Here is a 208,702-nt window from a genome sequence, read left to right as displayed (position 1 = left end):
AAACGGACGCGTTCACCATCTGCCCAGCCGATCGGCCGGAGCTTCCAGGGCGTTTCGTTTACTTCGTCGTGCCTTTATTCTTTCAGGCCCGCTTTTCCGTGTCAAACCGATCCGTTCGGATCCATTTGATTTGATCGAGCGAGTCTTACGGGAATTCAGGCCACCCTGTTCCCAGGGCAACCCCTCAAACTTACCAGCCTCTGAGCGGCTCTGCGAACCGATCTTCAAAACCATTGGTCTGAGGGAATCGTCGGCAGACACGGAACAAGCCACACCTAAGTCACCGGAGTGAAGGGGTGGTTTGCGCCGGACATCGCCGACGTCAGAACATTAGCAGCCCCCGCAGGCCGCTCGGGACCGAACGGCAAAGCCCGTACCCGAAATCCGGGCCGGAGGCCATGGAAAACATAGACTCGGCGGGGTGAGCAGCCAGACACCGCCTACGGCGAAGAAGGTTCCCAGCGAGCGCGTGCACCACGGGGACACCGTGGTCGACGACTACGCGTGGCTGACGGTCAAGGACGACCCCGAGACGGTCGCCTACCTTGAGGCGGAGAACGCCTACACGCAGCAGGCGACCGCCCATCTCAAAACCCTGCAGGAGACGATCTTCCAGGAGATCAAGGGACGCACCCTGGAGACGGACCTCTCGGTCCCCGTCCGGAAGAACGGCTGGTGGTACTACTCCCGCACCGAGGAGGGCAAGCAGTACGGCATCCAGTGCCGGGTGGCGGCCGACGGGGAGACCCCTCCGGAGCTGAAGGCCGGCGAGCCGCTCCCCGGCGAGCAGATCCTGCTCGACGGCAACGAACTGGCCGGGGAGAGCGACTTCTTCTCCATCGGCACCAGTTCGGTCAGCCCCGACGGGGCCCTGCTGGCCTACTCCGTCAACTTCACCGGCGACGAGCGCTTCACCCTGAAGGTGAAGGACCCCGGCACCGGAGAGCTCCTCGGCGACGAGATCCCGGGCATCTTCTACGGCGGAGCCTGGTCGGCCGACGGCACCACGTTCTTCTACACGACCGTCGACGACGCCTGGCGGCCCAACCGGATCCACCGGCACACGATCGGCACCCCGGCCACGGACGACGTGCTCGTCCACGAGGAGACCGACGAGCGGTTCTGGATCGGCGTCGGCCTGAGCCGGAGCGAGCGCTACCTCGTGCTCTCGGCGGGCAGCAAGATCACCAGCGAGGTCCGCATCCTGGAGGCCGACGACCCGGCGGGCGAGTTCCGCGTCGTCCGGCCCAGGGAGGCCGGAGTCGAGTACGGCATCGACCACGCCGGAGATCACTTCCTGATCCTGCACAACCGGAACGCGGAGAACTTCGAGCTCGCCACCGCGCCGCTCGACGCCCCCGGCGACTGGACCCCGCTGATCGAGCATCGCGCGGACACCCGGCTGCTCGACGTCGACGCCTTCCAGAGCCACACGGTCGTGCACTTCCGCCGGGACGGCCTCACCGGCATCCGCGTCCTGCCGGAGGGGTCCGGGGACGCGGGCGGCGCCGAGCCGTACGAGATCTCGTTTCCGGAGCCGATCTACGACGTCGCGCCGGCCGGTAATCCGGAGTTCGTCACCGAGCGGCTCCGCCTCGGCTACACCAGCATGGTCACCCCGCCCTCGGTCTACGACTACGACCTGCGGACCCGGGAGCTGATCCTGCTGAAGCGGAAGGCCGTGCTGGGCGGTTACGACCCGGACGACTACCAGCAGTTCCGCGAGTGGGCCACCGCCTCGGACGGTACTCGCGTCCCCATCTCGATCGTGGTCAGGAAGGGCACGGAACGGCCGGCGCCGACCCTGCTGTACGGCTACGGCAGCTACGAGATCTCGATCGACCCGTCGTTCTCGGTGGCCAGGCTCAGCCTGCTGGACCGGGGCTTCGTCTTCGCCATCGCGCACATCAGGGGAGGCGGCGAGATGGGCCGCCGCTGGTACGAGGACGGCAAGTTCCAGAAGAAGAAGAACACCTTCACCGACTTCGTCGCCGCGGCCGAGCACCTGAGGGCGGCGAACTGGTCGAGTTCGATCATCGCCAGGGGTGGCTCGGCCGGCGGGCTGCTCATGGGGGCGGTCGCCAACCTCGCACCGGAGACCTTCACCGGCGTGGTCGCCGAGGTGCCGTTCGTGGACGCGCTGAACACGATCCTCGACCCGTCGCTGCCGCTGACCGTCATCGAGTGGGACGAGTGGGGCGATCCACTGCACAACGCAGACGTGTACGCGTACATGAAGTCGTACTCGCCCTACGAGAACGTGGACGACCGGACCTACCCGCCGATCCTGGCGATCACCAGCCTCAACGACACCCGGGTCTTCTACCACGAGCCCGCCAAGTGGATCGCCAAGCTCCGCGACACCGCGCGCGGCGGACCGTTCCTGCTCAAGACGGAGATGGGCGCCGGGCACGGCGGTCGCAGCGGGAGATACGACTCCTGGCGTGAGGAGGCGCTCGTCCTCTCCTGGATTCTCGACACGGTCACGGTGAACCGATGACCTACATCGCGGCGGACGACAGGTACGACGGGCGTCAGCCCTACAACAGGGTCGGCAGGAGCGGCCTCAAGCTGCCCGCGGTCTCGCTGGGGCTCTGGCACAACTTCGGCGACGACAAGCCCTTCGAGATCCAGCGGGCCATCCTCAGGCGGGCCTTCGATCTGGGGGTCACCCACTTCGACCTGGCCAACAACTACGGCCCGCCGTACGGCTCGGCGGAGGCCAACTTCGGCCGGCACCTCCGGGAGGACTTCGCGAGATACCGCGACGAGCTGGTCATCTCCACCAAGGCCGGATACGACATGTGGCCCGGCCCCTACGGCGAGTGGGGGTCGCGCAAGTATCTGCTGTCCAGCCTGGACCGGTCGCTGGAGCGGATGGGGCTGGACCACGTCGACATCTTCTACAGTCACCGGTTCGACCCGGAGACTCCGCTGGAGGAGACGATGGGGGCGCTGGACCACGCGGTCCGGTCGGGCAAGGCGCTGTACGCCGGCATCTCCTCCTACTCTCCGGAGCACACCGCCGAGGCCGCGCGGATCCTGCGGGAGCTGGGCACGCCGCTGCTGATCCACCAGCCGTCGTACTCGATGCTCAACCGGTGGATCGAGGGTGGGCTGCTCGACGTCCTGGAAGAGGAGGGCGTGGGCTGCGTCGCGTTCTCGCCGCTGGCGCAGGGCATGCTGACCGACCGCTACCTCGGTGGCGTCCCTGAGGGGTCGCGGGCCTCGCTGGGGCACTTCCTCACCCCGGAGATGCTGACCGCGGAGACGATGCGGCATGTCCGCACGCTCAACGAGATCGCCCGGAGCCGCGGCCAGTCTCTCGCGCAGATGGCGCTGGCGTGGGCGCTGCGCGACAGCCGGGTCACCTCGGTGCTGATCGGCGCGAGCAGCGTCCGGCAGTTGGAGAACAGCCTCGGCGCGGTGCGCAACCTGTCGTTCGGGGCCGAGGAGCTGGAGGCGATCGACAGGGACGCGGTCGAGGCGGGTCTCAACCTCTGGACCGAGGCCGACGAGGCATGATCCTCAGGGGTCCCGCCCCCCCGGCGAGAGATCCCGAGGACGCCGGGCGGGACCCTCCAGGAGAGACCGGACGGGACGGACGCCGGGCGGGACCTCAGGGGCGTCAGAGGGCCTCGTGTCGCTGCAGGTAGGTGAACGAGGCCCAGCCGGGGAGCACCGGCAGCCAGAAGGTGAGCAGCCGGAACAGCAGCACGGCCGAGGTCGCGACCTCTCCGGGCAGGCCGGAGAGGGTCAGGCCGACGGAGAGGGACGCCTCGACGGCGCCGAGGCCACCGGGGGTGGGCGCCGCCGAGCCGATGGCGTTGCCGGCGAGGAAGACGATGGCGACGGTGGCGAAGTTGAGTGATCCGCCGAAGGCGCGGACGGAGGCGTCCAGGCAGACCACGAAGAAAATGGTCAGCAGCAGGGTGCCGGTGAAGCCCTCAATGATCTTCCGGGGCGACTGGAGCACGTCCAGCAGCCGGGGGATGACACCGGAGAACAGCGAGCGGAGCCGCCCGGTGAGCACCCGGCGCAGGCGGGGAACGCTCAGGATGAACAGCACCACCATGGCCACGGCCAGCAGGGCGAACACCAGGGTGCGCGACGGGGTGAAGGATGTGGCCGCGCTGGAGCCGGTGATGTAGGCGAACAGCAGGAGCAGCGAGATGTGCGAGGCCAGGCCGATGAGCTGGGAGGCGCCCACGCTGGCCACGGCCTGACCGGGCGGGATGCCGCGCTTCTGCAGGTAGCGGCTGTTGATGGCGACGCCGCTCACCGCGGCGGGGGCGACCAGCTTCACGAACGACCCGGCGAACTGGACGAGCACCGTACGGCCCAGCGGGAGCCTCTCCGGCACGAAGCCCCTGAGCATCAGCGCGGCGGCGACGTAGCTCAGTGCCGCGGCGACCAGCGCCACCCCGGTCCAGCCCCACTTGGCAGAGGTGATCATGTTCAGGTTGATCTGCGTGAGGTAGTAGACCAGGAAGTAGGCGGCGAAGGCGCTGGCGATGATGGTGATGAGGGTCCGGGGGCGGAAGCGCTCCAGCCGGACCTCCTCGGTCTCGACCTTGGGTTCGAGTTCGACGATCCGCTCGCGGATCGCGGTCAGCAGCTCCTTGTCCTTGCTGAGGGCGGCCCTCGTCTCGCGGGTGAGCGCGATCCGCTGGAGCAGCGGGAGTGCGCCGGCCAGCGTGTTCGGTCCGGCGACGGCGGCTGCCGCGGCGACGGAACGGTCGGCGCCGACGCGCAGGCTGAGGTAGGTGAGCAGCTGGGCGATGTCGAGTCGGAGCAGGAGGTCGCCGGCGGCGATCTCGCCGCTGCGGGCGTCCATGAGGACGACCCGGCCCTCACGGTCGACGTGGATGCTGTCACCGGTCAGCCGCCGGTGAGCGAGCCGCTGGACCTGCAGGAGCAGAACCTGTTCCCAGATCTGGGCGAGCAGGTTGTCGTCGATCTCGTCGTCGGGGATCTCGTCGAGCGGGCGGGTGTCGATGTGCTCGTAGGCGAGCAGCGCCGCCTCGGTGCCGATCTCACTGGTGCCGACGAGCCGGGGTGTGCTGGCCCCGGCGGCCTGCGCGGCGTACGCCATCAGGGCCTCGCGCTCCAGCTCGGCGCGGAGGGAGCGGATGGCCCGGCGGCGGGTCTCGGTGTTGAGCCGGATCCGCCGCCAGAGCCGGTAGAGCAGCCCGGCGACCTGGCGGTCGCGGTCGAGCACGGTGACGTCGAGGCGGCTGCCGTCCCTGAGCCCTACGGCGTACCTCCGGCTGCTCTGGTGGTCGTCGTCCAGCCTGTGCGCCTTGACCGAGGCGAAGCCCAGCTTGGTGAGGGTGGCGATGACCGCGCTGCCGGGCGGCCGGGTGTTGGGGCTGCCCAGGCCGTACAGCGTGGCGTAGCCGACGGCCAGGCCGACCAGGATCGAGACGACGATGCCGAGGATGGTGGCCGCGGTGGCGGCGAAGAGGGCGGCCGCGTTGAGGGCGACCGCGCTCCACAGGGCCGCGCGCCAGGTGGGGCGGCGGGATATCCGTGCCGCGGTGACGTAGGCGATGACCGAGGTGAGCAGGGTGTTGAGCGGTTCGACTCCGCTCCTGCCCCCGGTCAGCAGGACCTGCAGGTCCTCCGGGCCGGCCTTGAGGATCCACTCGCCGAGGGTGAAGGAGAGCACCATGCCGGCGATCGCCGCGAAGAGGCCCTCGGCGACCCTCAGGCCGTCGCGGTGGAGCACCCGCTCGATGGCGTAGGCGGCGGGGACTCCGAGCATGGCCGCGCCGCTCAGCACGCCGACCAGACCGCTGAGCAGGAACGGCGCCCGGTTCGTCCCGTCGATGACGTCGCCTTCGAGACCGTTGAGCGTCTTCTTCGCCACCAGGGCGAGCAGCACCACGGCCACGAGCCCGATCAGGGTGGCCAGGAAGCGCAGCAGGTCGGACGGGCGGCGGATGCGCTGCGGGAGCAGCGGCTCGATGACGAGCACGACGGAACCACCGCCCGCCGACGGCTCCACACCATCGACGGACGACGCTCTGTCACGTTCCCTGATTTCCGTCACCGCCTGCGATTCTGCACGTTCCGCATTACAAGTGCGTCACTGATCTTCTCGTTCAGTGCCCACAATCGACGTCATACCTATCTCTCCGACCTCTGACGGCCTTGATCACATAGCTCCCATCCTGGCCGCCGAGATCGAAAAAGAGGGCATCCGATGATGCCGGACGGCGCCGTGACCGGCGAATACGTCGGCGGTGCGCGGCGCCGTACGCGGATCGTGGAGAATGCCGCCTCCGGCGCGGCGGACCAAGTGATCATGTGTTGACGCGCGGAGACCGGAACGCCGGGCGCGGCGAACGTGGAGCGGGAGACCGGCGGTCCGGCGTCCGGACACGGCGGAGAAAGGGATCCGGTGCCGTGGCGGCGCCGACACGTCGGCGGCCGGTCTCCCGACGGTACCGGCACCGTCGCCGGAGAGGATGTCGAACGTCCGATTCGCCGGGGGTGTCAGCGCAGACAAGATCAATCTGGCGAACATCGCGTACCTATCCGAGGTTGAGAATTGACCAGCTGACCTGCGGTGATGATAGCCGCAGTGAGCGTTGACCTGGAAAGATGATCATCATGTGCCGCAGCTCAATCGCCACAGCCCCGGTTTCACCGCACCCGACCCCAGCCACCTCCGGCGACCACTCGTGCCCGGGAGACGGCGGGGAACGCCTCGGACGGCCGTGGGCCGTCCAGGCGCGCGGCGGCACATGACTGCGAGCCTTCACGGCAGCGACACCACGACCGTCAAGTGGCTGCGGGGAACACCCCGAACACTGGTTTGACTCCACTCGATAACAAAAGTGAGATCGGTCTTTAAAGATCGCGATTGGACATACTACGTTCCGCTTATCGCGATCACGGGGTATTTCCTGCTCCACTCTCGTTAGAGGAGTTTCGCATGCGCGCACGCGCGTACAAGGGTTTACTGGCCGCTGTCACCGCGGCCTCGGCCATGACCCTCCCCATCGTCTCGGCCGGCTCCGCCAGCGCCGAACCCGAGCCCGACGCCAGGACGTTCAGCCAGTCCGTCAAGACACCGTCCGTCAAGCGGCATCTGGAGAAGCTCCAGCGGATCGCCGACGCCAGCGGTGGCACCCGCGCCTCGGGAACCCCGGGGCACGAGGCCTCGGTCGCCTACGTGGCGGGCAGGCTGCGGGCGGCGGGCTACAGCGTGACCCTGCAGGAGTTCGAGTTCCCGTTCTTCCGCAACGTCACCGACGCCGCGCTCGACCGGGTCGAACCCGCCGCCAAGAAGTACGTGCTCGACACCGATTTCAAGACCATGACCTACTCCGGCTCGGGCAACGTCACGGCCCCCGTGCAGGGGGTGGACCTCGTCCTGCCTCCGAGCCCGACGCCGAGCTCCACCTCGGGCTGTGAGGCGAGCGACTTCGCGGGCTTCACGCCGGGCAACATCGCGCTGGTGCAGCGCGGCACCTGCAACTTCCAGGTGAAGGCCGAGCTCGCCGAGGCGGCAGGCGCCGCCGGCGTGATCATCTTCAACGAGGGCCAGGCGGGGGCGGGCTCCAACGACCGCAGGGTCCTGCTGAGCGGCACGATCGGCGCGCCCACCACCCACATCCCCGTCGTCGGCGCCACCTTCGCCGTCGGCGACGAGCTGGCCGCCACCGGGTCGAAGGTCACGCTCGTCGCCGACACCGAGAGCGACCTGCACCGCAAGACGCGCAACGTCCTGGCCGAGAGCCGCTGGGGCGACCCCGGCAAGGTCGTCATGCTCGGCGGCCACCTGGACAGCGTCATCGACGGGCCCGGCATCAACGACAACGGCTCCGGCAGCGCCGGCGTGCTGGAGACGGCCCTGAAGGCCGGCGCCCTGCCGACCAGGAACAGGCTCCGCTTCGCCTTCTGGGGCGCCGAGGAGCTGGGCCTGCTCGGCTCCAAGCACTACGTGGCCAACCTCTCCGCCGAGGAGAAGGCCAAGATCAAGTTGTATCTGAACTTCGACATGATCGCCTCGCCGAACTTCATCTACGGGATCTACGACGGCGACGACTCCGACAGGACGGGCGCTCCGGCGGGTCCCCCCGGATCGGACAAGATCGAGAAGCTCTTCGAGTCGTACTTCAGGGCGATCGGCCAGCCCCACATCGGCACCGACTTCACCGGCCGCTCCGACTACGGCCCCTTCATCGCGTCGGGCATCCCCGCGGGTGGCCTGTTCACCGGCGCCGAGGGCATCAAGACCGCCGCGCAGGCCGCCACGTTCGGCGGCGAGGCCGGGGCGCCGTACGACAGGTGCTACCACCAGGCCTGCGACACCGTCAGGAACATCAGCGACCGCGCGCTGGCGGTGAACACCGGCGCGATCGCGACGGCGGCGTTCGTCTACGCCTACAGCGACGACCTGCCCGGCGGCGGGACCCCCGGCTCCAGCCGGCCGGGAACCGGCGGCGGCGGTCTCGGGAACGACCACGACCACGCCGGGGTCGAGAGGTGACACCGGCGTCCCCGACGCGTTGAGGTCGAGGGGGTGCGGCCGGACAGGCCTCACCCCCTCTCACATGCCCCTCCCCCGCCCTCCTCGCGCGAGCCCCGCGCCCGGCCGGAGAACGCCACGCCCGGATAAAGTCGGGGCATGGCACTGGGCGAACTGCAGATTCTGGGGGCCTGTCCGCTGGACTGCCCGGACACGTGCTCGTGGGTGGTGACCGTCCGGGACGGCGAGGCGGTCAAGATGCGCGGCAACCCCGACCACCCGTACACCCGCGGCGCGCTCTGTGTGAAGGTCAACCGCTACCTGGAGCACACCCGGGCCGCGGACCGCATCCTGCGCCCGATGCGGCGGACCGGCCCCAAGGGGTCCGGCAGGTTCGAGCCCATCAGCTGGGACGAGGCCCTGGAGGAGATCTCCGTACGGCTGCGCGGCATCGTCGAGGAGCACGGCGGCCAGGCGATCTGGCCGTACCTGGGCACCGGCACGCTGGGCTACGTCCAGGGCTCCGAGGGGATCGCGGGCCGACGGTTCTGGAACGTCCTGGGCGCCTCCAAGCATTTTCTGAACATCTGCTCCACCGCGGGAAACGTCGGGCTGCGGCACATCAACGGCACGCCCGGCGGGATGGATCCGGAGACGTTCGCCCTGTCGCGGCTGATCCTGCTCTGGGGCACCAACACGCTGACCAGCGGCCACCACCTGTGGAAGTTCATCCAGGACGCCCGCGCCGCCGGGGCGTACGTGGTGGCGATCGACCCGATCCGCACCCGAACCGCCGAGCAGGCCGACGAGCACCTGCCGATCCGGCCCGGCACCGACGCGGCCCTGGCCCTCGGCCTGATGAACGTGGTCCTGTCCGAGGGCATGGAGGACCGCGACTACCTCGACCGGCACACGAGCGGCTGGGCGGACTTCCGCGCGGAGATCCTGCGCTGCCCCCCGGAGCTGGCGGCGGAGATCACCGGCCTGCCCGAGCGGGACATCCGGGCCCTGGGTGTACGGCTGGCCCGCACCCGCCCGACCGGCATCCGGGCCACGATGGGCATCCAGCGGCACGCGGGCGGCGGTGCCGCGCTGCGCGCGATCGCCGCCATCCCCGGCGTGACGGGCGACTGGCGCCACCCGGGCGGCGGGGTCGCCTACTCCACCAGCGGTCACATCCACCTGAACATCGACACCCGCGACGACCTGCTCGCCGAGCCGGTCCGGCAGCTCACGATGACCCGGCTGGCCGAAGGGCTGGACGAGTCGGTGAAGTGCCTGTGGGTGTACGCGGCCAACCCGATGGGCTCCACCGCCGACCAGAACCGCATCCGCGAGAGGCTGCTGCGCGAGGATCTGTTCACCGTGGTGATGGAGCAGTTCCCGACCGACACGGTGGACTACGCCGACATCGTGCTGCCGGCGACCATGCAGATCGAGCACGTCGACCTGCACGCGGGCTACGGGCACATGTATCTGATGTGGAACGAGCCCGCGGTCGAGCCGCCGGGCGAGTGCCTGTCCACCACGGAGACGTTCCGCCGCCTGGCCCGGCACATGGGGCTGACCGAGCCGTCGCTGTACGACTCCGACCTGGAGCTGGCCGAGCAGCTGCTCACCTCGGGACATCCGTCGCTGGAGGGCGTCACGGTGGACCGGCTCCGTAAGGAGGGCTGGGTGCGGCTCAACGTGCCGCAACCGTTCGTGCCCTTCGCCGACGGCTTCCCGACGCCCTCGGGCCGGTTGGAGTTCGGGACCGGGCCCGCCTACGTCCCGCCGCGCACGGCCTCCGCAGGGAGCGGGCCGTACCCGCTGGCGCTGATCACCCCCGCCGCCCACACGTTCCTCAACACCACCTTCGGTAACAACCCCGAGCTGCTGCGGCGTTCCAAGGGGCCGCGAATCCTGATCAACCCCGAGGACGCCGCGCGGCGGGGGCTGAGCGACGGGGGGCGGGCCCGGGTGTTCAACGACCACGGCGAGTTCGAGGCCGTGGCGGAGATCAGCGACCGGGTACGGCCCGGCGTCGTGGCCTCCACCAAGGGGCACTGGCGCAAGCTGAGCGCCGGGGGCGCGACGGTGAACGCCGTGGTGGAGGAGCGTGACGCCGACATGGGCCGGGGCGCGGTCTACCACGACAACCTGGTCGAGGTCGCTCCCGCCTCCGGCTCGGACGGCCTCGGCGGACCTCGCGCGTTCCGCGACGAAAGCAAGGGTCGAAATCAGGGTTCCTCCCCGATGTGAGGAGGGGGGTCGGAAGGGCAGTCTGATGTCATGAACGACGAACTGACTCGACGTGACGAGATGTCCCTGGCCGGTGCCGCCCTGCGCGGGGCGCCCTGGAAGGCCGCCGCGGTGACCGGGGGGGCGACCGCCGCCGCCAGCTTCGGCCTGGGGGTGATCCTGCCGGGCAGGGGGGACCTGACCTGGGCGCTGACGCTCGGCATCGGGTTGTTCGCGCTGATCGCGGCCGTCGGCTCGGTCGGCAGGCCCAACACCGGGGACCGGGTGACGCGGCAGGCCCGGCTCTGGGCGCTCCGCCACCCCTGGCGTTTCTCCCTCTACCCGGCGCTCGGCGCCGCCGCGCTCATGTATCCGGTGCAGCTCGTCATCGACGACCAGGGCGTGTTCGGCGCGGCGCTGGACGCGCTCCAGGGCGGGGTGACGGTGTATCTGATCACCGCGCTCCTGGCGCTGACGCTGAAAGGCCGGGGGCGCCCCTCGCTGCCCTACCGCCCCTAGAGCGGGCCCCCGCCCGCACCACGGGACCGTCTCCGCGCCGCCCCGGTCCGGGCCCCGGCCGTACGGCGGGGATCGCGCGCCCCGCCCGCTCACCGGTGGGACGTCACCCCGGCGTCCTCTCGTAGTCGGCCCGGCAGACGCAGAACTCGTTGCCCTCCGGGTCGAGCATGGTCACCCAGCCGCTTCCCTCGGGGGTGCGCCGGTCGTCGTGGATCGTGGCGCCGACCCCGAGCAGCCGCTCGACCTCCTGGTCACGGGTGGTGCCGTCGGCGCCGGTGACGTCCAGATGGACGCGGTTCTTGACCGACTTGCCCTCGGGGACCCTGATGAACAGCAGGTCCGGTGTGCCCTGGAGCAGGACCTCGTCGTCGTCCTGTCCGGTCTCGGGGTGGATCTCGCCGCCGGTGGCCCGGCTCCAGAAGGTCGCCAGCTCGTACGGCCGGGCGCAGTCGAAGGTCACGCACTGAACGTCAATCATGGGTCCACCCAACCGCGACACCACCTAAAGCGTCAAGCAGGTTATTTCCCGTCGCCCGCCGACGGCGCCGGGTCGATCCGCACCCCCGGCGAGACCGCCGGTCGGCCCGGCCCCACCCTGCCTGGAAGCTCCCGGTTTCAGTCCCATCGGGGATCCCGCAGGTCAGTGACCGCCCCCGGCGAGGTTGAGGCCGACGACGCCGACGAGGATGAGAGCGATCGAGGCGATTTTGAGGAATGACACGTCGTCGCCCAGGACGAGCATGCCCAGGGACGCGGTCCCGACGGCGCCGATGCCGGTCCAGACGGCGTAGGCCGTACCGACCTCCAGGCTCTTCAGCCCCATCGCGAGCAGGCCGAAGCTGAGCACGGCGAAGACGGCGAACCCGATGCTCGGCAGGAGAACGGAGAACCCGTCGCTCATCTTGAGCGAATAGGCCATCGCGACCTCGAACAGTCCGGCGACGACGATGATCATCCAGGCCATGACGGCTCCCCCTGACAGGAGCGTCGTCTTTTCCGACCGGGTACGGCGCGTCTCGTCCGGGAGCGGCTCTTTTGAGGGCTCTAGGGAGAAAACATAGCAAAAATCACTTTGATTCCCACCGGAGGGTGAACCGCCGGTCACGCGGACGACCCGCCGGGCGATCCATCGGGAGATCACCGCGACGAACGTCCCATCGGAGCGGTTTTTAGGGGTTACTGGCGGGTAGCATCAGAGGTAAGGTTACTGGCGAGTATGAAAAGTTCCGGTTCCCCCGGTTTCAAGGAGCAGAGTCCATGGGCCACTACAGGAGCAACCTCCGCGACCTGGAGTTCAACCTCTTCGAGGTCTTCGACCGCCGCGACATCCTGGGCACCGGCCCGTTCACCGACTTCGACGAGGACGTGGTCCGCAGCGTCCTGGAGGAGGTCAACCGGCTGGCCACCGGGGTACTGGCCGACTCCTTCGCCGAGGGCGACCGCACCCCGCCGACCTTCGACCCCGCCACCCACACCGTGACCCTGCCGGAGGGGTTCAAGAAGTCGTTCGCCGCCTACCGGGACGCGGGCTGGACCAACCTGGGCCTACCGGCCGAACTGGGCGGCCCCGGCCTGCCGCCGAGCGTGAACTGGGCGCTGGCCGAGCTGGTGCTGGGCGCCAACCCGGCGATCTGGATGTACGCCAGCGGTCCCGCGTTCGCCTACGTACTGCACCTGATCGGCACCCCCGAGCAGAGGCGGTTCGCCGAGCTGGCGATCGGGGGGCAGTGGGGGGCGACCATGGTGCTGACCGAGCCGGACGCGGGCTCGGATGTGGGTGCCGGCCGCACCCGGGCGGTGGAGCAGCCGGACGGCACCTGGCACATCGAGGGGGTCAAGCGGTTCATCACCAGCGCCGAGCACGACCTGGCCGACAACATCTTCCACCTGGTGCTGGCCCGCCCCGAAGGCGCCAGGCCCGGCACCAAGGGCCTGTCGATGTTCCTGGTGCCCAAGTATCACGTGGACCTGGAGTCCGGGGCGCTGGGAGAGCGCAACGGGGTGTGCGTCACCGGCCTGGAGCACAAGATGGGGCTGAAGGTGTCCACCACGTGTGAGCTGACCTTCGGCGGGCCGGACGGACCGGCGGTGGGCACCCTGGTGGGCGGGGTGCACGAGGGCATCAAGCAGATGTTCATGATCATCGAGCACGCGCGGATGATGGTGGGCACCAAGGCCATCGCGACCCTGTCGACCGGATATCTCAACGCGCTGGCGTACGCCAAGGAGCGGATGCAGGGCGCGGATCTGACCCGGATGGCCGACAAGACCGCGCCGAGGGTGGCCATCACGGCCCATCCGGACGTGCGCCGGGAGCTGATGCTGCAGAAGGCGTACGCCGAGGGGATGCGGGCGCTGGTGCTGTTCACCGCGACCTGGCAGGACGCGGTGCAGATCGCCCGGTCCGCCGGGCGGCGCGACGAGCGGGCCGAGGCGATGAACGATCTGCTGCTGCCCCTGGTCAAGGGGGTGGGCTCGGAGCGGTCCTACGAGATGCTGGCGCGCTCGCTGCAGACGCTGGGCGGGTCGGGATATCTGCAGGACTACCCGATCGAGCAGTATCTGCGAGACGCGAAGATCGACTCGCTGTACGAGGGGACGACCGCGATCCAGGGGCTGGACCTGTTCTTCCGCAAGGTGCTGCGGGACGGGGGGACGGCGCTGGGCGTGCTGCACGAGCAGGTGGCGGGCTTCGCGGCCTCGACGGCGGGCAACGGGCGGCTGAAGCAGGAGCGGGCGCTGCTGGCCGAGGCCGCCGACGAGGTCAAGGCGATGGCCGACGCGATGGGCGGCTGGGCGCTCACCTCGCTGCAGACCCCGCGGGAGGTGTATCGGGTGGGGCTGAACACCACCCGGTTCCTGCTGGCGCTGGGCGACGTGGTGATCGGCTGGCTGCTGCTGCGCCAGGCCGAGGTCGCGTTGGAGGCCCTCGACACCCTGACCCCCGCCACCGACGGCGCCGCCGGCTCCGGGACGGGGACCGGCAGGGATCGGGCGTTCTACACCGGCAAGGTGGGGGCGGCGTCCTTCTTCGCGCAGACCGTACTGCCCCGGATCGCGGCCGAGCGCCGGGTGCTGGAGGCCACCGACCAGAGTCTGATGGACCTGCCCGAAGACGCCTTCTGACCTCGCCCCGTCCGGACCGGCGGTCCTGCCGGTCCGGGCGCCCTCTCACACGGTGGTGACGACCTCGCCGCCCGGCCGGGCGCCTCGTCCGGGCCCGGGACGTTCCTCCCGGGGAGCCATACGATCGCCGCTCAGGCCGCGACGGGGACCTGCCCACCCCGCGGTGAGGCTTTCACACCTCTCAGGAGCAGCCAGAAAAGCAGGGCCACCTCCGCGACCGCGGCCGGCGCGATGGCGAACGGGCTCAGAGTCGCCCCCAGCTCCGGGGCCGGGAACCGCGTGAACGTGTCCACGAGATAGCCGCCGCCTCCGGCGGCGAGAAGGACCCCGAGCGCGCGGGGGAACATGCGCGAGGTGTGGACGAGGTATCCCAGCGGCAGCAGCCACAGGCCGAAGAAGATCTGCGCGATGAGGTAGCCGTGGTGCTGGAGGTCGAACATGAGCAGCACCAGCGCGTCGGCCCCCCGCGCGCCGAAGGCTCCCGCGAAGGAGGGGTCGGTGGCGACGAGGAGCGCCGCGAACTGATGAACCAGGTTGAGGCAGGTGATGGCCACGGCGATCGCCACGAAGATCACCATCACACGGCCCGCGTTCCTGTTCACGTGTTCGAGGAGCAGGAACAGGGTCATGGCCACCAGCAGGAAGAACACCGCTTGCACGAGGTCGGCCACGAAGCCCGCGCGGACCAGGCCGGCGTGCGCCACGACGTTTCGCGCGGTGGCGGTGGCGTCGCCGGGCACGTAGACCTTCTCGCGCGAGTAGAACTGCGCGAAGCCCCCGAGGACGGCGACGACCAGATAGAGGAGTCCGGCGATCCTGGCGAGGCGCCGGGGTGCCCGAGGCGGCTGGGGTGCCTGGGGTGAGCTCATGGTTTCTCCCTGATTTCGGGTATGGCGAATGGAGGCCGCGAGGTGGTCTCCCCCGCACGCCGTGCGATGTCGTCGGCGGCTACTCCTCGGCGCCGGGGTACTGGAAGACGTCGTCCAGCGGCACCCTGAACACCCGGGCGATCGTGAAGGCCATCTCCGGCGACGGTGAGTAGCGGCCCTGCTCGATGGCGATGACGGTCTGGCGGGTCACGCCGATGCGGTCCGCCAGGTCCGCCTGGGTCATCTCCCCGTGCGCGAAACGGAGGGATCGGATCGAGTTGGTGACCTTGGTGGGCCTTCCCATCGTCAGAGGCCCCCGCGGCACGTGACGATCTTCACGATAGATCCACGCGCGCGCTTCTCTCCGATGGACACGGCCGCTCCCATGTAAAGCAAACTTAACACCACTGAACGTAAAGCAGGGCAGACATGATGTCAAGCATCCTTAACATTCCCCCGGTCGCGGCCCGGCTCCGGCTCTCGATCGGGGAGGTGTCGGCGCCCGCCGTACCGGCGCCGTGGCGCCCGCGGCGAACCGACGTCATCACGGCCTGACCGCCGGTCCGTCCCCGTACGGCCACGGCCGTACGGGGACAGCCCTCATCCCCGCCTCCCCCTCGCCCTCGTCTTCGGCGGGTGAGGGGGGGACGGGATATCGGTGTTGACGTTTGGGTCAAGTTATTCTCATAATGAGATTGTCTTACTATGAGAAGGACGTGGGATGGACGAGTCCGAGTTCCTGGCCGGGTACGACCCGCGCGATTTCCCGCCGGTCGCCGTGACGGTCGACGTGGTCGCGCTGACCATCCGGGAGGGCGCGTTACGCGTGCTGCTAGTGGAACGGGGCCGGCAGCCCCAGGCGGGGCGGTGGGCGCTGCCCGGAGGGTTCATCCAGCCGGGTGAGGACCTGCCCGAGGCGGCGGCGCGGGAGCTGGCCGAGGAGACGGGGCTGACCCCCCGGGTGCACATCGAGCAGCTCGCCAGCTACGGGGCGCCCGAACGGGACCCCCGGATGCGGATCGTGTCGGTCTCCTACCTGGCCTTCGCCCCCGGCCTGCCCGACCCCCGGGCGGGTTCGGACGCGGCGGACGCGGCCTGGCACCGGGCCGACCGGGTCCCCGAGCTCGCGTTCGACCACGGGCGGATCCTCGGGGACGGGCTGGAGCGGGCGCGGAGCAAACTGGAGTACACCCCGCTGGCCACCACCTTCGTGGGCGAGACGTTCACGATCTCCGAGCTGCGCGGTGTCTACGAGACGGTGTGGGGCGTGCCGCTGCACGCGGGCAACTTCCACCGCAAGGTTCTGTCGGTGCCCGGCTTCGTGGAGGGCACCGGGGAGACCACCGAGAGCGGCGGGCCTCGCGGGGGCCCCCGCGCGAAGCTCTACCGGGCCGGAGACGCCCGTCTCCTCCACCCCGCGCTGCTCCGCCCGGCCAGGGAGGAGGAGGTGCGGTGATCACCACGGCCGAGGCGATCGCGCTGGTGTCCGCCGCCCGCACCCCGGAGGACCTGTTCGGCGGGGACTCGCCGAGGCGGGCGTACCGGCGGCTGGCCCGGCTGCTCCACCCCGACCTCGTGCCGGGGGCGGAGGCCGCCGAATGCTTCGCCAAGCTGGTCCGCCTCTGGGCGGCGCACGGCGGAGACGCCGAGGCGGTGATCACCACCGGCCGGGGGACCCTCCGGGTCGGAAAGGTGTTCCGGCGGGGCGCCACCGCCGTGCTGTACGAGAGCGGCGCCGACGCGCTGCTCAAGGTGGCGCGGAGCCACGCCGACAACGACCTCATGCGGCGCGAGGCGGACGCGCTCAGCGGGATCGAGCGGGACGGCGATCCGCTGCTGCTGCCGTACGTGCCCCGGCTGGCCGAGTCGTTCCGGTACCGCTCGGGCGGGGTCGAGCGGCAGGCCAACGTGATCAGCCGGGTGCCGGACGGGTTCGTGAGCCTGACGGAGATCGCCGAGCGCCGGACGGTGCTCGACCCGAGGGACGCGGCGTGGATCTGGCGACGGCTGCTGGTCGCGCTCGGGGCGGCCCACCGGGCGGGGGTCGTGCACGGCGCGGTCTTCGGCCACCACGTGCTGGTGCACCCGATCGACCACGGTCTGGTGCTCGTCGACTGGAGCCAGTCCGTCCCGCTCGGCAGCCCGCTGACCGTCCTCGTGGCCCGGCACCGGGACGACTACCCTCCCGAGGTCCCGGCCCGCCGACCGGCGACCGAGGCCACCGACATCCACCTCGCCACCCGGTGCGTCGCCGCCCTGATGGGCGAGCGGGTGCCCACGGCGATCCGCCGCTTTCTCCGGGGCAGTCTGATCGGCCCGCCCCGGGACGCCTGGCGGCTGCTCGGCGAGCTCGACGACCTGCTCGACGACCTCTACGGGCCCAGGAGGTATCGCCCCCTCCACCTCTGAACCCCTCCCACCCCTGCACCCCTGACCCCCTGCACCTCTGCACCCCTGCACCTCTGCACCTCTGCACCTCTGCACCTCTGCACCTCTGAAACCGGGAGATCCCCCATGGGAAGCGGAATCTGGTCCACCGACGTCTACGCCGCCGCCGCGAGCTACCGCGCGGCCAGCGGCGCCAGCGCCTTCGCCTACAGCGACAGCGGCGCGCGCACCGTGCACCGCGACCTCGATCCGCACGGCGTGACGGCCCGGGAGAGCCGTGACTCCGGCGAGCACCCCGACACCCTGGCCGTGGCCGTCCTGTTCGACGTGACCGGCTCGATGCGCGGGGTGCCCCGCACGCTCCAGAGCAAGTTGCCCGACCTGCTCGGCCTGCTGCTGCGCAAGGGCTACGCCACCGACCCGCAGATCCTCTTCGGCTCGATCGGCGACGCCACCTGCGACCGCGCCCCACTGCAGATCGGCCAGTTCGAGTCGGACAACCGGATGGACGACGACCTCGGCAAGATCCTGCTGGAGGGCGGTGGCGGCGGCCAGATGACCGAGTCGTACGAGCTGGCCATGTACTTCATGGCCAGGCACACCTCGCTCGACTGCTTCGAGAAGCGGGGACGCCGCGGCTACCTGTTCATCATCGGCGACGAACTGCCCTACCCGAAGGTCAAGCGCCGCGAGGTCCGCCAGGTGATCGGCGACGACCTCCGGCGGGACATCCCGACCGGCGAGATCGTCACCGAGCTGACCAGGATGTACGACGTCTACTACATCCTGCCCGCCGGGGCGGGCCACGCGGGGGACGGTCAGGTGCTGGCCGCCTGGCGCGAACTGCTCGGCCAGAACGTGCTCGAACTGGACGACCTGGACGCGGTCTGCGAGACCATCGCGCTCACCGTCGGCCTCGGTGAGGACGCCATCGACCTGGACGAGGGGCTCAGCGACCTCGACGAGCTCGGTTCGGCCGCCGGAGAGGCCGTGGGCAAGGCGCTGGCCAGGCTGGAGCGGCGCGCGCTCGTGGTGACCGAGGGCATGGACACGGGTGGCGACAGCGGCGTGATCCGGCTGTGAACGGGCGGACGGACCACAGGACGGGGAGAAGGGCTGAGAGAAGGCGGACCACCACCGAAACCGGAAGAAGGACAGAGGACGGAGGACGGAGGCGAGGAGAAGGGCGGGGAGGGGGACCGAAGGGGAGGAGAGGGCGCGGAAGGAGGGCCGAGGACGGATTGGGGCGGGGTGGGTGGGGGCGCGTGAGTGAGCATGTGATCGTGACCGACCTCGGGTACGGCGACGCGGGGAAGGGCACCGTCGTGGACTGGCTCTGCGCCCAACGGCGGGTGGGGGCGGTCGTCCGGTTCAACGGGGGCGGGCAGGCGGCGCACAACGTCGTCCTGCCCGACGGGCGGCACCACACGTTCGCCCAGTTCGGGTCGGGGACGTTCCGGGGCGTCCCCACCCACCTGTCCCGGTTCGTGGTCGTGGACCCGCTCGCGCTGGCCGCGGAGGCCGCGCACCTGGGCGAGGTGGGTGTTCCGCACCCGTTCGGGCTGCTCACCGTGGACCGGGAGGCGCTGCTCGCCACGCCGTACCACGTGGCGGCGGGACGGGCGCGGGAGCTGGCGCGGGGCGCCGACCGGCACGGGTCGTGCGGGATGGGCGTCGGCGAGACCATGGCCTACGCCCTGGAGCACCCCGGCCTCGCGCCGGTCGTCGGCGACTGCGAGACCCCCGCCCGGCTGGCCCGCAAACTGCGCGCGCTCCGCGAGACGCTGAAGGTGTCGGGGCCGCCCGTGGCCGACTGTGTCGCGGCCTACCGGGCGTTCGCCGAGCGGGTGACCCTGGTGGACTCCTCGTTCACGACCGCCCTGCTGCACGGGCGGCCGGTGGTCTTCGAGGGGGCGCAGGGCGTGCTGCTCGACGAGTGGCACGGCTTCCACCCCTACACGACCTGGAGCACGACGACCTTCGCCAACGCGCTGGCCCTGCTCGACGGGGTGCCCGCCGTACGGCTGGGCGTGCTGCGCACCTACACCACCCGGCACGGGCCGGGGCCGCTGGTCACCGAGGATCCGACGCTGGAGACGGCCGAGGCCCACAACGGGACGGGGCCCTGGCAGGGGCCCTTCAGGGTCGGCCACTTCGACGCGGTGGCCCACCGCTACGCGCTGGCGGTGGCCGGTGGGGCCGACGCGCTCGCGCTCACCCACCTGGACGTTCCGGTGTCGCGGATGTGCGTCTCCTACGACGTGGGCGAGCTTCCCGTGGGGACGGCGGGCGACCTCGACGGGCAGGCGGGGCTGACCGGACGGCTGCTGAGGGCCCGCCCCCGCTATCTGGACGGCGTCGACGACTGGCCCGCCGCGGTGGCCGACGCCCTCGACGTCCCGGTCCACCTGGGCTCGTGGGGGCCCACCTCGGACGACAAGACCCGTCTGGGTAGTGTGATCGCCCCGGAACGGGTATGACCCATCACGTAGGTTCTGTTTACCTGATCATTACTTCCGTCCGGAGGACCTGATGGGTGTCGGGGTCAGCATCTTCTTTCTCACGCTCGGCGCCATCCTCAGATTCGCCATCGAGCCCGACGTTCTGGGCAAGGATGTGCACATCGACGTCATCGGCCTGATCTTCATGATCGTCGGCGCGATCGGGATCGTGCTGAGCATCGTGCTGGGGGCCAGGAGCGGGCATACGTCGGACGACCGTCTGATGCACCGCGAGAACCATCCCTCGGAGGACTAGGAACGGCCCGCCACCCGGCCGGCGCGGGTCAGCAGGCGAACTGCACGGCCGCCCGGGACGCCAGGATGGGCTTGATGTGCTCGGCGATCACGGCCTGGTGCGCCGGGTGGTCGCGGTAGGCCAGGTAGTCCTCGACGGTGTCGAAGTCGGCGACGACCGCGAACTCGTGGTTGCCCGGGTTCACGGCCGCGTCGGCGCCGATGGTGTAGGCGCGGATCTCCGGGATGACCCCCGGCAGCCTGCCGAGTTCGGTGGCGACCGTGGCCCTCTGCTCGTCGGTGGCCTCTTCCGCCCAGGTGAACAGCACGACATGCCGGAACATGATCTTCCTTTCCTCGGGTGCTCCGCCAGGGTACGGCCATGCCGTCAAGGAATCGACAGCGGGTACCGAATGGCATTCAGGATGGCAAGAACCCATCGTCCAGAAATGCCCCGATATGGATAATTTATTTCATATTTATACACGTCTGTGCGGCTTTGCCAAAGTATAAGTGCTTTGCGGTGTCATGACAGCTGCGTCTTCTGCGATGTTTGAGGTGTTCGGAGCTCAGGAGGGCGAATCCGTCCTCTCGTGAAACCGGAGGATCGCATGAAAACGAAGACTGCCGCCTCGTTCATCGCGAGCACCATGGGCGCCGGGCTCATCGCCGGAGCCCTGATGGCCGCCCCCGCCGAGGCCACGGTCACATCCGTGGCGAACACCACGACCCCCACCGTCCAGACCGCCGGGGCCACGAGCTTCGTCACCGGCTGCGGATGGCGGCGCCGCTGCTGTCGCTGCGGCTGCCGCCGCTCCTGCGGCTGCGGAAACGGCTGCGGATGTCGTCGCTCCTGCGGCTGTGGAAACGGCTGCGGATGGCGGAGTTGGAGGTGGAGCAGCTGGAGCAACTGGGGCGGCGACTGGGGCGGCAACTGGTGGTGGTAAACCGACGGCGGAATAGACCGTCCGCCTGAGAACCGCGCACAACCGAGGCGGAATTGCGTTTCTTCTCCGCCGGCCCGGAAAAGGCCCGGACCGGCCGGAAACCGGAACCGCTCTCCAACGCCCCCCACCGGAGATGACGTCGAACGGACCGGTCCGCCCCTGATGGGCCCGCTCCCCGTGACGGGGGGCGGGCTCATCAGGTGTCCGCGCCGGCTCCGGCCGGGATCAGCTCCAGGCGAGCATCCGGAGGGGGTCCTCCAGCATGGCTCCCAGATCGCGGAGGAAGAGCGAGCCGAGCTCACCGTCCACGATCCGGTGGTCGAAGGAGAGCGCGAGCGTGCACACCTTACGCGGCACGATCTGCCCGTCCACCACCCACGGCATGTCCCTGATCTGGCCGAAGGCCAGGATGGCCGACTCGCCCGGATTGAGGATGGGGGTGCCGGCGTCCACCCCGAACACCCCCACATTGGTGATCGTGATCGTGCCCCCGGCCATGTCGGCGGGCTGGGTACGGCCCGCCCTGGCGGTCTCGGCCAGGGCCCCCAGGGCACCGGCGAGCTCCGGCAGGGACAGCGCCTGAGCGTCCTTGACGTTGGGAACGAGCAGACCCCTCGGAGTGGCCGCGGCGATGCCCAGGTTCACCCGGTGCTTGACCACGATCTCCTGGCGGGCCTCGTCCCACGACGAGTTGATCATCGGGTGGCGTCGGACGGCGACGAGCATCGCCTTCGCGACCAGGAGCAGCGGCGTGACCCTGACCTCGGCGAAGTCGGGAAGCTCCCTGAGCCGCCCGACCGCCTCCACGGCCCGGGTCACGTCCACCTGGAGGAACTCGGTGACGTGCGGCGCGGTGAAGGCCGAGGCCGTCACCGCCTGCGCGGTCGCCTTCCGCACCCCCTTGACGGGGATCCGTTCCTCCGCGACCGCCGCGGGAACGGCCGAAGGCCCCGCCCGACCGGTCTGGCCGACCGCCGAGTGGACGTCCTCCCGGGTGATCGTCCCCTGCGGGCCGGTCCCGGTGAGCGTGGCCAGGTCGACCCCGAGCTCCCTGGCCAGCTTCCGCACCGGAGGCTTGGCCGGCACGATCACCCGGCCGGCCGGCACGGCCGTACCGGCGGGGGCCGGGGGCATGGCGGGGACGGCCCCGGCCTCGGTCTCACCGGCGACGGGGAGCGTGGCGAAGGACGCCGCCGCGCCCGCGCCACCACCCGCGGCTCTGTCCGCGTCCCCGTTCACGGCCCGGCCGGGGGTGCCCGCCATGGGTTTGCGGGGGCGGCGTTTGGCGGCGCCCGGCTTGACGCCGTACCCCACCAGGACGGGCCGGCGCTCCTGCTCGGGAGGGTGCGGCACCATGTCCTCGGTCAGGCCCCGCCGGTCCGCGGAGACCTCGGTGAGCCCCTCCTCCGCCTGCGCGCCCGAGGGAGCGCCGGGGGCGGGCGCCGTGCCGTCGTCCACCGAGATGATCGGCCTGCCGACCTCCACGGTCTCGCCCTCGGCGGCCATCAGTGCGGTCACCACCCCCTCGAAGGGGCAGGGCAGCTCGACGACGGCCTTGGCCGTCTCGATCTCCACGATGATCTGGTTGATCTTGACCGGGTCGCCGGGCCTCACGTGCCACCGGACGATCTCGGCCTCGGTCAGGCCCTCTCCCACGTCGGGGAGCCTGAACTCCTTCATCGTCGCCTCCCCTTTTTCAGAACGCGAACACGCGGTCGACGGCGTCGAGGACCCGGTCCAGGTCGGGCAGGTAGTGGTCCTCCAGCCTGGAGGGCGGGTAGGGGGTGGACGGCCCGCCGACGCGCAGCACCGGCGCCTCCAGGCCGTAGAAGCACCGCTCGGTGACCCGGGCGGCGATCTCCGCGCCGAAGCCGCTGTAGACCGGGGCCTCGTGCACCACGACGCATCGGCCGGTCCTGCCGACCGACTCCACGACGCGCTCCACGTCCAGCGGGTTGAGCGAGCGCAGATCCACCACCTCCAGGGATCGGCCGTCGTCCTCGGCCGCCGTCGCGGCCTCCAGGCAGGTCTTCACCATCGGCCCGTAGGCGATCAGCGTGACGTCGGTGCCCCGCCGTACCACCCTGGCCTCGTCGAGGGGCGTCCAGTCCTCGGAGAAGGCGGAGGTGTCGACGTCGGCCTTGTCCCAGTAACGCCGCTTGGGCTCGAAGAAGATGACCGGGTCGTCACAGCGGATCGCCTGCTGGAGCATGGTGTAGCCGTCGGCGGGGTTGGAGCAGGCCACGACGCGCAGACCGGCGGTGTGGGTGAAGTACGCCTCCGGCGACTCGCTGTGGTGCTCCACCGCGCCGATGCCGCCGCCGAACGGGATCCGCACCACGACGGGCAGCCGCAACTTGCCCAGCGAGCGCAGCGGCATCTTGGCGAGCTGGGTGATGATCTGGTCGGCGGCCGGGAAGACGAACCCGTCGAACTGGATCTCGCAGACGGGACGGTATCCCCGGAGCGCGAGGCCGATGGCCGTGCCGACGATGCCCGACTCGGCCAGCGGGGTGTCGATGACCCGCTGTTCGCCGAAGTCCTTCTGCAGCCCGTCGGTGACCCGGAACACGCCGCCGAGCTTGCCCACGTCCTCGCCCATGACGAGAACCTTGGGGTCGTCCTCCATCGCCCTGCGCATGCTCTCGTTGAGCGCCTTGGCCAGCGTGAGAGTCGTCATCCCTCGAACCCCTCCAGATAGGCCGCGAACTGCGCGCGCTCGGAGTCGATCAGCCGGTGCGGTTCGGCGTAGACGTGGTCGAAGATGGCGAGCGGCTCGGGATCGGGCAGCGCCAGGCAGCGTCTGCGCGCGTCACGGCCCAGTTCGTCGGCCTCGGCGTCGATCGTGTCGAAGAACTCCTGGTCGGCCAGCTGGTTTTTGAACATGTAGGCGCGGACCCGCTCGATCGGGTCCTTGAGCTTCCACGCCTCCAGCTCGTCGGCCACCCGGTAGCGGGTCGGGTCGTCGGAGGTGGTGTGCGCGCCCATCCGGTAGGTGAACGCCTCGATCAGCATCGGCCCCTGCCCGGCCCTGGCGTCGGCCAGCGCCTTGCGGGTGACCGCGAGACAGGCGAAGACGTCGTTGCCGTCGACCCGGACGCCGGGGAAGCCGAAGCCGCTCGCCCGGCGGTACAGCGGGATACGGGTCTGCTTCTCCAGCGGCTCGGAGATGGCCCACTGGTTGTTCTGGCAGAAGAACACCACGGGCGCGTTGAAGACCGACGCCCAGATGAACGACTCGTTCACGTCGCCCTGGGAGGTGGCGCCGTCGCCGAAGTAGACGATCGAGGCGGCCTCGGCGCCGTCGCGCTGGATGCCCATGGCGTAGCCGACGGCGTGCAGGGTCTGGCTGCCGATGACGATGGTGTAGAGGTGGAAGTTGTGCTCGGCGGGATCCCAGCCGCCGTGGTTGACCCCGCGGAACAGCCCGAGCAGGTTGACCGGGTCCACCCCCCGGCACCAGGCCACGCCGTGTTCGCGGTAGGTCGGGAAGGCCATGTCCGCGTCGGTCAGCGCCCGTCCCGAGCCGATCTGCGCGGCCTCCTGACCGAGCAGGGAGGCCCACAGGCCCAGCTCGCCCTGGCGTTGCAGCGCCACGGCCTCCAGATCGACCCGGCGCACCAGGACCAGGTCCCGGTAGAGTCCGCGGATCTCCTCCGGTGTCAGGTCGATGTCGTAGTCGGGGTGCTCGACCCGCTCACCCTCGGGGGTCAGCAACTGGACGAGCTCCGGTGGTGCTTCCGCACCATGAGGGGCCTCGGCTGTCACGTGCCACTCCTGTGTGCTCGGGGCCGGCGTGATGGGTTCACCATCGCTGTCCGGCCGGTTAGCAGCGCATCCGATCCGACTGGTGGTGGTCCGTCTGCGTTTGTGGACATCGTGACAGAGGGCACATACCTGTGCGCAAGCCCCGCCCCGGCATCCATCTCGATCTCCCTCACCCGCCGGATTCCCTGTCACCTTCCCGCCGGACCGGCTTTCACCCTCGCACGAGGAGAGCCGGGACCATGCGACGAACTGCCGACGGAGCCCGTTACGCTTGAGGCGCCGAACCGTCCCCGCTGCAACCAGGAGGAACACCGTGGCGCGCGTCATTGTCGACGTCATGCTGAAGCCCGAGATTCTCGACGCGCAGGGCCAGGCGATCGCCCGCGCGCTGCCGCGGCTCGGCTTCTCCGGTGTCTCAGCGGTACGGCAGGGCAAGAGGTTCGAGGTGGAGCTTGAGGGGCCCGCCGACGAGGCCGCCCTCGCGGACGTCCGCAAGATGGCCGAGACCCTGCTGGCCAACACCGTGATCGAGGACTACCGGGTCACCGTGGAGTCCTAGATCATCACGTATCGCGTAGGGCGTGCCCGTACGTCCGGGTAGATCACCTTCCGAGCGTGTCGCAATCCCACAGCTTGACCAACACTAAATAACATTAAGGTTATTTTGCGGTTAGCCCGGATTCCGCGGGGAAACCTTGACAAGGTGACGTCTGGCCCCGGGAGGGATCCGGTGGATATCGAGTTCTCGCTGGCTCTGCCCAGAGAGGCCATCGGCATTCCGATGGTCCGCAGGGCGCTGGGCGACTCCCTGCGCTCGCTCGGCGTCACCGAGAGCTGCGTCTCCGACATCCTGCTCGCGGTCACCGAGGCGTGCGCCAACGCGGTGCGCCACGGTGGCCCGGACAACCGCTACGAGGTCGAGGTGTCCATCGGCGACGGCCGCTGCGACGTCCACATCATCGACAGAGGTCAGGGGCTCGTCCGGGTCCCCGAGCAGTATCCCCCGGCGGACATCGAGAACGGCCGGGGCATCCTGATCATGCAGGCGGTGGTGGACGAGATCTCCTTCGGCATCACACCCGGCCGGGGAACCACCGTGCACCTGCGCAAACATCTCGACTGGGACGAGGACGCCGTCTTCCTCCGCCAGGGCCGCGTGCTCGCCGCCGTGTGACCTGCTCTCCCGGAGCGGATAGCCTGGGCGCACCGCCGCAGACCGAGGTCCGACGTGTGAGATGTCGGCGCGGCGCTCGTTTGTGGAGGGGAACGCTACCATGAGTGCTGCCCGCGTGGGCGTCGTCACTTTTCCCGGGACTCTTGACGATCAGGACGCGGCCCGCGCCGTGCGCCACGCGGGCGGCGAAGCCGTCCCGCTGTGGCACGCGGACCCCGATCTCAAGGGGGTGGACGCGATCTTCCTGCCGGGTGGTTTCTCCTACGGAGACTATCTCCGGTGCGGGGCGATCTCCAGGTTCGCGCCCCTGATGGAGGAACTGATCCCGGCGGCCAGGGCCGGACTTCCCGTCCTGGGCACCTGCAACGGCTTCCAGATCCTCTGCGAGGCCCACCTGCTGCCCGGCGCGCTGATGCGCAACGCCGGACTGCACTACATCTGCCGCGACCAGCGCGTCCGGGTGGAGAACACCGCCACGCCCTGGACCTCCGACTTCGCCGAGGGGCAGGAGATCGTGCTGCCGGTCAAGCACGGCGAGGGCCGCTACGTCGCCGACGAGCCGACCCTGAAGGCGCTGGAGGCGGGGGGGCAGGTGGTCTTCCGCTACGTCGGAGGCAACCCCAACGGCTCGCTGAACGACATCGCGGGCATCTGCAACGAGGCCGGGAACATCGTCGGCCTCATGCCGCACCCCGAGCACGCGGTCGAGGACCTCACCGGCGCCCCAAGCACGGACGGCCGCGGATTCTTCTCCTCGATCCTGAAGAAGCTGGTGAACCTGTGAGCGAGCACGACCCCCAGGCCCCCGCCGACGACGTGCGGGCTCAGCCGGCCCTGGACACCGTCAGGCGGGCCCAGGACACGCCCGGCGAGCGGCAGCCCTACGCCGAGCTGGGCATGAAGCTCGACGAGTACGAGCGGGTCCGCGCGATCCTCGGCCGCCGGCCCACCAGCTCCGAGCTGGCCATCTACAGCGTCATGTGGAGCGAGCACTGCTCCTACAAGTCCTCCAAGGTGCACCTGCGCCAGTTCGGCACCAAGGCCCCCAAGTCCGAGGCCCTGCTGGTCGGCATGGGCGAGAACGCCGGCGTGGTGGACATCGGCGACGGCTGGGCGGCCACCTTCAAGATCGAATCGCATAACCACCCGTCCTACGTCGAACCGCACCAGGGCGCGGCGACCGGCGTCGGCGGGATCGTCCGCGACATCATGTCGATGGGCGCGCGGCCCATCGCGGTGATGGACGCGCTGCGCTTCGGCGCCGCCGACGCCCACGACACCCGGCGGGTGCTGCCCGGCGTGGTCGAGGGCATCAGCCACTACGGCAACTGCCTGGGGCTGCCCAACATCGGCGGCGAGGTCGTCTTCGACCCCTGCTACATCGGCAACCCGCTGGTCAACGCCCTGTGCGTGGGCCTGCTCCGCAAGGACCAGATCAAGCTGGCCACCGCCCCGGGACCGGGCAACAAGGTCGTGCTGTTCGGCGCGCTGACCGGCCCGGACGGCATCGGCGGCGCGTCCGTCCTGGCCTCGGCCACCTTCGAGGACGAGTCGCACGCCAAGCGTCCCAGCGTCCAGGTGGGCGACCCGTTCATGGAGAAGCTGCTGATCGAGTGCTGCCTTGAGCTCTACCAGGCGGACGTGGTCGTGGGCATCCAGGACCTCGGCGCGGCCGGCGTGTCCTGCGCGACCACCGAGCTGGCGGCCAAGGGCACCGGCGGCATGGACGTCAGGCTGGACCTCGTCCCGCTGCGCGACCCGTCGCTGCGGCCCGAGGAGATCCTGATGAGCGAGTCGCAGGAGCGCATGATGGCGGTCGTCACCCCCGACGACATCGCTGCCTTCATGGCGATCTGCGCCAAGTGGGACATCCCGGCGACCGTGATCGGCGAGGTCACCGACGGGGGCCGCCTGGTGATGACCTGGTACGGCGAGACCATCGTCGACATTCCGCCGGGCACCGCGGCCGACGAGGGCCCGGTCTACGAGCGGCCTTTCCACGAGCCGGCCGGTCAGTCCGCGCTCAACGCCGACGACCCGGTACGGCTGGCACGCCCCGACGACCTGCGGGCGACGCTGCTGGAGCTGCTCGGCTCGCCCAACCTCGCGTCCAAGGAGTGGGTCACCTCCCAGTACGACCGCTACGTCCGGGGCAACACCGTGCTGGCCCAGCCGGCCGACGCCGGGGTGCTGCGAATCAGCGAGATCATGCCGGGGGCCGAGGAGACGACCCGGGGCATCGCGCTGTCGACGGACGGCAACGGCCGCTACGCCAGGCTCGACCCGTACGCGGGGGCGCAGCTCGCGCTGGCCGAGGCGTACCGGAACGTGGCCGTGACCGGCGCGACGCCGCTGGCGGTGACCAACTGCCTCAACTTCGGCTCCCCCGAGGACCCCGAGGTCATGTGGCAGTTCGCCGAGGCCACCCGCGGCCTGGCCGACGCCTGCAAGGCGCTTGGCGTCCCGGTGACCGGCGGGAACGTCTCCTTCTACAACCAGACGGGGTCCACCCCGATCCACCCCACCCCGGTCGTGGGCGTGCTGGGCGTGATCGACGACGTGGCCCTGCGGGTCGGCAGCGGCTTCACCGGCCCGGACGAGCGGATCGTCCTGCTGGGTGAGACCGAGGAGGAGTTCGGCGGCTCCGAGTGGGCCCACGTGGCCCACGGTCACCTGGGCGGCCTGCCGCCCAAGGCGAACCTGGAGGCCGAACGCGCCCTGGCGACCGTGCTCACCGAGGCCGCCTCCCGCGGTCTGCTGACCGGCTCCCACGACCTGTCCGACGGCGGCCTGGCCATCGCCCTGGCCGAGGCGTGCCTCGCCAGGGGGGTCGGCGCCACGGTCTCCCCGGCGGGGGACGACCCGTTCGTCGAGCTGTTCAGCGAGTCGCCGGCGCGCGCGCTGGTGACCGTGACACCGGAGTCCTTCCAGCTCCTCGCCGAGCTCTGCGTCGCCCACGAGGTGCCCTGCCACGGCCTGGGCGTCACCGGCGGCGACTCCCTGATCGTGGAGAACGTCCTGGACATCCCGATCACCGAGCTCCGGGAGACCCACACGGCCACCCTGCCGGGAATCTTCGGCTGACCCCGCGCACGCCCCGAGGGGGGTACGGCTCAGCTGAGCCGTACCCCCCTCGGCGTCCAAGCCCCGGAAGGACCCGAGCCTGGAAGGGCCGATCCCGGGAAGGCCCGAGGGCGGGAGGGGCGCCACCGCCGGTCGTCACCGGGAGTGGCCGTCGGCCGTCCCCACCGTCCTTGAGTTGCCCTGCGAAACATCGCGTTTCAGCCTGATAACGCAGCGTATGGACCGCATGACCGCATCGACCACATGCGGGATAATCGCCGCTGTTCGGGGAGAACTCCGGCCGTCGCCGGTCGGCGGGCGGAGGCGGACGCGACAGGGAGCCGGAACGGTTCCCGAGGACACGGAGGTCACCGTGCCGGTGAACGACCCGAGAACCGCGTCGACCGAGAGGCTCCGGGGACCACGGGAACGCGGGGAACGCGGTCGTGGAGGTCGTGGAGAGAGCGGGGAGGACGGGGAGGACTGGGGCGGCAACGGCGGGAACGGCGGCGCCGGGGACGGCGAGGGGCCGGTGCCGTACCTGCCGCCGTCGGGTCAGCCGGTCCGCCTGGTGGTCTGGGCGATCCACCTGGCGCTGCCGATGGCGGGGCTCTGGCTGCTGCTGACCAGGCCGAGGCTGAACGCCGTCCTGCAGGACAACGTCGGCCACTTCTGGCTGATCATCGCCGTGGCCGGGGTCAACGTGGTCCTCGGCACCATGATCGGCCAGGCCTCGGCCAGGCGGGCCGACGCGCGGCTGCTGCTGGTCTCCCTGGTCTTCCTGAGCAGCGCCGGATTCTTCCTGATCCATGGGCTGACCACGCCGAAGGTCATCCTCCAAGGACCGAACTACGGGTTCGAGCTGTCCCAGCCGGTCGGCCTGCTCATCGCCTCGATGTTCGCCTTCGCCTCGGCCCTGCCGCTGAACGAGCGGGTGGCCCAGGCCGTGCTGAAGGCACAGGTCTGGCTGCGCGGCGGCCTCGTCCTGCTGCTGGCCGGCTGGGGAGTCGCGTCGCTGCTCCCCGATCTCACCCCGCTGGGGGGCCGGCCACCCGCGCACGGAGCCGGCCTCGGCGGGCTGGAGGCGCTCGGGGTCGCGCTGTACGCGGCGGCGACCGCGATGATGTTCCAGCTGCACCGGCGGCGTCCCTCGGCCATGCTGGTCAGCCTCCTCACCGCCTACGCGCTGCTGGCCGAGGCCACGATCGCCGGGATGTCGCACTTCAACTGGCACCTGTCGTGGTGGCTCTGGCACCTACTGCTGGCCGTGGCCTTCCTGTTCGTCGCCTACAGCGCCTACCTGCAGTTCCGGCAGGAGGGCTCCAGCGCCGGCCTGTTCGACTCGGTGGCGCTGGCGGCGACCGTCCAGCGGCTCAGGGGCGAGTACGAGGCCGCCCTGGAGGAACTCGTCGGCCACCTCAGGCGCAGGGCGGACACCCCTTCAGGCGGCGGGAGCCGGGTCCCCGTCGCGACCAGGCTGGCGGGCAAGTTCGGGCTCACCGAGGGGCAGGCCGCGGTGCTCGACCGGGCCGGTGAGGCGCTGGCCGACGAGCGGGAGGTGTCGGAGCGGCTCGCCGCGCTGGTGGACATGGGCAACCGGGCCAGGGTGGGGATGCCTGAGGACGAGCTGCTGACCCGGGGGCTGGAGCGGGTACGGCGGGCCTACGGGGACGTGCGCGTCGGACTGGTCTCCGGCGGGCGGGTCACCCTGGACTCCGGCGTGTACGGCCCGCAGGACTTCCCCGGCGACGGACCCGTACGGCTGGGCGGAACCGTCGTCCACCCGCTGACCGTGCGGGGACGGCTCGCCGGGGCGCTGACGGTGCCGGTGGGCAGGACCCGGCAGGACGAGGCGCTCGCCGCCACGCTGGCGAGCCAGCTGTCCATCTCCCTGGAGAACACCCGGCTGTATCAGGAGCTGTCCACCCTGTTCCGGCAGTACATGTCCCCGGACGTGGCGAAGTCCCTGCTGGCCGATCCGCGGACCGCGGCGCTCGGGGGCGAACTGGTCGAGCTGACCGCGCTCTTCGCCGACCTGAAGGGTTTCACGAGCTACTCCGAGCGGGTGGCGCCCGGCGAGATCGTCGAGATGCTGAACCGGTACCACTCGGCGGCCGTGCCCATCGTGCTGGGCAACGGCGGCACGATCGTGCAGTTCGTGGGTGACGCGCTGCTGGCGCTGTTCAACGCCCCCGCCAGGCAGGCGGACCACGCCGTCGCCGCCGCCAGGACCGCCCTGGCCATGCAGGAGGCGGCCGAGGAGATCGCCGCCGGGACACCCGGCTATCCCCGGTTCAGGATCGGGGTCAACACCGGTGTCGCGCTGGTCGGCAACATCGGCAGCCCCGAGCTGCGCGGGTTCAACGCGATGGGTGACTGCGTGAACGTGGCCGCCCGGCTGGAGGGGATCGCCGAGCCGGGAACCGTGGTGATCGGCCAGAGCACCCTCGACCTGATCGGTCCCGGCGCCAGGGTCCGCCCGCTGGGCGAACTCGCCCTCAAGGGCAAGGAGCGGCCCGTCCACGCCTATGTGCTGTCCGCTCTGCGGTAGAACCCGCCGTGGAGTCGCGGAATCTGCACTGTGGAGCAAGAGTCCGCCGGAGAGCCGGAGAAACCATCGTGAAAACTCAGAAACCCATGTGAAACTGGAGAGTCCACCGTAAAACCACGGAAACCGCCGTGGAAGCGGGCTCTCCGGCGAGGACCGTACCGGCATAATCGACACCGGCCAGACCGCACGAGGGAGCAGGAGACAGTCGTGACCCCCACCCCCGAGCCGGGCGAGTTCGTCACCCTGCTCACGGCCGACGAGGCCGCCGCGCTGCACGCGGCCGGCACCCCCCGGCGGTGGGAGCGGGGAGCGACGGTGTGCACCGAGGGCGACGTCGCCGAATGGGTGCTCCTGCTGACGTCGGGGCGGGTCAAGGTCTCCTCGCACACCGCCGGTGGGACCGAGGTGGTCCTGGCGATCCGCGGCCCCGGCGCGCTGCTCGGCGAGTTCGCCGTCATCGACGGTCTGCTGAGGTCGGCCACGGTGACCACGCTGGAGCCGGTGGAGGGCATCACGATCCACGACTTCCCGGCCTATCTGCGTGAGAACGGCCGGGTGGCGGTGCTCCTGATGCGGATGCTGATCGGCAAGATGCGCGACGCCGACCGCAAGCGGATCGAGTACGGCGCGTTCGACACCACGGGCCGGGTGGCGACCCGGCTGATCGAGCTGGCCGAGCGGTACGGCGAGCCGGTCGGCGGCGCGGTCCGGGTGACGCTGCCGCTCTCCCAGGACGAGCTGGCCGGCTGGACGGGGGCCTCCCGCGAGGCGGTCAGCAAGTCCCTGCGCTCGCTGCGGGACCGCGGCCTGATCGAGACGGGCCGTCGCCGGGTGACCATCCACGACATGGAGGGCCTGCGCAGGCGAGCCCGCTGACCCCGCCCTTCGGCCGATCTCGTTCCAGATCGGTATGCCGGGTAGGTCAGACTGGGGCATATGGTCGCAATCCTCCAAGACCTTTCCGATTCCCCCGAATATCGCTCAAAGCTCCGCTACGCATGGCGCGTCTGCTCGGTCACCAGCCTCGGCATCGTGCTGATCGGCATCTCGGGAAGCACGCTGAACGTGGCACTTCCCGAGGTGGTAAGGCACTTCCACGCCGACGCGTTCGCCGCCGGATGGATCCTGCTGGCGTACCTGCTCGTCAGCACCGCGACCCTGGTCCTCTTCGGCCGCGTGGCCGACCTGCTCGGGCGCAGGGAGGTCTACCTCGCGGGATTCGCCCTCTTCACCGCCGCGTCACTGCTGGCCGGACTCTCGCCCACCGTCTGGTTCCTGATCGCGATGCGGGCGGTGCAGGCGGTCGGGGCCGCGATGATCCTGGCCAACGGGACCGTGATCATCACCGACGCCTTCCCACCCGACCGGCTCAGCCAGGGCATGGGCGTCTACATCGGAGCCTTCTCGGTCGCCCAGCTGGCGGGGCCGACGCTGGGCGGCCTCGTCGCCCAGGCCGCGGGCTGGCAGTGGATCTTCTGGGTGAACGTGCCCGCCGGGCTGATCGCCCTCGTATGGGGGGCGATCATCCTCGGCAGGCTTCCCCCCAAACCACGCGAACCGATGGACGTGCTCGGCAACCTGCTGGTGTTCGCCGTGCTGTCGGCCACCCTCGTCGCGCTCTCCGAGGCGGGATCCCGGGGTCTGTCCAGCCCCGTGGTGATCATCGGAGCCGGGGTCGCGGCGATCCTGACCCCGATCCTGATCATGGTGGAGCGAAGGGCGTCCCACCCGGTGCTCGACGTGCGGCTGTTCGGCCGGCGCCTGCTGGCCTTCGCCAACCTCGCCTCGTTCTGCAACGCCCTGGCCCGCGCGGCGCTGATCCTGCTCGCCGCCCTCTACTTCCAGACGGTCCAGGGCGTCGACGCCCTCACCGCCTCCCTGGGCGTGCTGCCCATCCCGGTCGGCATGGCCGTGGCCTCGCCGGTCGCCGGCGCCCTCGGCCGCAGGATCTCCCCCCGCGCCCTGTCGGTCGGGGGGTCGCTGCTGAGCGCGGCGGGGCTGGGCGTCCTGCTCCTGACCGCCGATCCGGCCACGCCGTACTGGGTCGTGGGGGTGGGACTGCTGCTGTGCGGCTGCGGCAGCGGCAGCTTCCTGACCGGGAACACCACCCAGGTCATGGCCGCCCTGCCCGCCGGGAGCCTCAGCGTGGTGAACGGCTTCCGACTCATGATCATGAATGTCGGGATGGTGCTCAGCGTCGCCCTCTCCCTGAGCGTCCTCACCGGCTCGGTCAGCGCCGAACTGCGCGGCCAGGTCTACTCCGGCACGCTGTCGAGCGCGTCACCGGTGGCCGTGGAGCAGCTCATGGACGGCTTCAGGAGAACGTACGCCGCGCTGTTCGCCGTCGCCCTCGTGGGCGCGCTGGCCTCCGCCCTGGCCCGGCCGAGGCGGGCACGGGCCGGCGGCGGGCATGATGGAGGGCGTGCCACCTCACAGACCTGACGCCGCCAAGGTGCGCGCCGCACTGGACGCCCAGCTGACCACCCTGGACGAGCCGCCCTACGACGGGCCCGGAGGAACCGCCGAACTGCTGGGGGCGTGCGTCACGGTGGTGCTGCGGGCCTACGAACGGCGGGTCCGGCCGGAGCGGGAGATCACCCGCTTCGCCGTACGGCACCTGCTCGACCTGCTGGCGACCGCGGCCCCCGGGCGGACCGTCGAGGTGCGGGTCCCGCCGTACGCGGCGGTGCAGTGCGTGGCGGGCCCCCGGCATACCCGGGGAACCCCGCCGAACGTGGTGGAGACCGACGCGCCGACCTGGCTGGCGCTGGCCACCGGACGGCTGGCGTGGGCCGAGGCGATGTCCGAGGGCAGGATCTCGGCGAGCGGCGGCCGGGCCGACCTGTCGGAGTACCTACCGGTCCGGTAGGAGCCGGACCGTGCCCGCCGGTCCGGCGGACCGGCGGGAGCCACGGGGAGCGCTGGAACCGTCCAAAACCTACGGCGTGTTCTGGAGTTGGACGCCGAATCGCTCCTCTATACAGCGCTGCTGGAGTTCCGGCGGCAGGTTGGCGCAGTCGCCCACCTTGCTGTAGAGCCAGCTCAGCAACGCCACGGCGATGATCAAGGTCAGCACGCTCAGCGCGATGCCCACCCAGGCGCGGCCGCGGTTGGAGTTCCTGACCACGGCGACGATGCCGAGCACCAGGCCGACGATGGCCGTCAGCACGCCCAGGCCGCACACCACCAGCAGGAAGACGCTGACGATGCCGAGCACCAGGGCCGCGGTGCCGAGCCCTCCGCCCACCTTCGGCGCGCCCCACCCCGCCCCCGGCGGCGCCGGGTACGGCGGGGCCCCCGGGTAGCCCGGACCCCCCGGATATCCGGGACCGCCCGGTGAGAGCGGTGCCTGATAGGGCGGCCCCTGGGGAGGCTGGTACGGCTGCCCCTGCGGGGGCGGCCCCTGCCCCTCCGAAGGACTCGGCCACCCCTCGGGAGGTCCCTGCTGAGCCGGGCGGCCCGGACCCCCGTAGGGACTCGCGCCGGGGATGCCCCCGGCGGGCGAGGCGGCTCCGGCGTCCCCCGCGGGCCGCGCGGGTTCACCGGGCCCACCGGGCCCGGCATGGCCGCCGGGCTCACCGGGCTCACCGGGCCGGTGTGAGGCGGCCGGGAAGCCCTGGGGCGGCGTCGGCGGATCGTAGCGCGAGTGCCTGGCGGCGCTCGACGGCGTCTCCGGACCGTCTGGACGGTCGGCGGGCGACGCCTCCGGGGCGCTCTCCCACCCCGGATAGGCGGGCGGGGGCGCACCCGGCACCGGGCCGTACCCCCTCGTGGTCTCGGAGTCCGCCTGGACCGGCGGGGGCACCTCCGGGGCCGTCGGCACGTCCGGATGCCGGGGCAGTGACGGCTCACCGGGCGTGGAGATCGGCGGCCACTCCGGGTTCTCCTCGGGGGCGGGCTCCTCCGGCTCTGGAGGCCCGGGAGCCGGTTCCGCGCCCGTCCCCTCCTCTTCAGGCCGCCTGTCCCGCCGATGGCGCGGATCAGGCTGATTCGGGTCCTCAGGTGTTGTCACGTCCGCTCTCCCGACGTATAGACATGCCGGATACCTCACACTCCCCCGGCTCTTTCCCATGAAACAGGCTGACACGGTAAAACGGCGATGATTGTTCGGTAACGGTGACAGGCGGGACGGACACCGCCCCGAGGTGCGAGCAGCGAAGAGCCCGACCTAGACTGAAGCATGTGCTGAAGGGCGACGGCCATCTGAGCCATGACCTTGACCCCCACGACCGAGCTCCGAAGGACGCATGTGGCGTCTTCGGAGTCTGGGCGCCTGGGGAGGAAGTCTCCAAACTCACCTACTACGGGCTGTACGCGCTACAGCACCGCGGCCAGGAGTCCGCGGGCATCGCGGTCAGCGAGGGCAGCAGGATCCTCGTCTACAAGGACATGGGCCTCGTGGCCCAGGTCTTCGACGAGTCGGTGCTGGGCACCCTCCGCGGCCACCTGGCGATCGGTCACTGCCGCTATTCGACCACCGGGTCGAGCGTCTGGGAGAACGCCCAGCCGACGCTGAGCTCGACCGAGGTCGGCGGGCTCGCGCTCGCCCACAACGGGAACCTGATCAACACCGCCGAGCTCTCCAGGCGGCTGGCCCCGGGATCGACCAGGGCGACCACCGACACCGAGGTGCTGACGTCGCTGCTGGCCCAGGACCGCAGCCGGCCCATCGACGACGCGGCCGCCGCGCTCCTTCCCCAGGTCAAGGGCGCCTACTCGCTCGTCTTCATGGACGAGAAGACGCTCTACGCGGCCCGTGACCCGCAGGGCATCCGCCCGCTGGTCCTGGGCCGTCTGGAGCGTGGCTGGGCGGTGGCCTCGGAGACCGCCGCACTGGACATCGTGGGTGCCACGTTCGTTCGGGAGATCGAACCCGGCGAGCTGATCACCATCGACCAGCGCGGCGTGCGCTCCCGCAGGTTCGCCCTGGCCGAGCCGAAGGGCTGCCTGTTCGAGTACGTCTACCTGGCCCGTCCCGACACCACCATCGCCGGACGTGGCGTACAGACCACCCGGGTCGAGGTCGGCCGGGTGCTGGCCCGTGAGCACCCGGTCGAGGCCGATCTGGTCATCCCGACGCCCGAGTCGGGCACCCCCGCCGCCGTCGGCTACGCCGAGGAGAGCGGGATCCCGTACGGCCAGGGCCTGGTCAAGAACTCCTATGTCGGCCGGACCTTCATCCAGCCGTCCCAGACGATCCGCCAGCTCGGCATCCGGCTCAAGCTCAACCCGCTGAAGGAGGTCGTCGCCGGCAAACGCCTGGTCGTCGTGGACGACTCCATCGTGCGCGGCAACACCCAGCGGGCGATCGTCAAGATGCTCCGGGAGGCGGGGGCGCGGGAGGTCCACGTCCGGATCTCCTCTCCGCCGGTCTCCTGGCCGTGCTTCTACGGCATCGACTTCGCCACCCGGGCGGAGTTGATCGCCGGTTCGCTCAGCGTGGAGGAGATCCGGGCCTCCCTCGGCGCCGACTCTCTGGGATACATCTCGCTGGAGGGCCTGACGGAGGCCACCACGCTCCCCGCCGAACGGCTCTGCCGGGCCTGCTTCGACGGGGTGTACCCCATCCCCGTCGACCAGGACAACGTGGGCAAGTACGTCCTGGAGGCGAAGCTTTGAGCCGGCCGGGCACGACGGCCGTCCGGCCGGTGAAGGAGACCTCATGACGAGCTACGCCGCCGCCGGTGTGGACATCGACGCGGGTGAGCGCGCCGTCGAGCTGATGAAGGCGAAGGTCGCGCGCGCGCGCCGGCCCGAGGTGGTGGACGACGCCAGCGGCTTCGCCGGCCTGTTCGACGCCTCGGCCCTGCTGAGCTATCGGCGGCCGTTGCTGACCACCTCGACCGACGGCGTCGGCACCAAGGTCATGCTGGCGCAGGCCCTCGGCAGGCACGACACGATCGGCATCGACCTGGTCGGCATGGTCGTGGACGACCTGGTGGTCTGCGGCGCCGAGCCGCTCTTCATGACCGACTACATCGCCTGCGGGAAGGTCGTCCCCGAGCGGATCGCCGAGATCGTGGGCGGCGTCGCCGAGGGTTGCCGGCTGGCCGGCTGCGCCCTCGTCGGGGGCGAGACGGCCGAGCACCCCGGGGCGATGGACGCCGGCGAGTACGACCTCGCGGGCGCCGCCACGGGCGTGGTGGAGGCCGACGAGATGCTCGGCCGTGACCGGGTCCGCGAGGGTGACGTGGTGCTGGGGATGGCCTCCTCGGGCGTGCACTCCAACGGCTACTCACTGGTCCGGCACATCATCAAGCTGGCCGGGCTCTCGCTGGAGGCCGAGCTCGACGAGCTGGGCCGCACCCTGGGCGAGGAACTGCTGGAGCCGACCAGGATCTACTCCCTGGACTGCCTGGAGCTGGCCCGCGCGACGGAGGTCCACGCCTACGCGCACATCACCGGTGGCGGGCTGGAGGGCAACCTGTCCCGCTCGCTGCCGCCGACGCTGGACGCGCTGCTGGACCGCGCCTCCTGGACCCCACCGGCCGTCTTCGAGGTGCTCGCCGGGCATGGGAAGGTGGCGCAGGCCGACATGGACCGCACCTTCAACCTGGGCGTGGGCATGGCGGCCGTCGTCGCGGCCGAGGCCGTCGATCCGGCGCTGGCCCTGCTCAAGGCCCGCGGCCTGCCGGCCTGGGTGCTCGGCGAGGTCGTCGAGGGCACCGGCCGGGCCCGCTACCGCCGGCCCGTCTAGCCCATCGGTCTCCCGCCTTCCCCGCACCGGCCGGGAAGGCGGTCCCGGCCGGACGCGGAACCGGGCCGGACGCGGACACGCCGAAAAGCACTCCGAGTCATCGGAGCGCTGTCAGGAACCGCGGCGCGGAGAAAACACCCGGTGGCTCTCCCGCCACCGGGTGTTCCGCTCGCATTCGATATGAAGTCGCCTAACGGCGGCCGGACGTCCCGTCGTCGCGGTCGCCTCCGGAGCCGAAGTCATCGGCGTAATCGGCGTACCGATCAGCCAGTTCATCGTAGGAGTCGTTGGCGTCGTCATTGTGGTTGGAGTCGTCTCTGACTCCGAGCTCGTCGCGAAGACGCTCAAGATCAGTGCCACCGCTGTTGTACTTCAGCTGGCGAGCAACCTTGACCTGCTTGGCCTTTGCTCGGCCGCGCCCCATTGGCTCGACCCCCTCGTGTGGGGTCGTGCCCGACCCCTCGTCGCTAACGCACCACGCACTGACGCCACCTGACTTGAGGCGTCAGCTCTCGTTCGACTACAACCGTACCTGTTTTACGCCCGGCTCGGTACGCCGTATGGGCGTGAGGGGCTAGTGGCCCAGCCAGATGCCCCTAATTCGCCCGACTTCCGACATTCTGCGCTCGGCAAGCCTATCGGCTGCGACGGCCGGCGGAACGCCATCCTCCGCCGCAGCGGCAAAGATCTTGAGAGTCGTGTCGTAGATCTGGGTGGCCTTTGCCTTCGCCCGATCCATGTCGAACCCCTGGATCTCGTCGGCGACCTGGATGACGCCGCCGGAGTTGACCACGTAGTCGGGCGCGTAGAGCACGCCCCGGTCGGCGAGCTCCTTCTCCACCCCCGGGTGCGCCAGCTGGTTGTTGGCCCCGCCACAGACGATCCTGGCGCGCAGCCGGGCGACCGTGTCGTCGTCCAGCGCCCCGCCGAGCGCGCACGGCGCGTAGACGTCGAGATCGGCCCCGGTGAGCTCCAGCTGGCCGGCGACGACCGCCACCTCCGGGTGGCGCCGCAGAACCCGCTCGACGGCCCGCTCGCTGACGTCGCAGACCACCACCTCGGCCCCGTCCGCGACGAGGTGGTCCACCAGACGGTGACCCACCTTGCCCACGCCCTCGACGCCGACCCGCCTGCCCCGCAGCGTGGGCGCGCCGTAGACGTGCTCGGCGGCGGCCCGCATGCCCTGGAACACGCCGTAGGCGGTCAGGATCGAGGAGTCGCCCGCCCCGCCGTGGGCCGGCGTGCGACCGGTCACGTAGGAGCTCTCGCGGGCCACGACGTCCATGTCCTCGCTGTAGGTGCCGACGTCGCACGCGGTGTAGTAGCGGCCCCCCAGGGACTGCACGAACCGGCCGTAGACCCGCAGCAGCGCCTCGCTCTTGTCCGTCGCCGGATCGCCGATGATGACGGCCTTGCCGCCGCCGAGGTCGAGTCCGGCCAGGGCGTTCTTGTAGGCCATCGCCCGCGAGAGGTTGAGCACGTCGGCCAGCGCGGCCTGCTCGCTCGGGTAGGGATAGAACCTGGTGCCGCCGAGGCTCGGGCCGAGGGCGGTGTTGTAGATCGCGATGATCGCGTGAAGGCCGCTGTGCTCGTCGGAGCAGAAGACGACCTGCTCGTGCCTGGCCTGGCCGCTTACTGGGCTCTTGTCCTTGTGGGACAGCCCGAAGACGTCGGTCACGGTGGTGACTCCCGGTCGTTCCGGTCCGCCGCCCCGTGGCGGCGGAGATCACCCTCAGCGTAACCACAACTTCCAGGAGAACCATGAGAGAAACCCCCGGTTCTCACCAGACGAGACATGACATGCGCCACCACATCCCACTCGGGGCCGATACCGGACAACAGCCGGTGCTTCGTGACACGATGCGGTCGTGTTGCCCTATGCCGCGTATCTCCGCGTCTACGAACCGCTGACCGCGTTCACCCCGCCGGAACGCTCCTCCTGGGCCGCCTACGCGGAGGCGACCGACCGCCCCCGCCGCGCCCGTGCGCTCCACGCGGAGCACGGTGAGGCCGTACGCCGTCTGCTGGGGGTGTCGCCCACCCCCGCCCCCGCCCAGGAGAGCCCCAACGCCTATCTCAGGCGCGTTGAGGACGTTCTCTATGTCTGCCCATGGCAGAGCAGGCTCAGGTCCTGGCTGGCCTTCTCACGCCTCCGCGGCGCGACTCCCGCGAGGCTGATGGAACGGTTCGTGCCGGCCTCCGTCGCCGAGCAGACGGCCAACGACTTCGACCGGTTCAAACGACGCGCGGGCTCGGCGGCCCTGCGCACCCACATCCGGACCTCGACATGGCACGTTCCGACGGCGTGGTTCGTGCCCTTCGACGGCAACGAACGCTGGCTGGTCCTCGACCGCGAACCGGGGCCGGGGCCGGGGGGCGCGACGACCACCCGCAACCTGATCTACATCACGTCCATGGCCCACGCCAGGCGGCGCGGCGCCCGCGCCCTGCAGATCATCCGCAGGCAGGTGGGCGAGGCCGCGATGACCGCGGAGGTCGAGGAGGTGGCCCGCTGGCTGGAGGAGTTCCACCCGCACTCGCTGGTGGAGCTCGACTACGGCGGCATCGTCCATCTCATGGAGGACGAGCAGCTCCAGGCCGACCAGTCCGTGGCGGAGATCGCGGCGGCGCTGACAGGTCTGGAGAGCGGCGAGGAAGAGTTGGCCTTCGCCATGTACCAGCGGGTGATTCTCCGCTGGAGATCAATACAACTTCTCGAATCAGCAAACTGAGTCGCAAATCATCCCTCTGACCTGCATAAGTAGGTTGGTCGATGACCGGCGACACGTCTACGAACTGAGTAGTTTGCCGTTTTCACTGCGATACCACGAAACGTGTCGCTAGAATCACCGAGCGTGACAACAACAGGTGCACAAGAGAGATGAGCCACTCAAAGGCTCGCCAATCGCTCTACGTGGCTGTATGGTCACATCGGGTGATGCCGCATATGGTCCGAACAGCCGCACGCAAGGGGCCATAGGGGGACATCCGTGACAAGCGTCAAGTCGCAGGATCGCTGTCGCCGGTCCACATGGAGGAGAGGCCGCACAAATGTCAGCTCGTACACCCGAGGCAGAGCCGCTGCTCACCCCGGCGGAGGTCGCAACCATGTTCCGGGTCGATCCCAAGACCGTTACACGGTGGGCGAAAGCGGGCAAGTTGACGTCCATCCGCACTCTGGGGGGACACCGCCGCTACCGGGAGACCGAGGTTCGCGCGTTGCTCGCGGGGATTCCGCAGCAGCGCTCCGAGTAAGACGGGGCCGTCACGGACTTTAGGGGGGACCAAGTGCGCGCTCACCCCGTGAGCGCGTAAGGCCACACGGGTTCTGTGGGGAGCGGCGCCGCCCGCCCGGCGCCGCCCCACATCGTTCTCTTACGGCCCGCGCCGGTCTTCCCGACGAGGTACGACTCCCCCCGGACGGCTTACGGCGCGTGCTCGCGGAGCAGGCCCCTCAGCAACCGGTCGACCTGTGGATCGTGGCCCGCGCCCACCCTGAGCAGCGCCACCATGTGCTCAACCAGCATGCGCTCAAGCGCCGGCCGCTCGACGTCCCGGTGCTCCAGCCAGTCGAGGCCGGCCGTCTCCACGGAGGCGATCCACGAACGCAGCGTGACGCGCAGCACCGGCCCCGGCTCGTCGACCCGCATCTGCCGCGTGATGAGGTGGAACAGGCGGTTCCGTACACCGTCGACGATCTCGCCGATCTCCCCGCTGTGGTTGGCCGGTCCTCCACTCAGCAGGGCCGCGAAACCGGCCGCGTGCTGCTCGACGAAGTCGAAGTAGCGTGTCAGCCCCTCGGCGAGCTCCTCCAGCGGGCGATCGTCCCGCCTCGGCCGGAGCCTCGCCTCCAGGTCGGCCGCCGCGCTCCTCAGCGCGGCCACGTACAGCTCCTGCTTGCCGCCGAAGTAGTGGTAGACCAGGGCCCGCGACGCCCCGGCCGCCGAGGCCACGTCGTCGATGGACACGTTCCCCGCGTCCCGCCTGCCGAACAGTTCCAGAGCCGCCGCCATGAGCTCCTCGCGGCGCCGGTCCACGGTCAGTCTGCGCCGCGCGGGGCGCGCGCTCCCCGCCGGGGGGTTCCCTCGCCCAGTCGTTCCGGATGTCAAACCCACACCGCGCACACTACTCGGAGCCGCCGCCCCTCACCGGCCGGGTCAAGATCGGAGTTCCCTTCGAGGAAAGCCGTACCCCATTCGGAACTCGATCGTTTTGAGTGACAGGTGCCCATCCACCATCCCGGGGGAGAGCCATGTCAGGACCACCGGTCAACACCACCACCACCGTCACCCGAGCCCGTGAGCTCGCCGACCCCGTCCTTCCGGACAACGTCGGGCCACGCCCGCGGCCCACGATCCGCAACGTGGCCGAGCGTGCCGGTGTCTCCAAATCACTGGTATCGCTCGTGCTGCGCGGATCGCCGCACGTCAGCGAACATCGCAGGCAAGCCGTACTCCAGGCGGCCAGAGAACTCGGCTACCGGCCCAACGCGGTCGCGCGCAGCCTGGTCGAAGGCCGCACCCACCTGGTCGGGGCGCTCGTCGCCGACCTGCACAACCCCTTCTACGCCGAATGCCTGGACGGCCTGCAGGAGAGCCTGCACGGCGACGGGCTCCGGCTGCTCATCGGCAACAGTCAGTGGGACCCCGCGTTCGAGGACGAGGCAGTCGAGGCGTTCCTGGAACTGCGGGTGGACGGTCTCGTGCTGCTCGGCATCGCGCCGAGCAGTGAGACGCTCATCGAGGCCACCGGCTACACGCCGACGGTCGTGGTGGGCGAACGCGACCTCGAACTGGGCGGCGTGGACATCGTCGTGGACGACGACCAACTCGGCGCCCGCCTGGCCGTGGACCACCTGGTGGGACTCGGCCACCGCCGGATCGCCCACATCGAGGGCGCCGGTTCCTCCTCGGGCCGGTTCCGGTGCGAGGGCTACCTGGTCGCGATGCGCAGGCACGCGCTGGCGCCGTACATCATGGTCGAGCAGGGCGAATGCACCGAGGAGGGAGGCGCAGAGGCCGCCCGGAGCCTGCTGACCCGTGACCCCCGGCCTACCGCTATCTTCGCCGCGAACGACGCGGTGGCGATAGGCGTCCTCTCCACGGCGGCCGAACTGGGCCTGCGGGTGCCGGACGATCTCTCGGTGATCGGTTACGACAACACCCATCTCGCGGGAACCCAGAGGATCTCGCTGACCACCGTGGACCAGCCCCGCCGGGCCATGGGTCGTTCGGCGGCGGCGCTGCTCAGCGACCGGATAGGCGACCCCGGCAAGTCCTCGCGGCTGCGCCAGGTCACACCCCAGCTGGTCGTACGGCGCAGCACGGGCCCCGCGCGGCCGTAGACGCCTGCCTGGAGCGTTACACCACGCCCAGGCAGGCTTTAAGACCTCGTCAAAAACGGGTCAACCTCCGACGTGGTGATCACGCGCCGGTGTTGACTCCGGTGGTGACGAGGGGGGTAACAATGCGTGATCCAGAACTGGTGTCATGCGCCCAGCGCGCGGCCGCCGAGCTTGAGCGGGCGTGGGCGCACTGGCGTGCCGCCCGTGGACGGAACGGAGACGCCGGCGCCGAGTCCGTGGCCAGCTATGTGGCCCATTCCATCGACCATCCGTGGGGACGCCCGCGTGTGGTCCTGGGACTGGATGCCGAGGACGCCAGGGAACTCGCCTCTCTCCTGCAGAAACAGGAAATAGGAGAGCACGTCTGGTGATAACGGCTGAGTCACGACGTCGAGCCACATAGGTTGGGTGGTTGACGATTCCTTCGAGAGGGATGAGCGTGACCAGCAAAACACTCGCGGCGGCCCTTGTTCTGTGCGGCCTGAGCGCCACCGCCTGCGGTGGCGCCGCCGCCGGGGCGGGCCCCGCGCGGACCGGCGGGGCCGCCTCTCCGGCGGCCCCGCCGGTCCGTACGGCGTCCCCGGTGTCCTCGGGGTCCCCGGCGACCCCCGCGGCCGGAGGCAGCGCCACGACCTTGCCGCTCAGCGGCAAGGTCGTGGTCGTGGACCCGGGCCACAACGGGCAGAACTACCGCCACCCGTCGAAGATCAACAAGCGGGTCAACGTCCTGACCCAGTGGAAGTCCTGCGACACCACCGGCACGGTCACCCCGAGCGGCTACAGCGAGGCGGCCTTCGCCTGGGACGTCTCCCAGCGCCTGGTCAAGATCCTCAAGAGCCGGGGCGCGACGGTGAAGCTCACCCGGCCCGACAACGCCGGGGTGGGTCCGTGCATCACCGAGCGGGCGGCGATCGGCAACAGGGCGAAGGCGGACGCGGCGATCTCGATCCACGCCGACGGGTCGGCCACCGCCGACCACGGTTTCCACATCATCATGCCGAAGAAGATCAACGGACCGGTGGATCCGGTGGTGGGCGCGTCCGGGAAACTCGGCCTCGCCGTCCGGAACGCCTACCGGGCCGGCACCGGGGAGCCGTACTCCACCTACATCGGCAGCAAGGCCATGAACTTCCGCAGCGACCTCGGCGGTCTGAACCTCTCCGCGGTTCCCAAGATCTTCATCGAGTGCGGCAACATGAAGAACCCGGGCGACGCGGCCAGGTTCCAGGACGCGGCGTTCCGTCAGAAAGCCGCGGCCGCTCTGGCCGAGGGGCTGCAGAACTACCTCAAATAGGTCACGGCCCCGGAGCGGCCGATGACGACGACAGGCGGCCGGGGCGCCGGACGGGGATCAGTCGATCACCGTGTAGCCGGCCTCCTTGATGGCGGCGCGGATGGCCGCGTCGTCGGAGAGGTCGGCCGAGACCGTCACCCGGCCGCTCTCCAGGTCGACCTCGACCCCGGTGACACCGGGGACCTCGCCGACCTCTTCGGTGACCGAGCTCACACAGTGGCCGCAGGTCATTCCGGTGACGGTGTACGTGCTCACGCTCATCGCGCCTCCAAGGTCGAAAGTTACCCGCCCAGGGTATTGCTTCGGCCCGCGGTACGGCCGACGATTTCCCGTAGATCGGTGACGCCGTGCCGGCGCATCCGGCGGGCGAGGTCGCGGTGGACGCGGTGGGCCCACAGGGGACCTTCGTAGATCATGGCGGTGTACCCCTGGACCAGGGTGGCCCCGGCGAGCAGCCGCTCCCAGACGTCGTCCACGTCCTCGACACCGCCGGCCGAGACGAGCGTCAGGCGGTCGCCCACCCGGGCGCGCAGCCTGCGCAGCACCTCCAGCGAGCGGGCCTTCAGCGGGCGCCCCGACAGACCACCGGTCTCGGTGCTGGTCACGGCCGCGCGGCTGATCGTGGTGTTGGTGGCGATGATGCCGTCGAGGCCGAGTTCGACGGCGAGGTCGGCGACCGCGTCCACGTCCTCGTCCGCCAGGTCAGGAGCGATCTTGACCAGCAGCGGGGTGCGCCGGGGCGTCCCGTCGGCGACCTCCTTGACCGCCGTCAGCAACGGGCGCAGGAGGTCCACCGCCTGCAGGTCGCGCAGCCCCGGGGTGTTCGGCGAGCTCACGTTGACCACCAGGTAGTCGGCCAGGGCGGCCAGTTCCCTGGCGCTGGTCACGTAGTCGTGAACGGCCTCGGCCTCGGGGACGACCTTGGTCTTGCCGATGTTGACGCCGACGACCGCCGGGACCCCGCGGGGCCTGCGCAGCGTCCGGGCCGCGGCGCCGGCGCCCGCGTTGTTGAAGCCCATCCGGTTGATGATCGCCCGATCCCCCGCCAGCCGGAACAGCCGGGGCCTGGCGTTACCCGGCTGGGCGTGCGCGGTGATCGTGCCCACCTCGACGTGGCCGAAGCCGAGCGCGGACATGGCCTCCACGCAGCCGGCGTCCTTGTCGAAGCCCGCCGCCAGCCCGAACGGACCGGGAAAGTGGACGCCGAACGCCCGCACGCGCAGGACGGGGTCGCGGGGGGCGAGCCGGCGGTGGACGAGCCGCTTGACCACGGGCGTCACCGAGAGAAGGCGGAGCGCGCCGACCGTCAGACGGTGCACGTCCTCCGGGTCGAAGCGGCTGAGGACCTGCGTGAACACGAATCGATACATCACCGATCAGGGTAGTCCCCCGGTGCGGTACGGCTCGCGCCGACCGTACCCCTTAAAGGAGGGAGGCCGGGGGACGGGGGCGTGCGGGTCGCTCGCGGCGACGTCCGCGCCGTGAGCCGGACCAGGCGACTCCCGGCGCCGTCCGGCGGGCCGACGTCGCGTCTCGCCGTCAATAGATCGTTAAGCGTTCGGCAAACCGGGGTAGGCATGGTGGGAATATGAACAATTCGTCACGTTCGGCCATCATCCGGCGGCGCCGCGCCCTGGTACATGTCGTGCTCCGCGACATGGCTGAGACCGGCGACACCTCGATACCACCCTGGTGGGACTCCGACATCCAACGGGAGTTCGACGGCCTGAGCGGGTTCCTGGCCGAGTTGAGCCGCCAGTGGTGGACGGCCTACGCCGCGCACCTGGACGCGCTGATCGAGCTCGGCCTGGACGACCCGGCGCAGGCGTGGACCGACATCGCCGAGCGGATGCCGCAGTTACGAGCCGTGCTCGACGTCTACATCGACGAGTCGGCCCTCGCCGAGGCCGAGCGGCGCCACTGCGACGTGCTGCGCTGGACCACCCGGCGCGAGCCCCGCCGCGCCGCCTGAGACCCGGCGCCTCGCCGAGCTTCTGCCCGTTCCGGCATGCATATCCCCCCGTCATCGGGTATCGATGGACGATGGTCAGGTCCATCAATCACCGGAGCCCCCACAGGTCGGACGGCCGCCTGGGTGTGCGGCTCACGCTCTCCGCGGTGGCCGTCGTGCTGTTCTCCGTGCCGTTCGTCCTGCTGCTGGTGCTGGTGATGTCGTCCTTCGCACCGCTGAACGACCTCGACGAGAGCGTGGCCAGGCACCTTCACGCGGACGCCCTCGCCCATCCCGGCTACGCGCGCCTGCTCGGCATCGGCACCGAGGTGTTCGGGCCGACCACGTGGCGCGTCCTGGTGGTGCTGGCGGCGGCCTGGGCCTGGTATCGAGGGGCGAGACGCCTGGCGGTCTGGGCGGTCGTCACGATCACCGTCAGCGGTCTGCTGAACCTCGCTGTCAAGGAGGTCGTCAACCGGGCACGGCCGGTTCTGCCCGACCCGGTGTCGTGGGCTCCGGGCTCCTCCTTCCCCTCCGGGCACGCGATGGCGGTGGCGACGGGGACGGGCATTCTGGTGCTCATGCTGCTGCCCTCCCTCAGGAGGACGGCCGCCAGGATCGCGGCCTGGGCCGTCGCGGCGGTCCTCATCGTCTTCGTCGCCTACACGCGGGTGGCGCTGGGCGTTCACTGGCTCAGCGACGTGATCGCCGGGGTCGCCCTGGGCGTCGTCGTGGTCGCGGGGATCACCGCGGGGTTCGAGACGTGGCGCAGGGAGGAGGGGCGCAGGCCGGCCGAGCCGTACCTGGAGGGTGTCGAGCCCGAGGCGTTCCGGGGGAAAAAATCAGGGTAGTTCGCGCGCCATGTCGAAAATGTCGGTTGATTTCACCGCAGTGGTACGCCGCATCCTCCTACCGCTGGCCGCCCTGGCCGTCGTGACGATCGGCATCGGGCTCCTGATCACCAAAGTCCTGCAGACGACGACCCTGGTGGCCGACGACCAGGGGTTCAACGAGCGGCTGAGCCACGGCCGCACGGCCCTCCTGAACTCCATAACCGACAGAATGACCGGTCTGTCGGACATGCCGACGATCATCATCGCCACCGCGGTGCTCGTCGTCTTTTTTCGGCTGATCTTCAAACGCTGGAACGAGTCGGCCTTCCTCCTGCTGGCCGTGTTCTCCCAGTCGGCCGTCTTCCTGCTGGCGACCGTCTTCGCCCAGCGCAGGCGGCCGGCGGTCCAGCACCTCGACCCCGCTCCCCCCACCTCCAGCTTTCCCTCCGGGCACACCAGCGCCGCGGTCGGCTTCTACTGCGCCGTCGCCCTGGTGCTGACCCTCCACACTCACCGCTACAAGATCCTCAACGTGCTGTGGTGGCTGGTCGGCCTGGCGATCCCGCTGGGGATCGCCTACTCCCGGATGTATCGCGGCATGCACCATCTGAGCGATGTGAGCTGGGGGCTGCTGCTCGGCGCCGTCTGCGTCGCGGTGGCCGCCAACGCGCTGCTGCTGCGACCCGTGCTGACCGAGCGGGCGCGGGAGGGGGAGGGAGAACGGGAGGAGCGGACCGTGACGACATGACGGCGCGTCCTCTCGGCGCCGTACCCGGGATGGCGAATCCCGACAAAGACCGTCAGTTCATGCCATCAATCAAGTGATATACCACCTTTTCCTGCTTTTTCCGGTTCACTCGCCGGGGAAATGCAGGAAGATGAGCGGCAAAGGATCTCTCTCAGCAAAGATCACTATCCGTACCGACCAGCCCGTTCATAAAGTGCCCGCCCCGCGGAACCGCAATAGACGCCAGAGTCCTGCGCCATATGAGATGGTTCACGGGAACAGTCCACAGATGTCACTGATTGCAGATCTGCGGCTACCGTATGTTACGAAGTACGATAGAAGCGCCGATTGGGAGACTAGGTGCTCCCGGTCGGTGCACCAGCAGCAGCCGGCCGGACCCAGCAACGTTCGACGGCTACCCTCAGGAAGGAAGCCGGTCCATGGATCGCCAGCCCGTTGTCTGCCATACCTGCACAGGCGTGCTTCTCACCACCGACTCCCGCGACTACACGCCGCAGCGGGGACGGCTGATCGTCGCGAACGGATACTGCGCCTGCCCGTCCGCGCCCGCGTCGGCCGTCCAGGGCGTCCTCCCGCACCGGCAGCCGCAGAATCGGCAGCAGCACACCGGCGAGACGGCGATGGTGGGCGCCTGAGCATCTGAGCACGTCCGGCGCCGGGCGCCGGACGGGCATCGAGAGCGCCTCGCACGCCGGGTAAACCGCCACGCCGTACGGCCTGGCGGGCAACCCGGCAGCGTCACACGGACCGCCGGGCGTCGGTTCGGAGCCCCCTCGGCCTGTCGGCCCCATATCCCGCCACATGTCCGGAATACATGTCCGGGCCCGCTGTCCGGGCCGCGCGTGCGGGCGGCACGTGACGTCGCCCCGGCCCGCCCTCCGTCCGCTCGACGTCCGGGCCGCGCGTGCGGGCTCAGGGGCCGGAGTCAGCCGGAGAGACTCCAGGACGCGATCACGGCCAGACCGCTCGTTCCAATCAGCCCAACAAGCACGACAATGGCGACAATCCGCTGCTTCATTCTCCGGAGCCTAGCCATGCCCTGCCGATGCGCCCGCCCAACCGGCGTCCCCTCCCCGCACGGGAGGGCGACGGACCCGGCGATGTCCGGGCCCGATCCGCCCGACGCGGAGCGCCGGAGGTAGACATGATCTAGGCTCATCAGCGAAAACCAGCGAGGGCCGTGGGCGGGAACAGGCCGTCCCGCCGGGGACGGGGGGCACGTGGTCACGGAAGACGTCGAGCAGCCGACCAGGAGCCGCAAGAAGAAGGGCTCGTTCTGGCGGGAACTCCCCGGCATGATCCTGGTCGCCCTCCTGCTGGCACTGCTGATCAAGAGCTTCGTGGTCCAGGCGTTCTACATCCCGTCGGAGTCGATGGAGAACACGCTCCTGACGAACGACCGGGTGCTGGTCAACAAGCTCGTCTACCGCGTCCGCGACATCGAGCGCGGGGACGTGGTGGTCTTCTCCGGGGTGGACTCCTGGAAGAGCGAGGTCGATCTTGAGGAGCCGTCCAACCCGATCGCGGCGTCCTTCCGCTGGGTCGGCACCCTCTTCGGCGTCGTGCCGGGTGAGAAGGACTACATCAAGCGGGTCATCGGCGTGCCCGGCGACACGGTGAAGTGCTGCGACGCCAAGAAGCGCGTCACGGTCAACGGCGTCCCGCTCGCCGAGGAGAGCTATCTCCATCCGGGGGACAAGCCGTCCGACAGGCCGTTCGAGATCAAGGTGCCGCCGGGACGACTCTGGGTGATGGGCGACCACCGGTCGGTGTCGTACGACTCCCGGTTGCACCAGGGCGACCCGGGCGGCGGCGCGATCCCCCGGGAACAGGTGCTCGGCCGCGCCTTCGTGATCGTGTGGCCTTTCTCCCGTGCCACCACGCTCCCCATTCCCGACACCTTCTCGCAGCCCGCCCTGCGGGCCGCGGGGGCCGTCGGCTCCGCGGCCCCGCTCCTGCTCGGGTTCGCGGGCGCGGTGCCCCTGATGCGCTGGCGCCGTCGCCACCTGTCGAGGCGCCGCAGCCGGTCGTAACGTCCCTGGCCGGCCGGACCCGGAGGTCCTCCGGCGCGTGGCGCTCATCACATCCGCGGGAATGGGCAAGGATGAGGTGAGGGCGCGACGGGGAGGGGACCGCGATGCGAGCGCACGACAGCAGACGGCCGGTGGTCGCCGGATACGACGGTTCGAAGGCGAGCGAGCGGGCTCTCCGGTGGGGCGTCGACGAGGCCCGCCTACGCTTCGTCCCCCTGATCGTCTGCCACGCCTGGCAGTGGCCCTACCCCATGCCCGCGATCTCCGCCGAGAGCATGGAGGCCGTACGGCACATGGGCCGGCATGTGCTCGACACCGGGGTGAGCCTGGCACGCGCGCTGGCCCCCCGGCTGGAGGTGCGCTCCCGGCTGGAGACGGGGTCGGCGTCGGTCGTCCTGATGGGCGAGTCGAGCGCCGCCGAGCTGGTCGTGGTCGGGCAGCGTGGCGCGGGCGGGTTCGAGGAGTTGCAGATCGGCTCGACCGCCTTCCAGCTGGCCTCGCACACCCACTCCCCCGTGGTCGTCGTCAAACAGCACTTCCGCCCGCGCACCGGCCTCGTGGTGGTCGGTGTGGACGGCGCGAACCCGGAACGGCCGGAGCTCAGGCTGGCGTTCGAGGAGGCACAGCTGCGGCAGGCGTCGTTGCGGGCGATCTGCATGTGCCCGGAGGACACGGCGGACAGCCGGGAGATATCAGCCCGCTTCTACCGGACCATCGCGGTGTGGGAGGAGAAACACCCCCAGGTGACCGTGGAGACCGCGGTCCAGCTGGGATCCCATATGGCCACGCTCCAGCAGGCGGCCGACGGCGCGGACGTGACGGTGATCGGTGACCGCACGCCGGAGGATCCGGTGGAGCTGCCGCTCGGGCTGGTCTGCCAGGCGCTGCTGCGCGGGGCCCCCGGCACGGTCGTCGTGGTCCCGTCCCGCGCACCGGGCCCGTCCTCGCGGTGAGCCCCTCAGGCGCCGCGTGACCGGTCGCGGCGGCTCCGGCCGCCGGCGGGTGCGCCGGGCACGCCGTCAGAGCGGTTCCGCCGTGGGCATCCGCCATGTTCTCGTGCCGTGCCGGCCGCGTTCGACCCTGATGATGTGGATGACCGCGTTGATAAGGGCGAGGTGGGTGAACGCCTGGGGGAAGTTGCCCATGTGACGCCCGCTGAGAGGGTCGATCTCCTCGGCGTAGAGGCCGAGCGGGCTGGCGAAGGAGAGCACCTTCTCGCAGAGTCTGCGGGCCCTGGTGTGCTCCCCGATCTCGGTCAGCGCCGAGACGAGCCAGAACGAGCAGATCGTGAAGGTCCCCTCGTCCCCCGTCAGGCCGTCGTCGGTCTCCTTCGGCAGGTAACGCAGGACCAGGTCGTCCACGGTCAGCTCGTCGGCGATGGCCAGGACGGTGTTACGGACCCTGGGGTCGCCGGGCGGCAGGAAACGGACCAGCGGGATGAGCAGGAGCGAGGCGTCGAGGGCGTCGGTGTCGTAGTGCTGTTTGAAGATCCCCCGCTCGCTGACGCCGTTGGCGCACACGTCGGCGTGGATCTCGTCGGCGACCTCCTGCCAGCGCGCGGCCAGGTCCATGTCCTGGCGGAGCCTGGCGAGCCGCGCCCCCCGATCCGTCGCCACCCAGCACATGACCTTCGACGAGGTGAAGTGCTTGGGTTCGCCGCGCACCTCCCAGATGCCCCGGTCGGGCTCCCGCCAGTACTTGATGGCGCACTCGACCTGGCGCTTCAGGACGGGCCAGATCCGCTCGTCCAGGCGGTCGCGGGAACGGGTGTGGATGTAGAAGGAGTCGAGGACCGCTCCCCAGACGTCGTTCTGGCGGTGGTTGTAGGCGGCGTTGCCGACCCGGACCGGCCTGGCCCCCTCGTATCCGTCGAGATGTTCCAGGACGCGCTCGTCCAGCTCACGCTCACCGTCCACGCCGTACATGACCTGGAGGTCCTCGTCCCGCTCCGCGACGTCGGCGATGAACCAGAAGAAGTCGTCGGCCTCCCAGTCGAAGCCGAGGGTGTACAGGCCCCAGAGGGCGAAGGTGGAGTCGCGGATCCAGCTGTAGCGGTAGTCCCAGTTCCGGTCCCCTCCCGGCACCTCGGGCAGGGAGGTGGTCGCCGCCGCGATCAGCGCGCCACTCGGCGCGAAGATCAGGCCCTTGAGGGTGAGGGCGCTGCGCTCAAGGAAGCTCCGCCAGGGATGGTCGGGGAAGTCGCCCCTGGCGAGCCAGTGCTGCCAGTGGTGGGCGGTCCACACAAGCCGGTCGTACGCGTCCTCGAAGGAGTAGGGCGGTTCGTGATCGGTCCAGGAGAGCGCGCAGAACCGGGTGTCCCCCTCCCTCAGCAGGGTGCGTGCCGTCGCCCGCGACCCTTCGAACCCCAGCCGCATGTCGGTGGTGAGCCTGAGCTCCAGCCCCTCCCCGTCGGCCCGGGCGATGCCCTGGTGGTAGCCCCGGTCGCTGTAGGACCACTGGGCCGGTCTGCGGCCGTAGCCGAACGCGGGCTCGCAGTCCAGCGTGATCTGCACCTCCCCGCTGACGCAGCGCACCGTACGGAGCAGCACATGGCTGGCGTCGTAGTCGGTCGGCGCCCTGCGGTGGGTGTGGGAGAGCTCCTCGTGGTGGTGCCACGGCCCCATGATCAGCAGGTCGCGCACGACGATCCAGCCGGTCGGGGTGCCCCAACTCGTCTCCAGCACCATGGTGCCCGGCAGGTAGCGGCGCGCGGCGGGCACCCTGATGTCGGCGGGGCCGAGCCGGAACCCTCCCGCGTCCCGGTCCAGGATGGCGGCGAACACGCTGGGCGAGTCCATCCGGGGCAGGCAGAGCCACTCGACGTTTCCGCTCGGCGCCACCAGCGCGGTGACCTCGCAGTCGGACAGGAAGGCGTAGTCCGCGATGGGCGGGAAGGGAGAGCAGTCGCAGAACACGCCTGCCGAAGGATCCACCGTCATCCGATGACCTGCCTTCCCCGGGAACCTCGTTCAGGCGGCCGTGCCGAACATCGGAACCGCTCCGGCGCGCCTCGGGCACCCGCCGCGCGCACGGACGGCGCCACGCGCCCTCGGAGGCGTGGACGCCGGTGTGCGGCAGGCTCGCGGGAGCGCGGGCCTCCTCACCCCGTCGACCTGCCGTGACCTGCGGCGACGACCGTCACACCACCACTCTAAGCACGGAGCGCCGACGAGGAAAGGCATGCCCCCTCCGGTGCCCCGGCGCCGGAGGCGGAGGCCGGGGCGGGGCCTCTCCGGCCGTGGTCCGGACCCGCTCACCGGCCAGGTGGGAGGCCCGGTCAGGAGGCGGGTTCGACCATCCCCTGGAAGTCGGAGGGAAGCTGCGCCATGACATGGTCGAAGGCCTCGGCGGAGACCGTCTCGCGCAGCGTCGTCAGGACGGCCCGGACCCCCTCGACGGCCTCCTTGGTGGTCAGCCCGGTGCGCCTGCCGACCCGCATCACGAAATCGTGGAGCCCGAACTGCCGGCTCCGATCCCGGGCGGGAAGGGACTTTCTCAGGAACTCCGGCAGGTGCGTGGCGAGATGACGGACCTCTCCCGCGCTCAGCCGGTCCCCCAGCGTCTCCAGCGTCGCCCGGAGGAGGTCGGCGGCCGCCTCCCGTGACAGGTTGGCGCGCTCCGCCACCGTCTGAACGAACTCCTTGTACTCCACATCGATCCCCCCTTGACCGGCTAGCGTTCCCGGCCGGTGCGAAAAAGAACGTCCACCGGGAAATCCCCGCCTCACGTCTGGTGGACCTGGAACGTTTACCAGGTGTGAGACAGGAACCCTTCGAAGTGATCGTGGCCCGGCACGGGCCGATGGTGCTGCGCGTGTGCCGTGCCGTACTGGGCCACACGGCCACCGCCGAGGACGCCTGGTCGGAGACGTTCCTGTCGGCCATGCGGGCCTACCCCGGCCTGCGGCCGGGCGGCAACGTCGAGGCGTGGCTGGTCACGATCGCCCACCGCAAGGCCGTCGACCAGGTGCGGGCCGCCTCCCGGCGGGCGATCCCCGTCGGGGAGGTGCCGGAGTCGCCCAGCGTCGACGGACTGCCCGGCACCGCGGAGCGCGACCTGCTGGACGAGATCAAGACCCTGCCGCTCAAGCAGCGCCAGTGCGTCGCCTACCACTACCTGGCGGGCCTGCCGTACGCGGAGGTGGCCGAGGTGGTGGGCGGCAGCGCCGAGGCCGCCCGCAGAGCGGCCGCCGACGGCGTCGCCGCCCTACGCGAGATCTACCGAAAGGACACCTCCGATGACAACCACGGACCGGACCCACGCTGACCACGACCTGTTCGCCGCGCCGCCGCCGATCGACGAGCGGACCCGGACCCGGCTGCACGCCCGCCTGGCCGCCGAGGCCGACCGGGCCGGCATCCTGGACGTCGCCTACCGCACCCTGGACACCCCGGTCGGCTCGCTGCTGCTGGCCGCGACCGGCGAGGGCCTGGTCCGCGTGGCCTACGCCCGCGAGGACCACCAGAAGGTCCTGGAGCAGCTCGCCGCCGGGGTCAGCCCGAGGGTGCTGCGCGCCCCGGCTCGCCTGGACGCCGCCGCCCGGGAGATCGAGGAGTACTTCACCGGGCGGCGCCACCTGTTCGACCTGCCGCTGGACCTCCGGCTCGCGCGGGGCTTCCGCCGTACCGTCCTGTCGCGTCTGACCGGGATCGGCTACGGCACCACCGCCAGCTACGCGACCGTCGCCGAGGCCGCGGGCAGCCCCAGGGCGGTGCGCGCCGTCGGCACGGCCTGCGCGACCAACCCCCTGCCCATCGTGGTGCCCTGTCACCGGGTGGTGCGCAGCGACGGCACCATCGGTCAGTACGTCGGCGGCGTCGAGGCGAAGCGGACCCTGCTGAGCCTGGAGACCACGCCGTGAGCCTCTTTTCCGGAAAGGCGCCAGATGTTCGGTCGCCGGCGACGGTCCCGTGAGAAACGGCGCCCCCGCACATGAGTCAGGGGGAGGCGATATCGCCTCCCCCTGACTCCACGCTTTGCTATCTGTCTTTTATGTGGTACCGCTGGCCACTCCATAGAGGTGCGATACATATGTCATAAACATGGTTCCCATACAAACCATGAAAAGGGCATAGAAAAATCTGTTCACCTGTAGTCCAAAGTTTCAATCAATACCCCCCGGGCGATTTCCCCCCGGGCGCTCCTAGCGATACTTACGAATGTGATTATAGGGTCAGATCGGACTCACGTGGCATATTTGATATTTTTTCCGAACCTGTTCGATTATGTTATATTTAGGGGGTTTTAGGGGCAAGATAAATAGGACACTTGATCCTCTTATGGGCGTTTTGGGGTTGATGCAGCCTTCATCAGCCGGCTACGATTGAACGACGTCTCCCCGCCCATCGAGTCGCGCTCGGACCGCCTCGGCCTCAATAACCCCAAGGTCCTCATACAGGTCGAGTGCGCGCCGCCAGTGCTCCTCCGCCCGCGCCGCCTCACCGGTGTGAGCAAGCGTGAGACCCATCTCGTCCAGCGTGCGGGCCTCCTGGTAGACATCACCGATGACACGTGTCAGGTCGAGCGCCTTTTCGTAGTAGGAGAGGGCGACCTCGTAGCGATTCGCGCGATGATGAATGGCGCCGATATCGCGGAGGGCCTCGCTCTCCTCGTAACGTTCGGATATCTCAATCGAGATGCTCAGAGCCTTCTGGTGGTGGATGAGCGCCTCTCCATCCCTGCCCATACGCGCGTAGCAACTGCCGATGTTGTTCAGAGCGTCCGCCTCACACCGCCGGTCGCCGATATCGCGATATGCCCGCAACGCTTTTCGGTAATGTTCGAGCGCATCGGTGTACCGGCCCAGATGCTGATACGTGTTGGCGACGTTGTTGAGCCACATGCCCTCATGCTGAGGGCCCATATGGGGATGGAAGGCCGCAGCCTCCTCATAACACTTTAACGCCTCGGCGTAGTGGCCAAGCTGGACCTCGACATTACCGATGTTGTTCAATGTGATCTGCTGACCGCGCCGGTCACCGCACTGTTGATGCATGGTGAACGCCTCTCGCAGGCAGCGCGCGGACTCGGTGTAGTCTCCCCGGTGCCAGTGAACGATCGCGATGTGGTTAAGGCTGCGGGCCTGACCATAGCGATCCGTGATCGTCCTTCGCAACTGCAGCGCCTGTTCGAAATAGCCCAGGGCGACGTCGTACTCGGAGCGGTGCCAATGCACCAGGCCGCTGTGGTCGAGCAGGTCGGCGACGGCCCATTCGTCGTTGACGGCACGCTGGATCGGGAGCGCCTCGGCTACCAGCTCAAGCGCCTCGTCGTGCTGGCCGGTCCGCCAGCGCACCACACTGAGGTCGGCCAGCGCACGCGCCATCCCCGGCTGGTCGCCCATCTCCCGCCACGCCGTCACGGCGCGCGCGTGGAGATCGGCTCCCTCCGCCCAGTGACCCCATACGTCGAGGTAACCACCGAGCACATGCGCGAACAGCGCCGCGTGCTCCGTCCACCCGTGGTTGGCGGCATGACGCACGACCAGGAGCAGATTGTCCAGTTCGGCGTCGAGCCAGGCGAGGGCCTGATCCGCGGTGTCGATCCCGGGGTGAAGACGCGGTGGGCGGAATCCCTCGACGGGGCCACGCGTCCGGTGCGGGTAGAGCAGCCGGTCCGCGGTGTCCGCCGCGGAAAGGTAGTGGTCGAGGATCCGCCTGAGCGTCTCGGTCCGCTGGGCCTCCGGCTCCTGGTCGGAGAGCAGCCGGGCGTACTCATCGATGAGATCGTGGAACCGGTACCGGCCTCGCCGGGGTTCGGCGATCAGATGGTGATCGAGAAGGTCGTCGAGGAGTTTCTCCGCGTCGGCCCGGCCGCACTCCAGCAGCGCCGACGCGCACTCCGGGGTGAGGTCGGCGCCGGGATGCAGGCCAAGCCGCCGGAACGCCCGCCGCTGGCCCTCGTCAAGGCCGTGGAAGGAGAGCTCGAACGCCATGGTGATCTCACGGTTCTCCGCACGGATCTCGGCCAGTCGCCGGTCGGCTCTGCCGAGCAGCCTCGCCAGGTCGGCCACGCTCCACGCGGGCCGGTGCCGGAGCCGGTTGCCGACCAGCTGGATCGCGAGGGGAAGGTATCCGCAGAGCCGTACGACCGAGGCGACGTCATCCGCCTGGAGCGCGCGCTGCGGGCCTATGACGCGCCCGAGGAGTGTGGCCCCGTCCTCCGGGGACAGTACGTCCAGGGAGAGCGACTGGACGTCGTCCAGACCGGCCAGCCGCCGCCTGCTGGTGACCACGACGAGGCAGCCGGGCACCCCGGGAAGAAGGTGCCTGATCTGGTCGTGCCCCGTGGCGTCGTCGAGAACGATGAGCACCCTGCGCCGGGCCAGTTCGGTCCGCCAGACCGTCGCGCGCTCGTCCAGGCTGCTCGGAATGGGAGGGGCCGAGACACCGAGAACGCGGAGAAGCCGGTCCAGGGCGGTCGCCGGATCCATCGGCCCGTGCTGGGCGTCGTGGCCGTGAAGGTTGAGGTAGAGCAGCCCGTCCGGATAGTCGTCGGCGAGCCGGTGAGCCAGATGTACGGCCAGCGCCGTCTTCCCGACCCCCGCCATGCCGTCGATCGCGAGCACGGTGACCCCGTCCTCTCGCGCCCGCTCGCCGGTCAGCCGGCTGAGTTCGGGGATCCTGCCGGTGAAGGTGTAGATGTCGCGGGGGAGGTTGTTGGGAGGCGCGTCTCGCTGAACGCCGGGCCGGGGCTGCGGCAACAGTGTCGGATCGCCCTGGAGGATGCGCTGGTGCAACGCCCGCAGCCCGGGCCCCGGTCCGGTGCCGAGGTCGGCGACGAGCCGCCGGCTCACCTGACGGTAGGTGTCGAGGGCCTCCGTCCGCCGGCCACTGCGATAGAGCGCCAGCATGAGCAGCTCGACCAGCTTCTCGTCGAATTGAAATCGGTTGATCAGCTCGTACAGTTCCGATACGAGGTCGGCGGGCCGGCCGAGAAGAAGTTCGAGTTCGATGCGGTCGACGGTGCTGCCCAGCAGTTCGCCTTCGAGTTTCTGACGGGTTCGGACGGCCCAGGAGCCGTAGAGACCGGCCAGCGGTTCTCCCCGCCACAGCTGATTCGCCTCACGATACAGCCGAAAAGCATGATTGGTATCGCCGCTTTCCGTTACCGCGCGCGCCTGTGAACGGAGCATGCGGAACCGGTGGTAGTCGATGTTTTCGGGATCTGTTTCGAGAAAGTACGCCCCGGAACCGTGCCGTAGCCGCACGCCTTCGTCGATACCGTGGAGGCGCCCCCTCAGCCGGGCGATGTGACTGTACAGGCGGTCTCGGGCCCTGGCCGGCGGGGTGTTGTCCCACACCTTGTGGATGAGCGAATCCACGGATACCGGCTTGCCCGGTGTCATCAGCAGGATGGCCAAAACGTGGCGTTCTCTGGCCCAGCCCAGGTCGTGGCGTTGCTCTCGGGACCAAAACTCGACTGGACCGAGAATGCGGAATTCCATTCGAGCCCCTTTATCGAGGGAGCTACCTTCCCGCCTGGCATTTTTTCACTGAAAGAGAGCCAGATCCAGTAGTAAGCGATCAGTTTATCTCGATGCCCCATTTGTCGGGAACCTTGCTTAGTCGACGACAAGACCGCCGCAAGGGTTTCCGCAAGGTCCGGCAAGAACGCTCAAGGCAGGGCGACGGATCTCGCCCACACAGCCGAAGGCTCGACCAAGGGGGAATGACAAACAAATGTCTGGTCACGAATGGAGCAGGGTCCCGATCGGGCTCGACGCCGGCCGATGGGTGACGCGCAGAGACTGCAAGATGGTCCTGGTCGTCGTCCACACCGTCACATCGGGGCAGCGCCTGCTGGACACGGTCCGTCTCGTGGAGTCCGACCTGAGGGTCCAGGTCGTGTTCACCATGGCTCCGGACGTGTTCAGCAACGGGGTCGCGCAGTTCATCGACGGCCTGGGGGCGGTGTCCGTGCCCTGGATACAGGCCACTCAGCAGCGGTTCGACCTCGCCATCACGGCGAGCCTGGGGGCGGTTCACGAGATCCACGCGCCACTGATCGTCATGCCGCACGGCTCCGGCTTCAACAAGCTCGTGGCCGTACGGGACGGCGCCCGGGCCGTGGGCGACCGCGTGGCGTACGGGCTCGACGCTCAACGGCTGCTGCACGACGGCACCGTACTCCCGGCGGCGATCGTCCTCTCCCACACGTCCGAGCTGGGCCGGCTCGGACGGACGTGCCCGGAGGCGCTACCGAGGGCCACCGTCATCGGCGACTCGTCGTACGACAGGCTGGTCGCCGGCCTGCCGCACCGCGATTCGTACCGCCGGGCACTGGGGGTCGGCCCGGACCGGAAACTGGTCGTGGTCAGCTCGACGTGGGGTCCGCAGTCGCTCTTCGGCCGGCGGTCCGAGCTGCTGCCCCGGCTGCTCACCGAGCTGCCCCAGCGGGAGTTCCGCGTCGTGGCGCTCCTGCATCCCAACGTCTGGTTCGGGCACGGCATCTGGCAGGTGCGAACCTGGCTCGCCGACTGCCTGCGGCGCGGGCTGAGTCTGGTGCCGCCCGAGGCCGACTGGCGTGCGGTCCTCGCCGCGGCCGACTGGGTCATCGGGGATCACGGGTCGGCGACCCTGTACGGAACGGCCACGGGGGTCCCGATCATGCTGGCCAGCTTCCCGCGCTCCGACGTCGATCCGGCCTCCACGCTCGCCGCGCTCGCCGCCATCACGCCCCGGGTCTCCAGGCGCGGTTCACTCCGTGACCAGCTGGCCAGGGTCGCCGTCGAGATACAGCCCGGCCACTACCGGACCGTCACGGAACGCATCACGTCGGCGCCGGGTCGTTTTGGCCGCAACATGCGCCACCTCATCTACCGGCTGCTGAACCTGCGGCAGCCCGCGACCATCCCGGCGACCGCACCGGCCGCGGTGCCCTTCCTCACCGAATAGATCGGAGGGCCTACATGCTCGACAGACGTGCCGCGATTCACGTGTTCCGGCTCAACCACGCGCTCAGGTTGATCCGGCACCCACCCGGGCCCGGAGCCGCCGTACCGAGGCGGAGCCCGCCGGCAATTCTGGTGATCCCTCGCGAGGGGCCGCTACGGGAACCCCACCTCATGCTCTTCCCCCGGACACGGCACCATCGCGGCATGCCGCCCGGCGTCCAGGTCTTCGCCGGCACGCACATCGTCGCCGGTCTGGACGACCTGGTGGACCGGGAGTGGCGCGAGGTCGCCGACGTGCTCGTGAGATCGAGAAGATCCCGGATCGCCCCGGTCGGCGGCGTGTCACGCGTCCTGGACCGGTATCCCGGCTGCGAGGTCGCGGTCGGCAGGCGATGGCACGGCTGTCTGGCCGGGCTGCGCGACGGACGGCTCGCCGCGATCACCGAGGCGGGAGGGCTCCCGGGCCGCGCCGATCCGTGGCCGGCGGTCTACGGATCGTTCCTGTACGGCTGGCGGGCCGCCCGGCTGCCGTTCGAGGGCCTGACCACCGCCTCGGTGATCGTGGGGCGGTACACCGGTTCGTCCGCCGACCGCCTCGGGTCACTCGACGTGGCCGGCAGGGCGCAGATCAGGTTGGCCCGTCGTCCGTCGTGGAGTGCCGAAGGGATGTCCGCATGACCCGGAAGATCGTCGTCGCCGGTGCCGTCAGTCTCTACATGTCGGTCGGGATACAGGAGTTCCCGGTGCGATACACCTCCACGTCGTCGCCACGCTGGCTCGCCTGCGGCGTCTCCGGGGCCGCGGGGCACATCGCGCGGATCCTGAAGGCGCTCGGCGACGACGTACGCCTGTGCACCGTGGTCGGGCGTGACCTCGTGGGTGCCGGAATAGCGGCCGAGTTCGACCGTGAGGGCCTGCTCGGACCCGGGTTCGTCGAGGGCTCCGAATCGTCGTCGGGCGTGACGCTCGTCACGCCCGACGGCCGCCGGATGGGATTTCCGCACCTGGCGCCGGTGAACCAGGTCACCTATCCGTGGGACCTGTTCGACGCGGAGGCCGCCGAGGCCGATCTTCTGATCTTGACGAACGCGAAGTTCGTCCGGGACCTGGTGAGGCCAGCCTCTCGGCTCGGTGTCCCCATCGCCGTGGACGTCCACCTCATAGCCGACCTCGCCGACCCCTACAACCGTCCGTGGCTGGAGGCCGGGCAGATCATCTTCTGTAGTCACGAGCGCCTCCCGGACCCGCCTGAGCTGTGGGTGGCGAAGGTGTTCGACCGCTACCCGCGCTGCCGGCTGGTGGGGATCGGACGCGGCGGGCAGGGGGCGATCCTCGGCACCAGGGACGGGCTGCTCATCAGGGTGGACGCGGTGACCCCTCGGGAGGTCGTCAACACCTCCGGGGCGGGCGACGCGCTGTTCGCCACCTTCCTCCATGTCTGGCGTAGGACAAACGATCCGATACGGGCCCTGCAGACGGCGGTGGTGCACGCGGGCTGGAAAATCGGACACCACACCCCGGTGACGGCGTCGCTGACCTCCGGGGAACTGACCGCCCTGAAGACCTCCTACCCGCCTCCCACCGTGATCGGGCGCTGGGACGCCCGATCGTCAGACGCCGTTCAGACGTGACAGGCGATCCTCCAGCCGCACGCTCCGCGCCCCCCGTCGCGCGAGGATCCGCTGCGCCTCCTGGTAAAGATCACGCGCCTCGCCGTACCGGCGGTTCCGCAGGGCGAGGTCTCCCAGCGCCTGGAGAGCCTGGGCCTCGCCGGTCTCCGAACCGATCTGCCGCATCTCCCCCAGTCCCTCCGTCAGAAGATCGGCCGCCGCGGATCCCCCGCCCCGTGCCCGGCCGAGCAGGATGAGCACACGCGCCTGGTTGTACCGATCGGGCTCCGGCGCGAGGAGCCGTCGCGCCTCCCCCAGATACGCGACGGCCTCCTCCTCCCGCCCCTTCTCGATCAGCGCGTTGCCGAGATCGCACAGGGTGAGGGCGACTTTGCGCGGCTCGTCCACCGCGCGATAACCGTCGAGTGCCTCCTCGAAGAGGACGACGGCCTCGTCGACGCGGCCCCGGTCCATCTCCACCAGCCCCAGCCGGCGCCGGCTTCCCGCCATCCGCTGCCGATTCCCCTCACGGCGCCAGATGTCCAGGGCCCGGCGGAAGTCGTCGGCGGCCTCGTCCAGCCGGCCGAGAACACGTAGCGCCAGACCCGTCCGGTTCAGCATCTTGGCCTCGGCCAGGGGGTCCGAGCAGGCCCGCGCCGCCGCCAGCCCCAACCTGTCGACCTCCAGCCGTTCGGCGTGATGGCCGCGGTAGAGAAAGAGCGGCCAGAGCGCGTCGACCAGCTGCCACACGGTAGGGAACAGACCCCGTTCGTAGGCGGTACGCCCTGCCGCCCTGAGGTTGTCGAACTCGCCCTCAAGCCAGTCGAGCGCCTGCGCCGAGCCGGTGAAGGCGATCGGCTCGGCGGGTGGGTGGACCACCGCCTGACAGGGAACACGGCGGTACGGCATCGCCGTCCGGCTCGCGGCCGAGGCGGTGTACAGGAACCAGTCCAGTGCTCTCCGTACGGTCTGGTCGCGGGTCGTCTCGGTTTCCTCCTGCTCCGCCAGCTCGCGGGCGTGCAACCGCGTCAGATCGTGGAAGCGGTAGCTTCCCCCCGGTACGTCGTCGAGCAGGTTGGCGTCCGTCAGGACTCCCAGCAGCCGCCGGACCTGAGCACGCGGAAGCGTCACCGTGGCGGCGGCCGCCCAACTGTCGAAAGTGGCGCCGGGAAAGAGGCCGAGCAGCCGGTAGACCCGTGCCGCCTCGGACGGTGAGAGCCCGCGGTAGGAGAGCATGAGGGCGGCCCGGATCGTCATGTCGTCCTCCATCGACAGCGCGGTGAGGCGCTGTCGCTCATGAGTGAGGTCCTCCACCATCTCCGACAGCGGCCAGTGCGGTCTGGTGGCCAGCCGGGCGGCGGCCACGCACAGGGCGAGCGGTAACCGAGCGCACAACCTCACCAGTTCACCGGCGGCGCCCGGCTCCTCTCGCACCCGCTCGTCACCCACGGCCCGTTTCAGCAACTCCAGTGACGCGTCCGTGCTGAGCTGGTCAAGCTGGACTCCCCTGGCACCGCGCACCAGCAGGCCCGCCAGACGCCACCGGCTCGTGACGACCGCCACACTGTTCGCCGAGGCCGGCAGGAGCGGGCTCACCTGAGCCGCGGAGAGGGCGTCGTCCAGCACGACGACCAGACGCCGTTCGCTGACCAGCGACTGGTAGAGCGCCGAACGTTCCGCCAGACCGCCGGGTATACGCTCGGGCGCGACTCCGAACGCGCGGATGAACCGTCCCAGGACCTCCGCCGGCTGCACGGGGGCGTCCACGGCGTGTCCGCGCAGATCGGCGAAGAGCTGACCGTCCGGGAACCCGTCACGCTCCCGATGCGACCAGTGCAACGCCACCGCCGTCTTGCCGATCCCCGCCGGGCCGCTGATCACCGCCACCTTGGGCACGCCGACCCCGCCGTGGCCGGAACGTATGTCGTCCAGCAGGGCGAGCGCCTCGGCGCGATCGACCAGGACGCTGCCGGCCGGCAGCTGGGTCGGCTTCGGCAGTGGGGTGGACGTCCGATGCAGATGAATCCCACCGTGGACGTCGCGAGCCTGAAGAGCCGACCCCAGCACCGTTCCGCTCAGCTCGTTGACATGACCTTCGGGTCTCTGATTTCCATCGCCGAGGTCAGCATTCATCGCCCTGCTCTCTTTGTGAGCGAGAAGTTACACTCACAAGATCATTGTCAACCGAATCGACGACCCCCGAGCCTGGTCAACCGGACAGCCGCCATCATGCTTTCCCGCCTCCAAAGCCCGTCGAGGCGAAAAATTCCCCCTCAGTCATTCCCTCGGTCAGGGCACGATGAAACAGGCGTACACCGATACAATTAAATACTTGTTCGCACCACTTAAGCGACATGTCCATTGAGTAATACTGGTGAGGTAAAAGCGAATAGGCGTGCTCAGCGGCACCTGTGTGACGGCGGCCGAGGAGACGGGCCGGTCACGGGCCGAGGCAGGGCCGGCGTCACCCCGGGGACCCGGCCAAGAATCTTGGTCATGCTGAGAGGGTGGTGGACGGCGGCCGGGGCGAGCCCGTGTGCGGAGACACCGCCCTCGGTGCCGCCGTCATCGGACCTCTCCGGCGTCGCGGCCGACCACGTCACATGATCGCCTGGAGATACCATCGAACGGTCTCGCCGTCGCCACCCCGGCCGGCCTGATCACCGACCGGGGTGGTCTCCCGGGTGGCTTTACCTTTCAGGGCCGCGTCCGCCGTTCGGCCTCACCCCTGAATGAGCGGCAGGCGGCGCACTCCTGCCAGGGACGGCGCGGGGATGAACTGCACGGGATCGTCCGGATCGGTACGCAGGACGTCGAACCGGTCGAGCAGGATGTTCAGCGCGACCCGTCCCTCCAGCCGGGCCAGGGGAGCGCCCAGGCAGAAGTGGATGCCGCGGCCGAAGCCGAGGTGCGGGTTGGAGTCGCGGCCGGGGTCGAAGACGTCGGGGTCGGGGAACTGGCGCGGATCCCGGTTGGCCGCCGCGAGCCAGACCATGACCATCTGGTCGGCCGGGATCGTCACACCGCCGAGCCGGGCCTCGCGGGTGGTGGCGCGGCCCAGGAGGGCGAACGGGGTCAGGAACCGGATGGACTCCTCGATGACGGCCGAGATCGAGGAGCGGTCGGCACGAACCCTGTCCTGCTGCTCGGGGAAGGCGTCCAGGCACAGCACCGTGTTGCCGAGCAGCATCGTCGTGGTGATGTGCCCCGCGAGCAGGAGGACGATCGCGAAGTTGACCACCTGCTCGTCGGGCAGACGTTCGCCGTCCACCTCGGCCTCCACCAGCCTGGTGAGCAGGTCGGCGCGCGGCTGTCGCCGGCGTTCGGCGGCGTGGGCGGCCAGATAGGCGGACATCTCCTTCCACGGTCCCATCGTGGCCTCGATGTCCGCGCTGCGCTCCTCGGCGGACCGGTTGAGCGAGATCTCGGCGTCACGCTGGAACAGCGCGTCGGCCCACCGCTTGAACAGGGCGCGATCGCCGCTGGGCACCCCGAGCAGCTCGGCGATGACGATGACCGGCAGCGGATAGGCCAGGTCGTTCACGAGCTCGAACCGTTCGCGCTCACGCGCCGCGTCGAGCAGCTCGTGGGTGAGCGCGGCGATCCTCGGTTCGAGGTCCGCCACGACCTTGCGGGTGAAGGCGCTGCTGACCAGCTTGCGCAGCTTGCCGTGCTCCGGCGGGTCGATCTGGGTGATGAAGCCCTCCAGCGAGAAGTCATCCCCGCTGGGCATCAACTCCCTGGGGACCACGCGCATGGTGTCGGAGGAGTACGTCACGGGGTCGCCGAGGACCTCGTGCAGTTCCGGGTAACCGTAGACGTTCCACAGCCCGGTGCGGGCGTCGAACTCGACCGCCGGGCCCGATCGGGGCCCGTGCAGCCAGAAGTGCTGTTGGGGGATGTCGTACCGTTCGACGATGCCGGACATCGCCTCTCCTTGGTTGAGGATCCCTCTGCCGATGTACGTCAGGACGACTTCTCGCGGTACTCCTTCCAGCGCTCGAACATCTCGTCCGAGTCCTGCAGGATGAAGGCGAAGAACTCCCGGGTGTCCTCCAGTCGGCCGCGCTGGCCGGGCCGGTCGTCACCGAGGATCGACAGCCCGAAGTCGAGCGTGTCGAGGCTCTGCTTGACGGCGGCCAGCTGGACCCGCATGACCTGGGCCCATCCGCCGCCGACCATCCGGTAGTGGTGCTCCCGGGTGGAGGTGGGGACGCGTTCCACCATTCCGCTCAGCTCCAGCTGCCTGGCGACCGTGCTGACCGAGGTCTTGCTCACGCCGAGTTCCGCCGCCAGGTCCGTGAGGGACCGGTCGGGCGGGTCGCAGATCATGAGCCACGCGTACAGGCGGCCCATAGTGCGCGTCCCGCCCAGACGCTCCATGATCAGCCCCATGCGATCGACGAACTCGATCTCCGAAAGGTTCACTTGCGCCAACTCCGCAACGAACGTCAAGTACGTACTTTATGAAGCGTACGTCTTGCCCTCGGCGCGCGTGACCCATCGGCACGAAATCTGTGGAGAGCCGGGTGCTTGGAGACGAGCACGCCCGGTTCGGCGGGCGGCCGGGGAAACAGGCCAGCCGCAAGGCTGACACCGCGCCCCGGCCCGACCCAACAGATCATCCGTGCAACTCCCGCAGCTGTTCGATCTACGAGAGGGTAAATGACGGTAAATATCTTATGCGCCGTTTTTCCGGTTCCAGTCGATGACATACCGTGCGTAGATTGCATTACCGATTCCGGCGGTGAACAGGAACAGCCAGAAGTGAACCCAGAACTTCTGGCGCTTGCGCCGAACGTGGTATCCCACCGCAAAAGCGGAGGCCGATGCTGACGCCGACACAACGTTGTTGATCACGATCGGCGGGGCTTGAGGCTGAGGGGCCTGCGGCTGGTACACAGGAGCTTGGGGCGGGTACGTGGGGCCCTGGGGCTGCCACTGACCGTGGCCCCCCTGCTAGGGCTGATGGGGATACGACATTGACTTGCGGCTCCTTTGCCGACAACCGTGACAGCACGCCAGGCTATTTGCCCTTTGCTCTTAAAAGCAAGACAAGAACACATAACAGGAAATCGAACTAGCCACCCAATGACTCGACCGCAAGAGCGACCATCGCCAGAGATTCCAGAAAAAGGCGAAAATATCTTCATGGGTGCTCTAGTGGACAATGACCGAAAGGTCGCGATTGCTATTCAGTGGCACGATCTCGACAGCAACACACCGTACGAAGGAACACTTCACCGAGACACTGGCCGCTCCAAGGGACATAGAGTCCTCCAAAGATGGTTTTATCTGCGCTTGTGTCGGCTGCGCCGCTTGCCGTTAGCGTGTGGACAGCGCGGCCGCGATCGGCCGAAAAGCCGCAGCGCGACCGACGGTCGCCCGACGCACGGCGGGCCGCGGAGCGGACCGCCTTTCTCATCGCGGTCGACCTGCCCACGCCCGAGCCCGAATTCGGTCCTTCGGGATCAATCCGACCGACTACAAGCACCGCGCCAGGCCGCTGTTCGTCAACCGGCTGCCGCTCAGTCCGCATCAGGTGGGCTGGATGCCTTCGGCGGGTGGCCGATCGAGAGGTAGAGTCGGCTGAGGGCGGTCGAGCCATTGCCCATCAAGGCGTGCTCTCGAAGCCACCAAGGGGCGCCTCAATCCGCCCGACATCACGTGCAATGTGGTCACCCGGAGCACCCTTCAGGAGGTCGCAATCCGGGTCGGCAATTTCAATCCGAGTGTTGCAGCCCGACCGGTAACCTAAGAAAGATCACGTGAGTAGTCGAAGCTTGTGTCCCAAGCTGCCCGACGGCCCATGATGAGGTCCGCAGTGATGCGAGTCGGCAGGCACAACGTCTGACCATGAGTCCGGAACAAAGCGTCGCGGGAGCTGAAGTACCCCAGATCGGCCAGAACGTGGCCGGATAGATCACATGGCGAGCGGGTGGCACCGTCCCAGTCCACAGCGGTGCGGGCCACCGCGTCGAAGAGCGTCTCGCCACCGGTGTTCGTGAACCCGCCTCCTCTCTGCAATGTGCTCAGATCGCCGTACAACTCGGAGACGGTCACCCACTGGTCGTCGAGCAGGAACTCTGGCCAGGCGAGCACCACCTGATGCGGGATCAGTATCCGCAGCCGGGGAAAACGCGGATGCCAGAAGCGCCCGTCCACCAGCAACCCTCTGACCCTGCCGGCGATCCCGCAGGCTCGCCCCACCGCTTCCAAAACCGCCAGCCGCTGACTACACGATCCGCGCTCCAAAAGAAGCGTCCTGGAGACCGGCTGCCTGTCATTCATGGCATATACCGGACGTACTCGTGCGGCGATGAGCCGGTGAGCCGTGATCAGAAGATCCCGATCCGCCCCGGCGCTCTCGCCCTGGACTTCGACCGCCAACTCCATTACCCGAGGATGTTTCCAGTCGATGATGGGTGTGGCCGCCAGTTCGCTCTCACCCGTTTCCCTGTGGACGACAGCAGCGCGACGGCACCATGACGGTGAGAGAACCGACTTCATTCTATGATCGTATCTGTGGCTCAGGTCGGATCCCGGCGTGGATCAGGAGGACCATTCACCTCGGCAGGGAAGGGCCGCTTCCTGAGTGTGCGAGGTCGTTGCTATCAGCGCTGCTGTCGCCGAAGATCCAAGAAAAGGCCCGAATGACGATCGTTCGGGGCGTCTTTCCTGCTCAGTTGCTGTGGTCAGGGGCGGGGTCGAACCGCCGACCTTCCGCTTTTCAGTCCATGTTGTCGCTGGCGCTGACGCCCCCCGGGCGTGAAAATCGGGAGTGGTTATCCGCCGATGTCGTGTTCCGCCTGGCGCCGATCCGAGACCGTTATTCAGTCTGACGCGGGAGCCGCTTGAGGGGCCCCAACTGTCGCTTCGAGCACGTGAGCCCGGCTCTCACTGTCCCCGTCGGCTCCCCGGGCAACCGCTCGTTCCCCATCCACCCCGGCAGCCGGAAGAGGCAACGCCATGGAGGACACCACCGCGAACCGCTCGAATTCATCGACCGCGGCCGCCATCGACATCGCCAAGACCAGCCTGGTGGTGTGCGTGCGCGTCCCGCACGAGGAGCGGCCCGGCCGACGCCGCCAGAAAGTCCGCGAGTACTCCACTTTGATGTCCTCGCTGCTGGACCTGGCCGACTGGCTGCGCTGCCAGGAGGTCACCCTGGTGGCGATGGAGGCCGTCTCGGAATACTGGAAGCCCGTCTACTACCTGCTGGAAGCCGAGGGCTTCACCTGCTGGCTGCTGAACGCCAAGCACGTCAAGAACGTCCCCTGCCGCCCCAAGACCGACTGTGAGAATCAAGGGGTACCGCCTCGGGCCGCAGTTTGACCCGAGGACCGATGTCAACGGCCAAGTGCGTGTCGCCGCCGGTGGCCAGGTAAAAGTCCCCAGGCCTTCGTAGTTGACTACTTCTTGGCGAGGCGCCCGCTGCTTCGAGTGCGGGCTTGTCGCATGCGGAAGGACTCACCGTCGGTGACCACGACGATGCTGTGGCGCAGGCACGGGTCTCTTCCTTCCCAGCCGACACAAGGCCGACTCAGACAAGGTGTCCGTCCTGCGGGGGGAACCTCAGACCGGCCGAACACCCCTCCCAGGCATCAGCACAGATTGCTCCCGCTGGGGCCAGAACTGACCTGCAAGAAGTAGTCATCGCGGTCCTTCTCTTCCGGCCTGTCGGAGTACCCCACCGACAGATAGACATTCCGGCTGTTGATGACCTTAGTGAAGCAGACCTGCGTTGCACTCTCCTCCTGCTTCGGCATCGGCGCCGACTTCCAGCCGTCCTTGATCGCAACCTCGCGGTAGAAGGACGGCACGTCGGCACGCGATACTGAAAGCTGGTAGGACTGCTCGGCATACGCGAGCCGGTCATCGTCATTGCACCCCCCGAGACGTTTCCCGTCCGGCTTCGCCTCGACCGGACGGGCATCGAGAATGCTAAGCACTACGAGAGCCGAAGCAAGCCGCTTGTCATCGTCGGTACAGCGGGGAAACGGCGAGCGGGGCATCAACAACAAGCCCAGGCGATCCACCGCGAAACTGCCGACCCCCAGGACGCCTACGACGGCGGCAGCACCAGCAAGGCCACCGACCACCAGCACCACGACGATCAGACGCTTCATGATCTAAAGCCTAGTATCGGCCCCGATAGGCCCGATAGATTCGTTCGCCTCCTACCAGACGTCTGACCCCCTCATCCGATATGCGACCCCTTCATTACGAGTGAACGGCAGGTGCCAGGTCGGAGGAACCTCAGCCCTGGTCAGGCGGTGGATGCGGTGCGATGGGATGTGATCGCGTAAGACGGTGTTGCTGTACGAGGCTGCTGTACGGCACTCCTCGCCGGGCTGCGGCATGGCCGCTCGATCACCGCTCGCTGTGCAGAATCTCCATGACCTGAAGCACGTCGGTGGTGACATGATCCGCGCTGTGATCGTGACCGTCCCAAGCGCCTCGGTCGATCCAGATCGTACGTAGCCCGGCCGCCTGTCCCCCACTGATGTCGGCAACGAGATTGTCACCGACCATCCATCAGCCCGATGTCGGGCTGATGGATGGGGCCTTCCTGAACTCCTTGGTCAAAATAAGCGATGAGAGGGATAGTATCCGCCTTAGATGTGTTAGCAGCGAGATGGTCGGATCCGCCGCCGCCCGCCTTCAGCACCCACCGGTGGCACGGCCAGGCTTCATGTCGGCCATTTCGGTCTGCTGATCATCATGGTTTGCGCGTCTGGCGGACGACGACTTGATAAAGTAGCCGTGAGCTCCCGTCATCAGCCCTTGCTATTCGTCAGGCAACAGGTACCGCCAGGAGAGCACGAAGAGTGCACCCGAACTGGTCTTGAAGAGTGACCGGCCGTACTCCTGCCCAGCAGGCACCGCCTTGATGGTCGTACTCACCGCCGCCCCTTCGATGTCTTTCTGCCAAATCGGGTCCACCGTGCCCGAAGGCTCCGGGACCCCTGGGGGCCACGGCGCCGGCTTGCCCTCCGCCGAGGCGGCCCCTTCGGCGACCATGCGGACGCGGGTGGCGACGTAGCCGGTGCCCGCGGCGGCGACCCGGGTCGCCAAGCCGTTCATCAGCTTCTTCGCCTCCGAGAGCTCCTTCGGGTAGAAGTTCGCGACCTGGTCCAGAGCCGGGGCCCGGACCTCCAGCATCTTTCCGTCCTTCCCCCGTACCCCGAGGACGGTGGTCGGCACGTCCGTCACCATCGGCGCGCCCGGTTTGGGCTCCGCTGTCGGCGGTTGCCCGGTCAGGTACGTCTCCATCGACGCGACCGTCTCGGCCGTCTCGGCATCGGTGAGCTTCAGCTGCTTGCTCGCGTCAACGATCACCAGGCCGTCGCTGTACAGCACCACCCTCGGCGGACGCAGCACGTTCATGGTCGCGGTCACGAACCCGCCTTCGGCACCCCACAATGCAACCGGCTTCGCCGGCCCATCGTCAGCCAGGGTCGCCGACGTATCCGATTCCGCACCTCCGCAGGCCGCAGTCAGGGACAACAGTGCCACGAGCAGGGTCATTCGTAATCTCATGCCCCACAAACGTACGTTTCCTTCAGATGGTTCAGCCGGTGTCGTTCGCGGTCAGGCAGATCCGCCGGCAAGGGCAATCGCCGACTCGGCGAGATCGTCGCGGCCGCCTCCCGCTCCAGCACCTTCCTGGTCGAGCGTTACCGACGAGCAGCAAAACATCACGGCCGAAAACGCGCCATCGTCGCCGTCGACATCCTCTTCTCGCGAAATACCAATGACTGCGAGTCGAACTTTGCTGGGCAGTCATTGAGTCGAAGACTCATGCGCTCGAAGAGCGGGAATTGGGGGATCGCCTCACTCTCGGCCACCCATGGGAAGCAAGGGCAGGACAACCCGACGAGTTCTCCAACAACAACGTAGTACACGTATCGTATGCATGTCAGGGGTCTACGGCCTCACTTCTAGAGATTGGTTATCACGCCAGCCGATCCGATATCCTCGCCGCGCTAAGCAAGGATGCGGATTTTACATACGTCCACTGGAACGCCGAAGGGGTCAATCAACTCGAACGCATCATGAACGGTCAAATTATCTGGAGTGTCGATATTTTCGAATCCAATGAATGGCCTCCGCAAGTTTTTCACCAGTCTCCGCTATTTGACCTGTTCCGCATGACCGACAACGCGTGCGCCGCACCCATGGCTCTTGTGGACTTGGTCACAGGGGCTAGACTGGAGACTAATTTTATAGAAGGCGTGAGCAGAGGATTCATCTTTTCATACTTTCCATTTCAGTCCAAGTCTAAATAGGTGTTCATGTTTTTGGGGATGGCGCGAAGACCTCGCTCCAGAAGAACGACTGCGGGAGCTGCGCCAGCAGTGCACGATCTCCTTCGCCAAGGTCGCCGAGTACCAGCGGCGCGGGGTGGTGCACTTCCACACCGTGATCCGCCTCGACGGCCCCGGCGCCCCTGCCTCTCCGCCCTTGGCCTGGGCCACTGCCGACCTGCCGGCCGACGCCGTACGGCACGCCGCCCACGCCGTCACCGCCGACGAACCCGCCCGGATCCTGCGGTGGGGGCGGCAGCTCGACGTCCGACAGCTCACCTTCGATCACTCGGTGCTCAGCGAGTTTCGAATGGCCAAGGGAGATCGGGCTGACCAGCTGCCGGCGATGATGGTCGATCGGCCGACGGCAGCCGGGTTGGTCAATCGGCGAGGACGGGTGCGCGCCGATTCCACCCACGTATTGGCTGCGGTGCGCCGGTTGAACCGGGTGGAGCCGGTGGGCGAAACGCTGCGGGCCGCCCTGGAGGAGCCGGCTGCCGTCAACGAGGACTGGCCGGCCAACCTGATCACGCCGGAGTGGACACAGCGGTATGCCCGTCCGATCCGCTATGACCGGCTGCCCCAGGGAAAGGAGGAACTGGCCGCGTACACGCTGCGAGTCGGCCAGGACGGCATAACGATTTTAAATGCGGTGTACACCACCGAGGCTCCGCCGCGATTACGCCGCCTGCCGAAGGTCCGGATTCTGCGGCAGGTATGGGAGCGGCACCTGGGTTCCGGCTGTCAAGCCCCGCGTACGGCACGGAGCAGCGCCATTCAGCGAGTGGCGTTGCTGTCACCGAAGATCAAAAAAGCCCCGAACGTTGATCGTTCGGGGCATCTTCCCTGCTCAGTTGCTGTGGTCAGGGGCGGGGTCGAACCGCCGACCTTCCGCTTTTCAGGCGGAGCGATCGCCCTCGTCGGGTGCGGGATGCCGTGGTCAGAGGGTGGTGGACGGTAGTCGAGGTGAGCCCGCGTGCGGGGACGTTGCTGTCATCGCTGCTGTCACCTCCGGCCCTGGTCACGTCCGGCAGTCGCTCCCTGAGTCGGGCCGCTCTCAGGTGCATGTCACCGGCTCACCGCTTTCCAGTGCCAAGGGCGGGGACCGCTCTGGCCGCGGATCGCGGCCAGCCGTACGGCCGCCTCGCCCCGGACCCCGGCGTCCTCCATACCGGCCTGCGCCGCCATGGTGACCAGGCGGAGTTCCCGGATGTCGCGCAGCACCCGATAGCCCTCCCAGGCCATGACGTCGTGGCCGTAGGTCGCGGCGAACGCGGCGTAGTCATCCGCGGAGATCCCACCAAGGGTGGCGTACTTAACCGCCATGGACACCAGATCCCATTCCGGCGGCCCGAACGCGCTGCGCTCGAAGTCGGCCAGGACCGCCCGGCCGCCCTCGGTCACCAGCACGTTGCCGATCCAGGCGTCCCCGTGCACCACACAGGCGGGCAGGCCCGGCGGCGGCGCGGCGTATTCGCGTTCGAGACCGGCCAGGCGCTCGCGCAGCCACCGCCGTTCTGCGGCGGTGTACATGCGGGCGTGGTCGATCCGTTCGCCGAGCCGTACGAACGGATTGAGTGGGGGAAGGGCGAACTGCTCCGGAAGGGGCAGACCGTGCAGCGTTCTGAGCAGGGCGGCGGCGTCGGCGGCGGTGCCCGGCCGGTGCGACGGAAGCTCCCGCCAGCTCCCGCCAGAACGTCACCGCCCTGCCCTCGGCCTCGACCGGCTGATCCACCTCGGCAAGCGCCCGCACGGCGGGCACCCCAGCGCCTTCCGGCCAGCGGGCCACCTGAATCTCTTTGGCGGCGGTCTGAAGCCCGCCGGCCCGGCTGACCCGCGCGACGACTCCGTGCGGCAGCCGGTAGATGGCGTTCTCACTGAAGCGGACCGGCTCGGCTCCGCTCACGCCGATCCCGGTCTGCCGGCAGGCGACGTGCAGCGCCTTCAGGCTCGCGTCCTGTGGGGGGTTGACCTGGGTCATGCGCCGGAGACCACTTCGACGACGCGATGCCGTAGTTCGGCCACCTCGGTGATGTGTTCGTACGGCGCGGCGTGCCTGTGGAGTTCGCGGAGTTCGTCGGCCGCCCTGCGAGAGCGCACCGTGGACGCGTCGCTCAGTGCCCGGGTGCCGATCGCGGCGGCCTCTTCCGGGGCGCCCGTCGCCATGGTCAGCGACGCGAGTTTGATGGCGCTGAACGCCCGGGAGCGGATGTAGGCGTCACCGTGGCCGGCCACGGCGGCCGAAAGCCGGCCGGACGCCTCGCTGATGAACCGGCCGTGGACGGCGAGGTCAAACAGCGCGTGCCCGGTGTCTCCGGCGTGCTGGGCGGCGTCGTAGTAACGCATCCACGGCCGCTCTTCCTCGATGCGCAGTCGGCTGAACTCCTCATCCGCGGCGCCGACCGTGTGAAGCGTCTCCTGGGTGCGTCCCAGTTTGGCCAGTGCCCGAGCGCGGGCGGCCAGCAGCATGGCCCGTTCGGCGGGGGTGAGCCGGTCGGCACGGACCAAGGCGAGCTCCACCAGGGTCGGACCGGTGTCCGGATCGCCGCACCAAATCGCCTGCCTGGCCATGGTCGACAGCACCTTCGCCCGAAGATGCCAGTCCCCGACCTCTTCGGCGCATGCCAATGCCAGCCGGAACATCCGTTTGGCGTCCTCGTGGGCGTAGGCGTCGAACGCCATCGACGCCGCCACATGCCCGAGAAGTCCGACCGCCGAGTAGAGGTCGGGGTGCAGTCGCTGCGGGCACCGAACCGCCAGAAGTTCGACCGAGTAGCGGAGCTGGCTGTTGACGGTCTCACGGACCAGCCCGCTGCCGTAAGCATGGCCCCAGGTGGAGAAGGTCCCCGCGATGTCGCGTACGCCCTGGATGTCGGCGGTGGTGATGACAGAGGGAATGCGGGGCGTCTCGGTCGCGGTCGCCAGCTCGGCGAACGGCTGACCGGCCACCACCGCGACAGTCCCGAAGGCCGCACGAAGAAACTCTTTGCGGTCCACGTCCGTCACCGTAGCGGTGGGCGGCGAGTGGTGCGGACGCCGGAAACCGAGAGCACCATCGGTCCGTACCCCCAGTACGGCACGCAGCCCCCTGCGGTAGTCGCTGTTGGGCCAGTGGAGAACACCACGCTCCATCTTGCCGATGTAGTTCGCGCTGAGGCACGCCGTACGCTTCAAATGCTCATAAATCCACGCATTAACCATATCGGCGAGTTCCTGCCGAGACAGGACTTGCCCAGCGATGTTCGGAGATTCCTTGCGCTCTCGCGCCTGGCGCAACTGAACGTTCGGCTCGGCCATGACCGCCCCCCTCTCCGGGATATGCCTCAAGCATGGCCATAAAAAGCATGGGAGGCAAATCTTCAATCTGCCCTCCATCTGCCCTTTGACAGGCCCGACCTCTGGTCTTCCAGCTCGACATCTCTTTCCACAGAGTGGTCTCAGTAGCCGGCGCGATGAATCGAAGCCCTTATTCCTCCCCTGTTCTGTGGTGCGGATAAGGCGATTTCGTGGGCACCAGAAAACGGAACCCGCAAGTGCTGCCACGCCGTACGGATCTCTCGATCGCGCACTGGAGGTGTGCCTCGTGAACGACTCTCGGGCCGTTCCCCTTTCCATCGATGAAAAGACCGCAGAAACCCAGGACAAAGCGTTGGCCGTCCTGCAACAACTCCTTAAAGAGCGGGGCGTGCGCTCCCGATGTCATCAGGTGATCAGCCTGGGGCTGTTCGCCAACCGCCAGGACGCCACCTCGTGGCCCGACGAACCCCCTGTTCGATCGTGGCTGAGCCGCTGCCCTCCTGAGCTGGTCGTGATCGACCCCGCGGGCCGGGGCGATGTCACCGTGACCATGGGAGCACGTGCCGAGTGCTACATGGTCTGCCCGCACAACGCTCCTGCCCCTCAGGCTGTCAGCCGAAAGCAGCCAGAGAAGGCCGTGGAACTGATCCTGGCGACCGGCCCGAAAACAGCGGCGTAGGGGGCAGATCTATGACGCTCCCGCCGTACGACTCCTGGGCGGTTCAAGCCGCTGAGCGACTACGCGACGCCTTGGCGCGCCGGCAGATTACCGCCGACGTCCACGACGGCTATGGGCTGGCGCTCGTGTCGGTCTGGACCGGGTTGATCGTGTGATGCAACGGTGACCGGTACTGGTGGTGCGCGGGCTGGGACGCCCAGGAACGGCGGGCGATGTACGCCTCGAACCGGTGCGGCGATCCCGAACAGGCCGCGGCGCGGGTGGCCCGCCGGTATGCCCGGCTGCGCGCCCTGCATCCCCCGACGCCGAAGTTCAGCGCGGCCCCGGCCCCCTGCGCAGGAGGGGTCGGGGCCTTCTTGACACCAGGTTCTCCGGGAAGCAATGCACGCGGTAGCGGTGGGGCCTGCCTGAAGGGCCGAAGGCCACCCGCCCGACGTCCGCGAAGGGCTGTTCAGCCGGCGCCACCACGACGGAAAGCCGATCTTGGCCAGGTCCACGGCATAGGCAAACGATCTTATGGGGAGAAGGAGAAATTGAGGAACGCCATGATCAAAGGGAGCGTGGCCGTCGTGGTGCTGCTGACTTCGGCGGGATGCGCCACGTCCCCGGGAACGTCTCTCACCAGGCGGGAAGCGATGACGGTGGTGAACAGCTATCTTCAGCAGACGTTCCAGGCTCTGCCCGTGAAGATCGCCAAAACCTACCCCCTGGAGGACGTCTCCTCCTGCGTCCACTTCGGTCGCAGACTCACCACCACCGGGCAGATCACACCGGGAGTGGAGCACGTGACGGAGACGATGGGGCTGAAGGAGGGACGTCGGTACCTGTCGGCCGTGGCGACGTACTGGGGCGCCCGGCAGGCCACCGTCCGGTGGCAGGAAGACCACAGCGTGGAGATCCGCCCGTTCGGCGACCACTACCGGCTCCACCTCAACTACACTCCGCCCCCGGACGGGGGACAGGTGAGCGTGATGGGCGGCCTCGACGACTGCATCCGGCCAGAGGGAACTCCCCCCGCCCAGTGACCGGAAGACATACAGGTTGAAGCGGCAGCCGGAACCAACAGGCTGTCGCGGTCATGACGAGGCCGGTGCTGCCGCGCCGGACGTCAGAGCCGCCTGTACGATGCGGATCGCCTCGCCCGCGTCGATGCCGACGCTGGCGATCACGGCCGCGTAGTCGGCGGCGGCCCGGCGAGCCCGCTCCCGGCCCTCCTCACCGGCGGCCGACACGAACGAGCCCGCCCGCCCGCGCGTCTCGATCAGCCCGGCCTCCTCCAGCTCCCGGTAGGCCCGGCCGACCGTGTTGACGGCCAGGCCGAGGTCTGCCGCGAGGTGGCGGATGGTCGGCAGCCGGGCGCCCACGGCCAGCGTGCGGTCCTGGATCTGCCGGGCGAGCTGGGCCCGCAGCTGCTCGAACGGCGGCACCGGCGAGGCCGCGTCGATGACGATCATCGGACGCTCATGGCCCGCCGGGCCACCGTCGCGCTCGGCGGCGTCCTGGCCTGGAGCGCGATGCTCGCGACCAGGCCCAGGATCAGGTAAGCGACCGAAGCGGCGCTCAACCAGCCGGGCGCGGTGCCGAACAGCAGCACCATGGGCAGCGACCACTGCACACTCGGTGTGGTGAGGGCGCGGGCGTCCTCGACGCGCATGATGACGTCGGCGGTCAGCGACTCCTCGTCCTCCGCCACGACCGGGTGCCTGAGCAGGTGGCGCAGCTGCATGGCGATGATGGCTGTCACGCCGAGCAGGCCGATCAGCAGGACGACGGCCCGCTGCCGCACGGTGGGGTCGGGAACGGCCAGGGCGCTCCCGGCCAGCACCATCGCACCGGCGAACGTGGCGACCGCGAAGACGGCGTACGGCCGGCCGAGCACGGCCCGCCAGCCGGGCTGGATCGAATGGGCGGCCCTGCGCGACAGCGTCGCGCCCGCCCGCTGGTCGACGCGTCGCACCCACCGGTCGAGCAGCGACTGTGCCAGCAGCAGCCCGGCCACCATCGCGGTCAGGGCCAGCAGCGGCAGCGGGTGATGCGGCGGGAGGCCGCCGAAGGCGGAAGTGGCGGCGAGCGCGCTCGCGAGGATCAGCATGGCCAGGATGACCTGAGCGGCGAGGCCGGCGCGTCTGCGGGCCGCCAGCCGGCTGGCCAGCAGCGGGGTCGGGCGGGCGCCGGCCAGGTCGTGCAGGGCCAGCCACTCGCCCGCCAGTCGCAGATCGGCCGCACGCGCCGACGGGCCGGCGTCCGGTAACGGCTCACGGGTCATGGCGCCCCCTTTGTCGCAAGCTTTGTAGCAATAGGTTGCGTCATATCTTGCGACAAAGTCAACGCCCCGTGAGCTTTCGTCGTCCCGGGTCCCCTCCACCCGCGGCGGCCCCAAGCACCCCACCTACCGGGCCATCGAGGAACTCGGCCGGGTGATCCGCACCGTTCAGGCCCGGCCGCCAGCGCTGCCCGCAGGGCGGGGATCACGGCGCGCCCACCAGCACCGAGGCCTGAGGCATGGACTAGCTGTGTGGCGCATAGTACTGTGTGCCACATGGTGACAGAAGGTGCGTACGACAAGCTCGAACTGGAGCTGCGGCGTGGCGTCGTCGTCCTCGCCGCGCTGTCGCAGCTGCGCACCGCGCACTACGGCTACGAACTGCGCCAATCGCTGGCGGAAAGCGGCATGCCGATCGAGGAGGGCACGCTCTACCCCCTGCTCAGGCGGCTGGAGTCCCAAGGCGTGCTGACCAGCGAATGGCGCACCGATGGCGGCCCGCCACGCCGCTACTACGTGCTCAGCGCCGACGGCCTGGAGCTGTATCGACGGCTCACGGCCTCATGGCGCGGACTCAACCACACCGTGGATCTTCTCCTGAAAGGCGGAGAGTGCCCATGACCCCCGACGACCTCATCCAGAGTTATGTGGACGACGTGGCCAGGCTGCTGCCGCGGGCGCAGCGGCGCGACGTCGGCTATGAGCTGCGCAGCCTGCTGACCGAACAGCTCGCCGCCGAAGCCGAGCAGGCGGGCCACCCCGCCGACGAGGCGATGGCCACCGCCCTGGTGCTCGGCTACGGCCGTCCCGCCGAGACCGCCGCGAGATACCGTCAGCCGCTGATCCTCATCGATCCCGCCGACTCGCGCCGATTCGTCAGGCTCGCCGTAATCGGTGTCGCCGTCATCTGGGTGCTCGGCCTGCTCGACACACTCATGCGGCACCCGATCGCGTCGGCAGGCGACCTGCTCGGCGCGCTCGGTCAGTGGTGGACCGGCGACGGCGTGGGCGCGCTGTGGTGGCCTGGCGTGCTCGTGACCGGTTTCGCCATTGCCGCGTGGTGGCGCCGTACCCGGCCAGGCGCCGTCGCGTGGCGGCCTCGCCGCTTCGGGCGCGATCGGGTCAGCCGCCTCGCCTGTCTGGCCGCCGTCGTCGCAGGAGGAGTGGGGTTGTTCCTGCTGTTCAACGGAGACGTGCTGCTCGGGGGCCAGGCCGCGCCCGAAGCCTACCGGGCGCTGGCGATGGACGAGGGGTTCCTGCGTGAGCGTGCGCCCTGGCTGGTGGCGGTGCTGGCCGGGCACTTCGTGCTGTACGCGGTGCTGATCGTCCGTGGGAGGTGGCAGCCGTTGACCAGGCGCATCGAGATCGGGCTGACACTCGCCGCGTGCGCGGTCTTCGGCTGGGTCACCTCGGCGGGTGCGATGTTCGCCGCCGAGCCCGCCGACCAGATCGTGAAGGTCGTGCTGGTCACTTCCATCGTCGTGGGCCTGCTCGACGCGGCACGCAAGCTCTACCGTGAGCTGCGCACCGAGCCCTATCGGCCGATCATCTGATCTCCTCCGACGTGGTGCACTTGGAGCAGGCGCGGCCCTGGTTCGGCCGACCGTAGTGGGAGATGGAGCCCGCCTACGCCGACATGTATTGGCCTGCGAGTAGAAGCAGTACGGTGAGCCGGGCTTAGCTTGTTCTTTATCGTCCGGATTGTTGTGCTGAGCGGCGGGTCGATCGTTTCGCGGACAGCAGGACGGCCTTGAGTGTCATGTGCGGTGTCGAGTCGCTAGTGATCGCCACAAGGCCGTGAGGGTGAGTCTGCTGAACGGTCTTGTCCCGCGTGCGTACAGCTCCTGGGCAGGGGCGGCCTGGTGGGCGGTGAGCTTGGGCCGGCGTCCGCCGACCCGGCCGCGGGCGCGAGCAGAGGCCAGGCCGTCCATCGTGTTGGCCACGATCAGCTCACACTGCAGCTCGGTCAGGACCGACAGCCGCGCCAGTCGTGGCGCGTTGTTGTCAGCCTTACCGTCGACCACAACCAAAAACGCCCCGGCCATGATCGGCTCGGAGCGTCTGCGCTGTTCAGATGAGGTGGTCAGGGGCGGGGTCGAACCGCCGACCTTCCGCTTTTCAGGCGGACGCTCGTACCGACTGAGCTACCTGACCTCGGCGGTGAATCGAACACCTACCGGAGCGGTCCTGACGGGACTTGAACCCGCGACCTCCACCTTGACAGGGTGGCGAGCACTCCAAACTGCTCTACAGGACCTTGCTTGGCCGGGAGCTAAGCTCCCTGCTTTCTTGCCTCGCTTAGCTTACCAGTTCTTCGGCGGTCTTCGACCTGCCGTTTCCCTGACGAGCCAGGCTCGGCCGGTGCCCCCAACGGGATTCGAACCCGTGTCGCCGCCTTGAAAGGGCGGTGTCCTAGGCCACTAGACGATGGGGGCTCAGGACTCTCATCCTGTTCCATTGCCGTCTTCCGCTGGAGACCTCTGAAGCATAGGGGACTTTTGATCCCGATGCCAAAGCGGCGTTCCGGCTCAAGGCGTCGTGGTGCCGGTGGTCGATCCCGCTGGAGACGGGGCGACCGTGGGCCCTGGGGAAATTGTACGGCCAGGGTCGGTCTCAACGTGACGTTCGATCTGAACGGACTGCTCCCCGAGACCTCCCAGCGTGATGTCGTCCCAGGCCCGCAGGCGATGTGTCTCCCGATCGAAGTACAGAACCGAGGCCGCGACGGGGGTCGGTTCATCGTGTTCCAGGGCGCGTAGACCGGCTCCGCCGGTGGAGCCCTGCACGAGGAGGCGGGTCCCCGAGGCGAGCAGTTCGGTGGATCGTTCGTGGGAGTGTCCGGCGAGGATCATGGGGGCCGCGCCGGAGAAGCCCTTCGCGATCGTCGGGTCGTGCACCGCCACCAGGTCGACCGGGGGTGACGTCTCGCCGAGCCGGGCGGCGTGGGAGCGCCCCAGGGCGGCCAGGGACTCCAGGTCGGAGTCGACGGCCACGGACTTGTCGGGGGTGAACCGGGGGTCGCCCAGGCCGTAGAGGCGCAGCCCCGCCACGGTCTTGACCGATCCGTCGAGGACGATCGCACCCTTCTGCCTGGCCACGGCCCGCTGGGTGGCCATGGAGTCGTGGTTGCCCCTGACGAAGACGTACGGCAGGCCGAAGTCGCCGATCTCCTTGACGAACTTCTCCTCGGGCCCGGTTCCGTGGTCGGTCAGGTCACCGGTGTCCACGATCACATCGATCTTGAACTGGGTGGTGACCGAGTGGATGAGGTTCCAGGCGATGGGGTTGAGGTGGATGTCGGAGACGTGGAGCACCCGGATCGAGGTGGGGTCGGAGTCGTAGAGCGGCAGGGCCGAGACCGTGTCGTAGAGCTGGGAGACGTTGTTGACCAGCTTGGCGAGCTGGAGCCGGTAGGACTCGAACTTCGTCACGATCGACTCGGCGTCGCCGACCAGGGACGGCGCTCCGGCGAGCAGGCCGGTGTACTTCGGCTCCACCACGGAGTCCGGCCGGAAGGTCAGGGCGATGGCCGCCCCCGTGCCGGCGATCGCGACGGCCGCGCTCAGCAGGCCCGCCAGAGCCGCTCCGGGCCGGCGAAAGACGATCAGCGTGCCGATCAGGGCGCCCGCCAGGCCGCAGAGGACGGCTCGCAGTACCAGAGTCTTGACGCCTTCGCGCAGTTCTCTCTCCAGGAGGGCGGGAAGCTGGGCGGAGAGCCGGGAGTCCTCCAGGAGTGCCCCGGCGCGGGCGGGGTTGATGTTCTCCAGGGTGACGCGCAGGGCGATCGGGGCGTTGTGGGTGTCAAAAAGGAGCATGCCGAACGGATGGGCGTCCAGGACGGTCTCCCCCGCCCAGGACGGCTGGAGGGACATGCCGATCTCGACCGGTCCGACGTTGGCGTGCACGGCCCCGCCGAGCGTGACGCCCAGCCAAGCGCCCGCGACGGCGACGGCGACGATGGCCGCACCGCGCACAGTCCGCCCCTTCGCGAAGCGGCGGAGTCCGTGGGTCCAGTTCGTAAGATGCATGCGCATGCCTCTTACCCGGAAACAAGGGGCACAATGGCAGATGTGATCGAGGTCTCGCGAGAGAAGTTCGAGGAGCTCGTGGCCGAGGCGCTGGACACGATCCCTCCCGAGCTGACGAAAGTCATGAACAACGTGGTCGTGGTGGTCGTGGACGATCCGCCCGAGCCGGATCTGCTGGGCCTGTACACGGGGATTCCTCTCACCGAGCGCGGCGACTGGTACGCGGGGGTGTTACCCGACCGGATCGAGATCTACCGTAACCCGATCCGGTCGATATGCGAGACCGAGGACGATGTGGTGGCGGAGGTACGGATCACGGTGGTCCACGAGATCGCCCACCATTTCGGCATCGACGACGACAGGCTGCACGAGCTCGGCTGGTAGCCAAAGCCGCATTTACACATCACCCTGCGCCATGCCTGAAATTTCCCAATTTGCGGCTACAGCCTGCATGGGGTTGGTCGCTTTCAGTTGCGCGTCGGCGATTCAACGGGCACCGTAGGTTACATAGTGACCACCCACAGTCAATGTGCCTGTAGCCCAGCGGAGTCCTATGGCGGCCACCAGGCCCGGTCGGCTACCCGGGCGGCACCGCCGCCCTGCCGAGCGGCAAGCGACGTACGGCGAGATCTTCGCCATTGGCGAGTTTCGCGCGCTCTGGTTGGCGCAGGGGCTTTCGCTCCTCGGCGACCAGCTTTCCCGAGTGGCCCTGTCCGTGCTGGTGTTCCAGCGTACGGACTCGCCCCTGGCCACGGCATCGGTCTACGCCCTGACCTACCTGCCACCGATCATCGGCGGGCCGTTGCTCGCGGCCCTTGCCGACCGCCACGCCCGCCGACGCATCATGATTATCTGCGACCTGCTCCGGGCGGTCATGGTCGCGCTCATGGCGATCCCGGGCATCCCGTTCCCCGTCCTGTGCACACTGGTCTTCTGCGTGGTGCTGCTCAGCGCCCCGTTCTCGGCCGCCAGGGCCGCACTCCTGCCCGAGCTGCTCGAAGGCGACCGTTATGTCGCGGGCTCGGCGCTGCAGAACATGACCAACCAGGGCGCCCAGATGCTGGGCTTCGCCCTCGGCGGCGCCCTGATCATGGGGATGGGGCCGTACCGGGCGCTGGCCCTGGACGCGGCCACGTTCATGGCCTCCGCGCTCATCCTCGTCGCCGGGGTACGGCGACGCTCCGCCCCCAGCCGCGGCGACGCGGGCCGTCCCTCCATGTGGACCATGACCCTGGCCGGCGCCAGGCTCGTCTTCGGCGACCCCCGCCTGCGAACGCTGGTGCTCTTCGCCTGGCTGTGCGGCTTCTACGTGCTCCCCGAGGGGATCGCGACCCCCTACGCGGCCGCGCTGACGGACGACCCGCGGCGGGTCTCGTTCGTCGCCGGCCTGCTGATGGGCGCGATGCCGACCGGGACGGTCATCGGCGCGTTCCTGTTCAGCCGGTACGTCAGCCCGTCGAGACGACTGCTCACCATGGGCTGGATGGCGATGCTGACCTGCGCACCGTTGGTCCTGTGCGTGCTGCGGCCACCGCTCGCCGTGGTGCTGGCCCTATGGTTCGTCTCGGGCGTCGGTGGCGCCTACCAGCTCGCGGCCAACGCGGCTTTCGTGCAGTGCGTGCCCGCCGAACGGCGGGCCCTGGCCTTCGGGCTCGTGCACTCGGGCCTGCTGGCCTCCCAGGGAGTCGGCATCCTCGTCGGCGGTGCCGCCGCCGACAGGCTGGGCCCCGAGACCGTGGTGGCCCTGGCCGGCGCGGCGGGACTTCTTGTCGCGGCCGCGCTGGCCGTACTCTGGACCCGTTCCCGCCAGGAGATCATCGAGAGGGTTCGCGCCGAGGCGGGCGCCTGAGTCACGCCTGGTGGCCGGGGTCGTCGTGGTTCCGCGGAGCCGCGGGGGCGGGGTGTCGCGGAGCCGGGTCCTGGTGGGTCGGGTACCGCGGAGCCGGCTGCTGCGGCCCCCGCTGGCTGGTGGCCCTGGTCCAGCTCTGCTCGGCCTTGGCCCAGCCCTGCTCCGCCTTGGCCTTGGTGTCCAGCCAGACCGGATTGTCCTTGTTTCTATCGACCAGGTCCTGGAGGATCGACCTGTTCTTGCCCTCATCGGGCAGGAGCAGCCAGCCGATCACGTAGATTCCCACCCCCAGGCCGCCGAAGAGGCTGGCGACGGCGAGAACCGCACGGATGATGTTGGGGTCGATTCCGATGTAGCGTCCGAGACCGGAGGCCACACCGGCGATGATGCGGCCGTCCCTGGTCCTGCGGAGCTGCCTGACGGGCGAGAAGTCGTTTTCGCTCATGCCTTCAGACTGCCCGCTAAAGAGGCACGGTCACATCGGGATTCCCCCTGGCCCGACCCTGACATGCCATCCATGAGCGTCGGCAATACCCTGACAGGGGCCGACGAGAGAGGAACACCCCATGGACGACCTCCTGCACATCGACGACGCGCTCTCCGAAGAACAGCGCCTTATCCGCGACACCGTGAAGGAGTTCGTGGCGGACAAGGTGCTTCCCCACGTGGGCGACTGGTTCGAGGACGCGGTCTTCCCCGCCCGCGAACTGAGCCCGCTGCTCGGCTCGCTCGGCGTGCTGGGCATGCACCTGGAGGGGTACGGCTGCGCGGGCCTGGACGCCGTCTCGTACGGCGTGGCCTGCCGGGAACTGGAGGCCGGTGACTCGGGGCTGCGATCGTTCGTCTCGGTGCAGGGCTCGCTCGCCATGTTCCCGATCTGGAAGTACGGCTCCGCGGAGCAGAAGGAGGAGTGGCTCCCCCGGATGGCCGCGGGGGAGGCGATCGGCTGCTTCGGCCTGACCGAGCCAGACCACGGCTCCGACCCCGCCAACATGCGCACCCACGCCAAGCAGGACACCTCAGGAGACTGGATTCTCAACGGCTCCAAGATGTGGATCACCAACGGATCCATCTCCGACGTCGCCGTGGTGTGGGCCCAGACCGAGGACGGCATCCGCGGCTTCGTCGTCCCCACCGACACCCCGGGCTTCTCCGCCCCGGAGATCCACAAGAAGATGTCCCTGCGGGCCTCGGCCACCTCGTCCCTGTACTTCGACGACGTCCGCCTTCCGGCGTCGGCCGTACTGCCTGAGGTCCGCGGTCTGAAGGGCCCGCTGTCGTGCCTGTCGGAGGCCCGCTTCGGCATCCTGTGGGGCGTTGTGGGCGCGGCCCGCGCCTGCCTGGAGTCCGCCGTCGACTACTCCAGAACCCGCGTCCAGTTCGGCAAGCCCATCGGCGGCTTCCAGCTCACCCAGGAGAAGCTCGCCTGGATGTACGTCGGCCTGGCTCAGTCTCAGCTCACCGCCCTCCACCTGGGCCGTCTGAAGGACGCCGGCACCCTCACCCCGCGCCAGGTCAGCTTCGGCAAGCTCGCCAACGTCCGCGCCGCCCTGGACATCGCCCGCCAGGCGCGCTCCATCCTCGGCGGCAACGGCATCACGCTGGAGTATCCGGTGATCCGGCACATGAACAACCTGGAGAGTGTGCTGACCTACGAGGGCACTCAGGAGATCCACACCCTCGTCCTCGGCGAGGCCCTGACCGGCATCCCCGCCTATCGCTAAGCACCGCCCACCGCAGGACCAGCGGGACGTCTCGCCTACCGGGGCGTCCCGCCCACCCCCCAAACCCCGGCCGATGAGCCCTCCCGACATGGGAACCCCCGCCCACCGTCGAAACCTCAACCGCGCACCCGGGCGTCCCGCCCACGGAGCTGCCCCGCCCCCACCGAAACGCCGGCTGAGCCGCCCCGACCATCCCGGAAACGTCGACCGATCGGCGCGGGACGCCTCCGCCCGCCGTCCGTCTACCGCTGAAGCGGCGGCCGCTGAGGCCGGCCGCTGGGACGCCAGCCGGGGGCTCGGGCCGCTCTGCTCAGCTCCTCCCGCCAGGAGACGCCCCCGCGCATGTAGAAGCGGAGCAGCTCGGCGGCGGCCCGGGCGTCGACCAGCGCGGCATGGGCGCCGGAGAGCGGTATGCCCGCCCGTTCGCAGCACGCGGCGAGCGTCACCTTTCCCCCGGCTCCCCCGGGGATGAAGCCGGAGGCGAGCCGCTGGGTGCACAGGGTCTCGGTCAGCCAGTGGCTCTCCGGAAGGGCCTTGAGGAAGCGCAGGTCGAAAGAGGCGTTGTGAGCGACCAGGACGCGTCCGGCGATCCGCCGCCAGATCTCGTCGATGACCTCTTCGATCACGGGCGCATCGGCGACCATCGCGTCGGTGATGCCGTGGACGTGCACGGCCCCGGTCCGGCGGCGCGGATTGACCAGCGAGTGCCACTCGTCGACGGTCGCGCCCCCGGGGTCCATGGAGACCAGGGCGATCTCACAGATCTGGTCTCCCCTGGCCGGGGAGAAACCTGTGGTCTCCACGTCGACCACTACATACCCCTCCCGGGAGGACACAGAGACACCACCGGTCGACTCAAGCCCCGCGCTCGTCATGGGTGCCACTGTACGATCCGCCTCCCCCTTTCACGTACGATTCGGCCAACACCGAGCCGCGTACGGGCCTGGCGACGGACGTTAGTGGACACTATCCTCGGTACGCTGTCTCCAGCGGGGCGTTAGCTCAATGGTTAGAGCTGCGGACTTTTAATCCGTAGGTTCTGGGTTCGAGTCCCAGGCGCCCTACCTAAACGATCCGGGCAGACTTCCCATTTCAAGATCGGAAAGTCTGCCCGGGGTTGCACCAAGGGTTGCAATGGTCGCTGTCAGCCGTCCCACGGTGCCCGGCCCATCCGAGCCGCCGCCTCACTCGCCAGGGTCTCGGTGATGCGGGTGTACCGCTTGGTCGTGGCGAGTTGGGAGTGGCCGAGGACCGCCTGAATCACCCGAATGTCCACGCCCTCTTCCAGCAGAAGCGTGGCGGCGGTGTGGCGCGCGTCGTGAACACGGGCGTCCCTGTCGACCCCGGCCGACTTCAGGATCTCCTTCCAGTCGTCCCAGTCGTCCCAGTCGTCCCCGGCGTCGATGGGGCTCCCATCCGGCCCGCACCACACCAGATCCCAGTCCTGCCGCCTCTCCCCGCCTCGTCGCGTTCGGCCTGCTGCGCCGCATGGTGGAGCTTCAACAGGGCCACCAGCGGAGGCGACAGGGCGATGGACCGTTTCCTTGCCCTTCGGCTTGGTGAACGTCCAGCCCCCGGCACGGTCCGGGCAGGCCACCGCGTGCTTGGCACAGTCGGGAGCGCAGAACGTCAGGCACCTGCCCCCGTGCCTGCCGCAGTTCTTACGGCACGCGACGAGGCACAGGTGCCGCCGGTCGGAGGCGCGCTTGGCCTTGGGACAGTCCTTCGGACATGGATGGCTGTGAAGCCGGGCGCCGACCATTCGCCTCCGCAGCAGGGCCGCACCGCCGCCTACCGGCTGATAAGCCATCCTTGATGGTCAGCGCCGCTGTTGCCACCATGGCCACTCGGGCGAGGCGTGCGGGTCCGGCCGCATCCGGGTGTGCTCCAACGCGATCACCGCCGCCATGGGCCGACGCCCAAGACCCGGAACCTGATGGATCGAAGCTCTGTGGGGTCCGCACACCGATCCCCGGGCGCGAACCTCCGAAGGGCGCCTACGCGGCATGGCCCTTTCTGATCAACATCATGAGCCGATGATCGCACGCCGGGAAGAGGAGCTCCAGACCCGGCTCGATGGACTACTGCCCTGACGATCGTCTGAGGGGGGCTGATCTTCGTGCGTGGCCAGGGGCGATAGAGACTTCCCAAGCTGACAGCGCGAGTTCGGTTCCCGGAGAATAGGCGAATGACCCACGACACAGACGACCCCACCGGACTCGTTGGTGAGGAGTTGAACACGGTCGCGTTCGTGATGGACTACGTCGAGTTTCACTTCAATGGGCCGAAGCTCACAGCGCTGACGAATCCCCGCGTGCAGATAGGCTCACAGACCTGGATCTTTCCCCATCCAGGATCACGAGACTCCCTGTGCACCCTCATCGGGCGAACGGTCCAAGCTCTCAGCGTCAAGACCGACGAGCACATCCTGCTCGATTTCGGCGAAACCACCCTCACCATCCCACTGGATGAGAACAGCCTTCACGGCCCGGAGGCCGCACACTTCTTCCCCGTCAACAAGGACGGGAGTCCTCGCCTAGAGGGAATGATGATCTGGTAATCGTCGACGGCTACCTCGCCCCTGCCCACAGAGCGCCGGGGTTGCGCTTCGGGTTGCAATACGGGGGTTTCCAGAGCCGTTCAAGATGGACCGCTCATACCCTCTGACCTGCATTGGACTGTCCGGAACGGCCCGAGGGCGATCTTTTAATCCGTAGGTTCCGGGCCCGACTCCCAGGCGTCCTACCAGCCAACCAGCTACTGCCGGTAAATTGGGCGCATTTCACACCATTCTTATGATGGATGGCCAACTGGAACGGCAACGTAAATAACCGGAACAAATTAGGCTATTTAATGTTTTGTCGTATTTATTCTGTTGGTTCTATTGGTCACGTTCGCGCCCTCCGGCCGCCAATCACGCCGCAAGCGCGCGGGTCATGGCCTGACATAATGATGTGCAGCAGGACTCCTGATTTCAGCCCTCATCGCGAGCGGCAGCCAAAGAAAGGTGATAAAAAATGCATAAAGCGGCCATCGATCGAGTAAAGCTCATCTTCGCCCTGCTCGACGCCGACGGCACCGGCTCTCTCGAAGCCGAGGACTTCGAACTCATGGCGACCCGTGTCGTCGCAGCGTCCCCCGATTCCGGCGACGCCGCCAAAGCCGCCATGCTGACCGCTTTCCGGCGCTATTGGACGACTCTGGCCGCCGAACTGGACGCCAACCGCGACGGCCGCATCAGCTTCGAGGAGTACGCCGCGTGCGTACTCTCCCCGGAGCGTTTCGACGGGGCGATCACCGACTTCGCCGAGGCGCTGGCCGCGCTGGGCGACCCGAACGGCGACGGGCTCATCGAACGGCGCGTCTTCGTGGCGCTCATGACGGCCATCGGCTTCGAGCGCGTGAACATCGACGCGCTCTTCGACGCGTTCGAGCCGTCGGACAACGATCAGATCACGGTCTCGGTCTGGGCCGCCGGCATCAAGGATTACTACAGCCCGGAGAAGGCGGGAATTCCGGGCGACCACCTGGTCGGAGGGCCGATCTGATCGGGATCACGGCAGTCCGGCACATCTGGCCTTCGACCAAGGAGTATGAGTGGAACCAGTCATCGGACTCGCCGTCGGCCGGGGAACGGGCCCCGAACTCGCGGCCGTCTTCGAGCGGGTGCTGGCCGGGATCGCCGACGCGTATTCGGTCGGAATCGGCGTCACGCGGTCGGAAAGGATTTACCACTCGTATTCGTCGCTAAAAGCCGACGCCGAGATCGAGCGGGTCCGCGAACTCACACGACAGGACGCCGACCACTACGCGGAGTTCTGCCGTACGCGGGCCGCCCTCGGCGTCCCGGCCATCTTCCGCACGGCGATCAACGCCCAGTCGCTCTACCTGGTCCGGCAGCGTCTGCAGGCGGTGAAGGTCGACGTCATCACCACCCCGGACGCGTCACTGCTGCTGGTTCGGGACGAGGCCCAGGGCTTCTACACCGGAGAGAACACCCACGCCCCGGGCGCGCTCATCCGCACCATGGCGTTCAGCCGGGAGATCACCGAGAAGGTCATCGCCTTCGCGGTGCGGCGTGCGCGGCGGGAGTGGCCGGACGGCGGAGTCGACCAGATCCTCATGGCTTACAAGTTCCACCTGCTCGACGGGGCCCTGGATGAGTGGGTGGCCGAGAGCGCCGCGCGGCACGGCGTCGAGATCCGCCTGTTCCAGCCGGACACGGTGAACCGCAACCTGATCGTGCGCGGCCTGCGGCCCCGAACGATGATCGTCGCGGGCAACGAATGGGCCGACATCATGCACGTGGTCCTGCTGGACCGCTTCGGCTCCGAAAGCCAGGAGAACCGCTGCACCGAGAACGTCTACCTGCACCCCGACGCGGCCGGACTGGTCGAGTACCAGACCGTACACGGCTCCGCCGACGACCTGGCGGGAACGGACACGGTCAACCCGGTGGCGACTGTACGCGCCGCGGCGGTGATCGCCGAGCGGCACGCGGGCTGCGCCGGGGCGGTGCGGATGGTGGAGCGCGGCCTCGGATCGCTCGGCCGCCGGGGCATCGGCACCCCGGACCTCGGCGGACGACATTCGACCACCGCCGTGGTGGGCGCGCTGCTCGACGTGCTGGAGCCCGATGAGCAGCCGGCCCTGATGGCGGAGTCGTGACCTCCGTGGAGAACACCGCGCTGGTCGTCGTGGACCTGCAGAACGACTTCTGCGCCGGGCCGACCGCCCTCGCCCGGTACTCCGGCGCCCCCGCGACACTGGACACCGTCACGACGAACACCGCACTGGCCGTCGACCGGGCGCGGGCCCGCGGCACGGAGGTGGTCTTCGTCCGGTTCATCGGCGACGCCGAGCACCAGGGGCCGAGCTGGCGGCGCCGGGACCGCGCACAGGGCAAGCGACCCAAGTGCCTGGAAGGCTCGTGGGGCGCGGAGTTCCACAAGGTGTCACCCATGCCGGGGGAGCGCGTCTTCACCAAGCGGGCGTGCTTCGACGCCTTTCTCAGCGCCGGATTCGAGCAGCACCTCGTCCGCCGCGGCGTCGAGCGGCTCGTGTTCGCGGGCCTGTACACCGACGTCTGCGTGGACTCCACCGCCCGGACCGCGTTCCAGAAGGGCTTCCACGTCACGGTGCTGACCGACTGCACCACCGGCCTGCACCTGCCGGACGCGGACATCCTGCGCTTTATGACCATCCTCTACGGCGCCCACATCACCACCCACGATCATCCGGACTCGTGGACGCCCCTCGCCGGAGAGGAGGACGCGTGCCAGGTGCCCAGCACACCGGTGTCGAAGGCGGCGTCGGCCTGACCGCCCTCATGGTCGCCGCCGCACGGGCGATCGAGACCCACCGGCCCGACGCCCTGGCCGGCGACGCCTACGCCGAGCACTTCGTGCGCGCCGCCGGGGCATCCGCGGCGTGGCCGGTCCGCCCTGCGGAGGTGCCGGACGGGGACGCGAACCCCTTGTGGGGCAGGCTGGGGCGCTACTTCGGCCTGCGCACCCGAGTCTTCGACGACTTCCTCATCCGCTCGGCCCACGCGGGCGCCCGGCAGGTCGTTCTGCTCGGCGCGGGCCTTGACACGCGGGCCTTCCGGCTCGGCTGGCCGCCGGGCCAGGTAATCCACGAGATCGACCGCGAAGGCGTCCTGGCGTTCAAACGCCATGTGCTCGACGGCCTCGCCGCCATCCCGGCGGCCACGCGCCGCCCGATCGCGGTCGATCTGCGCGGCGACTGGGCCCAATCGCTGGTGAGCACGGGCTTCGACCCGACCGTGCCGACCGCGTGGCTGGCCGAGGGCCTGCTGCTCTATCTCCCGCCGGCCGCCGAGCGACGTCTCATCGACACCGTGGACCGCCTGAGCGCCGACGGAAGCAGCCTGGCCTTCGAGGTCAAGCTCGGAACGGAGTCTCCGGAGGTCCGCGCCAACCCCGTCTACACCGCGACCAGACAGCAGATCGGCGTCGATCTGCTCACCCTGTTCGACGGGGAGCCGCGTCCCGACTCCGTCGGCCACTTGAGGGGGCGGGGCTGGTCCGCCGCGATCCACACACCCTTCGACTTCACCCGCCGCCACGGTCGCGGCCCACGCCCCGAGCCGAACGACGCCCTGGCAGGCAACCGCTGGGTGTTCGCGAACAAAACCTGCACGTACCTCTAACGGTGCGACCCTCCGAAGCGATGGAGGCGCTACGAGCGCCCCCCTGTGGGGTGCGGAAATTCAGCCGCAGCGGTTGACCTGGGGGTTCGTGTCTCAAGCATGCCGAGACATCCCGCTGACGGTGTTGTGGTCTCTGCTCTGCCTCATCCTTGGGGACGTCTTTCAGCTCCCGGTTCTGCTGAGTCGCGATACACAGGCCACGCCGATTGAGATCGTGGTGCTTCGTCATCGGGTCGCGGCGCCGTGCCGGACACCGTTTCCGGCCGTCGGCGCCGGCGGGCGACATCGCGGTCGTCGCCCAGGCCGCCTCGGGCGAGGAGGCGGTGGCCCGGGCCGCCGCGCTACGGCCCGACGTCGTGCCGATGGATCTGCGGATGGCCGGGATGGGCGGCGTGTCCGCCACCGAGCGCATCGTGGCCGCGACACCGGACAGCCGGGTCGTCGTGGTCACCACGGACGAGAGCGACGTGGACATCCTGCGCGCGGTGGAGGCAGGCGCGACGGGGTACCTGCTCAAGGGCGTCTCGCGCACCGAGCTGGTGGACGCGGTCCGGGCGGCGGCACGCGGTGAGACCGTGCTGTCGCCTTCGGTGGCGCGGCGGCTGTTCCGGGTCAGGGTCCCGGAGAGGCGGGCGCTGTCCAGCCGCGAGCTGGAGGTCCTGCGCCTGGTCGGGCGTGGCCTGACCAACGCCGGGATCGGCAAGCGGTTGTTCATCAGCGAAGCCACGGTCAAGACGCACCTGTTGCGCACCTTCAAGAAGCTCGACGTCTCCGACCGCACCGCCGCCGTGATCGCGGCGATGACGCGTGGCCTGCTGTCCTGAAGACGTGTTCGGAGTGAACCTTCTTGCCGGTAGCGCACAGGGTTCGGACCGGACACGGATCGAGACCAGCGTCGTCTTATGACCATCCTCGTGTTTCAGCTTCGCGAGGCGCGATGAAAAACGCTCAAGGAGCGGGGACGACATGCTGGAATATCAAGGTTTCGACATCCATGGCAGCCTGCTTGATCGCCATAGAATCATCACCTTCATAAAGGTTGCTTGCCGAATCGATCCAAGAAAACAAGCCAACCAGGATATTCACCGCGGATTTAGGAAGGTGATCCTCCGCCTCCCAGGCGTCTCCCAGCCCGATAATCGCTTCCCGCAGTCGAGAGAAGGCAACCTCATCAATCCCTCGCGCGAGGCGCAGGCCGGCAATAAAACTGTCTGCCGCAATTTGCAGCTCTCGCTCAGCTCGTTCCTGATTTTCATCAGCCATAGTCATGGAATCAAGTCGAGGGCATCCGCCGGGATGCCTCCATTGATCAAAACCTCTTCGGATCTCATCGCGTATCCACGTCCTTTGGCGTCGAGTAGATGGTAGGCGCGGTCCTGATAGGTTGACAGGTCGATGATCTCCGCCCTGACCCGCCCCAGGTTAATTGATACTATCCGGTTTCCCGTCCGGGCCGCCCACGCACGGGCGATGTCGAGATTCTTCGTGGTCGAGATGTACTGACTTTCAAATCCAGGTCGCGACCCATACCTTACGTGTTCATCAACGCTTACGTTCGCCGAAGGCTTTTTTGGCATAAGACCCACCGACGGGTCCTCATCTGGACGAATTACCCTATAAACCGGCCCTTTACAATTATGCACCAAGACGGAAGCGACGCCTGCGGCCACATAGTAGGTGTGGAGGTCATCGACCGTCAGATTGTGGACTCGCTGGGATGCGGCCCACTTCCTCGTCGCGCTTACCTGGACATGGGTGCCCGCCGAGGTCCGCAGCCACATGCCGCGCTGGAGCCGGCCGGCATCGACCCACTCCTTTCGGTCCGGAACCCAGAAGGGGTGGGCCTCCGTCGCGGTGATGGTGCCGATGACGTCACCGCGGGCGCCATCGACGTCCACCGTGATCTCGACAAGGTGTTTATCACCCTCACCCGTGATGAGTGCCGTGACGGGCTTGGCCTCGACGTGGCCGGTCTCCGGGACGCCTGCCAGTACACGGTCGCCGACCTTGATGTCCTTGATGGGCTTTCGAGTTCCATCCGCCATCAGCACGAGTGTGCCGGCCGTGAAACTGTTGCCCAGGCAGCCGCCGAACTTTCCAAGCCTTCCCAGGAAGCCGAAGAGCCCTCCCAGGGCGCACCCCTCCAGCGCGGCCCCTCCCACTCCGCCCATGCCCCAGTCGACCTTGCGTCCGGACAGGCGCTGACCGAGATAGCTGATGGCGCCGTCAGTGAGGCCGCCTACAACACATCCGACCAAAACCGGGTTGTTCCCGCTGGGGTCGGTGTAGTCGGTGGGAGCGTTACCGGCGTAGGTATAAAGGTTGGCGCCACCGGTCAGGCCGATCGGGTCCTCACTGATGAAACGCTGCAGAGTGGGACTGTAATAGCGGGCCCGGTAGTACATCAGGCCGGTTCCGTCATCCTCTCGACCGGTATAGGTGAGGGAGTTACCTGCGGGATCCCCGGATACGGTCGGGTTGCCGTAGGGATCGTAAGCGTAACTCGCCGTCATTTGGCCTGTTTGGTCACCGAGGGCGAGGGTGGACCCCTGCAGATCGGTCAAGAAGGTCTGGGTGCCCGTTGCCGTGGTCCGGGTGAGCCATTGGTCGGTGTCTGCCGACAGCAGAGTCGCCGTCGTCAAGGACCCGTCGGTTTCGGCGACGGGGTTCGGCCCGTCAGAGACAAACCCCCTTGTCACGCCGTTGACGGTTCGTTTCTCCCGATCGCCGAGAGCGCCGTAGCCGAAGGTCGCGGTGAGTCCGGGGCGTTCAAGTTTGACAAGTTGGTTTCGGGCGTCCCAGGTGTAGGAGACGCCGCCGTCGGCGATCAGGTTGCCTTCGGCGTCGTATGTGTAGGCCTGGCCGTTTCGGTTGGTGAGGCGGTTGGCATTGTCGTAGACCATGCCGGTGACGGTGTCAGGAAGAGCGATCTTGGCGAGACTTCCGGTGACGGCGGTCGTGTGACCGCCGGAATCGTAGTCGTACTGCAGAGCGCCCTTGTCGACCCCGCCGTGTTTGTAGACGAGTCCGGTGACCCGGCCTCCGCCATCGTGGGAATAGTGTCGGCTCCAGTCACCAGGAAGGCCGACCTTGGTGGTGCGGCCTGCGGCGTCGCGGGTGACCGCCACGACCTGGCCGCCCTGCGCGATGCCCGTGACGGCACCGATGTCGTCACGGGTGTAGGTGACGGCGCTCTGGCCGGCGAGCGTCATTGTCCTGCGCCGTCCGGCGAGGTCGTAGGTGTAGTCGACGATCCCCGCGGGCTGAGTGATGCGGGTGATGCGGTCCAGGTCATCATGGCTGAAGCTGACGGGACCGGCGGCGGCCGTGTCGCTGATCTGCGCCAGCCGGGCGAGGTTGTCGTAGGCGAAGGTGACGGCGGACTCAGCCGTCTGCCCCGTGACACCATAGGAGACCTTGGTCTGGCGGCCGAGGATGTCGAACTCGGCGACGGTGGTCTTGCCGGTGCGGCTTGTCGTCGTGATCGAACGCCCGGCGACGTCGTAACCAGTGGTCGACGCCCGGCCGAGGGCGTCCACCGCCCTGATCACGCGGTCGGAGTCGTCGTAGTCCCAGCCGACCGTGTTTCCTCGCGGATCAGTAAGGCCTCGCAGATTCCCGCTGTTGTCGTAAGCGAAGGCGAAGGTGTGTCCGAGGGGATTGGTGGCCTGGGTGACCTGGTTGAGCGCATCGTAGGTCAGTTTGGAGGACGCCCCTTGAGAGTTGACGACGGTGACCGTACGGCCGACGGCGTCGCTGAAGTACCGGGTGACGTTGCCAAGCGGGTCGGTTATCTTCGACGGCTGACCGAACGCGTAGTCGATCCTGGTGACCTTGCCTGTCGGATCGGTGAGAGAGATGACCTGACCGTCGGTGTTGTACCCGTAGTGAGTGATCCGGTTCATTCGGTCGGCGACGGAGGCGATGTCGCCGTCAGCGTTGTAGACGAAACGGCTGACCTTGCCGAACTGGTCGGTTACCTTGATCGGCTGGTTGTGGGGGCCGCCGTAGGTGACGACCGGCCCGTCAACGGCTCGGACGGTCCCGGCGAGCGCGGTCAGGTGGGTCAGCCGCCCCTTGGTGTCGTAGTGATACGCCGTGCGGCGGCCGCCCGGATCGACGAGCGCCTCGATCCTGCCGTTCGCACCGCGTTCGTAAGTGGTCGTACGTGCCAAAGGTGTGCCGTAGGCAACCGTTTCGGTCAGCCCTATGCCGTTCGCGTCAAAGATGACTTGATGTACGGCGCCGCTCGGGGTGGTGACTCGCGTCTCCGTGACCCGACCCGCGGTGACGGTGTAGGCGAACTGATAGACCTGGCCGCCGGTCAGTGTCTGCTTGGTAACCCGTCCGGCGGCGTCATACTCGTTGGTCATATAGGTGACACCGCGAGCATCGATGGCGGTGAACAGCCTTCCCGCTGAATCATAGGTGTAGCGAGAGACCTTGCCCGCCGAATCAGTGACCGTCTCCAAGCGGTTAGCCGCATTATAGGTATATCTAACAGTTCGCCCGATATTGTCTTGCGCCTGGGTGACACGGTGCTGGGCGTCGTAGCTGAGCTTGATCCATTTACCGTTGGGAGAGGTGATCTGAGTAAGGTCGTCGGTGGGGCCACCCGCCCTGGTCAGCCTGATCTCGTTGCCATGACGGTCGCGGATGGCCTCAAGGCGCGAATACTGCGGGAAGACGTATTCCAGCCCATTGCGCAGGGTCAGCCTCCAGTCACCGTCCGTCCCCCACGTGCCATGGAACCAAACCTTGGAGCCGGTGAACTCCCCTGCCGTCTGACGGGTCTCGAATACGGCGTCGGTGAACCCGACTCCAGGCGATGTACGGATGTAGTGCACCTTCCCCCCACCGGGGATGTAAAGATCCACTTCTTCGTACTGTTTCTCCGAATGCAGGATCATGCCGTATTTAGACGTCTGCCCGATACCGAATTCACGCGGCTTGTCATCGCCCTGCCACAGGTTGCGTGTCAGATCGATGGGCATCACATCGTCGACCGCCAGATCGGTGTGCGAGTCGGACAGTTTCCCCGTTGACAGCTCCACCGGGTCACCCGAGAGCCAGTCGGTGAAGTCCTTGAACCACTTCTCCAGCCACGGCGGGATGAAATCGGTGTTGAACATCGCGCCGTGGAAGGCCCACACCTTGGTATCCCTGTCTGGAACCACCTGACGCGCGTCCAGGCTGACCTGGCCGTGGCCGTAGACATGCCACCCTCTCTTCTCCGGGTCGTAGTTCCAGAAGTTCACCCTGGTACCGGAAGGCAGCTTGGTGTAGTTCGGGTAAATGATCTGCGCGCCCTCCGGGAAGATGTAGGTTCCTCCTGGCTGGACTGTGAAGTAGGTCGGCACTACGCCGTTCTTCGGCAGCGGGAACGGCGGCCGATCGATCGGGATCGGGGTGATCCCCAGTTCGGTGACCACCTTGCCGTTCCTGTCGCGGATGACCGAACCGGCGGGGATGCGCACCTCAAGGCCGGGGATCTTCGGCGTGCGCAGCACGGTCTCGGTGGTGGATGGGGAAGCGAACCGCACCATGTGCTGTGTGTCGAGTTGCTGCATCCACACCGTGTACGGCAGCACGGAGGTCTGCCCGGCCGTCACCTCCACCTTGATCTCGAAAAGGCCGTACCTGACGCCCCTGTGGCCTGCCGGGCCGCCATCGACGATCAGTGTGTGCGTGCCCGCGGGCACCCCGATGAGCAGGAAACGGCCCTGAGCGTCCGTCCGTCCCCGCACTTCACCGAGCTGTACGGCGGCGCGCGGCAGTGCTCGGCCGTCCACCGTGCGCACGTGCCCGGAGAGCGTGGTCTGGCCGGGCATGGCGGTCAGCGCCCGCGGCGGTTCTGCCCAGCCTCGCCGAATGTTCCAGTCGAACCCGGTGAGGTTGGCGCCGTCCGGTTTCCAGGACGGGCCCTTCGCCTGAACCTCGCCCGCCAGGGTCTCTCCCGGCGGGGCTATGGACTGTGTGAAAGCAGAAGGAGAAGGAGAAGGAGAGGGAGGGGGAGAGGGAGAGGTGGCCCGGCCGGTAGCGGCATTGCCGTCGGCGCCGCGCCTGGCTGCGGGCATGGCGCCGAGCGCGGGCCTGGTGGCCAGCGCGACGGTGGCCGTCCCGGTCGCCGCGTTGCCGATGTCCACCACCACCTTGTACGACCCGGCAACCGGCAGGGCCGGCACCGTGACCGGCCCGTCAGCGGTCAGTGTGGTGAAGGCGCTCAGCTCAGCCCCGTCCGGCTTGATCACCGTGACGAACAGCGCGTTGCCCCCGAAGGACGCCACACCGGACACGTTCAGCCGCAGCAGCTGCCCGACGGTACCGGTGAAGGTGTAGAGCGCGTCCTGACCCGGCCGTCCCAGCGTCGCGGACAGCCCGGCCCCGTCCACGGCGAGATCACCCGGCAGGACCGACAGCGAACCGGTCACGGTAACGCCGCCGGTTGCCCCGAAGGCGGGGTCGAGGACGATCTGGTAGGTGCCGGACGCTGGAATCGACACCACGTCCAGGTCCCCGTTCGACAGCGCGGCGATGCTCCGATCGTTGACGACCACTGTTCCATCGGGTGCGATGAGGTCCACGAACGTCTGCTTGGAGATCGTGTTGGAGGTGAACCCGAAGTTCACCGCTTGCCCAGCTGTCCCGGCGAAGGTAAGGATCGCGTTCTGGCCGAGACGGCTGATCGTTACGGTCCTCGCGACGCCGGTGGGGGTGAGTTCCCCGGCAGCCACCGGAGTGGAAAGGGTCGCGGTCACGTTACCGATCCCCGCGTCTACGATGTCGAGCCTTACCCGGTATGTGCCGGCAGCCGGCAGCCTGAGATCGATGTTTCCCTTGTCACTTGCGACCAGGAGACGATGATTCAGCAGTAGCGAGCCGTCCGGCTTGATCACGTCGATGTAGGCGTTCTTGGTCAGCGTGGTGCTCAGGCCAATGTTGACCTGCGCATCCGCGTCGCCGGTGAAAACGAGGACGGCGTCCTGGCCGGGGCGGGTGATCGACGCGGTCAGGCTCGGACCGGTCACTGTCAGCGGCCCGGCCGTGGCGGGAGGCGAGAGCGTCAACCGTATCCCACCGGTTCCGGCCGCAGACGGGTCGAGCCGGACGGTGTAGGTGCCGGTGGCGGGCAGCCGTGTGATGTCGATGTCGGAAACCGTGTAGATCTTCAACAGCGTCCAGTCGACCAGGGTGTTCCCACTCGGGTCGGTGACAACGAACTTGGTGTCCTGGGTGAGTGTGCTGGCCGTGAGGCCGATGTGAGCCATCTCGCCTTCGACGCCGGTGAAGGTGACAAGCGCGTTCTGGCCGGGGCGGGTGAGGGATACCTGGGTCGCGGCCCCCCCTGAGATCAGAACTCCGGTCTGCGGCGTGGACAGGGTGACGGTGACGTTCCCTGTCGCGGCCTGGTTGGGATCGAGGCGAAGTTGGTAAGTGCCAGACATTGTGAGCGGGGGCAGGTCGATGTCACCGACACCGCCGGTGGTGAGTTGCCAATGGTCGACCAGGACCGTCAGGTCGGGCGCGACGATGTCGAGGTAGGCATAGCTGGTCAGCGTGTTGGCGGTGAAGCCGAGACTGATGCTGTCGCCTTCGGCACCGGTGAAGGTCAGCAGGGCGTCTTGGCCCGAGACGGCCATCGCGGCGACCGTCGGCGTCCCGTTTACGGCGAGTTCCCCAGTGACGGGAGCACTTAGGGTGACTCGCACCTGACCGGTGTTGGCGGCGCCGTCAGGGTCGAGCAGGAGCTGGTAGGTGGCTCCAGCGTCCAGGCGGGTTAGTTCGAGGTCCATGGCGGGGACGCCGGAGAGCTCACCCACTGCCCGGCCTCGCGGGCCCACCACCCGTGCCTTGATCGAGGTACTGAACGTCGAAGCCGTCAGCCCGATGCCCGCTCTGCCGCCCGCGGGTCCGCGGAACACCACCAGCGCGGCTTTACCCGCCGTACCGACACTGATCGTCTGTGCCGCGCCGCCCACCGTCATCGGCGTAACACTCTCGATGAGTGCGGGATCGACACCGGGGTAGGGCACCGAGAACTCGCCGGGCACCTGCGTGCTGCCCGCGGAAGTGCTGATGGTGACATCACCGGTCGTCGCACCGACGGGAACGACGAACTGCAGGGAGGTCGCGGTGACCGCCGTCACCTCGGCCAGGACCCCGTTGACGTCGACCACGTTGTTGGCCACAGCGGGATCGAAGCCCGAGCCGGTCAGCGTCACAGCGGTCGAGGGCGGACCGGAAGTCGGCGAGGCGGCGGTGACCACCGGTGGCGCGGCGGCGACTGTGAACGTCTCACCGGTGACCGTGGTGCCGCCCACCTGCACGCTCACCGCGCCCGACGACACCGTGGCAGGTATCTCGACCTTTAGGGAGGTCGCAGTCGCCGCTGTCACGGTCCCCGCCGTGCCATTGAACGTCACCTGGTTCGCCGAAGCGACGGTGGAGAACCCGGTCCCGTGAACGGTGATGGTCGCCCCGGGCCGAGCGGAGGCGGGAACCACGCTCAGCACCGACAGGCTACTGGAGGGGAACCTGTCGACGCCGAGCAGGTTGCCGGCGAGGTCGTAGCGGTAGCGAGCCGTGTCACCCGATGGATGGGTGACCCCGCCCAGCCTCCCGGCGGCGTCATAGGCGTAGATCGCCGGACCCGGTGGAGGCGGCAAAGCGGCGGAGACCGGCCCTTGGACGGCCGAGGTGTTCGCCCCGACTGCCTGTCCGGCACCGGGAGCCTGTTTCGGTGAGGCCACCATGGCGGCGGCTCCCGTGAGCGGCCCGGTGGCTGCCGTGCTTCTCCTGAGGCTGGAGTCCCTGTACGGCGTCACCGCTCCTGCCGGGAAAGCCGACATGACCATGACCGCTGTCAAGACAGCGGCGGCGACTCGAAAACATACCCCGACGCGCATCGTCCCAGCTCCACACCTATGTGGCCGATGGCACTACAGGTAGTCTCGCGTGGCCGACTCGACCAGAAGCTTGTCTGCGTGTAAAGATCATTGGTATTCACTTGAGATGGTCGCATGGCGATCTATGGTCAACAAGAGGACATACCAGAGAATTAGAGTATCAATGTGATAAAGCAAGCAAATAGTGTCGCATATGGATTTATCAAATGAATTATGGACCGAACAAAAAGAGCGCACTCAGGAACCACGGTGCGGTACTGTCGCGTCGCAATGCCCTTACCCTGTCTGGAGTGGCGGCCACGTTGGCCTTAAGCTTGGCGGCCGACGCCGCCAAGCACATGGAGCACGGCACGGTCGAGGGCGGCCTCCCCGGCGTCACCACGATCCCTCAGCCCAGCGCGGTCTTCGCAGCCTTCGATGTCACGATCTCCTCCCTCGGCGCGCTCGGCGGTGTCCTTCAGACACTTGGCCGCCGCATCCTCGGCCAACCCTCGGGCATCGAGGTTTCCATCGGGCTCGGCCGCTCACTCCTTGACCGATTACCCATAGAGTGCCCCAGGCACTTGACGACGATGCCATCCTTTCCTGGCGATCTGCTTGACCCCGCTCTCTCCCATGGTGATCTTCTCCTCCAGGTCTGCGCTTCCACCACGAATGAGGCTGAGGCGATATTGCGGGCGCTGACGCGGCAGCTCGGCCTGCTCATCCCTCGCTGGTCTATAGCCGGTTTCCGGCCCGGCGGACACGTCGAATCCGGCCGCGCGCTGACCCGCAACCTGTTCGGCTTCATAGAGGGACACGGCAATCCCGCCATAGGCCCAGCCACCAACGACGCCGTCCTGACCCGGCACAACGGCACGGAGCCCGGCTGGGCAGCCGGAGGCACCTATCAGATCGTCCGCCTCATTCGCCTGGCCCAGCAGCTCTGGGACGCCGACTCCGTAACCACCCAGGAGCGCGTCATCGGCCGCCGCCACGACGGCACCTGGCTCGACGGTACCCCCGCCGAGGAACAGCCCCGTTTCGCAGCCGACCCCACTGGCGCCACCACCCCGCTGGACGCGCACGCACGGCGCGCCAACCCGCGCACCCCAGGCGTCGAACCCCCCAAGCTCATCCGCCGCAGCTACTCTTATCTCCGAGGCCGCGACCGCTACGGCCGCCTCGACGAGGGACTCATCTTCGTCTGCTACCAGGCCGACCCGGTGCGCGAATTCGAGACCGTACAGCGCCGCCTCCACGGCGAGGCCCTTGCCAGATACGCGCTCACCGTCGGTGGCGGCTACTTCTTCGTCCCGCCCCACCACCCAGCCCGCCCTTGGTGGAGCAGACCCCCCTTTTCCGGTTGAGATACTGCGCGTCACCGGCCTGGGCCAGGCCGGCGGCGAAGAGGCGAGCACACCTGCGTGCCGACCGGGCGTGCCTGCCGGCGGTGAGAGGGATGACTCGTCCTAGCTCGCGAAGCCGTCCAGGGCGGCGAGGACCTCATCACGCATGGTGTCGCTGCCGGTGTGCCCCGAGTCGTCCACCACGACGAGCCGTGCGCCGGGCCACGCCTGGGCCAGCTGCCAGGCGTTCTCCAACGGCGCGCCCAGGTCGAGGCGGCCATGGATGAGCACGCCGGGGATGCCGGCCAGCCTGTGCGCGCCGCGCAGCAGGACGCCCTCCTCAAGCCAGGCGGCGTTGGAGAAGTAGTGGCTGCAGATGCGGACGAAGGCCAGCAGGGCGGCGGGAGGCCGGTCGCTGTAGACGTTCGGCCGGCCGTTGACCTCCAGGGAGATCACCGCGTCCTCCCACGCCATCCAGTCGTGAGCGGCCTGGGCCCGCACGGCGGGGTCGGGGTCGGATACGAGCCGCGCGTAGGCGGCCGGCAGGTCACCGTCACGCTCGGCCTCGGGAACGCCCTCACGGAAGCGCTGCCACTGCTCAGGAAAGAAGCGGCCGACACCGCGGTAGAGCCAGTCGATCTCGGAGCGGCGGGTCATGGTGGCGCCGCAGACGACCATCTCCGACACCCGCGCCGGGTGGGCTTCGGCGTAGGCGAGCATCAGCGTGGAGCCCCACGACCCGCCGTAGAGCAGCCACCGGTCGACACCGAGATGCTCACGCAGCCGTTCCATGTCGGCGACCAGGTGGTGGGTGGTGTTGGTGGTCAGATCGGTGGCCGGATCGGCGGCGTGGGGCAGGCTCCGGCCGCAGTTGCGCTGGTCGAACATGATGACGCGGTAGCGCTCGGGGTCGAAGCTGCGGTGCTTGTTCGGCGTGCAGCCCGAGCCGGGGCCGCCGTGGACGACGAGCGCGGGCTTACCCTCGGGGTTGCCGCAGACCTCCCAGTAGACGAGGTGGCCGTCGCCGGTGTCGAGATGTCCGTGATTGTAAGGCTCAATCGGTGGATACATCGCTCAAAAATATATGGCTTTCCGGTGAGGCATCCCGGAGTCTTGCAGCCCGCCATGCCCCCATTGCCGGGGAGCCGCTGACCTCGGGGCGGCTGTTCACCCTTCCTCATGCGGCGAACAGCGCGTACCCGATGGAATGCACTCTGTTATGACTTCCAAAAGCCGTCCGGGGGCCGGCTCTACACGCTCCTGTGCGCGACGAAGTCGATCTCCACCAGGATGTCCATGAGGTCGGAGCCGACGGTCGTGCGGACGGGGTAGGGCTGGCCGAAGTACGACTTGTACACCTCGTTGAAGGCGGCGAAGTCGCGCTTGAGGTGCTGCAGGTGGACGGTGGACTTGACCACGTCGTCGTAGGTGAGGCCGTGGGCGGCCAGGACGGCGCCGAGGTTGCGCATGACCTGGTGGGTCTGCGCGGCCACGTCGTCGCCGACGACCTCGCCGGACTCCGGGTGGAGCGGGCCCGCGCCGGAGGTGTAGACCAGGTCGCCCACGACGAGGCCCTGAGAGTAGGCGCCCACGGGGGCGGCGCCGTCGGTGGTCCTGAGTTCCTTTTTCATGAAATTTCCTTAGAAACCTAGAAATGAGTGTTGATTATGCCCACAACCCGGTAGTCCGGGTCGACCAGGGGCAGCGTCCGCCACTTGTCGAACGCCGTACAGGGGTGTGAGATGCCGAACGCGACCAGCTCCCCCACTCGCAGGTCGCCGCGGACGACGGTGTGCTGGTCCTGCATCCTCAGCACGCTCACACCCGGCCCGCGGGGGATCGGCAGGCCCTCGTCGTAGGGGGCGTCGCGCTTGCCCATGCCGACGATCGCCAGTCCTGGCTCGGGCGTGGACAGCACCTGCGCCCACACCTCCAGCGCGGGGCGCAGCTCGCCGTCCACGCGGTTGAACGGGGTGCGCTCGCGGTAGTAGCCGTCGTCGTGGGTGACGTACGCGCCGCTGCGCAGCACGACGGTGGCCTGGGTCGCGGCCAGCTCACGGCCGATCACGTCGAACCACTGGCTGCCGCCGACGGTGAGGACGGGGTTCCCGACGCGCAGACGCCCGACGGCGTCCTGGAGCCGGATCAGGTATTCGCGCACCTCGGCGGCGCCCGCCAGCGAGCCCTCGTACCCGGCCACCCCGGCGAGCTCGACGCCCAGCGTACGCCGCACGTACCCGGCCAGCTCGACCAGCCGCTCCACGGTGCGGCAGCCGGCGCGCCCGCCCTCGTGGCCGAGCTCGACCAGGACGGTGAAGGGCCGCGCGCCCGCGTGCGCGGCCAGGATGTCGACCCCGGCCTCGGAGTCGGCGAAGCTGAGGAACTCGAACGCGGGGTCGCGCTCCAGCTCACCGGCCGCCCATCGCAGCCCGGCCCGATCCACGACCTGGTTGGCCACCATGACGCGCCGGGCGCCGAAGCCGCGAGCGGCCCGCGCCTGGCGGGTGGTCGCCACGGTCAGGCCCCAGGCCCCGGCGGCGAGCTGCCTTGCGGCGATCTCTCCGGACAGGTGGGTCTTGGCGTGCGGCGCGAGCTCCATGCCGTGGTCACGGGCGAAGGCCGCCATCGTGGCGATGTTGTGCTCCAGCGCCTCCTGGTGCACGACCATCAGGGGGAAGCCGAGCTCCCCGTCGAAGACCGACCGTCCATGGATTTCCTGCATGACATCCCCATTTATCCGAGTTCGCCTCTCAGCTCAGCGGGAGCCGACGTCAGAGTTCGAAGCACCGGGCCGATCCGTGACGGCCCGACCTGTGACGGCCGGCCTCAGAGTTCGACGCGTCGGCCCGACGCGTGGTCGAACCAGGTGACCGCGTCCAGCTCGAACCCCACACGGCAGGGGTCGTTCACGCTCAGGGGGACCTCACCGGTGAGACGCGCGTAGAAGAGCCCGCTCGTCGACGCCGCCCCGACGACGTTGACGCTCCCGGTCCCCTCCAGCGCGAAACCGACGATGGTCTCGGCTCCGAGGTGTTCGACGACGGCGACGCGGGCCTCGATCAGGTTCTCCCCGGTCGCGTCCGCCGGATGGATCGCGATCTTCTCGGCGCGGACGCCGAGCCGGATCATGGCGCTTCCTCGCGAAATCACCCGCTCGGCGACGTCCCGCGACCCGGGAAGGAGGTGATCGCCCACTCGCAGGCCGTCGGCACCCGCCTCCGCGAGGAAGACGTTCATCGGCGGCGAGCCGATGAACGTGGCGACGAAGGTGTTCGCCGGCCGATCGTAGATCTCCTTCGGCGTGCCGTACTGCTGAACGACGCCGTCGTTGAGCACGATGATGCGCGTTCCCATCGTCATCGCCTCGACCTGATCGTGCGTGACGTAGACGAAGGTCTTCCGCACGCGCGCGTGCAGCGCGGAGATGGCGGCGCGCATCTGGGAGCGGAGCTTCGCGTCCAGATTGCTGAGCGGCTCATCGAGCAGGTAGACGGCCGGGTCCCTGATGAGGGAGCGTGCCAGGGCGACCCGCTGGCGCTGCCCTCCCGAAAGCGCCTTGGGCCTGCGGTCGAGATAGTCGGTGAGTTCGAGCATGGCGGCGACGGCGTCGACCTTCTCCGCGACGTCGGCCCTCTTCAGGATGGCCCGCCGCGCCAGGCCACCGACGATCGGAATGTGATGCCACCACCGGAAATTGTCCATCACGAGGGGAAACGCGATGTTCGACCGCACCTTCATGTGCGGGTAGAGAGCGTAGGACTGGAAGACGAAGGCGATGTTCCGCCGCTTCGGCGACAGGTCGTTGACGACCGTGTCGTCGAACCGCAGTTCACCCGCGGTGATCTCGGTCAGGCCCGCGATCATCCTGAGCATCGTGGATTTACCGCATCCCGACGGACCGAGCAGCACGAGGAAGTCCTTGTCGGGGACCTCCGCGTTGAATTCCTTGATGACGGTGTTCGCGCCGAAGCTCTTCGAGACCCCGTTGAAGGTGATGGTAGGCATCTGTCTTATCCCTTGACTGAACCAGCGGTAAGTCCGGACACGATTCTGCGCTGCATGATGAGAAAGAAGACGACAGCCGGCAGCGTGAAAAGGAAGGCCCCGCTGAAGACCGAGTCGAGCGGGATAAGAAACTCTCCGATGAACGATGCGAGGCCGGTCGAGGCCGTCCATTTATGCTCGTCCGTGATGAAGGTCGTCGCGAAGAGATACTCGTTCCAGCCGTCGAAGAAGGCGATCACGGCCGCCGCGGCCATCGAGGGCGCGATCAGGGGCACGACCATGATCTGCAGGATGCTCAGGGCCCCGCAGCCGTCGACCCGCGCGGACTCCTCCATCTCGTACGGGATGCTGTCCATCGCCGCCTTGAGGATGAACGTCGCGACCGGCATCGCGAAGGCCGTGTTCGCGAGCACCAGCCCGTAGAGCTGGTTGAGCATCCCCAGTGACGCGAAAAGCGAGTAGAGCGGAACGACGAGAAGCGCCTCGGGGAGCATCTGGGTGGCGAAGAAGCCAAATCCCATGATCCCTTTCCCGACGAACTTGTACCGCGAGAGGGCGTAGGCGGCGAGCGTGGCCAGAAGCAGGCTGGCCACGGTCGTGCCGAGCGCGACGACCACGGAGTTGCCCATCCACCGCAGGAAGGAGTTGTCGGTCACGAGAACCGAGAACAGGTGGGCGGAACGGCTCAGGTCGGGGAAGATCTTCTGGCCGCCGCCGTACAGCGTGTTCGAGGGGGTGATCGCCGTGTTCAGAATCCAGTAGAGCGGGAATCCGGCGAGGATGACGAGGAGCGCCGCGAGAAGCGTCCGCACCCCGACGCCAAGGTTTCTGCGACCGATCATACTGCGACTCGATTCTTTCGTTCGGTACGCGTTTCGAGAACGAAATAGACGAGGGTGACGGCGAGTGAGAGCAGAAGCCCCAGAACACCGATCGCCGCCCCGAAACCCAATTGACTGTTGCCGAACGCCTGCTGGTAGACGTTGATGACGATCGTGTTCGTCACGTCGGCGGGCCCGCCGCCGGTGAGCAACCAGATGATCTCGAACCGGCGGAACGACCAGATGGTCATGAGCAACCCCACGATCCGCAGGGTCGGCATCAGGTGCGGAAGCACAACCGACTTGAACGTGCTGTACATGTCGGCACCGTCGACCCTGGCCGCCTCGTACAGCTCGTCGGGGACGGCCTGGAGGGCCGCGAGGACCACGAGCATCACGAAGGGGGAGACCTTCCAAACGGTCGCGATCAGGATGGAGAGCATGCCGTAACGCGGATCGGTGAGCCAGCCCTGCGCCCCTATCCCGAGTGCTGAGAACGCCGCGTTGGCCACGCCGTTGTCGTTGTTGAAGATCCACCGGAAGACCAGGACCACCGCGACCGTCGGCACCGCCCACGGCATGACGATGACGGCCCGCGCGAGAAGCCGCCCGGGGAAGGCCCGGTTGAGCACGACGGCCGACACCGTGCCGATCAGCAGCGAGCCGGCCACCGTGCAGAACGCGTAGACGATCGTGGTGACGACGGACCGGAGGAAGACCTCGCTGCCGACCAGGGCCGCGTAGTTGTCGAGCCCGACAGACGAGCCCCCATTCGGGTTGATCAGTTGCGTGTCGGTGACACTCAACTGGAAACCCTTGAGAATGGGGACGCCCGCGAAGACCGCGAGATAGACGACCGCCGCGCCGATGAACACATACGGCGCGAGGGGGGTTCGCGGTTTCCGCGAGGTCGGTACTGTCTGAGGAACAGACATCGTGCATCCAATCGTCAGATCATCGGGCGACACCACGCTCGGCGGCGAGGGGAACTACTGAGCCGGGGACGTCCTCCGCCGCCACCGTACGGCTCTCCCGCTCACGGCGACACGCCTCGGCGTCATCACCCGCTCGCCAGCCACGCGTCCCGGATCACGTCCATTTTGCGATCACTCAGATATCCGTAGCGTTGAATCCAGGTGCCGTCCGCGCCACTCGCCGCCGTGGCGTCCAGGACGCGTGCCAGCTCGTCGGCGGGCCGATAGCTGTGCAGGTACGCCTCAAGTCGCGACGACGGCGCGACCTGCTGTCTCGCCTCCACGAGTTTGGCGGTCAGGGCCGACATCGTGATCGGGTGCGGCTGGTCCGGACCGGGCATCGTGTAGTCCTCCAGGCCCTTCCGCCCCTCCTCCGCCGACGTGGGCACCTGGTAGAGCGCCTTCGTGGCGTCCAGCGCGAGTCGAGGCGAGAGCCGAGGGCTCCGCTCGACCAGCCACTCCCCCATCCACCTGGTCATCATGGGCCAGTGGAAGGTGAAGAGCTTGCACCGTACGGCGCCGAGCACCGACGAGAGCGCACCGAAGTCCGCCCCCGTCACCGCGTTCCACGGCGGCGCGAAGCCGTTGGCGCCCATCTCAAGAGGCGAGCCGAGCCCGGTGGCCAGGTCCCGGACCGAGGCGTAGAAGGCCACGACGCTCTGCGCCTTGAAGCGCAGGAGTTCGTTCGCGGCGGCCCGCGCCCGCTCCGGCACGCCCGCGAGCGTCGCGAGGCCGTCCATCAACGAGACCGGCTCCCCCTCGATCACCCGGAGGAGGTCCCGGTCCGTCAGATCGCGCAACCCCTCGAAGATCTCTGTGACACCGGCTCGGAGCTCATCCCATTCGAATCCGTTCCGGGCCGCCACGCGGGCGCAGTGCCGGCAGAAACAGGTGAAGATGTCCTCGGGCAGATAGCAGGTGTACTCCGCCCAGTCGATGAACAGCCCGTTCGCGGCCGGGTAGTGCTCAAGGGTGTCCGTCAGCCGCGCCCTGACGAGGGCCTGCACCCGGGGGTTGTTGACGCACCCCTGGCCCGCGATGAAGCGCGTGGGCGTCGAGCCGTCGACCCGGACCACCAGGTCCTCCTCCAGCCCCTGGGTCTGGCCGGAGGTAAAGGACTGCCCACCGGGCAGGCCGGGGAGGACCGTCGGGCTGACGACGACGAAGGAGCTCATGCCGCGCAGCCGCGCGGCGTTCACCACCGCCTCCGCGTAGTCGACGCGCAGTTCCTCCGGGGCGGCGACGGGCGGGGCGAACGGCACGTCCCGCCAGACGTCCGGGTCGGCGACGTAGGGCGAGAATCCCCTGAGGTACTGCACCTTCCGCCCCCAGAGCGGCCGGTCCAGAACCCGGGCCTCCCCGTCGATGTCCAGGGGGGGTTCCCGCACGCCGTCCTCGGCCGTGCCCGGCACGAACACGCCGGGGGAGACGGCGACCGCGTTGGCGCCCACACCCTGGAGCCTGTCCAGGATGTGGTCGACCCCCTCGTTCGCCGCCTCCGCGGGGGTGATGACGACGCCTCGCGTCTGGGCGGGTCCGGTGATCGTCATCGTTGTACTGCCTCGGCGGCCTTCTGCGCCTGGTCAAGCGCGGTCGCGGGATCCTGGTTGTTCACCAGGACGCTTTCGATCGCCTTCATCACCACGGTGCTGATCTGCGGGGTGCTCAGCTCGAACCCGGGAATGAAGGGCGAGCCCAGTGCCGACTTCGCCTGCTCGCGATAGACCTTGATCCAGGGGTACTCGGCGGCGACGTCGTCGGGGGGAGCGGCCGCCGTGGCGTTGAGCGTCGGGAAGACCCCCTCGGCCGAGGCCTTCTGCCCCTCCTGGGAGCCCAGCCACTTGATGAAGCCCATCGCCTCGGCCTGGTGCTTGGAGTTCTTGTTGACGCCGACGAAGTTCGTGATCTGCGACGAGTTGTCGGTGGGGAAGGGCAGGGTCGCCACACCGATGTCCTCGGAGGTGAGCTCCTTGTTTCCGGCCAGGATCGTGAAGAGCACCGAGGCGTTGTCGAACATCATGCCGATCTCACCGTTGGCGAAACGGGAGCGGAAGGTGGACGCGTCGTCGCCGATCGGCATCGCCCCGGAGGCGTAGAGCTTCTTGAGCGCGGTCACCGCCTCGACGTTCTTCGGATCGTTGATCGTCAGCTTGCCGTCCTTCGACCATCCGCCGCCGAATCCGTACGGCCAGCTCGCGAAGTCGGCCCACCAGGGGTTCAGTTCGGCCGTCGAGGTGCGGACGGCGAAGCCGGGCTTGCCGGTCTTCTTGGTGATCGCACTCGCCGCGGTCAGCAGGCCGGCCATGTCGGTCGGGGGCTTCACATCGGCCTGGGCGAGCAGCTTCTTGTTCCAGAAGAAGCCGAAGTTCACCACCTCCCAGGTGTAGACCAGGCGCTTGCCCTTGAGGGTCTCCTTCTCGATGTGCGGGTCGTCCGCGACGCCTTCGAGTGGGACGAGCAGGTTCGCGGCCTCCAGCTGGTGCAGCAGGGCGGGCGGGACGATCAGCACATCCGGCCCTCCGCCCGCCCCCATCTGCGTCTGGACGGTCTTCTCGTACTCGGCGCGCGTCGCCGAGACCTTCTTGAAGCTGACCTTCGGGTTGACCTTCTCGTATTCGAGCATGCTCTTCCAGAGCCGGTCACCTCTGCCGGGCTCCAGCCACTGCCAGTTGGCGAAGCTCAGCTCCACCTTCCCGTTGCCGCCGTCCGTCTCGACGTCGGCACCGCAACCGGCGAGGGCGACAGCCGCGGCGAGAAGCAGCGTGACACCTTTGAAGGATTTTCTGTGCATGGGAATCCCTTGGTTCATTGTGACGGTGAAAGGGGGTGGGACGATTCAGAACCCCGTGACGGCATGATCGTCGGGCGCTCCGGAAGCCCCTGCGCGCCGGTCTCGACGAGAAAGACCGATCCGGCCAGTTCTTCTCGCGCGCCCTCGGCCGGTGCCGGCCGTGCCGACGTGACGGCGAGGGTGCGCAGGTCCGGGCCGACGAACATGCAGCTCGTCGGGCGGGAGACGGGCAGGGTCAACTCGCGGTCCACGCGCCCGTCGGGGGCGTAGCGGACGATTTTTCCACCGTTCCATTTCGCTCCCCAGACGCAGCCGTCGCCGTCCACGGTGAGCCCGTCCGGCACATAGCCGGCGGGGTCCTCCGCGAAGAGCCGCCCGCCTCGGAGTTCGGCCGAGTCCGCGTCGAAGTCGTAGGCCATGATCCGCCGGGAGATCGAATCCGTGTGGTACATCACCGTCTCGTCCGGGCTCCAGCCGAGCCCGTTCGAGGTCGTGATCCCGCGGATGACCGCGCCGAGACCATGGCTGTCGTATCGGTAGAGCGAGGCGTGCCCTTCGGTCTCGCCCTGGTGCATCGTGCCAAACCAGACCCGGCCCCGGCGGTCGGTCTTGCCGTCGTTGATCCGGTAGTCTCCGCGCTCGGCCTCGACAGGGGTGTCCGGTGTCGTCTCACCGCTCTCGGGATCGAGCCAGCAGAGGCCGTCCCTCAGGCCGATGAGCAGATCGCCCGCCTCGTTCGGCACGACGAAGCCGACCTCGTCAGGGGTCGCCCAGCTTTCGGCACGGTCCCCGTCGAGATTTGTTCTGTGAACCCTCCTGCCGAGAATGTCCACCCGGAAAAGGCACTGCTGGGCCACCGACCACCACGGGCCCTCCCCGAGCACGTCCCGTTCGGGCAGCGGGAGAACGTCGAACCTCGCCTCACCGACGAGACGCGTCCGATCCGGCATGGCTGCCCCTCTCTGCTCTATCGCGACGCTCAGGACTATAGTATTAGTAATACTTATGATGAATAACGATTTGATGTCATCGCATCCACCCGGCCTTGATCGCGCAGGTCACGGGCGGTCGCGGCCCGGACCGCCCCGCTCGCGCGCACCCGGGGCTCCGGACGACGCGGCGGGATCTCTCCGCTGGGCCCGGCCCGGCGGGGAGACGTTCCGGCTCGGAGACAGGCGGGCGCGTTCGCCTGCGCCCGAGCGGACCACGGTCGCGGAAGACGGCTCCCCGCGAGCCCGGCGAGCGGTGAAGAGCGGGCGAATCTCACGGAGGCCACACTTGCTATCCTCTCCGTGCAGATCGGCTCGTCAGAGCGATTCTTTTCCCTCAGGTCCGCGATGCATGATGAAGATGTTCACTCTCCCGGTAAATTCTCACGTGCCGTAAGCGCGTGGGAAAAACACCACGAGAGTTGTTGACGGCGGCGTTACGGAAGGGGCGGCATGGTCAGGAAAACCCTGCAGGACGACATTTTGGATGTGATCGGCCAGCAAATAGTCTCGGGCATCCTCCACCCAGGTCAGATCCTTCGTACGGAGGATTTCGAGATTGAACACGACGCCTCGCGAACCGTCCTCCGCGAAACCCTCAAGGTGCTTGAGTCGATGCGCCTCATCGGCCTGCGCAGGCGTATCGGGATCACGGTCCTCGACCGGACGGAATGGAGCGTTTTCGACCCGAGGGTCATCCGATGGCGCCTTGCCGGCGCCGACCGGGACGCACAGTTGCGGTCGCTCACCGAATTGCGGATCGCGGTCGAGCCCGTCGCCGCCCACAACGCCGCGCTATTCGCCACCCCCGAACAGCGCGAAGAACTGCTCTCCCTTGCCGCGCTGCTTGAGGAGTCCGGCAGACCACGAGACGCCGAAGCGTATCTTCAGCACGACATCGCCTTTCACTCGGTGCTGCTCCGCGCCTCGGGAAACGAGATGTTCGCCGCGCTGTCCAGCACGATAGCCGCGGTGCTCACCGGCCGAATGGTGCACCACCTGGTGCCGGACGACCCGACCCCCGAATCACTGCGACTACACCTTCTCGTCGCGAGATCGATCGCCGAGGCGAATGCGGATGAGGCGGAATCGGGAATGCGCAGCATTCTGTCCGAGGTCACCCAGCAGATGCTGACCTCTCCCCGCGGAGCCGCTCCGGTCTCCGGCCACCACTGCCCCGCGCACCACGCGCGCTGACCCCGTGCTCAGGATCGCCGCCGTCCACGCACCGGGCAGGGACGTCACCACCGCGGCAGACGATCACGGACCGGGCGGACGACTTCCGCACGGTATGGACCGAAGGACGGAGAACGACCGGTGACTGATGTGGTGACCGCGGGCGAGGCCCTGGGCTGCCTCCGCGCGGACGGACGGGTCCTGCTCGGCGGAACCGCCAGGTTGAGCGTCGCCGGAGCCGAGGCGAACGTGGCCATCGGGCTGGCCAGGCTCGGGCACGACGTCCGCTACGCCGGCGCCGTCGGCGACGACCAGTTCGGCGCGCTGATCCGCAGGACCTTCCGGGCCGAGGGGGTCGGTACCGGGTTCCTCCGTACGGACACCTCCGCCCCGACCGGGATCATCCTGTTCGAGGAGCGGCTCAGCGGGGTGATGCGGGTGGACTACCACCGTGTGGCCTCGGCCGGAAGCCACCTCGGTTCCGGGGATGTCCTGGCCGCCCTGGACGGCTCCCCCACGCCGCCGGCCGTGTTCCACGTCACGGGGGTGACGATGGCGCTCGGGCCCGGCCCCCGCGCCGCCGTGCTCGCCGGGGTGCGTCACGCCCGCGAGCTGGGCGTGCGGGTCTGCCTGGACGTCAACCACCGCACCCGGCTCTGGACCGCGGCGGAGGCCCGCCGGGCGTTCCTGGAGCTGACCTCGGACCTCGACATCGTCATCGCCTCCGACGACGAGCTCACGCTCGTCGCACCGGGCGACGACGAGGCCGGTCGCGTGTCGTCACTGCTGGACCTGGGCGTGCGCGAGGTCGTCGTCAAACACGGCGACAAGGGCGCCACCGCGTACACCCCTGACGGCAGCGTCCACCGTGACGCGGTCCCCGTGACCGCCGTGGACACCATCGGCGCCGGTGACGCGTTCGTCGCGGGATACCTGTCGGGGCTCCTGGACGGGCTGGACGTCGACCGGCGCCTGCGGCGCGGGGTGACCCTGGGGGCGTTCGCCGTCGCGACGCGCGGCGACTGGGAGGGGCTGCCCTACCGGTCGGAACTGGGACTGGCCGACGTGCCGTCCGGCGAGGCGGTCCGGTAGGAGGGTAAGGCGTCAGCCGGCGCGGTCCGCCGGGAGACCTCACATGACGCGGCCCACTGGGTGACCGTCTCGGCCAGGGCGGACTGGACGGTGATCCGGCCGTCCGACGCCGAAGATCCCCTCGGCTGGGCCCGCGATCAGCCGTGCTCCCACCCCTCGTCCTCGTGGTGCCGGCGGCCTTCGGTGCCGACGGTGGCCACGGGCCGCCCGCCACGGCAGCTGATGATCATTTCGATCTTACGATCACTTGACTCGAAGTGGACGGAGACGCCGGCTGCCGGACCGCGTCTGGCGTCGTCGGCCCTGTAGCCCTGCATGGGCGTCCAGGACACCAGGTAGGCGAGGCCCCGCTCACAGCGGGCGATCACGTTGCCTCCCGGTGAGTTCAGGCTCCTGGTCACCTCGGCGGCCGGTCGGACGCCGAGGGCGGGCCTCGGGGTCGGCCGGACGCGGGCAGTTCTCGGCGCGTGGGGGGTGGCCACGGGACGGGGAGTGCGCGAAGCACGGGGGATGGCTGAAAAGGGTTCGGCGAGCGCCGCCTGCACCTGGGCCATGCTCATCGGCGTGACGGTCTGGTCCGTGATGCCGACACCGAGCGCGGAAAGGGCGGCGAGCCCGGCTCCGACGGCCCCGATCGCGGTCGCCGTCCACGTCACAATGGCGATCGCCGCGCGGCTGGACACCACGCCAGGGTGCCATACCCATCCATAGCTTCTCGCCAAGAACCCATAAGTCACGCATAAGACCACCATTTCGGTCGACTGGGTCTAGCTTGTTGTGGCATGGTTCAACTGCTGCTGGTGGAAGACGACGCATCGGTGCGGACCACGCTGACGCGGGCGCTGTCAGAGCACGGCCATGCCGTGTCCTCCGCGCCGACCGCGGCGGAAGGTCTCCGGCAGGTGGTCGAGGGACGCCCGGATCTGGTGGTGCTGGATCTGGGACTGCCCGACCTGGACGGTTCCCAGATGCTGCGCATGCTCCGAGCCGTGACCTCGATACCGGTCATCGTCACCACCGCCCGCGACAGTGAGCGGGAGATGGTCCGTGTGCTGGACGCGGGCGCGGACGACTATGTGGTCAAGCCGTTCAGCGCGAGCCAGTTGAACGCGCGGATCCGCGCGGTCCTGCGCCGGGGGCACGGGGAGAACTCCGAGGAGGAGCCGGTACGGGTCGGCGGTCTGCGCATGAGCCTCAAGGCTCGCGAGGCGTGCCTGGACGGCAGGACACTGGAACTGTCTCCCAGGGAGTTCGACCTGCTGTACTACTTGATCGTCCGCGTCGGACAGGTGGTCTCGAAGCGGGAGCTCCTCGCCGAGGTGTGGCACACGCCTTTCGGCGGTACCGACAAAACGATCGACGTCCACATCGCCTGGCTACGCCGCAAGCTCGGGGAGACCGCCACGGCCCCTCGGTATCTCCGCTCGATACGCGGATCAGGAGTCAAGATCGTCGATCCGTCCCGATGAGGCGGTACATCACGCTCCTGGTGGGTGCCACCGCGTCGCTGGTGCTGGTGGCCTTCCTGGCCCCGTTGGCCTTCCTGGTCAGGGATGTCGCGGCCACCCGTGCGCTTGGCGCCGCCACGGTACGGGCCCACTCCCTGGCTCCGACGGTCGCGACCGGCGACAGGAAGACCGTGGAGATCACGCTCCAGCACGCGCAGACGGGCGCCTATCCGCTCACGGTGCTGTGGCCGGACGGCACGGCGAGCGGGACGCCCGCTCCGCGAGACGCGGCGGTCCGGCTCGCCGAACGCGGCCGGAGCATAACCGTCGTCGTCGCGGGCGGACAGGAGATCCTGGTCGCCGTACTGGGCGGGACGCATGGTCCCGCAGTCGTCCGGAGCTTCGTCTCCGACGCGCAACTCGGCTCCGGGGTAGGGCGGGCATGGACGATCCTCGCGCTGCTGGGCGTGGGGCTGCTGGCGGTCAGCCTGCTCCTGGCCGACTGGCTCGCGCGCTCCCTGGTCCGGCGGATCACCACGCTCGCGCACCTGTCACACCGGCTGTCTCGCGGAGACCTGGAAGCGCGGGTCCGCCCTGGAGGGCCGCTGGAGATCCGCGATGTCTGCGTCGGCCTCAACCACCTGGCCGCGCGGATATCGGATCTGCTCACCCGTGAACGTGAGTCGGCCGCCGACCTGTCCCACCGCCTGCGCACTCCGCTGACGGTGCTCCGCCTGGAGGCGGAGTCCCTGCGCGACCCGAAGGAGGCCAGGCGGATCGGCCATCAGGCCGACATCCTGGAGTGGACCGTGACCGAGCTCATCAACGACATGCGGCGCCCGGCCAGGCCAGGCCCTCCGCGCTGCGACGCCGTCGCGGTCGTGTCGGGAAGGGTGGCCTTCTGGTCCGTGCTCGCCGAGGAGCAGTATCGCTCAATCCACCTCAGCGTCCCCGAGCAGCCGGTTGTGGTCGAGGTCGGGGCCATGGAGCTGTCGGCGTGCCTGGACGCCCTGCTGACCAACGTCTTCGACCACACGCCCGAGGGGGTCACCCTGGCCGTGACCCTGGAACAGCCGGACGGCACCGCGCGCCTGATCATCAGTGACAGCGGCCCCGGGTTCGGTGGCCGGAACCCCCTGCCACGCGGAGTCAGTACCGCCGGTTCCACAGGCCTCGGTCTCGATATCGTCCGCCGCACCGCCGAAGCCTCCGGGGGCTCGGTCCACCTGGGAGCCTCACCGGAGGGCGGGGCCGAGGTCATCGTCCGTCTCGGCACTCCGACCGGCCTGCCTTAGCCGAGTTTTAGCATCACCGCAGCGCCCCCTTATCCCGGGGAGCGGCATCCTGGCCGGGTACCGGTGACGGCGGCGAATCGCCCACCGCCGGTCTGTCAAGTCGACCTTTCGGAGGTGACTTAGCCGTGATGCGACATTCGACGGTGGCATCCGCCCCGGATGAGGCCCTCGCCCCCCAGCTCTCCCACGGCCTGAGGCGTTGATACCGCGATCGTCCACCGGTCGCCGCTCGATGCTGCCACTGGCCAACCTGGTCGGCCGCCTGGGTGGCCTCACGGCCGTTCTGGTCGGCCTCGCGCTGTGCGCCATCATTCAGCAGCAGGTCAGCGGGGACTCCCCCGTCCCCGGGACACGGCGGCAGGGCGTGGGCACCCGGCCCCCTCAGGCCGCGAAGGTCTCCCGGCCGGTCACCGCCACATCGCTGATACGTCAGGTGCGGGCGACGGTCAACGAGCAGCGGGCCACGCTCGTCCGCAGGGCCTTCGGCATTCAGGATGTCCCGCGGCCCAACGTGCGTCTGGTCCGGATCGATCGAGCCGGAGGCTGGGCGTTCGGAACATACGCCGTCCCGCCCCCCGCGGGCATGGACGCCATGCCGCATTCGTCGCTGTTCGTCGCCCGGCGCTCCAGGGAGACCTGGCGGATCACGCTGGCCGGCACCGGGGAGTTCACCCGGCTCGTACGGCGGGCGCCCGTGACGGTGATCCCCGAGGACCAGCGGCCGTTCCTTGAGCGATACGACAGGGCCACGGCCGAGAGCGGGAACACCTCCGCCGGGCTGGCGCTTCCCTGGCGTGCGGGCCAGTCATGGACGGTGCGCTCCACGGCGGACGTGTCCGGCCTGCGTTTCGCGGGAGGCGACGGCCGGGTCCTCGCGTCCGGTGCGGGCAGGCTCTACCGGCTCTGTGCCCGGTCGCCGGGCCGGGGCATGCTCCTCCTGATCCACCCCGACGGGATGGTCTCCGAGTACTACCAGGTGGCCGACGTCCCCGACCTCGAAGACGGCGCCCTCGTCGAGCGGGGGGAGTACCTGGGGCGGATCAGCACCGACCGCCCCTGCGGAGGCCCCGCGGCCCGGGGCCGGGCAGCGGTGATCTTCACTCTGCTCAGCGGGGAGCACGCCTTGTCGCTGGAGGGCACTCGGATCGGCGGCTGGACCCTGCACACCGCCGAGGGCCGCTTCTACGCCGACCGCTCCGGCCTTCGCGTCGACTCCGGCGATCCACTGCTCAACTTCGGGCCGGACTCCGCCGTTCCCGCGCCGACCTCACATCCCTCCGGCCGCCTCGCCTGACCCGTAACCCTCCTGATCGTGCCGGACTCCCACGGAGGACGCCCATGGAGCAACATCGCCAACTCGCCAGGCAGGTCGCGCACGGGACACCCCGGCGCTGGAGGGTACTGCGGGCCGTACTCCTGTGTGCGGCCCTGGTCGCGGTCCTCGCCGACGGGACCACCGCGGGCGGCGCCTCCACCGTGATCCGCCTGCGGGCCTTCCTGGAGTTCTACGCCGGAGTCTTCACACTGGTATGCCTGTCGGCGGCGGTGGTGGCGGGATTGGCGGCCTCCGGCCGGTTCACCCCCGTACGGCTACGCATCCTCACCCAGTCGGCGCACCGGGCCGCCGCGGTCGTGTCGCTGAGCTTCCTGAGCGTGCACGCCCTGCTGAAGGTGCTGGAACGGCACGCGTCGGTTCTCGACGTCGCCATACCCTTCGGCGGCCGGCAGGAGCACGCCCTCTGGCTCGGCCTCGGTACGATCGCGAGCGATTTGATGATCTTCGCCTTCGCCGCCGGGGTGGCCCGCGGCAGGTTCATCGGCGGGGCGCGTCCCTGGACCTGGCGGGTTCTGCACGTCACCGCCTACCTTTGCTGGCCGGTCGCGATCCTCCACGGCCTGAATGCCGGCCGGGCACCCAAGGACTGGGTGACGCTCAGTTACGTGATCTGTCTCGGGCTGGTCGTCGTCATGGCGCTCGTCAGGCTCGTGTTCTCGGCGCGGCGGCGCAGAGTGGTCCGCCGGCCGGGGGGACGGGGTACCGGCCGTGTCACCCGTCACGTTCCGGACACGGAGCCGCACGCCATCCCGGACGAGCAGTTCTGGGCCGAATTAAAGCAGGAGGCACGGCTATGGACGGGGAGCGACAGATGAGCGATCCTGTCGAGGTCGAGGTCGTCGGTATCGGCCCGGCACGGCTCTTTCACGGCCTCGCCGATCTACCGCGACTCGACCTGACCGCCCACCGCCGGTACCACCGGCCGCCGCCCCGGCTCTCCCTGTCAGAGCTGGTGGCGCTGGCCGAAGAGGTCGACCTCCGAGGTCGCGGAGGTGCCGCCTTCCCCTTCGCCCGCAAGCTCAAGGCGGTGGCCGACGCGGCCGTCAGCCGGGACACCCGGCCGGTGGTGGTGATCAACGCGACCGAGGGCGAGCCGGCCAGCGCCAAGGACAAGGCGCTCCTCGCCCGGACGCCGAACCTGGTTCTCAGCGGGGCCGTGCTCACCGCCCGAGCGCTCGACGCCAGGGAGATCGTCGTGGGCGTGACCGACGGCGGAGCCGCCGAACACTCGCTTCTGAGCGCGATCCAGGAGGCGAACGTGGTCCCCGCCGCGAGAGTCGTCCACCTGCCCGAGCGGTTCATCACCGGGGAGAGCGGCGCCCTGGTCCGGGGGATCAACGGGGATGCGCCCATCCCGCCCGGCCGGAAGGTGAGGGCCGCCGAAAGTGGCGTCGGCGGTCTGCCGACCCTGCTGTCCAACGCGGAGACCTTCGCCCAGCTGGCCGTTCTCGCCGAACTCGGAGCCGAGGACTTCCGCGCCGTTGGAACCCCCTCCGAACCCGGCACGATTCTGCTCACCGTGACCGGGCCCGGCCGGCGGCGCACGGTGGTGGAGACCCCGGCGGGCGTTCCGCTCTCCGAGGTGCTACGGCGCTGCGGGACGGACGTGGGCCAAGGCGTGATGGTCGGCGGCTACCACGGCGCGTGGCTCACCCCGGAGCAGGCCGCCACGGTCGCCGTGTCACGCCAGTCCATGATCGAGGCCGGCGCCGCGCTGGGGGCGGGAATCATCATGCCCCTGGAGGAGGGGACGTGCCCGCTGGGAGAGGTCGCCCGAGTCGCCGACTATCTCGCGGCCGAGTCGGCGGGGCAGTGCGGGCCCTGCCACATGGGACTCCCCGCCATCGCCCGGTCCTTCTCCTCCCTGGCCTCGGGCGGCGGCGCCGAGGCCCTGGCGGCGATCACGCAGGGGAGCGGGATCGTCCGGGGCAGAGGGGCCTGCCACCATCCGGACGGCACAACCAGATTTCTCCTCTCGGCACTTGACGTCTTCAGCGACGACGTCGCCGCGCACGTCGCGAAGGGCGGCTGTGGCCGACCCGTGCGCGGGCTCCTGCCGGTGCCCGGGGAGGAGTGCCGGGAGTCCGGGTTGCGGCTGACCGTGGACTGGTCTCGCTGTGTCGGCCACGGCCTCTGCGGCCATCTCGTTCCCGATGTCGTGCAGCTGGACGTGTTCGGCTACCCGGTGCTCACCGGAACCGAGTTGCCCACGCGGCTGCTGAGAGACGCGCTACGAGCCACCGAGATGTGCCCCGCCCTCGCCCTCGGGCTCAGCAGGGCACCTTCGGCCACCGGACCCGGACAGCGCGCGCTCCGCTGAACCCCTACGGCCTCGATCATGAGATCGACCACCGGAGGTCCGAGGGAATTGGGCGTTTCCTCCTGAACACGGGGGCGGGCTGTGCACTCAGACCACCACTTGCCCCTCACCGTGCTTCTACGCTGCGGCCATGGCACCTACCTCTCCGCTGCCTCGGCTCGTCGACGGCCTGCTCGTCCACGGCTCCGGATCGCCGTACGACGCCGAAGATCCCGCGACCGGCGCGCTCGGCGAGCACCCGGGCGAGCCGGCGAGCCCGGAGAGCGCCGACGCGGGCGATCCGAAGGACCTGTCGCTCCACGCGATGGGGAACCCCACGGTGGTCAAGCGCGTCACGGCCAACCTGGACTGAGAGGAAGCAGCACGTGAACGACCCCAAGGTCCCGATCGGCCCGGTGGACAGTTCGAGGATCCCCCGCTACGCGGGGTTCGCCACCTTCGCCCGGCTGCCCCGTCGTGACGAGGTGGCCTCGGCCGACATCGCCGTGCTCGGCGTGCCGTTCGACACCGGAGTGTCCTACCGGCCGGGCGCGCGGTTCGGCCCCGCCGCGATCCGCGAGGGCAGCAGGCTGCTGCGCCCGTACCATCCCGGACTCGACGTGTCACCGTTCGCCGTGCAGCAGGTGGCCGACTACGGCGACGTGGCGGTCAACCCGTTCGACATCGGGGAGGCCCTGGCCACGGTCGAGTCCGCCGCCGACGCGGTGCTCGCCGAAGGCGCCCGGTTGATGACCATCGGCGGTGACCACACACTCGCGTTGCCGCTGCTGCGCAGCGTGGTCAAGGCGCACGGCCCGGTGGCGCTGCTGCACTTCGACGCCCACCTGGACACCTGGGACACCTACTTCGGCGCCCCGCACACCCACGGCACGCCGTTCCGCCGCGCCGCGGAGGAGGGACTTCTGGATCGTTCCCGCCTCACCCACGTGGGGATTCGCGGCCCGCTCTACGCCAAGCAGGATCTCCAGGACGACGCCGCCTTCGGCTTCGGCATCGTCTCCTCGACCGACGTCGCCGAGTACGGGGTGGCCGCCGTGATCGAGGGCATCCGGGAGCGGGTGGGCGACGCGCCCCTGTACGTCTCCATCGACATCGACGTGCTCGACCCGGCACACGCGCCGGGCACGGGCACCCCCGAGGCCGGCGGGCTGACCAGCCGCGAGCTGCTCATGATCCTGCGGGGGCTGGCCGGGGCGAAGATCGTCTCCGCCGACCTCGTCGAGGTCGCGCCCGCCTACGACCACGCCGAGCTCACCACCGTCGCGGCCTCACACGTCGCCTACGAACTCATCTCCCTCATGGCTCTCAGCAAGCCGTGAGCACTCACCAGCACGGAGAAGACCCCTTGACTTCCTCCCCTCCCTGAAGGGCGGGGATTCCCACGGTCGCCCGTGAGGGTTCCTGTTTCACCGCCGGTCGCCCGCCCGAAAGGATCTTCCGTTGGGGTCTTACACCAGCTCCGCAGGCGTTTTACCTCTCCGCCAGCCCAGCGGCGAGGAAACAACCGGCCACGCGTCCGGTGACTTGGTTATCGCCACCGCCGGACAGGCTACCGGACCGCGCGGCACCGTGCCGCGTTTCCTCCCGGCCCTGAAGGGCCGGGTTTCCACGCTCAAGGAGTTTCGATGAACCACACCGACAGCGGCGGCACGGCCCAGGAGAGCCGGGTCGCCCCGGCGTTCGCCTGGTCACCCAGGGGCTGGCCGTCCGAGCGGGCCCACGCCGAGCCCGGCGCCACCGAGGTCTGGAGCTACACCGACCGGTTCTCCTACCTGCCCGGCGAGACCGTCGACTTCCACCTCAGCTCCACCGCGGCCGAGTTCTCCTTGGAGATCATCCGTGACGGCGCGGAACCGGAGACGGTGTTCCGGCGCGACGGCCTGACCAGCGAGGCGTACCCCACGCCCGACGACGCCTACGCGAACGGGTGCGACTGGCCCGTGGGCCTGTCACTGGAGATCCCCCAGGACTGGCGTTCGGGCTTCTACCTGGTCGTGGTCTCCGCCCGCACCCCCGAGGGGGAGCTGTGGGAACGCGAGCACTTCTTCGTCGTCAAGGCCCCGAGGGGGCGCCGAAAGGACATGGCGCTCGTCCTGACGACGAGCACCATGCTCGCCTACAACGACTGGGGCGGCGCCAACCACTACCGCGGCCTGGGCGACGACCCGCGCAACGACGCCGGTTCGCCGGTGTCGTCCACCCGGCGCCCGATCGCCCGCGGCATGCTGCGCAAGCCCGCCGGGGTGCCGCGCGAGTGCCACACCCACACCCCGGGCATCGGGTGGGTTCCGCGCTACCCCGCGTACGAGTGGGCCCGGCTGTCCGGTTACAGCCGCCACCACTCCGACGCCGGTTGGGCGACGTACGAACGGCCCTTCGTGCTCTGGGCCGAGCGGGCCGGGTACGAGTTCGACTACCTGGTCCAGCACGACCTCCACCAGGACCCGGCGGCGCTCGACGAGTACCGCTGCGTCGTGGTCGTCGGCCACGACGAGTACTGGTCCTGGCGCATGCGCGACGCGATCGACGCCTTCGTCGACGCCGGGGGCGGCCTGGCCCGCTTCGGCGGCAACTACCAGTGGCAGGTACGGCTCAGCGACGACGGGCTCACCCAGTACTGCTACCGGCTGCCGTCGCTGGACCCCGAGACGGCGGCGGCCCCCCATCTGGCCACCACCGTGTGGGAGGCCAAGTCGGTCGGCCGCCCCGGCGCCACCACCATCGGCCTCAACGGCATGGGCGGCATCTACAACCGGTACGGCGCCGCGACACCGCGCTCGTCCGGCGGCTTCACCGTGTACCGGCCGGAGCACTGGTCGTTCGAGGGCACCGACCTGTACTACGGCGATCTTCTCGGCGGCGCCCCGACCTGCCTCGCGGCGTTCGAGGTGGACTCCGTCGAGTACACCTTCCGCCGCGGCCTGCCGTATCCGACCTTCGAGGACGGCGCCCCGCCCACCCTGGAGATCCTGGCGCTCTGCCCGGCGGTCCGCGGGGAGGAGGACCGTTTCGGTGGCCGCACGCCCCTCGGCGGCCCCGAGGAGGAGGTCTACGCGTACAACGCCGACCTCGGGGACGATCTACCCGACTACGTGCACGAGGGCCAGATGCGCGGCGCCGGCATGATCGCGGCCTTCACCCGGGGCGCCGGAGAGGTCTTCAACGGCGGCACCACGGAGTGGTCGAACGCCCTCGCACAGGGTGACGTGTTCGTCGACCGCATCACCCGTAACGTCCTCGACCGATTCACGGAGCGGGCATGAGCATCCACGACGTCCAGATCCTGTCCGAGCGGCACGGCGAGGCCGTCGTCCCGCCGCTGTCCGACTACCACGTGCTCTCCGAGAAGTGGGAGGAGACCGAGTTCCGCTCCTTCGGCGGCGCGGCCACCTCCTACACCGGCGGGTTCTGGACCGGCGAACCCGGCGCCGTACGGTTCGAGAGCTGGCCCTACAACGAGATCTGCGTCATACTCGCCGGCCGCGTGGCCCTCGTCGACGAGCACGGCGACCGCCTGGAATTCGGGCCGGGCGAGGCGTTCCACGTACCCCAGGGCTTCCGCGGCGACTGGGTGACCGTGGAACCGACCATCAAAGTGTTTGTGGCAGTCTCGAAGTAGCCCCTGACCAGGCCGGGGGCCGGCCGGAAAGATCGGCTGTGAGGGACTTCGGACGGTCGTGCCATGCCAGTAACGCTCAAAACCTTCGTCGACAGGTTCGGCCTGCGCGTCCTCGCCGGAGAGAACCTGACGGACCGGCGGGTGCGCTGGGTGCACGTCAGCGAGCTGTCGGATCCGTCGCCGTACCTCCGCGGCGGCGAGTTGCTCCTCCTCGCCGGCACCAACCTCGTCGACACCCCCGACCGCTGGACGGCCTACGCGCGGACCCTGTCCGGCGCCGGGGTCAGCGGGGTGGGTTTCGGCGTGGCGCCCGTCCACGACACCGTTCCCCCCGCGCTCGTGGACGCCTGCCGCGCCCATGATCTCCCGCTCCTGGAGGTCCCGCCCACCCTGCCCTTCGAATCGGTCGGAGAGCTGCTCTACGCCGAGATGCTCGCCGGCGAGATGGCGACGATGAGACGTCTCACGGAGGCGCAGCGTGATCTCACCGGTGCGGCGACCGGTCCGAGCGCGCTGCGCACGACGCTGCGACGCCTCGCCTCGCACGTCGGCGGCTGGGCCCTCATGGTCGACCGGAACCGCGACCGCTCGTGGTCCGGCGGCAGCCCCCGGCTCGACGAGGCGGCTCGCACCGCCCTGAACCGCGTCTGCGCGGGGACGGGTCCGGCCAGCGCGAGCGTGACCGCCTCCGACCAGCATGTCCTGGTGCACTGGATCCCCGGGCCGCTGCCGTCCGGCTACGCGCTGGCCGTCGGCACCCAGGCCCCTCTGGACATGACCGGCCGGGCCGTGGTCGCCGTCGCGGCCTCCGTCCTGCCGCTGCTGCTGACCGCCCCCGCCGACTCCTGGGCGGCCGGCGAGATCGCCGCCCTCGTGGTCGACGCGACCCTGTCGCCGGGCCAGGACCTCGGCGAGGCCGCCGCCAGGCTGCTCAAGACGGCCGAGGACCGGTGGCGGGTCGTCCACTGCCTTCCCGCGCCCACCGGGCAGCGGGATCACCCGGCCGACGGACGGGCCGCCGCGTCCCTCCTGCACACCCCGTTCGTCTCCGTCACCCCGGGGACCGTCCTGGCGATCTGCCCGGCCGAGGTCGATCTCGGCACGATACTGCCGGAGGTGCGGCGCACCGGCTGGCTCTCCGGCGCCAGCCGGGTGTACCCGTGGGCCGGGCTGCGGACGGCCGCGCGGGAGGCCGCGGGCGCGGCACGCCTCGCGGTGCGGCGCGGCGCGCCGGTCCGGGCGGACGACGCGCCCGCCGGGATCTTCGCCGTGGTCGACCCCGAGACCTCCCACGCCTGGGCCGAGAGCGTGCTGCGCTCGCTGCGCGCCGGGCGTACCGGCGACGACGCCGACCTCCTGACGACCCTGCGCGCCTGGCTCGCCCAGCACGGCAACTGGGACCGCACCGCGAACGATCTCGGCATCCACCGAAACTCCGTGCGCAACCGCATCTCCCAGATCTCCCGGCTGCTGGGCCGGGACCTGGGAGACGCCCACACGCGCATGGAGCTGTGGTTCGCCCTGCACTGGGTCGAGGACCCGCCGACACCGTGAAACCGTCCCGGAGCAGGTTCTTTCATCCAGCGCCGGCATCGACGGTGTGCGAAGGATCCACTCGTCTCACCGGGATACCTGCCTTAGCGTCCTGTCAACCGGCGAATGAACGCGAGGCAGTGGCTCGTGACGCCCGCGCCGAAGACGTACGTCCTGATCGCACCGACCGGTGCTCGTTGAAAGTGACAGCCACATGAGCACAACCACCCCACCCGCACCTCGGGTGGACGCAGGGCCGCTCGCCCGGGATGCCATGGGTGTCCGCGACCTCGTCCTCACCGTCCTGGCCGCGCTCGCGCCGCTCACTCTCATCGTCGCCGTGGCCCCCCTGCACTTCATGAAGGGCGGCAGCGCGGTCCCCGGCGCGTACCTGGTCGCCGGCGCCGTCATGGCCCTGTTCGCCGTCGGCTTCATGGCCATGAGCCGCTACGTCCGCAACGCCGGCGCCTTCTACGCCACCGTCACACGCGGCATCGGCCGCCCCGCGGGCGCCGGCGCCGCGCTCCTGGCCCTGGTGGCCTACAACGCCCTGCAGATCAGCACGTACGGGGCCATCGGCCTGTACGCCCGCGACACGGTCAACCACTACTTCGGCCTCGACCTGCCCTGGTGGTCCTATGCCCTGGTCGCCCTGGTCCTGGTCGCCTGGCTCGGCTTCCGTGGCATCCACGCCAGTGCCCGGGTGCTCGGCGTCGTCCTCGTCCTGGAAGTGCTCGTCCTGGTGATCCTCGCCGGCTACGTCCTGGCCAAGGGCGGCCCCCAGGGGTTCACCCTCACCTCCTTCGACCCGGGAAATGTCCTGCGCCCGGAGAACGGCGCGATGTTCGCCCTCGTCTTCGGCGCCTTCATGGGCTTCGAGTCCACAGCGATCTTCAGCGAGGAGGCCAGGGGCGGAGCCTCCACCGTGCGGCGCGCGACCTACGTCGCCGTCGCCTTCATCGCCCTGTTCTACGCCTTCATCACCTGGATCGTGGTGACCGCCTACGGCCCGTCACAGATCGGCGACGCGGCGAACGCCGACCCGGTCAACCTCGTCTCCTCCCTCTTCGGCTCGTACACGCCCGGCCCGTTCACCGACATCATGCAGATCCTGCTGCTGGGCAGCGCCTTCGCGGCGCTGCTGGCCCTGCACAACGCCACCAACCGCTACTTCTACGCGATGGGGCGATCCGAGCTGCTCCCCGGCGTGCTCGGCCGTACCCACCCGGTGCGCAAGTCGCCGTGGGTCGCGGGCCTCCTCCAGTCCGCCATCGCCCTGGTCGTCGTCGTCGGCTGCGCCGTCACCGGCGTGGACCCGTACCTCGGGCTGCTCGGCGGCGGCAGCGCCCTCGGCTTCGTCGGCATCATCGGCCTGTGGGCGCTCTGCTGCGCCGCGGTCATCCGCTACCTGCGCGCCAACGCCTCACAGGTCGGACTCTGGAGCAGCACCGTCGCACCGGGGCTCGGCCTGATCGGCCTGCTCACGGTGCTGGTACTGGTGCTGACGAACTTCTCCCTGCTGAGCGGCATGGACACGACCATGAACGCCGTGCTGCTCGGGCTCGCCGCGGCGGGACTGCTCGGTGGCCCGCTGCTCGCGCTGCGGCTGCGCCGCCGCCGGCCGCGGGCATACGACCGCCTGACCGAGATCGGGGAGGAGGACCGGGACGGCGCCCCCGTCCCGGCCGCCTCTCCCGGTCCCTGACCCTGGGAACACCATGCGACCGCACCAGCACGACGCCCCGGCGGGTTACCTGCCGGTGAACCTGTCCGGCGTGAGCAACGCCGGGCGGGCCGTCCTGGACGACCCCGGCTCCGTCCAGCTCGGCGAACGCACGCTCCACGGCATCCCGTTCCACTTCGGCGACGCCGGCCACCCGGACAGGCCCGCCTTCGTCAACGCGGCTCCCGGCTCCTCCCCGGTGCGGGTCCGGATCGACCGGCGAGCCCACTGGCTGATCTTCGCCCACGCGCTCCTCGACTCGGACCTGTTCGACGGCGGGCCCATCGGCCAGACCTGCGCCGAGTACGTCATCCACTACGCGGACGGCACGAGCGCGCGCGCCGCGGTACGCCAGCGCTTCGAGATCGGGCCGACCCCCCGGGACTGGCCCGATCGCGCGATCCCGCTCGACTGGGGCCAGACGCCCTTCCTGGCACTGCCCGACAGCCGGCACGAGCTGATGCACCGGACCCACGGCCGCTACGACGCGGCCGGCGCGCGGTACGTCGACATCGACGATCCGCAGGCCCGCTCGCCGTACGTCCTGCCGTACCGGTTCTACCTGTGGCCCTGGCGCAACCCCCACCCCGGCCGCGTGATCGCGAGCCTGGAAATCCGGCCCCTGGCCACCGGGGTGCTGGTCGGCGCGCTCACCACCAGCGACCTGGACGAGGACCCGTTCGGCCGCACGGTCGCCCAGAACGTCCTGCTCAGGGTCGAGGGCACGCCGGTCGACGAGAGCCTCGCGGTGGACGTCGACCGCGGCCTGGCCACGTACGCGTACCGGGTCGTCGACGACTCCGGCGACACGGCGCACGACACCGTCGGCTGGGGCGGCGACGCCCGGGCTCGCGACGACATGGCCTACGTCCGCGTCACGGCCGTGCCCTCGGCGACACTGACCGTGCGCGGTGGCGAGCGGGTTCTCGGCAGCTGCGTGTGGGGCGACCTGCTCACGGCGGGCCGGCTCGACGTGGGCGCGGGCGTGACGCTGGAGCTCACCGAGACCGGCCGCGCCTGGGTGCGGACGACCGTCGTGGACGACGAGACCGGCGAGCCCATACCGTGCCGCGTGCACTTCCACACCCTCGACGGCATACCCGTCGCCCCGTACGGCCACCACGCGCACATCAACTCCGACGGCAACACCTGGAACCTCGACATAGGCGGCGACGTCCGGCTCGGCGCCAAGACCTACGCCTACGTCGACGGTTCCTGCGAGGGCTGGTTGCCGCTCGGCGAGGTCGTCGCCGAGGTCGCCCGCGGCTTCGAGTACCGCCCCGTGCGCGAGGTCGTCACGGTCGAACCCGGGCAGCGCGAGCTCGTCCTCCGCCTCCGCCGTATCGCGGACATGCCCGCGCGCGGCTACTTCAGCGGGGACACGCACGTGCACTTCGTCTCCACCCTCGGGGCGGAGATGGAGGCGCGCGGTGAGGACGTGCACGTCGTCAACCTGCTGCTCAGCCAGTGGGGTCACCTCTACACCAACATCGAGGACTTCACCGGGCGGCCGCACACCTCCGCGGACGGCGGCACGGTCGTGTTCGCCGGGCAGGAGAACCGCACGAACATGCTCGGGCACATCAACCTGCTGGGGTTGCGCCGCCCGATCATGCCGTGGAGCACGGGCGGCGCGGAGGAGTCCGACCTCGGCGGCGGCCTGGAGACGACGCTGTCCCGATGGGCCGACGAGTGCCACGCCCAGGGCGGCACGGTGGTTCTCGCCCACTTCCCGGTGCCCAACGGGGAGGCCGCCGCCCTGCTGGCGACCGGCCGCCTGGACGCGGTGGAGATGATCGCCTACGACCCGTACAACATCCAGGAGTACTACCGTTACCTCAACTGCGGCTACCGCATCCCCCTGGTCGGCGGCACCGACAAGATGAGCAGCGAGGTGCCCATCGGCCTCATCCGCACCTACGTGCGCACCGCCGGGCGGGACCTCGACTACTGGGCGTGGTGTGACGGGATCCGTGACGGCGACACGTTCGTCACCAGCGGGCCGCTGGTGACCTTCACCGTGAACGGCGGCCCGGCCGGGACCCAGCTCGCCGTCTCCCCCGGCGACCGGGTCCTCGTCGAGGCGGACGTGGAGTCCATCTTCGACGTGGACCGGCTGGAGGTCGTGGCCAACGGCGCCGTCGTCGCCACGCACCGGGCCGCCGCGCCGGCGCGGCACCTGCGCCTGACCGCCGAGGTGGAGATCACGGAGGACACCTGGCTGGCGGCCCGTACGTACGGGCCCGGTGACCAGGTCAGCCGCCACCACGACGTGTGGCACCGCCCCATCATGGCGCACACGTCACCGGTGTACGTCACCGTGGGGGAGGGCTACGACCGGTTCGACGCCGAGACCGCGCGGTACATGCTCACCCTCGTCGACGGGGCCACCGAGCACATCGTCGAACGGAGCCGCCGATTCTGGCCCGGCCAGGTCCACCACCGGCACGGGCAGGAGGACCATCTGGCGTTCCTGCTGGCACCGCTTGAGGAGGCGCGGACCGCGATCACGGACCGCCTGCGGCGGCACACCCGCTCCCCGCGGCGGCCGTGACACCGTGCCGCGTCTCGCCCCGGCCGGGTCTAGTCTCACGGTTGTGACGACCAGGAACTCGCACTGCTCCTTCTGCGGTAAGCCCTTCGCCCCCGGCCAGGCGTGGCCTCGGACCTGCTCCGGCTGTGGGAACACCGGCTACCTCAACCCGCTGCCGGTCGCGGTGATGGTGCTGCCGGTGGACGACGGCCTGCTGGTGGTCCGCCGTGACGTGGAACCGCACCGCGGCGGGCTCGCGCTGCCCGGCGGCTTCATCGACGTGGGCGAGTCCTGGCAGCGGGCGGCCGTCCGGGAACTTCACGAGGAGACGGGTGTCGTCGTCGACGCCGACGACGTGCGGCTCCTCGACGTGCTCAGCGCCCCCGACGGCACCGTGCTGATCTTCGCCCTGGGGCCGCGGATCGGCTCGGCCACCCTCCCGCCGGTCGTGTCCACCGCCGAGACGACGGAGTGGCTGCTGATCGACGGGCCTCGGGAGCTGGCCTTCCCGCTGCACACCCGGATCGTGGCGGAGTACTTCAGCCACGCGGGTGCCGGTCACCCGGTGCGACCCGGGCAGGCGCGCTGATCGCGACAATCCGCGGTCGTGTCGGCACGGCCGGCAACGCCCGGTCGGCCCGGCCGCGAAGTACGATCGATCAATGACCGAAATGACCGAAACCACGCCCGGCTGGCTTACTCCCGAAGAGATGGAGTCGGCCCGTGCCCGGATGCCGATCCTCTACGTCGACGCCGTGCCGGTCCGGGTCGACGACACCGGAGTGGTCACCCACGTCGGCCTGCTGCTGCGCATCGGATCGGACGGAGCGGTCAGCCGCGCCCTCGTCTCCGGCCGCGTGCTTCACCGGGAGCGCGTCCGGGACGCGCTCATGCGCCATCTGGAGAAGGATCTCGGCCCGGTGGCCCTGCCCCGTGTCCCGGCCTCCCCCCAGCCGTTCACCATCGCCGAGTACTTTCCGGCGGAGGGCGTCACGCCGTACCACGACCCCCGGCAGCACGCGGTGTCCCTCGCCTACGTCGTCCCGGTCGCGGGTGACTGCCGTCCCCGGCAGGACGCCCTCGACCTTGTCTGGTTCACCCCCCGGGAGGCCGCGTCACCGATGGTGCAGCAGGAGATGTCCGGCGGGCAGGGCATTCTGCTGAAGCAGGCCCTCGCACACGTCGGCTGCCTCTCCTGACCTCCACGGCGGCGCGGTCCCGACGAACGCCGCGTGCCCGCGCTCACCGGCTCGCCGAGCTCGTCCGCTCCGGCCTTGAGACATCCGGCGAACGTCTCGCCCGGCGCGACCGGCTCCGAGCGCACGCCGTCGCCCCTGTCCAAAACCGCGTGGAACAGGGGGCGTCGCCACCACCGGCCCCGGCGGCACAGGCCGGTCCGGCATCCACATCATGATCGACTAAAGCGGGCGGAAGCGCTCGGACATCGATCACTCCGGCTCCGCGACCTCGGAGGAGACTCCGGCTGAGCGTCGTCACGCGGAGTTTCGGGCGTAACACAAGGCAGACAAGTTCGGCTCACCCCTTGCAAACTCCATTACCTATGGCAATCATAAAGTCACTTTAGGTAACGACAAGGGAGTGTGACCCCCTGAAAGAGAGCCAGTCGATGTCGACAGCACTCGGTTCTGCCATGCCCGCGGAGCTGGTTGACGCGGGAGCGCCCAGGCCGAGTCACGACCTCAGAGTGCCGGCGGACCTGGTCGCGACGGCCGAGCACGGACTGACCGCCGGCGGCCTGCCCCGCAAGCGAGTGCTGATCATCGGGGGCGGCATGGCCGGCCTGGTCGCCGCCTACGAGCTGATGCGCCAGGGCCACGAGCCCGTCGTCCTGGAGGCCCAGCAGCGGGTCGGCGGACGCGTGCTCACCCTCCGCGGTTTCGCGCCCGGCCTGTACGCCGAGGCGGGCGCGATGCGGATCCCGCGCGTGCACGACCTCACGCTGGCCTACTGCGAACGGTTCGGGCTGACCCTGCGCCCGTTCGTCATGGGCAACCCCAACACCCTGGCGTACATCCAGGGCGTCAGGACCACGATCAAGGAGCTGAACGGCAACCCTGAGATCATCGACTTCGGGCTGGCCGAGCACGAGCGCGGCCGCACCTACGAGGATCTGTGGCGCAGCGCCACACAGGAGATCCACGACCTGTACGCGCAGGAGGGCGAGAACGCGCTCGACCGCATCTGCACCGAGTACGACCGCTACTCCATCCGCAGCTTCCTGCGCGAGCGCGGCTTCTCCGAGGGGGCCATCGAGCTGTACGGCGTCATGAGCTTCCGGGAGGCCAACCTCAACGCGGCGGTCATCGAGCAGTTCCGCGAGATCATCGGGCGGGCGTTCGAGGACATGCAGGAGATCGAGGGCGGCACCGACCGGTTGCCGACCGCCTTCTACCACGAGCTCAGGAAGCACGTCCGGTTCGGCCACGAGGTCACCGCCATCGAGCAGGACGACCACTCGGTCACCCTGCACGTCAGAACGGGCTCGGGCAAGACGACGCTCACCGGCGACTACGCCATCTGCACGGTTCCGTTCTCGGTGCTGCGCGACATCGAGACCAGGCCCGCCTTCTCGCGCCGCAAGCAGCGCGCCATCCGCGAACTGAACTACAACGCCTCCACCAAGATCCTATTCCAGGTGCGGCGGCCGTTCTGGGAGCGGACCGACGGCATCGTCGGCGGCACCACGGTCACCGACCTGCCGATCCGGCGCATCTGCTACCCCTCGCACTCCGCTCGCGACGAGGAGCGCTCAATCCTGCTGGCCAGCTACACCTGGGGGCAGGACGCCCTGCGATGGGGCGCGATGTCGTCGCAGAAACGGGTCGAGCAGGCGCTTGAGGACGTCGCCAAGATCCACCCTGAGATTCACGATCACTTCGAGTTCGGCGTCACGCACGCCTGGTACGACGACCCCTACGCGGCCGGCGCCTTCGCCCTGTTCGAGCCGCACCAGCAGACCAGCCTGCATGACGCGATCATCACACCGGAGGGCCGCGTGCACTTCGCCGGCGAACACTGCTCGCTGTGGCACGCGTGGATCGAGGGCGCGCTGGAGTCCGGGCTCAGCGCGGCCCGAGCCGTACACGAGGCGGGCTGACCGGCGGCGGACCGACCGGCGGCGCGTGTCAGGAGCGGGCGTGTGAGGGGCACGCCCGCTCGGCATAGGCGAGCACCTCAGGAACGGGCACGTCAGGAGCACGCCCGCTCGGCATAGGTGGACACGTCAGGAGCGGGCGTGTCAGGAGCGGGCGTGTCAGGAGCGGGCGTGTCAGGAGCGCGCCCGCTCGGCGTAGCGGCGCAGCCGGGCCGCGGCCTCGGCCAGATCGGCGACGGCCGCGGCACAGGCGGCGAGGTGGGCGTTCACCGCCTCGCGCAGCCACGGTGGCGCGACGCCGCCGGCCTCCAGCCCGGCCTCGATCGCACGCAGACGTTCGGCACACTCCACGAGCGCGCGGGCATCGGACTGCAGGACCGCGGCGTGGCCGACGATCCCTTCGGGTACGGCGGGCATCCGGTCCTCCGGTCAGCGGGCCAGGCGGCCAGGCAGGTCAGGTAGGTAGACAGGTCAGGTGGATCAGGTGGGTCAGGTGGGTCAGGTGGACCAGCGGATCAGACAGCCGGACGGTCGCGGTCAGGCGGATCGGATAGTCGAGCGGGTAGGCGGTTGGGGGGCGGACGGAGGGGTGGTCACGTGGTCAGGACCGGGACGCATGCGCCCCGGAGTGTCTGGCGGGCGGTGGCCGACAGGCAGAGCAGCGGGCGGGCGCCGTCGAGACCCAGCTCGCGGAGCTGACGGGCCAGCGGATGAGCCGTCCGCCCGATGGTCAACCGCACCCGTGGCGCCGGATGCACCCGTCCCAGGCCGCGGGTCCGCACGCATGAGCGCAGCGTGCTGTCCGCGTGGCGCGCGTAGCCGACCAGGTCGCGGTCGCTCGCGGGCAACCCGGGGCCGAGAGGCCCGCACAAGGTGAGCAGCCGGTCGTCGAGGTCGCCGACCACGATGCGCGTGGCTTTGGCGGTGAGCTCGAACTCCAGGGGCGCCAGGTACGGCTCTCCGCCCCACAACTGCGGCGCCACGGCGGAGACGGCGTCGGTGTCGACCACGGAGCCGGTCAGGAAGCTGCCCGAGCGCCGCCGCTCGGCACCCCGCAGCAGGTCGGGCCAGACACGCGGCGACCCGGGCCGCCACGGATCGGGCACGACGATCCCGAGGTGGAACTCCCGGTAGTCGCCCAGACTGGTCCGCCGGTTCCAGGAGGTGTGCACGGCGACGAGAGCGCGACCCGCGACCCGCACGGCGGGGCCGAGGCCGGTCCCTTCGAGCAGGGCGTCCGTCGCGGCCGGGTCCACGGCGAAGTACGCCGTGAGGGCGCTGCCGTCCTGGCACCTGATCGGCAGCTCGACCGTCCCCCGCGGGGTGTCCACCGGGTAGGTGGACACGGTGAGAAAAGGGAAACCCTCGGGGTAGGGGACGCGGTCGAACAGCTGGTAGGCCTGCGCACGCACCACCGGGCCCCGGTAGGGCGCGAGCCGCCCGTCGATCTGGTCACGGGCCTCGGGCAGGTCGTCGGCGATGTTGGCGATGTAGTGCTCGATGCTGTGGCAGAGCGGGAACAGGTGGGTGGAGTCGAAGTAGTCCACCACGTACCAGTCGGGATGCAGGTCGAAGCAGCCGCCCGCGCCCTGCCCGTCGAGGGTGGGGATGATGTCGTGCTGGTTGGTGATGACCGCGACCCAGGTGCGCGGGTCGGCGGGTCTCTTGAAGTCGACGGGCGAACCGACGGCGACGGCGTGGGTGACGGTGTAACGGTCGCAGAACCCCGCGTCCTGCGCCAGGTTCATGATGGCGGCGCCGCCTGCGCTGTGCCCGATGAGGGCGAGTTCCGCCCCCTGGGGCAGGCCATAGTCGCCGACGGCCTTGGCCAGGGCGCGGCTGTAGGGGCTGCTGTCCAGGACGGCGCTGCTGAAGGCGCCGAGCAGGTCCTGGGGTGAGTCGTTGTCGGGCCGCCCCGCCCGCATGCCGGGCACCTGGACGACGTGGCGCACCACCCCGTCGGGGCCCTTGACGCTCTGGATGATCATCCGCCCCGTGGTGCCGACCGCGCTGATGTTGTGCAGGAAGCCGAGCAGCGACCCCTCCGTGCTCAGTCGCGCGGACTCGGCGGCGGTCAGGTCGGTGCGGCGCGCGGCCCCCTCCCCCGTGTCGAGGACCGCGACGGCCCTGTTGCTCACGCCGGTGATCGGGTCGGCGGTGGCGTAACCTCCTCCGGTCGCGATCAACCAGGCGGCGTCGTCGTTGAGCGGGTTCTCGTCCAGCAGGGCCCGCAGGGCGAGAACCTCGCCGAAGACCGGAGCGAGTCCGCTGAGCGTGCGCACCGCACCGCGGTCCTTGAGCAGGGCGCGCAGCGCGCGGATGGCCGCCAGGTCGCGGTCGGCGGCGGTCGCCTCGATGAGCCGGCCCAGCATGGGGTCGCCGGTCAGTTCGGGGTGGTCGAGGGCGACGGCGGCGATGCGCAGCCGGAGCGAGGTGGTCAGGACCCGCACGGCCAGGCTCTCCGCGCCCAGCATGGTGCCGAGCTTGGCCATCAGGGTGCCCAGCCGGCCGCCGGCGAGCGCGTATCCGAACCCCTGACCGTTCGTGACCGCGCGCAACAGCGCGCGCTGGGCCAGGCAGCCCGCTGCCGGGGCACGCGGCAGGGCGCCGAGCGTGGCGACGTCGGTGAGTGCGGCCGTGGTGTGGACGGCCGCCTCATGGATCGTGACCCCGATGTCGACCAGCTCGCGGGCTGCGGCGCGTAGCAGCCCGGCGACGGGGTCGGTCTCCCCGCTCACGACTCCGCCCGCCGGCTCATGCTGACGAAGCGGGGGTGCGGGTCCTCCGGGATGTTGCGGTGCAGTACGTCCGAGAGCGTCCGGGTGGCCGCGATGATCCGCAGCCCGTGCGGGGAGAAGGTCTCGGCGTTGAACACCCGCGGGGCCAGCAGCGGGTTGGTCAGCGCCTGGGAGAAGGCGTCGATGGCGATGATCTTCGTTAGCAGCGGCGGCAGCATGGCGTCGGGGGCTCCCGGCTCCTCGGCGAACAGGCCGACGTACAGGTCGAGGTCGTCGACACCGCGGTAGAGCTCGCGCAGCGCGCCACTGACCCTCTCGTCGCCGGAGACCTGCTCGAAGCCGCGCACCCGGGGGAAACTGCAGTGCTCGCGGTAGCTGTTGTAGGGGGCCAGGTCAAGGGTGCGCGAGTCGGTGATGCTGGCCACGTCCACCTCCCGCAGGAGGGGGTCGGTGTTGAACAGGCCGATGCGGCCGGCGCGCTGGCGGGAGGCGTCCTCGAAGAGCCGGCCGAGGCCGGGCTCGGGGATCAGCGCGCCGCCGATCAGGGTCTGCGCCATCGGCAGGTCGCGGTCGCCCACCGACAGGTGGGAGGGGATCAGGCTGTGCCAGCGGTAGACCAGGTTGAACTCCACCGAGGCCCAGTTCTCGCGGTGCCAGGGGGCGCGGGCCAGCATCGCCGACAGTCGCGGGTCCAGGGTGAAGCGGAAGTGATAGGGCGTGATGTGGTTGATGTACTCCTCGACCACCAGCTTGATGAGCAGCACGATGAGGATGTTCCGCGCCGTCTGGAACAGGCGCTCGTCGTCCCAGCGTGGATGGTGCCCGGCCAGCAGGCGGGCCACCCTGTTGTGCTCGCGCAGGAACAGCACGGTGAGCATGGTGAAGCCGATCTGGGTGTTGCCCCGGTCACTGCCGGTCGCGAACAGGGTGTCGCGCTGCGCGTCGGTGAGCTCGGCGAAGCGGATCACGCTCAGCGGGGCGAACTCCGGTTTGATCTTGCCGTTCTCGCAGAGGTGGGGCGGGAACTCTCCGCCGTTGATGAGCCGGCTCTTGAGCCGCCCGCCGTCGAACGTGCGCAGGGCGGCGGTTGCCGCCCGGTGGAGGCCGTAGAGCTGGTTCAGGTCGATGTGGTGGTTGGAGCTGTTCTTACGGGGGTCACGCGGGATGTTGGTGTCGCCGCGGAGGAAGCCGTCGGTGAACCACTGGGCGAAGTAGGCGAACAGCACGGTGGAGCGGGGGCAGGGGATCATGGTGTCGCCGCGGGTGAACAGGTCGGCGGCACGCTCGGGGGTGGGCCGGCCCTCGGCCCCGGCGACCGGCGGCACATGCCGGCCGCTGTAGGTGCGGTCGGTCAGCGAGGCCCACGAGGTGTAGTCGGCCATGGTGCTCAGCGGTTCGGGCCGTGAGGGCATCTCGCGGACCGCCTGGTCGATCAGCGAGGCGTTGAGGCGGCGCTGCAACGGCTGGATGGCCTGCACCAGGTCCCAGAACGGCCGTCCGCTGGTCAGGGCCAGAAACCTGAGCCGGTTGGCGGCCCCGTCCGTGGCGATGCTCCGCGCCTTCGGTCCGCCCACCGTCGTCACGCCTCCCGCTCTTCGGTGCCGAGACCGAGGACGAACCGGTCGGGGAAGATCCCGTTCGAGCGGACGAGCTCCCCTTCCGGCTGCGGAAGCAGGCGCACGCCGGGGCGGAGCAGCAGGCGGCGTACGGTTTCGCAGACGACGACCCTGGCGGGATGCACGCCGAGACAGGCGTGGTGACCGTGACCGAAGAACAGCCGGTGGTGGCCGGGCCGGTCCGGGCGGAACTCGTCCGGCTCCGCCACCACGTCCGCGTCGAACATGGCCGAGGCCGGCGCGGCGAGCACGACCGTGCCCGCGGGGATCACCGTGCGGCGCGGGGTGCCGGCGGCCAGGACGTGGTCGCGCTCACAGAGCCGGGGAAGCAGCTTGAAGAACGGGTTGAACCGCAGCGCCTCCCAGACGTGACGGTCGAAGCGCGCGGGATCGGGGTCGGCCGCGGCCAGGGCGGCCTGTGCCAGCGCCCGCGGGCGGAGCAGGAGCTGCTCGACCGCCTCGGCCATGGCTCCGGGACCGCTCTCCACGAACCCGAGGGGCAGCCCGGCCATGTTGATCACGATGCGCTCGTCGTCGACGGCCATCCCGGCGGGCAGGGTGGTGCCGACGAGCCGGGCGAAGACGTCGTCGGGCGCGTCCTGGCCGGCCCGTAGCGCGGCTCTGCGTTCGGCGAGCCGGTCGCGCAGGTGGGCGATCATCTCCGCCCCGGCGCGGACCGACGCGGCCTGGATCTCCGGGTCACCCGAGAAGTTGGCGAATCCGTCGACGACCATGGCCCGGGTCCACCGGGAAAGGGTCTGCGGGTCGGGCCCGGGGAAGCCGAAGTATTTCGCGCACACGCCCAGGGCGACATGGCGGAACAGCCCGTGGACCGCCTCGACACGGCCGTGCGGCCAGGCGGCGTCGAGTGCCTCGTCGGCGATGCGGCCGGCCAGCTCGCGCACGTCGGCCGCGTCGCCGGGGGCGAGCATGACCTGCATCAGCCCCTTGTCCCGCCAGTTCATCGGGGTGGCGTCCCTGGCGAGCATGAACGGGCCGCCCAGCGCGGCGTCCAGGCGTGGGCCGAAGGCCCGGACCGTGAAGACCTCCTCGTGGGAGAGCACCTCGACGACGTCGGCGAATCGGGTCACGACCGTGAAGGCGGGTGTGACGAAGATCGGCTGTCGCTCGCGGAGTTCGGCGAACAGGGCACGCCAGTCGGTGCGCATCCACTCGCGGACGAGACCCGACGCGGACATCGGGTCGCGGGCCAGGGCCTCGCCGTACCTCTCCAGATGGCCGCGCGTGGTCACCTGATCGACAGCACCCATGCCGTGGGCCTTTCCACCTGAAATCGGAACGAATATAGATCGTCACATTGTGTAGCCACAATCTAGGTGCGCGATACGTCATCCCTCGATGGCTACCGTATGGATTGTTTTACTTCCTCTAAGTGATGACTCCGTCACTCGGAAGCCATAGCCGTGCCCTGGGGACGCGGCCGTTGAATGAGGAGCCGAATCGTCTTCGCCGAGTACACGACCGATCACAGGGAGGTAGCGTGACCTCGCCACCCGTTCCGCAGCCGGACTCGGGCACAGCGGAGACGGTGGCGGTCACCACCGGCCGCCGCACCGTGTACCTGGTCATCCTCGTGGTGCTCCCGGTGCTGTTGCCGGCGCTCGCCGTGCCCGCCGTCTGGGGGTGGGGCATCGGTCCGCGCGACGTGGTCATCGCGGTGGTGATGTACCTGGTCAGCATCTTCGGGATCGCCATCGGCTACCACCGGCTCTTCACCCACCGGGCCTTCAGGTGCCACAGGCCGCTGCGCATCGCGCTCATGCTGGCCGGCGGCATGGCGGTCGAGGGCCCGGTCTCGCTCTGGGCGGCCGAGCACCGCCGCCACCACAAGTACGCCGACCGCGCCGGCGACCCGCACTCTCCGTGGCGTTACGGCGACGGCGGCCTGGCGCTGCTGCGCGGCATGGCCCACGCCCACATCGGCTGGTTCTACACCGCGCGTCACCGCTCCAGCCGCCGGCACTGGGTGCCGGACCTGCTGGCCGATCCGGACGTACGGCGGTTCGACGCCGCCTACCCGGCCGTCGCGGCGCTGTCGTTCGCGCTGCCCACCGCGGTGGGCGGGCTGTGGTCGATGTCGTGGGCGGGCGCGTGGACCGCCCTCTTCTGGGGTGGCCTGGTCCGCTACGCCGTGGTGCACCATGTCACGTGGTCGGTGAACTCCATCGCGCACACCTTCGGTGAGCGCCCGTTCCGGACCAGGGACCGCTCGTCGAACGTGCGGTGGGTGGCGATGCTGACGCTCGGCGAGGGCTGGCACAACTGGCACCACGTGGAGCCGACGTGCGCCCGGCACGGGGTGCTCAAAGGCCAGCTCGACCCGAGCGCCCGGCTGATCCGCTGGTTCGAGCGGGCACACTGGGCGTACGGCGTGCACTGGCCGGCCCCCGACCGCCTGGCCGCCCGCCGCGTCGGCCGGGGCGACCCACCCGCCTGACGACCGCCGGGACGCCGGGCCCACGGTGCCGTGCTCAGGGTGCCGGGCCCACGGTGCCGGGCCCCGAGACACCAAGCCCAGGGGGCCGGGACGCCGGGAGCCATGGAGCGCCGGTCCCGCATTCCGCGCGTGACCCCGATCGACCTCGGACGACCGCCCGCAGTGCTGGACCTTGCATGGCGTCCGACCCGCGACGGTGCCGCACGCGCGGAAAACGGGGTTAGTAGAGCTTGGACAGGATCATGTGGAAGGCGTGCTGGACGTGGGTGATGGTGATCTCCTGCGCCCGGAGCTCGTCGCGCTCCCGCAACGCGGTGACGAGTTCCGCGTGCTGCTGGTCGGACGTCGCCAGATCGGCGGCGTCGTAGAGGGCCGCCACCCGGTTGTTGAAGTAGAAGAGCCTGTTGCGTTCGATCAGGTCGGTGAGGCGGGAATTGCCGGCCGCCTCGACGATCCGGCCGTGAAAGGTCGAGTTGTATCTCACCCGCTCCTCCGCGGAGTGGGTCGCGATCAAGGGCGCGTGCCGGTGGATGTCGGCGATCTCGGTGAGCTCGGCCTCGGTGGCGCGCTGGCAGGCGAGGCGGGCGGCGTAGCCCTCCTGCGCCGCCCGCACCTCGTATATCTCGCGCACCTCGTCGACGGTGTGCTCGTAGACCACCCACCGGCGGCGGCGCGACACGATCAGCCCGTCCGCCGCGAGTCGCAGCAGCGACTCGCGGACGGGGGTACGGCTGACGTCCAGCCACTCGGCCAGCTCTGTCTCGACGAGCGATTCGTTCGGCCGCAGGCGGCCGTACAGGATTTCCTCCCGAAGCCGGGTGTAGACCTCGTCGGAGGTGCGCGTAAGAATGCCTGGTCTCCCCGTGTCCGAACTCACCCGGACCATCTCCATCGTTCGTCGCCTGCCCGCGATGTGGGCAGATGAGATTATCGCGTCAGTACACCGGCCGCTGCGCATCGCCGTCCAGAGCCGCCTGCCAGGGGGCGACCGGCGGTGTCTCCGTCATCAGGTCAGAGACCGGTACGTCCAGGTAGAGCGGTGTCCGGTCGGTTTTTGCGCGGTGCAGAGCGTCCGCCAATTCGTCGAGTGAGGTGACCCGGGCCGCCGGGAGCCCGCTGGCCTGAGCGACGAGAACGGCGTCGGTCGGGCCGGGATCCACACCGAAGTATCGCTCACCCTCATACAGATGTTGCAGCATCTTGATCCAGCCGAGGCTGTAGTTGGTGAGCTGAATGAAGATGATCGGCAGGCCGAACCGGGCGACGGTCTCCAGTTCGCCGCAGGACATCGCGAAGCTTCCGTCCGCGGTGATGGACAGGATCGGCTCGCCCGGCCGGGCGAACGCCGCCCCGACCGCCGCGGGGATGGCGTACCCCATCGGGCCGTGCCCGCGCGGGACGATCACCGACCGGCCGGGCCCGTCGACGTCCCAGTACGAGGCCACGTTGGGGGTGGGGGTGCCCGGGTCGGCGATGACCAGGCAGTCGCCCATGACCTCCTTGGCGACCTGCACCACCTGGCGGGGCGACAGCCGGGGGACGCTGAGGGCACGGGTGGCCGCGTCCGGCGGGGCCGGTCGCCAGGCGGCGCGCTCGGCGGCGACCCACGCTCGTCGCTCCTCGCGGCCTTGGGCGTCGACCTCGGGCAGCGCGGCGGTGAGCTGCTCCAGGACGGTGCGCGCGTCTCCGGTCAGCCGGATGGCGTCGGGGAAGTTGCGGCCGGTGCGCTCGGCGCAGACGTCGATGGCGATGACCGTCGGGCCGGTCCGAGCCGGCCCGGTCCAGCTGTTGGTGTCGGTGGCGTTGGCCCGGGTGCCCACCAGCAGGACCGTGTCCGCCTCGCGGAGATACGCGTTGGCGTACTCGCGGGCGCCGTTGGCGCCGACGACGCCGAGCAGCCAGGGGTGCGCGTCCGACAGCGCCCCCTTGCCGTGGATGCTGGTCCCGACCGGGATGCCGCCGGCCTCGGCCAGCTCGGCCAGCGCCTGCCATGCCTGGGAGACGTGCACGCCCGAGCCGACGAGGACGGCCGGTCGGCGGGCCCGCGCCAGCGCCCGCGCCGCGGCCGCCACCGACTCCTGCTCGGCCGCCGGCCGGTCGGCAGGCAGGTCGTCGGCGGTCTCGGCCGGGAACGCCTCCGGCGCCACCCGCACCGGCTCGTCGAGCACGTTCTCAGGGAAGATCAGCGCGACCGGCGCCGGCCTGCCGGACACCGCCTGCCGCAGCGCCTCGGCCACCGCGCCCGGGATGTCGGCCGGGTCCTCCACGGTCTGGCACCACTTGGTGACCGCGGAGAACAGCTTGGTCTGGTCGATCTCGGTCAGCGCCCCGGTGCCGCGGCTGGAGACGTGGATGTCGGAGGTGATCAGCAGGACCGGCACCGAGGCGGCGAACGACTCGCCCAGGCCGCCGACGACATAGGTGGTGCCGCCGCCGCTGGAGACCTCGACCACGCCGACCCGGTTGGTCACCCGCGCATACGCGTCGGCCATCGCGGCGGCGTGCCGCTCGTCGCGGCCGAGGACGTGGCGTACGGCCCCGGTGCGGTGGTACAGGGCGTCGTACAGGCCGACCCCCGTGTCCCCGGGCACCCCGAAGATCGTGTCGACTCCGGCCCGGTTCAGGCATTCGACCAGCAGCTCGGCCGCGGTGCCGCTGAAGGGTGAGGTGCGGGGGTCCGGCGCGTCGGTGTGCGGGTCAACCATCGGCGGGGTAGTGGTCACGGCCCGTCCTTCGTCGTGGGAGAAATTCTCGACAGCTCTTGTATACCAGCTTGTATCCTCGTACGCTACCTCGCATACCGAGCTCGGAGTAGAGCGAGGTACGAGGGAGGGCACTGTGCCGGAGTTCGCCATTCAGAGTGCTGATCTGTCCCGCAGGGGCCTGCTGCGACTCGCCGGCCTGGTCGGAGCGGGCGCCGTCGGCCTGGTCACGACCGGCTGCGGCGCGTCGGGTTCCGAGGCGGGATCGAAGGACGCCACCAAGCTGACCATGTTCGTGTGGGCGGCGGGCCAGGACCGGGTGCCCAGGGACGTGATCGCCGAGCTGTTGAAGACCCACAAGGACCTGACGGTCGAGTTCATCGTGGGCACCAACGCGGAGACCTATCCGAAGCTGGTCGCCTCCGCGCAGATCGACCGCAGCCGTCCCCTGCTGAACCTGGGCTTCTTCAACCCCGACGCGTTCGCGAAGGGCGCCAAGGCCGATCTGTGGGAGCGGGTCGACGAGACCACGGTGCCCAACGTCGGAAAGGTGCTCCCGGCCTACCGGACCGCGAACGGGCTGGGCGCCTACATGGTGATGGACGCGATGGGAATCCTCTACAACACCAAGGCGCTGCCCGAGCCGCCCACGTCCTGGCACGACCTGCTCGACCCGAGATACCGGGGCAAGGTCGCCGTCTGGGACGCGCCGTCGTTCGCGCTCAACGGCCTGGCGCTGCTGGCGAAGCTGTCCGGCGGGTCCGAGGCCGACATGGGGCCGGGGCTGCGGCTGTTCGCGGAGGCCGCGCGGAAGAAGCACTTCCGCGCGCTGTACAAGTCCCTGGACGAGCAGCGCAAGATGCTCGCCTCCGGCGACATCGTGCTGACCCTCGGCTTCCAGGGTACGGCGCGGCCGTGGATCGACGCCGGTGACCCGATCGGCTTCGCCGCCCCCAAGGAGGGCGTCCTGGCCTTCCCCGAAGGCTTCCAGATCGTCAAGGGCAGCAGCCCGGCGCAGCTGACCGCGGCCCGCGCGGCGATGAACGCGATGTTCGACCCCTCCGCGGTGACCCGATACGCCGCCGGGACCGGCACGATCCCGCTCGTCCAGGGGGCCACCCTGGACCCGAAGTACGAATCGATCCCGACGTATCAGCTGTCGACCGTCGAGTCGGCGATCCAGCTCGACTGGGGCACCCTGGCCAACGCCACCGCCACATACACCGATGCCTGGAACCGCGAGGTCAAGGCCCACCTGTAAGGCATCAGCGGACCGGAGAGAGAATCCATGACCGTCGAGGAACGGCTGAACGTGACCGTCGAGGAACGACCGACCGTCTCGTGCCAGCGACTGTGCAAGCGGTTCGCCGACGTCATCGTCGTCGACCACGTCGACCTCGACATCCGCAGTGGAGAGTTCTTCTCGCTGCTGGGCCCGAGCGGCTGCGGGAAGACCACCACGCTGCGGATGCTCGCCGGGCTGGAGCAACCCAGCTCCGGCACCATCCGGCTGGGGGGCCAGGACATCACCCACGTGCCGGCGCACCGGAGGGCCACCAACCTGGTCTTCCAGCAGGGTGCGCTGTTCCCGCACCTGACGGTCGCGGAGAACGTCGAGTTCGGGCTGCGCGCCGAACGGCTGAGCCAGGCGGAGACCAGGAAGCGGGCGAACGCGATGCTCGACCTGGTCGGTCTCGCGCACCTGCGAGACCGCCGCCCCGCCCAGCTGTCGGGCGGCCAGGCACAGCGGATCGCGATCGCCCGCGCCCTGGTGAAACGCCCTCCGGTGCTGCTGCTCGACGAGCCGCTCTCCGCGCTGGACCTCAAGCTGCAGGTGCACATGCGACGGGAGTTGAAGAACCTGCAGCGCGAGCTGGGCACCACCTTCGTGTGCGTGACGCACAACCAGACCGAGGCCCTGGAGATGTCCGACCGCCTCGCGGTCATGAACGGCGGCCGCATCGAACAGGTCGGGACCGGCCCGGAGATATACCTGCGACCGGCCACCAGGTTCGTCGCCTCGTTCATCGGTGAGGCGAACTTCATCGACGGGCGGGTCCGGCCGGGCACCGGCGACCAGGTGGTCCTCGACGCCGGGGGCTTCACGGTCGAGACCGGCCGGGGCGACGTCCCGGTCGGGCCCGGCGACCAGGCGGCGGTCATGGTGCGGCCGGAGTCCATCGAGCTCCACACCGGCGAGCCGGCGGGACCGGCGGCGCCGAACCAGGCCCTCGGCACCGTCACCGACCTGCTCTACCTCGGCAACACCACGCGGTATCTGGTCGAGCTGGCCGGCGGGGTCGGCGTGACCGTGGACACCCGCCCGACGCTCCACCCGATCCAGGCCGGTACCCCGGTGACCGCGAGCTGGTCGGCGGACGCCGCGGTGCTGCTCCCCACCGAGCAGGAGTCCTCCGATGGCCACTGACCTCGACGCGCCCGGGGCCACCCCGCCCCGGGCCACCGCGCCCGGGCGGCGTGCCCGGCGGGGCCGGATCGGGACGCCGTACGCCCTGATCACACCCGCCGTGGCGTATCTGCTGCTGGTGTTCGTCACGGCGATGCTGCTCGTGGTGTCCTACAGCCTGCGGCACGAGTCCACGGCGGCACTGGTGGCCCCGGTGGACATGTCGACCTGGGCCGGATACCTGACGGACGGCTACTACTGGGGGGTTCTGGGCACCACCCTGCGCATCGCGCTGGAAGTCGTCGTCCTCACCCTGCTCGTCGCGTACCCCACCGCGTGGCTGCTGTCGCGCATGCGGCGCGGGGTGCGGTTCGCGGCGGCGGTGCTGGTGCTGTTCTCGCCGGTGCTCGTCTCCGTGGTCGTGCGCTCCTACGGATGGATCCTGCTGCTGGCCGACAATGGGCCGATCGCCGCGGTGTCGCCGGTGGACCTGCTCTACCACGAGGCGGGCGTGGTCATCGCGCTCGTCCACGTCGAGCTGCCGTTCGCGGTGTTCCCGCTCATGACGGTCATGGCCGGCCTGCCCAACCGCGTCCTTGAGGCCGCCGCCGACCTGGGCGCCGGCCCCGTCCGACGCTTCCTGCGCGTCGTGCTGCCGCTGACCCTGCCCGGTGTGGTGGCCGCCGCGCAGATCGTGTTCGCGCTCTCCATCAGCGCCTTCGCGACCCCCGCCCTGCTCGGCGGTGGCCGGGTGCAGGTGCTCTCCGAACTCATCTACGCCAACATCGCCGAGCTCAACTGGCCGCTCGCGGCCGTTCAGGCCCTGGTGCTGCTGGCCGTCTCGCTGACCGTGCTGGCCACCTTCAACGTCCTCAACCGGCGGGTCGAGGCCGGCCGGCGGGAGGGGACACGATGACATTGGGAAAGGACGCGATGAGACCGGGGAGGAACACGGTGAGAGCGGGGCGGTGGCTGGCCGGGGCGTGGTTGACCGCGGTGCTCGGGTTCGTGCTGGCACCTCTTGTGGTCGTGCTCGTCGGCTCGTTCAGCACCGCCGGTGGCCGGATCTTCCCGCCCGACGGCCTGACCCTCCGATGGTACGGCGAGGTCTTCCGGCATGAGCCGTTCCGTACCGGCCTGGTCAACTCCCTGCTCGTCGCCGGGGTGGCGACGGCACTCGCGCTGTCCGTCGGCACCGCCGCCGCGTACGCCATCGACCGGTACCGGTTCCCGGGGCGTACCGCGCTCCGTGCCCTGTTCATCGCCCCGCTGTCGGTGCCCCGGATCGTCATCGGCTTCGCGCTGTTCGTGCTCATCGTGACGCTCACCCCGCGGTTCTACGGATCCATCGCCGGTGTGGCGCTCGCCCACGGGCTCATCCTGCTGCCGTTCGTGGTCTCCATCGTCGGCGCGGCGCTCTCCGGCCTCGACCCCGCCCTGGAGGAGGCGGGCCGGGACCTCGGGTTCGGCCCGCTGGCGACCTTCCGCAGGGTGACCCTGCCGCAGTTGCGCATCGGGCTCACCACGGCCGGTGTGTTCGCCTTCGTCACCTCGTTCGACGAGGTCGACACCTCGATCTTCCTGATCCGCCCCGGACAATCCACCCTACCCATCGAAATGTTCCTGTACCTGGAGCAGTCGCAGGACCCGACCCTGGCCGCGCTGTCGGCGATCCTCATCGGATTCTCCGTGGTCGCGGTCGCGCTACTGGTCGCGGTCGCCGGCTTCGGCGGCCTGCTGCGTGCGCTCGGTACCGGCACCCGACGTTGAAAGGACTCACCATGCACCGCGAGGTATCGGCATGACCGGACATCGACTGGGCATCGACATCGGCGGAACCTTCACCGACCTGGTGCTGATGGACGAGGCCACCGGTGAACTCACCGCTCTGAAGACCCCGTCGATCCCGGCGGATCCCGCCGAGGGCATCATGGCCGGCATCCGTACCCTCGTGACGCGTCACGGCGTGGACCCGCGGCACATCACGTACTTCGCGCACGGCCAGACCTTCGCGCTGAACACGGTCCTGCAGCGCGGCGGCGCCCGTACCGGGCTGCTGGTCACCGGCGGGTTCCGCGATCTGCTGGCGATCGGGCGGCTGCGGCTGGCCGACCCCATCGACTTCTGCGCCGTCCGGCCGGACAGCCTCGTGGCGCCCGCCGACGTCCGCGAGATCGGGGAGCGGGTGCGCGCGGACGGAGTGATCGTGCGCCCGCTGGACCTCGACGAGGTGACCTCGGCGGTGGCGGACCTGGTGGCCGGCGGCGTCCAGGCCCTCGCGATCTGCTTCCTGCACTCGTACGCCCACCCGGGACACGAGCAGGCCGCCGTCCACTGGATCCGCAGCCGGTTTCCCGACCTGTACGTGTCGGCGTCCCACGAGGTCTGGCCCGAGCAGCGGGAGTACGAGCGGGCCACGGTCACGGTCCTCAACTCGTATGTGGGCGCGCGGATGGCCGGCTACTTCGAGCGGCTCAGCGCGAAGACCGCAGCCGTCGGCATCCCGGCGACACTGCGGATCACCAAGTCCAACGGCGGCATCATGACGGCGGCCTCGGCGTCCGGCGCCCCGGTCGAGACCCTGCTGTCGGGCCCGGCCTCCGGGGTCACCGGCGCCGTCGCCGCCGCCCGCCAGTCGGGGGTCGAACGGTTCATCACCCTCGACATGGGCGGCACCAGCGTCGATGTGGCGATCGTCGACGGCGCGGTGCCGTACTCCTCCGACAGCCGGCTGGAGGAGTTCCCCGTCATCATCCCGTCGGTGGAGATCTCCTCGATCGGCGCCGGCGGCGGATCGGTGGCCTGGATCGACCCCTCCGGCGTGCTGAAGATCGGGCCGCGCAGCGCCGGCTCCGACCCGGGACCGGCGTGCTACGGGCGGGGCGGCACCGAACCCACGGTCACCGACGCCTACCTGGCGGTCGGCCTGCTGGACGCGGACAGCTTCGCCGGGGGTGGGCTACACCTGGACCGGGAGGCCGCACTGGCCGCGCTCACCCGGCTCGGCGCCTCACTCGGACTGGACGCCCTCCGCGTGGCCGGCGCGATCATCGACGTGACCACGGTCAAGATGTACGCGCAGCTCATGCCCCTGCTGGCCCGGCGAGGCGCCGACCCGACCGACTTCGCGATCGTCGCGTACGGCGGTGCCGGGCCCACCCACGCGGCGCTGCTGGCCCAGGAGACCGGCATCGGCCGGGTGATGATCCCGTGGTCGCCGGGTACCCTGTGCGGCCTCGGTTCGCTCATCACCAACCTGCGCCAGGACTTCGTCCGCACCCTGGGCGTCGCCCAGGACGCGATCAGCGACGACGAGCTGGCCAAGCTGTACGACGCGATGGCCGCCCAGGCGACCGCCTGGCTGGCCGAGCAGGGCGAGCAACTCGACGCCACCGTCCTGGAACCGAGCGCGGACGTGCAGTTCGTGGGGCAGTCCTTCACCATCGCCGTACCGCTGGCCCCGGACACCCCGCCGACCGTGGCCGCGCTGCGGGAACGGTTCGTCACCGCGTACGCCGACGCCTACGGGATCCGGGACGACGAGACCCCCGTCGAGATCCGCAACCTCCGGCTCTCCATCGTCGGGCAGATCCCGAAGCCCGAGTTCGTCCCCCGTGCCCGCCGGGGAACCCCGGAGCCACCCGGCCGGCGCCAGATCATCGAACGCGGCCAACCGGCCACCGCCGACGTGTACCAGCGTGACAGCCTGCGCCCCGGCGACCGGCTCGCCGGGCCGGCGATCGTCGAGGCCCCGGACACCACGATCTATCTGCCGGCCGGGGTCACGGCCGTGGTCGATCCCACCCACAGCATCATCGCGACCGTCGGAGGTATCGATGTCCGGTAAGACGCTGCGCAGCGACCCGGTGACCCTTGAGATCCTGCGCAACCGCTTCCAGGCGGTCGTCGAGGAGATGGCGGAGAACATCACCCGCACCAGCTTCAGCGTCTTCGTCAAGCAGACGGCCGACTTCGGCACCTGCCTGGTGACGCCCGAGGGGGAGGTGTTCGCCGCGCCGACCGAGATCTCCGGCAACCTCATGATCGGGATTCCGGCGGGGCCCGCGATCGCCGCGCTCGGGCCGTACCGGCCGGGCGACGTCGGCCTGAGCAACGACCCGGACGGCACCCGCGGCCTGGTGACCCACCTGCCCGACCTCTGGATGTGGCGACCGCTCTACGTCGGCGACGAACTGGTCGCCTTCGCGTTCGGCTTCGTGCACTCCTCCGACGTGGGCGGCTCGGTGCCGGGCAGCATCTCCTGGACCAACGCCGACGTCTACGCCGAGGGGCTGCGGGTGCCGCCGGCCAAGCTGTACGACGCGGGTGTGCTCAACCAGCCGCTGCTGGACACGATCCTGGCCAACTGCCGCATCCCCGAGCAGAACTGGGGTGACCTTAAGGCCCTGCTGTCCGCTTTTCACACGGCGCAGCGCCGGCTCGACGAGGTCGCCGACCGGTACGGCCTGCCGGCGGTCCGCGCGGCGACCGAGGACCTGCTCGACCAGGCGGAGCGGCGGGCCGGGGACATCGTGGAACGGCTGCCGGACGGCGAGTACCGCTTCGTGGACTATGTCGAGGGCACCTCCGACGACGTGCCGCCGACCCGGATCAGCTGCACCATGCGCATCCAGGACCGCCAGGTGACGCTGGACTTCGCCGGCACCAGCCCGCGCACGGACGAGGCGATCAACCTGCCCACCTGGGGGCAGGCGGGGCATTACATGGTCGTCCTCGCCCTGGTCAACTATTTCTGCACGATCGACCGCGGTATACCGTACAACTCGGGCCTCGTCCGGCCGATCGAGCTGGATCTGCCCGAGGGCAGCGTGGTCAACCCCGGCCCCACCGCGGCGTGCGGGGTCCGGGCCACCGTCTTCTTCCGGATCATGGACTGCGTGCTGGGCTGCCTCGCCCAGGCGCTGCCCGGCCAGATCCCGGCCGCGAGCTCCGGTGCCGTGGCGATCGTTCTCGTGTCGTCGGCCGATCCGGCCACCGGCCAGACCCGGGTGTCCGTGGCCCAGCCGCTGACCGGCGGCTCCGGCGGCCGGCCCGCCATCGACGGCATCGACGGCACCAGCTACACCGGCGGCTGGCTCCGCAACGTCCCGAACGAGGTGCTGGAACACGAGGCACCGCTCCTCGTCGAGCAGTACCGCTACCGCCCGGACTCCGGCGGCGCCGGCCGATGGCGCGGCGGGGCGGGCATCCGCCTGACCCTGCGGGCGCTGTCCGACGCCACCGTGTTCGCGGTCCGTGGCATGGAACGCATGCGGTTCCAGCCGTGGGGCCTCGACGGCGGGCGGGCCGGTGCGCCGGCCCGCGCGATCCGCAACCCCGGTACCTCGACCGAACAGGACCTCGGCCGGATCAACGTGCTCCGTCTCGACGCCGGGGAGGTCCTCGACGTCGAGACGGCGGGCGGCGGCGGCCTCGGCAACCCGTACACCCGGCCGCCGGCCGACGTGCTGGCCGACATCGTGGCCGGCCTGCTGTCGCCGGCGGTGGCCGAACGCGACTACGGCGTCGTGGTCCACAACGGCGTGGTGGACGAGGTGTCCACCGCCGCCCGGCGGCGCGGCGCCGTCTCGACCGGCATCGATCTGGGCCCCGCACGGCTGGAGTACGAGCGTCGCTGGCCGCAGCCGGTCCAGGACCGGCTCGTCGAGGCCGTCGCCCCGGTGCGGGCACCGAACCGCGGCCGGGTGTATCGGGCCATCGCCGCGGCGGCCGACGCCGCCTCCCGCCACGCCCCGGTGACCGGCGCGGACGCCGCGACCACGACGACGACCAACACCGATACCGACACCGTCGCGGTTACCGGCGCCGACACCACGACCGTCGCGGGAGGCGGCGCCGACGTCAAGGCCACCGTGGTGACCGAGGCCGACGTGGCGACCGCGGCGGCGGCGCAGCTCACACGATCCACCGGCACCGGCACCGGGTCGCGGCCGGCCGCACCGGCGACCGCAGGCGCCGACACCCCCCGCGACACGGACGCCGACCGCTGAGCGGCGTCATCCGACCGATCCACGTCTCAGGGAAACCAGAAGGGACATCCCCATGACCGTGTCAGCCCAACTGTCAGCCCAGCTCTCCACTCATCTGCGTCACAAGGGTGCCGCGATGCGGGACGCCGCGCGCCGCCGCCCGACCTCCGAGGACTGGGACGAGACCATCAGCGCGGAGTGCACCGCGGACGACCTCACCGGGGTCCGGAAGCTGCGCATCCGCGACTGGCGGTACATCGGTGACGGCGGCGCCGACATCGGCGGCTGGAACCTCGGCCCCAGCTCACCCGAACTGCTCTGCGGCGTGATCAGCACCTGTCTGACGCACACCTACCTGTGCCTGGCCGCCATGCGCGGCCTGCCGCTCGACCAGGTCACCGTGCGGGTGGTCGCCCGCAACAACGACGCCGGGTTCTTCGAGGTGGCCGGCGACCGCCCGATCCATCCGCACGAACTGACCGCCTACGTGCGGATCGACGCCGCCGAGCTGAGCCAGGCCGAGATCGCCGACTTCATCGCCGAGGGCGAGCAGCGCTGCCCGATCGCGTACCTGGTCCGAAACCCGATCCAACTCACCGTCCGTACCGGCGAACCGGAGACCGACCGATGACCAGAGTGATCCGCTGTGGCCGACTGATCGACGGTACCGGGGCCGACCCGGTGGACGACATGACCATCGTCGTCGACGATGACGGGATCATCGTCGAGGTCGGGCGGAACGTCTCGCCGCCGGCGGGCGCGACCGTGACCGACGCGAGCGGGTACACCGTGCTGCCCGGGCTCATCGACTGCCACGTCCACCTGGTGACGCTCGCCGGGCGTACGCTCGCCGAGCGGCTCGCCACGCCGTACAGCCTCGGGGTGGCCGAGGGGTACCTCAACGCCGGGAAGATGCTGCGTGCCGGGTTCACCACGGTAAGGGACCTGTCCGGGATGCCGCTGGGCGGCAAGATGGCGCTGGACCGCGGGCTCTTCCCCGGCCCGCATCTCAAAATCGCCGTCGCGGCGCTCTCCCAGACCGCCGGCCACGGCGACCAGACCACCCTGTCCGGCGTCTGCACCCAGGTGCCGGACCCCGAGCATCCCCGCACCGTCGTCGACGGCGCCGACCAGGTCCGGAGAGCGGCCCGGGAGCTGCTGCGGGCCGGCGCCGACCAGATCAAGATCTACACGTCGGGCGGGGTCATGAGCGACCACGGCGGCCCGGGAACGGTGGGCTTCTCCCCCGAGGAGGTGGCCGCGGCCGTCCAGGTGGCGCACACCGCGGGCAAGCCCGTGGCGGCGCACGCCATCTCCGCCGGCGGCATCCGGCTCGCGGTCGAGGCCGGGGTGGACTCGATCGAGCACGGCATGTTCCTCGATGACGACACCATCGCGGAGATGGTCCGCCGGGGAACCTACCTGGTGCCGACCCTGCTGGCGCCGGTGTGGATCCGCCGGCGCGCGGAACGGCAGCCCGGGTCGGTGCCGTCACACATGCTGGCCAAGGTCGAGACGGTCGTCGAGGCCCATACCGACAGCTTCCGGCGGGCGGTCCAGGCCGGGGTCCGGATCGCCTTCGGCACCGACACCGGTGTGGTGCCCCACGGTTCCGGGGCCGAGGAACTGGAGCTGATGGTGCGGTACGGAATGACGCCGATGGCCGCGCTGGTGTCGGCCACCAAGACGGCGGCCGAGCTGACCGGCGTCGCCGGGCAGACCGGCACCCTCACCGTTGGGAAGCGCGCGGACCTGCTGATCGTGGCCGGCGACCCGCTGGCGGACATCACGCTGCCGGCCCGGCCGGACGCGATACGCGGCGTGGCCAAGTCCGGTGTGTTCCACGTGGAGGAAATGTGACCGAGCACCCGCCGACCTTCGGTGTGATGACCTACGAGGCGGAACCCTGGTCGGAGCTGACCGCCCGATGGGCGTGGTTCGAGCAGCTGGGGCTCGACAGCCTGTGGGCCGGCGACCACGTCTGGAGCTCCATCGTCGACGGCCGTCCGGTCCGGCCGCGATTCGACGCCTGGCTGCTGCTGGCCGGCATGGCCGCGGCCACCACCCGGCCCACCCTGGGGCCCCTTGTCAGCAGCATGCCCTTCCGCAGTCCGGCGATGGTGGCGAAGCAGGCGGTGACCCTGGACCACATGTCCGCCGGCCGCCTGGTGCTGGGCCTGGGGGCCGGCGGCAACCCGGCCGACCACGCGGCGTGCGGGGTGCCGCTCTGGGATCCGGAGGAACGGATCGCGAGGTTCGACGAGTACGTGGAGATCGTGCGGGGCATGCTGAGCACCGACGCGTTCGAGTACTCGGGCACGCACTACCGGGTCAGCGGCACGGTCCGGGCGCCCGCTCCGATCCAGTCGGCACCGCCCCTGACGATCGCCGCGCACGTTCCTGGAACGCTCCGTGTCGCGGCCCGCCACGCCGACACCTGGAGTTCGTACGGAACCCTCTTCTCCCAGATGCGCCGCGGTGTCACGCTGTCCGAGCAGGAGGGGGTGCGGACCACCGCCCGGCGGGCCGCGCTGCTGGACGAGTACGCGGCCGAGGAGGGCCGCGACCCGTCGACCATCCGGCGCTCGTTCCTCGCCGGGTTCACCGCCGACCGGCCGCTCGCCTCGGTCGAGGCGTTCCACGACTTCGTCGGACGGTACCGCGAGATCGGCGTCACCGAGTTCGTCTTCCTGTACCCGGGGCCCGGAGGCGTCGATCCCGCCATGTTCGAGCGGATCTGCACCGAGGCCATGCCGGACCTGCGGAGGTCGTAGTGTGCGGCGCTCACCCGTACGGGGGAACGGAGACCGCCCGGCCCGGTGAAGGCATGTGGTCGTCGCGCTAGGCGTCGGGGGCGCCCGTGGAGACTTGGTCGCCCGCGGCCCGGCGTAGCCGGTCGGACAGTTCGCGAAGGACCTCGTTGAGCTCGGGAGGGTCGAGGACTTGGAAGTCGAAGCCCTTGACGACCACGTGGACGGCGAGGTCCAGGAGCGATCCCGGCCCGGTGCGCAGCACGCACGTGTGGTCGTCGATCGCCTCCAGCCTGCCGGCCGCCGGGAAGGACTTGCGCGCGACCTCGTGGACGGGCGCGCGCATCAGGATCCGTGCCCGGTAGCGGTACGGCGCGGTGGAGACGGCCCGTGAGACGTAGCCGGCCACGTCGTCCTCCGGTGGCCGGCGCGGCGTGAACCGTGTGCCGGGCGGACCGAGCGGCCCCTCCCTGCTTCCGGATCTGAATGTTCCTCTTCTTGTGTACAGCGATTGTTGAAATACACCGTTGTGGAGACGTTACCGTTTACCCGGGAGAGGTTGAGCTTTTTCATATCGCATCTGATGCTCTTCTCGAACATCGGGGCGGTGCCGGTCGCGGCGCCGGCGCCCGGCGCTTTCCGCCTCTCCCTGAGTGGCCCGGCATCGCGCGTGCGGCGGTTATCCCGATAGCCGGTATCAATCCCCAGAAAACTTCCGATCTCGACCGTAACCCCGGGAGCAGACCCCGCGTCGAGGGCCCGCGGGCCGCCGGATACGGCCTGTCCGAGAGGCCCGGCCGTACCCGGCGGACCTCGAACCCGCCCGGGGTGGGATGGCAGCGTGGGTGCCGGGCCCTCCGGTGACGGAACGCGGGCTCACAGGCCGGGGCGGTCCACGCGGGGCGACCGGGTGGCATCATCCGGCCGAGGTCGGACGGATCCGTTGACTTGTGACCGGGAAGCGGCATTCTGAGACCAGTGGCGTTCTCAGGCGCGCACACTCATCTTGTCACCGGCCGATGTCGCCCACGGCGGGCGCGGAGCAGGAAAGATAAGGGACCCTCATACTTCACTGGACGCCAAGGGATCCGCGATGAACGACACCTCCTCCGGCGGCCGGCGACCGGTCGACCTCCAGATCGACAGGCCCCATTCAGCGCGCATCTGGAATTACTGGCTGAAAGGCAAGGACAACTACCCGGCCGACCGCTCCGCGGGGGACATGGTCGAGCAGATGGTTCCCGGCATCGTCGACGCCGCCCGCGCCAACCGCGCGTTCCTCAGCCGTGCCGTACGGTACCTGGTGGCCGAGGCCGGAATCCGGCAGTTCCTCGACATCGGGACCGGGCTGCCCACCGTCGACAACACCCACGAGGTCGCCCAGCAGATCGCCCCCGAGTGCCGGATCGTCTACGTCGACAACGACCCCCTGGTGCTGGTGCACGCCCGCGCGCTGCTGACCAGCAGCCCGGAAGGGGCCTGCCACTACGTCGACGCCGACGTGCGCAACCCCGACCACATCCTGGAGGCCGCCAGGGAGACCCTGGACTTCTCCCAGCCGGTCGCGCTCATGCTGCTGGGAATCCTGAACCATGTCCTGGACGACGACGCGGCACAGGCGATCGTGAACCGGTTGCTGGACGCCCTGCCCTCCGGCAGCCACCTGGCGATCGGCCACCCGACGGCCGAGGTGCACGGCGAGGCGATGCACGAGTCCATGCGGCAGTTCATGCAGCGGGGCGGTACACCGATCACGGCTCGCTCCCGTGGTCAGCTGGAGCGTTTCTTCGACGGTCTGGAGCTGCTTGAGCCCGGGGTGGTCTCGTGCTCGCGGTGGCGCCCCGAATTCACCTCCTTCGGGATTCCGCCGGAGGTGTCGGAATTCTGCGGCGTGGCCCGCAAGCCCTGAGCCCCGTCCCGCCGGGAGCGGTCACCGTTCACGCCGGCCACCGCCGATGCCACCGGCGTCGAATGTGCCCGGCACCGGCTCACCGTGTCCCTCCCGGATCCGGTCGAGGATCGCGGGGGTGATCCCGCCCTGGTCGAGAACCGTGAAGAACACCTCCTCCATGAGGAGCTGACGGGCATCCGGCGCGCATACGAGGGTCAGCGCCGCGAGCAGTGGCGGCGACGAGGGCCGGGGGCGTGGAGACAGGACCCTCCGCAGCGCGCGGCGATCGAGCACCGGGCCGTAGGCGGCGGTCAACAGGGCACGATGCCGCTGGACCTGGCTCTCCGGATCGCCGGGGTGAAGCTGCTGGATCGCGGCCACCAGGTATCCACACCGCCGCAGCGCCGCGGCGACGACCGAGCGCCCGGCCAGGTCCCCGCCCCGCCTCACCAGCTCGTCGCATACGGTCCGCACGGTCAGCGGATCGGCGGGTTCCCACGCCGCGGCGTCCACCAGGTCCTCGGTCCGCATCGACGCGAAGACCGAGAAGACCCGCTCGCCGCTCTCGCGCGCCCGCGCCGTCGCGAGCTTGAGCTGGGCCACGTGGTGTGGGATCCGGTCGTGGTCGGCGCGCTCGGGGCCGTCGGCACGGACGGCCGGCGGATCGTCGGCCGCCGTCCCCGGTCCGCCCCGGCCGGGCGGCCGGGGCGCCGGTGCCACGCCGAACCCGCCGAGCAGCGGGAGTATCCCGGCGAGGCCGTCCGCGTTCATGGACCTCGGCCGGGTCTCCTGGGCGAACCGCGCGATCAGCTCGCCGAGCCGGTCACAGTTGACGAGCGTGTCGTGGTAGTCACGCGCGACCTCCTGACCGTCGGGGATCTCCGCTCCGCGCCCCCAGGAGATCGAGTGTGCCCCGGCCGGGGCGTGCCTGGTGAACGACAGCCTGATCCGGTGCCGTGACGCGCTGCTGGTCCAGGTCGAGGCGGTCATCCTGGACCTGAAGCCGTACGGGAGCAGCGCGGCCACCGCCTCGAAGAACACCAGCCGGTCGATCATCGGCACCCCCTCCCCGTTCACCACGCAGACCGGCTGCCCGGTGAGCAGCAGTGCCGCCGCGCCCATAACGGTCTGGTCGACGGCTCCGGCGGTCGACTCCGGATCCAGCACCGGCACGTCGACGAGGAGGGGGCCGTCCACCGGAAGCGCGCGGCCGGCGAACGCGTGATAGAGCGCGTCACAGGAGACCGGCCCTTTGGCGGCCTCCGCGTAGGGCACGCAGAAGTATCGAGTGATCGCGATGTCCCTGCCCAGCCCGTCCCGCTCATCGGACCACTCCTGTATGGCCAGGCCCAGGTGAGCGCTGTCGCCGCCGCCGAACCAGCTGATCGTCACCTGGGGCAGCTCCGTGGGGGTGCCCGGCGCGTACCGGGTTATGATCTCGCTGAACTCGTCACGGCCGAGCCTCCCGTCACTGCAGGCCAGGATCTCGTCCCCGTCCCGGGTGCCCGGCTGCTTGCCCCACAGCGCCCATTCGGCGGTGAGTCGTACGGTCAAGAGATCCTCACCAGAACCGGATGACGACGGAGACAACTACCACGACGAGGAAGGTGGCGCCCAGGCCCACCTTGGCCCAGATGGGCCACAGCGGCTCGTCCTGCCGATGGCCGGGACGGGCCGGTCGAGGCTGCTCCGGCCGCGCGGCCTCAGGCTCGTGCCCGTGCGTCCACAGGGGGACGCGGCCGGGGAACCAGCGCCTCGGGGCCGGGGGATCGTCGGGCCGCGGGGCCAGCAGGTTCAGCACGTTGGCCCGGCTTTCGGCGGTGAGCCGAGCGTGGTCCAGGAGCCCGGAGACAAGGGCATTCGGCGCGTCCGGCCCATACAGGCTCACCGCGGCGATGATCAGCGTCGCCGAACACGGCGTGAGGGGGGAGCCGACCACCTCATCGAACGAGCCGCGCTCCAGCGTCGGCCCGTAGGCCGCGATCAGCAGCTTACGGAGACAACTGAGCCGGGCGTCCCCGTGCGGAAAGGCCTGCTCGACGGCGGCCGCGAGATAGCCGTGCTCGCGCAGCGCCGGGGCGATCTCGGGGTCCTCGGCACCGCTGCCCCGGGTGACGAGTTCCTGGCAGACGGTCGACAGGGTCGACGGGTCGAACGGCTCCCGGACGGCCGCCCTGACCAGATCCCCGGTCCGCAGCGACCTGAGCGCGCGGACCCTCGACTCACCGTCGAGCCGGAACACCAGTTTCAAGGCGACGCCGGGCGCGCACTTCATGCGCAGCATGGCCTCCACCAGCGTCCTGGTTGGCGTGCCCGCGTCGTCAAGGGTGCGATTGACACCCTCAAGCGTGAGCGTCGGACCGTAGCCGACGGTCAGGATCACGTCGTAGAGGAGTTCCTTCAGATCCCATGACAGGGCCGGCTGCTCCGAGAGCAACCCCCCTCTTTTGATGATCTCCCGGCGGTGGTTCTGCTCGTCATCGGTGGAGGGCCAGGGGATGGGAAGGCGGCCAAGCCTCAGCAGGAACTTTTCGAGTTCTCCGTGCTCCCCGTGCTCAAGCCGGTCGGCGCAGGCGTTCAGGATGTCGCCGACCTCGGATCTCGCGAGAGCGCCCCAGCCGGCCGGTACCGGCGGCGCGGAGTTGGAGGAGCCGTCGAGCAGAGCCAGAACCGGCCCGGCGTCCTTGAACGACAGCGGCGCCGTCTTCTCCGCGAGCCTGCTGACGAGTTCGTCGCAGGGGTATCTGTCGAGCAGGTTCACATAGCGACTCGTGACGTCGTGCCGGGAGGAGACGACGTCGTCGGCATCCCAGGTGACGGAGTGCGCACCGTCCCTGGCGCGCTTGGCGAACGAGAGCTTGATCCGATGCCTGGCCGAGCTGTCGGTCCAGGTCGAGGCCGTCAGCCTGGCCCGCAGGCCGTACGGGAGCAGCGCGGCCACCACGTCCAGGAACCGCAGCCGGTCGCGCATCGACAACGACTCGCCCCGCACCACGCAGACCGGCTCCCCGGTCAGCAGCAGCGCCGCCGCGCTCTTCGCCGCCTTGTCGACCCTCTCCGCGATCGCCTGGAGGTCGAGTACCGGGACGTCCACGGTGAGCGGGGCGCCCGCCCACAGCTCGCGGCCGTCGAACGCGTCGTAGAGCGCCTCGTAGGACACCGGCCCGTCGGCGGCCTGACGGTAGGGCACGCAGAAGTATCGAGTGATCGCGATGTCCCTGCCCAGGCCGTCCTGCTGACCGGACCATTTCTGTATGGCCAGGCCCAGGTGAGCGCTGTCGCCGCCGCCGAACCAGCTGATCGTCACCTGGGGCAGCTCCGTGGGGGTGCCCGGAGCGTACCGGGTCATGATCTCGCTGAACTCGTCGCGGCCGAGGTTTCCCCGGCTGCACTCCAGAACCTCGTAGTCGTCCCGCGCGTCCGGGGGCTTCCCCCACAGGGCCCACTCCGCGGTGACCCTCACCTCCGGCCTCATTCGTCGCCCTCCCCGGCGTGCTTGCCGGAGGACATCCGCCGCCCGAGCCAGAGCATCGGTTCCATCACGTTGATCGGACGCGCCTGGCCACGGATCCGGAACCTGTTGCCGGGAGCGGCGCGGGAGTTCTCCTGGCCGCCCGCGCCCCCGGGTGTCTCCGGGATCAGATTCTGAAAGTCGTCCGGGTCGAAAACGCCTTTCCTCTGGTCCAGATAGAAGCCGATCGACGAGGTCACGAAGAACTTGATCCGGTCCGGCCGGAAGAACTGCTTGAGAGCGGGTAACACCATGTCCGCGTTACCACTGGCCGACACGGTGGACAGCGCCTGGAACAACTCCTCCGCGTCCTCGGCCGCGACCCGGGGAAACCGGTGGGGGTCGTCGGGGTCCGGGGTCAGCAGGCTCAGTTTGTCCGCGGTCTGCAGAACCCTCAGCTCGTCGAACTTGGTGATGCAGATGGCGAGATGATGGGGCAGCATTCCGTCGTCGTACTCGTCGGTGGCGAGCATCCGCCCGGCGAGATCGGCCAGCACACCGTGCAGGTAGGCGAACGCGTCACCGTCCTTGGACTCGCGGATCGGGTCGAAGAGAAAGACGATGCCCCGGCTGGAGGCCAGGTTGTCCAGCAGTTCCTCCCTGTCCGTGCCGTAGCCGGCGCGCTCCGCGCGGAAGAAGCCGCCCGGCGCGTCCAGCACGTCGAGCCCGATCTTCCAGGCGCGGGCCTGCCTGCGTCTGCGGAGCCATCCCCTGCGCCCCTGCTCGGGGCTCCTGCTCAGGAACCAGCGGTAGTGGCCCAGGGCCCCGGTGGCGGGCGGGAACCGCTGGTGCTGGGAGAGCGCGCTGGTCATCTCGCTCAGGAAGTCGATGGAGGGGCCGTCGGCCCCGACGACCCTCCACGGCCCGTTCTTGCGAATGAGGGCGATGTTGAGTGCGGCGAGAAACGTGGTCTTCCCACTGCCCGGGGCGCCCCATATCGCAATGTTGTGATCCGAGCGCGCCGATTGTCCCGGGTCAGAGTACACGGTGGGCCTCATTCCATCTGTTCACTGATATCTCGCTCATGGCACCTCGATCAGCGGGAAGGGGATCCGCTGGACCCGGGATGCCGCCAGGCCGAGAGCGGCGCCGAGCCCCCGGACGTCCACGGCGTCCAGCTGGGCCAGTCCGCCCCGGCCCAGCCGGGACCAGACCGGGTCCACCCGCTCGGGAGGGCGATCGCAGATCGCTCCAAACGCCAGGCCGGGGTACCGCTCAAGCCGGCGCACCTGCTGCACCCAGTCGATCCGGTGCGGGCAGGGCAGGATCTCCGACGGGTCCGCCCGGGGTGGGTGCGGCGGCCGGTCCCCGACCGTGAGCAGCACCGTCCTTTCCCGGCCGCCGTCCGGGAGCCGGCGCGCCACCTCGGCCAGCATGTCCTCGACCATCGCGGCACCGGAATAGCCCTGGCTGAGGGTGCCGCGCTTCTTGAGACGCTCCTCAAGGCCCTCCAGGGAGTACTGCGCCTGCTCGGCGGAGATCTGCCAGCCCTCGACGTCCACCGGAGCCTCGGGGACTCCCCGCTGGTAGGAGTGCACGCCGTAGGCGACCAGCGACACCCGAAGCCGGCTCTCAGCCCCGTCGGACACCGTGGTGATCATCTGGCCGATCCGCCTCAACCGCTCGCGGACCTGGGCGTCCGTCCCGGTGGTCTCGACGGCGCAGATCAGGTGTGCCGATCCGGCCGGGGGGTCGAACCGCGCCGGCACCGAGGCGACCAGTTCGGCCCAGTCCTGGTCGTCCCTCACCAGGTCGGGAAGGCCGGAGAAGCGGACCCGGCCCGGCCGTTCCAGCTCGGCCGTGATCTCATAACGTCCGGGGGGTACCTTCACCGTCTGGACCGACAGCAGTGCCGGCCGCCGATCCTGCCACGCCACGACGGCGAACGCCGTACCCCGCTCACCGCTCGGCTCGCAGCGGACGGTGAAGGCGGACGAGGGGTCTCCGCGCCGGGCCTCGATCGGGAACAGCCGGCGGCAGGTGAACTCAAGCCGGTCCGTCGCCGGGTGGCGCTTCAGCACGACGAGTTCGTACGACCGGCACAGCGGCTCGTCGGCGACGATCTCGCGGAGCAGCGCCCTGGCGCACATGTCGGCCCGCGTGAAGACGGGCGCGTCCGGGTGGGCGGCCCGCAGCCACTCCATCGCCTCGTCGGCCCGAGGGCTGCCCGGAGACGAACCCACCAGGACCACCGTGCCGTCCGCGGGCATGCCCACGGCGTCGAGGACAGCCCGCCTGGCCGAGAACACGTCGGCGATGTCCCGCCCCCGCTCACCCGCCGGCTCGGCCCAGGGCACCGTCGTCCTTCCCCGGCCACGCGGCGTACCGGTCTCATCACGGTGCATGTCAAAGGCGGTGAGGCCCTCGGCCGTGACCTCGACCACGGTCAGGCTCCTGGGCCCGGCGAGTTCCGCGACCGCCTCGGCAAGGGTCCTGCGGAGCCGGATCAATTCGGTCAATTGCCGCTCCCACTGCTATATCTCACCAAAATTGGCCCCCATCCTCCGAGGAACGACTTATGCCGCTAAACGGGAAAATTAGGACACTTCTCCGATGACCCCGCCCGCATTTTGTCGCCATTCTTAACAGCATATTCGGACGCGTGTATAGCTTATCCTGCTACATACTGATAACTCTGATACGAGGGAATTATGATGTACGCGGTCCACGCGGGGGAGCCATCCCGGAAGGGGAATACATGAAAAAGTTTCTGATTGCCCTGTCCGGAGCCAGGCCGGAGATCCTCAAACGCTGCCCCAGCGAGCGCGGCAAATTCGAGGGTATCGGCGGAGCGGTCCTCACCACCGGTGTGCTGGCCACCGTCTCAATGGCGTTCGCCCTGTACAGCGCGCTCGGCGTCAGCGTCTACCTCGCCGTCCCCGCCAGCCTGATCTGGGGCCTGGCGATCGTGAGCCTCGACCGGTGGCTGGTCGGCTCCATCCAGACGGACGGACCACGCCGATGGCGCCTGGCCGTCCCCCGGATCCTCATGGCCATGCTGCTCGGCGTGGTCATCTCCACCCCGCTGGTCCTGCAGATCTTCAAGTCCGAGATCGACGCCCAGATCGTGGAGATCAAGCAGGGTCGCGCCAACACGTTCGCCGAGGAGCAGCGGAGGGGCAACATCGGCCAGGAGGTCGCCGGGCTCCGCCAGTCCGTCGCCAACCTGCGGCAGGTGATCGCCTCCGAGGGCGACACCCCGCAGGACCCCGCCAAGGACCCCAAGATCAAATCGCTGATCGCCGAGCGCGACACCCAGCAGAACGAGGCCGACGACTACTACAACAAGTGGCAGTGCCAGCTGTACGGTGGCCCGGCCTGCCCCCGCAAGGGCAACGGCGTGGTGGCGCAGGCGAGCAAGAAGACCTACGACAAGGCCAGGGCTCAGGTCGACAGACTCAGCAGGCAGATCGAGGACCGCAAGAAGGAGCTCACCGCCAACGACGAGAGCGCCAAGAAGATCCGGCTTGAGGCCGCGAGAGCGGAGCTGCCCAAGACACAGGCGCAGCTCGACGCCGCCGTGCGGCGGCAGAACGATCTGCAGGAGTCCTTCGACGCGGAGAACAGGAGCGCCAACGGACTGCTGATCAGACTGCGGGCGCTCAACGAGGTATCCGGCAAGGACCTCACCCTCAACGCGGCCCGGCTCCTTCTCTTCCTGCTGTTCCTGCTGATCGAGTGCCTGCCGGTGACGGTCAAGCTGATGCAGAAACCCGGTAACTACGAGAAGGTCCTCACCCTGGTGGCACGGCAGGAGTTCCGCGACGTCAGGGACAGTTTCCTCCCGCGGACACAGACGGGTGCGGCCGGCGGGCCCTCGACCGTACAGGAGATCTGGGCCCTGCGGACCGCTGCCGGGCCGGAGCCCGAGCCCCCCGGCCCCCCTCCCCCGCCGCCGCCCCACTCCACGGGGAACGGTTCCACCCTGACCGGCCCGGTCGACCTGGACTACGAGCACGAGTCCCTGGAGGACGAGGCGCTGCGGCAGATGCCGGACACCCGGGTGATCCGGACCACGACGCCCGGCCCGGCCGCTGAGCGGCCCAGGGGCTTCGAACTCTTCCCCGACGACGAATGAGCCCTCGTTGGCTTCCGGAACAGAAGATCTTCTGATCAAAGGCCGCTACCGACTCCTGTCCAGGCTGGGCGAGGGGGGGATGGGCAACGTCTGGCTGGCCGACGACGCGATGCTCGGACGTCGCGTCGCGCTGAAGGAACTCGTGCTGTCCCCGCAGGGGGAGCACCTGTCCGTGCGCCGGGAGCGGGCCCTGCGCGAGGCGCGCGCCGCGGCGAGCATCGGCCACCCCGGCATCGTCGACATCTACGACGTGTTCCTGGAAGAGGGCCGCCCCTGGATCGTCATGGCCTACATCAGAGGCCGCTCGCTCCTTGAGCTGGTCGAGGGCGGCGGGCTCGGCGAACGCGAACTCGCCCGGATCGGCGTGCGCGTGCTGGACGCGCTGACCGCGGCGCACCGCGCCTCGGTGCTGCACCGGGACATCAAGCCCGCCAACATCGTGATCAGCGAGACGGGCAGGGTGTTCCTGGTGGACTTCGGCATCGCCCAGATCGGCGGCCACAGCAGTCTCACCATCCAGAACACCTTCACCGGCACGCCCGAGTTCATGGCGCCCGAACGGATCTACGGCCGCACCCCGGGGCCGCCCTCCGACCTGTGGTCCCTCGGGGTCACCTTCTTCTACGCGCTTGAGGGGTACTCCCCGTTCCGCCGTGACAGCGCCATCGCCACCATGAGAGCCGTCACCGACCACGCTCCCCCGCCGGCCTCCCGCCCGGGGCCGCTGTCCGACGCGGTCATCCGGCTGCTCGAAAAGGACCCGGCCCGGAGGATGGGCGCCCACGAGCTCGCCCTCGTTCTGAAGTCGGTCGCCGCCGCCCCCTCCCGCCGTCCTCCGCCCGAGCCCACGCCCAGGACAAGGCTCCTCCCCACACCCAGGGCCGTACCGCCCCCCGTCCCCGCGTCCAGGACCGCGCCTCCGCCCGTATCCCCACCCGCGCCCCGGGCCACGCCTCCACCCGCGTCCAGGGCCGTGCCGCCACCCCCGTCCGGAACCGCGCCTCCGCCCGTATCCCCACCCGCGCCCCGGGCCACGCCTCCACCCGCGTCCAGGGCCGTGCCGCCACCCCCGTCCGGAACCACGCCTCCGCCCGTATCCCCACGTGTGTCCAGGGGCGTACCCCCTGCCGCGCCCGGGGGCGCCGAGCCCTCGGAGTCGCCGAACGCCGGCGATCTCGATCCGGCCGAGGTGGCGCGGCTGGTCGGCGGCATGGCGGCCGAACCCGCCGCGCGGTTCTTCGCCACCCTGCCCCCAAAGACCGCCCAGCAGGTGCTGACCCGGCTGGAACCGCGGGTCGCAGCGGGGATCCTGCTGGCCCTGCCCGGAAGCGGGGCGGCCTCGGTCCTCACCGCGATCCCGGCCAGAACCGTCGGCGGCCTGCTGGAGAAGATGGCGGACAGGCCGCAGAAGGCCGCCTCGGTGCTGCAGATGCTGTCCGCGGCCCGAGCCGGTCGCGTGGTGGACCACATGCGGCTGGACGAGGTCTCCGCGCTGCTGGACGTGACGCCGCCCGGCGAGGCGGTGCGGATCCTCGCGCACGCCCACGTCCGGACCGCCGCTGGCGTCGTCGGCGCCCTCTCCGTGCCCCAGGCCGCCCGGCTGGTCGGCGCCATGCCGGTACGGCGGGCATGCGACACCCTCGGTTACATCCCCCCCGCCACCATCGCCGCGCTGCTGAGGACGCTTCCCGATGACCGTGCCGAGCGGCTGCTCGACGGGCTCGACCAGAGGGCCCGCGCCCATGTCCTCCGCTATCTGAACGGATCCTGACCGTCTCCGGCCTCGTCACCGGAGACCCGGTCCGAGTACGTCACGGACGGGGCCCCGGGCGGGGCCGCGGAGCAGGTCACGGGCGGGGCCGCGGACGAGGTCACGGCTCGGCGCCCGCCGCGACTGCGGCGGGCGCCGGTCAGGACTCGCCGCCGAGCTTGGCCGAGATCGTCCGGGCCGCGCGGACGGTGAGCGGCGCGATGGCGGAGAGGACTTTCCGGCTCATCCGGAAGACCGGCCCGGTCACGATCAGCACCGCGGCGACGTGGCCGTCTCCCGCGAAGACGGGCGCGGCGACCGAGGCGGACTGCAGGCTCACCTCGTTCGCGGACGTCGCGTACCCCTGACCGCGTACCACGTCGAGCTCCCTGCGGAGTTCCCGCGGGTCAAGGATCGTACGCTCGGTGAGCCGGGTGAAGCTCAGGCCATCGATGATCTCCTCACGCTGCTGGTCGGGCTCGAAGGCGAGCAGGGCCTTGCCGCCAGCGCCCGCGTGCAGAGGAAGACGCTCGCCCACCGAGAAGCCGGAGCGGACCACCGCCCTGCTCTCGGCGCTCGCGATCACGACACGCTCCGAACCCTCCCGCACGTGCAGGCCAACGGTCTCGCCCGTCTCCTCCTGCAGTTGGGCCATGATCGGCATCGCCACCGTCCGCACGTCAAGGCCATCCAGATATATCCGGCCGAGCCTGGCTGCGCCGGCCCCAAGGCGGTAGCGCCCGGACTCCTCCTCCTGCGTGACGAGGCCCGCCTCGGCGAGGTCGAGGATCAACCGCGACACGGTGCTCTTGGGAAGACCCATGTCGCGCGACAGGTCACGAACACCGTGCGGCTTGCCATCCGCGAAACTCAGGAGAACCCTGATGGCTTTGTCCACTCGCATCACTCCGATTGTCGCCCTGCTGATGGCTCTGTCAGGGCCGGGTGGTCCCTCCGAGGGGGCCCGGTCGTCCTATCCTGCCGGGTCCGCCCCCGGCTCCGGACCCGTACGCCGACTCCCGGCTCCGGACCGGTACACCGGCTCCCGGTCCACTCCGCGGAGCCGGTGAACCGTGCCGAAAAGGTTCGCCGGCGCCCACCGTCCTCAGCGTCGCGTCCGGCCTGGACCATCCGCGGCCGACCGGGGCGGGTCGTCGAGCACCCGCTCCCGAAAGCCCCGTATGTCGTCGGCCCATGAGTCCGCGCCGCTGAATCGAAAGTCGAACACGATGTGGTCGGCTCCGAGTGATCGCATGGCCGCCACATCCGCACGGATCTCCGGCAGGTTGCCGACGAGCGCGGAGCCGCGGATGTCGTCGTCCGTCGCGGATCCCGTGTCGCCCGCTCTTCCCCCGCCACGGCTGAACGCGGCGATCAGATCGCGGCGCGGTAGCCGGCCTCCGGCCGACTCGCGGTCCGCGTCGTAGTCGGCGAGCATCCAGACGGCCACCTTCGGTCGCCACCCCGTCTCCTCGGCGAGCCGGCCGAGATCGGCCATCAGCGGTGCGAACGCGCTGAAAGGCTGCCGCCCGGCCAGCCAGTTGACCCGCCGTTCGACGGCTGCCGCCGCCGCGAGGCGTCCACCCCCCGCCCACCAGATCTCGACGGGACGATCGACCCGCGTCCGGGAGGGCGCCGAGTCCAGTACCTCGAACGTCTCACGGCGACGGTGGGCGATCTGCGTCGCGGACACGCCGGACAGCTCCATTTCGGACGCGTAGTCGCCGAGTCCCAGCCCGATGTGGACTCGGCGCTCCGCCAGCCGGGAGAGCGATTCCGCCAGCGCGAGGACATGACGCGGCGCCCGGAAGGGGATCGTGGCGCCCGCTCCCAGTTCGATGCGTTCCGTGACCGCCGCCGCGGCCGAGAGGGCGACGTACTGCTCCAGAAACCTGTCCGACCGCGGCTCCCACGGGTGCGGTGTGTACACGAGATGATCGCGGGCCCAGAGGCGGTCGTATCCGGCGGCCTCGGCCTGCCGGGCGGCGTCCAGGAGCAGGGACCTGCACGTGTCGGGGCCGAAGTGCGGCAGGACGAGGCCGTAGGTGGTCATCGTGATGACCGGCCCGTGCCGGCGCCCCGGATCCACTGCCCGTGTCCGGGTGATCCGACGACCGCGCCGTCGGAGAACACCGCGTTTCCCCGGACGAACGTGGCGACGGCCCGGCCCCGGAGGTCGACCTCGCTCAGGTACACCGCGTTGCGGCTGCCCTGGGCGAGGAAGCCGGCGTCGGCGGCGAACGGCACGGCGGCTCGCGGGTCGACGACGGCGAGATCGGCGTCATTGCCGACCACGAGGTCGCCCTTGCCCTCCAGACCGAACCTGCGGGCCGGTCTGGAGGTCATTCTGGCGATGACGTCGACGAGCACCTGGTCCGGCTCCCGGGCGATCGTGAGGAGCGACGGCATGAGGAACTCGATCCCGGGAAGACCCGGGAGCGCCCCGCAGGGATCCTCCGCGTGGTGGCCCAGTTCCTCCGTGGTGTACGAGCAGTGGTCACTGGCGATGATGTCGATACCGTCGTGGCGCAGTCGATCGAGCAGGCTCCTCCGGACGTCGTGGGCCCGGAGCGGCGGGTTGCACTTGGCGAAGGAGCCGTACCTGTCGAGTGTGTCCTGGTCGAGGAGGAGGTAGTGCGGGCAGGTCTCGACGCTGATGTCGGCGCCGGCCCGCCGCAGGCCGTCGGCGAGGTCCACGCCCTGCGCGGTCGACACGTGCACGAGGTGAACGCGCGCCCCGGTCGTGAGCGAGAGGCTGCCGACCATCGCGATCGCGGAGTCCTCGACGACGGGCGGCCTCGCCTCACGATGACGCTCACCGAAGCCCGGCCGGTCCGCCGACTCGGCCGCGAAGTGCTCAAGCAGCCGATCGTTCTCGCAGTGAACGGCGTGCACCCGGCCCGTGGCCGCGACCGCGCTCATCGTCTGGAACAGCTGCGGTTCCGTGACGGCCCACATGCCCTCGAACGCGGCGGCACGGGATGGCTGTGGCCGGTGGGTGAAGGTCTTGAAGGCGATCGCGCCGGCTCGGGCGCACGACTCGACCTCGTCGAGCGAGCTGTGCCCGGCACCGGCGTACAGCCCGAAGTCGATGAACGACCGGCCGGACAGGTGCCTTCCGCGTCGCTCCAGCCGGGCGGCCGTGGTGACGGGAACGTCGCTGGTGGGCATCTCCAGCACGGTGGTGACCCCGTTGGAGGCCGCGGCGGCGGTGCCGGTGAGGAAGGACTCCCGTTCCGGTGAACCGGGATCCCTGAAGTGGACGTGCACGTCGATCAGTCCCGGCACGACGAGCAGGCCGGACGCGTCGAAGACCCGATCGCCCGGCTCGGGCTTGATCTCCCGATCGATGGCGACGATCTTCCCGTGCTCACAGCGGAGGTCGAACGACCCTGAGACGGCGCTGCTGCACAGGTCACCGCCTCTGATGACAAGACCGGACATTGGCGAAACTCCTTGGGGTGGTGTGCCGGAACGCCGGGAGCGACCGGCCGCCGGCACGCGCTGGGCGGCCGGCGGCCGGTCACCTCTACTGCGGCCCGAACTTGGCGACCAGGGCCGCGGACGTGTCGAAGCGTCGCTTGACCATGTCGGTCAGCTCCTGGGCGCTGATCCGCTGCGTCACCATGCCGATGTTCCGCAGCTTGGTGGTGAGGTCCGGGTCCTTCGCGATCTCGGTGAGCGCGGACTCCCAGGCTTGGACGACGTGCTCCGGCGTCTTGGGCGGAGCCATGAATCCCAGCCAGTTGTCGAGGATGAAGTCGTCGAGACCCACCGCCGACGCGATCGGGGTCTCCGGCAGCAGCGGGAACGGTTCCGTGCCCGAGACGATGAGCGGCCGGATCTTACCGGCCTTGATCAGGGGAAGCGCGGTGGAGACGTTCACCGCCGAGAAGTCGACGTGGCCGCCGGCGACCGCGTTCGCCGCGGGACCGTCCCCGTTGAAGGTGACCCGTTTGGGAGCGGAGGCGTCGACACCGAGGGCGTCGAACAGGGCCAGGGTGGAGAAGGTCGCCGGCCCCTGCGGCGAGCCCGTGGACCAGGTCACGGTCGAGGGCGAGCCTTTCAGGTTTTTGATGAGATCCTCGGCGGATCGGATTCGCCCCTCGGCCGGCGCGACGATGACCCGCGGGCTGATGGCGATCCCGCCGAGGACGGTGAAGGAGTCCCACTTGTAGGGGAGTGAGGGGTTCGCCGCGAGGGCTTCGGTGGTGGGCCCGGAGATGAGCGCCTCGATGGTGTATCCGTCCGGCTTGGCGCTCAGGAACTCGGTGGTCGCGGTGACTCCGCCCGCGCCCTCCTTGTTGGCGATGGTGACCGGCTGGCGGAACCTCTCCTTGAGACTGTCGACGACAAGGCGGGCACCGGAGTCGGTGAAGCCTCCCGCCGAGAACGGGACGACGACCTCGATGCTCTTGGCCGGGTACGCGGACTCCGCGGACTCCCCGCTTCGGCTGCACGCGGTGAGGGTGAGGCTCGCGGTGACGAGCAAGGCGGCGGTGATTCTGAGATTGGCGGACCTGATGGGAAGCAACTCTGTTACCACCCTTTCCGATTCTGAGTAAAACGGAACGGACACATGCGGGTCAGAAGTCCTCTTCGAGTGCCGGACGGTCGGACGTGGCTTCGCGCCTGCGAGATCGCAGCCCGGTCCAGAGCAGAATCACCGCGACGGCGAGCAGGCCGAGGGCGAGCGGGCTCTGCCGGAACACCAGCACGCTGCCACCGCCGAGCGACAGGCTCTGCCGGAAGGAGGATTCGATGATCGGCGCGATCACCAGGGCGAGGACCATCGGCGCCAGCGGGATGTGGGCGCGTCGCATGCCGTAACCGAGAAACCCGAAGACGAGCATGACGACGAGATCGAACGGGCGGCTGTTGACCGAGTACACGCCGATGAACGACACGACCAGGATGACCGGAAGGATCACCGCGTACGGCACCGAGACGATGCGCGCCCATATCCTGACCAGTGGAAGGTTCAGCAGGACGAGGATGACGTTGCCGACGAACATGCTGGCGATGAACGGCCAGGCGACATCCGGGTGTTCGGAGAAGATGAGCGGTCCCGGGGTGATGCCGTGCACCAGGAACGCCCCCAGCAGCACGGCGATCGTCGGGGACGTCGGTATGCCCAGGGTGAGCAGCGGAACCAGTCCGCCGCCGACGGCCGAGTTGTTGGCGGCCTCGGGGCTCGCGACGCCTTCGATGGCCCCCTTGCCGAACCGCTCGGGTGATGTGGAGATTCGGCGCTCGACGTCGTAGGCGGTGAACGAGGCGGCCGCGGGGCTGAGCCCGGGCACGAGTCCCAGGAAGAACCCGAGAAGGCTACCCCGGGCGATCGGCCCGGCGGACTGCCGGAGCTCGGCCCGGCTGGGGTAGAGCCGGGCGAGCCGGCCCTCGTAGATGGACGCGGCGCCGGACGCGGAGGCCATCAGGATCTCGCTGATCGCGAAGAGACCGACGACCACCGGGATGAAGTTGACGCCGGCCAGGAGCTCGACGCTGCCGAAGGTGAACCGCCCCTCCCCGGTGACGGGGTCGCTTCCGACCATGGCGATCAGCAGGCCGAGACCGCAGGACAGAAGACCGCGGGCCAGCGACCTACCGGCCAGGTTGACGGCGGCCACCAGGGCGAGGGCGGTCAGAGCGCACAGTTCCAGCGGACCGAAACTCAGCGCGAGGGGCGCGACCAGGGGCGCGAGCACGACGAGCAGGATGATGGAGAGCAGCCCGGCGACGAACGAGCCGATGGCCGCGATCGCGAGCGCGGCGCCGCCACGCCCCTGGCGGGCCATCGCGTAGCCGTCGAGCGCGGTGACCACCGACGACACCTCGCCGGGGACGTTCATGAGGATGGCGGTGGTGGAGCCGCCGTACATCGCACCGTAGTAGATGGCGGCGATCATGATCACCGCGGAGGCCGGCTCCAGGCCGACCGAAAGGGGTACCAGCAGTGCCATGCCCGCCGTGGGACCAAGCCCGGGGAGGACCCCGATGAGCGTCCCGACAAGCGCACCGAGGAAGGCCCAGAGGATGTTCTCCGGTGTCAGGGCGATGGCCAGCCCGTGCAGCAGTTGCCCGAAGGTGTCCATGCCGCGTTCCCGCTCAGAGAATCTCGTCGCCGGGCAGCGGGACGTCGAGGAGCAATCGGAAGGCGACGTGGACGACCACCGCCCCGATCAGGCCGATCAACACCGACTTCGACCAGCGGTAGCCGGCCATGTAGCGGCAGCAGAGCAGAAACGCCACGCCTGACGCGATCGTCAGGCTGACGCTCACCGCGACGACGCAGAAGGCCGTGATGCCCGCGGGCAACGCCAGTCCCGAGGCCCGGGAGGACCCTCGGCGGGGCGACGGCTCACCACCGTCGCCCTCACCGCCGTCGCCCTCACCGGAACCCGCCCCGGACTTCCGGGCGCCCCGCAACGCCGGAGCACCGATGGCCAGGCCCGCCAACGCCACGGCTATGCCGATGACGAGGGGAAAAGCACCCGGACCCACCGCTGTTCCGGTGGTGTTCCGGATCGTGCCGGCCATAACCGCCACGATGCCGCCAAGAACCACGGCTGTGACGCCGACCGCCAGGTCGCGCGATTGAGATGTCATGAGAGTCGCCTCCTCAGGCTCACCCCGTCAGGTGTGGAGTCCCCCGTGGACACTCAGGTGCAGCTGAATGGACCGTACTGGGGACCCCCGTTATGGGGCTGACCGTAATCCCCCCAGTAAGCGTCGACATAAGGGAGGATCTGCCGCAACAGCGCGAGGCGCCGCCCGTCCTCCTCCGAAGGTTCGCCCGCCAGCTGCCGGCGAATCTCCGCTTCGATCTCACCCCTGTCGAGGGTGACGTGGGTTCCGCCCCGGACGACCTCACGGCCGCCGACCACCACGGCGCGTATGTGCGACCTGTCGGCCTTGTAGACCAGGTCGTCGACGACCGTCGGCCCGGTGGGCCCGACGGGGGCGTTCAACCGCTCCCAGTCGAGCAGCAGCAGATCGGCGTACCGGCCCGGCTCAAGCGACCCGATGTCCCCGCTGAACTCGGTGGACATCGCGGCGCCGCCGATCGCCATGTCGAGCAGGACCCCAGGGGTGATCACCTCCCTCTCCGCGCCGGGGGTGTGCTGAAGCCCCTGCACGAGACGCATGTCGGCGAACACGTTCCAGTCGCTGTTCAGCCCGCCTTCGTCCAGTCCCAGGGAGAGCGGCACGCCCCGCTCACGCATGAGGTTGAGCTGAGCGATGCCGCTGCCCATCAACAGGTTCGAGCTGACGCTGGCGCAGACCCGCGTCCCCGTCTCGCTCAGCAGGGCGATGTCGTCGTCGGTCGCCCATACCGCGTGCAGGAGCGTGAGGTCGCGACCGAGCACCCCGAGATCGTGGAGGTGCGCGATGGCGGACGTGCCCGTCCTGGTCCGCGCGTACAGTTTCTGACGCGGCGACTCAAGCAGGTGCATGTTGACGTGCACGCCGTACTCTCCGGCGATGTCCATGATCGAGCGGATGGCGTCGTCCGAGCACCAGTGCAGGTTGTGCGGCGCGAGCGAGATCCGCGCGTACGGGTCGGTGTTCCCGCCGTTCACCTCCCACAGACCGACGAACAGGTCGTCGAGATAAGATCGCAGCGGCACCTCCTGACCGGCGAGGAACTCCCGCATTCCCTCGGCCAGCGGCTCGGGGAGGTGGCCGGAGAACCACTCGTCCCCGTCGTACACCAGCCGGTTCTGATCCCTGAAGTTGAAGGTGAAGTTCACCCGCATCCCGGCATCCCGGTAGGCCGTGAGCACCGTCTCCGCGTCGTCACGCCACCGCTCCCACGGGCCACGCCGTCCGACGTGGAGGTGGTTGACGGTGGTGATCCCGGCACCGAGCATCTCGATCGCGCCGTACAGCGTGTCCTCGTACAGCGCGGGGCCGCGCAGAGTCCGCCGGTGGCTGAACACGCGCTCCAGCGACATGGCACGCGCGCCGAGCCTGATCGGGGCCACCCCCTGATGGTGGTGGCCGTCGACGAAGCCGGGCATGACCAGACAGTCCGGTGCGCCCACCTCCTCCGCCTGCGGAAAACGGTTCCGCAGTTCGGAGAGCGGTGCCACGGCGACGACGCGATCGCCGTCGACGGCGACGCCGCCGTGGTGGACCACCTCGTGCTCGTCATCCAGCAGGCGTCCGGTGATGACGGCCGCACCGTAGTAGATCTTCATGTCTGGTCGACCTCCAGCGGATTCCGCGCCAACCGCCCTACGCCTTGCCCAGTGCGCGCAACGTGTCGCCCGCCGCGTCGAGGTTCCTCAACCAGGTCTCGGAGTAGTTCCGGCTCAGGATCACGCCCTCCGCGCCACCCTCGTAGCTGGCCTCGATCGCGGTACGGACGTCACTCGGTTCGATGGGACGTTCGTCGGCATACGCCTCGACCCCGACGTTGACCCCCGAATAGACCGGGATGCCGGGACAGGCGTCGACGGTCCGGCGGATCTCGTCCCGGATGTAGTCGGCCGAGAAGCCCACCTCGGCCAGCTTGTCGTACTCGGCCTCACGGAGATTGAGGATGCGGTAGAGGAACTGCAGCAGCTCGGGGGCCTCGAAATCGCCCCAGATGCTGGACGTGTGCCGCTCGACATACCGCTTGAACCGCGATCCCGCCGGCGTCTGGTAGACGACCGGCTTGATCCAGTCGGCGCACTCGCTCAGCTCGGACAGGTCGTACTGGGCCTTGAGGAACGGGTCGTAGGTGTTGATGTACTGCCAGAGGTGCATGCCGACTTCGAGATTCGGGTCGATCCACTTCACCAGGCCGTAGATCTCACGGGCGAAGGTCTTGTGAGACCGGGTCCACAGGCTGTCCCAGGCGAGGATCTCGGGGAAGGCGAAGAGGATGCGCATGAAGGTGATGAAGTATCCGTCACGCGGTTTCACCCCCGACTTCGCGCCGTGGACGAAGTTCGCGAGCTCCAGGTATCCCTGGCGTGCCCGCCGCACGTCGATGCCCTCGCGGTGCCCGATCTCCTCGCAGTAGCGGCAGAAACAGCTCGGCTGGTCGGCGTCGAGCGTGTTGCCGAGGGGGCCTCGACGTTCGATCCCCCACAGGACGCCGTCGATGTCATGGCTCTTGCACCAGTCCTCGACCACGGCGTGCATGAAGGCGCGGTATCCGGGATTGTTGAGGCACGGGCGCGAGGCCTTCCGGCCAACGTGATCGATCTCGATGAGCCCCCTGAACCCGGGTACCGAGACGGGGGTGGGGAATGTCCGGTACCGCTCGCAGTAGTACGGATAGACCTTCAACCCCCGCTTCCGGGCCTCGGGGATGACGTCGGCCAGGATGTCGAACCCCTGCACCTCCTTCTCCGGCGCCTGGAAGTCGCGGATCGGGCTGTCGCCGTAGAGCTCCAGATTGGGTTTGAAGTAGCCTCCGCCTTCGAAGTCATCGGGCTCCTGGCCGCCGTGGTCGGGGAACCCCGTGTGCGCACGCCCCGCCGTTCCCCGCAGCCATGACATGGCGGAGAGCAGGATGGCGTTGGCGCCCCCTCGCTCCTGAACGGAGTCGAGGACCTGCGGGACACCCTCGTCTGTGAACGACACGGCGCCGATCTGCATGCCGACGAAAGAAGACACGTCACCCTCCAGATTCTCGGAACTGCTTGAGTGATGCCGTGATGCTAATTGGGACACTGTCCCAAAGTCAACGGTCCCGTCGGCGTGACACCACATGGCCCAAGGGACCGGAAAACCGGCTTCACCTACCCGACCTGCGGATGTTCGCCGACCAGGCCGCCCGGAACCTTCCTGCGCGCGAGCCGGACGCGACCGTCGAGGCGAGGGCGGGAACGGATTCCGGCCGGGTCCACAGCCCTTGGCGGACACGGGAGACCACACCCGCCACACCACCCGGCCCCTCGGAACAGACCGGAGAGGCGGCTCGCGATCGACGATCCCGGCCGGCGACGGCCTCCCTCGACCGACGCCGGCGTCTCACACTCGGCCCGGGTCTGAAACCACCCGCCGGGCGACACCGACACGGTCGGTCGAGCGCTCGACATTCTGGACACCGGCATCGGGAACAACGGTGGATCCGCGGCACCGTCCGAGTAATCGAGAGCGAGCCCTGCCTCGTTATCACCCTGAGTCCCAGAAAATGCGCCATTATGCCCATATGCCCCAAAGGCGCCACGCCCGTCCGCGCCCCGGACGGCAGGCGCGGGGGCACGATCCCCGGCGTAGGGCATCTCCTTGACCCGGTTCAGCGCCAGGTCCACGGCTGCCATGGCGATCACAGCCGAGGAAAGCCTCCGCTCCTGAGGCGCCTCAGGCGAGCCTGATCAGAGCCGCCCCACGGAGCCCGTGGTCAGCGGACCTTCCGGAAGAACGCCCTGACGTCGTCGACCAGCAGGTCGGGGGCCTCCATGGCGGCGAAGTGACCACCCCGGTCGAACTCCGACCAGTGGATCACGTTGTGCTCACGCTCGGCGACACGCCGGACCCCGCCGTCGCCGGGGAAGACCGCGACCCCGTGCGGGACCTCCGAGCGCTCGACCGGCATCCCCCACTGTGCCGAGCCCTCCTTGTAGAGCCGGGCGGACGAGGCGGCGGTGCGGGTCAGCCAGTAGACCGTCACATCGGTGAGCATCTGGTCACGGTCGACCGCGTCCTCGGGCAGGTCGTGCGCGGGGTCGGTCCACTCCTTGAACTTCTCCACGATCCAGGCCAGCTGGGCGGCGGGAGAGTCGTGCAGGCCGAAGGCGACGGTCTGCGGCCGGGTGGCCTGGATGACCGCGTAGCCGGAGCGGTCATCCTCGGCGTAGATCCGCATACGGGCCTGCTCGGTCTCGGTGAGGCCCTCCATCTCGGCCGGGTCGAAGGTCGGGAAGCCGAGCGCGCCGTTGACGTGCACGCCGACCACCCGGTCGGGGGCGACGCGGCCGAGCTCGGGGGAGACGACCGAGCCGCTGTCGCCGCCCTGAGCGCCGTAGCGCTCGTAGCCGAGGCGGCTCATCAGCTCGGCCCACGCGCGGGCGACCCGGCGCAGGTCCCAGCCGGTCTCACGGGTGGGGCCGGAGAAACCGAAGCCGGGGATGGAGGGGGCGACGACGTGGAAGGCGTCGGCGGGGTCGCCGCCGTGGGCGCGGGGGTCGGTGAGCGGGCCGATGACCTTCATGAACTCGACGATCGAGCCGGGCCAGCCGTGGGTGAGGACCAGTGGCAGCGCGTCCGGCTCGGGGGACCGTACGTGCAGGAAGTGGATGTTCTGGCCGTCGATCTCGGTGGTGAACTGCGGGTACTCGTTGAGCGCCGCCTCGTGCCCTCGCCAGTCGTATCCGCTGCGCCAGTACTCGGCCAGCCGCCGCACGTACGAGACCGGGATGCCGTACGACCAGCCGACGCCGGGCAGCTCGTCGGGCCAGAGGGTGCGCGCCAGCCGATCGTGCAGGTCATCGAGCATGGACTGCGGGATATCGATGCGGAACGGGCTGATCTCGGTGGTGAACGTCATGGAGAACACGCTAGGGACGGGTTAGGACAGGAGCGGTCCTAGGAGTAGGGCAATCTGGGGAACATGGTGGAGACATCGGCCCGGTTGCTCAGACTGCTCTCGCTCCTGCAGACCCACCGGGAGTGGTCGGGCGTGGAACTGGCGGAGCGGCTCGGCGTGACCACGCGGACCGTCCGCCGCGACGTCGGACGGCTGCGTGAGCTCGGCTATCCCGTGCACGCCACCGCGGGCGCGCCCGGCTACCGGCTCGGCGCGGGCACGGACCTGCCTCCGCTCCTGCTGGACGACGACGAGGCGGTGGCGGTCGCGGTGGGGCTGCGGACGGCGGCCTGGGGCTCGGTGTCGGGGATCGAGGAGACCTCCGTGCGGGCGCTGGCCAAGCTGGAGCGGGTGCTGCCGTCCCGGCTCCGGCATCACGTGCACGCGCTGCAGTCGATGACCGTGCCGATGGGACGGGCGGGTTCGGCGGTGGACCCGGCGACCCTGACCGCGATCGCCTCCGCCTGCCGCGACCATGAGACCCTGCGGTTCGACTACCGGACACACGACCGGCAGGAGAGCGTCCGCGCCGCCGAGCCCTACCGGCTCGTCCATTCGGGGCGGCACTGGTACCTGCTGGGCTGGGACACCGGCCGGGCCGGCTGGCGCACCTATCGGATCGACCGACTGAGCCTGCGGACGCCGAACGGACCGCGGTTCGTCCCCCGTGACCCGCCCGACTCCGACCTGGCGGCCTACATGTCCCGGTCGATCTCCAGCGCGCCTTATCGGTACCGGGGCCGCTTCACGATGCACGCTCCGGCCGAGGTCGTCGCCGAGCACATGCCGGCCACGGTGGGGACGATCGAGCCGATCGACGAGCGATCCTGCACACTGTCCAGCGGCGCGAACGACCTTGACGAACTCGCCGTCTGGATCGCGCTGATGGACATCGACTTCGAAGTGCACGAACCGCCCGAGCTCGTCGACCGCATCCGCGTTCTCTCCATCCGCCTCGCCACCGCCACACCCGCCTAATCCGACTCCGCGCCGGCGCGCAGGGCCTTGAGTGTGCCTTGAGTGTCCGGTGGGGGTGGTCGGCTGTCAGGCTCCGCGACCTACGGCACATCCACGCGACCACGCTGCTCCTGGCCGGCGTCCCCGTCCACGTGGTCGCATCCCGGCTCGGCCTCGATATCGCCTCGTCTCCGAACCTTCCTTCACGGAAACGCACACCGGCATGGGCCGACGCCCGTGGAGTGGATCGAACGGACCGCCCGTTCCGTTGATCATGCCGGGATCGAGATCGGTGCTCCCACTGAAACCGCTGAGGCGATGATCACCTTCGAGCAGCGATACGGCGACCTGCGGTGCCCTGCTCTGGGACCCAACGAGATGGAGTACGGGCTGGATGGCGGCGCCACCGGACGGTGATCTCGAACAGGCCGATGTCGGACTTACCGATGCCTTCGAGCCCTGAGGGCGCGTAGGCGTCGACGACCTCGGCCGGTCCCGTCTGCCGGATCTCGCCGAGCTGACTGTCCGCCGCCCCGCTGGTGACGACGGCCACTTTCCACCCGGCCGCGCGAGACCGCCAGTTCTTCCATCACCTGGGCCGACAGTGGACGAGGTACGGCATCCGCCTCCACAGCTCGTCAACCGGATCGGGCAGGGCGTCACATTGACAGGCAAGTATCGACTTGCCTATTATCCCCGCATGGGCGATGTCTTCAAAGCCCTTGCCGATCCCACCCGGCGGACCATTCTCGACGAGCTGACCGAGCGCGACGGCCAGACCCTGTTCGAGATCTGTGTCCGCCTGACGAGTCGACATCAGCTGAGCCTGACCCGGCAGGCCGTATCCCAGCATCTGGCGACGCTGGAGGAGGCCGGGCTGATCACGACGCGCAAGCAGGGGCGATACAAGTTCCACCACCTCGACACCACTCCCCTGACCACCATCTTCGAGCGGTGGCCAATCACCAGGAAAGGGCAAGCGCCGTGAAGATCTACGTCACCAGCGTGTTCGTGGACGACCAGCAGAAGGCCCTCGACTTCTACACCGAGGTGCTCGGCTTCACCAAGAAGCACGACATCCCGCTGGGCGAGGCCCGGTGGCTGACGGTCGTCTCACCGGAGGACCCCGAGGGTACGGAGCTGCTGCTGGAGCCGGACGGGCACCCCGCGGTCAAGCCGTACAAGGAGGCGCTGGTCGCCGACGGCATTCCGGCCACCTCGTTCCAGGTCGCGGACGTGCGGGCGGAGTGCGAGCGGCTGCGCGGCCTGGGGGTGACGTTCACGCAGGAGCCGATGGAGGCGGGGCCGGTGACCATGGCGGTCTTCGACGACACCTGCGGGAACCTGATCCAGGTCGTGACCCTGGCCTAGGAGTGCTCTGTCGTGATCGGGCGAGGCCGACGGCGTTGATCGTCTCAAAACATGGTCAGCATGACGAGCTCAACGATCAACCGTCACCCCTTACTCGGCAAACACGAGCAACGGCCGACTTCAGTGAGCAGCGCAGACCTGACCGGATGATGAGCTTCCCCGGAACCGATGCGCGAAGAAGGCCCTACGGTCACGAGCACGCCCGTTAGCCATCCGGAGGTCGCCTCCATGACTTCGGGCGATGACGACACCGAGATCGAAAAGGCCCTCCGGGATCATCCTGGAGGGCCTTTGACCTGCGGAGCCGCCTTGGGGAATCGAACCCCAGACCCCTTCGTCACAAGTCAACGGCGGATGCCAGGCTGGAGGACTCCCGCCCCGGTCAGGCGGTAGACGCGGTGCGGTGGGATGTGATCGCGTAAGGCGGTGTCGCTGTACGCAATCGCTGTGCACCACCTCTGTGGACGTAACCACCCGGGGTTTCGGCCGCCTACCAGGCGCCACTGGCGAAGCTGCTCTCGTCCCGCCGGCCATCTGTTGCCCACCACAGCGACACGGGGGACGGCGTCCAGTACGACGTGAAGGCCAGCAGCAACTCGTCCCTTCCGTCGTCGTCGTAGTCCGCCGCCCCCCGGGGGAAGGCCGCGCGCTGCTCGTCGCTCAGTTTGTGGCCGTCCGGCCCGATGGCCGGTGCGGATCGGCGGATCACTTCCCCGCCACGTCGCAGTCCCTCCCGTGCGCCGCGGAGAATCTCGACACCCGCAGGCCCTCGGCCGATCGCGAGATCGTCGCGCCCGTCACCGTCGTAGTCTCCCGCCGCCATCGCGCGGGCCGGGCCAATGTGTCTGAGCACCTGTGGACCGCGCCCGGCCGCGCCGAAGTAGACCGTCATCACCCGGTCGACCCCCGGAGGTTCGGTCTCGTAGCCGGGCTCGTCGTTACGGCTGCCGTCATCGGCGACCACGACATCACTTCGGTCGTCGCCGTCGAAGTCTCCGAACGTGGCGGCATTGCCCTCGTTCAGCTTGCGGGCCTGGGAGGACAGCCCGACGGATCCGCCCTTGAGCAGCCACGACGGCGCCTGCTCGCCGTCATCGGTCAGGTACACGAGCAGGTCGGTGGCGTGGCCGCCGTTCATTCTGCCTGCGACCAGCCGCCCGGACTCACCGCTGGTCGGTGAGGGCTGGATGGTGTGACGGCGTGGGGCACCATCTCGGGTGAAGGGCCCGTACAACACAGCAAGGTCGCCCCTGGACCGCTCCTGGCTCGGCACCGACATCACCAGGTCCGCGATGCCGTCGCCGTTGAAGTCCCCCGACACCGTCGGGTGGAAGAAGTCGTCCAGGGTGACCGGCACCCGGACGGGGGTTGGCCGCGCCGCAGGGTTCACCCCTTTCGGGCCGCCCCATAAGAGGTACGGCCGGCTATGCGTCGCCCTGTCGAAAACCACTACGTCGGCGAAGCCGTCGCCATCCAGGTCGCCGGTCCCCGTTCTCTCGTCGAAGGCCAAGCCCGTACCAGTCATAACCGTGCGGGTAGCGGGGTTGAGCCCGTCCGCCGAGCCGTACACGATCACGAGATCGGTCTGCTCGTCACCGCGACGATCCTCGAAAACGAGGTCCGCGAAGCCGTCGCCGTTGACGTCGTCGGGATTGTGGCTGCCTTTGCCCGTGCGCGGCGGAGTCGGTGACGGCATCGGCATCTGCTTCGGCGGTGGAGTCGGTGACGGCATCGCCTCCGGGGACGACGGTGACACGGAAGGTAACGCGGTCGGGGATGGGCCCGGACCTCGCTCGGCGCCGCATGCACCGAGCAGCAGCGTGATCAGGACTGTCATCGCAGCCCTACTCCCGAGCTTCATCGCGCTCCCTTCATAGCCGGGTTCAATGTGGATCGAAACTACCTTCGCGGACCGTGGCCGAGGCCGGAGCGCACAACAAGGAACTCCTTCAGGCGCGGGAGGAGTGGACCGAACACGGGCTGATCTTCCCCGCGGCTTTCGGCAATCCGTCCGCCCCGGACACCTTCTCGCACCTGTTCTCCAAGCTGGACAGGAAAGCGGGGCTTGGGCACTGGCACCCGCACGGGCTCCGGCATTCGGGGGCCTCGCTCATGCTCGCCCAGGGGACCCCGTTGCACGTCGTCCTCGATGTTCTCGGGCACGCGAGCATCGCGTACCAAGGACGTGTACGGGCACTCATGGAGGGCGACAAGCGAGCGGCGACGGAGACCACTTCCGTGGACGCAATCGACCGCAATGCTACGAACCGGGCCGGAAACCGAGTTCCCTCTGCTCAGAGCAGATCTGCCCCAAGCGGATCGTGTCGACGCCGGTCCAAATCGCCTCACATGATGGACGCATGAGCGAAGAATCGAATCTTCCACTGTTCAACGCACAGGTAAGGCGCGAGCTCTACGAGCAGCGTGTTCTCGTTCTCGACGGCCCTCTCGACGATGACAACGGGACACTGCTGACCACGCAACTGATAGCACTCGCCGCGCAGGACGCGTCAACGGATATCGCATTGTGGATTCACTCCCCAGGCGGGTCGGTTCCCTCGATGCTTGCGATCCGCGACATCATTCGACTCATTCCCTGTGACGTATCGACCCTCGTGCTGGGCATTGCTTACAGCGCCGGGCAATTCTTGCTGTCATCGGGGGCCCGAGGGAAACGCCGCGCCCTGCCGCACGCACGTGTCCTGATGCACCAGGGCTCGGCGGGAATCGGTGGCACCGCAGTCGACATCGAACTGCAGGCCGGCGACCTTCGGCATACTCGCGACACGGTGCTCGGTCTTATCGCCGAGGACACGGGGCAGCCCGTCGAGCGCATATTCGAGGATTCTCTGCACGATCGTTGGTACACAGCGCAACAGGCACTGGACTACGGCTTCATAGATGTAATCGTGCAAAATTTCAACGAAATCGCGCCGCACAATCGCCCACGGCTCGGATTCGGCGTCACCGAAGGAGTCGGCCAGTGACCACATATACGATCCCGAACGTCATCGCTCAGAATTCTCGTGGCGAGCGAATCATGGATGTCTACTCACACCTGCTCACCGAGCGAATCGTCTATCTGGGCACCGCAATCGACGCGGGCGTCGCGAACGCGCTCATCGCGCAGCTGATTTTTCTAGAGTCGGACAACCCCGATGCCGACATACAGTTCTATATCAACTGCGAAGGCGGCGATCCGAGCGCGATGCTCGCGATATACGACACCATGCACTATATCCGCCCGCAGGTTTCAACAACCTGCGTTGGACAGGCCGTCGCGGTGGGCGCCGTCCTTCTCGCCGCGGGTGCCGAAGGAAAACGTGCCGCTCTCCCGCACGCACGAGTAATCCTGCACCAACCAGCCGCTCAGGGGCGCGGAACGATCCCCGATCTCATCTTGCAAGCCGACGAGGTCGTCCGTGTCCGAGCAGACATCGAGCGCATACTGTCACGGCACACCGGCCAGACGATCGAGACCCTCCGCGCCGACACCGATCACGATCGCGTGTTCACCGCGACCGCGGCCCTGGAATACGGGCTCCTCGATCAGATCATCGAGGAGCGTTCATAGGCCAGTGGATAGTCCCGGCACGTCACGCTACGCGGCCAGAACATACGCCGCCGAGCAGGTAGCGCCTCTCGACATGCCGCCCTGAGCAGACCGCAAGCTCTCGGCGACGGCAAGGGTCAGATCGACCAGGGTCACATCCAGCGCGCCGGCGACCGCAGCGATCATTTCGCTCGACGGCTCTTTGACGCCTCGTTCCATCTCGGACAGATACTGCGGCGAGACTCCGGCGCGACGTGCCGTCTCGCTCAACTTCTCGCCCCGCTCGTGACGAAGGCCTCTGAGACACTCACCGAGCGCGTGCCGCCACAGCGGCTCGCGAGCCGGAGACGGCTTGGAGTTGGTCCGATCGATCGCTGGACGTGGCGGCGGGACAGAAGAGGCCATGCCTCACCTTAAGGAGATGGCGCGTTCGCGTTCAGCCGGATCCGCGCAGAGCGGAACCATCCCGTCCCCTTCGGTCTGTCCCACAGCGAATCGCGCGCTCACCGAGTGGTCGCCGTAGCGGAGATCATTCGGTGATGCCGGTGACCGGTCACATGAGCAGGGCGCCGCACACGGGCCACCAGACCGAGCGCGGCCATCCGGGCCGCCACCGTGTTCACCGACACCCACCACCCGTGCCCGCGCGGATCACAAACGATGCGCGGGGACCCGTAGGTACCGCCGGACGCGTCGAAGACAGCGATGATCGCCGCATCCAACCTGTCACGTCGTCGTCGGCGTATGCCCGGCCGACGATCACGCCACTTGGAGAGCCAGGACTGTGAGACCACGAGAATCCGGCAGGACAGCGTGCGGGAAACGTCCTGCCCGGCCTGACGGCGCCGTTCAAGGGCGTTGCCGTATTTCACTGCTATACAAGATCAGCAAAGGCCCTCCGGATCATCCCGGAGGGCCTCTGAGCTGGAGCCGCCTTGGGGAATCGAACCCCAGACCCCTTCATTACGAGTGAAGTGCTCTGGCCGACTGAGCTAAGGCGGCGTGCCGTGTGTTACGCACGACCTACGGTAGTCTACAGGCTTCCCGGGGCTTCCCGCGCCCCCGAATCAGGCGATCTTCGGGCAGCGGGTGCCGTTCTCGGGGGCCTTCAGATCGATCAGGTAGTCGTCGACCAGGCGGTCCACGCACGTCGAGCCGGTCCGGTAGGCGGTGTGGCCGTCGCCGTCGAAGTCCACCAGCACACCTGAGGAGAGCTGGGTGGCCAGGGCCTTGGCCCAGGCGTACGGCGTGGCCGGGTCGCGTTCGGTTCCGACGACCATGATGGGGGCGGCTCCGGGGGCGTCGATCTTCTCCGGCGCCCCTCCCTTGACCGGCCAGTAGGCGCAGGGCAGTGATCCCCACATAAGGTACGGGGCGAACAGCGGTGCCTCGGCGGCGGATTCGCGGGCCGCGGCGGCGAAGGCCGAGGAGGTCTGGGGGAAGTCGCCGTCGGCGCAGTTGACGGCCATGTTGGCCTCGGTCTGGTTGGAGTACGTGCCGTCCTGGTGCCGGTCGATCAGCAGGTCGGCCAGGCGCAGGAGTGTGGTCCCCTCGCCCTCCAGCGCCTTGCCGAGCGCCTGGCGCAGGACCGGCCAGGACCGGCGGTCGTACAGGGGTGTGACCAGGCCGAAGACGGCCCATGCCTCGCTGACCTGGCGACCGTCGCCGGTCCTGCCGGTGAGAGGCCGCTGGTCCGCCCTGCGGAGCAGGCTCGTGATCTCGTCGCGGGCGGACTTCACCGAGCCGTGGAAGGGGCAGTCGGCGGCTGTGAAACAGTTCTCCAGAAACGCGTCGAGGGCCACTTCGAAGCCTCTGGCCTGGGTGGCGTTCAGTTCCAGCGGGGGAAGCGAGGGGTCCACCGCGCCGTCGAGGACGAGGGCCCGGACGCGGTCGGGGAACAGGTCGGCGTAGACGGCGCCGAGTTGCGTGCCGTACGACTTGCCAAGATAGGTGAGACGTTCGTCGCCGAGGGCCGCGCGGAGCAGGTCCATGTCCCGGGCCGCGTCGGCGGTGCCGACGTGCGCCAGGAGCTTGCCGGAGCGGGCCTGGCATCCGGCGGCGAACCGGCGCGCGCCCTCCTCCAGCGCGGTGATCTCGGCCGGGGAGTCGGGCGAGGTGTCCAGGCCAATGTAGGCGTCCAGTTCGCGCGGCGACAGGCACCGGACGGGTGAGGATTCGCCGACTCCGCGCGGGTCGAACCCCACCACGTCGAAACGGGCCCGCACCTCCTCGCTCAGTACCGTGCGCGCGCTGCGGGCGTATCCGATCCCGGAGGCGCCGGGTCCGCCGGGGTTGAGGAGGATCGAACCGATCCGGTCGCCGGTGGCCGGGAGCCGGATCACCCCGATCTTGATCCGCTCGCCGCCTGGTTTGCCGTGGTCGAGGGGGACCGCGAGCTTCGCGCACTCGAAACCGTCGCCGCAGTCGGTCCAGGCGAGCGCTTTCTCCGACGTTCCCGCTCCGGGCTCGGCGGTTCGGGACTCGGCGGCTCCGGCGTCGGTTCCGACTCCGGAGCAGGCTGTGAGGGGCAGCAGCAGCGCCGCGAGAGCGGCGACCGTACGGGAGAGTCTCACGCCTTGTCCGCTCCAGCTCTGTAGGTCGGGTCACCCGGGCGGCGCGGCCCGGGAGCCGGGACGCGCGGGGTGACCGGCGGGTCTCGCACCGGTGGCACCGGTGGCATCGTACGCCCGGGAGGGCGCCGCCGGGATCGGCGAGACCGACCGGGAGGGGAATCGAGAAAGCAGCGGGAGAGGTGGTGGGGCCAACCGGGAGGGGAACCGTGAATACAGCGGGAAAAGCGGTGAGAACACTCGGGCAGGGGTGAAGGCAGCCGGAGGGGAGTTGTGAGGACAGCGGGAAAATCGCCCCCACAAAGAAGACGATCCCCGATGCTGGAGGTTGTCCTCCGCCGCATCCCCCAGGAACATGACGATCAGTGCGCGGAGCAGATATTCACCATCAAACAAGGAGGTCTCGTGTCTAAATCAGCGTTCCGCCACGAGTCCGGGCACTCTTGGCCCGCGGGAACCCTCATGTCCGCCCTTGACGAGCGCGCGCGGGGAGAGATCCTCAGCCTGGGGAAGCCACAGTCCCACAAGCCGGGGGCGACGCTGATCCGGCAGGGCGACCTTCAACGTGACCATGTCCTCCTGCTCCGTTCCGCCCGGCCGGGGCTGTCCGCCTGCGCCAAGGTCACGGCGATCCTCGACAACGGCGTCGAGGTGTTGCTCGGCGTGAGGGTGAGCGGTGATCTGGTGGGCGAGATGGCGGTGCTCCGGGGGATGGGCCGCTCGGCGACGGTCACGGCGTGCACGTCCATGCTGGCCTTCCGAATACCCGCGACCGCTTTCATCACCTATCTCAACGAGCATCCGCAGTCGTGGTCCGCGCTGGCCTCCATGATCGTGCAAAGGCTGGACTGGGCCAACCAGCGCAGGCTCGACTTCGCCGCCTTCGACGTCCCGGTACGGCTGGTGCGCGTCCTCAGCGAACTGGCCGCACGGCACGGGTTCGCGGTCGAGGGCGGGACGGCTCTCGGTGTCCGCCTGTCGCAACCGGAGCTGGGACGGCTGATCGGCGCGAAGGAGGCCGCGGTGGGCAAGGCGGTCCGGCTGCTCAAGGAGAACGGGTTGCTGAAGATCAGCTACCGACAGGTGATCATCACGGACCTGGAGAGGCTCCGCGTCTTCGACTCCGAGGGCTGAACCCGTTCGTCCCAGGAGCCCTCGGAGGCCCCCGAGAACCGGCGAGAACCCACGGGGGCTGACGGGACACGGGAGCCGAGCCGACGAGAACCCACGGAAGTCGAACTCATTCGTCCCCGAGGGGTGAGTTCATCGGAAAAGGGGCGAAGCACCATGAGCCTGAGCGGCCGTCCGTCCCGAGGGCCGAACTCACCGCCACACCGCGACGAGCGTCGTCCAGCAGACCGCGGCCCCGAGCATCAGCCCGGTCCAGGGCACGGACCTGGACACATGGCGATACTTGCGTTCGGCGATCTGAGCGAGGAGCCGGGCCATCGCCCACGCCTCCGTGATCCTGACCGGAAGGTCCTCGGTGGCCGGCGACGGCACGTGGCACCCGATCCCGGTGATGCTGTATCTGCTCTGTACGGCCGGCGACCGCAGGATGGGCCGGATGGCCTGCAGCATGTGATAGCCGGAGACCGCGAAGCCCAGCAGGAAGAGGCTCAGCAGGGCGAATCCGACCACGGCCCCGATCTGGCCGAGCCTGGCGCCCGCCGACGCCTGGGTGGCGACGATCGCGGCGGCTCCCGCGTGTAACACGACGAGGACGCCCGCCTTCGCGTCGGCGTGCTGGATGCATCCCTGGAAAGAGGCCGCTACCGCGAGCGCGTCATCCAAGTCCTGATTCGTTGGCTTATGAGGCTTTTGCCGGACCCAACGTAACATTTTCCCCCTCGCCTTTCGGAACCACCTCCAGGGAAGGGCGCGAGCCGTGATACGAGTATGGATTAATACACCTTGAACTCTATCTTCGGTATTTGGCAGGACCACATCCCGTATCAGTAGGGGATGTGGCCCTACGAGCTGCTCCATACTGATGGCTTCAGTCGGCATTGCTAACATCAGGCAAGAAACCGGAAACCCTTATGGAAAGCGACTACTTTCAACGCGCCCTCGTCATGTCGAGCGACCTGAGAGGCTACGGGCAGGGCAACGACAAGCGGCACGAGACCATGCAGCGGAACTTCATCGACCTCCATACGGCCGCCGCCACCGAGGCCGGGCTCAACCGCGAGGAGTGGGCGATCCAGCCGGAAGGCGACGGCGAGCTCGCGGTCCTGCCGGCGAGCGAGCCCGAACCCCTCGTCGTCGACCAGTACATGCGAGCGCTCCACCAGGGGCTCGTCCACCGTAACGACGCCCTGGCGCCCGAGGAGCGGTTCCGGCTCAGGGTGGCCCTCGCCTTCGGCACCGCCTATCCGTGCGTGAACGGATACGCCGGTCAGGCGCTGGTCGAGGCGAGCCGCCTGGTCTCCTGGAAGCCGCTCAAGCAGATCTTCAACGAGCGGGAGAAGGCGAATCTCGTCCTGATTCTCTCCCAGCGGGTTTTCGAGGACGTGGTGCTCCAGGGGCACACCTCCTACCGGGACACCGATTTCCGCCGCGTCGTGGTCCGCGAGAAGGAGTACTCCGGTCCCGCATGGATCTGGACCCCGGAGCTTGATCCCGAAACCCTGAAATGCCTCTCCGAACCGCCGGAGACGGCAGAAGGCCCGCGTAACGGCGGAATAAGCGTTTCCCAGCGGGCAGAAGTGATCACCAATATGAACGGACCCGTCGACGCGCGCCGGGCGAACTTCGGAATCAGCCGTACATGACGGCACCGTCCCCCCCTCAGAACGACGGGGCACGCCCCGGCGCCTCCGCCAGGCCCCAGCCGGACGGGCAACCGAGGAACGCTCCGAACGGACCCCCCGCCGAGAGCGCCGAGACCCCCGGGAACGCCGAGAGCGCCAAGAACGCCGGAGACGCCGAGAACCCCGGGAACGCCGAGAACCCCGGCAACGCGGCGAACGCGGCGAACGCGGGAAACGCCGAGAGCACGGACGACGACTTCAACGAGGACGCCCTCGGCCAGACGGCGACCGTGATCAACAACTTCTTCGCCGAGGTCAACGCGGAGAGGTCGTCCTTCGGCATAGCCGGCGGCCCGGGGACCCGTTCGATCTCGGGACGGCTCGACCAAAAAGACATCGAACGCGCGCTCAGGCACTTCGTCAGGCCCCCCGGCTTCGAGCGGGCCAGGGCGATCCTGCGTGAACGGCACCTGGTCGTCCTCGTCGGGAGCGAGGGCATCGGCAAGTGGACGAGCGGGGCGGCCCTCCTCACCGAGGTCAGGCTCATCCCGGACAAGGTCATCGTCTTCCCTCCCAACCGTGATCTGGACGGCCTGCTGTCCACCTCGTTCAAGAAGAACCGCGTCTACTTCATCCACGACTGGATCGAAGGCGACGTCGCGACGAGTGTGCGGCGCTTCACCCTCGACGCGCTGAGCGCCAAGCTGGTACAGGCGGAAGCCCATCTGGTGATCACTCTCAACCGTTCGGAGGCGCGCTCCGAGCTGGGAACGTTCGAAATCGGATGGGAGCCGCCGGACCCGCTGAGGCTGCTTGAGGCACACCTCGGCACGGGCCACCCGTTCCAGGGGGAGACCCACATCCGGGAGCACGTCTCCGGGCTGAGATCCCCCCGCCAGGTCGTCGAGATGGCCGAGCAGATGCGCAACGGCGCCCGGACGCCGGAGGAGATCCTGGCCGACCTGGGCGGCAGCACCGTCACCCAGTGGTTCGACCGCGAACCCAAGCGCTCCGAGGTCCTGGCCGTCGCCGCCCTCGCCTTCGCGTACGGCATGCCGGAACGCGTCTTCGAGCGCCTCCTGGTACAGCTGACCGGCATCGCGGACGAGGTCGAACGGCAGGGGGCCGAAGGCGAACGGCGTGCCATCGCGGAGGACCTGCCGCAGAGCCGGAGGCTGTGGAACAACGGGCATCCCCTGATCGCCGTATCGGCCGGGGAGGCCGGAGAGGCCGGAGAGGGAGAGCCCCGGCTCGTCTTCTCCGGCCTCCACCACCGCGAGCAGGTGATCGCACGGCTCTACCGTGACTACGGGTACCGGGTGCAGGAGCCGCTCCGCAGGTGGATCCGCGAGCTGGCCGAGGACCTGCCCGAGGTGCAGGTCCAGGTCGCGGCGGGCCTCGCCCTGCTCGCCCGGAGAAGACCGGGGGAGGTCGGGGAGTCGTTCCTTGAGCCCTGGGCCGGGGGGTCGGCCCAGCAACGGCTCGCGGCGGCCAGCACGCTGTCCATGATGTGCGTCGACGACACCACCGCGGCCATCGCCTTCGACACCGCTCTGGACTGGGTGGAGAACGCCGGGCAGCCGCAGGCCATGACCGCGGCGCTCGCCTTCGCGGGCGGTCTCTCGATCCGGTACCCGGCCGACACCGTGGACTGGCTCTGGTATCTGTCGCTGCGCGGCATCCGGGTGAGCAACGTCGCACAGCGGGCTCTGACGCTCATGTTCCAGGCGGCGGCCGAGCGGGACGACGAGGCGCTGACCGGGCTGCGGCTGCTCGCCAGGCACCTCGACCGCGACCTGAACCAGAGCATGGAGCCCCAGTTGGCCCGGCGGGCTCTGCAGGCCGTACTGAGGGTGCTGGAGTCCGACCGGCTGGAGCACGAGGAGCCGCTCATGGGCCGGCTGCTGCTCTCCCAACCGGCTAGCGCGGCGCCGATCGGCATGCTGTGGGCCTGGGCGCTGCACAACGCCTACCACCGTGCCGACGCCGTCCGCGCGCTGCGCCGTACTCTCCGGTATCTGCAGGACCAGGACGGCGGCACGGCCGCCGCGGACGCGCTCGGCCGGGCGGTGTGGTCCACCCTGCCCGAGGCCGCGGCGGTGCTGGTCAGGCGTGCCATCAGCCGCGCCTGCGCCGACCACCCCGCGCGGCGGGACTCCCCGCCGACCAAGGACATCGTCCTCGCCCTGCTCAACGCGGGCCCCCGCCGGAACCACCCATGACATTCAAGGAGACACCGATGCCCGCCTACAGCGGCTATCCGATCGTTGAGGAACGCCCTCTCCGACCTCCCCAGCGACGGCTGGGGCTCTTCGCCCGACGAAATCTCAACGAACTCCCCCAGCCCCAGGTGGGAACCGTTCTGGTCTTCGCGCTGAACGGCGGTTACAAGGCGTACACCGAAGGCCATCACCTCAAGGGGTCGGAGGAGGCCGTCGTGAAGGCGAGGTCGGTGAGCGTCGTCTACATGCGCAGCCGGCAGTTCACGCTCATCATCGAGATCCCCTCTCAGGACATGGGCTACCACTTCGCGGTGCAGGTGACCTTCACCTGCAAGGTGACCGACCCGGAGGCGGTCGTGGCCGCCGGGGTCGAGGACGCCTCAGGGGTCCTGGCCAACCATCTCCGCAACGACGCGCACCTCATGCAACTCGGCACGACGAGGCCGATCGAGGAGGTGCACCTGCTGTCCGTGGAGGTCACCAACCGGGTCCGGGCCTACCTGGAGTTCTGCCCGCCCCGGATCGACGGGCTTGAGGTCACCCTGGTCAACGTCGCCCTGCTCCCACCGAACGACATCCTCGTCCACGGCAAGCGGCTCAAGCGGCTCAAGTGGGAGAAGGAGGGCAAGGAACTGGAGTGGGCGATCGAGAACCAGGACGTGTCCCGGATCGAGAAGATCTTCAAGCGTGGAACGGAGGCCACCACGGCGTTCGGCGTCAGCCGTGAGCAGCTGATGATGACGGACGCCGTGGGCCTGACACGGGAGGCGCAGGAGCATCGGATGAAGTCCCTGTCCGAGCTGATCAACCGTCTGCCCGACGGGGCACTGGACTTCCTCCCCATCGACACGCACATGCTTATCAAAAGGGTCATGACCTCGGTCGTCGGAGACGACCCCTTCATCGAGGCGCCGAACAACGCCGAGCGGCTCGAACTCGGCGAGGGCAGACCGCGCCAGGACGGAGACGACGGCCCCCGCAGGGTGGGACTGGAGGACCTCGATGACTGAGAGGGCACCGGTCGGCAGACGCCCGGACACCCGGCGCCTCTCCCTCGGAAAACGGCTTGAGCTGGGAAGACGGCTGCGGATCCTCGCGGGGGCCGACGAGGGGATCCTCGATCAGGTGCCGCTGGAGCGGACCCGCTACGTCGGCCTCGGCGGTGTGGTGCTGGGCACGGCGGTCATCGCCGCGGTCTCCATGTGGTTCGCGCTGAGCCAGGTCCTGGGCGGCCCCCACATCGGGCTGCTCATCCCCACGGTGATCTGGCTGCTCATCGTGCTCAACCTCGACAGGTGGCTCGTCTCGACGGTGACCAGCATCTGGCAGCAGCGGGTCATGCTGCTGATCCCCCGGCTGCTCGTCGCCGGGGTGCTGGGCTTCATCCTCGCCGAGCCCCTGGTGCTGAGGGTGTTCGAGACCGCCGTGGTCCAGCATGTCGTCGACGGACGGCAGGCCGCCCTGAACAGCGAGCGGGACCTGCTGCTGGCGTGCAACCCGCAGACCCCGGGCGAGGCGCCGAAGAACCGGGAGTGCGGGAACGCCAGGCTGCTGGCCTCCGGAGCCGAGGCGGACGTGGCCAGGCTGAGTGAGCTGGAGAACGACGCCGAGAGGCTGCGGAAACAGATCAGAGCCGACAAGGCTCGGTCAGCCCGGCTGTTCGATCAGGCGACGGACGAGTGCCTGGGCCGCAAGACCGGCGTGACGAGCGGCCAGAGAGGCAACGGCCAGTTCTGCAGGCGGCTCACCAGGGAGGCGAAGGCGTCGAGCGGCCGTAGCGGGCTGCCCGAGAACCAGCGGACGCTCCGGTCTCTGGAGGACCGGATATCCGCGCTGCGCGGACCCCTGGCCGACAAGCAGGCCGACTTCGGGCAGCGGGTCGAGGCCAGGATCCAGGAGCGGCTGGCCGCGCTGCCCGGCAGGGACGACCCCGTCGGGCTGCTGGAGCGCATGCGGGCCCTGCACGAGATCACCATGGAGAACACCTACCTGTTCGCGGCGAGCTGGCTGTTCCGGATCTTCCTCGTCCTCATCGACTGCCTTCCCGTCCTCGTCAAGCTCATGGGCGGTACGACCGCCTACGACCGCATGGTGGACCAGGCGACCCGGACCCGGGAGAAGGTCCACGAGAAGCGTCTCCAGCTCGACGCGGACGCGCGGATAGGCGAGCTCGAACTCCAGGGGTACCGGGAGGCGGAGGAGCGCCGCAGGCAACGTCAGCTGATAGAGATCGCCGGCAAGGGCGCCGACGCCGAGGCGCGGACCACCGTGGAGAAGATGGTCAGGCAGCGGACCGAGGAGTTGCGCCGGCAGAGCGACGGCGAAGAACGGGTCAACGGCTCGCACCCGCGCGGCGACCTGCTGGCAAAGCGCTTCCGGTGAGCCTTCTCCCGGTCCCGTCTCCCGACCCCGACCCCGACCCCGATCCCGGTTCCCGGCTCCGTCCCGGCGCCCCCGGCCCGGGGCGGGGCGGGGTCTGGGCCGGAGAGCGCCGGGACCGTCAGGAGAGTGCCGGAGCATGCAGACCGTAACAGCAGGGGCGTAACGGTCTGTATGCCGAGGTGATCGCCCCTTTCCGGCGCTTGAAAGGGGTCCGGCTACTCCTCGGGGCCGCTCTCGGCGACCGTGACGGCTCCGCCGTACATCGTGTCGTGCTGTTTGCGGGGGGAGCAGACCGAGGCGGAGGGGCAGGCGCAGCGCCGCCCGCCGTCGTCCATGCGGACCACGACCGAGTCCGAGGGGACGTTCCGTCCCACCACGGTCCCGGACCCCTCCGGGGTGCCGACCTTCGCCCCGACCCGGGGCATCCTGCTGTGCGCTTCGACGTAGAGGGGGTGCTCGTACTTGAGGCAGCACATCAGCCGCCCGCACGCCCCGGCGATGCGCATCGGGTTGACCGGCAGGTCCTGGTCCTTGGCCATGCGCACGGAGACCGGCTCGAAATCCTTGAGAAAGGTCGCGCAGCACAGGTCACGGCCGCACGGGCCGATGCCGCCCTGCAGGCGTGCCTCGTCACGAGGCCCGATCTGGCGCAGTTCCACCCGGGCACGGAGGTTGCGGGCCAGGTCGCGGACGAGGGCCCGGAAGTCGACGCGCTGGGGGGCCGAGAAGTAGACCGTGTAGACGTTGTCCGCGTCGAGATAGTCGACGCCGACGACCTTCATCGGCAGCGTGTGCCGTCTGATCAGGCGTTTGGCGACGCTGCGGACCTCGGCACGCCGCCGTCTGTTGGTCTCGTCACGGGCCAGGTGCTCCTCGCCCGCGAGCCCCTCGCACACCGGCAGCCCGCCGATCTCCTCGCTCGTCCACTGCGGCGCCCAGACGCATTCGGCCACCTCGGGCCCGGCGTCGGTGGGCACGAGCACCTTGTCGCCGACCTTGGGGGTGTGGCCGCCGGGGTCGAGATAGTACAGCCGGCCGTAGCGGGTGAAGCTCACGGCCATGATCATGCTCATGTGGCTCCAAAACTGCTGGGGTACGGCTAGCGCCCACCCCGCCACCCTACGCGCGCGGACTACCCGGACACCACGGAGAACCCATGAGGGAACCACGGGAAGGCCATGGGGAGGCCACACGACAGGGCCTCAGCGGTACCGCGACGGAACCACGGCCCACCACGGTGTGATCCGTCCCGCTGAGGAGCCGGGCCACGGCGTTCCCGCCGCGGAGCCGGGCCGCCGGGTCCTGTCACGATCCGGACCTCGGCGCTCCGCCCCGGAATCAGATCACCTGAGGCCGGACCGGGGCCGCTCCCGCCGGCCCGGCACTCGCGTGGAGCACTCCCTCTCAGCACCTGAAGCGGGAGTTCCCCGCCACGACCGAGTGCGCCGAGCACCTCTGATCGACCACGTCCGGCGCATGGGTTCAGCGCACGAGTTCGGCGAAGGCCTTCTCCCAACGGTCTGCGATCATGGAGATGTCGTAGTTCCGGGCCGTTTCGACGGCGTTCCGCGCCATCTCGCGCCGCCCCTCGTCGTCTTCGATCATCTTGAGCAGCCCGGCGGCGAAGGCGTCCACGTCGTCGGGCGGGACCAGCAGCCCGTCGTGCCCGGAGGTGATGATCTCGCGGGGGCCGCGGGGGCAGTCGAAGCTCACCACCGGCACACCGCAGGCGAACGCCTCGATGATGGTCATGCCGAAGCCCTCGAAGCGGGAGCTGACCACGTGGATCGACGCCTTGGCGAACTCGCCCTCGATGTCGCCGGTCGGGCCCATGAACGTGACGTTGTTGTGCAGGCGCAGCTTGACGGCCAGCCTGAGCAGCTTTTCGGAGACCCGGCCCTCGCCGTAGATCCGCAGCCTCCAGTCCGGGCGTTCCCCGACCACCTGGGCGAACGCCTTCAGCAGCCGGTCGTACCCCTTGACCGGTACCAGGCGCCCGGCGGCCACCACGATCCGGTTCTCCTGCCTGGAGCGGGGGCGCGGCCCTCCGGCCAGCCCGTTGCCGATGGTGAACACCCGCGTGGGCGCCCGGTCGAGCATGTTCAGGTAGTCCCGCTCGTCGGCCTCGGTGAGGGTGACGAGCGCGTCCAGCCTCGGATACCACCGCCGGATCTCCGCGAAGATGCCGGGCTGGTGGGCCTCGAAGTGCAGATGCTCCTGGGCGATTGTCACGATCCTCTTGCGGGCGAACCTGGCGGCCATGATGTTCAGCCCGGCCCGGGTGGTGATCAGCACGTCGCTGCGGAGCCGTTGCAGCTCGCGCCTGAGCACCTCGTCGCTCCACGCGCTGAAGGAGGCGTAGGCACGTTCCTCGGGGTGGACGAGCGTGCTCTCCTGGCCGCTCAGCCGCTCAGCCCTCTTGGTGTACGGCCAGCGCACCCGGGCCCCCGGCCGCAGATCCACCAGCGAGCGCAGCCTGACCTTCGGTCCCAGCGGCAGGAAGGGCCGGTCCGCGTGCTGGAAGACGCTGATCACCTCGACGTCGTGCCGTTCGGACATCTCGGTGGCGAGGTCGAAGGTGGCCCGGATCGTGCCACCCATGCCGTAGGCGTTGAGGATCAGATAGGAGATCTTCACGAGCTCTCCTCCTCGACGGTGAACGCGACGGCCAGGCTGTCGGACTCGGTGTAGTAGGGCCGTACCCTCACCCGCTCCACATACTGGGCGGGGAAGCGCACTCTGGCCTTCTTGTCGGTGACGTCGTCGAGGCGGGCCGCCAGCGGCAGCCGTACCCCGCCGACCTCCGCGTGGAGGTCCCAGAAGACCCGCCGCCTGACCTGTGTCGCGGCCATCGGCGCGATCCGTACGCTGCCCTCGAAGCGCCGCCGGTGGAAGGCCGCCGGTCCGCTCACCGGTTCCGGCCCTCTCCTGGCCACGGCCACCAGCCTGGCCGGTCCGTCGATCGGCGTGCCGTAGGCGATCAGGCCCTCGACCTCGATCACCCCGTCGTCGGACTGGACTCCGGTCACCTCGACGTACGGCTTCACCTCCCGCACGGTCAGCCCGAGGGTCCCGCCGGAGGTGCGGAACGCCCGGATCTCCCGGGTTCGGGGGGTCTCGGCGTAGGCGAGCAACCCGTCCAGCGAGAATCCCGGATCGTCGGTGGCGAGGGGTTCGCCCCGGTGTGACGCCATCCAGATCCCGGCCCGCAGACCCGTGAGGTCGGCACCCTCTCGTTCCTCCCCGGTCTCGACGTTCCTCAGGACGATCTCTCCGTCGTCGGGCTCCGGCCACTCGACCCTCAGCGTGTCGTCGCTGGTCACCCGGCTGGTGACGGCTCGCCTTACCCCCGGCCCCATCACCCCGTGACGTGCTTCCATGCTGACCAAGCGTCCCCCGGTCCTTCTCTGCCCATCCCCGTAGAGCAGGACACTGTTCGGTAGTTTTATAACGAATGCAGCAAAATTCGCTGTGAATCCTAACGATGGCACTCATTCTTTGAGGGGCTTTAGCCAGGAATAGTTCCATTTAATGAGAAAACAGTATGTAGGGGCCGCTTGATGGGGACGGCACCCACCCCCTCACCAGCCGATATCCGAAATGTGCGGATCCTGGGAGTCCACCGGCCTGCGGTACCCGCCCGAGCCGACCGCACCGAGCTCCAGCCCCGCCGGACGAGAAGGCGCTCCTCCGTACCGTCCCCGCCGGCCGGAAGGGCACCGTGGCTACGAGGTCGCCCTCCCCGGCAGCACGGAGCCCCCCACCGGAGGCCGGCCGCGCGAGGGCGGCGGGTGTTCCCCCACTCACCGGACGTGGCGACGGAGCATCCCCGCGGCCACCGGAAGGGGAGAGAGGTCAGAGTCCGGGCTGCCGCAGCGAGATGGTCATCGCCTCGACGGCCATCTGCGGGTTGACGTTGGCCGACAGCCTCACGCGGCAGCGCATGATCGCGTCGATCCTGCGCAGGGTGTCCTCGGGGGTGGAGGAGGTGGCCAGGCCGTTCAGCTCGGCCCGGCGGTCCTCGTTGGCCAGCTCCACCGGCGCGCCGAACTGCACGGCCAGCACGTCGCGGTAGAAGGCCACCAGATCGAGCAGGGCGCCGTCGATGACGTCGCGCTTGGTCCGGGTGGCCCGGGACTTCTGCCGCTCCTCCAGCTCCTTGAGCGCTCCGGCCCCGCCCCGGATCAACCCCTTGTTGAGCCCCTTGCCCGAGGACCCCTCACCGTAGATCTGCCGCAGCTCGGAGATCTCGGACTCGTTCAGCAGCGAGGTGACCGCGGCGGCCTCCTCCTCCGCGGTCTTCACCAGCCGTTCGGCGGCCAGCACGCACTCCCCCACCCCGGTGAGGGACCGGGGGATGGAGAGCACCGCGTCGCGGCGCTTACGCGCGTCCTCGTCCAGCGCCAGCCTGCGGGCCCGGTCGATGTGCCCCTGAGCGGCCCTGGCGGCGAACTCCGCCACCGCCGGCGGGACGTTCTCCCGGGTGGCCAGCACATGGGCGACCGCGACGGCGGGCGGCGTGACGAGGGTGACCACCCGGCATCGGGACCTGATCGTGATCATCATGTCGTCCGGGGAGGGCGCGCAGAGCAGCCAGACCGTCTTCGGCGGCGGCTCCTCGATCGCCTTGAGCAGCGCGTTGGAGGCACCCTCGGTGGCGCGGTCGGCGTCCTCGAACAGCACGACGCGCCAGCGGCCCAGGGTCGGCGCGCCGGCCGCCCTGAGGATGAGCCTGCGGGTGTCCTTGACACCGTAGGAGAGTCCCTGCGGGCGGACGATCTCCAGGTCCGGATGGGAGCCGATCGCCACCTGATGGCACATGTCACAGTGGCCGCACCCCTGCTCGGAGCAGAACAGCGCGGCGGCGAACGCCCGCGCCGCCTCCTCCCTGCCGGATCCGGGCGGCCCGGTGAACAGCCACGCGTGGGTCATCCCCGCTCCACGCCCACCGGCCAGAAGCTCGGCCCCCGCCGCCGCGGCCCGGCGGAGCGTCACACCCGCCCGCTCCTGCCCCACAAGGTCATCGAAGACTCCCACGTCCTCAACCTACCGCCGGGATCAGTCGCGGATGACGGGGATGGTCCCGGTGGCGTCCTCCGACTCGTGCGGCACCGGGTCGGGCAGGAGCTCACGCATCCGGTCGTGGATGAGCAGGGAGATCTGCTCCTGCGGGAGCGTCCCGTCGACGACCTGGTAGCGCTCCGGCTCGGCTGCGGCCAGCGCGCGGAACTCGCGGCGCACCCGCTCGTGGAACTCCAGCGGCTCGGCCTCGATCCGGTCGACGGCACCGCCGAGCCGGGCCAGCCCGATGGACGGCGGGGTGTCGATGAGCACGGTCAGGTCGGGGACGAGCCCGCCGGTGGCCCAGTTGTTGATCTTCACCATGTCCGCCGGATCCAGTGCCCGGCCAGCCCCCTGGTAGGCCAGCGAGGAGTCGACGTACCGGTCGGAGATCACCAGCGCCCCCCGGTGGAGGGCCGGCCGGATGACCTTCTCCACGTGCTCGGCCCGGTCGGCCGCGTACAGCAGTGCCTCGGAGCGGGCCGACAGCCCCTGGTGCACGGCGTCCAGCAGGATCGCGCGCAGCCGCATCCCCACCTTGGTCGAGCCCGGCTCCCGGGTCTGCACGACGTCGAACCCCTGGTCCCTGAGCCAGATCGCGAGCAGCCTGGACTGGGTGGTCTTGCCCGACCCCTCGCCGCCCTCGAACACGACGAACAGCCCGCGCGGCTGCTCGTCCTCCTCCGGCGTGAAGCGCTCGCCGCGCACCGCCGCGAGCAGGTCGACGAAGATCGACACGCCTTCGCGGTCGTCCATGTGCCGCAGCGCGAGGAACCCGACGACCACCGCGAGCAGCGCGCCGATCAGCAGCACCAGGTTGGAGCCGTCGAACACGTAGACCGTCTCCTGGCGGAGCCTGATCTCGTGCCTGCCGAACAGGCCGGCCAGCGTCGGCGCGACCGCGACGACCAGCAGCAGGGTGACCCGAGCGAGCGACTGCAGGAAGGAGAACGTACGGCCGCGCAGCCTGTCCTCCACCTCCAGGCCGATCATGGTGTAGCCGATGATCCAGGCGATCCCGGCGCACGCCCCGAGGACGACGGTGAGCATGACGACGATCACCAGGTTGTGGACGACCGCGATCGCCGCGAGCACCACCCCGGCCACCAGGATCGACAGCCCGAACAGCCTGCGCCGGGAGAGCTCCCGCAGCAGCCTGAGCCCGAAGAACATGCCGGACGCCATGCCGACGAAGACCGCCCCGAACACCACACCGTAGGCCGCGTCGCCGCCGCCCAGCTCCTGCACGTAGAGCTTGGCCACACCGACCACCGCGCCGCCGGCCGCGAACGCGCCGAGCATGCCGATGATCAGACCCCGGATCAGCCGGTCGCCGCCGACGAACCGCCAGCCGTCGACGATCTGCCGCAGCACCGAAGGCGTGGAGATCGCGGTGGCCGGGGCGGTCTTCGGGATGTCCTTGAGCGTGAAGATGATGACGGCGGACGCCAGATACGCGAGGGCGTTGATGAACAGCGCCAGGTAGGTCTCCCGGCCGGCGAGGTACGGGATGAAGTTGCTCAGGGCGTCGTCCGCGACCGACAGCACCGCGAACAGCAGCGCGGCGATCGGAGCCGTGCCGTACGTGACCAGGAGGTTGAGCTGGTTGGCCTCCTCCAGCCGCTCCTTGGGCACCAGGTTGGGCACCGTGGCGTCCTTGGCGGGGACCCAGAAGAGGTTGACGCACTCGACCAGGAAGGTGGCGACGATCACCCACTGGTAGTTGCCGATCAGCGGGATCGACAGGACCAGCGCGAAGCGCGACAGGTCGGCGAAGAACATCGTCAGCCGGCGGTCGAACCGGTCGGCGAACGCGCCCGCGAGCGGGCCCAGCAGGACGGCCGGGAGCATCTTCGCCACGAAGACACCGCCGATGGCCAGGCTCTGCGCCTTGTAGCCCGCGCCCGCGGTGAGGTTACCCGCGAGGGCGGTCAACGCGATGATGTTGAGCCAGTCCCCGAGACTGCACACCGACATGGCCGTCCACAGCTTGCGGAACGGCGGGTTGGCCAGCACGTGGGGGGGCTTGCGACGCGCGGTGTTCCGGCCAGGGGTGGTCATGATGTCAGAGTATCCAGGTGCTCGCCGGACTGGGGAGAACACGGGTCAGGCGGATATGCCCGGCCGCTCGTCGCACGAGGGTACCGCATGGGGGTAATACGTCCGGTCCGTCCCCGCGGCGGGCACGCCGGACGACAGGCCCCCGGGGCCGGGACGCGTCCCGGCCCCGGGGGGACCGTCAGGCCTTGGCCTTCGCCCGGGGGGCTGCGCGCTTCTTGGGCGCCGGGCCGCGAGCGCGGCGGTCGGCGAGAAGCTCGGCGGCGCGCTCGGTGGTGATCTGCTCGACCTCGTCGCCCTTGCGCAGCGAGGCGTTGGTCTCACCATCGGTCACATACGGGCCGAAACGCCCCTCCTTGACCACGATCGGCTTACCGGAGACGGGGTCCACGCCGAGCTCGCGCAGCGGCGGCACCGCGGCGGCGCGACCCCGGCCCCGGGCCTTGGGCTGGGCGAACAGCTCCTTGGCCTGCTCCAGCGTGACCGTGAACATCTCCTCCTCCGACGCCAGCGAGCGCGAGTCGGTGCCCTTCTTCACGTAGGGCCCGAACCTGCCGTTCTGCGCCGTGACCTCCTGGCCCTCGATCTCCCCGAGCCGCCTGGGCAGCGACAGCAGCTTCAGCGCGTCCTCAAGGGTGATGGTGTCCAGGGACATCGACTTCAGCAGCGACCCGGTACGCGGCTTGGCCGCCTCGGCCTTCTTGGTCTTCTTCTTGCCCTCGGCCGGAGGCTCCTCGGAGAGGATCTCGGTCACGTACGGGCCGTAGCGGCCGTCCTTGGCCACGATCAGGTTGCCGGTGACCGGATCCTTGCCCAGCTCCCGGCCGCCCGTCGGGCGGGAGAACAGCTCCTCGGCCATCTGGGCGGTGAGCTCGTCGGGGGCCAGATCCTCGGGCACGTTCACCCGGGCGCCGTCGCGATCCAGGTAGGGGCCGTACCGGCCCACCCGGATCATGATGTCGGTGCCCCGGATCGCGAAGGAGCTGATCTCCTTGGCGTCGATCTCGCCGAGGTCGCTGACCAGCTCCTTCAGGCCCTCGTCACCCTCCTCGCCGAAGTAGAAACGGCGCAGCTCGGGCACCCGCTCCGCCCGGTCGTTGGCGATGTCGTCGAGGACCTTCTCCATGTCGGCGGTGAAGTCGTAGTCGACGAGGTGCCCGAAGTGCTGCTCCAGCAGGTTGACCACCGCGAACGCCAGGAAGGACGGCACCAGGGCCGTGCCCTTCTTGAACACGTAGCCGCGGTCCAGGATCGTTCCGATGATCGAGGCGTAGGTCGAGGGCCGCCCGATCTCCCGATCTTCCAGTTCCTTGATGAGCGAGGCCTCGGTGTACCGCGCGGGCGGCTTGGTGGCGTGCGCCAGCACGTTGAGCTCGGCGGCGGTGAGACGGTCGCCCTCGGCCAGGTTGGGCAGGCGCTTCTCGGAGTCGTCACGGTCGGTGGACGGGTCGTCCGCGCCCTCGACGTACGCCTTGAGGAAGCCGTGGAAGGTGATGGTCCTGCCGGTGGCGGAGAACTCGGCCTGCTCGCCCGAGCTGGAGGCGCCGGTCACCTTGACGCTGACCGACTCGCCGACCGCGTCCTTCATCTGGGAGGACACGGTCCGCTGCCAGATCAGCTCGTACAGCCGGAACATGTCACCGCTCAGCCCGGTCTCACCGGGCGTGCGGAACTCCTCACCCGACGGGCGGATCGCCTCGTGCGCCTCCTGGGCGTTCTTGACCTTGCTGGCGTAGGCGCGCGGCTTGTCGGGCACGTACGCCGCGCCGTACAGCTTGATGGCCTGGCTGCGGGCGGCGGCGACGGCGGTCTCCGAGAGCGTGATGCTGTCGGTCCGCATGTAGGTGATGAAGCCGTTCTCGTACAGCCGCTGGGCGACCTGCATCGTGGACTTCGCCGAGAAGCCGAGCTTCCGGCTGGCCTCCTGCTGCAGGGTGGTCGTCCGGAAGGGCGCGTACGGCTTACGCGTGTACGGCTTACGCTCGACCGAGGTGACCCTGTAGGCCGTCCCGGCCAGCCGGCCGGCCAGCGCCCGCGCCGCCTGCTCGTCCAGGTGGAGCAGGTCGGCGTTCTTGAGCACGCCGTTGCTCGCGAAGTCACGGCCCTGGGCGACACGCCTGCCGTCCACACCGGTCAGCGCGGCGGCGAACTCGTGCGGGAACTCGTCGCGCCCGGTGTCGAACAGCGCCTGCAGGTCCCAGTAACTCGCGCTGGTGAACGCCAGCCGCTCGCGCTCGCGCTCCACGACCAGCCGGGTCGCCACCGACTGCACGCGCCCGGCGGACAGGCGGGGCTTGACCTTCTTCCACAGGACGGGGCTGACCTCGTAGCCGTAGAGGCGGTCGAGGATGCGGCGGGTCTCCTGGGCGTCCACCAGACGCAGGTTCAGGGCGCGTGGATTGGCCACCGCCTCCTGGATCGCCCGCTGGGTGATCTCGTGGAAGACCATGCGGTGGACCGGCACCTTGGGGTTGAGCACCTCGCGGAGATGCCAGGCGATCGCCTCGCCCTCCCGGTCCTCGTCCGTGGCCAGATAGAGCTCGTCGGCGTCCTTGAGCAGCTGCTTGAGCTTGCTCACCTGCGCCTTCTTGTCGGCGTTGACGACATAGAGGGGCTCGAACTCATGATCCACATTGACGCCCAGGCGGGCCCAGGACTTGCCCTTGTACTTCTCAGGGATGTCATCGGCCTTCTCCGGGAGGTCGCGAATATGTCCAATGCTGGACTCCACGACGTAGCCGCGGCCGAGGTACCCAGCGATGGTCTTCGCCTTGGAAGGCGACTCGACGATCACCAGGCGGGTTCCGCCGGCGTTGCCGTTCTTGGCTGGCACGCTGCTTCCTACCTCGCTGTTCGCATTCGTTCCCCGGTTACTTCCCCTCGGGTTACCCGATCTGGATCGGGCACACTCCCAAGTAAAGCCGCAAGGACGCACAATAAAGCCCTATGAGGGCCGACGTTCCCCAGCCCACCTTCGGAGACTAATCGCTGTGGTCGACTACTCCTACTTGGTTCTCCATCTTCCGCGCGGCACCTCCCGGGACGTTGCCCGGAGGATACTGACCGAACACGCAGAATACGGCGGCTGGGAACTCGACCGTCTGCGACTGTATCCCGACGGCCGCAGGGACGTTCGACTGCGTCGCAAGATCATACGTGTGAGCAGGACGTTGTGACCCCGGACATGGCTTTGCCCGCCCCGGGCCGCGCCCCCGGAACGGGCAAAGCTTCTCCACCTCACCGGGCGAGCGAAGGCCGCGGCGCGCAGCCACGACCTTCGGTCTCAACGGGCGAGGCGTCTATGCGTCTCCCTCGGAAAATCCGAGGAGACATGACTGGAGAGTGACCAACGTCTTACTTCTTGGCGAGCCGAATGCGACGGCCGGCCGCGAACAGGGTGGCGGAGGCCGCGGCCATGGCACCGAGCACGAGGGCGAACAGCGAGCCGATGTTCATCCCGGTCACACCGACGGGCTGAGCGGCGCTCATCAGGCCGAGGCCGCCGAGCGGGGTGGAGGAGACCAGGCCCTTCACGGAGCCCAGGTCGGTGGCCGAGTTCAGGTCGGTCAGGGAGTCCAGGTCCGCCGCGGAGTTCAGGTCGGTCACGGCGCCCAGCGCGGAGCCGGCCTTCCGCGCCGGGGGCCGGCCGCCCCGGGAGGGCGCCGGGGCCTGGGCTCCGTGGGAGAGCAGGGTCTTGGCCCCCCGGCCCTGAGCAGCGGGCAGGGCCGGGAGGGCGGGCAGGTCCGCCATGTCCCGCACGTCGCCGACGACGGGCAGGGCCGGGAGGGCGGAGCCACCCGCCTGCCCGGTCAGGCCGCCCACGCCGTTGGCCCCGTTGCGGGCCGGGACGACGGGGAGCGCCGACATCAGGCCGCTGGTCCTGTTCCTACGGGGGATCCCGGCCCAGTGGCCGCGACGCGGCCCGTCCGAGCCGACCTGGGAGCCGCCGAGGCAGCCCGCGGCGGCGTCACCCAGGGCGGCGACCGAGTTGCCGCAGGCGTTGACCGGCGCGGTGATCGGCGCGACCACCTGGTTACCACCCAGCACCGAGGACCTACCCGAGGTGACGTTGCCACCCGCGCCGCCCGCGACCCCGCCGCCGCCCCGGGAGCTCGTGACGGAGGCGCCGCCCTTGCAGCCCGCCTCGGACCGGCCCAGCACCGCGACCGCGTTGCCGCAGGCGTTGACCGGGGCCGTGATCGGCGCGACCACCTGGTTACCACCCAGCACCGAGGACCTGCCCGAGGTGGTGTTACCACCCGCGCCACGGCCGGATCCGCCGTTCACCACGGACGCCCCGCCCTTGCAGCCGGCGAAGGCGCCACCGGCGACCGCCACGGCGTTGCCGCAGACGTTGACCGGGGCCGTGATCGGCGCGACCACCTGGTTACCACCCAGCACCGAGGACCTGCCCGAGGTGGTGTTACCACCCGCGCCGCCACCGGACCCCGTGTCCACGACGGACGGGCTCCCCTCGCACCCCGCCTCGGCGTGGCCGATCGCGTTACCGCAGGCGTTGATCGGCAGGTTGACGGGAGCGATCACCTGGTTGCCGCTACCCGCACCGAAGCGGCCGTCGGTGTCGTTGCCGGTCGAACCGGGACGCGGGCCGTGCCCACCGTGGCCACCGTGTCCGCCGTGGTAACCGGGCCGCTCCGGCCAGCCGGGCCCACCGGGACGGCCGGGCTCACCGGGACGGCCGGGCTCACCGGGGACGTGGGCGCCGCCCTTGCACCCCGAGAAGGCCCCGCCGAGAACCGCGACCGAGTTGCCGCAGATGTTGATCGGCGCCGTGATCGGCGCGACCACCTGGTTACCACCCAGCACCGAGGACCTGCCCGAGGTGGTGTTACCACCCGCGCCGCCACCGGACCCGCCGCCCCGGGGACCCGTGACGGAGGCGCCGCCCTTGCAGCCCGCCTGGGACCCGCCCAGCACCGCGACCGCGTTGCCGCAGGCGTTGATCGGCGCGGTGATCGGCGCGACCACCTGGTTACCGCCCAGGATGCTGTGGTCACCGCTCGTACGGTTGCCACCGGCACCGCCACCACCGCCGCGACCGGTCTTCTTGACCGAGGCGCCGCCCTTGCAGCCCGCCTCGGACCCGCCGAACAGCGACAGCGCGTTGCCGCAGGCGTTGACCGGAGCGGTGATCGGCGCGGTGACCTGGTTGCCGCCGAGGATGGACGAGTTACCGGAGGTCTTGCCCTGGACGCCCGAGCCGCCACCGGAGTTCTCGACGGAGGCGCCCCCCTTGGACGACCCGGTCGCCCCGCCCGCGACACCGACGGCGTTGCCGCTGATGTCGATCGGCAGGGTGATCGGGATGCTGATCTGGTTGCCTCCGGCGATCGAGCCGTCGCCGGAGGTGTCGGCGAGAGCCGTACCACTGCCCATGGACATGACACCCAGCGCCAGCAGTGCTGCGGGAGCCGTACCCTTAACCCACGTACGCATGATTTATGCTCCTAGCGATCCTTTTTAGGGGGAACCTGACATCTCGTGACCGGCGCGAAGGCATGCGAGGTCCTGACGAGCACCCGCACAGCGGATGCCTCGACGATCGTCACGAGGAATGTGAAACTGCCCATCCATTGACGGAGCGGCCCCCCGCAGAGGGGGTCAAGGCTCGCTCCGTGACCGGCGGGCTCGTCGGAGAGACGAGGCCGATCCGTGGGACGGGGTCAGTCGGGAGAGAAAGAAGGGTCGTCCGCCGCTGTGCGGACGACAGGGGGAAGCACGCACGCCTGCGGGGCGCACTGCGCCATCAACCACGGGTCGTAGACAAACCGCGCGACATCCCCCACACCCGGCCCTGAAAAGCCGGATCCACCACTGGTCTGGGGCACGAACCCATTGCCGCCAGAACTGTGGTCGGCGGTCGTCGGCGCCGGGAATCCCGGCTTCGAATGACTGGTGAGCCCGTCCACACCCCGCCCCGCCATGGCCTCGGCGTTGCCCGACGCCGACAGCCGGTCGCTGTCCGTGGGGAAGACATCGGCCTGGAAGGCCGATCCGGCAGCGGCGGAGCCGGGAACGGCGGAGCCGGCCACTCCTGTCACCGCGGTGGTGTCCGCGGCCGCCGGAGCGGCGCCGAGGAGTCCGAAGACGACGGCGAGCAGCCATCCCGCGGCCAGCAGGCCGCCGATCGCGAAGACTCGCCTGACGATCCGCCGGGCGTCGGCCGCGAACCGCGCCGTCCGGACGCCCCGGACGGAAACGGCGTCGTCAGCGGAGACCGTTCCGGGCACGTGCCGAACAGCGGGCGAAGACGCCCCCCACTGCTCCTGCGGCATGCGTGCCACGTAACCTCCCCGAAGCTCCCGGTCGAGCCTGCCTGAGCAGAGCCCAACCGCTCAACGGAGAGTTACGCTAGCACTACGCCGAGTCAATGTGACAGGTTTCCGAAAGAACCCCTCAGCAGTCGTCCAGGAAGCGGTCAAGCACCCGGACCCCGAACCGGAGCGAATCCACCGGCACCCGCTCGTCCACCCCATGGAACATCCCGGAGAAGTCCAAGTCCGCCGGAAGCCTCAGCGGCGCGAACCCGAACCCGCGCATACCCAGCGTGCTGAACGCCTTCAGGTCCGTGCCCCCCGACAGGGTGTACGGCACGGCGAGCGCGCCCGGGTCCTCGGCGAGGAGCGCGTCGGCCATCGCCCGCACCAAAGGCCCGTCGAACCCCGTCTCGATGGCGACGTCGTGGTAGACGAACTCCCTGGTCACATTGGGCCCGAGCAGCTCGTCGAGGGTCTGGAAGAACTCGTCCTCATACCCGGGCAGGAACCGGCCGTCCACGTGGGCCGTCGCGGTCTGCGGGATCACGTTGGCCTTGTAACCGGCGTCCAGCATCGTGGGGTTGGCGGTGTTGCGCAGCGTGGCGCCGATCATGCGGGCCAGCGGGCCCAGCTGGGCCACGGTCGCCTCGGGGTCGTCCGGGTCGAGTTCGAGGCCCAGCGCCCCGGAGGTCTCGGCGAGGAAGGTCTCCACCGTCCGCGTCAGCCGTATCGGCCACTCGTAACGCCCGACGCGGCCCACCGCCTCGGCCAGCTCGGTGACGGCGTTCTCGGCGTTGAGCATGGAGCCGTGCCCGGCCCGGCCGGCGGCGGTCAGCCGCATCCAGGCGATGCCCTTCTCCGCCGCCTCGATGAGATAGAGCCTGCGCGTCTCGTCGATGGAGACGCTGAACCCGCCGACCTCGCCGATCGCCTCCGTGCACCCGTCGAACAGGTCCTTGTGCTCGGTGGCCAGCCACTGCGCGCCGTACCTGCCACCGGCCTCCTCGTCGGCGGTGAACGCCAGCACCACGTCCCTCGGCGGGCGTCGCCCCTCGCTGAGCCGCTGGCGGACCACGGCCAGGATCATCGCGTCCATGTTCTTCATGTCGACCGCGCCCCGCCCCCAGACGCAGCCGTCGGCGATCTCCCCGCCGAGCGGGTGCATGGTCCAGTCGCCGGCGTCGAAGGGCACGACGTCGAGGTGACCGTGGAGGAGCAGCGCGTCACGAGAGGGGTCCTCCCCCGCGATTCGGGCGACCACGTTGGCCCGGCGGCTGTCCGACTCCAGGATCCGCGGCTCCAGCCCGACCTCGGCCAGCTTCTCGGCCACGTACTCCGCCGCGGCCCTCTCCCCGGGACCGGTGTTGTCGCCCGCGTTGGTCGAGTCGATGCGGATCAGATCACGGCACAGCCCCGTGACCTCGTCCTCACCATTGAGCCTGGTCATCGCAACTCCCTGAGATCGGTACGGCTTGAGGATCGGTACGGCTTGCGCCTCCCATCCTGCCGTCGCCCCCCTCTCTCGGCACCCCCTCCGAGCGGGGTCTCTTACCGATATGACGCGGGCTCAAGAGTTTGCTAACCTGAGTCCGCCGACGCGGGATGACGGTCCCGCGTGCAGGCACCAAGTCCGGGTGGCGGAATAGGCAGACGCGCTAGCTTGAGGTGCTAGTGCCCTTTGCGGGGCATGGGGGTTCAAGTCCCCCCTCGGACACCAGGGAATCCCTGAGTTTCGGCAGGTCAGAGACTCAGGGGTTTTTCATATTCGCCCCCAAAATGGGCTCCTGATACTGCTCTGATACTTCCGGTCTTTAGCCTCGATCTTTCATGATCTTCGTGTGGTCGGCTGGTGTCTTCGGCTGAGGGGTGATTTCGCTTCCTGGTCAGCGTGATAGCCCGGCTGTCGTGCCGGGTGGACGGGGTTCCACCAGCCCGTTGCTCTCCTTTCTTGGTCGGTGGAACGGCTTGGTGCTGGTCAGGGCGGCGCGGGCAGGGCTTGTAGCCGGGTGACGGCGGCGACGGTCTGTGCGGCCCAAGGCCAGTGAGCGGCGATGCGTAGCCAGAGCCGCCGACCACCGCGGATCAGGCGCCCGGCGACGGAGAACAAGCGCAGTCTCAGCCGTTTGGGCTCCCAGCGGCGAGCGGGACCCTGCAGAGCGAGCATCTGCATCCAGGCCATGAGGTCGCAGGCCAGCGCGACGATCTCGCACCAGATCTGGGGGCCCTCTCCCCAATGTGTGGACACCTTGAGTGCCGGATGATGGACATCCGGAGGCAAGGAGTTCCACGTGGCGATGAAGTCGTATCCGCCGGAGTTCAAGGCGGACGCCATCGAGCTGTACCTGTCTGACCCGGCACGGACGTACGCGTCGGTGGCCCGGGACCTGGGCATCAACCGCGAGACACTGCGCCTGTGGGTGAAGGAGGCCCGCGCGAACGGCGCCGCCGGGGCGAAGAAGGCGGCCCCGGCAAAGAGGCCGGCGAGCGGCCCGCTATCGTC

The 208,702-nt window shown here is 69.3% G+C and carries 178 protein-coding genes, 6 tRNA genes, 3 pseudogenes and 1 riboswitch; of the genes and pseudogenes, 101 read left to right on the top strand and 86 right to left on the bottom strand.

Going from position 1 to position 208,702, the window contains the following annotated elements; all coding sequences use genetic code 11:
- Nucleotides 1-421 precede the first annotated feature (421 nt).
- Both ACWEF2_RS14490 and mgrA read left to right on the top strand, forming a co-directional pair.
- Complete coding sequence (locus ACWEF2_RS14490; protein ID WP_453815265.1) at nucleotides 422-2,500, top strand: S9 family peptidase; 2,079 nt, start codon at nucleotides 422-424, stop codon at nucleotides 2,498-2,500.
- Entirely contained in the window at nucleotides 2,497-3,525 is a 1,029-nt protein-coding gene (gene mgrA, locus ACWEF2_RS14485) for an L-glyceraldehyde 3-phosphate reductase (RefSeq protein WP_453815264.1), read from the top strand. The genes ACWEF2_RS14490 and mgrA overlap by 4 nt, the downstream gene beginning before the upstream one ends.
- A 103-nt stretch (nucleotides 3,526-3,628) precedes the next feature.
- Here mgrA and ACWEF2_RS14480 read toward each other — a convergent pair whose 3' ends face one another.
- The gene (locus ACWEF2_RS14480; protein WP_453815262.1) at nucleotides 3,629-5,980 is read right to left on the bottom strand and encodes a lysylphosphatidylglycerol synthase transmembrane domain-containing protein; all 2,352 of its coding nucleotides are present in this window, start codon (nucleotides 5,978-5,980) and stop codon (nucleotides 3,629-3,631) included.
- 963 nt (nucleotides 5,981-6,943) lie between these two features.
- Between ACWEF2_RS14480 and ACWEF2_RS14475 the strand changes: the two genes are divergently transcribed.
- The 3 genes from ACWEF2_RS14475 (at nucleotide 6,944) to ACWEF2_RS14465 (ending at nucleotide 11,224) form a co-directional block, all read left to right on the top strand.
- The gene (locus ACWEF2_RS14475) at nucleotides 6,944-8,503 is read left to right on the top strand and encodes a M28 family metallopeptidase (RefSeq protein WP_453815260.1); all 1,560 of its coding nucleotides are present in this window, start codon (nucleotides 6,944-6,946) and stop codon (nucleotides 8,501-8,503) included.
- 138 nt (nucleotides 8,504-8,641) lie between these two features.
- Entirely contained in the window at nucleotides 8,642-10,726 is a 2,085-nt protein-coding gene (locus ACWEF2_RS14470; RefSeq protein WP_453815258.1) for a molybdopterin-containing oxidoreductase family protein, read from the top strand.
- 30 nt (nucleotides 10,727-10,756) lie between these two features.
- A complete protein-coding gene (locus ACWEF2_RS14465) occupies nucleotides 10,757-11,224 on the top strand; it encodes a hypothetical protein (RefSeq protein WP_453815256.1) in 468 nt (155 codons plus the stop codon).
- A 103-nt stretch (nucleotides 11,225-11,327) separates the two neighbouring features.
- Here the strand turns inward: ACWEF2_RS14465 and ACWEF2_RS14460 are convergent, their stop codons facing one another.
- Nucleotides 11,328-11,702, bottom strand: coding sequence for a VOC family protein (locus tag ACWEF2_RS14460; protein ID WP_453815254.1), 375 nt, complete (start codon nucleotides 11,700-11,702; stop codon nucleotides 11,328-11,330).
- A 162-nt stretch (nucleotides 11,703-11,864) separates the two neighbouring features.
- Nucleotides 11,865-12,188: a DMT family transporter gene (locus ACWEF2_RS14455; RefSeq protein WP_453815252.1), complete on the bottom strand. Its 324-nt coding sequence runs from the start codon at nucleotides 12,186-12,188 to the stop codon at nucleotides 11,865-11,867.
- A gap of 17 nt (nucleotides 12,189-12,205) precedes the next feature.
- A riboswitch (guanidine-III (ykkC-III) riboswitch) is annotated at nucleotides 12,206-12,272 on the bottom strand.
- Nucleotides 12,273-12,481: 209 nt separating this feature from the next.
- Here ACWEF2_RS14455 and ACWEF2_RS14450 point away from each other — a divergent pair.
- Complete coding sequence (locus ACWEF2_RS14450; protein WP_453815251.1) at nucleotides 12,482-14,350, top strand: acyl-CoA dehydrogenase; 1,869 nt, start codon at nucleotides 12,482-12,484, stop codon at nucleotides 14,348-14,350.
- A 131-nt stretch (nucleotides 14,351-14,481) separates the two neighbouring features.
- Here ACWEF2_RS14450 and ACWEF2_RS14445 read toward each other — a convergent pair whose 3' ends face one another.
- Both ACWEF2_RS14445 and ACWEF2_RS14440 read right to left on the bottom strand, forming a co-directional pair.
- The gene (locus tag ACWEF2_RS14445) at nucleotides 14,482-15,219 is read right to left on the bottom strand and encodes a DUF4386 domain-containing protein (RefSeq protein WP_355599390.1); all 738 of its coding nucleotides are present in this window, start codon (nucleotides 15,217-15,219) and stop codon (nucleotides 14,482-14,484) included.
- Between the two features lie 79 nt (nucleotides 15,220-15,298).
- The gene (locus ACWEF2_RS14440; protein ID WP_453815248.1) at nucleotides 15,299-15,544 is read right to left on the bottom strand and encodes a helix-turn-helix transcriptional regulator; all 246 of its coding nucleotides are present in this window, start codon (nucleotides 15,542-15,544) and stop codon (nucleotides 15,299-15,301) included.
- A 107-nt stretch (nucleotides 15,545-15,651) separates the two neighbouring features.
- On the opposite strand from ACWEF2_RS14440, the gene ACWEF2_RS14435 reads away from it, so the two are divergent.
- From ACWEF2_RS14435 to ACWEF2_RS14410, 6 genes are all read left to right on the top strand, one after another.
- Nucleotides 15,652-15,774 carry a hypothetical protein gene (locus tag ACWEF2_RS14435; protein ID WP_453815246.1) on the top strand — a complete coding sequence of 41 codons (123 nt, stop codon included), beginning with the start codon at nucleotides 15,652-15,654 and terminating at the stop codon, nucleotides 15,772-15,774.
- 166 nt (nucleotides 15,775-15,940) lie between these two features.
- On the top strand, nucleotides 15,941-16,675 hold the full coding sequence (locus ACWEF2_RS14430) for an NUDIX hydrolase (RefSeq protein ID WP_355599392.1): 735 nt from the start codon (nucleotides 15,941-15,943) through the stop codon (nucleotides 16,673-16,675).
- A complete protein-coding gene (locus ACWEF2_RS14425) occupies nucleotides 16,672-17,628 on the top strand; it encodes a lipopolysaccharide kinase InaA family protein (RefSeq protein WP_453815244.1) in 957 nt (318 codons plus the stop codon). The genes ACWEF2_RS14430 and ACWEF2_RS14425 overlap by 4 nt, the downstream gene beginning before the upstream one ends.
- Nucleotides 17,629-17,733: 105 nt before the next feature.
- A complete protein-coding gene (locus ACWEF2_RS14420) occupies nucleotides 17,734-18,690 on the top strand; it encodes a hypothetical protein (protein WP_453815243.1) in 957 nt (318 codons plus the stop codon).
- A gap of 182 nt (nucleotides 18,691-18,872) precedes the next feature.
- Nucleotides 18,873-20,087, top strand: coding sequence for an adenylosuccinate synthetase (locus tag ACWEF2_RS14415; RefSeq protein WP_453815241.1), 1,215 nt, complete (start codon nucleotides 18,873-18,875; stop codon nucleotides 20,085-20,087).
- Between the two features lie 52 nt (nucleotides 20,088-20,139).
- Nucleotides 20,140-20,364 (top strand): DUF6458 family protein, encoded by a 225-nt coding sequence (locus ACWEF2_RS14410; RefSeq protein WP_453815240.1) that lies wholly within the window; start codon nucleotides 20,140-20,142, stop codon nucleotides 20,362-20,364.
- Nucleotides 20,365-20,392: 28 nt separating this feature from the next.
- On the opposite strand, the gene ACWEF2_RS14405 is transcribed toward ACWEF2_RS14410, so the two are convergent.
- Entirely contained in the window at nucleotides 20,393-20,686 is a 294-nt protein-coding gene (locus ACWEF2_RS14405; RefSeq protein WP_453815238.1) for a Dabb family protein, read from the bottom strand.
- A gap of 267 nt (nucleotides 20,687-20,953) precedes the next feature.
- Between ACWEF2_RS14405 and ACWEF2_RS14400 the strand changes: the two genes are divergently transcribed.
- Nucleotides 20,954-21,289, top strand: coding sequence for a hypothetical protein (locus tag ACWEF2_RS14400; protein WP_453815236.1), 336 nt, complete (start codon nucleotides 20,954-20,956; stop codon nucleotides 21,287-21,289).
- 225 nt (nucleotides 21,290-21,514) lie between these two features.
- Here ACWEF2_RS14400 and ACWEF2_RS14395 read toward each other — a convergent pair whose 3' ends face one another.
- Genes ACWEF2_RS14395 through pdhA form a run of 3 tightly spaced genes read right to left on the bottom strand, consistent with a single transcriptional unit; the run spans nucleotide 21,515 to nucleotide 25,057 of the window.
- On the bottom strand, nucleotides 21,515-22,969 hold the full coding sequence (locus ACWEF2_RS14395) for a dihydrolipoamide acetyltransferase family protein (protein WP_453815234.1): 1,455 nt from the start codon (nucleotides 22,967-22,969) through the stop codon (nucleotides 21,515-21,517).
- A gap of 16 nt (nucleotides 22,970-22,985) precedes the next feature.
- Nucleotides 22,986-23,969: an alpha-ketoacid dehydrogenase subunit beta gene (locus tag ACWEF2_RS14390; protein ID WP_453815232.1), complete on the bottom strand. Its 984-nt coding sequence runs from the start codon at nucleotides 23,967-23,969 to the stop codon at nucleotides 22,986-22,988.
- Entirely contained in the window at nucleotides 23,966-25,057 is a 1,092-nt protein-coding gene (gene pdhA, locus ACWEF2_RS14385; protein ID WP_355599401.1) for a pyruvate dehydrogenase (acetyl-transferring) E1 component subunit alpha, read from the bottom strand. The genes ACWEF2_RS14390 and pdhA overlap by 4 nt, the downstream gene beginning before the upstream one ends.
- Before the next feature lie 313 nt (nucleotides 25,058-25,370).
- Between pdhA and purS the strand changes: the two genes are divergently transcribed.
- From purS to ACWEF2_RS14345, 8 genes are all read left to right on the top strand, one after another.
- On the top strand, nucleotides 25,371-25,616 hold the full coding sequence (gene purS / locus ACWEF2_RS14380) for a phosphoribosylformylglycinamidine synthase subunit PurS (RefSeq protein ID WP_355599402.1): 246 nt from the start codon (nucleotides 25,371-25,373) through the stop codon (nucleotides 25,614-25,616).
- 171 nt (nucleotides 25,617-25,787) lie between these two features.
- Nucleotides 25,788-26,231 carry an ATP-binding protein gene (locus tag ACWEF2_RS14375; protein WP_355599403.1) on the top strand — a complete coding sequence of 148 codons (444 nt, stop codon included), beginning with the start codon at nucleotides 25,788-25,790 and terminating at the stop codon, nucleotides 26,229-26,231.
- Nucleotides 26,232-26,331: 100 nt separating this feature from the next.
- Nucleotides 26,332-27,015 (top strand): phosphoribosylformylglycinamidine synthase subunit PurQ, encoded by a 684-nt coding sequence (purQ, locus tag ACWEF2_RS14370; protein WP_453815230.1) that lies wholly within the window; start codon nucleotides 26,332-26,334, stop codon nucleotides 27,013-27,015.
- Nucleotides 27,016-27,047: 32 nt separating this feature from the next.
- Entirely contained in the window at nucleotides 27,048-29,315 is a 2,268-nt protein-coding gene (gene purL / locus ACWEF2_RS14365) for a phosphoribosylformylglycinamidine synthase subunit PurL (protein WP_453815279.1), read from the top strand.
- A gap of 358 nt (nucleotides 29,316-29,673) precedes the next feature.
- Entirely contained in the window at nucleotides 29,674-31,845 is a 2,172-nt protein-coding gene (locus ACWEF2_RS14360; RefSeq protein ID WP_453815228.1) for an adenylate/guanylate cyclase domain-containing protein, read from the top strand.
- Nucleotides 31,846-32,052: 207 nt separating this feature from the next.
- Nucleotides 32,053-32,721, top strand: a complete 669-nt coding sequence (locus tag ACWEF2_RS14355) for a Crp/Fnr family transcriptional regulator (RefSeq protein WP_453815227.1) — start codon at nucleotides 32,053-32,055, stop codon at nucleotides 32,719-32,721.
- A 60-nt stretch (nucleotides 32,722-32,781) separates the two neighbouring features.
- Nucleotides 32,782-34,287: an MFS transporter gene (locus ACWEF2_RS14350; RefSeq protein WP_453815225.1), complete on the top strand. Its 1,506-nt coding sequence runs from the start codon at nucleotides 32,782-32,784 to the stop codon at nucleotides 34,285-34,287.
- Nucleotides 34,259-34,714: a sterol carrier family protein gene (locus tag ACWEF2_RS14345; protein WP_453815277.1), complete on the top strand. Its 456-nt coding sequence runs from the start codon at nucleotides 34,259-34,261 to the stop codon at nucleotides 34,712-34,714. Before ACWEF2_RS14350 ends, ACWEF2_RS14345 begins: the two co-directional genes overlap by 29 nt.
- Nucleotides 34,715-34,783: 69 nt before the next feature.
- On the opposite strand, the gene ACWEF2_RS14340 is transcribed toward ACWEF2_RS14345, so the two are convergent.
- Nucleotides 34,784-35,857, bottom strand: a complete 1,074-nt coding sequence (locus ACWEF2_RS14340; RefSeq protein ID WP_453815223.1) for a hypothetical protein — start codon at nucleotides 35,855-35,857, stop codon at nucleotides 34,784-34,786.
- A gap of 170 nt (nucleotides 35,858-36,027) precedes the next feature.
- On the opposite strand from ACWEF2_RS14340, the gene purF reads away from it, so the two are divergent.
- Complete coding sequence (gene purF, locus ACWEF2_RS14335; RefSeq protein WP_453815221.1) at nucleotides 36,028-37,464, top strand: amidophosphoribosyltransferase; 1,437 nt, start codon at nucleotides 36,028-36,030, stop codon at nucleotides 37,462-37,464.
- Nucleotides 37,465-37,507: 43 nt separating this feature from the next.
- On the top strand, nucleotides 37,508-38,542 hold the full coding sequence (gene purM / locus ACWEF2_RS14330; protein ID WP_453815219.1) for a phosphoribosylformylglycinamidine cyclo-ligase: 1,035 nt from the start codon (nucleotides 37,508-37,510) through the stop codon (nucleotides 38,540-38,542).
- A 190-nt stretch (nucleotides 38,543-38,732) separates the two neighbouring features.
- Here purM and ACWEF2_RS14325 read toward each other — a convergent pair whose 3' ends face one another.
- The gene (locus ACWEF2_RS14325; RefSeq protein WP_355599412.1) at nucleotides 38,733-38,966 is read right to left on the bottom strand and encodes a DUF3073 domain-containing protein; all 234 of its coding nucleotides are present in this window, start codon (nucleotides 38,964-38,966) and stop codon (nucleotides 38,733-38,735) included.
- A 150-nt stretch (nucleotides 38,967-39,116) separates the two neighbouring features.
- Complete coding sequence (locus tag ACWEF2_RS14320) at nucleotides 39,117-40,220, bottom strand: Leu/Phe/Val dehydrogenase (RefSeq protein ID WP_453815217.1); 1,104 nt, start codon at nucleotides 40,218-40,220, stop codon at nucleotides 39,117-39,119.
- 190 nt (nucleotides 40,221-40,410) lie between these two features.
- Here ACWEF2_RS14320 and ACWEF2_RS14315 point away from each other — a divergent pair, with 190 nt between their 5' ends.
- Together ACWEF2_RS14315 and bldC are read left to right on the top strand one after the other, a co-directional pair.
- Nucleotides 40,411-41,274: a hypothetical protein gene (locus tag ACWEF2_RS14315; protein WP_453815215.1), complete on the top strand. Its 864-nt coding sequence runs from the start codon at nucleotides 40,411-40,413 to the stop codon at nucleotides 41,272-41,274.
- Nucleotides 41,275-41,593: 319 nt separating this feature from the next.
- A complete protein-coding gene (gene bldC, locus ACWEF2_RS14310) occupies nucleotides 41,594-41,797 on the top strand; it encodes a developmental transcriptional regulator BldC (protein WP_013133571.1) in 204 nt (67 codons plus the stop codon).
- 170 nt (nucleotides 41,798-41,967) lie between these two features.
- Here the strand turns inward: bldC and ACWEF2_RS14305 are convergent, their stop codons facing one another.
- Nucleotides 41,968-42,579, bottom strand: a complete 612-nt coding sequence (locus ACWEF2_RS14305) for a TetR/AcrR family transcriptional regulator (RefSeq protein ID WP_453815213.1) — start codon at nucleotides 42,577-42,579, stop codon at nucleotides 41,968-41,970.
- 215 nt (nucleotides 42,580-42,794) lie between these two features.
- Here ACWEF2_RS14305 and ACWEF2_RS14300 point away from each other — a divergent pair, with 215 nt between their 5' ends.
- From ACWEF2_RS14300 to ACWEF2_RS14290, 3 genes are all read left to right on the top strand, one after another.
- Nucleotides 42,795-43,886 carry a LacI family DNA-binding transcriptional regulator gene (locus ACWEF2_RS14300; RefSeq protein WP_355599416.1) on the top strand — a complete coding sequence of 364 codons (1,092 nt, stop codon included), beginning with the start codon at nucleotides 42,795-42,797 and terminating at the stop codon, nucleotides 43,884-43,886.
- Between the two features lie 122 nt (nucleotides 43,887-44,008).
- Nucleotides 44,009-44,257, top strand: coding sequence for a hypothetical protein (locus ACWEF2_RS14295; RefSeq protein ID WP_355599417.1), 249 nt, complete (start codon nucleotides 44,009-44,011; stop codon nucleotides 44,255-44,257).
- Between the two features lie 62 nt (nucleotides 44,258-44,319).
- Nucleotides 44,320-45,180 (top strand): N-acetylmuramoyl-L-alanine amidase, encoded by an 861-nt coding sequence (locus ACWEF2_RS14290; protein WP_453815210.1) that lies wholly within the window; start codon nucleotides 44,320-44,322, stop codon nucleotides 45,178-45,180.
- A gap of 57 nt (nucleotides 45,181-45,237) precedes the next feature.
- Here ACWEF2_RS14290 and ACWEF2_RS14285 read toward each other — a convergent pair whose 3' ends face one another.
- Nucleotides 45,238-45,441 carry a heavy-metal-associated domain-containing protein gene (locus tag ACWEF2_RS14285; RefSeq protein ID WP_453815208.1) on the bottom strand — a complete coding sequence of 68 codons (204 nt, stop codon included), beginning with the start codon at nucleotides 45,439-45,441 and terminating at the stop codon, nucleotides 45,238-45,240.
- Between the two features lie 20 nt (nucleotides 45,442-45,461).
- A complete protein-coding gene (locus ACWEF2_RS14280) occupies nucleotides 45,462-46,550 on the bottom strand; it encodes a quinone-dependent dihydroorotate dehydrogenase (RefSeq protein ID WP_453815206.1) in 1,089 nt (362 codons plus the stop codon).
- 218 nt (nucleotides 46,551-46,768) lie between these two features.
- Between ACWEF2_RS14280 and ACWEF2_RS14275 the strand changes: the two genes are divergently transcribed.
- The 6 genes from ACWEF2_RS14275 to ACWEF2_RS14250 all read left to right on the top strand — a co-directional run bounded on the left by ACWEF2_RS14275 (nucleotide 46,769) and on the right by ACWEF2_RS14250 (nucleotide 51,698).
- On the top strand, nucleotides 46,769-47,152 hold the full coding sequence (locus ACWEF2_RS14275) for a hypothetical protein (protein WP_453815203.1): 384 nt from the start codon (nucleotides 46,769-46,771) through the stop codon (nucleotides 47,150-47,152).
- Nucleotides 47,153-47,223: 71 nt separating this feature from the next.
- Complete coding sequence (locus ACWEF2_RS14270) at nucleotides 47,224-47,982, top strand: phosphatase PAP2 family protein (protein ID WP_453815201.1); 759 nt, start codon at nucleotides 47,224-47,226, stop codon at nucleotides 47,980-47,982.
- 10 nt (nucleotides 47,983-47,992) lie between these two features.
- Nucleotides 47,993-48,712 carry a phosphatase PAP2 family protein gene (locus tag ACWEF2_RS14265; protein ID WP_453815199.1) on the top strand — a complete coding sequence of 240 codons (720 nt, stop codon included), beginning with the start codon at nucleotides 47,993-47,995 and terminating at the stop codon, nucleotides 48,710-48,712.
- Nucleotides 48,713-49,131: 419 nt separating this feature from the next.
- Complete coding sequence (locus ACWEF2_RS14260; RefSeq protein ID WP_453815197.1) at nucleotides 49,132-49,347, top strand: hypothetical protein; 216 nt, start codon at nucleotides 49,132-49,134, stop codon at nucleotides 49,345-49,347.
- A 585-nt stretch (nucleotides 49,348-49,932) separates the two neighbouring features.
- Nucleotides 49,933-50,745 carry a signal peptidase I gene (lepB, locus tag ACWEF2_RS14255; protein WP_453815195.1) on the top strand — a complete coding sequence of 271 codons (813 nt, stop codon included), beginning with the start codon at nucleotides 49,933-49,935 and terminating at the stop codon, nucleotides 50,743-50,745.
- Between the two features lie 104 nt (nucleotides 50,746-50,849).
- On the top strand, nucleotides 50,850-51,698 hold the full coding sequence (locus ACWEF2_RS14250) for a universal stress protein (protein ID WP_453815193.1): 849 nt from the start codon (nucleotides 50,850-50,852) through the stop codon (nucleotides 51,696-51,698).
- Nucleotides 51,699-51,764: 66 nt separating this feature from the next.
- Here the strand turns inward: ACWEF2_RS14250 and ACWEF2_RS14245 are convergent, their stop codons facing one another.
- Both ACWEF2_RS14245 and ACWEF2_RS14240 read right to left on the bottom strand, forming a co-directional pair.
- A complete protein-coding gene (locus ACWEF2_RS14245) occupies nucleotides 51,765-53,684 on the bottom strand; it encodes a glycoside hydrolase family 15 protein (RefSeq protein ID WP_453815191.1) in 1,920 nt (639 codons plus the stop codon).
- Nucleotides 53,685-54,022: 338 nt separating this feature from the next.
- Nucleotides 54,023-54,397, bottom strand: coding sequence for a DUF2267 domain-containing protein (locus ACWEF2_RS14240; RefSeq protein WP_453815189.1), 375 nt, complete (start codon nucleotides 54,395-54,397; stop codon nucleotides 54,023-54,025).
- A gap of 104 nt (nucleotides 54,398-54,501) precedes the next feature.
- Here ACWEF2_RS14240 and ACWEF2_RS14235 point away from each other — a divergent pair, with 104 nt between their 5' ends.
- Together ACWEF2_RS14235 and ACWEF2_RS14230 are read left to right on the top strand one after the other, a co-directional pair.
- On the top strand, nucleotides 54,502-55,011 hold the full coding sequence (locus tag ACWEF2_RS14235; protein WP_453815187.1) for an RNA polymerase sigma factor: 510 nt from the start codon (nucleotides 54,502-54,504) through the stop codon (nucleotides 55,009-55,011).
- Nucleotides 54,983-55,606 (top strand): methylated-DNA--[protein]-cysteine S-methyltransferase, encoded by a 624-nt coding sequence (locus ACWEF2_RS14230; RefSeq protein ID WP_453815185.1) that lies wholly within the window; start codon nucleotides 54,983-54,985, stop codon nucleotides 55,604-55,606. The genes ACWEF2_RS14235 and ACWEF2_RS14230 overlap by 29 nt, the downstream gene beginning before the upstream one ends.
- A gap of 456 nt (nucleotides 55,607-56,062) precedes the next feature.
- Here the strand turns inward: ACWEF2_RS14230 and ACWEF2_RS14225 are convergent, their stop codons facing one another.
- The gene (locus tag ACWEF2_RS14225) at nucleotides 56,063-59,191 is read right to left on the bottom strand and encodes a tetratricopeptide repeat protein (protein WP_453815183.1); all 3,129 of its coding nucleotides are present in this window, start codon (nucleotides 59,189-59,191) and stop codon (nucleotides 56,063-56,065) included.
- A 235-nt stretch (nucleotides 59,192-59,426) separates the two neighbouring features.
- On the opposite strand from ACWEF2_RS14225, the gene ACWEF2_RS14220 reads away from it, so the two are divergent.
- From ACWEF2_RS14220 to ACWEF2_RS14210, 3 genes are read left to right on the top strand one after another with little or no spacing between them, the layout of a single operon-like run.
- Entirely contained in the window at nucleotides 59,427-60,641 is a 1,215-nt protein-coding gene (locus tag ACWEF2_RS14220; RefSeq protein ID WP_453815181.1) for a hypothetical protein, read from the top strand.
- A gap of 14 nt (nucleotides 60,642-60,655) precedes the next feature.
- The gene (locus ACWEF2_RS14215; protein WP_453815179.1) at nucleotides 60,656-61,318 is read left to right on the top strand and encodes a hypothetical protein; all 663 of its coding nucleotides are present in this window, start codon (nucleotides 60,656-60,658) and stop codon (nucleotides 61,316-61,318) included.
- Complete coding sequence (locus tag ACWEF2_RS14210; RefSeq protein ID WP_453815177.1) at nucleotides 61,315-62,271, top strand: carbohydrate kinase family protein; 957 nt, start codon at nucleotides 61,315-61,317, stop codon at nucleotides 62,269-62,271. Before ACWEF2_RS14215 ends, ACWEF2_RS14210 begins: the two co-directional genes overlap by 4 nt.
- Here ACWEF2_RS14210 and ACWEF2_RS14205 read toward each other — a convergent pair.
- From ACWEF2_RS14205 to ACWEF2_RS14190, 4 genes are all read right to left on the bottom strand, one after another.
- On the bottom strand, nucleotides 62,251-64,383 hold the full coding sequence (locus ACWEF2_RS14205) for an ATP-binding protein (protein ID WP_453815176.1): 2,133 nt from the start codon (nucleotides 64,381-64,383) through the stop codon (nucleotides 62,251-62,253). The genes ACWEF2_RS14210 and ACWEF2_RS14205 overlap by 21 nt on opposite strands.
- A 589-nt stretch (nucleotides 64,384-64,972) precedes the next feature.
- Complete coding sequence (locus tag ACWEF2_RS14200; protein ID WP_453815174.1) at nucleotides 64,973-66,178, bottom strand: cytochrome P450; 1,206 nt, start codon at nucleotides 66,176-66,178, stop codon at nucleotides 64,973-64,975.
- Nucleotides 66,179-66,216: 38 nt separating this feature from the next.
- Complete coding sequence (locus tag ACWEF2_RS14195) at nucleotides 66,217-66,678, bottom strand: GbsR/MarR family transcriptional regulator (protein ID WP_453815172.1); 462 nt, start codon at nucleotides 66,676-66,678, stop codon at nucleotides 66,217-66,219.
- A gap of 1,326 nt (nucleotides 66,679-68,004) precedes the next feature.
- A complete protein-coding gene (locus ACWEF2_RS14190) occupies nucleotides 68,005-68,760 on the bottom strand; it encodes a transglutaminase domain-containing protein (RefSeq protein ID WP_453815170.1) in 756 nt (251 codons plus the stop codon).
- 459 nt (nucleotides 68,761-69,219) lie between these two features.
- Here ACWEF2_RS14190 and ACWEF2_RS14185 point away from each other — a divergent pair, with 459 nt between their 5' ends.
- On the top strand, nucleotides 69,220-69,585 hold the full coding sequence (locus tag ACWEF2_RS14185; protein ID WP_453815168.1) for an IS110 family transposase: 366 nt from the start codon (nucleotides 69,220-69,222) through the stop codon (nucleotides 69,583-69,585).
- Nucleotides 69,586-69,854: 269 nt separating this feature from the next.
- On the opposite strand, the gene ACWEF2_RS14180 is transcribed toward ACWEF2_RS14185, so the two are convergent.
- The 3 genes from ACWEF2_RS14180 to ACWEF2_RS14170 all read right to left on the bottom strand — a co-directional run bounded on the left by ACWEF2_RS14180 (nucleotide 69,855) and on the right by ACWEF2_RS14170 (nucleotide 71,781).
- Complete coding sequence (locus ACWEF2_RS14180; protein ID WP_453815166.1) at nucleotides 69,855-70,379, bottom strand: hypothetical protein; 525 nt, start codon at nucleotides 70,377-70,379, stop codon at nucleotides 69,855-69,857.
- 244 nt (nucleotides 70,380-70,623) lie between these two features.
- Nucleotides 70,624-70,785 (bottom strand): HAD hydrolase-like protein, encoded by a 162-nt coding sequence (locus ACWEF2_RS14175; RefSeq protein WP_453815164.1) that lies wholly within the window; start codon nucleotides 70,783-70,785, stop codon nucleotides 70,624-70,626.
- Nucleotides 70,786-71,040: 255 nt separating this feature from the next.
- The gene (locus ACWEF2_RS14170; RefSeq protein ID WP_453815162.1) at nucleotides 71,041-71,781 is read right to left on the bottom strand and encodes a hypothetical protein; all 741 of its coding nucleotides are present in this window, start codon (nucleotides 71,779-71,781) and stop codon (nucleotides 71,041-71,043) included.
- 810 nt (nucleotides 71,782-72,591) lie between these two features.
- Between ACWEF2_RS14170 and ACWEF2_RS14165 the strand changes: the two are divergent.
- Both ACWEF2_RS14165 and ACWEF2_RS14160 read left to right on the top strand, forming a co-directional pair.
- Nucleotides 72,592-72,789, top strand: a pseudogene (locus ACWEF2_RS14165) (replication initiator); the annotation flags it as partial.
- Between the two features lie 81 nt (nucleotides 72,790-72,870).
- Entirely contained in the window at nucleotides 72,871-73,521 is a 651-nt protein-coding gene (locus ACWEF2_RS14160; protein WP_453815160.1) for a hypothetical protein, read from the top strand.
- Nucleotides 73,522-73,628: 107 nt separating this feature from the next.
- Here ACWEF2_RS14160 and ACWEF2_RS14155 read toward each other — a convergent pair.
- Together ACWEF2_RS14155 and ACWEF2_RS14150 are read right to left on the bottom strand one after the other, a co-directional pair.
- Nucleotides 73,629-74,225: pseudogene (locus tag ACWEF2_RS14155) on the bottom strand (phosphotransferase family protein); the annotation flags it as partial.
- Between the two features lie 312 nt (nucleotides 74,226-74,537).
- On the bottom strand, nucleotides 74,538-75,734 hold the full coding sequence (locus ACWEF2_RS14150; RefSeq protein ID WP_453815158.1) for a hypothetical protein: 1,197 nt from the start codon (nucleotides 75,732-75,734) through the stop codon (nucleotides 74,538-74,540).
- A gap of 409 nt (nucleotides 75,735-76,143) precedes the next feature.
- Between ACWEF2_RS14150 and ACWEF2_RS14145 the strand changes: the two genes are divergently transcribed.
- Complete coding sequence (locus ACWEF2_RS14145; RefSeq protein ID WP_453815156.1) at nucleotides 76,144-76,536, top strand: hypothetical protein; 393 nt, start codon at nucleotides 76,144-76,146, stop codon at nucleotides 76,534-76,536.
- 545 nt (nucleotides 76,537-77,081) lie between these two features.
- Nucleotides 77,082-77,561 carry a hypothetical protein gene (locus tag ACWEF2_RS14140; RefSeq protein WP_453815155.1) on the top strand — a complete coding sequence of 160 codons (480 nt, stop codon included), beginning with the start codon at nucleotides 77,082-77,084 and terminating at the stop codon, nucleotides 77,559-77,561.
- 51 nt (nucleotides 77,562-77,612) lie between these two features.
- On the opposite strand, the gene ACWEF2_RS14135 is transcribed toward ACWEF2_RS14140, so the two are convergent.
- Together ACWEF2_RS14135 and ACWEF2_RS14130 are read right to left on the bottom strand one after the other, a co-directional pair.
- Nucleotides 77,613-77,990 carry a GntR family transcriptional regulator gene (locus ACWEF2_RS14135; RefSeq protein WP_326822967.1) on the bottom strand — a complete coding sequence of 126 codons (378 nt, stop codon included), beginning with the start codon at nucleotides 77,988-77,990 and terminating at the stop codon, nucleotides 77,613-77,615.
- Entirely contained in the window at nucleotides 77,987-78,802 is an 816-nt protein-coding gene (locus ACWEF2_RS14130) for a hypothetical protein (RefSeq protein WP_453815152.1), read from the bottom strand. Before ACWEF2_RS14130 ends, ACWEF2_RS14135 begins: the two co-directional genes overlap by 4 nt.
- A 273-nt stretch (nucleotides 78,803-79,075) precedes the next feature.
- On the opposite strand from ACWEF2_RS14130, the gene ACWEF2_RS14125 reads away from it, so the two are divergent.
- Together ACWEF2_RS14125 and ACWEF2_RS14120 are read left to right on the top strand one after the other, a co-directional pair.
- Nucleotides 79,076-79,420, top strand: coding sequence for a PadR family transcriptional regulator (locus ACWEF2_RS14125; RefSeq protein WP_453815151.1), 345 nt, complete (start codon nucleotides 79,076-79,078; stop codon nucleotides 79,418-79,420).
- Nucleotides 79,417-80,352: a hypothetical protein gene (locus ACWEF2_RS14120; protein ID WP_453815149.1), complete on the top strand. Its 936-nt coding sequence runs from the start codon at nucleotides 79,417-79,419 to the stop codon at nucleotides 80,350-80,352. Before ACWEF2_RS14125 ends, ACWEF2_RS14120 begins: the two co-directional genes overlap by 4 nt.
- Nucleotides 80,353-80,556: 204 nt before the next feature.
- On the opposite strand, the gene ACWEF2_RS14115 is transcribed toward ACWEF2_RS14120, so the two are convergent.
- The 5 genes from ACWEF2_RS14115 to ACWEF2_RS14095 form a co-directional block, all read right to left on the bottom strand.
- The gene (locus tag ACWEF2_RS14115; RefSeq protein WP_453815147.1) at nucleotides 80,557-80,823 is read right to left on the bottom strand and encodes a hypothetical protein; all 267 of its coding nucleotides are present in this window, start codon (nucleotides 80,821-80,823) and stop codon (nucleotides 80,557-80,559) included.
- A gap of 56 nt (nucleotides 80,824-80,879) precedes the next feature.
- A tRNA-Phe gene (locus tag ACWEF2_RS14110) sits at nucleotides 80,880-80,953 on the bottom strand.
- Between the two features lie 28 nt (nucleotides 80,954-80,981).
- A tRNA-Asp gene (locus tag ACWEF2_RS14105) sits at nucleotides 80,982-81,056 on the bottom strand.
- Between the two features lie 105 nt (nucleotides 81,057-81,161).
- Nucleotides 81,162-81,234, bottom strand: a tRNA-Glu gene (locus tag ACWEF2_RS14100).
- A gap of 93 nt (nucleotides 81,235-81,327) precedes the next feature.
- The gene (locus ACWEF2_RS14095; protein WP_453815145.1) at nucleotides 81,328-82,833 is read right to left on the bottom strand and encodes a metallophosphoesterase family protein; all 1,506 of its coding nucleotides are present in this window, start codon (nucleotides 82,831-82,833) and stop codon (nucleotides 81,328-81,330) included.
- Nucleotides 82,834-82,860: 27 nt separating this feature from the next.
- Between ACWEF2_RS14095 and ACWEF2_RS14090 the strand changes: the two genes are divergently transcribed.
- Both ACWEF2_RS14090 and ACWEF2_RS14085 read left to right on the top strand, forming a co-directional pair.
- Nucleotides 82,861-83,211: a metallopeptidase family protein gene (locus ACWEF2_RS14090; protein WP_453815143.1), complete on the top strand. Its 351-nt coding sequence runs from the start codon at nucleotides 82,861-82,863 to the stop codon at nucleotides 83,209-83,211.
- Nucleotides 83,212-83,380: 169 nt separating this feature from the next.
- Nucleotides 83,381-84,676: an MFS transporter gene (locus ACWEF2_RS14085; protein ID WP_453815141.1), complete on the top strand. Its 1,296-nt coding sequence runs from the start codon at nucleotides 83,381-83,383 to the stop codon at nucleotides 84,674-84,676.
- A 1-nt stretch (nucleotide 84,677) separates the two neighbouring features.
- On the opposite strand, the gene ACWEF2_RS14080 is transcribed toward ACWEF2_RS14085, so the two are convergent.
- Complete coding sequence (locus tag ACWEF2_RS14080; RefSeq protein ID WP_453815139.1) at nucleotides 84,678-85,121, bottom strand: PspC domain-containing protein; 444 nt, start codon at nucleotides 85,119-85,121, stop codon at nucleotides 84,678-84,680.
- 121 nt (nucleotides 85,122-85,242) lie between these two features.
- Here ACWEF2_RS14080 and ACWEF2_RS14075 point away from each other — a divergent pair, with 121 nt between their 5' ends.
- A complete protein-coding gene (locus tag ACWEF2_RS14075) occupies nucleotides 85,243-86,400 on the top strand; it encodes an acyl-CoA dehydrogenase family protein (protein ID WP_453815137.1) in 1,158 nt (385 codons plus the stop codon).
- 242 nt (nucleotides 86,401-86,642) lie between these two features.
- On the opposite strand, the gene ACWEF2_RS14070 is transcribed toward ACWEF2_RS14075, so the two are convergent.
- Nucleotides 86,643-87,236 (bottom strand): 3'-5' exonuclease, encoded by a 594-nt coding sequence (locus ACWEF2_RS14070; protein ID WP_453815135.1) that lies wholly within the window; start codon nucleotides 87,234-87,236, stop codon nucleotides 86,643-86,645.
- A 155-nt stretch (nucleotides 87,237-87,391) separates the two neighbouring features.
- Here ACWEF2_RS14070 and ACWEF2_RS14065 point away from each other — a divergent pair.
- Nucleotides 87,392-87,464 (top strand) — tRNA-Lys (locus tag ACWEF2_RS14065).
- A gap of 80 nt (nucleotides 87,465-87,544) precedes the next feature.
- On the opposite strand, the gene ACWEF2_RS14060 is transcribed toward ACWEF2_RS14065, so the two are convergent.
- Nucleotides 87,545-88,210: a tyrosine-type recombinase/integrase gene (locus tag ACWEF2_RS14060; protein ID WP_453815133.1), complete on the bottom strand. Its 666-nt coding sequence runs from the start codon at nucleotides 88,208-88,210 to the stop codon at nucleotides 87,545-87,547.
- A 378-nt stretch (nucleotides 88,211-88,588) separates the two neighbouring features.
- On the opposite strand from ACWEF2_RS14060, the gene ACWEF2_RS14055 reads away from it, so the two are divergent.
- The 6 genes from ACWEF2_RS14055 (at nucleotide 88,589) to ACWEF2_RS14030 (ending at nucleotide 93,396) form a co-directional block, all read left to right on the top strand.
- Nucleotides 88,589-88,960, top strand: coding sequence for a hypothetical protein (locus ACWEF2_RS14055; RefSeq protein WP_453815132.1), 372 nt, complete (start codon nucleotides 88,589-88,591; stop codon nucleotides 88,958-88,960).
- 457 nt (nucleotides 88,961-89,417) lie between these two features.
- Nucleotides 89,418-89,948 (top strand): EF-hand domain-containing protein, encoded by a 531-nt coding sequence (locus tag ACWEF2_RS14050; RefSeq protein WP_453815130.1) that lies wholly within the window; start codon nucleotides 89,418-89,420, stop codon nucleotides 89,946-89,948.
- Nucleotides 89,949-89,997: 49 nt separating this feature from the next.
- A complete protein-coding gene (locus tag ACWEF2_RS14045; RefSeq protein ID WP_453815128.1) occupies nucleotides 89,998-91,068 on the top strand; it encodes an isocitrate/isopropylmalate family dehydrogenase in 1,071 nt (356 codons plus the stop codon).
- Nucleotides 91,065-91,721 carry a cysteine hydrolase family protein gene (locus ACWEF2_RS14040; RefSeq protein WP_453815126.1) on the top strand — a complete coding sequence of 219 codons (657 nt, stop codon included), beginning with the start codon at nucleotides 91,065-91,067 and terminating at the stop codon, nucleotides 91,719-91,721. The genes ACWEF2_RS14045 and ACWEF2_RS14040 overlap by 4 nt, the downstream gene beginning before the upstream one ends.
- Complete coding sequence (locus ACWEF2_RS14035) at nucleotides 91,676-92,572, top strand: class I SAM-dependent methyltransferase (protein ID WP_453815124.1); 897 nt, start codon at nucleotides 91,676-91,678, stop codon at nucleotides 92,570-92,572. Before ACWEF2_RS14040 ends, ACWEF2_RS14035 begins: the two co-directional genes overlap by 46 nt.
- A gap of 227 nt (nucleotides 92,573-92,799) precedes the next feature.
- Entirely contained in the window at nucleotides 92,800-93,396 is a 597-nt protein-coding gene (locus ACWEF2_RS14030) for a response regulator (RefSeq protein WP_453815276.1), read from the top strand.
- A gap of 124 nt (nucleotides 93,397-93,520) precedes the next feature.
- On the opposite strand, the gene ACWEF2_RS14025 is transcribed toward ACWEF2_RS14030, so the two are convergent.
- Both ACWEF2_RS14025 and ACWEF2_RS14020 read right to left on the bottom strand, forming a co-directional pair.
- Nucleotides 93,521-93,835: a hypothetical protein gene (locus ACWEF2_RS14025; RefSeq protein ID WP_453815122.1), complete on the bottom strand. Its 315-nt coding sequence runs from the start codon at nucleotides 93,833-93,835 to the stop codon at nucleotides 93,521-93,523.
- Between the two features lie 2 nt (nucleotides 93,836-93,837).
- A complete protein-coding gene (locus ACWEF2_RS14020) occupies nucleotides 93,838-101,325 on the bottom strand; it encodes an RHS repeat-associated core domain-containing protein (RefSeq protein ID WP_453815120.1) in 7,488 nt (2,495 codons plus the stop codon).
- Nucleotides 101,326-101,792: 467 nt separating this feature from the next.
- Here ACWEF2_RS14020 and ACWEF2_RS14015 point away from each other — a divergent pair, with 467 nt between their 5' ends.
- Nucleotides 101,793-102,827: a Dyp-type peroxidase gene (locus ACWEF2_RS14015; protein ID WP_453815118.1), complete on the top strand. Its 1,035-nt coding sequence runs from the start codon at nucleotides 101,793-101,795 to the stop codon at nucleotides 102,825-102,827.
- Between the two features lie 102 nt (nucleotides 102,828-102,929).
- Here ACWEF2_RS14015 and pip read toward each other — a convergent pair whose 3' ends face one another.
- From pip to ACWEF2_RS13970, 9 genes are all read right to left on the bottom strand, one after another.
- A complete protein-coding gene (gene pip, locus ACWEF2_RS14010) occupies nucleotides 102,930-103,877 on the bottom strand; it encodes a prolyl aminopeptidase (protein ID WP_453815117.1) in 948 nt (315 codons plus the stop codon).
- 179 nt (nucleotides 103,878-104,056) lie between these two features.
- Nucleotides 104,057-104,437, bottom strand: coding sequence for a RidA family protein (locus ACWEF2_RS14005; RefSeq protein ID WP_453815115.1), 381 nt, complete (start codon nucleotides 104,435-104,437; stop codon nucleotides 104,057-104,059).
- Nucleotides 104,438-104,454: 17 nt separating this feature from the next.
- Nucleotides 104,455-105,528, bottom strand: a complete 1,074-nt coding sequence (locus ACWEF2_RS14000) for an alanine racemase (protein WP_453815113.1) — start codon at nucleotides 105,526-105,528, stop codon at nucleotides 104,455-104,457.
- A gap of 104 nt (nucleotides 105,529-105,632) precedes the next feature.
- The gene (locus tag ACWEF2_RS13995) at nucleotides 105,633-106,811 is read right to left on the bottom strand and encodes an ABC transporter ATP-binding protein (protein ID WP_453815111.1); all 1,179 of its coding nucleotides are present in this window, start codon (nucleotides 106,809-106,811) and stop codon (nucleotides 105,633-105,635) included.
- 5 nt (nucleotides 106,812-106,816) lie between these two features.
- Nucleotides 106,817-107,653 (bottom strand): carbohydrate ABC transporter permease, encoded by an 837-nt coding sequence (locus ACWEF2_RS13990; protein WP_453815109.1) that lies wholly within the window; start codon nucleotides 107,651-107,653, stop codon nucleotides 106,817-106,819.
- Nucleotides 107,650-108,567: a carbohydrate ABC transporter permease gene (locus tag ACWEF2_RS13985; RefSeq protein ID WP_453815108.1), complete on the bottom strand. Its 918-nt coding sequence runs from the start codon at nucleotides 108,565-108,567 to the stop codon at nucleotides 107,650-107,652. Before ACWEF2_RS13985 ends, ACWEF2_RS13990 begins: the two co-directional genes overlap by 4 nt.
- 125 nt (nucleotides 108,568-108,692) lie before the next feature.
- Nucleotides 108,693-110,156: a hypothetical protein gene (locus ACWEF2_RS13980; RefSeq protein WP_453815106.1), complete on the bottom strand. Its 1,464-nt coding sequence runs from the start codon at nucleotides 110,154-110,156 to the stop codon at nucleotides 108,693-108,695.
- Complete coding sequence (locus tag ACWEF2_RS13975) at nucleotides 110,153-111,397, bottom strand: ABC transporter substrate-binding protein (RefSeq protein ID WP_453815104.1); 1,245 nt, start codon at nucleotides 111,395-111,397, stop codon at nucleotides 110,153-110,155. Before ACWEF2_RS13975 ends, ACWEF2_RS13980 begins: the two co-directional genes overlap by 4 nt.
- Before the next feature lie 14 nt (nucleotides 111,398-111,411).
- Nucleotides 111,412-112,347 carry an SMP-30/gluconolactonase/LRE family protein gene (locus ACWEF2_RS13970; protein WP_453815102.1) on the bottom strand — a complete coding sequence of 312 codons (936 nt, stop codon included), beginning with the start codon at nucleotides 112,345-112,347 and terminating at the stop codon, nucleotides 111,412-111,414.
- 492 nt (nucleotides 112,348-112,839) lie between these two features.
- Here ACWEF2_RS13970 and ACWEF2_RS13965 point away from each other — a divergent pair, with 492 nt between their 5' ends.
- A complete protein-coding gene (locus tag ACWEF2_RS13965) occupies nucleotides 112,840-113,583 on the top strand; it encodes a FadR/GntR family transcriptional regulator (RefSeq protein WP_453815100.1) in 744 nt (247 codons plus the stop codon).
- Between the two features lie 120 nt (nucleotides 113,584-113,703).
- A complete protein-coding gene (locus ACWEF2_RS13960; protein ID WP_453815098.1) occupies nucleotides 113,704-114,654 on the top strand; it encodes a sugar kinase in 951 nt (316 codons plus the stop codon).
- 137 nt (nucleotides 114,655-114,791) lie between these two features.
- On the opposite strand, the gene ACWEF2_RS13955 is transcribed toward ACWEF2_RS13960, so the two are convergent.
- A complete protein-coding gene (locus ACWEF2_RS13955; RefSeq protein WP_453815096.1) occupies nucleotides 114,792-115,340 on the bottom strand; it encodes a hypothetical protein in 549 nt (182 codons plus the stop codon).
- A gap of 96 nt (nucleotides 115,341-115,436) precedes the next feature.
- Between ACWEF2_RS13955 and ACWEF2_RS13950 the strand changes: the two genes are divergently transcribed.
- The 15 genes from ACWEF2_RS13950 (at nucleotide 115,437) to ACWEF2_RS13880 (ending at nucleotide 133,579) form a co-directional block, all read left to right on the top strand.
- Nucleotides 115,437-116,123 (top strand): response regulator transcription factor, encoded by a 687-nt coding sequence (locus ACWEF2_RS13950; RefSeq protein ID WP_453815094.1) that lies wholly within the window; start codon nucleotides 115,437-115,439, stop codon nucleotides 116,121-116,123.
- Complete coding sequence (locus ACWEF2_RS13945) at nucleotides 116,120-117,397, top strand: ATP-binding protein (RefSeq protein WP_453815093.1); 1,278 nt, start codon at nucleotides 116,120-116,122, stop codon at nucleotides 117,395-117,397. Before ACWEF2_RS13950 ends, ACWEF2_RS13945 begins: the two co-directional genes overlap by 4 nt.
- A gap of 232 nt (nucleotides 117,398-117,629) precedes the next feature.
- Entirely contained in the window at nucleotides 117,630-118,691 is a 1,062-nt protein-coding gene (locus ACWEF2_RS13940) for a hypothetical protein (protein WP_453815091.1), read from the top strand.
- Nucleotides 118,692-118,735: 44 nt separating this feature from the next.
- A complete protein-coding gene (locus ACWEF2_RS13935) occupies nucleotides 118,736-119,548 on the top strand; it encodes a hypothetical protein (RefSeq protein WP_453815090.1) in 813 nt (270 codons plus the stop codon).
- Nucleotides 119,545-121,053, top strand: coding sequence for an NADH-ubiquinone oxidoreductase-F iron-sulfur binding region domain-containing protein (locus ACWEF2_RS13930; protein WP_453815089.1), 1,509 nt, complete (start codon nucleotides 119,545-119,547; stop codon nucleotides 121,051-121,053). Before ACWEF2_RS13935 ends, ACWEF2_RS13930 begins: the two co-directional genes overlap by 4 nt.
- Nucleotides 121,054-121,183: 130 nt before the next feature.
- Nucleotides 121,184-121,405 (top strand): hypothetical protein, encoded by a 222-nt coding sequence (locus ACWEF2_RS13925; protein ID WP_453815088.1) that lies wholly within the window; start codon nucleotides 121,184-121,186, stop codon nucleotides 121,403-121,405.
- Between the two features lie 13 nt (nucleotides 121,406-121,418).
- On the top strand, nucleotides 121,419-122,372 hold the full coding sequence (gene speB / locus ACWEF2_RS13920) for an agmatinase (RefSeq protein ID WP_453815086.1): 954 nt from the start codon (nucleotides 121,419-121,421) through the stop codon (nucleotides 122,370-122,372).
- A gap of 306 nt (nucleotides 122,373-122,678) precedes the next feature.
- Entirely contained in the window at nucleotides 122,679-124,316 is a 1,638-nt protein-coding gene (locus tag ACWEF2_RS13915) for a N,N-dimethylformamidase beta subunit family domain-containing protein (RefSeq protein WP_453815085.1), read from the top strand.
- Nucleotides 124,313-124,672, top strand: coding sequence for a cupin domain-containing protein (locus ACWEF2_RS13910; RefSeq protein ID WP_453815083.1), 360 nt, complete (start codon nucleotides 124,313-124,315; stop codon nucleotides 124,670-124,672). Before ACWEF2_RS13915 ends, ACWEF2_RS13910 begins: the two co-directional genes overlap by 4 nt.
- Nucleotides 124,673-124,735: 63 nt before the next feature.
- On the top strand, nucleotides 124,736-126,226 hold the full coding sequence (locus tag ACWEF2_RS13905; protein ID WP_453815081.1) for a PucR family transcriptional regulator: 1,491 nt from the start codon (nucleotides 124,736-124,738) through the stop codon (nucleotides 126,224-126,226).
- 193 nt (nucleotides 126,227-126,419) lie between these two features.
- Nucleotides 126,420-127,910, top strand: coding sequence for an APC family permease (locus tag ACWEF2_RS13900; protein ID WP_453815079.1), 1,491 nt, complete (start codon nucleotides 126,420-126,422; stop codon nucleotides 127,908-127,910).
- A gap of 13 nt (nucleotides 127,911-127,923) precedes the next feature.
- Nucleotides 127,924-130,482 (top strand): CehA/McbA family metallohydrolase, encoded by a 2,559-nt coding sequence (locus ACWEF2_RS13895; RefSeq protein WP_453815077.1) that lies wholly within the window; start codon nucleotides 127,924-127,926, stop codon nucleotides 130,480-130,482.
- Between the two features lie 43 nt (nucleotides 130,483-130,525).
- Nucleotides 130,526-131,050: an NUDIX domain-containing protein gene (locus ACWEF2_RS13890; protein WP_453815075.1), complete on the top strand. Its 525-nt coding sequence runs from the start codon at nucleotides 130,526-130,528 to the stop codon at nucleotides 131,048-131,050.
- A 73-nt stretch (nucleotides 131,051-131,123) separates the two neighbouring features.
- The gene (locus ACWEF2_RS13885) at nucleotides 131,124-131,660 is read left to right on the top strand and encodes an NUDIX hydrolase family protein (RefSeq protein ID WP_453815073.1); all 537 of its coding nucleotides are present in this window, start codon (nucleotides 131,124-131,126) and stop codon (nucleotides 131,658-131,660) included.
- Between the two features lie 428 nt (nucleotides 131,661-132,088).
- Nucleotides 132,089-133,579 carry a flavin monoamine oxidase family protein gene (locus tag ACWEF2_RS13880; RefSeq protein WP_453815072.1) on the top strand — a complete coding sequence of 497 codons (1,491 nt, stop codon included), beginning with the start codon at nucleotides 132,089-132,091 and terminating at the stop codon, nucleotides 133,577-133,579.
- Nucleotides 133,580-133,750: 171 nt separating this feature from the next.
- On the opposite strand, the gene ACWEF2_RS13875 is transcribed toward ACWEF2_RS13880, so the two are convergent.
- From ACWEF2_RS13875 to ACWEF2_RS13860, 4 genes are all read right to left on the bottom strand, one after another.
- Nucleotides 133,751-133,993 carry a hypothetical protein gene (locus ACWEF2_RS13875; RefSeq protein WP_453815071.1) on the bottom strand — a complete coding sequence of 81 codons (243 nt, stop codon included), beginning with the start codon at nucleotides 133,991-133,993 and terminating at the stop codon, nucleotides 133,751-133,753.
- Between the two features lie 176 nt (nucleotides 133,994-134,169).
- Nucleotides 134,170-136,314, bottom strand: coding sequence for a hypothetical protein (locus tag ACWEF2_RS13870; RefSeq protein WP_453815069.1), 2,145 nt, complete (start codon nucleotides 136,312-136,314; stop codon nucleotides 134,170-134,172).
- Nucleotides 136,311-137,897, bottom strand: coding sequence for a peroxidase family protein (locus ACWEF2_RS13865; RefSeq protein ID WP_453815067.1), 1,587 nt, complete (start codon nucleotides 137,895-137,897; stop codon nucleotides 136,311-136,313). Before ACWEF2_RS13865 ends, ACWEF2_RS13870 begins: the two co-directional genes overlap by 4 nt.
- On the bottom strand, nucleotides 137,894-139,201 hold the full coding sequence (locus ACWEF2_RS13860; RefSeq protein WP_453815065.1) for a cytochrome P450: 1,308 nt from the start codon (nucleotides 139,199-139,201) through the stop codon (nucleotides 137,894-137,896). Before ACWEF2_RS13860 ends, ACWEF2_RS13865 begins: the two co-directional genes overlap by 4 nt.
- 230 nt (nucleotides 139,202-139,431) lie before the next feature.
- Here ACWEF2_RS13860 and ACWEF2_RS13855 point away from each other — a divergent pair, with 230 nt between their 5' ends.
- Nucleotides 139,432-140,388 carry an acyl-CoA desaturase gene (locus ACWEF2_RS13855; RefSeq protein ID WP_453815063.1) on the top strand — a complete coding sequence of 319 codons (957 nt, stop codon included), beginning with the start codon at nucleotides 139,432-139,434 and terminating at the stop codon, nucleotides 140,386-140,388.
- A 220-nt stretch (nucleotides 140,389-140,608) separates the two neighbouring features.
- Here the strand turns inward: ACWEF2_RS13855 and ACWEF2_RS13850 are convergent, their stop codons facing one another.
- Together ACWEF2_RS13850 and ACWEF2_RS13845 are read right to left on the bottom strand one after the other, a co-directional pair.
- On the bottom strand, nucleotides 140,609-141,265 hold the full coding sequence (locus ACWEF2_RS13850) for a GntR family transcriptional regulator (protein ID WP_453815061.1): 657 nt from the start codon (nucleotides 141,263-141,265) through the stop codon (nucleotides 140,609-140,611).
- 58 nt (nucleotides 141,266-141,323) lie between these two features.
- Nucleotides 141,324-143,111 carry a thiamine pyrophosphate-binding protein gene (locus ACWEF2_RS13845; RefSeq protein ID WP_453815060.1) on the bottom strand — a complete coding sequence of 596 codons (1,788 nt, stop codon included), beginning with the start codon at nucleotides 143,109-143,111 and terminating at the stop codon, nucleotides 141,324-141,326.
- Between the two features lie 115 nt (nucleotides 143,112-143,226).
- Here ACWEF2_RS13845 and ACWEF2_RS13840 point away from each other — a divergent pair, with 115 nt between their 5' ends.
- The 9 genes from ACWEF2_RS13840 to ACWEF2_RS13800 are packed head-to-tail and all read left to right on the top strand — an operon-like array spanning nucleotide 143,227 to nucleotide 154,261.
- Nucleotides 143,227-144,351: an ABC transporter substrate-binding protein gene (locus ACWEF2_RS13840; RefSeq protein ID WP_453815058.1), complete on the top strand. Its 1,125-nt coding sequence runs from the start codon at nucleotides 143,227-143,229 to the stop codon at nucleotides 144,349-144,351.
- Nucleotides 144,352-144,378: 27 nt separating this feature from the next.
- Nucleotides 144,379-145,518: an ABC transporter ATP-binding protein gene (locus ACWEF2_RS13835; protein WP_453815056.1), complete on the top strand. Its 1,140-nt coding sequence runs from the start codon at nucleotides 144,379-144,381 to the stop codon at nucleotides 145,516-145,518.
- Nucleotides 145,508-146,413: an ABC transporter permease gene (locus tag ACWEF2_RS13830; protein WP_453815054.1), complete on the top strand. Its 906-nt coding sequence runs from the start codon at nucleotides 145,508-145,510 to the stop codon at nucleotides 146,411-146,413. Before ACWEF2_RS13835 ends, ACWEF2_RS13830 begins: the two co-directional genes overlap by 11 nt.
- Nucleotides 146,414-146,451: 38 nt before the next feature.
- On the top strand, nucleotides 146,452-147,267 hold the full coding sequence (locus tag ACWEF2_RS13825; protein WP_453815051.1) for an ABC transporter permease: 816 nt from the start codon (nucleotides 146,452-146,454) through the stop codon (nucleotides 147,265-147,267).
- A gap of 31 nt (nucleotides 147,268-147,298) precedes the next feature.
- Complete coding sequence (locus tag ACWEF2_RS13820; protein ID WP_453815049.1) at nucleotides 147,299-149,344, top strand: hydantoinase/oxoprolinase family protein; 2,046 nt, start codon at nucleotides 147,299-147,301, stop codon at nucleotides 149,342-149,344.
- Nucleotides 149,334-151,508 carry a hydantoinase B/oxoprolinase family protein gene (locus ACWEF2_RS13815; protein ID WP_453815047.1) on the top strand — a complete coding sequence of 725 codons (2,175 nt, stop codon included), beginning with the start codon at nucleotides 149,334-149,336 and terminating at the stop codon, nucleotides 151,506-151,508. The genes ACWEF2_RS13820 and ACWEF2_RS13815 overlap by 11 nt, the downstream gene beginning before the upstream one ends.
- Before the next feature lie 52 nt (nucleotides 151,509-151,560).
- A complete protein-coding gene (locus tag ACWEF2_RS13810; RefSeq protein ID WP_453815045.1) occupies nucleotides 151,561-152,118 on the top strand; it encodes an OsmC family protein in 558 nt (185 codons plus the stop codon).
- Nucleotides 152,115-153,347, top strand: coding sequence for an amidohydrolase family protein (locus ACWEF2_RS13805; protein ID WP_453815043.1), 1,233 nt, complete (start codon nucleotides 152,115-152,117; stop codon nucleotides 153,345-153,347). Before ACWEF2_RS13810 ends, ACWEF2_RS13805 begins: the two co-directional genes overlap by 4 nt.
- Nucleotides 153,344-154,261 carry an LLM class flavin-dependent oxidoreductase gene (locus ACWEF2_RS13800; protein WP_453815041.1) on the top strand — a complete coding sequence of 306 codons (918 nt, stop codon included), beginning with the start codon at nucleotides 153,344-153,346 and terminating at the stop codon, nucleotides 154,259-154,261. Before ACWEF2_RS13805 ends, ACWEF2_RS13800 begins: the two co-directional genes overlap by 4 nt.
- Nucleotides 154,262-154,328: 67 nt before the next feature.
- Here ACWEF2_RS13800 and ACWEF2_RS13795 read toward each other — a convergent pair whose 3' ends face one another.
- On the bottom strand, nucleotides 154,329-154,646 hold the full coding sequence (locus ACWEF2_RS13795; RefSeq protein ID WP_453815039.1) for a hypothetical protein: 318 nt from the start codon (nucleotides 154,644-154,646) through the stop codon (nucleotides 154,329-154,331).
- Between the two features lie 684 nt (nucleotides 154,647-155,330).
- Here ACWEF2_RS13795 and ACWEF2_RS13790 point away from each other — a divergent pair.
- Nucleotides 155,331-156,146, top strand: coding sequence for an SAM-dependent methyltransferase (locus ACWEF2_RS13790; RefSeq protein WP_453815037.1), 816 nt, complete (start codon nucleotides 155,331-155,333; stop codon nucleotides 156,144-156,146).
- Between the two features lie 21 nt (nucleotides 156,147-156,167).
- Here the strand turns inward: ACWEF2_RS13790 and ACWEF2_RS13785 are convergent, their stop codons facing one another.
- The 4 genes from ACWEF2_RS13785 to ACWEF2_RS13770 are packed head-to-tail and all read right to left on the bottom strand — an operon-like array spanning nucleotide 156,168 to nucleotide 162,098.
- Nucleotides 156,168-157,682: a hypothetical protein gene (locus tag ACWEF2_RS13785; protein ID WP_453815035.1), complete on the bottom strand. Its 1,515-nt coding sequence runs from the start codon at nucleotides 157,680-157,682 to the stop codon at nucleotides 156,168-156,170.
- 7 nt (nucleotides 157,683-157,689) lie between these two features.
- Nucleotides 157,690-159,591 (bottom strand): hypothetical protein, encoded by a 1,902-nt coding sequence (locus tag ACWEF2_RS13780; protein ID WP_453815033.1) that lies wholly within the window; start codon nucleotides 159,589-159,591, stop codon nucleotides 157,690-157,692.
- Between the two features lie 8 nt (nucleotides 159,592-159,599).
- Nucleotides 159,600-160,625: a hypothetical protein gene (locus tag ACWEF2_RS13775; RefSeq protein WP_453815031.1), complete on the bottom strand. Its 1,026-nt coding sequence runs from the start codon at nucleotides 160,623-160,625 to the stop codon at nucleotides 159,600-159,602.
- Between the two features lie 36 nt (nucleotides 160,626-160,661).
- Complete coding sequence (locus ACWEF2_RS13770; RefSeq protein WP_453815029.1) at nucleotides 160,662-162,098, bottom strand: hypothetical protein; 1,437 nt, start codon at nucleotides 162,096-162,098, stop codon at nucleotides 160,662-160,664.
- Nucleotides 162,099-162,337: 239 nt separating this feature from the next.
- Here ACWEF2_RS13770 and ACWEF2_RS13765 point away from each other — a divergent pair, with 239 nt between their 5' ends.
- Both ACWEF2_RS13765 and ACWEF2_RS13760 read left to right on the top strand, forming a co-directional pair.
- Nucleotides 162,338-163,717: a DUF4407 domain-containing protein gene (locus ACWEF2_RS13765; RefSeq protein ID WP_453815027.1), complete on the top strand. Its 1,380-nt coding sequence runs from the start codon at nucleotides 162,338-162,340 to the stop codon at nucleotides 163,715-163,717.
- A gap of 7 nt (nucleotides 163,718-163,724) precedes the next feature.
- Complete coding sequence (locus ACWEF2_RS13760; protein ID WP_453815025.1) at nucleotides 163,725-165,488, top strand: protein kinase domain-containing protein; 1,764 nt, start codon at nucleotides 163,725-163,727, stop codon at nucleotides 165,486-165,488.
- Nucleotides 165,489-165,627: 139 nt separating this feature from the next.
- Here ACWEF2_RS13760 and ACWEF2_RS13755 read toward each other — a convergent pair whose 3' ends face one another.
- The 9 genes from ACWEF2_RS13755 to ACWEF2_RS13715 all read right to left on the bottom strand — a co-directional run bounded on the left by ACWEF2_RS13755 (nucleotide 165,628) and on the right by ACWEF2_RS13715 (nucleotide 176,958).
- A complete protein-coding gene (locus ACWEF2_RS13755) occupies nucleotides 165,628-166,365 on the bottom strand; it encodes an IclR family transcriptional regulator (RefSeq protein ID WP_453815023.1) in 738 nt (245 codons plus the stop codon).
- A gap of 207 nt (nucleotides 166,366-166,572) precedes the next feature.
- On the bottom strand, nucleotides 166,573-167,520 hold the full coding sequence (locus ACWEF2_RS13750; RefSeq protein WP_453815021.1) for an LLM class flavin-dependent oxidoreductase: 948 nt from the start codon (nucleotides 167,518-167,520) through the stop codon (nucleotides 166,573-166,575).
- A complete protein-coding gene (locus ACWEF2_RS13745; RefSeq protein ID WP_453815019.1) occupies nucleotides 167,517-168,911 on the bottom strand; it encodes a dihydroorotase in 1,395 nt (464 codons plus the stop codon). Before ACWEF2_RS13745 ends, ACWEF2_RS13750 begins: the two co-directional genes overlap by 4 nt.
- A gap of 85 nt (nucleotides 168,912-168,996) precedes the next feature.
- On the bottom strand, nucleotides 168,997-170,001 hold the full coding sequence (locus ACWEF2_RS13740; protein WP_453815017.1) for a Bug family tripartite tricarboxylate transporter substrate binding protein: 1,005 nt from the start codon (nucleotides 169,999-170,001) through the stop codon (nucleotides 168,997-168,999).
- A gap of 52 nt (nucleotides 170,002-170,053) precedes the next feature.
- The gene (locus ACWEF2_RS13735; protein ID WP_453815015.1) at nucleotides 170,054-171,562 is read right to left on the bottom strand and encodes a tripartite tricarboxylate transporter permease; all 1,509 of its coding nucleotides are present in this window, start codon (nucleotides 171,560-171,562) and stop codon (nucleotides 170,054-170,056) included.
- Nucleotides 171,563-171,575: 13 nt separating this feature from the next.
- Nucleotides 171,576-172,076: a tripartite tricarboxylate transporter TctB family protein gene (locus tag ACWEF2_RS13730; RefSeq protein WP_453815013.1), complete on the bottom strand. Its 501-nt coding sequence runs from the start codon at nucleotides 172,074-172,076 to the stop codon at nucleotides 171,576-171,578.
- Nucleotides 172,077-172,129: 53 nt separating this feature from the next.
- Nucleotides 172,130-173,671, bottom strand: a complete 1,542-nt coding sequence (locus ACWEF2_RS13725; RefSeq protein WP_453815011.1) for an amidohydrolase family protein — start codon at nucleotides 173,669-173,671, stop codon at nucleotides 172,130-172,132.
- 37 nt (nucleotides 173,672-173,708) lie between these two features.
- On the bottom strand, nucleotides 173,709-175,082 hold the full coding sequence (locus ACWEF2_RS13720; RefSeq protein ID WP_453815009.1) for a hypothetical protein: 1,374 nt from the start codon (nucleotides 175,080-175,082) through the stop codon (nucleotides 173,709-173,711).
- A gap of 730 nt (nucleotides 175,083-175,812) precedes the next feature.
- The gene (locus tag ACWEF2_RS13715; RefSeq protein WP_453815007.1) at nucleotides 175,813-176,958 is read right to left on the bottom strand and encodes an epoxide hydrolase family protein; all 1,146 of its coding nucleotides are present in this window, start codon (nucleotides 176,956-176,958) and stop codon (nucleotides 175,813-175,815) included.
- 63 nt (nucleotides 176,959-177,021) lie between these two features.
- On the opposite strand from ACWEF2_RS13715, the gene ACWEF2_RS13710 reads away from it, so the two are divergent.
- Nucleotides 177,022-177,975 carry a helix-turn-helix transcriptional regulator gene (locus tag ACWEF2_RS13710; protein ID WP_453815005.1) on the top strand — a complete coding sequence of 318 codons (954 nt, stop codon included), beginning with the start codon at nucleotides 177,022-177,024 and terminating at the stop codon, nucleotides 177,973-177,975.
- A 301-nt stretch (nucleotides 177,976-178,276) separates the two neighbouring features.
- Here ACWEF2_RS13710 and ACWEF2_RS13705 read toward each other — a convergent pair whose 3' ends face one another.
- Nucleotides 178,277-178,507 (bottom strand): hypothetical protein, encoded by a 231-nt coding sequence (locus ACWEF2_RS13705; protein WP_453815003.1) that lies wholly within the window; start codon nucleotides 178,505-178,507, stop codon nucleotides 178,277-178,279.
- 147 nt (nucleotides 178,508-178,654) lie between these two features.
- On the opposite strand from ACWEF2_RS13705, the gene ACWEF2_RS13700 reads away from it, so the two are divergent.
- On the top strand, nucleotides 178,655-178,942 hold the full coding sequence (locus tag ACWEF2_RS13700) for an ArsR/SmtB family transcription factor (protein ID WP_453815274.1): 288 nt from the start codon (nucleotides 178,655-178,657) through the stop codon (nucleotides 178,940-178,942).
- Nucleotides 178,939-179,325 carry a VOC family protein gene (locus tag ACWEF2_RS13695; protein WP_453815001.1) on the top strand — a complete coding sequence of 129 codons (387 nt, stop codon included), beginning with the start codon at nucleotides 178,939-178,941 and terminating at the stop codon, nucleotides 179,323-179,325. The genes ACWEF2_RS13700 and ACWEF2_RS13695 overlap by 4 nt, the downstream gene beginning before the upstream one ends.
- A gap of 490 nt (nucleotides 179,326-179,815) precedes the next feature.
- Here ACWEF2_RS13695 and ACWEF2_RS13690 read toward each other — a convergent pair whose 3' ends face one another.
- Nucleotides 179,816-181,021, bottom strand: a complete 1,206-nt coding sequence (locus ACWEF2_RS13690; protein ID WP_453815000.1) for an FG-GAP repeat domain-containing protein — start codon at nucleotides 181,019-181,021, stop codon at nucleotides 179,816-179,818.
- Nucleotides 181,022-181,239: 218 nt separating this feature from the next.
- Here ACWEF2_RS13690 and ACWEF2_RS13685 point away from each other — a divergent pair, with 218 nt between their 5' ends.
- The 3 genes from ACWEF2_RS13685 to ACWEF2_RS13675 are packed head-to-tail and all read left to right on the top strand — an operon-like array spanning nucleotide 181,240 to nucleotide 182,899.
- Nucleotides 181,240-181,689, top strand: coding sequence for a tyrosine-type recombinase/integrase (locus ACWEF2_RS13685; protein ID WP_453814998.1), 450 nt, complete (start codon nucleotides 181,240-181,242; stop codon nucleotides 181,687-181,689).
- Complete coding sequence (locus ACWEF2_RS13680) at nucleotides 181,686-182,312, top strand: ClpP family protease (protein ID WP_453814996.1); 627 nt, start codon at nucleotides 181,686-181,688, stop codon at nucleotides 182,310-182,312. Before ACWEF2_RS13685 ends, ACWEF2_RS13680 begins: the two co-directional genes overlap by 4 nt.
- The gene (locus ACWEF2_RS13675; RefSeq protein WP_453814994.1) at nucleotides 182,309-182,899 is read left to right on the top strand and encodes a ClpP family protease; all 591 of its coding nucleotides are present in this window, start codon (nucleotides 182,309-182,311) and stop codon (nucleotides 182,897-182,899) included. Before ACWEF2_RS13680 ends, ACWEF2_RS13675 begins: the two co-directional genes overlap by 4 nt.
- Nucleotides 182,900-182,926: 27 nt before the next feature.
- On the opposite strand, the gene ACWEF2_RS13670 is transcribed toward ACWEF2_RS13675, so the two are convergent.
- The 4 genes from ACWEF2_RS13670 to ACWEF2_RS13655 form a co-directional block, all read right to left on the bottom strand.
- Nucleotides 182,927-183,283, bottom strand: coding sequence for a helix-turn-helix domain-containing protein (locus ACWEF2_RS13670; protein ID WP_453814992.1), 357 nt, complete (start codon nucleotides 183,281-183,283; stop codon nucleotides 182,927-182,929).
- A 98-nt stretch (nucleotides 183,284-183,381) separates the two neighbouring features.
- Nucleotides 183,382-183,672, bottom strand: coding sequence for an IS3 family transposase (locus tag ACWEF2_RS13665; RefSeq protein ID WP_453815272.1), 291 nt, complete (start codon nucleotides 183,670-183,672; stop codon nucleotides 183,382-183,384).
- Nucleotides 183,673-183,803: 131 nt separating this feature from the next.
- A tRNA-Thr gene (locus ACWEF2_RS13660) sits at nucleotides 183,804-183,880 on the bottom strand.
- A 65-nt stretch (nucleotides 183,881-183,945) separates the two neighbouring features.
- On the bottom strand, nucleotides 183,946-185,451 hold the full coding sequence (locus ACWEF2_RS13655; protein WP_453814990.1) for an alpha/beta hydrolase: 1,506 nt from the start codon (nucleotides 185,449-185,451) through the stop codon (nucleotides 183,946-183,948).
- Between the two features lie 459 nt (nucleotides 185,452-185,910).
- Here ACWEF2_RS13655 and ACWEF2_RS13650 point away from each other — a divergent pair, with 459 nt between their 5' ends.
- A complete protein-coding gene (locus ACWEF2_RS13650; RefSeq protein ID WP_453814988.1) occupies nucleotides 185,911-186,582 on the top strand; it encodes a Crp/Fnr family transcriptional regulator in 672 nt (223 codons plus the stop codon).
- Nucleotides 186,583-186,771: 189 nt separating this feature from the next.
- On the opposite strand, the gene ACWEF2_RS13645 is transcribed toward ACWEF2_RS13650, so the two are convergent.
- Nucleotides 186,772-187,242 carry a hypothetical protein gene (locus tag ACWEF2_RS13645; protein WP_453814987.1) on the bottom strand — a complete coding sequence of 157 codons (471 nt, stop codon included), beginning with the start codon at nucleotides 187,240-187,242 and terminating at the stop codon, nucleotides 186,772-186,774.
- Between the two features lie 248 nt (nucleotides 187,243-187,490).
- On the opposite strand from ACWEF2_RS13645, the gene ACWEF2_RS13640 reads away from it, so the two are divergent.
- Genes ACWEF2_RS13640 through ACWEF2_RS13625 form a run of 4 tightly spaced genes read left to right on the top strand, consistent with a single transcriptional unit; the run spans nucleotide 187,491 to nucleotide 192,805 of the window.
- Nucleotides 187,491-188,222: a hypothetical protein gene (locus ACWEF2_RS13640; protein WP_453814985.1), complete on the top strand. Its 732-nt coding sequence runs from the start codon at nucleotides 187,491-187,493 to the stop codon at nucleotides 188,220-188,222.
- Nucleotides 188,219-190,423, top strand: coding sequence for a hypothetical protein (locus ACWEF2_RS13635; protein ID WP_453814984.1), 2,205 nt, complete (start codon nucleotides 188,219-188,221; stop codon nucleotides 190,421-190,423). Before ACWEF2_RS13640 ends, ACWEF2_RS13635 begins: the two co-directional genes overlap by 4 nt.
- 17 nt (nucleotides 190,424-190,440) lie before the next feature.
- A complete protein-coding gene (locus ACWEF2_RS13630; RefSeq protein WP_453814982.1) occupies nucleotides 190,441-191,433 on the top strand; it encodes a hypothetical protein in 993 nt (330 codons plus the stop codon).
- Nucleotides 191,426-192,805 (top strand): DUF4407 domain-containing protein, encoded by a 1,380-nt coding sequence (locus ACWEF2_RS13625; RefSeq protein WP_453814980.1) that lies wholly within the window; start codon nucleotides 191,426-191,428, stop codon nucleotides 192,803-192,805. Before ACWEF2_RS13630 ends, ACWEF2_RS13625 begins: the two co-directional genes overlap by 8 nt.
- A gap of 215 nt (nucleotides 192,806-193,020) precedes the next feature.
- Here ACWEF2_RS13625 and ACWEF2_RS13620 read toward each other — a convergent pair whose 3' ends face one another.
- The 6 genes from ACWEF2_RS13620 to topA form a co-directional block, all read right to left on the bottom strand.
- Entirely contained in the window at nucleotides 193,021-193,872 is an 852-nt protein-coding gene (locus tag ACWEF2_RS13620; protein WP_453815270.1) for a PSP1 domain-containing protein, read from the bottom strand.
- A 415-nt stretch (nucleotides 193,873-194,287) separates the two neighbouring features.
- Nucleotides 194,288-195,442, bottom strand: coding sequence for a glycosyltransferase family 4 protein (locus ACWEF2_RS13615; protein ID WP_453814978.1), 1,155 nt, complete (start codon nucleotides 195,440-195,442; stop codon nucleotides 194,288-194,290).
- Nucleotides 195,439-196,185, bottom strand: coding sequence for a hypothetical protein (locus tag ACWEF2_RS13610; RefSeq protein WP_453814976.1), 747 nt, complete (start codon nucleotides 196,183-196,185; stop codon nucleotides 195,439-195,441). The genes ACWEF2_RS13615 and ACWEF2_RS13610 overlap by 4 nt, the downstream gene beginning before the upstream one ends.
- A gap of 475 nt (nucleotides 196,186-196,660) precedes the next feature.
- Nucleotides 196,661-197,842, bottom strand: a complete 1,182-nt coding sequence (locus tag ACWEF2_RS13605) for a DNA polymerase III subunit delta' (protein ID WP_453814975.1) — start codon at nucleotides 197,840-197,842, stop codon at nucleotides 196,661-196,663.
- Between the two features lie 21 nt (nucleotides 197,843-197,863).
- Nucleotides 197,864-199,927, bottom strand: coding sequence for a dTMP kinase (gene tmk, locus ACWEF2_RS13600; RefSeq protein WP_453814973.1), 2,064 nt, complete (start codon nucleotides 199,925-199,927; stop codon nucleotides 197,864-197,866).
- Nucleotides 199,928-200,105: 178 nt separating this feature from the next.
- Nucleotides 200,106-202,757, bottom strand: a complete 2,652-nt coding sequence (gene topA, locus ACWEF2_RS13595) for a type I DNA topoisomerase (RefSeq protein ID WP_453814971.1) — start codon at nucleotides 202,755-202,757, stop codon at nucleotides 200,106-200,108.
- On the opposite strand from topA, the gene ACWEF2_RS13590 reads away from it, so the two are divergent.
- Entirely contained in the window at nucleotides 202,684-203,100 is a 417-nt protein-coding gene (locus tag ACWEF2_RS13590; protein WP_453814969.1) for a DUF5703 family protein, read from the top strand. The genes topA and ACWEF2_RS13590 overlap by 74 nt on opposite strands.
- A 178-nt stretch (nucleotides 203,101-203,278) precedes the next feature.
- Here ACWEF2_RS13590 and ACWEF2_RS13585 read toward each other — a convergent pair whose 3' ends face one another.
- The 3 genes from ACWEF2_RS13585 to ACWEF2_RS13575 all read right to left on the bottom strand — a co-directional run bounded on the left by ACWEF2_RS13585 (nucleotide 203,279) and on the right by ACWEF2_RS13575 (nucleotide 207,649).
- On the bottom strand, nucleotides 203,279-205,381 hold the full coding sequence (locus ACWEF2_RS13585) for a chaplin family protein (protein WP_453814967.1): 2,103 nt from the start codon (nucleotides 205,379-205,381) through the stop codon (nucleotides 203,279-203,281).
- Between the two features lie 227 nt (nucleotides 205,382-205,608).
- On the bottom strand, nucleotides 205,609-206,220 hold the full coding sequence (locus ACWEF2_RS13580; protein WP_453815268.1) for a hypothetical protein: 612 nt from the start codon (nucleotides 206,218-206,220) through the stop codon (nucleotides 205,609-205,611).
- 121 nt (nucleotides 206,221-206,341) lie between these two features.
- On the bottom strand, nucleotides 206,342-207,649 hold the full coding sequence (locus ACWEF2_RS13575) for a M20/M25/M40 family metallo-hydrolase (protein ID WP_453814965.1): 1,308 nt from the start codon (nucleotides 207,647-207,649) through the stop codon (nucleotides 206,342-206,344).
- Nucleotides 207,650-207,830: 181 nt separating this feature from the next.
- Between ACWEF2_RS13575 and ACWEF2_RS13570 the strand changes: the two genes are divergently transcribed.
- Nucleotides 207,831-207,919, top strand: a tRNA-Leu gene (locus ACWEF2_RS13570).
- Nucleotides 207,920-208,177: 258 nt separating this feature from the next.
- Here ACWEF2_RS13570 and ACWEF2_RS13565 read toward each other — a convergent pair.
- Nucleotides 208,178-208,420, bottom strand: a pseudogene (locus ACWEF2_RS13565) (transposase); the annotation flags it as partial.
- 76 nt (nucleotides 208,421-208,496) lie between these two features.
- Here ACWEF2_RS13565 and ACWEF2_RS13560 point away from each other — a divergent pair.
- Nucleotides 208,497-208,702: transposase (locus ACWEF2_RS13560; protein ID WP_453815267.1), on the top strand; the 206-nt coding region annotated here is incomplete at its 3' end.

This window comes from Streptosporangium sp. NPDC004631, assembly GCF_053601935.1.
Note: the sequence above shows the minus strand (reverse complement) of the source record. Positions and strands in the feature narration are given on the sequence as shown.

Bases quoted from the DNA above. Each gene is read 5' to 3' on its own strand.
- mgrA (WP_453815264.1), top strand. From the start codon at position 2,497: ATGACCTACATCGCGGCGGACGACAGGTACGACGGGCGTCAGCCCTAC.
- ACWEF2_RS14475 (WP_453815260.1), top strand. From the start codon at position 6,944: ATGCGCGCACGCGCGTACAAGGGTTTACTGGCCGCTGTCACCGCGGCC.
- ACWEF2_RS14470 (WP_453815258.1), top strand. From the start codon at position 8,642: ATGGCACTGGGCGAACTGCAGATTCTGGGGGCCTGTCCGCTGGACTGC.
- ACWEF2_RS14465 (WP_453815256.1), top strand. From the start codon at position 10,757: ATGAACGACGAACTGACTCGACGTGACGAGATGTCCCTGGCCGGTGCC.
- ACWEF2_RS14460 (WP_453815254.1), bottom strand. From the start codon at position 11,702: ATGATTGACGTTCAGTGCGTGACCTTCGACTGCGCCCGGCCGTACGAG.
- ACWEF2_RS14455 (WP_453815252.1), bottom strand. From the start codon at position 12,188: ATGGCCTGGATGATCATCGTCGTCGCCGGACTGTTCGAGGTCGCGATG.
- ACWEF2_RS14450 (WP_453815251.1), top strand. From the start codon at position 12,482: ATGGGCCACTACAGGAGCAACCTCCGCGACCTGGAGTTCAACCTCTTC.
- ACWEF2_RS14445 (WP_355599390.1), bottom strand. From the start codon at position 15,219: ATGAGCTCACCCCAGGCACCCCAGCCGCCTCGGGCACCCCGGCGCCTC.
- ACWEF2_RS14435 (WP_453815246.1), top strand. From the start codon at position 15,652: ATGTCAAGCATCCTTAACATTCCCCCGGTCGCGGCCCGGCTCCGGCTC.
- ACWEF2_RS14430 (WP_355599392.1), top strand. From the start codon at position 15,941: ATGGACGAGTCCGAGTTCCTGGCCGGGTACGACCCGCGCGATTTCCCG.
- ACWEF2_RS14420 (WP_453815243.1), top strand. From the start codon at position 17,734: ATGGGAAGCGGAATCTGGTCCACCGACGTCTACGCCGCCGCCGCGAGC.
- ACWEF2_RS14410 (WP_453815240.1), top strand. From the start codon at position 20,140: ATGGGTGTCGGGGTCAGCATCTTCTTTCTCACGCTCGGCGCCATCCTC.
- ACWEF2_RS14405 (WP_453815238.1), bottom strand. From the start codon at position 20,686: ATGTTCCGGCATGTCGTGCTGTTCACCTGGGCGGAAGAGGCCACCGAC.
- ACWEF2_RS14400 (WP_453815236.1), top strand. From the start codon at position 20,954: ATGAAAACGAAGACTGCCGCCTCGTTCATCGCGAGCACCATGGGCGCC.
- ACWEF2_RS14395 (WP_453815234.1), bottom strand. From the start codon at position 22,969: ATGAAGGAGTTCAGGCTCCCCGACGTGGGAGAGGGCCTGACCGAGGCC.
- ACWEF2_RS14390 (WP_453815232.1), bottom strand. From the start codon at position 23,969: ATGACGACTCTCACGCTGGCCAAGGCGCTCAACGAGAGCATGCGCAGG.
- purQ (WP_453815230.1), top strand. From the start codon at position 26,332: ATGAGTGCTGCCCGCGTGGGCGTCGTCACTTTTCCCGGGACTCTTGAC.
- ACWEF2_RS14350 (WP_453815225.1), top strand. From the start codon at position 32,782: ATGGTCGCAATCCTCCAAGACCTTTCCGATTCCCCCGAATATCGCTCA.
- ACWEF2_RS14345 (WP_453815277.1), top strand. From the start codon at position 34,259: ATGGAGGGCGTGCCACCTCACAGACCTGACGCCGCCAAGGTGCGCGCC.
- purM (WP_453815219.1), top strand. From the start codon at position 37,508: ATGACGAGCTACGCCGCCGCCGGTGTGGACATCGACGCGGGTGAGCGC.
- ACWEF2_RS14325 (WP_355599412.1), bottom strand. From the start codon at position 38,966: ATGGGGCGCGGCCGAGCAAAGGCCAAGCAGGTCAAGGTTGCTCGCCAG.
- bldC (WP_013133571.1), top strand. From the start codon at position 41,594: ATGTCAGCTCGTACACCCGAGGCAGAGCCGCTGCTCACCCCGGCGGAG.
- ACWEF2_RS14300 (WP_355599416.1), top strand. From the start codon at position 42,795: ATGTCAGGACCACCGGTCAACACCACCACCACCGTCACCCGAGCCCGT.
- ACWEF2_RS14295 (WP_355599417.1), top strand. From the start codon at position 44,009: ATGCGTGATCCAGAACTGGTGTCATGCGCCCAGCGCGCGGCCGCCGAG.
- ACWEF2_RS14290 (WP_453815210.1), top strand. From the start codon at position 44,320: ATGAGCGTGACCAGCAAAACACTCGCGGCGGCCCTTGTTCTGTGCGGC.
- ACWEF2_RS14285 (WP_453815208.1), bottom strand. From the start codon at position 45,441: ATGAGCGTGAGCACGTACACCGTCACCGGAATGACCTGCGGCCACTGT.
- ACWEF2_RS14280 (WP_453815206.1), bottom strand. From the start codon at position 46,550: ATGTATCGATTCGTGTTCACGCAGGTCCTCAGCCGCTTCGACCCGGAG.
- ACWEF2_RS14275 (WP_453815203.1), top strand. From the start codon at position 46,769: ATGAACAATTCGTCACGTTCGGCCATCATCCGGCGGCGCCGCGCCCTG.
- ACWEF2_RS14270 (WP_453815201.1), top strand. From the start codon at position 47,224: ATGGTCAGGTCCATCAATCACCGGAGCCCCCACAGGTCGGACGGCCGC.
- ACWEF2_RS14265 (WP_453815199.1), top strand. From the start codon at position 47,993: ATGTCGAAAATGTCGGTTGATTTCACCGCAGTGGTACGCCGCATCCTC.
- ACWEF2_RS14260 (WP_453815197.1), top strand. From the start codon at position 49,132: ATGGATCGCCAGCCCGTTGTCTGCCATACCTGCACAGGCGTGCTTCTC.
- ACWEF2_RS14250 (WP_453815193.1), top strand. From the start codon at position 50,850: ATGCGAGCGCACGACAGCAGACGGCCGGTGGTCGCCGGATACGACGGT.
- ACWEF2_RS14245 (WP_453815191.1), bottom strand. From the start codon at position 53,684: ATGACGGTGGATCCTTCGGCAGGCGTGTTCTGCGACTGCTCTCCCTTC.
- ACWEF2_RS14230 (WP_453815185.1), top strand. From the start codon at position 54,983: ATGACAACCACGGACCGGACCCACGCTGACCACGACCTGTTCGCCGCG.
- ACWEF2_RS14225 (WP_453815183.1), bottom strand. From the start codon at position 59,191: ATGGAATTCCGCATTCTCGGTCCAGTCGAGTTTTGGTCCCGAGAGCAA.
- ACWEF2_RS14220 (WP_453815181.1), top strand. From the start codon at position 59,427: ATGTCTGGTCACGAATGGAGCAGGGTCCCGATCGGGCTCGACGCCGGC.
- ACWEF2_RS14215 (WP_453815179.1), top strand. From the start codon at position 60,656: ATGCTCGACAGACGTGCCGCGATTCACGTGTTCCGGCTCAACCACGCG.
- ACWEF2_RS14210 (WP_453815177.1), top strand. From the start codon at position 61,315: ATGACCCGGAAGATCGTCGTCGCCGGTGCCGTCAGTCTCTACATGTCG.
- ACWEF2_RS14205 (WP_453815176.1), bottom strand. From the start codon at position 64,383: ATGAATGCTGACCTCGGCGATGGAAATCAGAGACCCGAAGGTCATGTC.
- ACWEF2_RS14200 (WP_453815174.1), bottom strand. From the start codon at position 66,178: ATGTCCGGCATCGTCGAACGGTACGACATCCCCCAACAGCACTTCTGG.
- ACWEF2_RS14190 (WP_453815170.1), bottom strand. From the start codon at position 68,760: ATGAAGTCGGTTCTCTCACCGTCATGGTGCCGTCGCGCTGCTGTCGTC.
- ACWEF2_RS14185 (WP_453815168.1), top strand. From the start codon at position 69,220: ATGGAGGACACCACCGCGAACCGCTCGAATTCATCGACCGCGGCCGCC.
- ACWEF2_RS14180 (WP_453815166.1), bottom strand. From the start codon at position 70,379: ATGAAGCGTCTGATCGTCGTGGTGCTGGTGGTCGGTGGCCTTGCTGGT.
- ACWEF2_RS14175 (WP_453815164.1), bottom strand. From the start codon at position 70,785: ATGGTCGGTGACAATCTCGTTGCCGACATCAGTGGGGGACAGGCGGCC.
- ACWEF2_RS14170 (WP_453815162.1), bottom strand. From the start codon at position 71,781: ATGACCCTGCTCGTGGCACTGTTGTCCCTGACTGCGGCCTGCGGAGGT.
- ACWEF2_RS14160 (WP_453815160.1), top strand. From the start codon at position 72,871: ATGGCCAAGGGAGATCGGGCTGACCAGCTGCCGGCGATGATGGTCGAT.
- ACWEF2_RS14140 (WP_453815155.1), top strand. From the start codon at position 77,082: ATGATCAAAGGGAGCGTGGCCGTCGTGGTGCTGCTGACTTCGGCGGGA.
- ACWEF2_RS14135 (WP_326822967.1), bottom strand. From the start codon at position 77,990: ATGATCGTCATCGACGCGGCCTCGCCGGTGCCGCCGTTCGAGCAGCTG.
- ACWEF2_RS14130 (WP_453815152.1), bottom strand. From the start codon at position 78,802: ATGACCCGTGAGCCGTTACCGGACGCCGGCCCGTCGGCGCGTGCGGCC.
- ACWEF2_RS14125 (WP_453815151.1), top strand. From the start codon at position 79,076: ATGGTGACAGAAGGTGCGTACGACAAGCTCGAACTGGAGCTGCGGCGT.
- ACWEF2_RS14120 (WP_453815149.1), top strand. From the start codon at position 79,417: ATGACCCCCGACGACCTCATCCAGAGTTATGTGGACGACGTGGCCAGG.
- ACWEF2_RS14095 (WP_453815145.1), bottom strand. From the start codon at position 82,833: ATGCGCATGCATCTTACGAACTGGACCCACGGACTCCGCCGCTTCGCG.
- ACWEF2_RS14090 (WP_453815143.1), top strand. From the start codon at position 82,861: ATGGCAGATGTGATCGAGGTCTCGCGAGAGAAGTTCGAGGAGCTCGTG.
- ACWEF2_RS14085 (WP_453815141.1), top strand. From the start codon at position 83,381: ATGGCGGCCACCAGGCCCGGTCGGCTACCCGGGCGGCACCGCCGCCCT.
- ACWEF2_RS14080 (WP_453815139.1), bottom strand. From the start codon at position 85,121: ATGAGCGAAAACGACTTCTCGCCCGTCAGGCAGCTCCGCAGGACCAGG.
- ACWEF2_RS14075 (WP_453815137.1), top strand. From the start codon at position 85,243: ATGGACGACCTCCTGCACATCGACGACGCGCTCTCCGAAGAACAGCGC.
- ACWEF2_RS14060 (WP_453815133.1), bottom strand. From the start codon at position 88,210: ATGGCTTATCAGCCGGTAGGCGGCGGTGCGGCCCTGCTGCGGAGGCGA.
- ACWEF2_RS14055 (WP_453815132.1), top strand. From the start codon at position 88,589: ATGACCCACGACACAGACGACCCCACCGGACTCGTTGGTGAGGAGTTG.
- ACWEF2_RS14050 (WP_453815130.1), top strand. From the start codon at position 89,418: ATGCATAAAGCGGCCATCGATCGAGTAAAGCTCATCTTCGCCCTGCTC.
- ACWEF2_RS14025 (WP_453815122.1), bottom strand. From the start codon at position 93,835: ATGGCTGATGAAAATCAGGAACGAGCTGAGCGAGAGCTGCAAATTGCG.
- ACWEF2_RS14020 (WP_453815120.1), bottom strand. From the start codon at position 101,325: ATGGTGGCCTCACCGAAACAGGCTCCCGGTGCCGGACAGGCAGTCGGG.
- pip (WP_453815117.1), bottom strand. From the start codon at position 103,877: ATGTATCCACCGATTGAGCCTTACAATCACGGACATCTCGACACCGGC.
- ACWEF2_RS14005 (WP_453815115.1), bottom strand. From the start codon at position 104,437: ATGAAAAAGGAACTCAGGACCACCGACGGCGCCGCCCCCGTGGGCGCC.
- ACWEF2_RS14000 (WP_453815113.1), bottom strand. From the start codon at position 105,528: ATGCAGGAAATCCATGGACGGTCGGTCTTCGACGGGGAGCTCGGCTTC.
- ACWEF2_RS13995 (WP_453815111.1), bottom strand. From the start codon at position 106,811: ATGCCTACCATCACCTTCAACGGGGTCTCGAAGAGCTTCGGCGCGAAC.
- ACWEF2_RS13990 (WP_453815109.1), bottom strand. From the start codon at position 107,653: ATGATCGGTCGCAGAAACCTTGGCGTCGGGGTGCGGACGCTTCTCGCG.
- ACWEF2_RS13985 (WP_453815108.1), bottom strand. From the start codon at position 108,567: ATGTCTGTTCCTCAGACAGTACCGACCTCGCGGAAACCGCGAACCCCC.
- ACWEF2_RS13980 (WP_453815106.1), bottom strand. From the start codon at position 110,156: ATGACGATCACCGGACCCGCCCAGACGCGAGGCGTCGTCATCACCCCC.
- ACWEF2_RS13975 (WP_453815104.1), bottom strand. From the start codon at position 111,397: ATGCACAGAAAATCCTTCAAAGGTGTCACGCTGCTTCTCGCCGCGGCT.
- ACWEF2_RS13970 (WP_453815102.1), bottom strand. From the start codon at position 112,347: ATGCCGGATCGGACGCGTCTCGTCGGTGAGGCGAGGTTCGACGTTCTC.
- ACWEF2_RS13965 (WP_453815100.1), top strand. From the start codon at position 112,840: ATGGTCAGGAAAACCCTGCAGGACGACATTTTGGATGTGATCGGCCAG.
- ACWEF2_RS13950 (WP_453815094.1), top strand. From the start codon at position 115,437: ATGGTTCAACTGCTGCTGGTGGAAGACGACGCATCGGTGCGGACCACG.
- ACWEF2_RS13945 (WP_453815093.1), top strand. From the start codon at position 116,120: ATGAGGCGGTACATCACGCTCCTGGTGGGTGCCACCGCGTCGCTGGTG.
- ACWEF2_RS13940 (WP_453815091.1), top strand. From the start codon at position 117,630: ATGCTGCCACTGGCCAACCTGGTCGGCCGCCTGGGTGGCCTCACGGCC.
- ACWEF2_RS13935 (WP_453815090.1), top strand. From the start codon at position 118,736: ATGGAGCAACATCGCCAACTCGCCAGGCAGGTCGCGCACGGGACACCC.
- ACWEF2_RS13930 (WP_453815089.1), top strand. From the start codon at position 119,545: ATGAGCGATCCTGTCGAGGTCGAGGTCGTCGGTATCGGCCCGGCACGG.
- ACWEF2_RS13925 (WP_453815088.1), top strand. From the start codon at position 121,184: ATGGCACCTACCTCTCCGCTGCCTCGGCTCGTCGACGGCCTGCTCGTC.
- ACWEF2_RS13915 (WP_453815085.1), top strand. From the start codon at position 122,679: ATGAACCACACCGACAGCGGCGGCACGGCCCAGGAGAGCCGGGTCGCC.
- ACWEF2_RS13910 (WP_453815083.1), top strand. From the start codon at position 124,313: ATGAGCATCCACGACGTCCAGATCCTGTCCGAGCGGCACGGCGAGGCC.
- ACWEF2_RS13905 (WP_453815081.1), top strand. From the start codon at position 124,736: ATGCCAGTAACGCTCAAAACCTTCGTCGACAGGTTCGGCCTGCGCGTC.
- ACWEF2_RS13900 (WP_453815079.1), top strand. From the start codon at position 126,420: ATGAGCACAACCACCCCACCCGCACCTCGGGTGGACGCAGGGCCGCTC.
- ACWEF2_RS13895 (WP_453815077.1), top strand. From the start codon at position 127,924: ATGCGACCGCACCAGCACGACGCCCCGGCGGGTTACCTGCCGGTGAAC.
- ACWEF2_RS13885 (WP_453815073.1), top strand. From the start codon at position 131,124: ATGACCGAAATGACCGAAACCACGCCCGGCTGGCTTACTCCCGAAGAG.
- ACWEF2_RS13880 (WP_453815072.1), top strand. From the start codon at position 132,089: ATGTCGACAGCACTCGGTTCTGCCATGCCCGCGGAGCTGGTTGACGCG.
- ACWEF2_RS13875 (WP_453815071.1), bottom strand. From the start codon at position 133,993: ATGCCCGCCGTACCCGAAGGGATCGTCGGCCACGCCGCGGTCCTGCAG.
- ACWEF2_RS13860 (WP_453815065.1), bottom strand. From the start codon at position 139,201: ATGGGTGCTGTCGATCAGGTGACCACGCGCGGCCATCTGGAGAGGTAC.
- ACWEF2_RS13835 (WP_453815056.1), top strand. From the start codon at position 144,379: ATGACCGTCGAGGAACGGCTGAACGTGACCGTCGAGGAACGACCGACC.
- ACWEF2_RS13830 (WP_453815054.1), top strand. From the start codon at position 145,508: ATGGCCACTGACCTCGACGCGCCCGGGGCCACCCCGCCCCGGGCCACC.
- ACWEF2_RS13820 (WP_453815049.1), top strand. From the start codon at position 147,299: ATGACCGGACATCGACTGGGCATCGACATCGGCGGAACCTTCACCGAC.
- ACWEF2_RS13815 (WP_453815047.1), top strand. From the start codon at position 149,334: ATGTCCGGTAAGACGCTGCGCAGCGACCCGGTGACCCTTGAGATCCTG.
- ACWEF2_RS13810 (WP_453815045.1), top strand. From the start codon at position 151,561: ATGACCGTGTCAGCCCAACTGTCAGCCCAGCTCTCCACTCATCTGCGT.
- ACWEF2_RS13805 (WP_453815043.1), top strand. From the start codon at position 152,115: ATGACCAGAGTGATCCGCTGTGGCCGACTGATCGACGGTACCGGGGCC.
- ACWEF2_RS13790 (WP_453815037.1), top strand. From the start codon at position 155,331: ATGAACGACACCTCCTCCGGCGGCCGGCGACCGGTCGACCTCCAGATC.
- ACWEF2_RS13765 (WP_453815027.1), top strand. From the start codon at position 162,338: ATGAAAAAGTTTCTGATTGCCCTGTCCGGAGCCAGGCCGGAGATCCTC.
- ACWEF2_RS13750 (WP_453815021.1), bottom strand. From the start codon at position 167,520: ATGACCACCTACGGCCTCGTCCTGCCGCACTTCGGCCCCGACACGTGC.
- ACWEF2_RS13745 (WP_453815019.1), bottom strand. From the start codon at position 168,911: ATGTCCGGTCTTGTCATCAGAGGCGGTGACCTGTGCAGCAGCGCCGTC.
- ACWEF2_RS13735 (WP_453815015.1), bottom strand. From the start codon at position 171,562: ATGGACACCTTCGGGCAACTGCTGCACGGGCTGGCCATCGCCCTGACA.
- ACWEF2_RS13730 (WP_453815013.1), bottom strand. From the start codon at position 172,076: ATGACATCTCAATCGCGCGACCTGGCGGTCGGCGTCACAGCCGTGGTT.
- ACWEF2_RS13725 (WP_453815011.1), bottom strand. From the start codon at position 173,671: ATGAAGATCTACTACGGTGCGGCCGTCATCACCGGACGCCTGCTGGAT.
- ACWEF2_RS13715 (WP_453815007.1), bottom strand. From the start codon at position 176,958: ATGACGTTCACCACCGAGATCAGCCCGTTCCGCATCGATATCCCGCAG.
- ACWEF2_RS13710 (WP_453815005.1), top strand. From the start codon at position 177,022: ATGGTGGAGACATCGGCCCGGTTGCTCAGACTGCTCTCGCTCCTGCAG.
- ACWEF2_RS13700 (WP_453815274.1), top strand. From the start codon at position 178,655: ATGGGCGATGTCTTCAAAGCCCTTGCCGATCCCACCCGGCGGACCATT.
- ACWEF2_RS13690 (WP_453815000.1), bottom strand. From the start codon at position 181,021: ATGCCGTCACCGACTCCGCCGCGCACGGGCAAAGGCAGCCACAATCCC.
- ACWEF2_RS13680 (WP_453814996.1), top strand. From the start codon at position 181,686: ATGAGCGAAGAATCGAATCTTCCACTGTTCAACGCACAGGTAAGGCGC.
- ACWEF2_RS13670 (WP_453814992.1), bottom strand. From the start codon at position 183,283: ATGGCCTCTTCTGTCCCGCCGCCACGTCCAGCGATCGATCGGACCAAC.
- ACWEF2_RS13650 (WP_453814988.1), top strand. From the start codon at position 185,911: ATGTCCGCCCTTGACGAGCGCGCGCGGGGAGAGATCCTCAGCCTGGGG.
- ACWEF2_RS13640 (WP_453814985.1), top strand. From the start codon at position 187,491: ATGGAAAGCGACTACTTTCAACGCGCCCTCGTCATGTCGAGCGACCTG.
- ACWEF2_RS13635 (WP_453814984.1), top strand. From the start codon at position 188,219: ATGACGGCACCGTCCCCCCCTCAGAACGACGGGGCACGCCCCGGCGCC.
- ACWEF2_RS13630 (WP_453814982.1), top strand. From the start codon at position 190,441: ATGCCCGCCTACAGCGGCTATCCGATCGTTGAGGAACGCCCTCTCCGA.
- ACWEF2_RS13625 (WP_453814980.1), top strand. From the start codon at position 191,426: ATGACTGAGAGGGCACCGGTCGGCAGACGCCCGGACACCCGGCGCCTC.
- ACWEF2_RS13620 (WP_453815270.1), bottom strand. From the start codon at position 193,872: ATGATCATGGCCGTGAGCTTCACCCGCTACGGCCGGCTGTACTATCTC.
- ACWEF2_RS13610 (WP_453814976.1), bottom strand. From the start codon at position 196,185: ATGGAAGCACGTCACGGGGTGATGGGGCCGGGGGTAAGGCGAGCCGTC.
- tmk (WP_453814973.1), bottom strand. From the start codon at position 199,927: ATGACCACCCCTGGCCGGAACACCGCGCGTCGCAAGCCCCCCCACGTG.
- ACWEF2_RS13590 (WP_453814969.1), top strand. From the start codon at position 202,684: ATGGTCTTCGCCTTGGAAGGCGACTCGACGATCACCAGGCGGGTTCCG.
- ACWEF2_RS13585 (WP_453814967.1), bottom strand. From the start codon at position 205,381: ATGCGTACGTGGGTTAAGGGTACGGCTCCCGCAGCACTGCTGGCGCTG.
- ACWEF2_RS13580 (WP_453815268.1), bottom strand. From the start codon at position 206,220: ATGCCGCAGGAGCAGTGGGGGGCGTCTTCGCCCGCTGTTCGGCACGTG.
- ACWEF2_RS13575 (WP_453814965.1), bottom strand. From the start codon at position 207,649: ATGACCAGGCTCAATGGTGAGGACGAGGTCACGGGGCTGTGCCGTGAT.